General features: G+C 66.9%; 219 protein-coding genes, 2 tRNA genes, 1 other RNA gene, 4 pseudogenes and 1 riboswitch (2 of these 227 only partly in view). Of the genes and pseudogenes, 140 read left to right on the top strand and 86 right to left on the bottom strand.

Annotated features, from left to right (window positions below):
• The 6 genes in view from D5041_RS02745 to D5041_RS02720 are tightly spaced (at most 15 nt apart) and all read left to right on the top strand, a layout consistent with a single transcriptional unit that may run on beyond the window.
• On the top strand, positions 1-857 hold the 3' portion of the coding sequence (locus D5041_RS02745) for an FAD-dependent oxidoreductase (RefSeq protein WP_265283832.1). It extends 289 nt beyond the left edge of the window; only the last 857 of its 1,146 coding nucleotides appear in the window; its start codon lies beyond the left edge, outside the window; the stop codon is at positions 855-857.
• Complete coding sequence (locus D5041_RS02740) at positions 854-1,633, top strand: NAD-dependent epimerase/dehydratase family protein (RefSeq protein ID WP_265283831.1); 780 nt, start codon at positions 854-856, stop codon at positions 1,631-1,633. Before D5041_RS02745 ends, D5041_RS02740 begins: the two co-directional genes overlap by 4 nt.
• Complete coding sequence (locus D5041_RS02735) at positions 1,630-2,463, top strand: sugar phosphate isomerase/epimerase family protein (RefSeq protein WP_265283830.1); 834 nt, start codon at positions 1,630-1,632, stop codon at positions 2,461-2,463. Before D5041_RS02740 ends, D5041_RS02735 begins: the two co-directional genes overlap by 4 nt.
• On the top strand, positions 2,460-2,816 hold the full coding sequence (locus D5041_RS02730) for an EamA family transporter (RefSeq protein WP_265258395.1): 357 nt from the start codon (positions 2,460-2,462) through the stop codon (positions 2,814-2,816). Before D5041_RS02735 ends, D5041_RS02730 begins: the two co-directional genes overlap by 4 nt.
• Positions 2,817-2,831: 15 nt before the next feature.
• The gene (locus D5041_RS02725) at positions 2,832-3,635 is read left to right on the top strand and encodes a glycosyltransferase family 2 protein (RefSeq protein WP_265283829.1); all 804 of its coding nucleotides are present in this window, start codon (positions 2,832-2,834) and stop codon (positions 3,633-3,635) included.
• Positions 3,636-3,645: 10 nt separating this feature from the next.
• On the top strand, positions 3,646-5,136 hold the full coding sequence (locus tag D5041_RS02720; protein ID WP_265283828.1) for a hypothetical protein: 1,491 nt from the start codon (positions 3,646-3,648) through the stop codon (positions 5,134-5,136).
• 5 nt (positions 5,137-5,141) lie between these two features.
• Here D5041_RS02720 and D5041_RS02715 read toward each other — a convergent pair whose 3' ends face one another.
• From D5041_RS02715 to D5041_RS02670, 10 genes are read right to left on the bottom strand one after another with little or no spacing between them, the layout of a single operon-like run.
• On the bottom strand, positions 5,142-6,755 hold the full coding sequence (locus D5041_RS02715; RefSeq protein WP_265283827.1) for an FAD-dependent oxidoreductase: 1,614 nt from the start codon (positions 6,753-6,755) through the stop codon (positions 5,142-5,144).
• Between the two features lie 2 nt (positions 6,756-6,757).
• Positions 6,758-7,240, bottom strand: a complete 483-nt coding sequence (locus D5041_RS02710; protein ID WP_265258399.1) for an aromatic-ring-hydroxylating dioxygenase subunit beta — start codon at positions 7,238-7,240, stop codon at positions 6,758-6,760.
• Positions 7,237-8,544: an aromatic ring-hydroxylating oxygenase subunit alpha gene (locus D5041_RS02705; RefSeq protein WP_265258400.1), complete on the bottom strand. Its 1,308-nt coding sequence runs from the start codon at positions 8,542-8,544 to the stop codon at positions 7,237-7,239. The genes D5041_RS02710 and D5041_RS02705 overlap by 4 nt, the downstream gene beginning before the upstream one ends.
• Positions 8,545-8,584: 40 nt before the next feature.
• Complete coding sequence (locus D5041_RS02700) at positions 8,585-9,295, bottom strand: ABC transporter ATP-binding protein (protein ID WP_265258401.1); 711 nt, start codon at positions 9,293-9,295, stop codon at positions 8,585-8,587.
• On the bottom strand, positions 9,292-10,047 hold the full coding sequence (locus D5041_RS02695; RefSeq protein WP_265258402.1) for an ABC transporter ATP-binding protein: 756 nt from the start codon (positions 10,045-10,047) through the stop codon (positions 9,292-9,294). Before D5041_RS02695 ends, D5041_RS02700 begins: the two co-directional genes overlap by 4 nt.
• Complete coding sequence (locus D5041_RS02690) at positions 10,044-10,997, bottom strand: branched-chain amino acid ABC transporter permease (protein ID WP_265282202.1); 954 nt, start codon at positions 10,995-10,997, stop codon at positions 10,044-10,046. The genes D5041_RS02695 and D5041_RS02690 overlap by 4 nt, the downstream gene beginning before the upstream one ends.
• Complete coding sequence (locus tag D5041_RS02685; protein WP_265282201.1) at positions 10,994-11,971, bottom strand: branched-chain amino acid ABC transporter permease; 978 nt, start codon at positions 11,969-11,971, stop codon at positions 10,994-10,996. The genes D5041_RS02690 and D5041_RS02685 overlap by 4 nt, the downstream gene beginning before the upstream one ends.
• A 3-nt stretch (positions 11,972-11,974) precedes the next feature.
• Positions 11,975-13,144 carry an ABC transporter substrate-binding protein gene (locus tag D5041_RS02680; RefSeq protein ID WP_010106418.1) on the bottom strand — a complete coding sequence of 390 codons (1,170 nt, stop codon included), beginning with the start codon at positions 13,142-13,144 and terminating at the stop codon, positions 11,975-11,977.
• A 47-nt stretch (positions 13,145-13,191) separates the two neighbouring features.
• Positions 13,192-14,250 carry a maleylacetate reductase gene (locus D5041_RS02675; RefSeq protein WP_265258737.1) on the bottom strand — a complete coding sequence of 353 codons (1,059 nt, stop codon included), beginning with the start codon at positions 14,248-14,250 and terminating at the stop codon, positions 13,192-13,194.
• 11 nt (positions 14,251-14,261) lie between these two features.
• Positions 14,262-15,104: an intradiol ring-cleavage dioxygenase gene (locus D5041_RS02670; protein WP_265283826.1), complete on the bottom strand. Its 843-nt coding sequence runs from the start codon at positions 15,102-15,104 to the stop codon at positions 14,262-14,264.
• 184 nt (positions 15,105-15,288) lie between these two features.
• Between D5041_RS02670 and D5041_RS02665 the strand changes: the two genes are divergently transcribed.
• On the top strand, positions 15,289-16,218 hold the full coding sequence (locus D5041_RS02665) for a LysR family transcriptional regulator (protein ID WP_010106423.1): 930 nt from the start codon (positions 15,289-15,291) through the stop codon (positions 16,216-16,218).
• A 31-nt stretch (positions 16,219-16,249) separates the two neighbouring features.
• Here D5041_RS02665 and thiC read toward each other — a convergent pair whose 3' ends face one another.
• The gene (gene thiC, locus D5041_RS02660) at positions 16,250-18,145 is read right to left on the bottom strand and encodes a phosphomethylpyrimidine synthase ThiC (RefSeq protein WP_265283824.1); all 1,896 of its coding nucleotides are present in this window, start codon (positions 18,143-18,145) and stop codon (positions 16,250-16,252) included.
• A 78-nt stretch (positions 18,146-18,223) separates the two neighbouring features.
• Positions 18,224-18,348: riboswitch (TPP riboswitch) on the bottom strand.
• Between the two features lie 26 nt (positions 18,349-18,374).
• Positions 18,375-19,244, bottom strand: coding sequence for a bifunctional hydroxymethylpyrimidine kinase/phosphomethylpyrimidine kinase (gene thiD / locus D5041_RS02655; RefSeq protein WP_265258408.1), 870 nt, complete (start codon positions 19,242-19,244; stop codon positions 18,375-18,377).
• Between the two features lie 161 nt (positions 19,245-19,405).
• Here thiD and D5041_RS02650 point away from each other — a divergent pair, with 161 nt between their 5' ends.
• The 3 genes from D5041_RS02650 to D5041_RS02640 are packed head-to-tail and all read left to right on the top strand — an operon-like array spanning position 19,406 to position 21,572.
• Positions 19,406-20,548 carry an FAD-dependent oxidoreductase gene (locus D5041_RS02650; protein WP_265283823.1) on the top strand — a complete coding sequence of 381 codons (1,143 nt, stop codon included), beginning with the start codon at positions 19,406-19,408 and terminating at the stop codon, positions 20,546-20,548.
• On the top strand, positions 20,545-20,751 hold the full coding sequence (thiS, locus tag D5041_RS02645; RefSeq protein WP_010106429.1) for a sulfur carrier protein ThiS: 207 nt from the start codon (positions 20,545-20,547) through the stop codon (positions 20,749-20,751). Before D5041_RS02650 ends, thiS begins: the two co-directional genes overlap by 4 nt.
• A gap of 11 nt (positions 20,752-20,762) precedes the next feature.
• On the top strand, positions 20,763-21,572 hold the full coding sequence (locus D5041_RS02640) for a thiazole synthase (RefSeq protein ID WP_265283822.1): 810 nt from the start codon (positions 20,763-20,765) through the stop codon (positions 21,570-21,572).
• A gap of 40 nt (positions 21,573-21,612) precedes the next feature.
• On the opposite strand, the gene dmeF is transcribed toward D5041_RS02640, so the two are convergent.
• Both dmeF and D5041_RS02630 read right to left on the bottom strand, forming a co-directional pair.
• On the bottom strand, positions 21,613-22,614 hold the full coding sequence (gene dmeF, locus D5041_RS02635) for a CDF family Co(II)/Ni(II) efflux transporter DmeF (protein ID WP_265283821.1): 1,002 nt from the start codon (positions 22,612-22,614) through the stop codon (positions 21,613-21,615).
• A 97-nt stretch (positions 22,615-22,711) separates the two neighbouring features.
• Positions 22,712-22,785, bottom strand: a tRNA-Cys gene (locus D5041_RS02630).
• 280 nt (positions 22,786-23,065) lie between these two features.
• On the opposite strand from D5041_RS02630, the gene D5041_RS21990 reads away from it, so the two are divergent.
• The 12 genes from D5041_RS21990 (at position 23,066) to D5041_RS02570 (ending at position 33,595) form a co-directional block, all read left to right on the top strand.
• A complete protein-coding gene (locus D5041_RS21990) occupies positions 23,066-23,215 on the top strand; it encodes a type II toxin-antitoxin system RelE/ParE family toxin (protein WP_010106435.1) in 150 nt (49 codons plus the stop codon).
• Positions 23,212-23,517: an addiction module antidote protein gene (locus tag D5041_RS02620; RefSeq protein WP_265282194.1), complete on the top strand. Its 306-nt coding sequence runs from the start codon at positions 23,212-23,214 to the stop codon at positions 23,515-23,517. The genes D5041_RS21990 and D5041_RS02620 overlap by 4 nt, the downstream gene beginning before the upstream one ends.
• Before the next feature lie 81 nt (positions 23,518-23,598).
• Complete coding sequence (gene glcE, locus D5041_RS02615; protein WP_265282647.1) at positions 23,599-24,729, top strand: glycolate oxidase subunit GlcE; 1,131 nt, start codon at positions 23,599-23,601, stop codon at positions 24,727-24,729.
• Positions 24,730-24,765: 36 nt separating this feature from the next.
• The gene (gene glcF, locus D5041_RS02610; RefSeq protein ID WP_265283820.1) at positions 24,766-26,064 is read left to right on the top strand and encodes a glycolate oxidase subunit GlcF; all 1,299 of its coding nucleotides are present in this window, start codon (positions 24,766-24,768) and stop codon (positions 26,062-26,064) included.
• A gap of 85 nt (positions 26,065-26,149) precedes the next feature.
• Positions 26,150-26,605: a GyrI-like domain-containing protein gene (locus D5041_RS02605; RefSeq protein ID WP_265283819.1), complete on the top strand. Its 456-nt coding sequence runs from the start codon at positions 26,150-26,152 to the stop codon at positions 26,603-26,605.
• A 130-nt stretch (positions 26,606-26,735) separates the two neighbouring features.
• Positions 26,736-27,650, top strand: a complete 915-nt coding sequence (glyQ, locus tag D5041_RS02600) for a glycine--tRNA ligase subunit alpha (RefSeq protein ID WP_265282191.1) — start codon at positions 26,736-26,738, stop codon at positions 27,648-27,650.
• Positions 27,651-27,675: 25 nt separating this feature from the next.
• Positions 27,676-29,808, top strand: coding sequence for a glycine--tRNA ligase subunit beta (glyS, locus tag D5041_RS02595; protein ID WP_265258416.1), 2,133 nt, complete (start codon positions 27,676-27,678; stop codon positions 29,806-29,808).
• 37 nt (positions 29,809-29,845) lie between these two features.
• A complete protein-coding gene (gmhB, locus tag D5041_RS02590) occupies positions 29,846-30,433 on the top strand; it encodes a D-glycero-beta-D-manno-heptose 1,7-bisphosphate 7-phosphatase (protein ID WP_265283818.1) in 588 nt (195 codons plus the stop codon).
• A gap of 32 nt (positions 30,434-30,465) precedes the next feature.
• The gene (locus D5041_RS02585) at positions 30,466-31,236 is read left to right on the top strand and encodes a lysophospholipid acyltransferase family protein (protein WP_010104522.1); all 771 of its coding nucleotides are present in this window, start codon (positions 30,466-30,468) and stop codon (positions 31,234-31,236) included.
• Positions 31,237-31,412: 176 nt separating this feature from the next.
• Entirely contained in the window at positions 31,413-32,318 is a 906-nt protein-coding gene (locus tag D5041_RS02580) for a M48 family metallopeptidase (protein WP_265284368.1), read from the top strand.
• Positions 32,319-32,337: 19 nt separating this feature from the next.
• Positions 32,338-32,778, top strand: coding sequence for a rhodanese-like domain-containing protein (locus D5041_RS02575; protein ID WP_265282188.1), 441 nt, complete (start codon positions 32,338-32,340; stop codon positions 32,776-32,778).
• Between the two features lie 31 nt (positions 32,779-32,809).
• Positions 32,810-33,595 carry a type III pantothenate kinase gene (locus tag D5041_RS02570; RefSeq protein ID WP_265283817.1) on the top strand — a complete coding sequence of 262 codons (786 nt, stop codon included), beginning with the start codon at positions 32,810-32,812 and terminating at the stop codon, positions 33,593-33,595.
• Between the two features lie 10 nt (positions 33,596-33,605).
• On the opposite strand, the gene D5041_RS02565 is transcribed toward D5041_RS02570, so the two are convergent.
• Positions 33,606-34,052 carry a phasin family protein gene (locus tag D5041_RS02565; RefSeq protein ID WP_265283816.1) on the bottom strand — a complete coding sequence of 149 codons (447 nt, stop codon included), beginning with the start codon at positions 34,050-34,052 and terminating at the stop codon, positions 33,606-33,608.
• A gap of 220 nt (positions 34,053-34,272) precedes the next feature.
• Here D5041_RS02565 and rfbB point away from each other — a divergent pair, with 220 nt between their 5' ends.
• The 30 genes from rfbB to D5041_RS02415 all read left to right on the top strand — a co-directional run bounded on the left by rfbB (position 34,273) and on the right by D5041_RS02415 (position 63,472).
• Positions 34,273-35,385 (top strand): dTDP-glucose 4,6-dehydratase, encoded by a 1,113-nt coding sequence (gene rfbB, locus D5041_RS02560; RefSeq protein ID WP_265283815.1) that lies wholly within the window; start codon positions 34,273-34,275, stop codon positions 35,383-35,385.
• A complete protein-coding gene (gene rfbD, locus D5041_RS02555; protein ID WP_010104528.1) occupies positions 35,382-36,272 on the top strand; it encodes a dTDP-4-dehydrorhamnose reductase in 891 nt (296 codons plus the stop codon). Before rfbB ends, rfbD begins: the two co-directional genes overlap by 4 nt.
• A 19-nt stretch (positions 36,273-36,291) precedes the next feature.
• Positions 36,292-37,176, top strand: coding sequence for a glucose-1-phosphate thymidylyltransferase RfbA (gene rfbA, locus D5041_RS02550; protein WP_010104529.1), 885 nt, complete (start codon positions 36,292-36,294; stop codon positions 37,174-37,176).
• A 20-nt stretch (positions 37,177-37,196) separates the two neighbouring features.
• On the top strand, positions 37,197-37,742 hold the full coding sequence (gene rfbC, locus D5041_RS02545; RefSeq protein ID WP_010104530.1) for a dTDP-4-dehydrorhamnose 3,5-epimerase: 546 nt from the start codon (positions 37,197-37,199) through the stop codon (positions 37,740-37,742).
• 195 nt (positions 37,743-37,937) lie between these two features.
• Entirely contained in the window at positions 37,938-39,656 is a 1,719-nt protein-coding gene (locus D5041_RS02540; RefSeq protein ID WP_265258424.1) for a GspE/PulE family protein, read from the top strand.
• A complete protein-coding gene (locus tag D5041_RS02535; protein ID WP_265258425.1) occupies positions 39,649-40,857 on the top strand; it encodes a type II secretion system F family protein in 1,209 nt (402 codons plus the stop codon). Before D5041_RS02540 ends, D5041_RS02535 begins: the two co-directional genes overlap by 8 nt.
• Positions 40,858-41,009: 152 nt before the next feature.
• Complete coding sequence (gene gspG / locus D5041_RS02530; RefSeq protein WP_010104533.1) at positions 41,010-41,453, top strand: type II secretion system major pseudopilin GspG; 444 nt, start codon at positions 41,010-41,012, stop codon at positions 41,451-41,453.
• Positions 41,454-41,486: 33 nt separating this feature from the next.
• Positions 41,487-41,978, top strand: coding sequence for a GspH/FimT family pseudopilin (locus tag D5041_RS02525; protein ID WP_265283814.1), 492 nt, complete (start codon positions 41,487-41,489; stop codon positions 41,976-41,978).
• A complete protein-coding gene (locus tag D5041_RS02520) occupies positions 41,975-42,424 on the top strand; it encodes a general secretion pathway protein GspI (protein WP_265258427.1) in 450 nt (149 codons plus the stop codon). The genes D5041_RS02525 and D5041_RS02520 overlap by 4 nt, the downstream gene beginning before the upstream one ends.
• Complete coding sequence (locus tag D5041_RS02515) at positions 42,424-43,032, top strand: prepilin-type N-terminal cleavage/methylation domain-containing protein (RefSeq protein WP_265283813.1); 609 nt, start codon at positions 42,424-42,426, stop codon at positions 43,030-43,032. The genes D5041_RS02520 and D5041_RS02515 overlap by 1 nt, the downstream gene beginning before the upstream one ends.
• Complete coding sequence (locus D5041_RS02510; RefSeq protein WP_265283812.1) at positions 43,029-43,940, top strand: type II secretion system minor pseudopilin; 912 nt, start codon at positions 43,029-43,031, stop codon at positions 43,938-43,940. Before D5041_RS02515 ends, D5041_RS02510 begins: the two co-directional genes overlap by 4 nt.
• Positions 43,937-44,941 carry a PilN domain-containing protein gene (locus D5041_RS02505; RefSeq protein ID WP_265283811.1) on the top strand — a complete coding sequence of 335 codons (1,005 nt, stop codon included), beginning with the start codon at positions 43,937-43,939 and terminating at the stop codon, positions 44,939-44,941. Before D5041_RS02510 ends, D5041_RS02505 begins: the two co-directional genes overlap by 4 nt.
• On the top strand, positions 44,938-45,510 hold the full coding sequence (locus D5041_RS02500) for a GspMb/PilO family protein (RefSeq protein ID WP_265258430.1): 573 nt from the start codon (positions 44,938-44,940) through the stop codon (positions 45,508-45,510). Before D5041_RS02505 ends, D5041_RS02500 begins: the two co-directional genes overlap by 4 nt.
• Complete coding sequence (locus tag D5041_RS02495) at positions 45,507-46,028, top strand: hypothetical protein (protein ID WP_265283810.1); 522 nt, start codon at positions 45,507-45,509, stop codon at positions 46,026-46,028. Before D5041_RS02500 ends, D5041_RS02495 begins: the two co-directional genes overlap by 4 nt.
• 115 nt (positions 46,029-46,143) lie before the next feature.
• Positions 46,144-48,330, top strand: a complete 2,187-nt coding sequence (gspD, locus tag D5041_RS02490) for a type II secretion system secretin GspD (protein WP_265283809.1) — start codon at positions 46,144-46,146, stop codon at positions 48,328-48,330.
• A 76-nt stretch (positions 48,331-48,406) separates the two neighbouring features.
• Positions 48,407-48,889 (top strand): hypothetical protein, encoded by a 483-nt coding sequence (locus D5041_RS02485; protein WP_138927849.1) that lies wholly within the window; start codon positions 48,407-48,409, stop codon positions 48,887-48,889.
• Positions 48,890-49,042: 153 nt separating this feature from the next.
• Complete coding sequence (locus tag D5041_RS02480) at positions 49,043-50,167, top strand: hypothetical protein (protein WP_265283808.1); 1,125 nt, start codon at positions 49,043-49,045, stop codon at positions 50,165-50,167.
• 230 nt (positions 50,168-50,397) lie between these two features.
• On the top strand, positions 50,398-51,426 hold the full coding sequence (locus D5041_RS02475; RefSeq protein WP_265258434.1) for a hypothetical protein: 1,029 nt from the start codon (positions 50,398-50,400) through the stop codon (positions 51,424-51,426).
• 158 nt (positions 51,427-51,584) lie between these two features.
• Positions 51,585-52,487: a peptidylprolyl isomerase gene (locus D5041_RS02470; RefSeq protein WP_265258435.1), complete on the top strand. Its 903-nt coding sequence runs from the start codon at positions 51,585-51,587 to the stop codon at positions 52,485-52,487.
• A 152-nt stretch (positions 52,488-52,639) separates the two neighbouring features.
• On the top strand, positions 52,640-53,617 hold the full coding sequence (locus D5041_RS02465; protein WP_265283807.1) for a glycosyltransferase family 2 protein: 978 nt from the start codon (positions 52,640-52,642) through the stop codon (positions 53,615-53,617).
• A gap of 2 nt (positions 53,618-53,619) precedes the next feature.
• Positions 53,620-54,858 carry a glycosyltransferase family 4 protein gene (locus D5041_RS02460; RefSeq protein ID WP_201766128.1) on the top strand — a complete coding sequence of 413 codons (1,239 nt, stop codon included), beginning with the start codon at positions 53,620-53,622 and terminating at the stop codon, positions 54,856-54,858.
• Entirely contained in the window at positions 54,858-55,781 is a 924-nt protein-coding gene (locus D5041_RS02455) for an NAD-dependent epimerase/dehydratase family protein (protein WP_265283806.1), read from the top strand. Before D5041_RS02460 ends, D5041_RS02455 begins: the two co-directional genes overlap by 1 nt.
• On the top strand, positions 55,778-56,590 hold the full coding sequence (locus D5041_RS02450) for an ABC transporter permease (protein WP_086010003.1): 813 nt from the start codon (positions 55,778-55,780) through the stop codon (positions 56,588-56,590). Before D5041_RS02455 ends, D5041_RS02450 begins: the two co-directional genes overlap by 4 nt.
• A 3-nt stretch (positions 56,591-56,593) precedes the next feature.
• Positions 56,594-57,817 carry an ABC transporter ATP-binding protein gene (locus D5041_RS02445; RefSeq protein ID WP_265283805.1) on the top strand — a complete coding sequence of 408 codons (1,224 nt, stop codon included), beginning with the start codon at positions 56,594-56,596 and terminating at the stop codon, positions 57,815-57,817.
• Positions 57,799-58,710 carry a lysophospholipid acyltransferase family protein gene (locus D5041_RS02440; protein WP_265283804.1) on the top strand — a complete coding sequence of 304 codons (912 nt, stop codon included), beginning with the start codon at positions 57,799-57,801 and terminating at the stop codon, positions 58,708-58,710. Before D5041_RS02445 ends, D5041_RS02440 begins: the two co-directional genes overlap by 19 nt.
• Positions 58,707-59,702, top strand: coding sequence for a class I SAM-dependent methyltransferase (locus D5041_RS02435; protein WP_265283803.1), 996 nt, complete (start codon positions 58,707-58,709; stop codon positions 59,700-59,702). The genes D5041_RS02440 and D5041_RS02435 overlap by 4 nt, the downstream gene beginning before the upstream one ends.
• A gap of 24 nt (positions 59,703-59,726) precedes the next feature.
• A complete protein-coding gene (locus tag D5041_RS02430) occupies positions 59,727-60,338 on the top strand; it encodes an acyltransferase (protein ID WP_265283802.1) in 612 nt (203 codons plus the stop codon).
• A gap of 95 nt (positions 60,339-60,433) precedes the next feature.
• Positions 60,434-61,324 carry an acetylglutamate kinase gene (gene argB / locus D5041_RS02425; protein WP_029554527.1) on the top strand — a complete coding sequence of 297 codons (891 nt, stop codon included), beginning with the start codon at positions 60,434-60,436 and terminating at the stop codon, positions 61,322-61,324.
• A gap of 23 nt (positions 61,325-61,347) precedes the next feature.
• Positions 61,348-62,040: a response regulator gene (locus D5041_RS02420; protein WP_010106678.1), complete on the top strand. Its 693-nt coding sequence runs from the start codon at positions 61,348-61,350 to the stop codon at positions 62,038-62,040.
• A gap of 10 nt (positions 62,041-62,050) precedes the next feature.
• Positions 62,051-63,472: a sensor histidine kinase gene (locus tag D5041_RS02415; RefSeq protein ID WP_265283801.1), complete on the top strand. Its 1,422-nt coding sequence runs from the start codon at positions 62,051-62,053 to the stop codon at positions 63,470-63,472.
• A gap of 31 nt (positions 63,473-63,503) precedes the next feature.
• Here D5041_RS02415 and D5041_RS02410 read toward each other — a convergent pair whose 3' ends face one another.
• On the bottom strand, positions 63,504-64,772 hold the full coding sequence (locus tag D5041_RS02410; protein WP_265283800.1) for an RsmB/NOP family class I SAM-dependent RNA methyltransferase: 1,269 nt from the start codon (positions 64,770-64,772) through the stop codon (positions 63,504-63,506).
• A gap of 299 nt (positions 64,773-65,071) precedes the next feature.
• On the opposite strand from D5041_RS02410, the gene D5041_RS02405 reads away from it, so the two are divergent.
• Positions 65,072-67,174, top strand: coding sequence for a sensor domain-containing diguanylate cyclase (locus tag D5041_RS02405; RefSeq protein WP_265283799.1), 2,103 nt, complete (start codon positions 65,072-65,074; stop codon positions 67,172-67,174).
• Here D5041_RS02405 and D5041_RS02400 read toward each other — a convergent pair.
• The gene (locus D5041_RS02400; RefSeq protein WP_010105009.1) at positions 67,147-70,080 is read right to left on the bottom strand and encodes an AAA family ATPase; all 2,934 of its coding nucleotides are present in this window, start codon (positions 70,078-70,080) and stop codon (positions 67,147-67,149) included. The two genes, D5041_RS02405 and D5041_RS02400, sit on opposite strands and share 28 nt — an antisense overlap.
• 251 nt (positions 70,081-70,331) lie before the next feature.
• Here D5041_RS02400 and D5041_RS02395 point away from each other — a divergent pair, with 251 nt between their 5' ends.
• From D5041_RS02395 to D5041_RS02380, 4 genes are read left to right on the top strand one after another with little or no spacing between them, the layout of a single operon-like run.
• Positions 70,332-72,440, top strand: coding sequence for a TonB-dependent siderophore receptor (locus D5041_RS02395; protein WP_265283798.1), 2,109 nt, complete (start codon positions 70,332-70,334; stop codon positions 72,438-72,440).
• 45 nt (positions 72,441-72,485) lie between these two features.
• The gene (locus tag D5041_RS02390; protein ID WP_407702205.1) at positions 72,486-74,630 is read left to right on the top strand and encodes a TonB-dependent siderophore receptor; all 2,145 of its coding nucleotides are present in this window, start codon (positions 72,486-72,488) and stop codon (positions 74,628-74,630) included.
• 5 nt (positions 74,631-74,635) lie between these two features.
• On the top strand, positions 74,636-75,727 hold the full coding sequence (locus D5041_RS02385; RefSeq protein ID WP_265283797.1) for a PepSY-associated TM helix domain-containing protein: 1,092 nt from the start codon (positions 74,636-74,638) through the stop codon (positions 75,725-75,727).
• A 7-nt stretch (positions 75,728-75,734) separates the two neighbouring features.
• A complete protein-coding gene (locus D5041_RS02380) occupies positions 75,735-76,475 on the top strand; it encodes a hypothetical protein (RefSeq protein ID WP_265283796.1) in 741 nt (246 codons plus the stop codon).
• A gap of 17 nt (positions 76,476-76,492) precedes the next feature.
• Here the strand turns inward: D5041_RS02380 and D5041_RS02375 are convergent, their stop codons facing one another.
• Genes D5041_RS02375 through D5041_RS02365 form a run of 3 tightly spaced genes read right to left on the bottom strand, consistent with a single transcriptional unit; the run spans position 76,493 to position 78,274 of the window.
• The gene (locus D5041_RS02375) at positions 76,493-76,966 is read right to left on the bottom strand and encodes a type IV pilin protein (protein WP_265282162.1); all 474 of its coding nucleotides are present in this window, start codon (positions 76,964-76,966) and stop codon (positions 76,493-76,495) included.
• Positions 76,963-77,631, bottom strand: coding sequence for a pilus assembly protein (locus D5041_RS02370; protein WP_265283795.1), 669 nt, complete (start codon positions 77,629-77,631; stop codon positions 76,963-76,965). Before D5041_RS02370 ends, D5041_RS02375 begins: the two co-directional genes overlap by 4 nt.
• Positions 77,609-78,274: a GspH/FimT family pseudopilin gene (locus tag D5041_RS02365; protein ID WP_265283794.1), complete on the bottom strand. Its 666-nt coding sequence runs from the start codon at positions 78,272-78,274 to the stop codon at positions 77,609-77,611. Before D5041_RS02365 ends, D5041_RS02370 begins: the two co-directional genes overlap by 23 nt.
• Before the next feature lie 320 nt (positions 78,275-78,594).
• Between D5041_RS02365 and D5041_RS02360 the strand changes: the two genes are divergently transcribed.
• The 4 genes from D5041_RS02360 (at position 78,595) to D5041_RS02345 (ending at position 81,875) form a co-directional block, all read left to right on the top strand.
• Positions 78,595-79,095 (top strand): YbaK/EbsC family protein, encoded by a 501-nt coding sequence (locus D5041_RS02360; protein WP_265284366.1) that lies wholly within the window; start codon positions 78,595-78,597, stop codon positions 79,093-79,095.
• Positions 79,092-79,355, top strand: a complete 264-nt coding sequence (locus D5041_RS02355; RefSeq protein ID WP_010101922.1) for a DUF1289 domain-containing protein — start codon at positions 79,092-79,094, stop codon at positions 79,353-79,355. The genes D5041_RS02360 and D5041_RS02355 overlap by 4 nt, the downstream gene beginning before the upstream one ends.
• Positions 79,352-79,999 (top strand): 2-hydroxychromene-2-carboxylate isomerase, encoded by a 648-nt coding sequence (locus D5041_RS02350; protein WP_265283793.1) that lies wholly within the window; start codon positions 79,352-79,354, stop codon positions 79,997-79,999. Before D5041_RS02355 ends, D5041_RS02350 begins: the two co-directional genes overlap by 4 nt.
• Positions 80,000-80,213: 214 nt before the next feature.
• On the top strand, positions 80,214-81,875 hold the full coding sequence (locus tag D5041_RS02345) for an MFS transporter (RefSeq protein WP_265282156.1): 1,662 nt from the start codon (positions 80,214-80,216) through the stop codon (positions 81,873-81,875).
• Between the two features lie 74 nt (positions 81,876-81,949).
• Here D5041_RS02345 and mpl read toward each other — a convergent pair whose 3' ends face one another.
• Entirely contained in the window at positions 81,950-83,371 is a 1,422-nt protein-coding gene (gene mpl, locus D5041_RS02340; RefSeq protein WP_265283792.1) for a UDP-N-acetylmuramate:L-alanyl-gamma-D-glutamyl-meso-diaminopimelate ligase, read from the bottom strand.
• Between the two features lie 206 nt (positions 83,372-83,577).
• Here mpl and D5041_RS02335 point away from each other — a divergent pair, with 206 nt between their 5' ends.
• The 7 genes from D5041_RS02335 to D5041_RS02305 all read left to right on the top strand — a co-directional run bounded on the left by D5041_RS02335 (position 83,578) and on the right by D5041_RS02305 (position 89,474).
• A complete protein-coding gene (locus tag D5041_RS02335; RefSeq protein WP_265283791.1) occupies positions 83,578-84,189 on the top strand; it encodes a hypothetical protein in 612 nt (203 codons plus the stop codon).
• Positions 84,186-84,764: a TlpA family protein disulfide reductase gene (locus D5041_RS02330; RefSeq protein WP_010100008.1), complete on the top strand. Its 579-nt coding sequence runs from the start codon at positions 84,186-84,188 to the stop codon at positions 84,762-84,764. Before D5041_RS02335 ends, D5041_RS02330 begins: the two co-directional genes overlap by 4 nt.
• A 178-nt stretch (positions 84,765-84,942) precedes the next feature.
• Entirely contained in the window at positions 84,943-85,368 is a 426-nt protein-coding gene (accB, locus tag D5041_RS02325) for an acetyl-CoA carboxylase biotin carboxyl carrier protein (RefSeq protein ID WP_010100009.1), read from the top strand.
• 7 nt (positions 85,369-85,375) lie between these two features.
• A complete protein-coding gene (gene accC / locus D5041_RS02320; protein ID WP_010100010.1) occupies positions 85,376-86,725 on the top strand; it encodes an acetyl-CoA carboxylase biotin carboxylase subunit in 1,350 nt (449 codons plus the stop codon).
• Between the two features lie 26 nt (positions 86,726-86,751).
• Positions 86,752-87,654, top strand: a complete 903-nt coding sequence (gene prmA / locus D5041_RS02315) for a 50S ribosomal protein L11 methyltransferase (protein ID WP_265283790.1) — start codon at positions 86,752-86,754, stop codon at positions 87,652-87,654.
• Positions 87,655-87,725: 71 nt separating this feature from the next.
• Positions 87,726-88,550 (top strand): zinc-ribbon and DUF3426 domain-containing protein, encoded by an 825-nt coding sequence (locus D5041_RS02310; RefSeq protein ID WP_265283789.1) that lies wholly within the window; start codon positions 87,726-87,728, stop codon positions 88,548-88,550.
• Positions 88,551-88,577: 27 nt separating this feature from the next.
• Positions 88,578-89,474: a carbohydrate kinase family protein gene (locus D5041_RS02305; RefSeq protein WP_265283787.1), complete on the top strand. Its 897-nt coding sequence runs from the start codon at positions 88,578-88,580 to the stop codon at positions 89,472-89,474.
• Between the two features lie 63 nt (positions 89,475-89,537).
• On the opposite strand, the gene D5041_RS02300 is transcribed toward D5041_RS02305, so the two are convergent.
• Positions 89,538-90,626, bottom strand: coding sequence for a porin (locus D5041_RS02300; protein ID WP_265283786.1), 1,089 nt, complete (start codon positions 90,624-90,626; stop codon positions 89,538-89,540).
• Positions 90,627-90,956: 330 nt separating this feature from the next.
• Here D5041_RS02300 and coq7 point away from each other — a divergent pair, with 330 nt between their 5' ends.
• Positions 90,957-91,574, top strand: a complete 618-nt coding sequence (gene coq7, locus D5041_RS02295; RefSeq protein WP_265283785.1) for a 2-polyprenyl-3-methyl-6-methoxy-1,4-benzoquinone monooxygenase — start codon at positions 90,957-90,959, stop codon at positions 91,572-91,574.
• A 30-nt stretch (positions 91,575-91,604) separates the two neighbouring features.
• On the opposite strand, the gene D5041_RS02290 is transcribed toward coq7, so the two are convergent.
• The gene (locus tag D5041_RS02290) at positions 91,605-92,054 is read right to left on the bottom strand and encodes an OsmC family protein (RefSeq protein ID WP_010103071.1); all 450 of its coding nucleotides are present in this window, start codon (positions 92,052-92,054) and stop codon (positions 91,605-91,607) included.
• A 328-nt stretch (positions 92,055-92,382) separates the two neighbouring features.
• Between D5041_RS02290 and ilvA the strand changes: the two genes are divergently transcribed.
• The 3 genes from ilvA to D5041_RS02275 are packed head-to-tail and all read left to right on the top strand — an operon-like array spanning position 92,383 to position 95,362.
• Positions 92,383-93,945, top strand: coding sequence for a threonine ammonia-lyase, biosynthetic (gene ilvA / locus D5041_RS02285; RefSeq protein ID WP_265283784.1), 1,563 nt, complete (start codon positions 92,383-92,385; stop codon positions 93,943-93,945).
• Between the two features lie 23 nt (positions 93,946-93,968).
• Positions 93,969-94,775 (top strand): adenosylcobinamide-GDP ribazoletransferase, encoded by an 807-nt coding sequence (locus D5041_RS02280; RefSeq protein WP_265284365.1) that lies wholly within the window; start codon positions 93,969-93,971, stop codon positions 94,773-94,775.
• The gene (locus D5041_RS02275; protein ID WP_265283783.1) at positions 94,772-95,362 is read left to right on the top strand and encodes a histidine phosphatase family protein; all 591 of its coding nucleotides are present in this window, start codon (positions 94,772-94,774) and stop codon (positions 95,360-95,362) included. The genes D5041_RS02280 and D5041_RS02275 overlap by 4 nt, the downstream gene beginning before the upstream one ends.
• Before the next feature lie 54 nt (positions 95,363-95,416).
• On the opposite strand, the gene D5041_RS02270 is transcribed toward D5041_RS02275, so the two are convergent.
• Entirely contained in the window at positions 95,417-96,448 is a 1,032-nt protein-coding gene (locus tag D5041_RS02270) for a PfkB family carbohydrate kinase (protein WP_265283782.1), read from the bottom strand.
• A gap of 126 nt (positions 96,449-96,574) precedes the next feature.
• On the opposite strand from D5041_RS02270, the gene D5041_RS02265 reads away from it, so the two are divergent.
• From D5041_RS02265 to D5041_RS02245, 5 genes are all read left to right on the top strand, one after another.
• A complete protein-coding gene (locus D5041_RS02265) occupies positions 96,575-97,582 on the top strand; it encodes a sugar ABC transporter substrate-binding protein (protein WP_265283781.1) in 1,008 nt (335 codons plus the stop codon).
• 97 nt (positions 97,583-97,679) lie between these two features.
• Positions 97,680-98,648, top strand: coding sequence for an ABC transporter permease (locus tag D5041_RS02260; RefSeq protein ID WP_029554691.1), 969 nt, complete (start codon positions 97,680-97,682; stop codon positions 98,646-98,648).
• Positions 98,648-99,454, top strand: coding sequence for an ATP-binding cassette domain-containing protein (locus D5041_RS02255; protein WP_010109900.1), 807 nt, complete (start codon positions 98,648-98,650; stop codon positions 99,452-99,454). Before D5041_RS02260 ends, D5041_RS02255 begins: the two co-directional genes overlap by 1 nt.
• Before the next feature lie 30 nt (positions 99,455-99,484).
• Positions 99,485-99,937, top strand: coding sequence for an RbsD/FucU family protein (locus D5041_RS02250; RefSeq protein WP_265283780.1), 453 nt, complete (start codon positions 99,485-99,487; stop codon positions 99,935-99,937).
• Between the two features lie 8 nt (positions 99,938-99,945).
• Positions 99,946-101,220 carry an ROK family transcriptional regulator gene (locus D5041_RS02245; protein WP_407702204.1) on the top strand — a complete coding sequence of 425 codons (1,275 nt, stop codon included), beginning with the start codon at positions 99,946-99,948 and terminating at the stop codon, positions 101,218-101,220.
• Between the two features lie 60 nt (positions 101,221-101,280).
• Here D5041_RS02245 and fliD read toward each other — a convergent pair whose 3' ends face one another.
• The 4 genes from fliD to D5041_RS02225 form a co-directional block, all read right to left on the bottom strand.
• Positions 101,281-102,639 (bottom strand): flagellar filament capping protein FliD, encoded by a 1,359-nt coding sequence (gene fliD / locus D5041_RS02240; protein ID WP_010110386.1) that lies wholly within the window; start codon positions 102,637-102,639, stop codon positions 101,281-101,283.
• Between the two features lie 84 nt (positions 102,640-102,723).
• Positions 102,724-104,226: a flagellin N-terminal helical domain-containing protein gene (locus D5041_RS02235; RefSeq protein WP_010110384.1), complete on the bottom strand. Its 1,503-nt coding sequence runs from the start codon at positions 104,224-104,226 to the stop codon at positions 102,724-102,726.
• A gap of 221 nt (positions 104,227-104,447) precedes the next feature.
• Positions 104,448-105,950 (bottom strand): flagellin N-terminal helical domain-containing protein, encoded by a 1,503-nt coding sequence (locus D5041_RS02230; RefSeq protein WP_265283779.1) that lies wholly within the window; start codon positions 105,948-105,950, stop codon positions 104,448-104,450.
• 27 nt (positions 105,951-105,977) lie between these two features.
• A complete protein-coding gene (locus tag D5041_RS02225; protein WP_265283778.1) occupies positions 105,978-107,480 on the bottom strand; it encodes a flagellin N-terminal helical domain-containing protein in 1,503 nt (500 codons plus the stop codon).
• A 430-nt stretch (positions 107,481-107,910) separates the two neighbouring features.
• Here D5041_RS02225 and D5041_RS02220 point away from each other — a divergent pair, with 430 nt between their 5' ends.
• The gene (locus D5041_RS02220) at positions 107,911-110,112 is read left to right on the top strand and encodes an O-linked N-acetylglucosamine transferase, SPINDLY family protein (RefSeq protein WP_265283777.1); all 2,202 of its coding nucleotides are present in this window, start codon (positions 107,911-107,913) and stop codon (positions 110,110-110,112) included.
• Positions 110,113-110,131: 19 nt separating this feature from the next.
• Here D5041_RS02220 and D5041_RS02215 read toward each other — a convergent pair whose 3' ends face one another.
• The 11 genes from D5041_RS02215 to cysK form a co-directional block, all read right to left on the bottom strand.
• Positions 110,132-110,920 carry a cephalosporin hydroxylase family protein gene (locus D5041_RS02215; protein ID WP_010108701.1) on the bottom strand — a complete coding sequence of 263 codons (789 nt, stop codon included), beginning with the start codon at positions 110,918-110,920 and terminating at the stop codon, positions 110,132-110,134.
• On the bottom strand, positions 110,917-111,717 hold the full coding sequence (locus D5041_RS02210) for an NAD-dependent epimerase/dehydratase family protein (RefSeq protein ID WP_010108700.1): 801 nt from the start codon (positions 111,715-111,717) through the stop codon (positions 110,917-110,919). The genes D5041_RS02215 and D5041_RS02210 overlap by 4 nt, the downstream gene beginning before the upstream one ends.
• The gene (locus D5041_RS02205) at positions 111,714-112,202 is read right to left on the bottom strand and encodes an acyltransferase (RefSeq protein ID WP_265258475.1); all 489 of its coding nucleotides are present in this window, start codon (positions 112,200-112,202) and stop codon (positions 111,714-111,716) included. The genes D5041_RS02210 and D5041_RS02205 overlap by 4 nt, the downstream gene beginning before the upstream one ends.
• Positions 112,203-112,424: a Rossmann-fold NAD(P)-binding domain-containing protein gene (locus D5041_RS02200; RefSeq protein WP_265283776.1), complete on the bottom strand. Its 222-nt coding sequence runs from the start codon at positions 112,422-112,424 to the stop codon at positions 112,203-112,205. It abuts the gene before it with no gap.
• Positions 112,425-112,655 carry a Rossmann-fold NAD(P)-binding domain-containing protein gene (locus tag D5041_RS02195; protein ID WP_265283775.1) on the bottom strand — a complete coding sequence of 77 codons (231 nt, stop codon included), beginning with the start codon at positions 112,653-112,655 and terminating at the stop codon, positions 112,425-112,427.
• Positions 112,656-113,906, bottom strand: coding sequence for a class I SAM-dependent methyltransferase (locus tag D5041_RS02190; protein WP_265283774.1), 1,251 nt, complete (start codon positions 113,904-113,906; stop codon positions 112,656-112,658). It lies immediately after the preceding gene.
• The gene (locus D5041_RS02185; RefSeq protein WP_265258479.1) at positions 113,903-114,463 is read right to left on the bottom strand and encodes a dTDP-4-dehydrorhamnose 3,5-epimerase family protein; all 561 of its coding nucleotides are present in this window, start codon (positions 114,461-114,463) and stop codon (positions 113,903-113,905) included. Before D5041_RS02185 ends, D5041_RS02190 begins: the two co-directional genes overlap by 4 nt.
• Positions 114,460-115,533: a CDP-glucose 4,6-dehydratase gene (gene rfbG / locus D5041_RS02180; protein WP_265284363.1), complete on the bottom strand. Its 1,074-nt coding sequence runs from the start codon at positions 115,531-115,533 to the stop codon at positions 114,460-114,462. Before rfbG ends, D5041_RS02185 begins: the two co-directional genes overlap by 4 nt.
• 2 nt (positions 115,534-115,535) lie before the next feature.
• Positions 115,536-116,306: a glucose-1-phosphate cytidylyltransferase gene (gene rfbF / locus D5041_RS02175; RefSeq protein WP_010105908.1), complete on the bottom strand. Its 771-nt coding sequence runs from the start codon at positions 116,304-116,306 to the stop codon at positions 115,536-115,538.
• A 98-nt stretch (positions 116,307-116,404) separates the two neighbouring features.
• Positions 116,405-118,093 (bottom strand): NAD(P)/FAD-dependent oxidoreductase, encoded by a 1,689-nt coding sequence (locus tag D5041_RS02170; RefSeq protein WP_265283773.1) that lies wholly within the window; start codon positions 118,091-118,093, stop codon positions 116,405-116,407.
• Between the two features lie 103 nt (positions 118,094-118,196).
• Positions 118,197-119,114, bottom strand: coding sequence for a cysteine synthase A (gene cysK, locus D5041_RS02165; protein ID WP_010105910.1), 918 nt, complete (start codon positions 119,112-119,114; stop codon positions 118,197-118,199).
• A 110-nt stretch (positions 119,115-119,224) separates the two neighbouring features.
• On the opposite strand from cysK, the gene rnpB reads away from it, so the two are divergent.
• Together rnpB and hemB are read left to right on the top strand one after the other, a co-directional pair.
• An RNA gene (gene rnpB / locus D5041_RS02160) (RNase P RNA component class A) lies at positions 119,225-119,553 on the top strand.
• A gap of 46 nt (positions 119,554-119,599) precedes the next feature.
• Positions 119,600-120,607, top strand: coding sequence for a porphobilinogen synthase (gene hemB / locus D5041_RS02155; protein WP_265283772.1), 1,008 nt, complete (start codon positions 119,600-119,602; stop codon positions 120,605-120,607).
• 39 nt (positions 120,608-120,646) lie between these two features.
• Here the strand turns inward: hemB and D5041_RS02150 are convergent, their stop codons facing one another.
• The 6 genes from D5041_RS02150 to D5041_RS02125 all read right to left on the bottom strand — a co-directional run bounded on the left by D5041_RS02150 (position 120,647) and on the right by D5041_RS02125 (position 126,858).
• Positions 120,647-123,028 carry an Ig-like domain-containing protein gene (locus D5041_RS02150; protein ID WP_265283771.1) on the bottom strand — a complete coding sequence of 794 codons (2,382 nt, stop codon included), beginning with the start codon at positions 123,026-123,028 and terminating at the stop codon, positions 120,647-120,649.
• 12 nt (positions 123,029-123,040) lie between these two features.
• Positions 123,041-123,643, bottom strand: coding sequence for a SwmB domain-containing protein (locus tag D5041_RS02145; RefSeq protein WP_265258482.1), 603 nt, complete (start codon positions 123,641-123,643; stop codon positions 123,041-123,043).
• Positions 123,644-124,093: 450 nt separating this feature from the next.
• Entirely contained in the window at positions 124,094-124,387 is a 294-nt protein-coding gene (locus D5041_RS02140) for an HNH endonuclease family protein (RefSeq protein ID WP_265283770.1), read from the bottom strand.
• Positions 124,388-124,418: 31 nt separating this feature from the next.
• Positions 124,419-124,694, bottom strand: coding sequence for a hypothetical protein (locus D5041_RS02135; protein WP_265283769.1), 276 nt, complete (start codon positions 124,692-124,694; stop codon positions 124,419-124,421).
• Entirely contained in the window at positions 124,691-125,986 is a 1,296-nt protein-coding gene (locus tag D5041_RS02130) for an AAA family ATPase (protein WP_265283768.1), read from the bottom strand. Before D5041_RS02130 ends, D5041_RS02135 begins: the two co-directional genes overlap by 4 nt.
• A 140-nt stretch (positions 125,987-126,126) precedes the next feature.
• On the bottom strand, positions 126,127-126,858 hold the full coding sequence (locus D5041_RS02125; RefSeq protein WP_265283767.1) for a helix-turn-helix domain-containing protein: 732 nt from the start codon (positions 126,856-126,858) through the stop codon (positions 126,127-126,129).
• Between the two features lie 961 nt (positions 126,859-127,819).
• Here D5041_RS02125 and D5041_RS02120 point away from each other — a divergent pair.
• The 4 genes from D5041_RS02120 to hprK all read left to right on the top strand — a co-directional run bounded on the left by D5041_RS02120 (position 127,820) and on the right by hprK (position 131,981).
• The gene (locus D5041_RS02120; RefSeq protein ID WP_265284362.1) at positions 127,820-129,760 is read left to right on the top strand and encodes an MFS transporter; all 1,941 of its coding nucleotides are present in this window, start codon (positions 127,820-127,822) and stop codon (positions 129,758-129,760) included.
• Between the two features lie 306 nt (positions 129,761-130,066).
• Positions 130,067-130,402 carry a ribosome hibernation-promoting factor, HPF/YfiA family gene (gene hpf / locus D5041_RS02115; RefSeq protein WP_010101393.1) on the top strand — a complete coding sequence of 112 codons (336 nt, stop codon included), beginning with the start codon at positions 130,067-130,069 and terminating at the stop codon, positions 130,400-130,402.
• Positions 130,403-130,505: 103 nt separating this feature from the next.
• Positions 130,506-130,973: a PTS sugar transporter subunit IIA gene (locus D5041_RS02110; protein WP_010101392.1), complete on the top strand. Its 468-nt coding sequence runs from the start codon at positions 130,506-130,508 to the stop codon at positions 130,971-130,973.
• Positions 130,974-131,024: 51 nt separating this feature from the next.
• The gene (hprK, locus tag D5041_RS02105) at positions 131,025-131,981 is read left to right on the top strand and encodes an HPr(Ser) kinase/phosphatase (RefSeq protein WP_010101391.1); all 957 of its coding nucleotides are present in this window, start codon (positions 131,025-131,027) and stop codon (positions 131,979-131,981) included.
• A gap of 21 nt (positions 131,982-132,002) precedes the next feature.
• Here the strand turns inward: hprK and fur are convergent, their stop codons facing one another.
• A complete protein-coding gene (gene fur, locus D5041_RS02100) occupies positions 132,003-132,431 on the bottom strand; it encodes a ferric iron uptake transcriptional regulator (RefSeq protein WP_010101390.1) in 429 nt (142 codons plus the stop codon).
• Between the two features lie 123 nt (positions 132,432-132,554).
• On the opposite strand from fur, the gene D5041_RS02095 reads away from it, so the two are divergent.
• The 7 genes from D5041_RS02095 to D5041_RS02065 all read left to right on the top strand — a co-directional run bounded on the left by D5041_RS02095 (position 132,555) and on the right by D5041_RS02065 (position 138,191).
• Positions 132,555-133,118 (top strand): outer membrane protein assembly factor BamE, encoded by a 564-nt coding sequence (locus D5041_RS02095; protein WP_265283766.1) that lies wholly within the window; start codon positions 132,555-132,557, stop codon positions 133,116-133,118.
• Positions 133,119-133,158: 40 nt separating this feature from the next.
• Positions 133,159-133,986 carry a 4-hydroxy-tetrahydrodipicolinate reductase gene (dapB, locus tag D5041_RS02090; RefSeq protein WP_010101388.1) on the top strand — a complete coding sequence of 276 codons (828 nt, stop codon included), beginning with the start codon at positions 133,159-133,161 and terminating at the stop codon, positions 133,984-133,986.
• Between the two features lie 236 nt (positions 133,987-134,222).
• Complete coding sequence (locus D5041_RS02085; protein WP_265282126.1) at positions 134,223-135,047, top strand: SDR family NAD(P)-dependent oxidoreductase; 825 nt, start codon at positions 134,223-134,225, stop codon at positions 135,045-135,047.
• 26 nt (positions 135,048-135,073) lie between these two features.
• Entirely contained in the window at positions 135,074-136,192 is a 1,119-nt protein-coding gene (locus D5041_RS02080) for a hybrid sensor histidine kinase/response regulator (RefSeq protein ID WP_010101386.1), read from the top strand.
• Positions 136,189-136,818 (top strand): response regulator, encoded by a 630-nt coding sequence (locus D5041_RS02075; RefSeq protein ID WP_265258488.1) that lies wholly within the window; start codon positions 136,189-136,191, stop codon positions 136,816-136,818. Before D5041_RS02080 ends, D5041_RS02075 begins: the two co-directional genes overlap by 4 nt.
• A 126-nt stretch (positions 136,819-136,944) precedes the next feature.
• Positions 136,945-137,037 (top strand) — tRNA-Leu (locus tag D5041_RS02070).
• Between the two features lie 140 nt (positions 137,038-137,177).
• Complete coding sequence (locus D5041_RS02065; RefSeq protein ID WP_010108120.1) at positions 137,178-138,191, top strand: tyrosine-type recombinase/integrase; 1,014 nt, start codon at positions 137,178-137,180, stop codon at positions 138,189-138,191.
• Here D5041_RS02065 and D5041_RS02060 read toward each other — a convergent pair.
• The gene (locus D5041_RS02060; RefSeq protein WP_010108118.1) at positions 138,166-138,393 is read right to left on the bottom strand and encodes a helix-turn-helix domain-containing protein; all 228 of its coding nucleotides are present in this window, start codon (positions 138,391-138,393) and stop codon (positions 138,166-138,168) included. The genes D5041_RS02065 and D5041_RS02060 overlap by 26 nt on opposite strands.
• Before the next feature lie 113 nt (positions 138,394-138,506).
• Between D5041_RS02060 and D5041_RS22070 the strand changes: the two genes are divergently transcribed.
• Positions 138,507-138,803, top strand: a complete 297-nt coding sequence (locus D5041_RS22070) for a DUF1902 domain-containing protein (protein WP_010108116.1) — start codon at positions 138,507-138,509, stop codon at positions 138,801-138,803.
• The gene (locus D5041_RS22065) at positions 138,804-139,001 is read left to right on the top strand and encodes a type II toxin-antitoxin system HicA family toxin (RefSeq protein WP_010108114.1); all 198 of its coding nucleotides are present in this window, start codon (positions 138,804-138,806) and stop codon (positions 138,999-139,001) included.
• Positions 139,002-139,101: 100 nt separating this feature from the next.
• On the opposite strand, the gene D5041_RS02050 is transcribed toward D5041_RS22065, so the two are convergent.
• Positions 139,102-139,572, bottom strand: a complete 471-nt coding sequence (locus D5041_RS02050; RefSeq protein WP_265283765.1) for a hypothetical protein — start codon at positions 139,570-139,572, stop codon at positions 139,102-139,104.
• Positions 139,573-140,113: 541 nt separating this feature from the next.
• Complete coding sequence (locus D5041_RS02045; protein WP_265258489.1) at positions 140,114-140,656, bottom strand: hypothetical protein; 543 nt, start codon at positions 140,654-140,656, stop codon at positions 140,114-140,116.
• Positions 140,657-140,729: 73 nt separating this feature from the next.
• Between D5041_RS02045 and D5041_RS02040 the strand changes: the two genes are divergently transcribed.
• The 18 genes from D5041_RS02040 to D5041_RS01955 all read left to right on the top strand — a co-directional run bounded on the left by D5041_RS02040 (position 140,730) and on the right by D5041_RS01955 (position 155,458).
• Positions 140,730-140,957 (top strand): helix-turn-helix domain-containing protein, encoded by a 228-nt coding sequence (locus D5041_RS02040; protein WP_010108103.1) that lies wholly within the window; start codon positions 140,730-140,732, stop codon positions 140,955-140,957.
• A gap of 4 nt (positions 140,958-140,961) precedes the next feature.
• Positions 140,962-141,888, top strand: a complete 927-nt coding sequence (locus D5041_RS02035) for a DUF1376 domain-containing protein (RefSeq protein ID WP_265283763.1) — start codon at positions 140,962-140,964, stop codon at positions 141,886-141,888.
• Positions 141,875-142,726: an ATP-binding protein gene (locus D5041_RS02030; RefSeq protein WP_265282123.1), complete on the top strand. Its 852-nt coding sequence runs from the start codon at positions 141,875-141,877 to the stop codon at positions 142,724-142,726. Before D5041_RS02035 ends, D5041_RS02030 begins: the two co-directional genes overlap by 14 nt.
• Positions 142,723-143,298 (top strand): hypothetical protein, encoded by a 576-nt coding sequence (locus tag D5041_RS02025; protein ID WP_265283762.1) that lies wholly within the window; start codon positions 142,723-142,725, stop codon positions 143,296-143,298. Before D5041_RS02030 ends, D5041_RS02025 begins: the two co-directional genes overlap by 4 nt.
• Positions 143,299-143,818: 520 nt before the next feature.
• Positions 143,819-144,343: a hypothetical protein gene (locus D5041_RS02020; protein WP_265283761.1), complete on the top strand. Its 525-nt coding sequence runs from the start codon at positions 143,819-143,821 to the stop codon at positions 144,341-144,343.
• A gap of 2 nt (positions 144,344-144,345) precedes the next feature.
• Positions 144,346-144,663, top strand: a complete 318-nt coding sequence (locus tag D5041_RS02015; protein ID WP_265283760.1) for a hypothetical protein — start codon at positions 144,346-144,348, stop codon at positions 144,661-144,663.
• A gap of 17 nt (positions 144,664-144,680) precedes the next feature.
• Entirely contained in the window at positions 144,681-145,802 is a 1,122-nt protein-coding gene (locus D5041_RS02010; RefSeq protein ID WP_265283759.1) for a hypothetical protein, read from the top strand.
• A 131-nt stretch (positions 145,803-145,933) separates the two neighbouring features.
• On the top strand, positions 145,934-146,767 hold the full coding sequence (locus tag D5041_RS02005) for a hypothetical protein (protein WP_265283758.1): 834 nt from the start codon (positions 145,934-145,936) through the stop codon (positions 146,765-146,767).
• Between the two features lie 2 nt (positions 146,768-146,769).
• Positions 146,770-147,087 carry a hypothetical protein gene (locus tag D5041_RS02000; protein ID WP_265283757.1) on the top strand — a complete coding sequence of 106 codons (318 nt, stop codon included), beginning with the start codon at positions 146,770-146,772 and terminating at the stop codon, positions 147,085-147,087.
• A gap of 17 nt (positions 147,088-147,104) precedes the next feature.
• Positions 147,105-148,229 carry a hypothetical protein gene (locus tag D5041_RS01995; RefSeq protein ID WP_265283756.1) on the top strand — a complete coding sequence of 375 codons (1,125 nt, stop codon included), beginning with the start codon at positions 147,105-147,107 and terminating at the stop codon, positions 148,227-148,229.
• A gap of 115 nt (positions 148,230-148,344) precedes the next feature.
• The gene (locus D5041_RS01990) at positions 148,345-149,598 is read left to right on the top strand and encodes a hypothetical protein (RefSeq protein ID WP_265283755.1); all 1,254 of its coding nucleotides are present in this window, start codon (positions 148,345-148,347) and stop codon (positions 149,596-149,598) included.
• Between the two features lie 362 nt (positions 149,599-149,960).
• Positions 149,961-150,311 carry a type II toxin-antitoxin system RelE/ParE family toxin gene (locus tag D5041_RS01985; RefSeq protein ID WP_010106807.1) on the top strand — a complete coding sequence of 117 codons (351 nt, stop codon included), beginning with the start codon at positions 149,961-149,963 and terminating at the stop codon, positions 150,309-150,311.
• On the top strand, positions 150,308-150,622 hold the full coding sequence (locus D5041_RS01980) for a helix-turn-helix domain-containing transcriptional regulator (protein ID WP_265283754.1): 315 nt from the start codon (positions 150,308-150,310) through the stop codon (positions 150,620-150,622). The genes D5041_RS01985 and D5041_RS01980 overlap by 4 nt, the downstream gene beginning before the upstream one ends.
• Positions 150,623-151,563: 941 nt before the next feature.
• The gene (locus D5041_RS01975) at positions 151,564-151,953 is read left to right on the top strand and encodes a hypothetical protein (RefSeq protein ID WP_010104098.1); all 390 of its coding nucleotides are present in this window, start codon (positions 151,564-151,566) and stop codon (positions 151,951-151,953) included.
• A gap of 306 nt (positions 151,954-152,259) precedes the next feature.
• The gene (locus D5041_RS01970; RefSeq protein WP_265283753.1) at positions 152,260-153,666 is read left to right on the top strand and encodes a glycoside hydrolase family 78 protein; all 1,407 of its coding nucleotides are present in this window, start codon (positions 152,260-152,262) and stop codon (positions 153,664-153,666) included.
• Positions 153,667-153,753: 87 nt separating this feature from the next.
• A complete protein-coding gene (locus D5041_RS01965) occupies positions 153,754-154,581 on the top strand; it encodes a lysozyme family protein (protein WP_010104100.1) in 828 nt (275 codons plus the stop codon).
• A 1-nt stretch (position 154,582) separates the two neighbouring features.
• Positions 154,583-155,146, top strand: a complete 564-nt coding sequence (locus tag D5041_RS01960) for a hypothetical protein (RefSeq protein WP_010104101.1) — start codon at positions 154,583-154,585, stop codon at positions 155,144-155,146.
• Positions 155,147-155,155: 9 nt separating this feature from the next.
• Entirely contained in the window at positions 155,156-155,458 is a 303-nt protein-coding gene (locus D5041_RS01955) for a DUF6127 family protein (protein ID WP_010104102.1), read from the top strand.
• 147 nt (positions 155,459-155,605) lie between these two features.
• Here the strand turns inward: D5041_RS01955 and ffh are convergent, their stop codons facing one another.
• Positions 155,606-156,961 (bottom strand): signal recognition particle protein, encoded by a 1,356-nt coding sequence (gene ffh, locus D5041_RS01950; RefSeq protein ID WP_010104103.1) that lies wholly within the window; start codon positions 156,959-156,961, stop codon positions 155,606-155,608.
• A gap of 115 nt (positions 156,962-157,076) precedes the next feature.
• On the opposite strand from ffh, the gene D5041_RS01945 reads away from it, so the two are divergent.
• The 8 genes from D5041_RS01945 (at position 157,077) to D5041_RS01910 (ending at position 167,034) form a co-directional block, all read left to right on the top strand.
• Positions 157,077-157,874: a cytochrome C assembly family protein gene (locus D5041_RS01945; RefSeq protein WP_010104104.1), complete on the top strand. Its 798-nt coding sequence runs from the start codon at positions 157,077-157,079 to the stop codon at positions 157,872-157,874.
• On the top strand, positions 157,871-158,086 hold the full coding sequence (locus tag D5041_RS01940) for a PP0621 family protein (protein ID WP_010104105.1): 216 nt from the start codon (positions 157,871-157,873) through the stop codon (positions 158,084-158,086). Before D5041_RS01945 ends, D5041_RS01940 begins: the two co-directional genes overlap by 4 nt.
• A gap of 6 nt (positions 158,087-158,092) precedes the next feature.
• Positions 158,093-159,802, top strand: coding sequence for an ATP-binding protein (locus tag D5041_RS01935; RefSeq protein ID WP_265283752.1), 1,710 nt, complete (start codon positions 158,093-158,095; stop codon positions 159,800-159,802).
• A 20-nt stretch (positions 159,803-159,822) separates the two neighbouring features.
• Positions 159,823-161,349, top strand: a complete 1,527-nt coding sequence (locus D5041_RS01930) for a sigma-54-dependent transcriptional regulator (RefSeq protein ID WP_265258503.1) — start codon at positions 159,823-159,825, stop codon at positions 161,347-161,349.
• Positions 161,333-161,953, top strand: coding sequence for a 1,6-anhydro-N-acetylmuramyl-L-alanine amidase AmpD (gene ampD / locus D5041_RS01925; RefSeq protein ID WP_265283751.1), 621 nt, complete (start codon positions 161,333-161,335; stop codon positions 161,951-161,953). The genes D5041_RS01930 and ampD overlap by 17 nt, the downstream gene beginning before the upstream one ends.
• A gap of 199 nt (positions 161,954-162,152) precedes the next feature.
• On the top strand, positions 162,153-165,074 hold the full coding sequence (locus tag D5041_RS01920) for a ribonucleoside-diphosphate reductase subunit alpha (RefSeq protein WP_265258505.1): 2,922 nt from the start codon (positions 162,153-162,155) through the stop codon (positions 165,072-165,074).
• A 134-nt stretch (positions 165,075-165,208) separates the two neighbouring features.
• Complete coding sequence (locus D5041_RS01915; protein WP_010108067.1) at positions 165,209-166,369, top strand: ribonucleotide-diphosphate reductase subunit beta; 1,161 nt, start codon at positions 165,209-165,211, stop codon at positions 166,367-166,369.
• Between the two features lie 167 nt (positions 166,370-166,536).
• Positions 166,537-167,034 carry a histone gene (locus D5041_RS01910; protein ID WP_407702203.1) on the top strand — a complete coding sequence of 166 codons (498 nt, stop codon included), beginning with the start codon at positions 166,537-166,539 and terminating at the stop codon, positions 167,032-167,034.
• Between the two features lie 103 nt (positions 167,035-167,137).
• On the opposite strand, the gene D5041_RS01905 is transcribed toward D5041_RS01910, so the two are convergent.
• The 5 genes from D5041_RS01905 to chvE (D5041_RS01885) are packed head-to-tail and all read right to left on the bottom strand — an operon-like array spanning position 167,138 to position 173,949.
• The gene (locus D5041_RS01905; RefSeq protein WP_010110126.1) at positions 167,138-168,871 is read right to left on the bottom strand and encodes an IlvD/Edd family dehydratase; all 1,734 of its coding nucleotides are present in this window, start codon (positions 168,869-168,871) and stop codon (positions 167,138-167,140) included.
• 41 nt (positions 168,872-168,912) lie between these two features.
• Positions 168,913-170,160, bottom strand: coding sequence for a multiple monosaccharide ABC transporter permease (gene mmsB / locus D5041_RS01900; protein WP_407702245.1), 1,248 nt, complete (start codon positions 170,158-170,160; stop codon positions 168,913-168,915).
• Positions 170,161-170,171: 11 nt separating this feature from the next.
• A complete protein-coding gene (mmsA, locus tag D5041_RS01895; RefSeq protein ID WP_265283750.1) occupies positions 170,172-171,719 on the bottom strand; it encodes a multiple monosaccharide ABC transporter ATP-binding protein in 1,548 nt (515 codons plus the stop codon).
• Between the two features lie 58 nt (positions 171,720-171,777).
• Entirely contained in the window at positions 171,778-172,851 is a 1,074-nt protein-coding gene (gene chvE / locus D5041_RS01890; protein ID WP_265258509.1) for a multiple monosaccharide ABC transporter substrate-binding protein, read from the bottom strand.
• Positions 172,852-172,878: 27 nt separating this feature from the next.
• Positions 172,879-173,949 (bottom strand): multiple monosaccharide ABC transporter substrate-binding protein, encoded by a 1,071-nt coding sequence (gene chvE, locus D5041_RS01885; RefSeq protein ID WP_265283748.1) that lies wholly within the window; start codon positions 173,947-173,949, stop codon positions 172,879-172,881.
• 271 nt (positions 173,950-174,220) lie between these two features.
• Here chvE (D5041_RS01885) and D5041_RS01880 point away from each other — a divergent pair, with 271 nt between their 5' ends.
• Positions 174,221-175,192, top strand: coding sequence for a LysR family transcriptional regulator (locus D5041_RS01880; RefSeq protein WP_010110117.1), 972 nt, complete (start codon positions 174,221-174,223; stop codon positions 175,190-175,192).
• Positions 175,193-175,196: 4 nt separating this feature from the next.
• On the opposite strand, the gene D5041_RS01875 is transcribed toward D5041_RS01880, so the two are convergent.
• A complete protein-coding gene (locus tag D5041_RS01875; RefSeq protein ID WP_265283747.1) occupies positions 175,197-176,105 on the bottom strand; it encodes a DMT family transporter in 909 nt (302 codons plus the stop codon).
• A 235-nt stretch (positions 176,106-176,340) separates the two neighbouring features.
• On the opposite strand from D5041_RS01875, the gene D5041_RS01870 reads away from it, so the two are divergent.
• From D5041_RS01870 to fliT, 3 genes are all read left to right on the top strand, one after another.
• Positions 176,341-177,252 (top strand): DHH family phosphoesterase, encoded by a 912-nt coding sequence (locus tag D5041_RS01870; RefSeq protein ID WP_265258511.1) that lies wholly within the window; start codon positions 176,341-176,343, stop codon positions 177,250-177,252.
• 61 nt (positions 177,253-177,313) lie between these two features.
• A complete protein-coding gene (gene fliS, locus D5041_RS01865; protein ID WP_265283746.1) occupies positions 177,314-177,757 on the top strand; it encodes a flagellar export chaperone FliS in 444 nt (147 codons plus the stop codon).
• Positions 177,758-177,760: 3 nt separating this feature from the next.
• Positions 177,761-178,054: a flagellar protein FliT gene (gene fliT, locus D5041_RS01860; RefSeq protein WP_010110264.1), complete on the top strand. Its 294-nt coding sequence runs from the start codon at positions 177,761-177,763 to the stop codon at positions 178,052-178,054.
• Between the two features lie 43 nt (positions 178,055-178,097).
• On the opposite strand, the gene D5041_RS01855 is transcribed toward fliT, so the two are convergent.
• From D5041_RS01855 to D5041_RS01825, 7 genes and pseudogenes are all read right to left on the bottom strand, one after another.
• Positions 178,098-178,934: a carboxymuconolactone decarboxylase family protein gene (locus D5041_RS01855; protein ID WP_265283745.1), complete on the bottom strand. Its 837-nt coding sequence runs from the start codon at positions 178,932-178,934 to the stop codon at positions 178,098-178,100.
• A 130-nt stretch (positions 178,935-179,064) separates the two neighbouring features.
• Positions 179,065-179,169 (bottom strand): annotated as a pseudogene (locus tag D5041_RS01850) (IS5/IS1182 family transposase); the annotation flags it as partial.
• Between the two features lie 25 nt (positions 179,170-179,194).
• Entirely contained in the window at positions 179,195-180,403 is a 1,209-nt protein-coding gene (locus D5041_RS01845) for a multidrug effflux MFS transporter (protein ID WP_265283744.1), read from the bottom strand.
• Positions 180,400-181,062, bottom strand: a complete 663-nt coding sequence (locus tag D5041_RS01840; protein WP_265283743.1) for an HAD family hydrolase — start codon at positions 181,060-181,062, stop codon at positions 180,400-180,402. Before D5041_RS01840 ends, D5041_RS01845 begins: the two co-directional genes overlap by 4 nt.
• A complete protein-coding gene (locus D5041_RS01835; RefSeq protein ID WP_265283742.1) occupies positions 181,059-182,030 on the bottom strand; it encodes a ketoacyl-ACP synthase III family protein in 972 nt (323 codons plus the stop codon). Before D5041_RS01835 ends, D5041_RS01840 begins: the two co-directional genes overlap by 4 nt.
• A complete protein-coding gene (locus D5041_RS01830; RefSeq protein ID WP_265283741.1) occupies positions 182,027-183,382 on the bottom strand; it encodes an FAD-dependent oxidoreductase in 1,356 nt (451 codons plus the stop codon). The genes D5041_RS01835 and D5041_RS01830 overlap by 4 nt, the downstream gene beginning before the upstream one ends.
• A complete protein-coding gene (locus tag D5041_RS01825; protein WP_265283740.1) occupies positions 183,379-184,215 on the bottom strand; it encodes an AfsA-related hotdog domain-containing protein in 837 nt (278 codons plus the stop codon). The genes D5041_RS01830 and D5041_RS01825 overlap by 4 nt, the downstream gene beginning before the upstream one ends.
• A 147-nt stretch (positions 184,216-184,362) precedes the next feature.
• Between D5041_RS01825 and D5041_RS01820 the strand changes: the two are divergent.
• Positions 184,363-184,534 (top strand): annotated as a pseudogene (locus D5041_RS01820) (IS5/IS1182 family transposase); the annotation flags it as partial.
• A 131-nt stretch (positions 184,535-184,665) separates the two neighbouring features.
• Here D5041_RS01820 and D5041_RS01815 read toward each other — a convergent pair.
• From D5041_RS01815 to fliE, 4 genes and pseudogenes are all read right to left on the bottom strand, one after another.
• Positions 184,666-185,025: pseudogene (locus D5041_RS01815) on the bottom strand (carboxymuconolactone decarboxylase family protein); the annotation flags it as partial.
• Positions 185,026-185,161: 136 nt separating this feature from the next.
• A pseudogene (locus D5041_RS01810) lies at positions 185,162-185,986 on the bottom strand (IS5 family transposase); the annotation flags it as partial.
• A 28-nt stretch (positions 185,987-186,014) separates the two neighbouring features.
• Entirely contained in the window at positions 186,015-186,929 is a 915-nt protein-coding gene (locus D5041_RS01805) for a LysR family transcriptional regulator (protein ID WP_265283739.1), read from the bottom strand.
• Between the two features lie 182 nt (positions 186,930-187,111).
• On the bottom strand, positions 187,112-187,423 hold the full coding sequence (gene fliE / locus D5041_RS01800) for a flagellar hook-basal body complex protein FliE (RefSeq protein ID WP_265258514.1): 312 nt from the start codon (positions 187,421-187,423) through the stop codon (positions 187,112-187,114).
• A gap of 178 nt (positions 187,424-187,601) precedes the next feature.
• Between fliE and fliF the strand changes: the two genes are divergently transcribed.
• The 13 genes from fliF (at position 187,602) to fliR (ending at position 198,661) form a co-directional block, all read left to right on the top strand.
• Positions 187,602-189,257: a flagellar basal-body MS-ring/collar protein FliF gene (gene fliF, locus D5041_RS01795; RefSeq protein ID WP_265283738.1), complete on the top strand. Its 1,656-nt coding sequence runs from the start codon at positions 187,602-187,604 to the stop codon at positions 189,255-189,257.
• 28 nt (positions 189,258-189,285) lie between these two features.
• Positions 189,286-190,281 (top strand): flagellar motor switch protein FliG, encoded by a 996-nt coding sequence (gene fliG, locus D5041_RS01790; protein ID WP_010110275.1) that lies wholly within the window; start codon positions 189,286-189,288, stop codon positions 190,279-190,281.
• A complete protein-coding gene (locus D5041_RS01785) occupies positions 190,268-190,978 on the top strand; it encodes a FliH/SctL family protein (protein ID WP_265283737.1) in 711 nt (236 codons plus the stop codon). Before fliG ends, D5041_RS01785 begins: the two co-directional genes overlap by 14 nt.
• Positions 190,968-192,404, top strand: coding sequence for a FliI/YscN family ATPase (locus D5041_RS01780; protein WP_265283736.1), 1,437 nt, complete (start codon positions 190,968-190,970; stop codon positions 192,402-192,404). Before D5041_RS01785 ends, D5041_RS01780 begins: the two co-directional genes overlap by 11 nt.
• 13 nt (positions 192,405-192,417) lie before the next feature.
• Entirely contained in the window at positions 192,418-192,882 is a 465-nt protein-coding gene (gene fliJ / locus D5041_RS01775; protein ID WP_265283735.1) for a flagellar export protein FliJ, read from the top strand.
• A 2-nt stretch (positions 192,883-192,884) separates the two neighbouring features.
• The gene (locus D5041_RS01770; protein WP_265283733.1) at positions 192,885-194,177 is read left to right on the top strand and encodes a flagellar hook-length control protein FliK; all 1,293 of its coding nucleotides are present in this window, start codon (positions 192,885-192,887) and stop codon (positions 194,175-194,177) included.
• 214 nt (positions 194,178-194,391) lie between these two features.
• Positions 194,392-194,889, top strand: a complete 498-nt coding sequence (locus tag D5041_RS01765; protein WP_010106804.1) for a flagellar basal body-associated FliL family protein — start codon at positions 194,392-194,394, stop codon at positions 194,887-194,889.
• Positions 194,890-194,907: 18 nt separating this feature from the next.
• The gene (fliM, locus tag D5041_RS01760; protein ID WP_265258519.1) at positions 194,908-195,912 is read left to right on the top strand and encodes a flagellar motor switch protein FliM; all 1,005 of its coding nucleotides are present in this window, start codon (positions 194,908-194,910) and stop codon (positions 195,910-195,912) included.
• On the top strand, positions 195,902-196,357 hold the full coding sequence (gene fliN / locus D5041_RS01755) for a flagellar motor switch protein FliN (RefSeq protein WP_265283732.1): 456 nt from the start codon (positions 195,902-195,904) through the stop codon (positions 196,355-196,357). Before fliM ends, fliN begins: the two co-directional genes overlap by 11 nt.
• 7 nt (positions 196,358-196,364) lie before the next feature.
• Positions 196,365-196,724: a FliO/MopB family protein gene (locus D5041_RS01750; protein ID WP_265283731.1), complete on the top strand. Its 360-nt coding sequence runs from the start codon at positions 196,365-196,367 to the stop codon at positions 196,722-196,724.
• A complete protein-coding gene (gene fliP / locus D5041_RS01745) occupies positions 196,717-197,514 on the top strand; it encodes a flagellar type III secretion system pore protein FliP (RefSeq protein WP_265283730.1) in 798 nt (265 codons plus the stop codon). The genes D5041_RS01750 and fliP overlap by 8 nt, the downstream gene beginning before the upstream one ends.
• 17 nt (positions 197,515-197,531) lie before the next feature.
• On the top strand, positions 197,532-197,801 hold the full coding sequence (gene fliQ / locus D5041_RS01740) for a flagellar biosynthesis protein FliQ (protein ID WP_010101282.1): 270 nt from the start codon (positions 197,532-197,534) through the stop codon (positions 197,799-197,801).
• An 86-nt stretch (positions 197,802-197,887) separates the two neighbouring features.
• Entirely contained in the window at positions 197,888-198,661 is a 774-nt protein-coding gene (gene fliR, locus D5041_RS01735; protein WP_265258523.1) for a flagellar biosynthetic protein FliR, read from the top strand.
• A gap of 8 nt (positions 198,662-198,669) precedes the next feature.
• Here the strand turns inward: fliR and D5041_RS01730 are convergent, their stop codons facing one another.
• Together D5041_RS01730 and D5041_RS01725 are read right to left on the bottom strand one after the other, a co-directional pair.
• Entirely contained in the window at positions 198,670-201,789 is a 3,120-nt protein-coding gene (locus D5041_RS01730) for an efflux RND transporter permease subunit (protein WP_265283729.1), read from the bottom strand.
• Entirely contained in the window at positions 201,776-203,014 is a 1,239-nt protein-coding gene (locus D5041_RS01725) for an efflux RND transporter periplasmic adaptor subunit (protein ID WP_265284361.1), read from the bottom strand. The genes D5041_RS01730 and D5041_RS01725 overlap by 14 nt, the downstream gene beginning before the upstream one ends.
• 345 nt (positions 203,015-203,359) lie before the next feature.
• On the opposite strand from D5041_RS01725, the gene D5041_RS01720 reads away from it, so the two are divergent.
• On the top strand, positions 203,360-205,015 hold the full coding sequence (locus tag D5041_RS01720; protein ID WP_265283728.1) for a methyl-accepting chemotaxis protein: 1,656 nt from the start codon (positions 203,360-203,362) through the stop codon (positions 205,013-205,015).
• A 36-nt stretch (positions 205,016-205,051) separates the two neighbouring features.
• Here the strand turns inward: D5041_RS01720 and D5041_RS01715 are convergent, their stop codons facing one another.
• Both D5041_RS01715 and D5041_RS01710 read right to left on the bottom strand, forming a co-directional pair.
• Positions 205,052-207,109 (bottom strand): peptidase domain-containing ABC transporter, encoded by a 2,058-nt coding sequence (locus D5041_RS01715; RefSeq protein ID WP_265283727.1) that lies wholly within the window; start codon positions 207,107-207,109, stop codon positions 205,052-205,054.
• Positions 207,110-207,144: 35 nt separating this feature from the next.
• Positions 207,145-207,780 (bottom strand): beta-barrel domain-containing protein, encoded by a 636-nt coding sequence (locus tag D5041_RS01710; RefSeq protein ID WP_265283726.1) that lies wholly within the window; start codon positions 207,778-207,780, stop codon positions 207,145-207,147.
• Positions 207,781-207,793: 13 nt separating this feature from the next.
• On the opposite strand from D5041_RS01710, the gene tnpC reads away from it, so the two are divergent.
• Positions 207,794-209,221 (top strand): IS66 family transposase, encoded by a 1,428-nt coding sequence (gene tnpC, locus D5041_RS01705; protein WP_265283725.1) that lies wholly within the window; start codon positions 207,794-207,796, stop codon positions 209,219-209,221.
• A gap of 32 nt (positions 209,222-209,253) precedes the next feature.
• Here the strand turns inward: tnpC and D5041_RS01700 are convergent, their stop codons facing one another.
• From D5041_RS01700 to D5041_RS01685, 4 genes are all read right to left on the bottom strand, one after another.
• Positions 209,254-209,925, bottom strand: a complete 672-nt coding sequence (locus tag D5041_RS01700; RefSeq protein ID WP_265283724.1) for an HlyD family secretion protein — start codon at positions 209,923-209,925, stop codon at positions 209,254-209,256.
• Entirely contained in the window at positions 209,894-210,232 is a 339-nt protein-coding gene (locus tag D5041_RS01695; protein ID WP_265283723.1) for a hypothetical protein, read from the bottom strand. Before D5041_RS01695 ends, D5041_RS01700 begins: the two co-directional genes overlap by 32 nt.
• 138 nt (positions 210,233-210,370) lie before the next feature.
• A complete protein-coding gene (locus tag D5041_RS01690; protein ID WP_265283722.1) occupies positions 210,371-210,664 on the bottom strand; it encodes a hypothetical protein in 294 nt (97 codons plus the stop codon).
• A gap of 108 nt (positions 210,665-210,772) precedes the next feature.
• A complete protein-coding gene (locus D5041_RS01685; protein WP_265283721.1) occupies positions 210,773-210,940 on the bottom strand; it encodes a hypothetical protein in 168 nt (55 codons plus the stop codon).
• 141 nt (positions 210,941-211,081) lie between these two features.
• On the opposite strand from D5041_RS01685, the gene D5041_RS01680 reads away from it, so the two are divergent.
• Positions 211,082-211,618 carry a transposase gene (locus tag D5041_RS01680; protein WP_265283720.1) on the top strand — a complete coding sequence of 179 codons (537 nt, stop codon included), beginning with the start codon at positions 211,082-211,084 and terminating at the stop codon, positions 211,616-211,618.
• Between the two features lie 718 nt (positions 211,619-212,336).
• Here the strand turns inward: D5041_RS01680 and D5041_RS01675 are convergent.
• The 11 genes from D5041_RS01675 to D5041_RS01625 form a co-directional block, all read right to left on the bottom strand.
• Positions 212,337-214,247, bottom strand: coding sequence for a DUF3857 domain-containing transglutaminase family protein (locus D5041_RS01675; RefSeq protein WP_265283719.1), 1,911 nt, complete (start codon positions 214,245-214,247; stop codon positions 212,337-212,339).
• A gap of 804 nt (positions 214,248-215,051) precedes the next feature.
• Positions 215,052-215,648 (bottom strand): hypothetical protein, encoded by a 597-nt coding sequence (locus tag D5041_RS01670; protein WP_265283718.1) that lies wholly within the window; start codon positions 215,646-215,648, stop codon positions 215,052-215,054.
• Between the two features lie 188 nt (positions 215,649-215,836).
• On the bottom strand, positions 215,837-217,228 hold the full coding sequence (locus D5041_RS01665; RefSeq protein WP_010103888.1) for a GspE/PulE family protein: 1,392 nt from the start codon (positions 217,226-217,228) through the stop codon (positions 215,837-215,839).
• A 12-nt stretch (positions 217,229-217,240) separates the two neighbouring features.
• The gene (gene gspD / locus D5041_RS01660; RefSeq protein WP_265258534.1) at positions 217,241-219,454 is read right to left on the bottom strand and encodes a type II secretion system secretin GspD; all 2,214 of its coding nucleotides are present in this window, start codon (positions 219,452-219,454) and stop codon (positions 217,241-217,243) included.
• Between the two features lie 4 nt (positions 219,455-219,458).
• Entirely contained in the window at positions 219,459-220,262 is an 804-nt protein-coding gene (gene gspN, locus D5041_RS01655) for a type II secretion system protein N (protein WP_265258535.1), read from the bottom strand.
• Between the two features lie 26 nt (positions 220,263-220,288).
• A complete protein-coding gene (locus D5041_RS01650; RefSeq protein ID WP_010101804.1) occupies positions 220,289-220,825 on the bottom strand; it encodes a type II secretion system protein M in 537 nt (178 codons plus the stop codon).
• The gene (gspL, locus tag D5041_RS01645) at positions 220,822-222,084 is read right to left on the bottom strand and encodes a type II secretion system protein GspL (protein ID WP_265283717.1); all 1,263 of its coding nucleotides are present in this window, start codon (positions 222,082-222,084) and stop codon (positions 220,822-220,824) included. Before gspL ends, D5041_RS01650 begins: the two co-directional genes overlap by 4 nt.
• Positions 222,081-223,079, bottom strand: a complete 999-nt coding sequence (gene gspK / locus D5041_RS01640; protein ID WP_265258537.1) for a type II secretion system minor pseudopilin GspK — start codon at positions 223,077-223,079, stop codon at positions 222,081-222,083. Before gspK ends, gspL begins: the two co-directional genes overlap by 4 nt.
• Positions 223,076-223,819 carry a PulJ/GspJ family protein gene (locus D5041_RS01635; RefSeq protein WP_407702243.1) on the bottom strand — a complete coding sequence of 248 codons (744 nt, stop codon included), beginning with the start codon at positions 223,817-223,819 and terminating at the stop codon, positions 223,076-223,078. The genes gspK and D5041_RS01635 overlap by 4 nt, the downstream gene beginning before the upstream one ends.
• Positions 223,816-224,181, bottom strand: a complete 366-nt coding sequence (gspI, locus tag D5041_RS01630) for a type II secretion system minor pseudopilin GspI (protein WP_010105240.1) — start codon at positions 224,179-224,181, stop codon at positions 223,816-223,818. Before gspI ends, D5041_RS01635 begins: the two co-directional genes overlap by 4 nt.
• Positions 224,178-224,561, bottom strand: partial view of a prepilin-type N-terminal cleavage/methylation domain-containing protein gene (locus tag D5041_RS01625; protein WP_265283716.1) — the 3' portion only. The gene runs 84 nt beyond the window's last position; the window shows 384 of its 468 coding nt (coding positions 85-468); its start codon lies beyond the right edge, outside the window — the gene reads right to left on this strand; its stop codon occupies positions 224,178-224,180. Before D5041_RS01625 ends, gspI begins: the two co-directional genes overlap by 4 nt.

Below are 224,561 nucleotides of genomic sequence, written 5' to 3'. Positions count from 1 at the left end.
TAGCGCGGCGCAACTCCAAAGTGACCGCCAAGCAATTCGAGCGCTTCTGTCAGGAGATTGGTGCAAAAACGATCCGCGCCAACAACGAGTTCAGGGGTTTGTTTTCCCCCCAATTGATTGAAGAAATTTTTCTTGTCGAGGAATACGCTTTTGACGCCAGACTGCTCGCGCAGTGGGCGGGGCGCGCGCTGTGTGAGAACAATGTTCGTGTTCTGCTCAAAACAAGCGCGACTTCGATCAACAGGTCCGCCGGGGGCGGGGTGACTCTGGCGTTGCACGATGGCAGTGGGAAGGAAGAATTCATTGACTGCCAGTACGTCTTCAATTGCACCTACAGTGGTCTCAATCAATTGCATGGAGACTACCCCGGAACGCAAACCGGATTAAAGCACGAAATAACGGAAATAGCCCTGATCCAGGTGCCCGCGGAAATAGAGAACATGGGAGTGACCGTGATGGATGGTCCTTTTTTTTCCGTGATGCCATTTCCGGCCCGTGGCCTGCATACCCTTTCGCACGTCCGCTACACGCCCCACCTCAGCTGGGAAGACAAGCAGGGGCTGGACCCCTATGCGCAATTGGCAAGCCATGATCGATCCACGCGATCTGATCGCATGATCAGAGACGTTGCCAGATACATCCCGGTCGTCAAGAATTCCCGCTACGTTGACTCCCTTTTCGAAGTCAAGACCGTGCTGCAAAAGAATGAGGGCGACGACGGAAGACCCATTCTTTTCGAGAAGTGCCGCGAATTGCCGGGGTGCTACTCGATCTTGGGTGGAAAGATCGACAATATCTATGACGTATTGGAGAAGCTTGAGGCCGAAGACTTCTCCCTGACCCAGGACGCACCATGAAAACTGCGCTGATTGGTTTCTCCGGATTCGTCGGCAGCACACTGCGGAGGCAAGCATCCTTTGATGCGCTCTATCGATCGAACAACATCCAGGACATTGCACACAAGGAATTCGATATGGTGGTCTGTGCAGGAGCGCCTGCGCAAAAATGGTTGGCCAATCGGGAACCTGAAGCCGACAGGGGAAAAATAAATTCCCTGATGAACAATATTGAAACCATAAAGTGCAAAAACTTCGTTCTGATCAGCACCGTGGACGTATTCCAGAACCCCATGGAAGTGGACGAGGAAACCCCGGTGGATGAAAAGGGATTGCATGCCTATGGCCAGCATCGCCGGCATCTTGAAAAATTCGTTCAATCCCGGTTTCCCTGCCATCTCGTCGTAAGGCTGCCGGGATTGGTCGGTCCGGGGCTGCGCAAGAACGTCATTTACGATCTGCACAATGAGAACAACCTGCATGCGATTGAGAGCCGGGGGGTTTTCCAGTTCTATCCCATGGTCAATTTGTGGTTCGACATACGGGCGGCACTGCATGCCGGATTGAAATTGGTGCATCTCACCGCAGCCCCTGTCAGCGTCGAAGAGCTTGCCCTCCACGGTTTCGGCAGGGACTTTGAACAGCATTTGGCGGGCGCCCCGGCAAAGTACGACATGAGAACACGCCATGCCCCGGTTTTCGGGACCGAAGGTGCCTATCAATACGGCATCCGTGAAACCATCCAGGCGATCCGGGCCTACGCGCAATCGGAACCCGTTTCCAGGGCCGCCCCATGAGGATCGCGATATCCAACATCGCCTGGGACGTCGCCGAGGACGAGGCTGTGGCCCGGCTGCTTGGCGAGCATGGCGTGGACGCGATTGACGTCGCCCCAGGCAAGTACTTCCCGCAGCCGGAAAAAACAAGCGACGAGGAGATTGCCCGAGTCAGGGATTGGTGGAGCGAACGCGGCATCCAGATCGTGGGCATGCAAGCCCTCCTGTTCGGGACGGCGGGCATGAACGTGTTTGGCACGGCCGAATCCCGGGATGCGATGCTCGGGCACCTGTCTGCAATCTGCCGGATAGGAAGCCGGCTAGGCGCGACCAAGCTGGTTTTTGGATCGCCCAAGAACCGTGATCGGTCGGGACTGGATGATCGGGACGCCGCAGCGCTGGCGCTCTCCTTTTTCCAAAGGCTGGGGGAGATAGCGCAGGGGCATGGGGTTACGGTCTGCCTCGAGCCGACTCCCCCGTGCTACGGAGCCAACTTCATGCGAAACAGCGACGAAACCGCGCACATCGTCCGTGCGGTCGCGCACCCCGCCATCCGCATGCAGTTGGATACCGGTGCGATCGTCACCAACGGGGAATGCGCCGCAGACGTGCTCGCGCGCTGCGCGCATTTGATCGGCCACGTCCACGCGAGCGAACCGGAATTGGCGCCGCTTGGAGATCGGGGAACGGACCATCGCGCCATGCATTCAGCCTTGGTGAAATTCTTGCCTCAGCATGTGCTGACGATCGAAATGCTGGCGACCAAGAGCGAGCCGCATTTGCTCTCCATCAAGCGCGCATTGGATTTTGCAAACAGCACTTACCGATCGCAGCAGGGGGCTATTGGATGAAATGGATCATTCTCTTGCTGGGGATTGCAGCCAACAGTTCGGCGAGTCTGCTCGTGAAGATCGCGGTGATGCCCCCGAGAAAATTTCCTTCGCTTTCCGACCCCATGTCCGCATTCACCAATTGGCCATTCTGGTTGGGGCTGGGTCTGTACGGTGCGGCCTTTCTGTTGTATGCCGCTGCCCTGGCAAGAATCCCCCTGAACGTTGCGCATCCGATACTTACTTGCGGCGCAGTGGCAAGCGTCGCGTTTTTGTCCATGATAATTTTCAAGGAACCTTTTCACTGGATTACCGTGACGGGCATACTCTTGGTCATTGCCGGTGTATTTCTCATTTCATCCCGCGTTGCATGACCCATCATGACGAGCATGTCCAAAATTTCTCCTGAAGAGAGGGCCGCCTGGCAGGTTCCCGGTTTTGATACCCCACTCTGGTTGGGGCGCGAGCACCCTTGGTGCGTTGTCGTCCCGGTGATCAATGAAGGGGAGCGCATCAGAAGCCTTTTGCAGCGGATGCAGGCATGTGCCATTTCCAAGGTGGCGGACATCATCCTTGTTGACGGTGGAAGCCAGGATGGTTCCACGGACCCCAGGGCCTTGAAGGATCTCGATGCACGGGGTTTGCTCGTAAAAACAGGTCCGGGAAAACTCAGCGCGCAACTCCGGTGCGCGTATGCCTTTGCGCTCGACCAGGGGTACGATGGAATCGTCACCATCGATGGAAATGACAAAGACGACCCGGAAGCGATTCCACGCTTCATCCAGGCTTTGGCGGGGGGCGTGGATTTCGTGCAAGCCTCCCGTTTCATTCCGGGAGGCATCGCGGAGAACACGCCTGCATTCCGGCATTTTGCCATCCGGCTCATCCATGCACCGTGCCTGAGCTTCGCCTCGGGCTTCCAATGGACAGATACGACCCAGGGATTCAGAGCCTATAGTCGAAGAATGCTTCTGGACCGCAGGATATCTCCTTTCAGGGACGTTTTTTCTGCGTATGAGCTACTGGCGTATCTGTCTTGCAAGGCGCCGCAGGTCGGATATAAATGCCTGGAAATCCCGACAAGCAGAAAATATCCGACGGGCGAAGTGCCCACCAAAATAAGCAGCTTCAGAGGAAATCTTTCCGTCCTTCTGACGCTGCTGCGCGCTTGCTGCGGAAAATACAACCCCTGAGGCACGACAAATGCAAATGAACAAGAACCTGCCGGACAAAAAAAATAGTGGGTACAGACTGAATTTCGTCCTCGGATTCGTGCTTTTTGTTTTTATCATACTGGCAGCAAGATACCAGTATTTTCTGCTGAATTATATCGAGTGGGGGGATGAGTCAGAGACGATCGTCACGGCCAAGATGATGGCATCGGGGCAATCACTGTATTCTGAAATATTCAACCACCACGGCCCACTGACATTTTTTCCAGGCGTGATGCTGGAGTTGTTTGGCGATTTCGGGGTCCGTGGCCACAGAGTTCCGACAGCCATTCTTCAAATAATCAGCATTCTTGCAATATATTGTTCATCAATATTCAAAAACAACATCACAAGATTGACAAGTGTTTTCTACGCAACATTCACCATAATTTTCCTCATGCCCAAACTCCTTGGGCATATGTACACGTATCAGGCGCTCACTGGGCCCCTTCTTCTGATAATATTGTTCGTATACACGTTTCCTTCGATCATCGATCGAAATCTGTTGACCGCTCCCAGGGTTTTCACCGGATCCCTGCTCATTGCCAGCCTTCCTTTCCTTGCAAGCACCTATGCTCCGATTGCTGCCATCCTGTTTCTGATTTCACTGCCGCGCTCGTACGTCAAGGCGTCCGCAGCCGGAGCATTTCTGGGAACGGCAGCGAATCTGCTTTTTCTCATCTGTTATGGATCACTGAAAGGTTTTTTGGCGATCCATTTTTATTTGAACTATGGAATACTCCCGGAGTACCTGGACGTCATTTCGTCTGCGTTGGCCAGTCTGTCAGGAAAAACCGACATCATAGGTCCATTTCTGATGTTCAGCATCATCGGGCTGTTGGCCCTGGCTTCCCATGAAAAGAAAATGCCATGGCGATCCATACTGCTGGCAATCGGTATCGCAAGTTTGCTCATCCGGGGCATTGATTTTCACGGACTTCCCTATTATTATGCCTTTATCGGAATTTCATTGCTGCCGATCCTGAAAATAAATGAATTCATCCATCCTGTAAAGCTCGGTGCCTTGTTTTTCATTTTGCTTTGCAGCGCAAGAGCCTCACTGCTTCTCCCCGGGGACCGGGAAGAACTCGTTGCCCGGAGAATACCTGCCGAAACCGAATTTTCCCGCTTGGTAAAAAAATATACCGACAAGGATGACAAAATCATTGCCTATTCATTTGACAATTTCCAATACATAGCCGCCGACAGGCTGCCGGCATCGGGTCATTTCTTCTATCTTCCCTGGCAGGAAAAATACAGTGAAAATCCAAAATTCGGAATCAACATTGACGCCTGCAAGGAAATAGCCGAATACCGGCCGAAGATCATGCTGATCAACAAATGGAAAGTATGGGGCCTTTATTCTTGGGATAGCTACGGGGGCTGCATCCAGAAGATCGTAGACACCCATTACACGCAAGTGCCTGATCGCCCGTTCTACATAAGAAAAGACATTTCCGCCGCAGAAACACGCACGCCATAGGCAGTTCAATCCTGCGGTGCCAGTTCAACCTGTAGCCGCCCGGTCTGCGGCTGCAGCTGGATCTGGCAACTCAGGCGCGATTCGCCCGCGCGGTAATGTTCGGACTCGGTCAACAGGTCCAGTTCGTCCTCGTCCGGCGCCCCGACGCTGCCATAGCCCCCGTGCACGTACACATGGCAGGTGGCGCAGGATCTGGCGCCGCCGCAGGTCGCTGCCACCGGCAGGCCGCGGGCTCTGAGAACCTCCATCAAACTGGATCCAGGCGGATTTTCCAAGTGGTGCACGCGGCCTTTTCGGTCCGTGGCTTCGATCGTGACGGGATGGGGCATGGCGGGAATTCTTTGGGTCGGGGAGGAATCCGGGGCGCGCACGGCGCAGGGGGGGCGGTCGCGGATTTCGCGCAGGCTCAGGCCGGCGTCAGCCAGCCAAGCCGGGTCAAAGCAGCGGCGCTGCGCAATCAGCTTCTTCGCAGCAGCGAAGTCAGAGGCCGCGTTCACGCACTGCACCGCAGTGACGCCGTCGGCGGCGTTCTGGAATACCACGCTGAAACTGCCGCTGGCGGGGTCACCGCGCAGGATCTGGGCGTCACCGGGCCGTGGCAGCCCGGCCATTTGCAGCTTGGTGTCGAACTGGTCGGACCAAAACCACGGCAGTTCGTCGGCGACGCTGACCGGCTGCGCGGCCGCGCGCATCGCCGCCGCCGCGCGGCGCGCCTGGAAACGAGCGCTTTGCACGGACTCCAGCCGAATGGGTGCGGCAAAGCCGGCCTGCGGCGCGACGGCGCAGTCGCCGGCGGCGAAGATCGCCGGGTCCCGGGTTCGGCCATGCGCGTCGACGACGATGCCCGCGGCCGTGGCCAAGCCAATGCGCTGCGCCAGTTCGTCGCACGCGTGGTTGCCAATGCCCACGAGCACCGTGTCGGCCGGCAAGCGCTCGCCGTCAGCCAGCCGCACGGCGCGCACCCGGGTGTCGCCTTCGAGCGCTGCGACCTGCGCATCCAGCACGAGCCGCACACCGCGCGCCCGGTGTTGATCCTGCAGGTGCACGCCGATGGCTGCGGGCAGGGTACGCGCCAGCACGCGCGACTGCCCCTCCACCACGGTCACCTTGCAGCCGGCTTGGCAGGCGGTGGCCGCCAGCTCCATGCCGACGTAGCCGCCCCCGATCAGCACCACCGCTGCGCCGGACACCAGGCGTGGGCGCAGCCGCTCGGCATCGTCCAGCGTCTTCAGGGACAGGACGCCGGGCAGGTCCGCACCAGGCAGCGCCAGGGCGCGCGGCTCACCGCCGGTGGCCAGCAGCAGTTGCTCGTACGCCAGCGTGTCGCCTGTGCGCAGGCGCAATTCGCGCGCGGCGCGGTCGATGGACAGCACCTCGGTGCCCGTGCGCAGGAGGATGCGCTCCTCGGCGTATGCCGAAGCCGGCCGCAGCCACAGCCCCTCGCGCGCGGGGCTGCCGCGCAGGTACGCCTTGGACAGCGGCGGACGCTCGTAGGGCAGGTGGGGTTCGCGTCCGAGCAGCGTGATGGGGCCGGCGTGCCCGAATGTGCGCAGTGCGTACGCGGCCTCCGTGCCGGCCACGCCGCTGCCCACGATCACGATGTGCGGCTCTGCTCCCATGGTCACAACGGCACGGCGAGGGCCGTGTCGATGCTGAAGGAGTCGATGATCACCAGCCGTTTGCGCAGTTGGAAGCTGTCGCCGTGCGGCAGCAGCTCGTCCTCGTAGCGGCCGACCATGTAGGTCGAGCTATTGCCTTCGTGGTCGCTCTGCATGACCAGCAGGTTGGCCGATGCGGCCACGGCGTCGTCGGCCAGGCGCCTCGCGCGCACGTTCGTGATGAAGTGGCGCAGGTACATATGCCGGTAGGTCAGCGCGCCCTTGATCAGCATGGCCACGCGGTCCTTGACCATGCCATGGGTGTAGCAGCCCATGATGGGTGCTGGCAGGTTCAGGTCATGGTTCTCGCGCGAGACGATGCGATAGTCGCATGGGCCTTCGTGCGCAAAGAAGTCGGGCCACTGCGCAAAGCGCTCGTGGTTCAGTGCCTCGGCGTAGGCGGAGTGGAAGTCCGCAACGCGGGCGGACAGGGCGGGGTCCGTCATGCGGCCTCCCGGGTGTCAGCGTGGCCGGCTGGCGGAAACTGCATCACGCGGTGGTAATGGCGCCAGAAGCCGCGAATCGAGATTTCTTGCGACATATAGTCGGTGTCGTTGATTTCGCCGATGCCACCCATCTCCAGCACCGAGTGTGCGCCGCGCAGGGATTTCGTTCCCTCCTGCACCAGCCGCAAGGCCTCGCCGTCTTCCAGCGAGATGTAGCCCGCCGGACCGATGAAGTTCACCGACAGCAGTCGGTTGTGCAGCAGCTGCGGCGTGTCGTTCTCGAAGCCCAGATAGGTGATGTGCAGTTCCACCGCATCCGGCCCCTTGGGCCGCAGGTGGCGGATCGCGTAGGTGTTGTCCACTTGGGCGACGATCAGCGTCGGGAACATCGACAGGATGGTCGTCTTGTAGTTGTCGTCCAAATCGAGCTTGACCTGCGCGAGCGACGGGTCGGCCAATTCGAGGTCGGGCATGAACTTGCCCGTGTCGGCGTAGGCGGCGGCCAGGCCTTCGCGGCTCTTCGCGTCCTGCTCGCTCAGGATCGAATGGTTCCACGTGTTCTTGCCCTCCTTGTCCATTTTGATGCCCCCTTGCATCGCGGGCGTCTGGATGCCGAAAGAGACCTGGAAAAGATGCAGCAGCGAAGCGTGGTACGGGTCGCGCACGTTCTCGTTGTAGAGCTTCCAGTTGCTCGGGATTTTCTGGCGCAGGTAGCCGATCACCTTGGGCTTGCGCTGCACCAGCAGGCGGTCGATCTGCGACAGGCTGTGCGGACCCAGGTAGGCTTGCAGTTCCTCGGTCTGCTCGCTGTAGGTGCCGAAGATCAGGCCGCCGCAGATCGCCACGCGCAGCTTGCGTAGTCCGTGGTCCTTCTTGTCGAAGCAGGGTGGCATGCCGCCCTTGCCGTTGTGGCCCTTCTCCAGCGGCAGCGCGGTCAGCTCACCGGCGAGGTTGTAGTTCCACAGGTGATAGGGGCAGGTGTGGCGCTTGGCGTTGCCGCGCACCGTATCGACGATGCGCGAGCCACGGTGCGCGCAGGTATTCTCGAACGCATGCACCGCGCCGTTCTTTGCGCGCGTGACGATCACGTGGGTGTCGCCGACCCAGGTGGTCAAAAAGTCGCCCCAGTTCGGGATCTCGACCTCCAGGCCCAGGTAATTCCACGTCGGCCCGTGGAACAGGCGCTGCATTTCCTCTTGGTAAATGCGGGGGTCGTGGAATATTTCGTAGGGCACGCGCGAGAAATCATCGGCGGGCCAGCGCAGGGCTACGGGCCGCACGGCTTCGATCGGAATGGTCTTCAATTGCGATCTCCTGATCAAGGTTGGGGAGGGGGTGAAACTTTCAGACGCTCAGGTAGCGGCGCCACAGGGAGCGGTCGGCGTCCAGCGCCTGCGAGTCGCCTTCCCAGACGACCTGGCCGCGCTCGACGATGGAATGGCGGTCCGCGAGCCGGATCAGTTGGGCGACGTATTTGTCGATCACCAAGATGGACAGGCCGGTGCGGTGCAGCATCGCCAGGCATTGCCAGATGTCCCGGCGAATCAATGGCGCCAGGCCCTCGGTGGCTTCGTCCAGGATGAGCAGGTAGGGGTTGGTCATGAGCGCGCGGCCAATGGCCAGCATCTGCTGCTCGCCGCCGGAGAGTTGATGGCCCAGGTTGGCGCCGCGCTCCGCGAGCCGCGGGAACAGACCGTGCACGCGCTCCAGCGTCCAGGGGGCCGGCGCGCCATGGCGGTTTGCCGCGAACGCGACCAGGTTTTCGGTGACCGTGAGGTTGGGGAAGATCTGCCGGCCTTCGGGCACCAGCGCGATTCCCATGCGCGCAATCTCGCTGGGAGACCTGCCGTCGATGCGCCGGCCACGGAAGTGCACGCTGCCGCGGCGCGGCGGCGTCAGGCCCAGCAGCGAACGCAGCAGCGTGGTCTTGCCCACGCCATTGCGCCCGGCGATCGAGTGCACGCTGCCTTCCTCGACGCGCAGCGAGAGCCCGCGCAGCACCTGCGAGGATCCGTAGGCGGTGTCGATCGCGTCGATCTCCAGCAGGGCGCTCATGGGGACTCCGAATCTGCGCCCAGATAGGCTTCGATCACCTGGGGGTCGTGCCGCACCGCGTCCGGCGTGCCGCTCGCAAGCACACGGCCGCAGAGCAGCACCGAGATGCGGTCTGCGAGTTGGAACACCGCCTCCATGTCGTGCTCCACGAGCACGATGCCCAGCCGGCCGCGCAGGCTTTGGATGAGTGACACCATGCGCTGCGATTCCTGCGGACCCATGCCGGCCATGGGTTCGTCGAGCAGCAGCAGCCGGGGTGCGTTGGCCAGCGCGATGCCCACCTCGATCACGCGCTGGTCGCCGTAGGCCAGGCTGTCCGCGCGCCGTTCGGCCACCGCCCCGAGTCCGATCTGCTGCAGGATGGCGTGCGCTTCGTCGAACACCGTGTGGTCGTCGCGCAGCGGTTTCCAGAACGAGTAGCTGTGCCCGCTGCGCGCCTGCACCGCCAACGCAATGTTTTCGCGCACGCTCAGCCGCTTGAAGATGCTGGTGATCTGGTAGGAGCGGGTGATTCCCCGTGCGGCGCGCGCGTGGTCGCTCAGTGCGGTGACGTCGTGGCCGTCGAAAAGGATCTGGCCCGAAGTGGGCGCCAGCGTGCCGGCCAGTTGGTGGATCAGCGTCGTTTTGCCCGCGCCGTTGGGGCCGATCAGCGCGTGGATCTCGCCCGGATGCACCTGCAGGTTCAGGCCGTCCGTGACGCGCAGACCGCCAAAATGCGTGCGCAATTCGCGCACCTCCAGCAGCGGCTTCATGGGGCATCTCCGGCCGCTGCCGAACGCGCCGGTAACCACGCCGGGCGCCAAGCCGAAATGCGCATCAGCAGGAGCGCCAACAGCAGCAGCCCCATGGGCAACTGCCAGTGCTCCGTATAGTGCGTGATCAGTTCTTCCAGGCCCAGGAACAGCGCCGCGCCGACGACACCGGCCCAGGGCCTGCCGGGTCCGCCCAGGATCACCATCACGATCAGCGTGCCGGACTGTGTCCAATGCATCATCGAGGGACTGACCAGGCGATTCAGTTCCACGTTCAGCACCCCGGCCAGGCCGCACACCAGGCCCGCGATCACGAAGGCAAGCAGTTTGTACCGGCGTGTCGGGTAGCCGATCGCGCCCATGCGCACCGCGTTCTCCCGCAGACCGATCAGCACCATGCCGAACCGTGCCTGCAGCAAGCGGTGCATGAAGAACAGCGCGAGCATCAGCACGGCCAGGCAGGTGTAGTAGAAACCCGCGTCGGTTCGCAACGGCCAGCCGTCGGCGAAGCCGAAGGATGAGCGCCGATCCATTTGCAGGCCGTCGTCGCCGCCCACGCTGCTCAGCGAGACGAACACGCAATAGAACATCTGCGCCAGCGCCAGCGTAATCATCAGGAAATGCACGCCGCTCGTGCGCAGGCTGATGCTGCCGATGAGCCAGGCCACGGCGCCGGTCACCAGCAGCGCGATGGGCCAGGAAATCCAGGCGCTGTCCAGACCCTGGCTCGCGAGGATGGCCACGGCGTACCCGCCGATGCCGATGAAGACCGCGTGACCGAAGCTGACCATTCCGCCATAGCCCAGCAGCAAATTCAGGCTCGTCGCCGCCAGCGCGTAGACCAGGATGCGGGTCGCCAGCACGAGGTGGAAATCCTGGCCCAGCGCTTCCAGCAGCGCGGGCAGCGTCAGCATCAGCACGGCCGCGCCGGCCGGAAGGAGACGGCTCATGTCGGCAGTTCCCGGGGGGTGTCCGCCGGGGTGGCCCGGGCGGGGCTGCGGCGCCGCGCGCCGCCTGTGTCCTGCGCAAACAGGCCGGCCGGGCGCACCATCAGCACGCCCGCCATCAGCACGTAGGCCGAGATGGAGGCGAATGCGGGGCCCAGTTCGGAGGCCGTATGCGCCGGCAGCAGCCGGCCCAGCAGGCCCGGCAGCAGAGCGCGGCAGAGCGTGTCCAGCGTGGCGATGAGCAGCGCAGCCAGAAAGGCGCCGCGAATGGAGCCAATCCCGCCCACGACGACGACGATGAAGGCCAGGATCAGAACCTCCTCGCCCATGCCGACCTGCACCGAGGTCAGCGGCCCCATCGCGGCACCGGCCAGGCCGCTGAGCACCGCACCGAAGGCGAAGATGGCGGTGAAGAGCGCTTTCACGTGTACGCCCATCACCTGCACCATCTCGCGGTTGGACGCGCCTGCGCGCACCCACATTCCCACCCGCGTGTGGCCAACGATCCAGTACAGCAGCAGCGCCACCGCCAGCCCGGTGCCGATGATGAGCAGCCGGTAGGCGGAGTAGTGCAGGTCGGCAAACAGGTGCACGGAGCCGGCCAGCGCCTCGGGCACGTTGTGGGAGACCGGCAGAGCCCCCCAGAGCAGACGCGTGCTCCCATTCAGGATCAGGATCAGCGCGAAGGTGGCCAGCACCTGGTCCAAAGGGTCCAACGGGTACAGCCGGCGCATGAGTCCGAATTCGAGCAAGGCACCGATGAGGGCCATGGCCAGCAGTCCTCCCAGCAGCCCGAGTACGGCGGAGCCGCTGCGTTGCGTCAGCGTGGCCGTGAGAAAGGCGCCCAGCATGTACAGCGAACCATGCGCCAAATTGACGAGCCCCATGACGCCGAAGACCAGCGTCAAGCCAGCGGCGATCAGGAACAGCATCAGCCCGAGTTGCAGGGCGTTCAGCAGGTGTTCGATCCAGAGCATGGCCTACTTGCGCATCTTGCAGGCGCTGGCGTAAACATCGCCGTGCTTGCTGCTGATGCGACTCCCGGTCCTGTTGTAGAGCCGGCCCGACGCGTCGCGGCTCACCGTGCGGATGTGGTAGTCCTGCAGCGGGAACTGATTCGGGCCGAGCATGAAGTCCCCGCGCACGGAGTGGAACTTGGCGTTGGCCAGCGCGTGGCGCAGGCTCGCCGGGTCGTCGACGTTGCCGCCGTTCTCCCGCACTGCGGCGTCCAGCAGCATGATCGCGTCGTACCCGTGCGCGGCGTAGAAGCTGGGCAGGCGCTTGTAGGCCTGCTCGAACGCGGCGACGAAGGCCTTGTTCGCGGCGTTGTCGGTATCGGTGGACCAGGAGCCGGCGTTGACCAGCCCGAGCATGCTCTCGCCCGTGGCCGCGAACAGGTCCTGATCGGACGTGGTCATGGTGGTCAGCAGAATCGACGGGTCCAGATTCGCCGCGCGCAGCTGTTTGATGAAGTTCGCGCCCATGCCGCCAGGCAGAAAGAAGAACACGGCGTCGGGCTTTTGGTCCTTCTGGCGCGCGATCTCCACGGCGAAGTCGAGCTGGCCCAGCTTGGGGTAGGCCTCATCGACGACGTCGCCCTTGTACATGCGTTTGAAGCCGGCAATCGCGTCGCGGCCGGCCGGGTAGTTCGGGGCGATCGTGGTGATCCGCTTGTAGCCCTTGTCCGTTGCGTATTTGCCGGCGGCCTCGTGCACGCTGTCGTTTTGCCAACTCACGTTGAAGAAGCCCGGGTCACATTTCTCACCGGCGTAGGCCGAGGGGCCCGCGTTCGAGCTCAGCACGATGCGCCCGGCCTCCAGCACCACCGGTGCCGCGGTGAGCAGCACGTTGGAGTAGATGATTCCGGTGAGCACCTGCACCTTGTCTTTCCGGACCAGGCGCTCGGCCACCTGTTTGGCAATGCCGGGGTTGAACTGGTCGTCCGCCACCACCAGAGCAGTTGGCTGACCACCGACCTTGCCGCCGAGCTGCTTGACTGCCAGTTCGATGCCGTCGCGCATCTCCACGCCGGGCGCCGCCTGCGCGCCGCTGAGCGTGGTCAGCACACCGATGCGCAACTCGGCCGCGTTCGCGCCCGTGCAAGAGAGGGTCAGCGCCAGAGCAGTCGCCGGGTACAGGAAGGTTTTCATCGGGAAGGGTCCGAACAAGGGTGGGAGGGGTCGCAAGGGGTTGCGCTTCAGGCGGCGACCGGGTCGCCCGACCAGGCCCGGCGCAACAGGCCGCGCAGCGCGTCGCGCTCCAGCGGACGGGGATTCCAATAGGGGTTCTGCAGCGCCAGTTCGAGTGCGCGGTCCAGCCCGGTGGCGTCCATTCCGATATCGCGCAGCGCCATCGGTGCGCCCAGCCGGAGCGCCAGTTCTTGCACGCCGCGGGGGCCGTCCCGGCAGTCGAGCGCGCGTGCGATACGGGCCATGGCCTGCGGCGCGGCCGGCGCGTTGTAGGCCAGTGTGTGGGCCAGCATCACGGCGTGGGTCTGCGCGTGCGGCAGGTGGAAGGCGCCGCCCAACACATGGCACAGCTTGTGGTGCAGCGCCATCCCGGCCTGACCCAGCACGCTGCCGCACAGCCAGGCGCCGTACAGGCAATCGGCGCGCGCGCGCAGTTCGCGCGCGTCGGCAAGCAAACCCGCAAGGCCCTGCGCCAGGGCCCGGATGCCTTCTTCGGCCATCAGGCCAAGGACCGGGTTTCCATCCCGCGCGTACAACCCCTCGGCTGCGTGCGCGATGGCGTTCAGGCCGCTGCTGATGGACAAGGCCAGGGGCAACTCCAGCGTGAGCGTGGGGTCGTACAGCACGGATCGGGGCAGCACCCGCGGATCACGGCCCGTGCGCTTGAGACCGCCTTCGGTCAGGCCGTAGATCGGCGTCATCTCCGAACCGGCGTAGGTCGTGGGCACGGCCACGATGGGCAGGCCCGTCTCCAGCGCGATGGCCTTCGCCAGACCCACGGTGGAGCCGCCGCCGTAGGCCAGCACGCCGTCTGCCGCAGTCTGGACGACAAGCTCGCGGGCACGCGCCACCCCGTCCACGGGCACGTGCATCGCGGCCTGATCGAACAGGCCGGCCGCACGCGGACCCAGGCGGTCGATGAGCGCCAGCGCGGCCGTGCGCTGCCGGGGCGTACACAGCACCAGCGCTTGCGCGATGCCCAACTCTTGCAGTTCGTTGCCGGTCTGCGCGATGCAGCCGTTGGCAAAGCGCACGCGCCCGGGCAGGGACTGGCAGAAGAAGTCCATCGGGGGCTGGATCACACGGCCGCCTTGTTCATGACGAAATCGAAGTCCAGTGTGTAGTGGCGCCCCTCAGGACCGTCGTGCGGCACCCACTCGGCGATCAACGAGGAACGCACACCGAACACGGCGTCGGAATCGAGATAGCGGTCCCCTTCGCGGAACACGTGCGTGACCAGGCTTTCGTAGCCTTCGGCTTCGATCATGAAGTGCAGATGCGCCGGTCGCCACGGATGGCGCCGGGTGGCGCGCAGCAGGGCGCCCACCGGCCCGTCCGCAGGGATCGGGTAGGCCTCGGCCACGACGGTCTTGAAAAAGAACCGCCCCTGTGCGTCGGTGTGCAGTACGCCGCGCGCCTGGTGCTGCGCCAATCCGGGCCGCTGGACGTCGTACAAACCTTGCGCATCGGCTTGCCAAACTTCGATGCGCGCTGCGCCCAGCGCGTCCCCGGCTATGCCCTTGACCGTCCCACGCACCAGGCAGGGCGCGCCCTGGGCGCCATTGGCCACATCCTCGCCATGCGCGTAGTCCGGGGCACCGGCCACGTGGAACGGGCCAAGCACCGTGGCCTGCGTACAGCCAGCGGGCTTGGGGTTATTCATGGCCACCGTCAGCGTCGAAAGCCCCAGCGTGTCGCTGAGCAGAATGAACTCCTGGCGCTTTTCGTCGCACTGCTGGCCAACGGCGGTCAGGAAGCGGATGCCCTCCATCCACTCCGCTTCGCTCAGCCGCGTCTCGCGCGCAAAGGCGTGCAGATGTTGCACCGCATTGGTGAGAATCTCCTGGAGCCGCGGGTCCGGCGTTTGCTCAAAGCCTGCGATGACCGCCTGCGTGATCGTGTCCTGGTCCAAGTTGCGCAAAAGGGTCTCCTGAAGTGTTCGGTGTTTGGCCGAACAGATGGTGAAAACTGTAGCTCTCTGCTGACCGCCGTGGAACCGCCGGCGGCGTAAAACTGTTTTCCACTTGGCGGGGAAAACCTTTGCACTGCGCTGCCCGCCGGCTCACCCCGCGGCATGCGCAGGGCGCGCGACACAGGAGTCTTCAGTGGATCACTGGACCGAAATCGAGCTCTTCGTGCGGATAGCGGAATCGGGCAGCCTCAGCCGGGCTGCAGAGACGCTCGGTCTGTCCAACGCGGCCGCGAGTCGCCACCTGGTTGCGCTGGAAGCGCGGCTCGGCGCCAGGCTGGTCGAGCGCAACACGCGCAGGCTGTACCTCACGGACGTCGGGCAGGCGTTCTTCCAGCGCACCAAGCCCATCCTGCTCGACTTGAAGGACGCCGAGCAGTCCGCGAACGCCGCGTCGCTGAACCCCTCGGGGACGCTGCGCGTGACGGCATCGCTCTCGTTCGCGGTGCAGCATCTGGCGCCGGTGATGCGGGAGTACACGCGCATCTACCCCGAGGTGCGGGTGCACATCGAGGTGGCGAACCGCTATGTGGACATCATCGACCAGAACATCGACGTGGCGATCCGCACGCGCGAGTCCGAGCCGGATTCGAACACCACGATCCGCCGCCTGGCCGAGACCCGCCGCATTCTGGTTGCGTCTCCCGGCTACCTGGCGCAGCATGGCCCGTTGCGCTTACTGGAAGATTTGAGCGCGCACCGACTGCTGATCTATACGTATGCGAACAATCCGAACGAATTGCGCTTCTCGCGCGATGGCCGGACCACGGTGGTACAGGTCCACGGTCTGCTGGAGTCCAACGACGGCCAAGTGCTGCGCGCCGCGGCGCTGGACGGCATGGGCATCCTGATCCAGCCAACCTACATCCTGTACGAAGACATCGTCGCGGGCCGATTGGTCCCGGTACTCGACGCCTGGGATCTGCCGCGCCTCACGATCAACCTGGCGTACCCCAGCCGCAAGTATCTGTCGGCGAGGGTGCGCAGCTTCATCGATTTCTTCGCCGCGCATTTTTGCAAGATGGACTATGAGCGCAAGTGGACGGCGCGCTTTGGTGCCCGCTGAGGGCGGCCTCCCGGGCCGCCGGCAGCGGCGCTCATTCAACGGGTGTCAGCGGCACGTAGAGTTCACCGCCCTGGCGCCGGAACTCCTGCGCCTTGGTCTCCAGGCCCAGGGCCTGCGCGCGCTCCTCGGACAGGCCCTGCTGCGCGGCGAATTCACGCACCTCGCGGGTGATCTTCATGGAGCAGAACTTGGGGCCGCACATCGAGCAGAAATGCGCCACCTTGGCCGAATCCTTGGGCAGGGTTTCGTCGTGGAACTGCCTGGCCGTGTCCGGGTCCAGCCCGAGGTTGAATTGATCCTCCCAGCGGAAATCGAAGCGCGCCTGGCTCAGCGCGTCGTCGCGCGCGCGCGCGCCCGGATGCCCCTTGGCCACGTCGGCCGCGTGCGCCGCAATCCGGTAGGCCATGATGCCCTGCCGGACGTCGTCGCGGTTGGGCAGGCCCAGATGCTCCTTGGGCGTCACGTAGCACAGCATGGCCGTTCCCATCCAGCCGATCATGGCCGCGCCGATGGCGCTGGCAATATGGTCGTAGCCCGGGGCGATGTCGATGGTCAGCGGCCCCAGGGTGTAGAACGGCGCCTCGTGGCAGGTCTTGAGCTGCTCGCTCATGTTCGCCGCGATCATGTGCATGGGCACGTGGCCCGGGCCCTCGATCATGGTCTGCACGTCGTGCTGCCAGGCCAGCCGGGTCAGCTCGCCCAGCGTGTGCAGTTCGGCGAACTGTGCCTCGTCGTTGGCGTCCGACGCGCAGCCGGGGCGCAGGCCATCGCCCAGGCTGAACGACACGTCGTAGGCCTTCATGATGTCGCAGATGTCCTCGAAATGCGCGTACAGAAAGCTCTCGCGGTGGTGCGCCATGCACCACTTGGCCATGATCGAGCCGCCGCGCGAGACGATGCCCGTGCGCCGCTGCGCCGTCAGGTGGATGTACGCCAGGCGCAGGCCCGCGTGGATGGTGAAGTAGTCCACGCCCTGTTCGGCCTGCTCGATCAGCGTGTCGCGAAAGATCGCCCAGCTCAGGTCCTCGGCCACGCCGCCCACCTTCTCCAGCGCCTGGTAAATCGGCACCGTGCCGATGGGCACGGGCGAGTTGCGCACGATCCAGTCGCGTGTGGTGTGGATGCTCCTGCCGGTGGACAGGTCCATCACGGTGTCTGCGCCCCAGCGGATCGCCCACACGAGCTTTTCGACCTCCTCCTCGATTCCCGAGGTGACGGCCGAGTTGCCGATGTTGGCGTTGATCTTCACCTTGAAGTTGCGCCCGATGGCCATGGGCTCGATCTCGGGGTGGTTGATGTTCGCCGGGATGATCGCGCGGCCGCGTGCCACCTCGTCGCGCACGAATTCGGGCGTGAAGATTTCCGGGATGCCGGCGCCCATCGGATTGCCCATCAGGCGTCGCTCGCGGTCTGCGTCGGCCAGGTACTGCGCCATCCATTCGCGCTTGCCGTTCTCGCGGATCGCCACGTATTCCATCTCGGGCGTGACGATGCCCTTTCTGGCGTAGTGCATCTGCGTGACGTTCGCGCCGGCCCGGGCGCGCAGGGGCCGGCGCTGCAAGGCGGCGGCGTCGCTGCGCAGCCGGGCCAGGCGGGCAGCGTCTTCGCTCTTTTGGCCGTCGTCGAGAGCCACCGGGGGGCGGCCCGCGTAGGGCTCGACGTCGCCGCGACCGGCGATCCAGTCCGCGCGCAGGCTGGCCAGGCCCTGGCGCACGTCGATCGCGGCCTGCGCGTCGGTGTAGGGGCCGGAACTGTCGTACACGCTGACCTGCTCGCCGTTGGTCAGCGCAATGTCGCGCACCGGCACGCGCAGGTCGGCGTGCAGACGGCCGGGGATATAGGCCTTGCGGGACGCGGGAAAGGGCTCGCGCGTGCGCGCGAGCAACTCGGCAAACTTCTCGCCAACGAGGGGGTCAGGGGCATTCATGGGGCAGGTCTCCAGGTTCCGGGGTGACTCGGGTACTGCTCCGGAATGGACCTGCGCCGCCCTGCGGCTGCGCGGGCTGCCAGGGCATGCGGCTCTTCTTTCGCCGGTATGAACCGGATCAAGTTCGGCGGGTTCGCAGGGCCAGCCGAATTTCTTCGGCCGCCTTGCATCTCAGCGCTTGACGCACACCCCGGAGCAGGGGCGAAGTATAGGCCAGCCGGGAAAAATATCAGCGCCTGTCGGTGACGAAACTTTGCTGCGCCACGGGGGCGTAGCCGTGGTTCAGCGGACCATGGCCATGCCCCGTGGTCACGTCCGCGCCTGCGGCGATGGCTCCCAGGAGATAGGCGCGCGCCCGCTCCAGCGCCTGCGTCAGCGGCAGGCCCAGCGCCAGGTGCGCGGCCATCGCGGACGACAGGGTGCACCCCGTGCCGTGGCCGTTGCGCGTGGCGATGCGCGCGGATTGCAGGCGGCGGACGAGCACCGGGTCGCCCTGCAGCGCGAGCACGTCCACCACCGGATCGCCCGGCAAATGCCCGCCCTTGAGCAGCGCCGCCCGCGCGCCCAGGCGCAGCAGGTCGCGTGCGGCCTGCTCCAGCGCGGACGCGTCTGCGATGCTGCGGCCAAGCAGCCAGCCGGCCTCGTCCAAGTTGGGGGTCACCACCTCGGCCAGCGGAAACAGCTCGCGCACCAGCAGGTCCACCGTTTCTTCGGCAATCAGGCGGTCGCCGCTGGTGGCCACCATGACCGGATCGAGCACCACGTGCGGCAGCGCGCCGGTGCGGATGGCGTCGGCCACCACGCGCACCACCTCGGGCGAGTGCAGCATGCCGATCTTCACGGCGTCCACGCCGATGTCCTGCACGACGGCGTCGATCTGGGCCCGGAGCATCTCCGGCGGGACGCCGTGGATGCCTGTGACGCCGCAGGTGTTCTGCGCCGTGATCGCCGTGATCGCCGTCATGCCATAGCAGCCCAGCGCGCTGAAGGTCTTGAGGTCGGCCTGGATTCCCGCCCCCCCGCTGCTGTCGGATCCGGCAATGGAGAGCACGCGGGCGTAGCGGCGCTGCGCGCGCGGCTGGGGGGGCGGCAAAGTCATGGCGAAAATTATGGCGCATGCGGCCCCGCATGCGGCCCGCAGGGGATGTGCTGTAATCGGCGCCTGGCTCCCCGGAGCCCGCGCGGTGCCGGCCGCGTGTGGCGCGTCTCCGGCAACGGCGCCGCCTCTCGTCCACTGCCGCCGGCGCACGCACAGGACCCATGTCACTTCGACCCTCTTCTTTTGCCATTCTGGGCGCAGGCCTCATGGGTCGGCTGCTGGCCGTGGAACTGGCCCGCCAGGGCCATCGGGTCGACGTTTTCGACGCCGGCAGCGCCGCCGCCGAACATTCGGCCGCCAGGGTGGCCGCCGCCATGCTCGCGCCGTTGGCGGAGTCGGCGATCACCACGCCGGGGGTGGTGCGCATGGGGCGGCACGCCCTCGGCCGCTGGCCGCAATTGCTCGCAGCGCTCGCCGACCCGGTTTTCTTTCAGCAAGCCGGCACCCTGGTCGTATGGCACCGCCAGGACGCGGCCGAAGCCCGGCGCTTCACGCGCCAGCTCGAAGCCTGCCAGCGCCTCCTGCCCGAACTGCCCGCCCTGCGGCGGCTCGACGGCCAGGCCCTGGCGCAGGCCGAACCCGCGCTCGCCGACCGCTTTGCCCAGGGCCTGTACCTGCCCGGCGAAGGCCAGTTGGACAACCGCCAACTGCTCGCCGCGCTGGCCACGCAGCTGGAGCGGCTCGCGGTGCGCGTGCACTGGCACACGCCGCAATCGCCCGCGGGTCTTGCGCCCGGCGCTGCGGGCCAGCCCGACTGGGTGCTCGACTGCCGCGGCCTGGGCGCCAAGGCCGAATGGCCCGCGCTGCGCGGCGTGCGCGGCGAGGTGGCGCGCGTCCACGCACCCGATGTCACGCTGCAGCGCCCGACACGGCTGCTTCATCCGCGCTACCCGATCTACATCGCGCCCAAGGAGGAGCATCTGTTCGTGATCGGCGCGACCGAGATCGAATCGGACGAGCTCTCGCCCGCCAGCGTGCGCTCGACCCTGGAACTGCTGAGCGCGGCCTACGCCGTGCACCCGGGTTTTGCGGAGGGCCGCATCCTGGAACTCGCCGTGCAGTGCCGCCCCGCGCTGCCGGACAATCTGCCGGCGATCCGCCAGCCGCGCAAGGGCGTGCTGGAGATCAACGGCCTGTACCGCCACGGTTTCATGATTGCCCCGGCCTTGCTGGACGTGACCCTGGAACTGCTGAACACGGGACAATCGGCGCTTGCGCAAGATTTCGATCTGGCGCTCGCGCCTGCCCCCGGCCCGGCGCAGCCGCCCGCGCGGCGGCGTGACATGGACATGACACAGGCATGAACGTCTTCATCAACCAGACCCCGCACGAATTGCCCGAAGGGCCCGAAGGCGCCACCGTGGCTGACGCCGTGGCGGCGATGGCCGCGCGCGCGCCGTTTGCCGTGGCCGTGAACACCCGCTTCGTGCCCCGGGCCGACTACGCCACGCAGCGCTTGCAGCCGGGCGACCGCGTGGAAATCATCTCCCCCGTCACCGGCGGCTGAGCCCCCTTGCCATGACACTGCATGCCCCCCCCGATCCCCTGGTCCTGTACGGCCAAACCTTCGCCAGCCGTCTGCTGCTGGGCAGCTCGCGCTACCCCTCTCCCGCCGTGCTCGAGGCCGCCGTGCGGCGGGCGCAGCCGGCCATGGTCACGGCCGCGCTGCGCCGCCAGGGCAGCCACCCCGGCGCGAGCGGCGGCGGCTTCTGGGAACTGCTGCGCGCGCTCGGCGTTCCCGTGCTGCCGAACACGGCGGGCTGCCACGGCGTGCAGGAGGCGATCACCACCGCGCAGATGGCGCGCGAGCTGTTCAACACCTCGTGGATCAAGCTGGAACTGATCGGCGACGACTACACCCTGCAGCCCGACACGCTGAACCTGGTGGACGCCGCCGGGCGGCTCATCCGGGACGGATTCCAGGTGCTGCCCTATTGCACCGAGGACTTGGTGCTGTGCCAGCGGCTGGTGGATGTGGGCTGCCAGGCGGTCATGCCCTGGGCCGCGCCCATCGGCACCGGGCGCGGCCCCGCCAACCCCTATGCGCTGCAAACGCTGCGCGAACGCCTGGCGGTGCCGATGCTGGTGGACGCCGGGCTGGGCCTGCCCTCGCACGCCTGCCAGGTGATGGAGTGGGGCTACGACGGCGTGCTGCTGAACACGGCGGTCGCGCTGGCGCAGGACCCCGCCGCCATGGCCGGGGCGTTTGCCGACGCCGTGCGCGCCGGGCGTGCGGCGCGCCAGGCCGGCGCCATGGCCGCGCAAGACGCGGCCCAGCCGAGCACGCCGGTGCTGGGAACCCCTTTCTGGCACCACGCCCCGGCGTAGTGCGCGCTGCCTCGCAGAGAGCGGCGCAGCCAGGGCCGTTTCAGCCGTGCGCGCCCGGGCTGCGGCAGGCCGTGCAGTGGTGGATCTCCACCGTGGGGTGGTGGATCGCGTCGATTCCCGCGAGGGCGGCCTTGTACATGGCGGGAGAAGCGGGCGCATGGCAGACGACCGAAGCGACCAGGGTCCAGGCGTCGTGCCCCACCGACCACAGATGCAGATCGGCGACACGGCCGCCGGCGACCGACTCCAGGCGCTCCCTGACCACGGTGCGCAATTCGGCGGGGGCCTGGGCGTCGAGCAGGACGCTGATCGTCTGGCGCAGCAGCCCCCGGCTCCAGCGCAGGATCACCAGGGACGTCACCAGGGCGATCGCCGGGTCCAGCCAGCGCCAACCCCACAGCCAGGCCCCGAGCAGACCGAGGATGGCGGCGACCGAGGTGGCGGCGTCGGCCAGCACGTGCAGCAGCGCCGCGCGCAAGTTGTGATCTCCATGGCCATGGGCATGGCCGTGGTGGTGCGCATGGGGATTCCCTGGAGCATGATCCGGGTGGTGCCTGCCCACCCCCGCCAGCAGCCAGACCGACAGCAGGTTCACCACCAGGCCGACGGCGGCCACCGCCATCGCCTCCAGCGCTTGCAGCGGCTCGGCGTAGAACAGGCGCCGCGCCGATTCCAGCACCAGCCAGAGGGTGGACAGGCCCAGCAGCAGGGCGCTGGTGTAGGCGGCCAAATCGTTGATCTTGCCGCTGCCCAGGCTGAGGCGGCGGTCGCGCGCGTGGCGCCGCGTCAGGTAATAGGCTGCGGACGCGAGTCCCAGGGCGACGGCGTGGCCACCCATGTGAATGCCATCGGCCAACAGCGCCATGGAGCCGGTCCACAGCCCCGCTGCCACCTCGACCAGCATCACCAGGCAGGTGATGGCCGCCACCACCAGGGTGCGCGTCTCGGCCCGCTGGCGCGTCCCCTGACCGAAGCCGTGGTCGTGTCCGAGTCCCGCCATGGTGGTGCAGGGCGGGGCCGGCTGAATGGAAACGGATGCCATCGTGCATATCTCCTTGCCAAAGCAGCTGGCCAGGCCCACGCGGTGCGGCCGCGGCACGTGGCCCATGCCGAGGAAGTCAGGCGACTGCCATGCATCTTGGAGGCGCGGTCCGGAGTCGAACCGGACTGACCGGATTTGCAATCCGGGGCATAACCGCTTTGCTACCGCGCCAAGAAGCCAGGACAAGGATTTCCGCATTTCCCTCGCCCCGAACAGGGACGCGATTATGTCCTGTTTTCAGCCGCTTACCAAAAGACTCTGCGGTTGACGCCCCATCAGGCTGTCAACTATAGTTGGCATGTGGTCGAGATCATCAAAACCGACCTTTTCGATCGCTGGCTTGTCGGTCTCCGCGACCGGCAGGCACGCGCGAAGATCGAAGTGCGCATCCGTCGATTGAGCCTTGGGGAACCCGGGCGACGCAAGGCCGGTAGGCGAAGGCGTGTCGGAGATGCGGATCGACTACGGCCCCGGCTACCGGGTCTATTTCAAGCAGCACGGCCGCGTGATGGTGCTGCTGCTTTGTGGAGGAGACAAGGGCAGCCAGGACCGGGACATAGCCTTGGCAAAGACCATTGCAGCGCAATGGAAGGAGCAATGACGATGGACGTGAAATTTAGCCGCTACGACACGGCGGACTACCTCAGGACCGGGGACGACATTGCTGCCTATCTGGATGCCGTGATGGAGGATGGCGATCCAGCGTTGGTCGCGGCGGCGCTCGGTGACGTGGCGCGGGCAAGAAACCTCAGCCAGCTTGCGCGCGACGTCGGAATGAGCCGCCAAGGGTTGGACAAGGCGCTCTCCGGTGCCGGTAACCCGAGCCTTGCAACGGTGCTGAAGGTCGCCCAGGCGCTTGGCCTGCGCCTTGCATTCAAGCCGACGCACGTGGCCCCGCCGTAGCCCGGCACAGAGCCCCAGTACGTCGAACGCTTGACTGCACAGACGGCCCATGCGGCCCGCGGCTACCGCTACGATGCGGGCATGGATTCCTTTCTTGCCCCGATGGTCGATCAGGTGCGTGCGGCAGTCGCCGACCGGGCCCCGCTGCGCATCCGCGGCGGGGGCAGCAAGGACTTTCATGGCCTGGCGCTGCAGGGCCAGGTGCTGGACACCCGGGCCCTGCGCGGCATCGTCAGCTACGCGCCCAGCGAGTTGGTGGTCAGCGTGCGCGCGGGCACGCCGCTGGCCGAACTCGAGGCCGCGCTGGCCGAACAAGGGCAATGCCTGCCGTTCGAGCCGCCGCATTTCGCGCACAGCGCGACGGATGGCGCGACCGTCGGCGGAATGGTCGCGGCCGGCCTGTCCGGCCCCTCCCGGGCCAGCGTGGGGGCGGTGCGCGACTACCTGCTGGGTGCCACGCTGCTCAATGGCCGCGCCGAGCTGTTGACCTTTGGCGGCCAGGTGATGAAGAACGTCGCGGGGTACGACGTGTCGCGCCTGATGGTCGGCGCCTGGGGCACGCTGGGCCTGCTCACCGAGCTCAGCCTCAAGGTGCTGCCGATCGCGCCCGGCGAGGCCACGCTGCGCCTTGCCTGCAACCAGGCCGACGCGTTGCGTCAACTGCATGCCTGGGGCGGCGAGGCGCTGGCGCTCAACGCCAGCTGCTGGGTGCCGGACGCAGCAGGTGCGGGCCAGCTGTGCGTGCGCCTGCGTGGCGCCGTGGCAGCCGTCGAGTCCGCATGCCGGGCCATGGGCGGCACCCGCATCGACCCGTCCCGCGCCGCCGCCGACTGGGCCGCCTGCCGCGACCAGACCCTGCCCTGGTTCAGCGCCCGCGCCGCACACCCCGAGCTGGCGCTGTGGCGCCTGTCCGTACCCGCCACGACCCCGGCCAGGACCTGGCCCGGGGCGCACGCGCAGCCGCTGGTGGAATGGCATGGCGCGCTGCGCTGGGTGCAGGCCCCCGAGTCCGCGGGCACGGCCTTGCGCGAGGCGGCCCGTGCCGCCGGCGGGAGCGCCGGCATCTTCATCGCAGCCAGCGCGGACAAATCCGGCGCCAGCGGCGCGCTCGACCTGCCGTCGAAAGCGCTGGAGCAGATCCACTCCCGGCTCAAGCGCAGCTTTGACCCGGCCGGCGTCTTCAACCCCGGCCGCATGGCCCGGGGCTGGTAGCGTGCCATTTCCTGTCCCGGATTCTTCGCCAGCCCCATGCAAACCCGACTCGCCCCCGAATACCGCGCCCGTGCCGACGGCCTGCAGGCCGAAGCCATCCTGCGCCAATGCGTGCACTGCGGTTTTTGCACCGCCACCTGCCCCACCTACCAGCTGCTCGGCGACGAGCTCGACGGTCCGCGCGGGCGCATCTACCTGATCAAACAAGTGCTCGAAGGCCAGGCCCCGAGCCGCAAGACGCAGCTGCACCTGGACCGCTGCCTGACCTGCCGCAACTGCGAAACCACCTGCCCCAGCGGCGTGCAATACGGCCATCTGCTGGACATAGGCCGCACCATCGTCGCCGAAAAAGTGCCCCGCCCGCCGGGCGAGCGGGCGCTGCGCTGGGTGTTGAAGGAGGGCCTGCCCTCGCCCCTGTTCGCGCCCGCGATCAGGGCCGGGCAGCGGCTGCGCGGACTGCTGCCCGCAGCGCTCCAGGCCAAGCTGCCCAAAGCGCAAGACGCCGGCACCTGGCCCACGCGCGAACATGCGCGCCGGGTGCTGCTGCTGGCCGGCTGCGTGCAGCCCGCGCTGCTGCCGAATATCAACAGCGCCACCGCCCGGGTGCTCGACGCCGCAGGCATGCAGACCATGGTCGCCGCGCGGGCCGGTTGCTGCGGCGCGCTGAAACTCCATCTCGACGACGCGCAAGGCGCCCGGGCCGCGATGCGCACGAACATCGACGCCTGGTGGCCGCAGCTGGAGTCCGGCCGCGCAGAGGCCATCGTCAGCAACGCCTCGGGCTGCGGCCTCACCATCAAGGAGTACGGCCATACCCTCAGGGACGACCCGCAGTACGCCGCCAAGGCGCAGCGCATCAGCGCCCTGGCGCGCGACCTGTCGGAACTGCTGCCCGAGTTGGCCGACCGGCTCGCGGGCCGCGTGCGGCCCCCGGACGGACGCTACGCCTACCACCCGCCGTGCACGCTGCAACATGGGCAAAAGCTGCGCGGCGGGGTCGAGACCCACTTGGCGCAACTGGGCTTCCAACTGCGCCCGGCGCCCGGCGAGGCGCAGCTGTGCTGCGGATCGGCAGGCACCTACTCGGTGCTGCAACCCCAGCTGTCGCAGCAGCTGCGCGAGCGCAAACTCGGCGCCCTGGGCCAGGCCTTTGGCGCCCAGGCGCCCGACGCCATCCTGTCGGCGAACATCGGTTGCATCACGCACCTGCAAAGCGGCACCAGCACGCCGGTCAGGCATTGGGTGGAGGTGCTGGATGAGGCGCTGCAGGGTTTCGCAGAGCCCACCTTGCAGCGGCCTCTGGCCCGGGGGGAGCGCAGCCGCGAACGCGGGTGATACGCTACGGGCAGCACGCTGTCAGCCGGCAGCGTGCTGCCCACCACCAGCACGGTGGATGAACATCTTTTTGTGAGTGACCGACATGCCACCTGTTTCTCTCCACATTCCGGCCTTTCGCGTTGCCGGCATGGCTGTGCGTACCCGCAACTGCGACGAGATGGATCCTGCGACCGCGCGCATTGGCGGTCTATGGAAGCGGTTCTACAGCCAGCGCCCTTCCGGTGGCGACGAGCGCATCTTCGGCGTCTACAGCGCCTACGAATCCGATCAGTACGGCGCCTTTGACCTCACCGTGGGCGTTCTGGTGCCGTCCGACGGCGCGGCGGGCGAGCCCGGCGCTGCGCAGGTGGAGGTCCAGGCGGGCGACTACCTGGTCTTCAGGGGCCAGGGCAGCATGCCGCAGACGGTGATCGGGACCTGGAACGAGGTCTGGCGCTACTTCGACGACAACCCCCAGGTGCAACGCCGCTTCGGCACCGACTTCGAGGCCCATGCAGGTCCGGACATGGTGGACATCCACATTGGCGTGCGGGGCTGAGTTTGCGCCCGGGGCCGGCCGCAGCGCCGTAGAATCGCCGGCTTGGCGCGCAAGGTCCGCCTTCTTGCAGCGCCTCTTTTCCTCTCTCCCCTGAATCGCCCGGCCCTGGCCCGCCAGCGTCGCAGACGCCATGTTGACCTTCCAGCAAATCATCCTGAAGTTGCAGTCCTACTGGGACGCGCAGGGCTGCGCCCTGTTGCAGCCCTATGACATGGAGGTGGGCGCGGGCACCTCGCACACCGCGACCTTTTTGCGCGCCATCGGCCCCGAGCCCTGGAAGGCTGCCTACGTGCAGCCCAGCCGCCGGCCCAAGGACGGCCGCTACGGCGAGAACCCGAACCGCCTGCAGCATTACTACCAGTTCCAGGTGGTGCTCAAGCCCGCGCCGGCGGACATTCTGGATCTGTACCTGGGCTCGCTGCAGGCGCTGGGCCTGGACCTGAAGAGGAACGACGTCCGCTTCGTCGAAGACGACTGGGAGAACCCCACGCTGGGCGCCTGGGGCCTGGGCTGGGAGGTCTGGCTCAACGGCATGGAGGTGACGCAGTTCACCTACTTTCAGCAGGTCGGCGGAATCGACTGCAAGCCTGCAACGGGCGAGATCACGTACGGCCTGGAGCGCCTGGCGATGTACCTGCAGGGCGTGGACAACGTCTACGACCTGACCTGGACGCAGGGCGCCGGCGGTGCCCGGCTGAGCTACGGCGACGTGTACCGGCAAAACGAGGTCGAGCAGTCCGCGTACAACTTCGCGCACAGCGACGCGGACTTCCTGTTTTCCGCATTCGACGCGCACGAAAGGCAGGCCCGGCACCTCGTCGAGCAGCAACTCGCGCTGCCCGCTTACGAGCAGGTGCTCAAGGCCGCGCACAGCTTCAACCTGCTGGACGCGCGCGGCGCCATCAGCGTGACCGAGCGCGCGGCCTTCATCGCCCGCATCCGCAACCTGGCGCGCGCCGTGGCGCAGAGCTACTGCGCGAGCCGCGAGCGCCTGGGTTTCCCCATGGCGCCGCGTGCCTGGGTGGAACGCATGGCCGCCGCCTGAGCAGCAGACCCGGAGCCCCTGAACGATGACAGTCGAAAATCTTTTGGTCGAACTGCTGGTGGAGGAGCTGCCCCCGAAGGCGCTGCGGCAGCTGGGCGACGCGTTTGCCAGCGTGCTCGGCGCGCAGCTTGAGGCGCAGGGCCTGACCAGCGCCGCGTCCGCCGTGACGCCGTTTGCCTCGCCGCGGCGCCTGGCGGCGCACGTGAGCGCCGTCTCCGACAAGGCCGCGGACAGGGCCGTGCGGCAAAAGCTGATGCCCGTCGCCGTGGGCCTGGACGCCGAAGGCAACGCCACGCCGGCGCTGCTCAGGAAGCTGCAGGCGCTGGGCGCCGACCTGTCCGACCCGGCCGCCGCCGTGGCCGCGCTCGGGCGCGCACCCGACGGCAGGGCCGAGGCCCTGTTCCACGACAGCATCGTCGCCGGCGCGACGCTGCAGGCGGGCCTGCAAAGGGCGCTCCATGAAGCCATCACCAAGCTGCCCATCCCCAAGGTGATGAGCTACCAGCTGGCGCGCGACTGCGAACTGCCCGGCTGGACCAGCGTGCAGTTCGTGCGCCCCGCGCATGGCCTGGTGGCGCTGCACGGCAGCACGGTGGTTCCCGTGACCGCGCTGGGCCTGCGCGCCGGCCGCAGCACGCAGGGCCACCGCTTCGAAGCCGCCGTCACGCCCGTGGTGCTGGCGGACGCCGACAGCTACGCCGCCACGCTGCGCAAGGACGGCGCCGTGATCGCCAGCTTTGCCGAGCGCCGGGCCGAGGTCGCGCGCCAGCTGGCCGCCGTCGCCGCGCAGGCGGGCGGCGGCGCGCGCGCCATCGCGGACGATGCGCTGCTCGACGAGGTCACGGCGCTGGTCGAGCGCCCGAACGTGCTCCTGTGCGCGTTCGAGCCGCAGTTTCTCGAAGTGCCGCAGGAATGCCTGATCCTGACGATGCAGGCGAACCAGAAGTACTTCCCGCTGCTCGACGCCGCAGGCAGGCTGAGCAACCGCTTCCTGGTGGTGAGCAATATCTGCCCGCAGGACGCCAGCCTGGTGACCGGCGGCAACGAGCGCGTGGTGCGCCCGCGCCTGGCCGACGCCAAGTTCTTCTTCGAGCAGGACCGCAGGAAGACGCTGGCCTCGCGCGTCGAAAGCCTGGACAAGGTGGTCTACCACAACCAGCTGGGAACGCAGCGCGAACGCACGCAGCGCGTGCGCGCCCTGGTGCAGGCGATCGCCCGGCAACTGGGCGACGCGGCGCTGGCCGCGCAGGCCGACTTGGCCGCGCTGCTGGCCAAGACCGACCTCGTGACCGACATGGTGGGCGAGTTCCCCGAGTTGCAAGGCACCATGGGGCGCTACTACGCGCTCAACGACGGCCTCGATGGGGCGGTTGCCGACGCCATCGAGGACCACTACAAGCCCCGTTTTGCGGGCGACAGCCTGCCGCGCAACCTGCCGGGCGTGGTGCTGGCGTTGGCCGACAAGCTGGAAACCCTGGTCGGCATGTTCGGCATCGGCAAGCTGCCCACGGGCGAGCGCGACCCGTTCGCGCTGCGCCGCCATGCGCTGGGCGTGATCCGCATGCTCGTCGAGAAGGATCTGCCGCTGGACCTGAACGCCCTGCTGGCGGACGCGCTGCCCGCGTTCGGCGACAAAATCACCGACCCCTCGGCCGCGCTCGCCGACTTCATTTACGAGCGCCTCGCCGGCAGCCTGCGCGAGCAGGGCTACAGCGCGCAGGAGGTCGACGCCGTGCTCGCGCTGCGCCCGCAGCGCCTGGCGCTGGTCGCCAGGCAGCTCGCCGCCGTGCGCGCCTTTGCCGCGCTGCCCGAGAGCCCGGCCCTGGCCGCGGCGAACAAGCGCGTGGCGAACATCCTCAAGAAGGCGGGCGACGTGGACGCCCACGTGAATCCCGACCTGCTGCAGGAAAAGGCCGAGCAGGACCTGTACGCCGCGCTGCAGCGCTTCGTTCCCGAGGCCGACGCGCAGTTCGACGCGGGCGACTACACCGCCAGCCTGCAAACCCTGGCCGTGCTGCGCGCGCCGGTGGACGCGTTCTTTGACGATGTGATGGTCAACGCCGAGCAGATGGACCTGCGGCTCAACCGCCAGGGGCTGCTCAAGAGCCTGCACGGCGCGATGAACCGCGTGGCGGACCTGTCGCGCCTGGCAATATGAGCCCGCTGCCGGATCGGTGCAGCAGCCCAAGGACCCCATGAAACTCGCCATCCTGGACCGCGACGGAACCCTCAACCCGCTGGGGGACGACTACATCACCTCGGCCGACGAGTGGAGCGCCATCCCGGGCGCGCTCGAGGCCGTTGCCCGGCTCAACCACGCGGGCTGGCACGTGGTGCTTGCGACCAACCAGCCGGGGCTGGGCCGGGGCCTGCTGGACGTGGCGGCGCTCAACGCCATCCACGCCAAGATGCACCGGCAGGTGGCGGCGCTCGGCGGGCGCATCGACGCGGTGTTCTTTTGCCCGCACGCGGACGACGAGGGCTGTGCCTGCCGCGAGCCTGCGCCGGGCCTGCTCGAACAGATTTGCGAGCGCTACGGCGTGGAGCCGCACGAGGTGCGCGTGGTCGGCAGCTGCACCGCGCACCTGCAGGCCGGCGCCGCGCTGGGCGCGCAGCTGCATCTGGTGTGCACGGGGCACTCGGCGCACCTCGATCCGGGTGCGCCGCTGCCCGCGGACCTGCCACCGGGAACGCTGCTGTACGCCAGCCTGGGCGGGTTCGCGGACCAGCTGCTGGCCGCCGCGCCCCCGCCCGCAGCCGGGACGCAGCCGGCGCGCGCCTGATGCCGCGGCACGTGGCCCGAGAGACGATCCAGATGGCCGCCCTCCTGCGCTCCGTCATCCACCTGCTCTGGATGGGCATCACCGTGGTGCCCTACGCGCTGGCCATCCTGCTCGCCGCGCTGCTCGGGCTGCGCGCGGCGTGGCGCTACCGCATCGCTGCGGCCTGGCTCTCGCTGTGCATCAGCGGCGCGCGCGTGCTCCTGGGAATCCGCACCCGGATGACGGGCCTGGAAAACCTGCCGCAGGGCGCGGACGCGGGGGCCGTGCTGCTCGTCAAGCACCAGTCCGTCTACGAGACCTTTCTGATGCCCACGATCATGCCGCGCCCCCTGGCCTACGTGTTCAAGAAGGAGCTGCTGCGCGTGCCGTTCTTCGGCTGGGCCATCGGCCGGCTGGACATGATCCACATCGACCGCGACCGGCGCATGCGCGCCTTCACCAAGGTGCTGCAACGCGGCCGGGAACTGCTTGCCCGGGGCGTCTGGGTCATCATGTTCCCCGAAGGCACGCGCACCGAACGCGGCCAGCAGGGCAGCTACAAGAGCGGCGGCGCGCGCCTGGCGATCGACGCCGGCGTACCCGTCATTCCCATCGCCGTGACCTCCGCCCGGGTCTGGCCGCGCAAGGCCTTCGTCAAGCGCCCCGGCGTGGTCGATGTGTCGATCGGCCCGCCGATTGCCAGCGCGGGCCGCAAGCCCGACGAGCTGATGCGCGCGGCGCAGGACTGGATCGAAGCCGAAATGCGCCGCCTCGACCCCGACGCCTACCCACCACCGGCCAGCGCGCCGACGCCACCGGACTAGTGTTCTGCCCCGTAAATAGCAGCACAAAATGAAACGGATGCATTTCGCGCCATGGCAAGGCGCAAACCGCAGCGATACCCTTAGGTATCGCGAGGATTTGCAACGCCGCCATGGCGTGAAAGGCGCAGTTTCATGTGCTGATATTTGCGGGGCAGGACACGAGTGAGCTCGCCATGATGCAGCGCTTCGTGCAACTGGCGCTCGACCTGTTCGACCCTCCGCCCGGCGCCGCCGACGCCGGGCGCGAAGAACCGCCGCCGGCAACGGCAAGACCCGCGCCGCCGCCGGCCGTCCCCCTGCCGTCGCTGCTGTCCCCCGCCGAATTCCGCCACCCCCGGGCGAACGGCGAACTGCTGCTCGGCGACGCCGTGGTGGCCTACGCGCTGCAGCGCGCGCGGCGCCGCAGCATCGGCCTCATCGTGGGGGCCGACGGCCTCTCGGTGCGCGCGCCGACCTGGGTCAGCCTGGGCGCGGTGGACGCGGCGCTGCGCGCGAAGTCCGACTGGATCCTGCGCAAGCTGACGCAGGCGCGCGAGCGCCAGCGGCGCCTGGAGGGCGAGCGCATCGTCTGGACCGACGGGGCCGCGCTGCAGTACCTGGGCGACCCGCTGAAGCTGGTACTCGACCCGGGCCACGGCTTTTCCGAAAAGGGCGGGGCGCTGCTTGCGTGCGCCGCAGGCGATGGCGCCGGGCCCTGCCTGCACATCGGACTGCCCCACGGCGCCAGCGCGGCGCAAATCCGCGACGCCGTGCAGGCTTGGCTGATGCGCGCCGCGCGCCGCCACTTCAGCGCCCGGCTGGACCACTTTGCGCCGCTGCTGGGCGTGCGCTGGACCAGCCTGCGCCTGTCCAGCGCGCAGACCCGCTGGGGCAGCGCCAGGGCCGACGGCAGCATCCGCCTGAACTGGCGCCTGCTGCATTACCGCCCGGCGATCATCGACTACGTGGTCGCGCACGAACTCGCGCACCTGCGCGTGATGGACCACAGCCCGCGCTTCTGGGATACGGTGGCCAGCGTGCTGCCCGACTACGCCCAGCTGCGCAAACACCTGCGCGACGCGCCCGCGCCGCCGTGGGACTGATCCCCAAGGAGGAAGGCATATGACGACACCCCCCCACGCCCCATCAGCCCCCGCCACCCCGCGCCCCGCCGAGGGCTACGCCGGCGACGTCACGCCGCAGCTTGCCTGGCAGTGGGTGCAGGCGGGCCAGGCGGTGCTCGTGGACGTGCGCAGCGACGCCGAGCGCGAATGGGTCGGGCAGGTGCCTGGCGCGGTTCCCGTGGCCTGGAAGCAGTGGCCTGCCATGGCGCTGAACGCGGATTTCGACGCCCGGATGCGCGCCGCCGTCCCCGCAGGAGGTCGGGCCGTGCTGCTGTGCCGCAGCGGCGTGCGCTCCATCGCCGCCGCGCGCCGCGCCACCGAGCTGGGAATCACCGCGTACAACATCCTGGAAGGCTTCGAGGGCGACGCCGACGCGCAGGGCCAGCGCGGCAAACGGGGCGGCTGGCGCTTCCATGGCCTGCCCTGGCGCCAGGGCTGAGCGGCGGGTCGAACCCGGGATAATCCGGCGCATGACTTTTCTGGCCATCGACGTCGGCAACACCCGCCTCAAATGGGCGCTGTACGACGCGCCCCGCCCCGGGGCGACGCTGCTCGCGCAGGGCGCCGAGTTTCTGGACCACATCGATCGGCTCGCCGAAGGCCGGTGGGCGCAGCTGCCGCAGCCGCAGCACATGCTCGGCTGCGTGGTCGCCGGCGACGCCGTCCGGCGCCGCGTGCACGAGCAGCTGGAAATCTGGGACCTGACGCCCTCCTGGGTGGTCTCTTCGGCGCAGGAGGCGGGGCTCGTGAATGGCTACGACCATCCGTCGCGCCTGGGTCCGGACCGCTGGGTCGCGATGATCGGTGCGCGCCACCATGTGCTGGCCCGGGGGCCGGCGCGGCCGCTGGTGGTCGCAATGGTCGGAACGGCGGTCACGGTCGAGTGCGTGGACGCACAGGGCCGCTTCATGGGCGGGCTCATCCTGCCGGGCCACGGAATCATGCTGCGCGCGCTGGAGTCGGGAACGGCGGGCCTGCACGTTCCCACGGGCGAGGTGCGCCGCTTTCCCACGAATACCAGCGATGCATTGACCAGCGGTGGCACCTACGCAATCGCCGGGGCCGTGGAGCGCATGGTGCAGCACGTCAGCCTGCACTGCGGCGCCGAGCCGGCCTGCCTCATGACCGGCGGCGCGGGCTGGAAGATGGCGCCGAGCATGACCCGGCCGTTTGAACTGGTGGACAACCTGATCTTCGACGGCCTGCTGGAGATCGCCGCGCACCGCCTGGGCCCGCCGCAGCAGGCCAGGCCCTGACCAACCGCCCCTACTCCGCGTCTTGCGCGCGCTGCACCAGGGGCCTCTTGGCGGTGACGCGCTTGGTGCCGACGCGTTTGGTGGCGGTCTTTTCCAGGGCGTCCACGCGCGCGCTCAGGGCCTGCAGGTCGTGCGCCGAAGGAACGTCCAGACTGGACAGGACCTTGGCCACGCGCGCTTCAAAGATGTTCTCCAGCTTGTCCCACTGGTTTTGCGCCATGTTGCTCATGCGGCCCGTGGCCGCGGAGATTTTTTCCTCGGCCGCGGCCTGGGTCTTGCGCTGGATGCTCAGGCCTTCCTTGACCAGGGTGTCGAACACCTTGCCGCCTTCCTCCTGCGCCTTCGAGAAGGCGCCCAGACCGGCGAGCCAGATATGTTGGGCGGAGTCTTTGACGGTATCCGACAGCAGGGCCTTGCCCTTCTTGTCGGTGCCGGGTTTCTGCGGGTTTTTGACCATGGGGCCTCCGTTTGGACAGGTGTTCGAGTTTGCGGTTTGCCAGGGTGGGCCGCATGGCCGCACTGTACGCCGCAGTGCGCCCGAGGTACAGGCCCCTGCGCCCGAAAAATGCAGAGCCGGCCGCGCCGCCCTGCGCGCTGCCCCATTGCGCAGACATGGCGGGGGCGGGCGGGGTGGAATAATGGCGCGCTTCGCCCAGGCACTTCACACGGCTCTCCCTATGATTCTGGTTACCGGCGGCGCGGGTTTCATCGGCGCCAACTTCGTTCTCGACTGGCTTGCCGCGTCCAGCGAACCTGTCGTCAACCTCGACAAACTCAGCTACGCGGGGAATCTGCACAACCTGGACAGCGTTCGGGGGGACGCGCGCCATGTCTTCGTACAGGGCGACATCTGCGACGCGGCGCTGCTCGAGCGCCTGTTCGCCGGGCATCAGCCCCGGGCCGTGGTCCACTTCGCTGCGGAGTCGCACGTGGACCGGTCCATCCACGGCCCGCAAGACTTCATCCAGACGAACATCGTCGGCAGCTTCCGGCTGCTCGAGGCCGCGCGCGGCTACTGGAGCCGGCTGCCTGCGCACGCGCGCGCGGCGTTCCGCTTCCTGCATGTCTCCACCGACGAGGTGTACGGCACGCTGGCGCCCGCGGAGCCGGCGTTCAGCGAGACCCGCGGCTTCGAACCCAACAGCCCGTACAGCGCCAGCAAGGCGGCCAGCGACCACCTCGTGCGCGCCTGGCAGCACACCTATGGTTTGCCGGTGCTCACCACGCATTGCAGCAACAACTACGGGCCCTACCACTTTCCGGAAAAGCTCATCCCTTTGACGATCGTCAACGCGCTCGCCGGCCGGCCCCTGCCGGTGTACGGCGATGGCCTGCAGGTGCGCGACTGGCTCTACGTCCGGGACCATTGCAGCGCCGTCCGGCGCGTACTGGACGCGGGCCAACCCGGCCAGACCTACAACGTGGGCGGCGGTAACGAGAAGCCGAACATCGAGATCGTGCACACGGTGTGCGCGCTGCTCGACGAACTGCGCCCGCGCGCCGACGGCCAGGGCTACGCGTGCCAGATCACGCACGTGCGCGACCGCCCCGGCCACGACAGACGCTACGCCGTGGACGCGCGCAAGATCGAGCGCGAGCTGGGCTGGAGACCCGCGGAAACCTTCGCCAGCGGAATCCGCAAGACCGTGCAGTGGTACCTGGAGCACGCCGACTGGGTCGCCAACGTGCAGACCGGCGCGTACCGCGACTGGGTGCAGACCCAGTACCAATCCGCCGAATCTGCCGAATCTGCCCCATCCGCGCGGCAAGCCGCGGACGCCGGCGCATGAACATCCTGCTCTTTGGCAAGGGGGGGCAGATCGGCTGGGAACTGCAGCGCAGCCTGTCGGTGCTCGGCCAGGTCACGGCGCTGGACCGGGGCAGCACCGGGCATTGCGGCGACTTCGCCGACCCGGCGGGCGTGGCCGCCGCGGTGCGCGCGCTGCGCCCGGACGTGATCGTGAACGCGGCGGCGTACACCGCGGTCGATCGGGCGGAGAGCGAGCCCGGGCTCGCGCACACGGTCAACGCCACCACGCCCGGCGCCATTGCGCAAGAGGCTGCGCGGCTGGACGCCTGGCTCGTGCACTACAGCAGCGACTATGTGTTTGACGGCAGCGGCACCCGGCCCTGGGTCGAGACCGACGCCCCGGCGCCCCTGAGCGTCTACGGGCGCAGCAAGCTCGAAGGCGAGCAGCTGATTGCGCAGTCCGGCGCCCGGCACCTGATCCTGCGCACGAGCTGGGTCTACGCCGCGCGCGGCGGCAACTTCGCCAGGACCATGCTGCGGCTGGCGCGCGAGCGCGAGCGCCTGGAGGTCGTCGACGACCAGTGGGGCGCCCCGACCGGCGCCGACCTGCTCGCCGACGTCACCGCGCACGCGCTGCGCCAGCTTCTGCAGCGCCCGCAGGATGCGGGCCTGTACCACTGCGCCGCGGCCGGCGAGACCAGCTGGAACGGGTACGCGAAATACGTGCTGGAGCAGGCCCGGCTGGCGCAGCCGGCGCTGGAAATCCGCGCCACCGAGGTCGCTGCGGTGCCCAGCCATGCGTTCCCGACGCCGGCCGCGCGGCCGCACAACTCGCGCCTGAACACGCACGCGCTGCAAACCCGCTTCGGCCTGAGCCTGCCACCCTGGCAGCAGGGCGTGGCGCGCATGCTCGCGGAAATCCTCTGAACGCCACCGGAGCCGGACCATGAAGCAACGCAAGGGCATCATCCTCGCCGGAGGCTCGGGCACCCGGCTGCACCCGGCGACCCTGGCCGTGAGCAAGCAGCTGCTGCCGGTGTACGACAAGCCCATGATCTACTACCCGCTGAGCACCCTGATGCTCGCCGGCGTCCGCGAAATACTCGTCATCAGCACGCCGCAGGACACGCCGCGCTTCGCGCAGCTGCTCGGCGACGGCAGCCGCTGGGGTCTGAACCTGCACTACGCGGTGCAGCCCAGCCCGGACGGCCTGGCGCAGGCGTTCCTGATCGGCGCGGCGTTTCTCGCCGGTGCTCCCAGCGCGCTGGTCCTGGGCGACAACATTTTCTACGGCCACGACTTTCATGAACTGCTCGGCAACGCGCACGCGCGCAGCGAGGGCGCGAGCGTATTCGCCTACCACGTGCAGGACCCGCAGCGCTACGGGGTCGCGCAGTTCGATGCGCGCGGCAAGGTGCTGGCGCTCGAAGAAAAGCCCGCAGCGCCGCAAAGCAATTACGCCGTCACCGGCCTGTACTTCTACGACGACCAGGTGGTCGGGCTGGCCAGGGGGCTCAGGCCATCGCCGCGCGGGGAGCTCGAAATCACCGACCTGAACCGGCTGTACCTGGAGCAGGAGCGGCTGCACGTCGAGATCATGGGGCGCGGTTACGCCTGGCTCGACACCGGAACGCACGACAGCCTGCTGGAAGCCAGCCAGTTCATCGCCACGCTCGAGCGCCGCCAGGGGCTGAAGATCGCCTGCCCGGAAGAAATTGCCTGGCGCAGCCGCTGGATCGACAGCGCGCAGCTCGAGCGCCTGGCGCAGCCGCTGGCGAAGAACGGCTACGGCCAATACCTGCTGCGCCTGCTGGGCGACAAGGTCCATTGAGGCCCCGGCCCCGATCCGCCATGCGCAGCATCCGGCAATCCATCCCCGACGTCGTGCTGATCGAACCCGAGGTGTTCGGCGACAGCCGCGGCTTCTTCTACGAAAGCTTCAACCAGCGCGCCTTCCACGCGGCCACGGGAAGCGACTGCGTGTTCGTGCAGGACAACCACAGCCGCAGCAGCCAGGGCGTTCTGCGCGGCCTGCACTACCAGCTGCCGCCCCGGGCGCAGGGCAAGCTGGTGCGGGTGGTGCAGGGCGCCGTGTTCGACGTGGCGGCAGACATCCGCCGGGACTCGCCGACCTTCGGCGCATGGGTGGGCGCGCTGCTCACGCAGGAGAACCACCGGCAGCTCTGGATTCCGCCGGGTCTGGCGCATGGCTTCCTGGTGCTCTCCGGGTCGGCCGACTTCGTCTACAAGACCACCGACTACTACAGCCCGGAGCACGAGCGCTGCATCCGCTGGGACGATCCCCGGCTGGCCATCGCCTGGCCCGCGCTGGAGGGGGAGATCCGGCTTTCGGCGAAGGACCGGGCCGGGTGCTGGCTCGCCGAGGCCGTGCTCTGATGCGCCGCCAGATGCCCGCAGGCTGCATGTCAGAATACCCCGCGCGGTGTGGCAGGCCCCTGCCGGCAAGAGCGCCGGCAAGAGCCGCGGGCGGCGGAAATGGCTGCGGCGGCCCGCAGGCCGACCGCCCGGGCCGCTGCCTGCCGTGGTTCAAATGATTCAAATCGTCCGCTCATGCAAGCAAAGGCGCAGGCAATGAACTCCCCATTGGAAATGCTGGACAGGCAGGGCCCTGCCAGCGCCGCGCCCCGGCTCGGGGAAATGCTCCTGGCCGAGCAGAAGCTCTCGCGCAACGACCTGGAGCGTGCGCTCGAGGTCCAGCGCTCCGTGGGTGGGCGCCTGGGCCGCCTGCTGATCAGCCTGGGGCTGGTCTCCGAAGGCGACGTCTATTCCGCGCTCGCGCGCCAGGCCGGGCTGCCGCTGGTGCGCAGCGACGCCTTTCCCAAGGACCCGCCGCAAACCACCCGCTTGAACACCAGCTTTCTGTTGGCGAACAACCTGCTGCCGCTCGGCGACGCGGACGGCGCGCAGGCCATCCCGGCCTTTGCCTCGGTGGAGCCGGGCAACGCCCAGCTGCGCGAGGCCCTGCGCCTGGTGTTCGGCGAGGTTCCGCAGCTCTTCTTCGGGCTGGAGTCCGAAATATCCGGCCAGCTCAACGAGTGGTACCTGCGCGACGCCGCGCCGCCCGAGGACGGCGGCGGCGACCGCCTCGAGGCCTCGGAGTTCATCGAGCATCTGCGCGACATGGCCTCCGAGGCGCCGATCATCCAGCGCGTGAGCCAGATCCTGGCGCAGGCGGTGGCGGCGCAGGCCTCGGACATCCACATCGAGACCTACGAGGAAAAGTCGGTGGTGCGCATTCGCGTCGATGGCGAGCTGCTGCCCATCGACGAGATCGACAACCAGGACGCGCCGGCCGTCGTCTCGCGCATCAAAATCCTCTCCCGGCTGGACATCGCGGAACGCCGCATGCCCCAGGACGGGCGCACCAAGCTGCGCGTGCACGGCAAGGAAATGGACGCGCGCGTGTCCACCATCCCCACCATGTTCGGCGAGTCGGTGGTCATGCGGCTGCTGGAAAAAAACCTCGACCTGCTCACGCTCGACCGCCTGCATTTCACCCCGCCCACGCTCCTGGCCATGCGCCGGCTGCTCGGCGTTCCGCACGGCGTCTTTCTGGTGACCGGCCCCACGGGTTCGGGAAAATCCACCACCCTGTACGCCGCGCTCCAGGAGCTCGACGGCGCGAACCTGAAGATGCTCACGGTGGAAGACCCGGTCGAGTACCGGCTGCAATGGCTCAACCAGGTGCAGGTCCAGCCGCAGATCGGATTGACCTTTGCCAAGGTGCTGCGCTCCTTTCTGCGCCAGGACCCGGACGTCATCATGATCGGCGAAATGCGCGACGGCGAGACCGCCGAAATCGCCGTGCAGGCCGCGCTCACGGGCCATCTGGTGCTCTCCACGCTGCACACCAACAGCGCCCTGGGAGCCATCGTGCGGCTCATCAACATGGGCGTGGAGCCGTACCTGATCACGGCCTGCCTCATCGGCGTGCTCGCGCAGCGGCTGGTGCGCAGACTCTGCGCGCAGTGCCGGGCGCCGCTCCCGCCGGATCAGGCGCAGGCCGCGGCCGCGTCGCTCGGCGTGCCCGCGCCCGCGGGGCAGACGCTGTACCACCCGGTGGGCTGCTCCGCCTGCCGCGAAACGGGCTACCGGGGGCGGGTGGCGATCCATGAACTGCTCGTGCTCACCGACGAGGTGAAGCAAACGGTGCTCCAGAAGGGCGCCACGCTCGGCAGCGCGCAGGGCGCATACGCCGGGGGAAACCTGTTGCAAGACGGCGCGAACAAGGTCTTTCAGGGCTTGACGAGCGCAGAGGAAGTCCTGCGCGTGGCGCGACAAAATGATTGACTTCCAATACGCCGGGCTCACTGCCGACGGCAAGCCCTGCCAGGGGAGCGTGCGCGCGCCGGACGCGCAGACCGCGAGGCTGCGGCTCATCGGCCAGGGCGTGACGCCGGTGCACATCAGCGCCGCGGCGGGCGAGCCCTCCAGCGCCGCGCCGCAGCGCCGCGGCGCCCGGCTCAAGCGCGCCGAGGTCCTGCTCTTCAGCCGCGAAATGGCGCACCTCAAGCGCGCCAACATGCCGCTCGACAAGGCGCTGGCGATGCTCCGGGAAACGGCCGATACGCAGCGGCTGCGGGCCTTCCTCGCCAAGGTGGAGGAAGGCGTGCGCGGCGGCAAGTCGCTGTACCAGTCGCTGCTGCCTTTCGAGCGCGACCTGGGGCGCCAGTACCTGGTGCTGATCCGCGCCGCAGAAGCCTCCGGCGCGCTGCCTGCGGTGCTCAAGGAGCTCACGGAGCAGTTGGAGGCGCAGGACAAGCTGCGCAATTACATCATCTCGACCCTGACCTACCCGCTCATCCTGCTGATCGTGGCCGTGCTCTCGGTGCTGCTGCTGCTCGCCTTCGTCGTTCCCCAGTTCCGCGAGATCTTCGACTCCATGGGCGACGCCCTGCCGTATTCGACCCGGCTGGTGGTTGACCTGAGCGACCTGGTGCGCGCGCACTGGATGGCGCTGCTGCTCGGCCTGGCGACGCTCCTGCTGCTCGGCTCGCGCTGGGCGGCCACCCCGCCGGGGCGCCTGCGGCTCGATCAGCTGCTGCTCGGCCTGCCGCTGTTCGGCCGGGTCATGCGCAATCTGCAGTTCGCCACCTATTTCCGCACCCTGGGCATTCTTTTGCAGCGCGGGGTGCCGCTGGTCGATGCCCTGCGCATCGCCCTGGACACGCTGACGAACGCCGTGCTGCGCAAGGACATGGCGCCGCTGGTGGATACCGTGAAAGCCGGCAAGCGGCTCTCCAGCGGCATCACCTCGCCCCATCTCGGAAAGTCGAGCACCCCGCAGCTGATTCGCGTCGCCGAAGAAACGGGCCAGCTCGACAGCACCTTGCTCGGGCTCGCGGACCGCTACGAGGACGAAGGGCGGCGCAGCATGGCGCGGGTTCTGGCGGCCATGGAGCCGCTCATCATCATCGTGCTCGGGGCGCTGGTGGCGTTCATCATCATCGCCATCCTCGGCGGTGTCCTGTCGATCAACGACACGCTTTGAACTTGCCGGCAATCGCGTTCCTCGCTCTGCGGAACTGTCTTGCGTTTATCATCACAGCCATCCTGACCGGTGCCCCATGAACTCCGGCCACGCGCGCCATCCTGCCGATCAAGAGCAGGATTTGCGCGCAATCCATTTGAAAAAAATCTTCCATGAATACAACAAGAACCCACCCCGACGCAGGCCTGCGCGCGCGCCGCTTTCGGGGTTTTACGCTGATCGAGCTGCTGGTCGTGCTGGTGATCCTGACGCTGCTCGCGGGGCTGGTGGGGCCCAAGGTGCTCGATCAGCTGGGCGGCGCCAAGTCGAAGACGGCGCGCGTACAGATTGCCGAAATCGAACAGGGCGTGGACCTGTTCAAGCTCGACGTCGGGCGCTACCCCAGCGACGCCGAGGGCCTGCGCGCCCTGGTCGATCGGCCCGCGACGGCTGCGGGCTGGAACGGCCCCTACCTGCGCAAGGGCCTGCCCGCCGACCCCTGGGGCGCCGCGTACCTCTACAAGAGCGCCGGACGCAACGGCGGGCCGGACATCTTCTCGCTGGGAGCCGACGGCAAGCCCGGCGGCGAGGGCGAGAACGCCGACATCTACAACTGAGTGCCGGTACACGTCCGGGGTGTTTTGCTGCGCATGAACCGCCCTCCCCGCGCCGTGGACCGCAGACGGGTTCTTCACCATGGCTTTACGCTGCTGGAACTGCTGGTCGTGCTGGTGGTCGCTGCCATCACGGTGTCGGTCGTCGGCGTCGTGGGCCAGGGCATGCTGGAGCGCTCGCGCTACCACCAGACGCTGCGCGACGTCGTCAGCCAGCTCAAACAGGCGCAGGAGCTCAGCGTGCGCGACGGGCGCCCGATCGCCGTCGGCTACCAGCCGCAAACGCGCCAGCTCGTCGTCGATGGGCGCGCGTGCCTGGATATTCCCGAGGCTTTGCAAGTCCGCTGGGAAGCGGCCGAAAGCAGCCCCGGCGTCACACCCGCAAGCGGCGCGACGCTCTTCGTCTTCCTCGCCGAGGGGGGCGCCCAGGGCGGTCTCCTGGCCGTTTCACGGGGCGCGCAGGGAATGGCTTTTCGCGTCAACTGGCTGCTTGGCACCGTCGAGCAGACGGCCCTGGACCCGCCATGAGGGGCCGGCGCGCCCGTCTGCGGCATGGCGGACCTTGCTCCGGCGGCCGCAGGGCCGGGCGGTGGCGTGGCCTGGGCCTGCTGGAGGCGCTCGTGGCCATGGCGATCGCGTCGCTGGCGCTCGCCAGCCTCTACCGGACGGTGGGCCAAAGCTCCCGCAGCGCGGCCGCGCTTCAGGACCGGGTGGAGGCCGCGCTGGTGGCCCGGTCGGCGCTCGCCGGCAGCACCTTTGCCGAAGACGTGCTGCGCCAATCAAGCGGCGTGGCCGGGGTCTGGCACTGGAGCATTCAGGTGCTTCCCGATCAGCTGCGATGGCTGCAAGAGGACGGCCGCCCTGCGGACGAGGCGCCCCTGCGCGCGGCGCAGGTCACGGTCACGGTCACGCGCGGGCCGGGCGGGCCGACGGTCATCACCTGGACCACCTGGAAGCCCTACCGGCCCGCATGATGCAGCGCACCCCCATGCAGCGCGGCGCCGGCGGCTTCACCCTGCTGGAACTGCTCATTGCGCTGGCCGTCACGGCCGCCGTCGTGGCGCTGATGTTTGCCGGCATCGGGATGGTCGGCCGATCGCAGGAGCGCAGCCAGCGCCTGCTCGATCGCTCCGAGCGCATGCTGCTGGTCGGCCAGTGGCTGGGGCGCAAATTCGACGCGCTGCGCACGCTCAGCCGCTACGACGGGGGCACGCTGGTGAGCTTTTTCAACGGCAACGCGGCGGGCGCCGTCTGGGTCGCGCCGCTGCCCGAGCGCGGCGCCGCGGGCGGGCTGCACGTGCTGCGCATGACCCCGTTGCGCCATGCAGACGGCCGCATCGATCTGTCCGTCGAGGCCCTTCCCTACGATGGCGCGCTGATGGCGCTGGACTGGGGGCCCGCGCTGCGCGCGACGCTGCTGACCGACCTGCGCGGCCTGCAGTGGTACTACCAGGACGGCCGCACGGCGCAGTGGACGCAGCAGTGGAAGGCCGCCGGTTTTCCCGCGCGCGTGCGCGTCGAGATCGCCGACGAAACCGGCAGCTGGCCCCCCCTGGTATTCCCCTTGGCGGGGGCCAGATGACGACCCGGCGCATGCCCGCCGGCCAGGGCGCGGCCCTGATTCTGGTGCTCTGGCTCGTGGCCGCGCTGGCGCTGGTGGTGCTCGCCGGCGCCCAGGGGGTGCGCCAGCAAACCCGGCGCACGGCGCTCGATCTGGAGCGCCTGCGCGCCGACTCGGTGCTCGACGCCGCGCTGCAGCTGAGCGCCCAGTGGCTGCTGGCGCACCCGGACAGCCCCTACCGCGTCCAGCGCCTGCCCCTGGGGCCGAACGACGTGTGGGTGGAAATCACGCCCTCGGGCGGCCTGGTCGACGTGAACGTCGCCAGCGAGGCCCTGCTCCAGGCCCTGTTCCAACGCGCGGGCGGACTGGCGCCGGACGCGGCGGCGATGCTCGCCGCGCGCGTGCGCGACTTCATCGACCCCGACGACACACCGAGCGGAATCGGGGGCGCGGAAGCCGCGCAGTACCGTGCCGCCGGCTGGCCCGTGATGCCGCGCAACGCCGCGATGGACGACGTCTCCGAACTGCGCTCGGTTCTCGGGGTGACCCCCGCGCTGTACGCCACGATCGCGCCCCACTTGGGGCTCAACGGGCAGCAGCACATCGAGGTCGATTCCGCGCCCCCCGGGCTCATCGACGTCCTGACGGGCCAGCCGGGTCTTGGCGCGCGCCTGCGCGCCGCGCCGCGGGAAATGCGCGCGGGAATGCTGCTCACGGGGAGCGCGGCCGATTTCTTCACGTCCGTGCGTGCGCCCGGGGAGCAGACGATGCGTGTGCGCGCCTTCGTGCAGTCGGTGGATGCGCGCTGGTGGCAGCGCGAGGTCTGGATCGATCTGGGCACGCGCGAGCACACGCTGACTCCGTGGACCACGCTCACGGTCGAGCCGACGCGGCACTTTGACAAACCGGAACAGGGAATCTCGCCATGACGACAGCCTGGGGACAGCTGACACTTCGCGCGCAGGCCGCGCTCGACCGACTTGCCTGGGGCCTGGGCGATTTGCGCCGGGTGCTGGTCGAGCGCGGCGCCTGGCCGGCGCGCAGGCACAGCGCCGTGGCGGCCGACGGGGGGCTCTGGTGCGTCACCGGCAGCCAGCTGCGCAAGCGGGGCGACAAGCGCCGGGCGGACTGCCTGCTGATTCCCGAGTCGGACTGCCTGTGGGGCAGTCTGCAACTTCCCGCCCTGCCCCGGCGCGCGCTCGATGGGGCCGTCGAAGAGGCCCTGTGGCGCGTCTCGCCCCTGCCGCCGGAGCAGATCGTCGCCACCTGGCGCGCCGAGCTGCAAGCGCCAGGCGAATGGGCCGTGCACTGGGGGCTGTGCCGGCGCAGCGCGCAGGACCAATGGCTGGCCCACAGCGGACTCCCCGCGGACACACCGGTCTACCTGGTGCACCAGGACCAGGCCCTGCCGGTGCGCGGCCCGGCGTGGCGCAGGCAGGCGCAGCGCCAGCGCCGGGTGGACTGCGCGGCCCTCGGCCTGGCGCTGCTCCTGCTGCTGGCGCTGGCGCTGCCCGCGTTCATGCCCCTGATCCTCAAGCACCAGGCCGTGGTGCGCGCCAAGCGGCATGTTGGCGCGCTGGAGCAGCGGACCGCCGCGCTGCGCCAGGAACTCGACGAACTGCGCCGCCAGGCCGCCCTGGCGCAGGAACTGCGCAAGAACCTGGGCACCGACCTGCCGCTGGCCAGCGTGATCGACGCGCTCAGCGAGGCCATTCCGGCAGACGCCTGGCTGGACCGCGTCGAAATCAGCGGCAACGCAATCCGCATCGTCGGCCTGACGGGCGACGCGGGCGCGCTCATCGCGCAGCTCGGGCGCCAGAGCGCATTCAGCGACGTGCACGCCACGGCGGCCACCGTGCGCGACGCGACGGTGAACAAGGAGCGTTTCATTTTCGAGCTGCGCTGGCGCGGCGCAGGAGCCGCGCCATGAGCCGCAACCTCTGGCGCCGCCGCGCCGGCGGCGTGCTGCTGCTGCTGGGCCTGACGGCCCTGGTCTGCGCCGCGCTGGCCTACCGCGCGCTCTGGCTGCGCTACGACAGCACGCTGCAACAGCTGGCACCGCGCAGCGAGCGGCTCGAAGGCATGGTCCAGGCCGGCACCGAGATCGAGGCCCTGCTCGGCGCGGCGCGCGGCAGCGTCGCCCCCTGGCTGCACCCGGCCGGGGAGAGCGCGCCCAACGACATCCAGCAGCAGCTGCGGCAGATGGTCGTGGCCTCGGGCAGCACGCTGGTCTCCTCGCAGGTCGCGCTCGAGGAGCCGGGGCAGGAGGGCAAAGAGGGGGACCAGCAGCTGGCACGCATCCGCATGAGCGCCACCGTCAGCGGCGAATGGTCCGGGCTCGTGCGCCTCACGGAAACCCTGCAAATGCACCAGCCGCCCTTTTGGGTGCGCACGGTCAGCATGGTGCGCGATGGAGCGAGCTCCGGCACCGGGCCGCAAACCGCCCGGCTGACGCTGCAACTCGAGGCGCCGCTGGCGCCGCAGAAGGCGAAACCATGATCCGACCCTGGCACCTGGCCCCCATCTTGGCCGCCGCCGCGCTGGCCGCGGCCGCCTACTGGTGGCACAGCGAAAGAAACAGCTGGCGCGCGCCAGCAGCGCGCAGACCCGAATTGCCCAGCGTGGAGCCCATGCCGCAGCCCACGCGCGCCAGCGTGCACCAGGCGCTCGAGCGCCCCCTGCTGTGGAGCGCGCGCCGCCCGGTGCAGACGGACGAAAAGCCCGGCGGACTGGCCCGGGAGCTGACGCAGTCGCGCCTGACGGCCGTGTTCGAGTCGGGCCGCGAGCGCGTCGCCGTGCTGCTGCGCGCGGACGGCAGCAGCTTCAAGATCACCGGGCAAACCAGGCCCTGGCGCCTGGAAAACTTCGACGGCCGCACGGCCGGCTTCGTTTCCGCAGACGGCGAGCGCGTCGAGCGCTTGCTCGAATCCGGCGCCCCGACCCCGCGCGCAGACCCGCGCCGACCGACCGAGCCCCCGCGCAGCGTACCCCCCCTTACCGGAGCCACCCCCCCATGAAGATTCGGCCATCCCTCCTCTTGCTGTCCATGCTGACCGCGGGCTGCGCCGGCACGCGCAGCGTTCCCCCCACCCGGCCGCAGAGTCTGCGCCCGCCCCTGCGGCGCCGGCCGCGGTGACCCGGCCGGCGCCGGCGCCGCAGACGGGAGGCAAGCCGCAATCCGGTGCTGCGCCCGCGGACCCGCAGGACCAGGACCCGCAGCGCTCCGCCCCCGTCACCGGTTCGCTCCTTTTCCCGGGGACCGATCAGCTCTTCAAGCACGACATCGCCCCCCGGGTGAACCCGGTCCTGAGCACAGGCGCGAAGGTCTCGCTGAACTTCGAAAACGTCACCGTCGCGAGCCTCGCGTCTGCGCTGCTCGGCGACCTGCTGCGCCTGAACTACACCATCGACGCCGGCGGCGATACGGTGGTCAGCCTGCATACCCGTCAGCCGCTGCCGCGCAACCAGGTCCTGGACGTGCTCGACGCCGTGCTCCTGCCGCACGACCTGGCGATCGTGCGCGACAGCGCCGACATGTACCACGTGACCCGGCGCGCGGTCACCGTCGGCGCGCGCCCGGTGGTCGGCGCGGCGCGCTTCAAGGACCTGTCGGGCGCCGGCACGGTCATCGTTCCGCTGAACCACGTCGCTGCCGCGGAAATGGCCAAGATCCTCGGGCCGCTTGCGCCGCGCGAGGCCATCGTCTACGTCGATACCCTGCGCAACCTGCTCGTGCTGCAAGGCAGCAAGGCGCAACTCGGCGGCTGGCTGGAGATGGTCGAGGCGTTTGACGTCGATTTTCTCTCCGGCATGTCGCTGGGGGTGTTCGTTCTCGAAAACGTGAACGTGAACGTCGTGCGCGAGGCCTTGCAGACCATGCTCGGAACCGAGCCCTACGCGGGGAACGCCGGTGCCGCGAAGGGTGCGGCGGCCGGTGCCCAGGGCGCGTCCGCGCAGGTGGCCAACCCCTTGGGGGGGCTGATCCGGGTGTTCCCGGTCGAGCGCCTGAATGCGCTGGTCGTGGTCACGCCGCGCAGCCAGCTGCTGACCCAGGTGGAAACCTGGATCCGGCGCCTCGACCGCCCCACCGACGCGCTCGAAGCCGGCCTCTTTGTCTACCTGGTGCAAAACGGTTCCGCGCAGCAGCTGGCGGACATGCTCACCAGCCTGTTCGGCGGCGAGTCCACCGCCAGGTCGGGCGGCGGCGTGGCCACGGGCTCCGCGCCCACGCAATTCAGTCCGGGCGCCGGACGCGCCTCGTCCGCCGGCAGCAGCGCCAACACCTCGGGCAGCAGACCGCCGGCGGGATCGACCCCGACCCTCCAGAATTCGGGCGGAAACGACCGGCCCCCGCCGGGCGGCTCCACGCCCGTACCCGCGAGCCAACTCGACGGCAATGTGCGCATCGTCGCCGACGAAAAGCGCAATGCCCTGCTCATCCGGGCCCCGCGCACGGAATACCGGCGCATCGAGCAGGCGCTGCGCGAACTCGACAAGGCGCCGTCGCAGGTGCTGATCGAGGCCAGCATCGTCGAGGTCAACCTCACGGGCAACCTGCAATACGGCGTCGAATGGTTCGTGAAAAACAGCCTCTCGGGAAGCCGGGAGGGGCAGGCGCTGCTGAACATGCACAAGAATGGAGACATCGGCGCCAAGCAGCCCGGCTTCTCGTACACCCTGCTGAACAAGGCCGGCATCGTGCGCGCCACGCTCAATGCCCTGGCCGAAAAATCGCAGGTCCGCCTGCTCTCCAGCCCCTCCGTGCTGGTGCTCAACAACCACAACGCCACCATTCAGGTCGGCCAGCAGCAGCCCGTGAAGAACTCCACCGCGGTGACCGCGGGCAACCTCATAACCGAATCCATCACCTACAAGGACACGGGGGTGATGCTCTCCGTCACGCCGTCCGTGAACGCGGGCGGTTTGATCACCATGGACATCTCGCAGCAGGTCACCGACGTCGGCGACCTGGACTCGGCGACGGGCCAGCGCGCGTTCCTCACGCGCCAGATTCAGACGCGTGTCGCGGTGCGCTCGGGCGAGCCCATCGTGCTCGGCGGGCTGATCCGCGAAAACGACACCAACGGCCGCAGCGGCGTTCCCATCCTGTCGAGCATCCCGCTGCTGGGCGCGCTGTTTGCCAACACCACGAACAACAACAACCGCACCGAGCTGCTCGTGCTGATGACGCCGCGCGCGCTCGAAGACGACGATCAACTGCGCGCCGTGAGCGCGGAAATGCGCCAGCGCATGCGCAGCATGACCCTGGATTCGCAGCCCTTTGGGCTGCGCACCGAAGACCCGGCGGCGTCCAAGTAAGCGGACCCAGGATTTCCGACTCTCCCCCAAACGATCTCAGGAGATTTTTCGTATGCCAACTCCCGCCAAACCTTTCATGAGCAGGACACAGGCCATGCGCCGCCGCGCGTGGCTGGCGCGCATCGCGGCCCCCGCCGCGCTGCTCGCGCTCGCAGGCTGCACCACCCCCGGCGTGGCCCCGTCGCCGCAGGACGACGAAGCCGCGCTGCTGCAGCGCGCCCGGGCGTACTGGGCGCTGGTACACAGCAACGACAACGTCGCCGCCTGGGCCTACGAGGAGACCTCGAAAAATCCCCAGGCCACGCTCGATGGATACCTGCGGCGCGGCGGCGGAATCACCTACGACGCGCTGGAGGTACGCGGCGTGCGCAATATGGAGGCAGACCGCGCGATCGTAAATGTGTGGATGCGTTACTCGCTGCCCCTGCTGCGCATCAAGGGGCAGGAGGTTCTCGCAGAAGACGAATGGCGCCGCCTGGACGGTGTGTGGCACCACGTGCTGCGCCGCAGCTCGGCGTTGCCCAAGGAGCCGCCCCAGGAGACATCCCCGGCGCAATAAGTTGTCCATCAGTTGACACCGCGTTGCAAATAAGTTGTGAACTTTGATGACGCATAGCTAATAAGATCACCGCGACCCAAACGTAAGTACAAATGGGTTGCGTACCCGGCCTCGTGCCGGGGAGCTTTCTTCAATTAGCGAAGGACTGAGAAGATGAAAAAATTTGCAATGGCAACCGCTGCGGTTGCCGCGCTGGGTGCTGGTGTGGCGCAGGCGTACACCGTGGGCACCTTCAGCAATGGCCTCGTGGTTCCGAACGTGATCCACAACGGCGAAGGCGACACGACCGCCATCGGCCTGATCAACCAATCCGGCGGTGACCGCGCCGTGTACTGGACGTTCTTTGACGAGAACTCCCACGCGCTGAGCAGCGGCTGCTTCAAGATGGGCGACCGGGGGTTCCACCCCTTCATCTGGGCTGTGGAGTCCGGCTCCGGCATGTCCGGCCAGCGTGGCTACCTGGTGTTCGCCCTGGGTGAAACGGCCGGGACTCCCGGGGTTCCCGCCGTTCCTGCCGTTCCTGCCGTTCCCGCCGTTCCTGGCGTTCCCGCTGTTCCCGCAGGTCGTCTCCCTCCCACCCCTGCCATCGCTGCTATCCCGGCCATCCCTGCCATCCCGGCCATCCCTGCCATCCCGGCCATTCCGGCCGTCCCCGCCGTTCCGCACCCGGACTGCGCCGACATCGCCACGCTGGCCACCGTCGGTGATACGGCCCGGATCTCCGCCAGCGCCTTCCAGGTCAATATCGCGAACAAGAGCGTGTCCTACGTTCCCGTGATCGACGGTCCCCTGACGCTGGCCGCTGCAGCAACCGACCTCACACGACTGGACCGGGGCAGTTTGACCGGCGTTGCGGGCGCCGCGGACCTGGCGGCTGCGAACGCCGCGGACCAGACCCGCTTCCACATGCGCTACACCATCTCCCCGGGCACCGACACGTCCCTGGTCCTGTGGTCCACGGGGGACCACCGCGGCACCTACGCCGTCGACGCGTACGACGACAACAAGCAAAATCGCAGGCGGGTGAACTTTGGCCTGAAGAAGGGCCATCTGGACGTTGTCAATCCCAAGACCGACTCCAATCTGGCCGAAACCGACGCCGATGGCTTCATCGAGTGGGTTCCGAGAAACGGTGGCGCCGCCCCGCGCGACATGGCGGACCTGGGTGGCACGGCCGCCCACGCCCTGGCCGTTGTCGGTGGCTCCGTGTTCACCTACTCGCTCATTGAATCCAGCGACCTGGGCGCAGTGCAAACCATTCTGGGCGCGCACCGCTGATCACGGCATGTTCCGTGGCAGGCGCCCCGGCGCCTGCCACGGAACAGGGAACGTTGCCTGAACACAACAAATTGGCCGAAGTTGCGAATCCGTTGTGGACAGGTTGGAAATTAGTTGAAAATTTGGCCGGGGCCAGTATAAGATCGCCCCAACCCAAACGGAGTACGGATGGGTTGCAGTTCCCGCACAGAGCGGGAAAGCTTCCTTCAAATTATCTAAGGACTGTGAAGATGAAAAAATTTGCAATGGCAACCGTTGCAGTCGCCGCGCTGAGTGCTGGTGTGGCGCAAGCGTACACCGTGGGAACCTTCAGCAATGGCTTTGTGGTTCCGAACGTGGTCCACAATGGCGCAAGCGACACGACCGCCGTCGGCCTGATCAACCAATCCGGCGAAGCCCGCGCCGTGTACTGGACGTTCTTTGACGAGAACGGTGGTGCGCTGACCAGCGGCTGCTTCGCGATGAAGAACCGGGACTACCAGCCCTTTGTCTGGTCTGCGGAGTCCGGCTCCAGCATGTCCGGCAAGCGCGGCTACTTGGTGTTTGCGCTGGGTGAAACCGTGGCTGCCCCCGCTGCTGTCCCCCCAATCGCCTTCGCTCCACACAAGGAATGCGCCGATTCCGCCGGGTTGCAGACCAATGGAACCCTTGTCGCCGCCAACACTTCCCCTGTCGCTGGCGCCAAGATTTCCGGTAGCGCTTTCCAAGTGAACGCTACCAACAAGGATGTGGCTTTTATTCCAGTGATCGACGGCCCTCTGTCGATGGTCGCAACAGCCGACCTCACGCGCTTGGACCCGGGCAATTTGACCGTCGCTGCAGGTGCTCCGAGCGTGGGGGCTACCGCCGCGGGGGCTGCCGCCCCCACTGCCCCCCAGCCCACATTCAGCATGCGTTACGCCGTTGGCACGGGCCTCGACACGTCCGTGGTCGTGTGGTCCACGGCTGACCAGCGCGGCACGTACGGCGTTGACGTCTATAACGACCAGCAGGTCCGCAAGCGGCTGAACCTCGTCCTGAAAAAGGGCAAGATGAATGTTTTCGATCCCAAGACCCTCGCCGGTCTGCCCAGCACCCATACCGATGGTTTCATCGAGTGGACTCCGGGTAACGGTGGCACCGCTCCGCGTGACTTTGCGGATCTGGGTGGTACGGCCGGTCAGGTCTTGACCGTGGTTGGCGGCAGCGTTTTCACCTACTCGGTGGTCAACTCCAGCGACCTCAGCGCAACGCAAACCATTCTGGGTTCGCACCGCTGATTCCCGGGCGCATGGCGGGCGCCTTGGTGCCTGCTGAATGCGCTTCGGTCCGCCTTTGCGGGTGGATCGGTTGAAGGGTAGAAAAAGATGGCGCCGCAAGGCGCTGTCTTTTTTTGCGTTGCACAGCGACGCTTGGATGATGGAGTTTGCACCGGCCTATGCGCAATCGTTTTGGAAATTCCCGTCGGGCCCTGGCCCTGCTGGCACTCGCGGGCCTGTGGGCTGTCTCTGCGGCGGCGGCCGATCCCGCAGCGGAGCCGGGTCTGCTGCGCTTCTCCGGCGGTGAGACGATCACCGCTTCGGACCTGTCCCGGTATCTGGACCAGCGCATCGACCTGCGCGGCAGGGCGCGCGACAGGTGGGGGGTGCAGAAGGTCCTGCGCGAGATGGCGCTGGCGCGCGCGCTGGTCTGGGAGGGGGAGCGCATGGGCGAGCCGCGCCTGTCCGCGGAGGCGTCCGAGCGCTTTGACGACGCGTATGCCCTCGCGGTCTCCAAAAGGCTCAGCCCACGCTGCGAAGCGCCGGCCGACAGCGCGGCGGCGCGCAGGTTCTACGAAGAAAACCCGCAGGCCTTCATGGTGCCGCCCATGCTGCGCCTGGGCCGGGTGATGCTGCCGGCCAGCGCGCAGGTCGAGGGGGTTGCGGCGCGCGACTGGCTGGCGGCGCAGGCGCGCGCCATGGCGGCTGCAAGCACGACGTTCGACGCCGTCGCGCAGCGCGCCGACGGCGTCTACCGCCTGGAGCCGCAAGGGGATCTGGGCTGGGTCCTGCTCACGCAGGAGAACGCCGTTCTGCGCCGGCTCGCGGCGGCGCAGGCGGGGGAACTGGTGGGGCCTGTGCGCGATGGTGACTTCGTGTATCTGTTTTTGGTCCACGAAAAGCGCGACGGCCGCCCGCTGGCCTGGGACGAGGTGGCGGTCTCCGCCGCTGCGCGGGCGCTGAACTACTGTCGCGAGAACACCCGCAAAAAGCTCGAGGATGCGCTCTTCGCCAAATACGGCGTGGTGCTCGACGACGCAGAGATCGACCGGCTGTTCGGCAGGCCGCGCTCCGACGAATAGCGATCGCGCGCAGCCGCGTTCTGCACAGCGGACAGTACAATAGCCGCCTTCCGGAACCCCGTAGTCCGTCCCGACAGGTGCCTTGCAGCGCGCGGGCTGGTCGGGTCTCTCTCCCCCATCCCTTTGAGCGATTGCATGCGCAGCCCCGTTGAATGTCCCACGTCCGCGCTTCCGTATTGATTCCTGTAAAAAACGGTGGCCCGCTGCTTGGTGAAGTGCTGGACACCCTGCTGCGGCAGCAAACCCCTTGGCCGTTTGAAGTCATCGTGGTTGACTCGGGGTCCAGCGACGGCTCGGTGGAGCGGGTGCGCGCGCGCGGCGTGCGCTGCGAGGTGATTGCGCCCGAGGCGTTCGGTCACGGGCGCACGCGCAACCACCTCGCGTCTCTGTCCCGGGGCGAGTTCCTGGTCTTTCTGACGCAGGACGCGCGGCCTGCGAGCGCGCACTGGCTGAACCATCTGGTCGCGGCCTGCGCGGCAGAAGACGACGTCGCCGGGGCGTTTGGCCCGCACCGGGCGTATCCGCACGCGCGCCACGTCACGCACCGCGAATTGGATCAGCATTTCGCGGGCTTTGGCGACCAGTTATCCGTGGTGCGCCTGCAGGACCGCGCCCGCTTCGCGGCCGATCCGGGCTACCGCCAATGGCTGCATTTTTTCTCCAGCAACAATGCCTGCATCCGCCGTTCGGTGTGGGAGCGCCTGCCCTTGCCGGACGTGGCGTTCGCCGAGGACCAGACCTGGGCCCTGCGCGCGATCGAAGCCGGGTACGGCAAGGCCTACGCGCCCGAGGCGGCGGTCTACCACTCGCATGACTTTGGTGTGTGGGAAACGCTGCAGCGCAACTTCGACGAGGCACGCTGCTTCAGGGTCCATTTCGGCTACCGCGGTCAGGACAGCATGCTGCGCGCGCTGGCGTCGGTCCTGCAGCTGACCCGGCGCGATGCGCGCTGGCTGCGCGAGGCCGGCCTGCGCGGCGCGCGGCTGTGCAGGAACGCGCTGTACATGGGCGGCATCGAATGCGCCCGGATCGCGGGGCAGTACCTGGGAACGCAGCACGCGCGCCTGCCCGCGTGGCTGCTGCGCTGGGTCTCGCGCGACGAGCGCTTGCAGCGCGCGCGGGCGGGCTGACGATGGCCTGGAATCTGAATTTGCTGCACAAGCTCGCGCGCGTCCAGGAGATCGCGCGCCAGGAGGGCCTGTTCGCGGCCCTGCGCGTGGTGCTGCGCCGCTTGCGCCATGGACCGGGGCCCGCGCGGCATATCGATGTCTTTCGGCACTATGGCTTTACCCTGCCGGGCGTGCTGCCCGCGCTGCCGGGTGCGCCCGAGCCGGGGACGCTTCTGTGGTTCATTCCGGACTTCCACCCGGGGTCGGGCGGGCACCTGAACATTTTTCGCATGATCTGGCATCTGGAGCAGATGGGGTATTGCTCGCACATCGTCATCGGCAACCCCTGCGTGCACCACGACGCGCAGCAGGCGCAGGCGGACATCCGCGCGCATTTCTTCCCCCTGCGCGCGCAGGTGTTTCTGGGTCTGGAGGATCTGCCGCCCTGCGAGTTCGCCGTGGCCACGGGCTGGGACACCGCGTACTTCGTGCGCAATTTTGCCGGCGCCGAGCACAAGCTGTACTTCGTGCAGGATTACGAACCGCTCTTCTACGCCGTGGGCTCCGAGTCGGTGCTCGCCGAGAACACCTACCGCTTCGGCTTCTTCGGCATCACGGCGGGCGACTGGCTCGCCGCCAAGCTGGCGCAGGAATACGGCATGACCACGCATCCCGTCGGATTCGGCGTGGAACTCGAACGCTACCGGCGCCTGCCGCGCAGGGAGCCGGAGATACGCCGGGTGTTTTTCTACGCCCGCCCGCCGACGCCACGGCGCGGGTTCGAACTCGGTCTGCTGGTGCTCAACGCCGTGTGGAAGCGGATTCCCGAGACGCAGTTCATTTTTGCCGGCTGGGACACGGCGAGCTACCACATCCCGTTTCCGCATCTGGCCTGCGGCAGCATGGCGCTCGACGAACTGCCGGACCTCTACAGCCAGTGCGACGTGGCCTTGGTGCTGTCGCTGACGAACGCCTCGCTGCTGCCTCTGGAGTTGATGGCCTGCGGCTGTACCGTGGTCTCCAACCGGGGGGCGAACGTTCAATGGCTGCTGCACGACGACGTGGCCGTGCTCGCCGAGTCGGTGTTCGAGGACCTGGCGGACGCGGTCTGCGCCCTGTTGCAGGACGACGCGCGGCGCCAGGCCCTGAGCCAGCGCGCGGAACACTTTGCGCGCAGCCAGACTTGGGACGCGGTGGCGCGGGACTTCGAGACCGGGCTGCAGCGCGCCCGGGCGCAGAAGAAGCTGCGGAGCGTGGCCTGATGCGCTGCGCGATTCTGGGCGGCGCCGGTTTTCTGGGGCAGCACATCGGGCGCGCGCTGGCGCACGCAGGGTGGGACGTGTGGTGCGTGGACCGCGCAGCCCCGCCGCTGCCCGGCAACGCGCCGTGGTTCGCCGGAGCGCTGCGCGCCGACTGTTTCGACCTGCAATCCTGGTGGGGCGCCGTGGCCGGCGTGGAGCTCATAGTCCACCTGGCCTCTTCCACGGTGCCGGCCACGGCAAGCCAAGACCCGATGCACGACGTTCAGACCAACCTGCTGGGAACGCTGCGCCTGCTGCAGGATCTGCGCAGGCAGGCGGCGCGCCCCCGCGTGCTGTTCGCCTCCTCCGGCGGGGCGGTGTACGGAAGGCCGCAGTCCGTCCCCTTGAGCGAGACGCATCCGACCCTGCCGATCAGCGCCTACGGCGCGACCAAGCTGGCGATCGAGCACCATTTGCACATCGAGGAGGCGCAGCACGGCCTGCCGTGCCGCATCCTGCGCCTGAGCAATCCCTACGGCGAATGGCAGCCGCCGCATGGCGTCCAGGGGGTGATCGCGGTTTTCGCGCACCGGGCGCTGCATGGCCTGCCGCTGGACGTGTACGGCGACGGCTCGGTGGTGCGCGATTTCATCTACGCCGCCGACGTGGGGCGCGCGTTCGCGGCCGCTGCGCACCACGCGGGGCCGCAGCGGGTATTCAACGTTGGCGGCGGCGCGGGGCACAGCGTGAACGACATCATCCACAGCCTGGAGCGGCTGCTCGGCCACGCGGTGCAGCGGCGGGTCCTGCCCGCGCGCCCCTTCGACCCGCCGGTGAATGTGCTGGACATCCGGCGCGCGCGCGAGGAGCTGCACTGGCAGCCGACGATGGCCCTCGAGGACGGCCTGGCCCAAGCGGTGGCATGGCTGCGGACGGTGCCATGACGCGCGCACAAGCGCATTTCGCGGCGCCGTCGCGCAGCGCGCGCCAGTGGTGGGTGCTGTGGCGCTACTGGATGCTGCGCGAATTCAAGACCCGCTACGCCGGGTCGGTGCTCGGTTGGGTCTGGGCCTTCGTCCAGCCCGTCGCGTCGCTGGCCATTTTCTACGTGCTGTTCGGCCTGGTTCTCGCCGTGCGCGTTCCCGGGCTGGACGCGAACCATGGCTACCTGCTGCATTTGCTGGCCGGGCTGGCGGTGTGGTTGCCGTTCACCGACGCCATCGGCCGGGGGGTCGGATGCCTGGCCGCGTACGAGGACTTCTTGCGCAAGCAGCCCATGCCGGCGGAGATTCTTCCCGCCGTCTCGGTGGGCGGCAGTCTGCTGGTCCTGGCCATAGGCCATGCGCTGCTGCTCGCGCTGTGCGTGGCGCAGGGCCTCGGGCCGCGGGCGTCCTGGGCCTGGTTGCCGCTGCTGCTGCTGGCCCAGTTGGCGCTGACCTACGGCCTCACGCTGCTGCTGAGCATGGCGCATTTTCTCTGGCGCGACGTTGGCTCCATGGTGGCCTTTGCCTTGCAGCTGTGGTTCTATCTGACGCCCGTCGTCTACCCGCTGTCGCAGGTGCCCGAGCGGTTCCACGGCTGGTTCCTGTTCAACCCCCTGGCCTGCCTGGTGCTGATGCTGCAGGGCTGCGTGCTCGGCCTGCCCGTCGTGCCCGGCGCTGCCTGGGCGCTGGCGGCCTGGGTGCTGCTGCTCGGCGCGGGCGGCTGGTACTTCTTCCGATCCATGAAGCCCGCTCTGGGCGAGGCGCTGTAGGCCATGGGCATCCGCTTCGAGGACATAGAGAAAAGCTACCGGGTGTACGCGCGCGCGCAGGACCGGCTCTGGGAATGGCTCACGCGCAGACAGCGCCACCGGGTGCACGTGGCGCTCACTGGTGCGGACTTCGAGGTTCGCTCGGGCGAGACCTTTGGCCTGATCGGCGAGAACGGGGCGGGCAAGAGCACGCTGCTGAAAATTGCCGCGGGAACCATTGCGCCGACCCGCGGGCGGGTGACGCGCGAGGGCCGCGTGGCCGCGCTGCTCGAGCTCGGCGCCGGTTTCCACCCGGAGGAGTCGGGCCACGACAACATCCGCTTCATGGCCGCGCTGCATGGCCTGGAGGGCGCTGCCATGGAGGATTTCGCCGCCCGGACCACGGCCTTCTCGGAGCTCAGCCCGGAAACGCTGGAGCGCCCGGTGAAAACCTATTCCTCGGGCATGTTCATGCGCCTGGCGTTCGCCGCGGCGACGGCCATGGACCCGGAGACGCTGATCGTCGACGAGGCCCTGTCCGTCGGGGACCTGCATTTCCAGAAGAAGAGCCTGGACCGCATCCTGCAACTGCGCGACCGCGGTGCGACCGTGCTCTTCTGTTCGCACAACCTGTACCAGGTGCGCAGCCTGTGCCAGCGCGCGGCCTGGGTGCACGGCGGCCGCATACAGGCGCTCGGGGAGACCGAGAGCGTGGTCACCGCCTACGAGGCGCACGAGCGGCGGCGCTACGCGCATCTGCGCGCCGACGCCCCGGCCGCAGCGCCCGGACCCGGACCGGCATCCGTGCCCGCGCCCGCGCCGACGACCGCGCCGCTGGTGAAAATCGCGCGCCTGAGCACGCAGACCCGCGACGGCATCAATCCGGCGCAGGTGGAGTCGTTTCAGGACTTGACGCTGGACATCCGGGTCGAGTCCTATTGCGCGGACCGATTCCATATAGGATTCTCGATCGTCCGTCCGGACAAAGACAATGTGTTTTGCACCAGCACGCAGTTCCAGAACCCACCCCGCCCGCTCTGCGGTGCGGGAACGCATCGGCTGCGCGTGCGCTTCGCGCGCCTGCCCCTGCTCTCCGGCGAGTACCTCTGGAGCGTGTATGCCCTGGACGACAGCGGCCTGCAGGTGCTGGACATGGCCGAGTTGATCCAACCCTTCACGGTGCTGAGCCAGAACCACCGCGAGGCGGGTCTGGTCTGGCTGGACCACGAATGGCTGCCCACGCAATGATCCCCGACTGGCGCCTGCGCTTCGCTTTTCCGGCGCTGGGCCGTATGCCCTGCGCCAAGGCCTGGCACCTGGCGGCGCTGATCGGGCGCGAGCCCTGGCCGGCGCGGCGCCTGACGCAGCAGTTTCTCGTGCAGCGCTTTGCCCAGGTCTTTCCCGGGGCGGGCGCGCCGGAGCACCGCGAATGGGCGCGCGCGCATCTGGCGATGCGTGCGCAGGAGACCCTGGACGCCGCGGCGCTGCACCGCCTGGGGGAGCCGGGTGGGCCGACGATCGAGCTCACAGGGTGGGAGCACGTGGCCGCGCTGATGCGCCAAAAGCAGGGCTTCGTTCTGGTGCTGAACCACTTCGACCGCCTGTTGACCGCGCCCATCGCGCTCGCGCGCAAGGGGCTGGCGCTGAACACGCTGACCATGCCGATACTCGAAAACCCCGGGCTCGAGGCCGTGCAGCGCGATTTCTTGCTGCGCAAGGTGCGCTCCTTCACGCGCATCGTCCGTGGGCAGTGGCGCACCTCCACGCAGGGGATGCGGCCGGTGCACGCGGGTCTGAGGGCCGGGCAGGCGTGGGTGATTCTTGCGGACGCGTGGGATCCCGGGTTCACGCGCCTGCGCAGCCACCCGTTCCTGGGCGGGCAGCTGCATCTGCCGACCGGGATCGAGCGCCTGGCGCAATCGGCCGGGGTTCCCTTGCTGCACGCGACCACCTATTCACGGCGGCCCGATCGCCTGCAGGTGGTGGTCGAGAGCCTGCCCGGGGACCCGGCGCAGGCCATCGACGCGGTGCTCCGGCGCCTGGAGCGCGACGTGCGCGCGCGCCCCTGGGCCTGGTGGCACTGGGGGCAGTGGGAGCAGATGTGGAGTCCTTGCGCAGCGCAGCTTGGAGGCAAAGCATGAGCGATATCGGGCGCTACGACTACGCATTCGATCCGGACGGCGAGGCATGGGCCGCCCGGCTGCTGCGCCGGGTGCCGCCCGGCGGCACGGTGCTCGAACTGGGGCCCGGGCCGGGCGCGATGACGCGCGTCCTGCTGGCCCGGGGCCACCGGGTCACGGTGGTGGAAAACGACCCCCAAGCGCTGGCCGTGCTCGCCACGCTGGGCGTGGAACTGAACGCCGGCGACCTGGAGGACGCGCACTGTTGGGACGCGTTCGCCGGCCGGCGTTTCGACACCGTGCTCGCCTGCGACGTGCTCGAGCACCTGCGGCAACCCGAGGACGTGCTGCGGCGGCTCGGGGAATTCGTCGCGCCCATGGGGCGTTTGCTGATCTCCGTCCCGAACATTGCCTACGCCGGAGTGGTGGCGGCGCTGCGCAACGGCGTCTTCGATTATTCGGACAAGGGCCTGCTGGACCGGACGCACGTGCACTTCTTTACCCGGCGCAGCCTGGAGAAAACCCTGCTCGGCTGCGACTGGACGCCGAGGATCTGGGAGGCCCACCGGGAGCCCATGGAAAACAGCGAGTTCGCCGGCTACTGGAGCGCCTTGTCGGATGCGCAGCGCCAGAGCCTGCTGGCGAATTGGCCGGATTTCGACGTCTACCAATGGATGGTGCTGGCCACGCCGGCGGTGGACCCCATGGCCTGGGATGTGTCCGAGGCGCGCGCGCGCGCCGACCGGCTGCACGGCGAATTGCAGGCCCTGATGCAGGTGCACCAGCACGAACACGCGTCCTTGCTGGAACACCAGAAGGCGATGGCGCAGGCCCGGGAGACCCTGGGCGACTTTCAGTCCGAAGTGCAGGCGCTGCACCGCGCGGCGGAACGGCTGCGCGCGGAAAAGGCCGCCGCCGAAGCCGAGTCGCAGGCCTTGCGCCTGGCGGCCGAGCATGCCTGGCCTGCGCGGTGGCGCCGCCGTCTGGTGCGCTGGCGCCTGCTGCGCGGTTGACGGCCGGCGGCAAGGAAGCGGTGCATGCTGCTCGGGGTCCCTGACGTCACGCCCGCGCACGACGGGGTGGACTGCCTGGGCGCGGACTGCCGGATCGACCCGAGCGTTTCGGTGATGCGCTTCGGGCAGCGCGCCGGGGTGCTTTGCCTTGCGGACGGGGTCAGCATCTACGCCCAGACGCGTCTGGTTCTGGGCGACGTGCTCGCGGACCCCGGCGTGGGAATGCGCATCGGCGCCCGGACCATCGTGAACGTGGGCGCGTATCTGTCGGGCGAAGGCGGGCTGGAGATCGGCGCGGACGTGCTCATAGGCCCGCACGCCAAGCTGTTGTCGGCGGGGCATGCGATCGACGGGGGGGACGCGATCATCGCGCACAACCGCATCACCCGGGCAAAAATCACCGTCGAGGACGGCGCCTGGATCGGCGCCGGGGCGATCGTCCTGGAAGGGGTGCGCATCGGCCGCGGCGCGGTGGTGGCCGCGGGCGCGCTCGTGCGCCGGGATGTTCCCGCGGGAATGATCGCCGCAGGCGTTCCCGCAGCGCTGGTGCGGCCGCGCAGGGGGCTGGCGTTGCCCGGGCCGGTGCCGGCGCAGGGCTGGGGCCGGCGCGTGTGGGCAAGGCTGACCCGGCGCTGAGCGCAACGCAAGCAATGGCCGGGCGCAGCCGCCCATGCGGCACAATGCGCGCCTCGCAGCCTCCTTCGGACGAAACCCGCCGCCAACCCACCGCCATGACCGACCTGCTTTCGATTGCCCCGCGCGACAAGGCCGAAATCCTGGCCCAGGCGCTGCCCTACATCCGCAGCTTCCATGGCAAAACCATGGTCATCAAATACGGCGGCAACGCCATGACCGACCCGGCCCTGCAGGCCGACTTCGCCGAAGACGTGGTGCTGCTCAAGCTGGTCGGAATGAACCCCGTCGTCATTCATGGCGGCGGCCCCCAGATCGAGATCGCGCTCAACCGGTTGGGGAAAAAGGGCGAGTTCATCCAGGGCATGCGCGTGACCGACGACGAGACCATGGAGGTCGTCGAATGGGTGCTCGCCGGCCAGGTGCAGCAGGACATCGTGGGCCTGATCAACCAGGCCGGCGGCAAGGCCGTGGGGCTGACCGGGCGCGACGGCGCCATGATCCGTGCGCGCAAGCTCAGGCTGCGCGACAGCCGGGACCCCCGCATCGAGCACGACGTCGGCCAGGTGGGCGACATCGTCTCCATCGACCCGAGCGTGGTGCGCGCGCTGCAGGACGACGCCTTCATCCCCGTCATCAGCCCCATCGGCTTTGGCGAGGACAACGAGAGCTACAACATCAATGCGGACTTGGTCGCGAGCAAGCTCGCCACCGTGCTGCAGGCCGAAAAACTGCTGCTGCTCACGAATACCCCGGGCGTGCTGGACAAGGCGGGCCAACTGCTCACGGACCTGAGCGCGCGCCGCATCGACGAGCTGTTTGCCGACGGGACCCTCTCGGGCGGCATGCTGCCCAAGATCGCGGGGGCGCTCGACGCCGCCAAGGCGGGGGTGCACGCGGTGCACATCATCGACGGCCGCGTGCCGCATGCACTGCTGCTCGAGATCCTCACCGACCAAGCCTACGGAACGATGATCCGCAGCCACTGAAACCGCACACGGACACCGACGCCATGAGGCTTTTGCTGGTTGAAGACGACGTGATGCTGGCCAGTGGCATCAAGCTCGGCCTGGGCGCCGCGGGGTACGCCGTGGACTGGGTGGGCAGCGGCGAGCGGGCCGAAGCCGTGCTGCGCAGCGAATCCTTCGACGCGGCGGTCATCGACCTCGGCCTGCCCGCGATGGACGGCCTGGAACTGACCCGCCGCCTGCGGCGCCCGAACATGGCCAGCCCGGACATGCCGGTGTTGATCCTGACGGCGCGCGATGCCCTGCAGGACCGGGTGCGGGGGCTCGATCTGGGGGCCGACGACTACATGCTCAAGCCCTTCGAGCTGCCCGAGCTGCTGGCGCGCCTGCGCGCCCTGCTGCGCCGCTCGCAGGCCGCGACGACCGCGGTGCTGCGCTTTGGCCCGCTTGAACTGGACACCGCGCGCCGCCGCGCGGGAATCCGCAGCGGCGCCGTGCGGCAGGAGATCGAGCTCGGACCGCGCGAGTGGACGGTGCTCGAATACCTGCTCATGCACGACCCCAAGCCCGCGAACAAGGACAAGCTCGTGCGCGCCCTGACCGGCTGGGACCAGGAGATCACGCCGAACGCGGTGGAGGTCTACGTCTCGCGCCTGCGGGGCAAGCTCGAGCCCCACGGGGTGGCACTGCGATCCATCCGCGGCTTTGGCTACCGGCTGGAGCTTCGGCCCGCCTGACCCGCGCGCGATGAGCTCCGCCCTGCGCACCCGGCTACCGCTGATGCTGGCGTTGCCGCTGTGCCTGCTCATGCTCGTGGGCCTGTGGCTCGACTACCGCGCGGCCGGCGAGGCTGCGGGCCGCTATGACCAGCTGTTGGCGCAGCTGCTGCCCGCGCTCGCCGAATCGGTGCGCGCGCCCGAGCCCCCGGGCCGCGCGCCGCGGCTGCTGCCGACGCCGCCGCTGCAAGACTTCCTGCAGCGCAACGCCGGGGTTTCGGGCTACAGCGTGCGCGACCGCGCGGGCCGCCTGCTGCTGGGTGACGCCTGGGTGCGCGGCGCGCTCCCCGCGACGCAGGCGCCCGAGTTCCACAGCCTGGAATTCCGCGCAACGACTTACCGGGTGGCCATGCAGCGCGCGCGCACGGGCGCGGGGGAACTGGTGCTGGCCCTGGCCGACGGGTCGGACCCGCAGCAGCAATGGGTCCGGCAACTGCTGATGCGGGTGCTGCTGCCGAACCTGGCGCTGCTCATCGCCACCGGGCTGGTGATCCACTGGGCGGTGCGCCAGGCCGTCAAGCCCCTGGTGGGGCTGGCCGCGGCGGTCGCGCGCCGCTCGCCGCAGGACCTGCGCCCCATCGACGAAGCGGCCTCGCCCGACGAGGTGCGCCCGCTGGTGCATTCGCTCAACCGCCTGTTTGCATTGGTTGACGCGCAGGCCGAGGCGCAGCGCCGCTTCGTCGCCGACGCCGCGCACCAGCTGCGCACCCCGCTCGCGGGCCTGCAGGCGCAGGTCGAGGCCTGGGCCATGGCAGCCAGGGCGGCGCCCGCGCAGAAGACGCCCGCAGTTTCCGCGCAACACGCGCTGGGCGCGATCGTTTTGGGCACGCAGCAGATCGAAAAGCTGCGCCACGCAACGCGCCGCACCTCGCAATTGGCGCACCAGCTGCTGACGCTGTCCTGCGCCGACGCGCGCAGCCTGGCCGTCCAACCGCCGCAGCGCGTGGACCTCAAGGACCTGTGCGAATCGGTGCTCGAAGCCTTTCTCGACGCGGCCACCGGCAAGGGCCTCGACCTGGGGCTGGAGGCGCAGCCGGTGCAGGCCACGGGCCACGGCGGGCTGCTGCGCGAACTGCTGTCGAACCTGGTGGACAACGCCGTCAAGTACACCCCTGCGGGGGGCGTGGTCACCATCCGCTGCGGCTGGCGCCTGGGGCACGCCGGCGCGCCCCAGGCCTGCGTCGAGGTCGAGGACGACGGGCCCGGCGTTCCTGACGGCGAGCACGCACGCGTCCTGCAGCGCTTCTACCGGCTGCCCGGCGCGGGCGGCGAGGGAACGGGCCTGGGGCTGGCGATTGCCGACGAAATCGCCCGCACGCACAGCGCTGTGCTGAACCTGGCCTGCGGCCCGCAAGGGCGCGGGTTGCTGGCGACGGTGCTGTTCGCGGGATGACCCCGCGGCCGCGCGGCTGGACGCGAGGCAATCAGCCCTTCCTCACCCCCACGGCGGCAAAGAAGCCGTCCGTCTGGTGCAGATGGGGCCACAGGCGCAGATAGGCGCTTCCCGACGCGCCACCGCTGCACAGGCTCCGGGCGCGCTCGACCCTGAGCCGCTCCAACAACTCCCCCGCGTCGAGCCATGCGAAATCCGGGTGCGCGGCGCCGAACGCCTCGACGACGACCTCGTTCTCCTCGCGCAGGAGGCTGCAGGTGGCGTACACCAAGCGGCCACCCGGCTTGAGCAGGCGGGCCGCGCTGTCCAGAATCGACGCCTGCCTGGCGGCCAACTCCCGCACCGTCGCGGCCGACTGGCGCCACTTCAGGTCCGGGTTGCGCCGCAGGGTCCCCAGGCCCGAGCAGGGGGCGTCGATCAGCACGCGATCGATCTTTCCCGCCAGGCGTCCGACGCGCTCGTCGCGCTCGTGCGCAATCGCCGCCGGGTGGACGTTCGACAGGCCGCTGCGCGCCAGCCGGGGCTTCATGGCGTCGAGCCGGTGCGCCGACAGGTCGAACGCGTAGAGCCGCCCCGTGTTGCGCATGCTCGCGCCAATGGCCAGCGTCTTGCCGCCCGCGCCGGCGCAGAAATCCACCACCATCTCGCCGCGCCGGGCGTCGAGCAGCAGGGCCAGCAGCTGGGAGCCCTCGTCTTGCACCTCGATGGCGCCGCGCGCGAGAGCGTCCAGCCGACCCAACGCCGGCTTGCCGGTGACGCGCAGCCCCCAGGGCGAATACGGCGTGGGGCTCGCGGCGATTCCCGCCGCGGCGAGTTCCTCCTGCACGGCGCGGCGTTTGTCCCTGAGCGCATTCACGCGCAGGTCCAGAGTCGCGCTCTGCGCCAGGCTGTGCACCAGCGGCCAGAAGCCCTCGGCCAGCTGGGCCACGAGGGGCGGCACCAGCCATTCGGGCAGGTTGTGGCGCAGGGCTTGCGGCAGATCGTCGGGCCGGGCGGCGTCGCACTGCGCGAGCCAGCACTTCTCCTGCGCGTTCAGCGCGGGCATGAGGAAGTCGCGCGGGCCCCCCAGGATCGCCAGGCGCCGCTCGCCGGGGCCCGCGCCGGACGCCGCCAGGTGCTCGAACAGGAGCTTGCTGCGCAGCACGCTGTAGACCGTCTCGGCCAGCGTTGCGCGCTCGCGCGGCCCCAGCCCCCGGTTGGCGCGAAAAAAGCGCGCCAGCAGCGCGTCCGCGGGGTGTTCGAACCGGAGGGTGAGCCGCACGAGTTCGGCGCAGACATCGAGCAGGGCTTTGGGGTGCATCGCCCGATTTTCCCACCCGGGTGCGCTGTCCCGCGGCGGGCTATCGGTGTCGGCGCTGAGCTGGATAGTGTTTCCCGCCTTGACGCGGTGCTGCCTTGGAACTCGGGGAAACCCTTGGTGTCGCGCTAGCGACTAATCGATGGATGCCGGGTTTCCGCGCGCAAGCTCCCGTATGCAAGGGTTCCACCCAGGCCCCCGGGCGCAGAGGCTGCGTATATTGGTCGGGATTTGCCCGCATTGCTCCGTCCCATGCCCAGCGCCTGTCTCCGCGCCCGTGGCGCTCCCGCGCCGGAGCGTCCATGACGCCCCGCCACCGCCCCGCCGCCGTGCAGCGCGACGCGCCGGGCTGGCTGCTGCCGGGACCGCTGGTGCTGCGCCTGATGTTGGTGGCCGCGCTGGCGGTGGTTTTGTCGGGGAGCGTTGCCGCATGGCTGGTCACGCGGGCCTCGGGGCAGGAGGCCGTGCGCCGGGTGGTGGGTCGCCAGACCGACGAGGTCGAGGTCGTGGCGCGCCTGCTGGCGAGCAAGATCGAGCAGAGCCAGAAGCTGCTGCGCAGCGTGGCTGCGGGAATCACGCCGGGCATGCTGGAGTCGCCCGCTGCGCCCGAGTGGTTGCAGCAGCAGGGTCTGCCCGCCGTGCAGTTCTTCGATACCTTGCAGGTGCTGCGCGCGAATGGCGAATTGCGCCTGAACCTGCGCGCCGGGCGCGCGCAGAAGAGCGCCGACCTGGACCCCGCCGAGCGCGACGCGCTGGGCCGCACGCTCGCCGGCGGCAAGCCGCTGGTGTCGGAGCTCATCGCGGGGCATGGTGGCGGCGAGGCGCGGGTCATGTTCACCATGCCGCTGCACCACGAAGACGGCACGGTGCTGGGCGTGGTCGCCGGGGCGCTGCGCTTGCAGTCGCAGAGCCTGCTGCCTCCTTCGATGACCTTGCCCGCGCACGACGACTCGCAGCTCGTGGTTTTTACGCGCGACGGAACCATCCTCGCGCACTCGGACCCCGCGCGCGTCCTGGGCCAGGTGCGCGACGAGGCCGGGCTGGCGCCGGTCTACCTGCGCTGGCTGGAACGGGCGCAGCCGATTGCGGGGCGGGGCGTGACGCATATGCAGCCCGAGCATGTCGTGAGCATGGCGGGAATGCCGCTGCCGCAGTGGATCGTGGCGCGGGTGAGCAGCTCCCGGGCCCTCTTGGCCCCGCTGCGCGGCGCGCAGCGCGAGGCCTGGTGGCTGGCCGCCGCGAGCATGGCGCTGTGCGCGCTGCTGGCGCTCGCGTCGATGGCCTGGATGGCCCAGCCGCTGGCGCGGCTCACGGGCAGGGCGCGCCATCTGCTGCAAACCGGCGTGTGCCCGCAGCCCCCCGCGGACACGGGTTGGCCGGACGCGGGCGGGGAGGTGGGCGAGTTGGTGCGCGCGTTCCAGGGCCTGGTGCAGCAGGGCGCCCGGCAGCGGGTGCTGCGGGATCTGCTCGACGGGCAGTTCCAGGCCGTTCTGGACAACGCCTCGGTGGGCATCGCCATCACGCGCCACGGCATGCTGGACGTGATCGGCCGCCAGGCCTGCGTGCTGCTGGGCTATGGCGTCGATGAGTTACAGGGCCGCAGCGTGCGCACCCTGTACGCGAGCGACGCGGAGCACGCGCGCACGCGCGAGCGCATGCGCGCCGAGGTGCTCGCGCACGGGGCGTTCGACGGCGATATCTGCTTCGTGCGCAAGGACGGCACGCCCGTGTGGGCGCGCGTGCAGGGGCACAGCGTGTGGCCCGACGATTTGCACGGCGGCATGGTCTGGATCCTGGAGGACATCACCGCCGCGCGCCAGGCGCAGTTGCAGCAGACCTGGGAGCGCACGCACGACGCGCTCACGCAGATCTACAACCGCGTGGCGTTCGACGAACGGCTCGGTCGGCTGCTGGCCGAGCGCAGCGCGTGCGCGCCGGACGGCGAGGGCGACGGGGTGGTGCTGTTTCTCGACCTGGACCATTTCACGGTGGTCAACGACGTCGCAGGCCATGACGCCGGGGACGACGTGCTGCGCCACGTGGCCCGCCTGCTGGCGGCGCAGGTGCGCCGGATCGGTTGGGTCGCCCGCCTCGGGGGCGACGAGTTCGCCGTGGTGCTGCCCGGCTGCGCGCTGGCGCGGGGCCAGGCGGTGGCCGAGCAGTTGTGCGCCCTGGTGCACGCCTGGGAGCCGTCGTACCAGGGCCGCAGCTTCACCCTGGGGGTGAGCATTGGCCTGGTGGCGCTCGACGCCAGGCTGCAGGACCTGCCCTCGGTGCTGGGCGCCGCCGACATGGCCTGCTACGACGCCAAGCGCGCGGGCCGCAACCGGGTGGAGATCCGCCATGCGCACGAGGCCGCAACGCCCGGGCGCCTGCCTCAGGCCCGCAGCAGCGAATCCACGTAGTTCTTCAACGACGCGCCCCAGACCTGCGGATTGAAGCTGCCGGCGTCCGCCCACGCGAGATTCAACACTTGGTACACCGGGCGCCAGGCCGGTGCATCGGCCGCAGCGTGGGCGCGCAGTTGCAGATGCGGGTTCGGCAGGTAGTGGCCGTTGGTGGTGCGTGCCCACAGGCGGCGCGCCGGCAGGTAGGCGCTGTGGACCTCGGCGCGCGCCAACACCTGGTTCACGTAGCTGCGTTTGTGCCGCTGCGCTCGCCACAGGTGCTCGGGCAAACCCGTCAGGGTTGCGTTGAGTTCATCGGCGAAGAATCCCTTGCCGTATCGGTAGAGGTCGAGCGGACGCTGCACGCACCAGGTGCGCTGCGTCTTGAAGCCGGCGAGCATCAGGCTCAGGATCCAGTACTCGCCCTGGTGGCGCTCCAGCCGAATGAGGCGGCCGTCCGACTGCACGTCCAGGACCGGCGCAGCGATGCGCTCGAACAGCGGCCCGATCGACTGCTGGAGAAATTCGCCATCTTCCATTGCCCGGTTCAGCGCCGCGAACCACGGCGTATGGCCGAACTCGTCCTCGAGCAAGGGGTTGGCCCCGCGCGCCAACAGGGCGTCGACCAGGGCGAGGTTGCCGGCGCGCGCGGCCATCGTCAGCGGGGTCGCGCCCGTGGGGCAGCGGTGGTCGATGCCGTACTGATCGCACTGGCGCAGCAAGTCCTTGAAATTGCGCGCCGTATAGGGCTGCAGGTAGCGCTGTCGCAGCAGGCCGACCTCGCGCCAGGCCTGTTCCCGCACGCGCTGGGAGTCCTGCGCGATGAAGCCCGCCGCCCAGCCGAAGTTGCCGTCCGGCGCCAGGCGGCGCGCGGGTGCGAACTGCGCTTGGCTTGCCAGCTGCTCGACCCAGGCCTGCTGTCCATGCCACAGCGCGTAGTCGAGCAGGGCCTGACGGGGTTTGTTCGACGGCTGCGCACGGTCGAGCGCGCGCGGCGCAAACGTGCCCATCGTGTCTTCGGACCACGGCGTCCACGGAACGGGCTGGGTTTGCAGGAAGGTTTCGCGGATGGCGCGCGCCTGCTCGTCCTTGCCCTGCAATTCGAGTTTGCGCGCCTCCTGCGCCCATTCGTCGCGCGACGAGGCCTGCACCGGCGTTCCCGCCTGGGTCTGGGCCTCGGCGACCTGCAGGCCGAGCAGGTTGAGCAAGGGGTGTTGCGTGTCCGACTCGACCAGCACCAGGCTCTCGACGGCGCGCGTCATCGCCACGTACAGCGCATTCACGTAGAACTTGTAGAGCTCCAGCGACTTGTCGCCCTTGTCGCGTGCGCGTGCATACGCGAGTTCGTCGATTTGCAGATCGGCCGGCGTGACGCCCTGGCAGACCTCGGCGTAAGCGGCGCGCTGGCCGGACACCAGCGCGTAGAGGACCACGTGCGCGTACTCCAGCCCCTTGGCCTCGTGCACCGAGAACACCAGCGGCGTGCGGAAGTGCTCGCGCGCCGCCGGCTTGTCTTCGTCGCGCAGCACGATGACCGCGTGGTGCACGGAGGCGCGGGTTTGCGCGTCCAGTTCGCGCAGCGTGGCGGCGCGCGCCGGCAGCAGGCGCACCTGCCCGGCGAGCGACGAAGCGCTCTGGACCAGGAAATTGCTTTCGCGATCAATGGACCCGAAGCGCGCCTGCTTGATCTTGAGCAGGGCGTTCGCCAGATCGGTGACCGCGCGCGTGTTGCGGAAATTCGCCTGCAGCACCGACAGCGCCTGGTGCTGCGCGGCCTGACCGGCCAGGCCGTGCCAGAACAGCGTGCGCACCGCCGCCCAGGAGAAGAAGTTGGGATGAACGATCTGGTTGGAGTCGCCGCACAGCAGGAATTGCCCGGGGTTCTTCAGGCAGGCGAGCACCAGCGCGAGCTGCACGTTGGTCAGGTCCTGCACCTCGTCGATGACCACGAAGTCGTAGTTTGGCGCGGCCAGCGGGCGCCATTCATGCGCCACCAGATTCAGGTCGAACAGGTTCGACTCGTGCAGCCATTGGCGGTAGCGCGCGAAGAGCACGTGCGCGGCCTCGCGCGCGTCCGCCGCGAGCAAGGACTGGCGTGGCCCCAGGCTGAGGTAGGTGGGCAGATCGAGCGGGCCCTGCGCGCTGGCGCTGAGCACGCCCCGGAACTCCTCGAAAACGGCGTGCGCGTCGAGGTCGCCCAACGCGCTGCGCACCGTCTGCCGATGCCGATCGAACCAGCTGCGAAAAGCGGGAAAGCCCACCTCGCGGCCGGCGGGAACGCGCAGCGTCTCGACGAATTCGCGGTAGCTGAGGAAGTCCACCTCCTGCGCCGGGTTCTCGTAGCCGTGGGCGTCGTACAGCGCGCGCGCAGACTGCGCCAGGTACGCCGACTGCGTGACGTACAAGACGTGGCCCTCGGCCTCGCGCAGCTTGGTCAGCGTGACGGCGGTCTTGCCCGATCCGGCCGATCCGACGACGACCACGGGGGGCGGCAGCCGGCGCACGGCCTCCTGCGCGTCGTCGAAGACGATGGGCTTGTCGAGCAGTTCGAATTCCGCGCGGGTGGGATGAATCCAGCGCATGGGCAGGGCATCGGCGATCCTCGCGGCGCCCGCCTGGGACGGGTCGGCGAGCAAGGGCTCATGTTCGATCTTGGCTTCGTCGATGCGCGCGCCCCGAAGAAAGCGGGACTTCTCATACGCGTGGTTTTCGATCACCTCCAGTGCCAGACAAACGGTCTCCTCGCCATGGCGCGCGAACTGCAGCAACAGGCGGTTCGTGTGGTCGAGCTTGGCGCGCCAGTACGGGGTGGGCGAGAGTTTTTTGACGTCGGGGCTGCGCAGGTCGCCGGCCTCGATCGCCGTGCGCACCTTGGCAAACGTCGCCTTGACGCGGCGCGTGTCAAGGTCTTTGTAGAGCAGCATTCGCATGGGCGCAAATGGTAACCGCTGAAACGACGGACTCTTTGCGAGTGCCCTCTTGCATGGCGCATGCAGCGCGGGGGGCAAGCCAGGAGGGGCTCGGCAGAACGGGACTTGCCAGGCCGCTGGCGGCGCCCCGGGCGTTTCAAACGGTAAAGATTCGCATTAGAATCGCCGCTCCTGCCAGCCAGCGTCCCGGAAAACGCAAGCCAGCGCCCTTGCGTTGAAACTTTTTCCTCTTCTCCGGGACTTCCATGGTTTCTCAGCCCTTGCGGGTGGCGCAGCGCGCGGCCCGCCCCTTTGCGATCCTGGCCGCTCGCCTGCCGCTGGCGCTGTGCCTCGCGCAGGCCGCCTGGGCGCAGACAGAGGACGCTCCGGCCGGAGCATCCGCCGCGCCGCCGCAGATGCAGGAGGTGCGCATCGACGCCAGCGCCGACAGGGAGCGCGGCTTTGCGCCCGCCGATGCGCAGACGGCGGGCAAGGCCCTGATGCGGCGGCTGGAGACGCCGCAGTCGGTGAGCGTGGTCACGCGCGAGCAGATGGAGTCGCGCCAGATCACCAACCTGCAGCAGGCGCTACAGACCGTGGCCGGCGTGAGCCCGGTCAACTATGGCCGCCGGGGGTTTGACGACATCCACATCCGCGGCTTTCGCGCCAGGATGCAGCCCTATGGCTACGAGCGCTTTGAAGTGCTCAAGGGCGCGGCCTCCGTGCTCTACGGTCAGGTGCAGCCCGGCGGAATCGTCAACGCCGTGAGCAAGCGACCGCGCAGGGAGGCGTTGAACGAGGCCGGAATCGAACGGGGCAGCTTTGGCCTGCGCACGCTGCAGGCGGACCTGAACCGGCCGTTGTCCGCATCGGGCAAGACTGCGCTGCGCATCAGCGCGCAGGTCTCCGACAGCGACGACCCCACGGACTTTGTCTACCGCAAGGACCGCTGGCTGGCCGCCGCGCTCGCGCTCGACCCGGGCCCCGACACCGACCTGGTGCTGCTTGCCAACCACAGCCGCAACGAATGGCTGCGCCAGCAGGGCCTCTCGCCCTACGGCACGGTGCTGCCCAACCCCAACGGCCGCCTGCCGCGCACGCTGTTCACGGGCGATCCGGGCCTGGGCGCCTACGACATGCAAAGCAGTTCCGTCGGCTACGCGCTCGAGCACCGGTTCTCGCCCGCCATGGCGCTGCGCCAGAACCTGCGCTACGAGACCGGGCAGGGAACGGGCGACTTCGTCTCCAACCTGGCGCTGCAAGCGGACAGGCGCCAGCAAAACCGCAGCCTCTCGCGCCAGTCCATGGACTCGGACATGCTGGCCACCGACACCTCGCTGCTGTCGCGCTTCGCGGCCCTGGGCGCGCAGCACCAATTGGTCACGGGGCTGGACCTGCGCCGCGGCCGCGACCACTGGACGCGCAGCATCTGCCGCATCGGCGCGCTGGATTTGTTCGCGCCGCGCTACGGCATGGCGGCCACCTGCCCCGCAGCCCCGAGCAGCGACGCGCCGTCCCGGCTCACGGTGGCGGGCCTGTACGCGCAAGACCAGATCCGGTTCGGCCCCAACTGGACAGCGCTGCTGGGCCTGCGCCGCGACAGCTCGACGAACCACATCGACAACCGCGTGAGCGGCGTGCGGACGCGGCAAGCGGACGCCGCGACCACGCTGTCTGCCGGTCTGGTGCACGTGTTCAGACCCGGCTGGGCGGCCTACGCGAGCTACGGCGAATCCTTTCTGCCGGTCAGCGGGCTGACCTTCGGGGGCACGCCCCTGGTTCCCGAAACCGGCGAGCAATGGGAAGCGGGACTGAAATACGAGTCCTTCGACGAAGCCCTTGGCGGCCAGGTCACCGGCGCGCTGGCGCTGTTTGACCTGGTGCGCCAGAACGTCCGCACCACGGACCGGGAACACCCCGGCTTCAGCGTGCAGACCGGCGAGCAGCGCGCCCGGGGCCTGGAACTGGAACTGGGCGCCGACCTGCGCAGCGGCTGGAAGCTGACCGGCGCCTACAGCTGGACGCAGACCAAGGTCACGCGCGACAACAACGCCGCCATCGTCGGCCGGCCGCTGAACCTCACGCCGCGCCACACGCTCGCCACCTGGGCCACGTACCAGCTGCCGCAGTCCCCGCGCACCACGCTGGGCCTGGGTGGGCGCTGCGTGAGCGAGCAGATCGGCGCCCACCCCTTCACGCTGCCCGCGTACTGCGTGGCCGACGCATCGGTCCGCTACCAGGGCCCGAGCTACCGCGTGGCGGCCGGGGTCAGGAACCTGTTCAACCGGGCGTACTACGACGGCGCGATCAACGCCAACGTGGTCTCGCCCGCCGCACCGCGCAGCCTCAGCCTGGGTCTGACGTACTTCTTCTGAAGCGCTGCGTCCATTCCGGTCTCCACTTATCTCCGCGAAACCCCCATGCCTTCCTCCCTCAACCCCCACCCCCTTGCAGCCCCGCCCGGGCGCTGGATGCAGGCTGCGCTGGCACTGTGCCTGGCGCAGGCCACGCTGGCGCAAACGGCGGACGAAGCCGCGAGCACCCCCGCACCGCCGCTGCCGGAAGTGCGCGTGAACGCCGACGCCGAAAAGGACCGGGGCTTTGCCCCCGTCGATGCGCAGACGGCGGGCAAGGCCCCGATGCGGCGGCTGGAGACGCCGCAGTCGGTGAGCGTGGTCACGCGCGAGCAGATGGAGTCGCGCCAGATCACCAACCTGCAGCAGGCGCTGCAAACCGTGGCCGGCGTGAGCCCGGTCACCTATGGCCGCCGGGGGCTTGACGATGTCCACATCCGCGGCTTTCTCGCCACTGAATCCATTCTGGTCGACGGCCTGGTGCAAAGCGCCGGCGTCTGGGCCCGGCTGCGGCCCTACGGCTACGAGCGCTTTGAGGTGCTCAAGGGTGCGGCCTCGGTGCTCTACGGCCAGGTGCAGCCCGGCGGAATCGTCAACGCCGTGAGCAAGCGGCCGCGCAAGGAGGCGCTGAACGAGGCCGGAATCGAGCTGGGCAGCTTTGGCCTGCGCACGCTGCAGGCGGACCTGAACCGGCCGTTGTCCGCATCGGGCAGGACCGCGTTGCGCATCAACGCGCAGGTCTCCGACAGCGACGACCCCACGCACTTTGTCTACCGCAAGGACCGCTGGTTTGCGCCCTCGCTGTCCATCGACCTGGGGCCCCGGACCGACCTGGTACTGCTTGCCACTTACAGCCACAGCAAATGGCTGTTCCAGCAGGGCATCTCGCCCTACGGCACGGTGCTGCCCAACCCCAATGGCCGCCTGCCGCGCACGCTGTTCGGGGGGGACCCGGGCTTTGGCACCTACGACGTGGAAAACAGCTCCCTGGGCTACGCGCTCGAGCACCGGTTTGCGCCCGCGCTGACGCTGCGCCAGAACCTGCGCTATGAAAACAAGGGGGGCACGGGCCAATTCGTCTACAACCGGACCCTGGAGTCCAACAGGCGTTGGCAAAACCGGGGCGTCTCGCTCCAGGCCATGGACTACGACATCCTGGCCACCGACACCTCGCTGCTGTCGCGCTTTGCGGCCCTGGGCGCGCAGCACCGGCTGGTCACGGGGCTGGACCTGCGCCGCGGCCACAGCCGGATGATCCGCCGCAGCTGCAAGATCGGCGCGCTGGATTTGTTCGCGCCGCGCTACGGCATGGAAGTCAGCTGCCCCGCAGCGCCGAGCAGCGACGCGCCGTCCCGGCTCACGGTGGCGGGCCTGTACGCGCAAGACCAGATCCGGTTCGGCCCCAACTGGACGGCGCTGCTCGGCCTGCGCCGCGACAGCTCGACGAACCACATCGACAACCGCGTGAGCGGCGTGCGGACGCGGCAAGCGGACGCCGCGACCACGCTGTCTGCCGGTCTGGTGCATGCGTTCAGACCCGGCTGGGCGGCCTACGCGAGCTACGGCGAATCCTTTCTGCCGGTCGGCGGGCTGACCTTCGGGGGCACGCCCCTGGTTCCCGAAACCGGCGAGCAATGGGAAGCGGGACTGAAGTACGAGTCCTTCGACGAAGCCCTTGGCGGCCAGGTCACCGGCGCGCTGGCGCTGTTTGACCTGGTGCGCCAGAACGTCCGCACCACGGACCGGGAGCACCCCGGCTTCAGCGTGCAGACCGGCGAGCAGCGCGCCCGGGGCCTGGAACTGGAAATTGGCGCCGACCTGCGCAGCGGCTGGAAGCTGACCGGCGCCTACAGCTGGACGCAGACCAAGGTCACGCGCGACAACAACGCCGCCATCGTCGGCCGGCCGCTGAACCTCACGCCGCGCCACACGCTCGCCACCTGGGCCACGTACCAGCTGCCGCAGTCCCCGCGCACCACGCTGGGCCTGGGCGGGCGCTGCGTGAGCGAGCAGATCGGCGCCTACCCCTTCACGCTGCCCGCGTACTGCGTGGCCGACGCGTCGGTCCGCTACCAGGGCCCGAACTACCGCGTGACGGCCGGGGTCAGGAACCTGTTCAACCGGGCGTACTACGACGGCGCGATCACCGCCGACGTGGTCTCGCCCGCCGCACCGCGCAGCTTCAGCCTGGGCCTGGCGTATTTCTTCTGACGCGCATGCCCGGCCCGCGCACACTGAGCCGCCTGCTGGTCCTGCACTCCTGGGCCGGCATCGTCACCGGCCTGTTGCTGTTCATCGTCTGCTTCTCGGGCGCGGTGGTGGTCTTCAAGCACGAAATCGACCTGTGGGCGAATCCATCGCTGGCCCGCCTGCCCCGCTCGGAGCGCCCTGCAGCATTGGCCACCGTGCTGGCGCAACTGCAAACGCATTACCCCGGCGCCACGGTCGAGTCGATTGCGCTGCCCGACGCCGTCAACCCGAACTACTTTGCCTGGGTGCGCGGGCCCGGCGCCAACGCGCGCACCAAGCTCGCCCTGCGCTCGGACACCGGCGCCGTGGTCGGCCCGGTCGATAGCCAGCTCGGCCAGTACCTGCGCATGCTGCACGTGTTCCTGTTCTTCGGGCCGCGCTGGATCGTCGGTTTTCTGGGCGTGAGCATGCTGGTGCTGATCGGCACCGGCGTCGTCATCCACCGCAAAATCCTGGCCGAACTATTCACCCTGCGCTGGGACCGCAGCCCGCGCGTGCTGCTCTCGGACCTGCACAAATGCACCGGCGTCTGGGGGCTGGGCTTTCATATCCTGATCGCCGCAACGGGTGCGTGGATGGGCTTGGCGCCGCTGTTCGAGCAGGGCTACGAATACCTGACGACCGGCGCCACCACCACCACCACCGCAGCAGCAGCCACGCAGCACGGCACCGCCCCGGCAGCCATGCAATCGCTCGACGCCCTGCACGCCGCAGCGCAGCAGGCCATGCCCGGGCTGCAAACGCAGCATGTGTCGCTGCGGCGCTGGGGCAGCAGCAGCGCCGAAGCGGGCTTTAGCGGCAAGCTTGGCGGGCACCTGGCGAGCACCGCAAGGGTGGACCTGGACGCGGTCACAGGCCGGCTGAACAAACTGCACGATCCCCGCACCCGGGGGTTTTGGTCGCTGCTCAACAGCCTCATGGAACCGCTGCACTTTGGCGACTATGGCGGCCTCACGCTCAAATGGCTGTACTTCATCCTGGGCCTGACGCCCGCGCTGATGTCGATCTCGGGAACGCTGATCTGGCTCATGCACCGTGGGTCGTCCGCAGTGCGGTAGGGCAGGCATGCAAGGTTTTCTTCTGGCCCTGCACGCCACCACGCCCGCTGCGCTGAGCGCGGCCGTGCTCCTGCACCTGTGCGCGCCGGCCTGGCTGCCGCCGCTGGCACAGCGCCCCGCATGGGCCGTGTGGGCGCTGATCAGCGCGTGGTTGCTGATGTCCGCCCTGGCGGCCCTGGCACTGCGCCCGCTCGCGTTATGGCGGGTGCCGTTGCGCTGCGCGGCGGCATTCCTGGCGCTGGCCGGCGCGCTGGGCCTGGTACGGGGCGCCGCCCTGGCACCCGCCATGCTGGCGAGCCTGGCAACGCTGGGGCTGTTGTGCCTGGGAATCGCCGCCTGTATCGGCCCACGGAGACAAGCCAGGCGGGTGCCCGCGAGCCGGCGCAAGACCGCGCGGCGCAGTTGGCACCAGCGCTGCGCCCAGGCGGTGGCGCATGGGCCCTTTTGGTTGACCGGCTTGCTCGCGCTGGAATCGCTGCGGCTGGCGCATCTCGTGAGCACCGGGCCCGCACGCGCGTCGGGCATGCTGGGCCTGCTGCTGGCGTTCTTCATCGCACTGCCTGCCGCGACCCTGCGGGTCTGGGCAGCGCGCAGCGCGGGTGTGTTGTGGAGCCTGGCGGCGCTGGCCTACGGTGGCCTGGCGCTGAAAACCGGTTTGCTGCAATGGCCCGTGGCAGCCGCCCTGTGCGCCATCGCGGCGTGCCATGCTGCCGCCGCCCCTGTGCACCCGCGGCAGGCGGGCCCATGACGGGAAGCGCGTTCCCCTCATTTCCAGCAGTCTGCACTGGCAGTCTTGTCGTCTGGAAAACCGGAATGTCCCGTCAGTTTCTTTCTCCCCAAATGGTCAAGAGAAAAATCCCCGCATCGATCATCGGCCATCACGGTGCCCGCCTTGCGCGTTGCTTTGACGGTATATGTACTGGACGTGGCTTCCACGGTGATGTCGTACACCGGGGCTCCTTCCCCAGGCACCGGGGAAACACTGAACCGGGATGGAAACTGTGACGCATCCGTGACCGCCACGGTGGCACTGTTCTTGTCGTAGCGGAAATTCTCCGTATAAAACCGCTCCATCCACTGCTGCGCACCGATCAGAACGGTCTTGGCCTGCGCACGCCGGGACCTGGCCATGAACTCCTTATAAGAAGGGTAGGCCACGGCGGCCAAGATCCCGATGATTGCCACGACGATCATCACCTCGATCAGCGTAAAGCCACGCTGTGGCCGCTCGTGCTTCATTGGTCGGTCCTCAGGCCGGGGATTTCCCGCCATTGCAGTCGCTGTGATCCACCGCCGCTGAAGCACAGAAACTCCTCCTTGCCACCCCCGGTGATGACCCTCTTGGCGTGTTGACCGGGTTTGCACGGTGCCGGGAGATTCGATCCTGGCGGGAGAAAAGGCTTGGGGGTCATGTCAGAGACCACGGACACCTTCTGAGCGTCAATGTCCTTGGCGGCGATGGGTGTCTTCGTGCTCAACACCATGATGCTGCCCTGGGCAGGGCGATCGACCTTTCCGGAAACCGGATTCACGGTATAGAGCGCTGCTTTGTGGTTCAAAGAACATTCACTGACCGTCGTATCCCGCGGACGAATGGTCAGAAACGACAGAACCCCTGCAGTCGAAATCGGGTCTGACAAAACCGCTTCCGCAGTCCCTGGAAAATTGAAATACCAGCCATCATGGAGACGCCAATTCAGATCGGTAGTGGTCGTGAGGGTCACTACGCCATCAGGGTTTCGGGTATAGCTTCGGGGCGCCAAGGTATCCATCCCTCTGGGCAGAGCGCGCCCGGCCGGTGCTCCCAGGCCGGGTCGATCCCAAATACCATAAGCCCGCTGCACCACCCCGGATCTGGGAAAATCCCCGTCTTGAAATGCATTACCGGTCGCAAAATTGACCATGAATCATTTTTCTCTTGCCGTCCTGCGCCTGCAATCTATAATCTGCGGGCGCCGCCTCACTGGCCAGCAGCAGATCGCTGAAATCTGCCGGGGCATTGATGTTTCTGTCGCAGGCGGGATTGAAAAAAGCAATCCAGCCCACCTGCCAGTCAGCCCCTGTCGTCGTGCACGCTGGGGCATTGGCGCCGGCATTGCTGCTCATGCACAGGGTCACACAGGTATTGCGGTTGACGGCCTCGTTGCGGGCCCTCAGAACACTGCTGGTGAATTCGTTGCCCAGGTTGCTCAGCCGGCTGCGAGCCATGGAATCGCGCATCGAGGGGGCCGCCAAACTGGCCAAAATGACAGCCAAGGCGAGTGTCACCAGCAACTCGATCAGCGTGAAACCCTGCGCGGCGCGGCGCGGTCTGGCAAGCGCGGCTGGTCTGCCGCACCCAGTACCTGTGCCCAAGGCCCCGGTGCGGGTGGCCTGGAACTCGGCGTGACCAACATCGCCTTCATTGGGATGCGATGGTTTTCTCTTGTTGGTGGAACTACTTGTTGGGCCCTCCAGCCCTGACGCGATCTTCTCGCTATGCTTTCTTCCATGGCGCGAGCTCCTTCCAGCGCTCGGTTGGGCGGTAGAGGGGTGATAGTTCAGCATGGGGCACCATCGGTTTTAGTTACGTTACTTCCAGTAAGTTGATTGTACGCGGAGTGACTGATGCGATGGCTTGTACCATGCAAGAGTTACTTGGGCCGTCGCCTCACTGTGAGCCATAATTCACAGCCTCATGCGGCTGTGGTTGCGACCGGTTGGCAGGCAGAAGGGCCGGTAGCGCCGTAGCGCCCTGTGTGTCAAGGGGTTGCGCTTGATGCGCCCGCGTCCTGCCCCGGTTCAAGGGCAGGTTGGTGCAGGATGGCTTGGTTACAATTTGATTGGGTATGACCGAGCGCCAAAACCCGGCGCAGGAGACGAGGACCATGTGCGCAGCCGTATCGCCCCCCCTGCCCGAAGGAGTGCAGCGCGTGGCTGCAGCCTTGCAGGCGCAGCAGCACCCCCACATGCCGCAGATGCTCGATGCGGCCGCGCGCACTGCGCAGCAGGCGGCCGACGCGCTGGGCATTTTGCTGGGGCAGGTGGCCAAGAGCGTCATTTTTCGCCGCAGGAGCGACGACGCGGTGGTGCTCGTGGTCGCCTCGGGGGATCGGCGGGTGGACGAGAAAAAGGTCGAGGCCCATGTGGGCAGCATCGGCCGCGCCGACGCCGGATTCGTGAAGTCGCGCACGGGTTTTTCGATCGGCGGCGTGTCGCCCGTCGCGCACGCCACGCCGCCGGTGACGCTGATCGACCGGGAACTGCTGCGCTTTGACGTGGTCTGGGCCGCAGCCGGGCACCCGCACAGCGTGTTCCCCCTGCATCCCCGCGACCTGCAGCGCCTGACGGGTGCGCCCGTGGTCGACGTGGTGCAGGCCGCTCCATGAACACCCTCAATTTGCTGCGCATGCGCGCGCGCCAAGCGAGCGCGGGGGGGCATTTCGACTCCGGGAGTACCGCGGCCGTGCCCTCGCCGTGCATTTCGGTGTGCCGCATGTCGCCGGACCGCAGCCACTGCGAGGGCTGCTATCGCACGCTGGACGAGATCGGCGTCTGGGCGCGCGCCGACGCCCGGCTGCGCCGCAGCATCTGGGCGCGGCTGCTCGGGCGCGCGGGCATTTCCCTGGCCGTGGGCGACCTGCGATGAAGCGCATCACCTTCTACCTGGACTTTGTTTCGCCCTACGCCTGGCTGGCGTTCGAGCGCCTGCCCGAAGTGCTCATGGGCCTGAGCTACAGCGTGGCCTATAAGCCCGTGCTGCTCGGTGCGCTATTGCAGCAGCACGGCAATCCGGGCCCGGCGGGAATCGGTCCCAAGCGCGACTGGACCTACCGCCATGTGGCCTGGCTCGGCCATGCGCAGGGAACGCCGCTGCAAATGCCCGCGTGCCACCCGTTCAACCCGTTGCCCCTGCTGCGCCAGGCGCTGGCCTGCAGCGACGATGGTCACGTCAACCGCTTTGTCGCGGGCAGCGTGCTGCGCCATGTGTGGCAGGGTGGGCAGGATGCGCTCGACGCCGGGCGTTTGGCGGCGTTGGCCGCAGAGCTCTCCGAGCAGCTGCGTCCCGGGCAGGACGCCGCCAGCGCAGCGCCCAAGGCGCTGCTGCGCGCCAACACCGAGGCCGCGCAGGCCGCGGGCGTGTTTGGCGTGCCCACATTCGAGGTTGACGGCAAGCTGTTCTGGGGGCTGGACGGCCTGCCCATGCTGCGCGCGTATCTGGACGGCGACGCATGGTTCGACGGGGGCGATTGGGAAGCAGTCTCCCGCGTCCCCTCGGGGCTGGCGGGCTGAGGGCCGAAGCCTTTGCGGGGGCGACGGGGCCTGCATTCCCGCATGTCGAAAGCCTGTGCACGGGTTTCACCGGATCTTGTCAGAGAGCGGTCAGTTTGGCGCAAGCTCCCGTTGGTTTCGCGTCAGAGCCCGGTCAGTGCCGGCTCCGAGAATGCGCGTGCAGCCGCGCCGCCAGCGCGGTCCAAACAATCAGCATTCAGGAGATAAACACACCATGGCAACAGCCCATCACGCACCGCGCCCGATGTCGCGCGAGGAGAAGAAGCTCATCTTCGCTTCCTCGCTCGGCACCGTTTTCGAGTGGTACGACTTTTACTTGTACGGCGCGCTCGCTGCCATCATCGCCAAGAAGTTTTTCAGCAGTCTGGATGAGACTTCGGCGTTCATCTTCGCGCTGTTGGCGTTTGCTGCGGGCTTCATCGTGCGGCCGTTTGGCGCCCTGGTTTTTGGTCGCCTTGGCGACATGGTCGGTCGCAAGTACACCTTCCTGGTCACCATCCTGATCATGGGTCTGTCAACTTTTATCGTGGGCTGCTTGCCCACCTATGAGTCGGTCGGCGTGGCGGCTCCCGTTGCCTTGATCGCCCTGCGCCTGCTGCAGGGTCTGGCGCTCGGCGGCGAGTACGGCGGCGCGGCCACCTATGTGGCCGAGCATTCACCCCAGGGCAAGCGCGGCGCCTACACGGCCTGGATTCAGACCACGGCCACGCTGGGTCTGTTTCTGTCGCTGGTCATGATTCTGGTAATCCGCAGCGTTCTGGGCGAGGAAGCCTTCGCCGATTGGGGCTGGCGTATTCCGTTCCTCGTGTCCATCTTGCTGCTGGGCGTCTCGCTCTGGATCCGCCTGTCGATGAACGAATCGCCGGCCTTCCAGAAGATGAAGGCCGAGGGCAAGACCTCCAAGGCGCCCCTGACCGAGTCCTTCGGCCAGTGGAAGAACCTCAGGATCGTGATCCTGGCGCTGCTGGGCCTGACCGCCGGCCAGGCCGCGGTGTGGTATTCGGGCCAGTTCTACGCCCAAATCTTTCTGACCCAGGCGCTCAAGGTCGATCTCTCGACCGCCAACATCCTCGTTGCCTTGTCGCTGTTGATCGGTACGCCGTTCTTCATCGTGTTCGGCACCCTGTCGGACCGCATCGGCCGCAAGCCCATCATTTTGCTGGGCTGTCTGCTGGCTGCGCTGACCTACTTCCCCGTGTTCGGCGCGCTGACCCGGGCGGCCAACCCGGCGCTGGCCGAGGCCCAGGCCAAGAACCGGGTGCTCGTCACGGCCGACTCCGCCGAGTGCTCGTTCCAGTTCAACCCCACGGGCACTGCCAAGTTCACCAGTTCCTGCGACATCGCCAAGCAGGTGCTGGCCGGCGCTTCGGTGAGTTACGAAAATGCCCCGGGGGCGGTGGGCGCTCCGGCCACGATCAGGATCGGCGAGATCGTGATCACCGCCTACTCCAGCCAAGGTCTGCCGGCGGACGAGGCCAAGAAAAAGGACGCCGAGTTCAAAAAGGCCGTGACCGAGGCCCTGAAGACTGCGGGCTATCCGAACAAGGCCGACCCCGAGCGCATCAACAAGGTCCTGGTCGTCGCGCTCCTGACCTATCTGGTGCTGCTCGTGACCATGGTCTACGGCCCCATCGCCGCCATGCTGGTGGAACTGTTTCCGACCCGCATCCGCTACACCTCGATGTCCCTGCCCTACCACATCGGCAACGGCTGGTTCGGCGGCATGCTGCCCCCCATGGCGGTGGCCATCGTGGCGCAGACCGGCAATATGTATAACGGCCTGTGGTACCCCATCATCATCGCGGGGGCCACCGTCGTGATTGGCGGCTTGTTCGTCAAGGAAACCAAGGACGTCGATATCTACGCCGGCGACTGAGCAGCTCTGACCCGGACAGGAGCGCCCGGTGCATCGACGCACCGGGCGGTCTCATGGGGGGGCGCCGGAGGCCATCATTTCTGCAATGCCTGCAGCAGTTTGGCGTGGATTGCGCCAAAGCCGCCATTGCTCATGCACACCACATGGTCCCCGGGGCGGGCTGCCTGGAGCAACTGGGCGAGCAGGGTGTCGAGGTCGGGGGCGGTCTGCGCGCGCAGGCCGGGGCCAACGCCCAGCGGAGCCAGCGCCTGCGCTGCGTCCCAGTCCAGTCCTGCCGTGTGGCAGAACGCCAGGTCGGCGGGTTCCAGCGCCCACGGCAACCGGTTCTTCATGGCGCCGAGCTTCATGGTGTTGCTGCGCGGCTCGAACACCGCCAGGATGCGGGCCTCGGCGCCCAGTCTGCGGCGCAGCCCGTCGAGCGTGCTGCGCAGCGCCGTGGGGTGGTGCGCGAAGTCGTCGTATACGGCGATGCCACCGACCGTACCGCGCAGTTCCATGCGCCGCTTCACGCTCCGGAACGAGGCGAGCGCGGCCGCCGCCTGGCCGGGGTCCACGCCGACATGCTCGGCAGCGGCGATGGCAGCCAATGCGTTGAGCTGGTCGTGCACGCCGGCCAGCGCCCATTGCACCCGGGCCACCGGCCGGCCCTGGTGCAGCACGTCAAAGGACTGGGGATCGCCTTGTGCGAAAAAATCGTTCGCCGCGGCGCCGAAACGGCGCACCTCGCTCCAGCAGCCCCTGTGCAGCACGCGCGTGAGGCTCTCCTCCAGTCCGTTCGCGACCACGCGACCCGACGCCGCAACGGTGCGCACCAGGTGATGGAACTGGCGCTCGATCGCAGCGAGGTCGTCAAAGATGTCCGCGTGGTCGAATTCGAGGTTGTTCAGCACGGCGGTGCGCGGGCGGTAGTGCACGAACTTGCTGCGCTTGTCGAAGAAGGCGGTGTCGTATTCGTCGGCCTCGATGACGAACAGCGGCGCCGCCCCGAGCGGGGCGTTGGTCGGGGTCGGGCGGCGTGGCGCGCCGAGCCGCGCCGACAGGCCAAAGTTCAGCGGCACGCCGCCAATCAGAAAGCCGGGCCGCTGCCCTGCGTGCTCCAGAATCCAGGCCAGCATCGACGCGGTGCTGGTCTTGCCGTGCGTGCCGGCGACCGCCAGCACATGGCGGCCCTGCAGCATATGCTCGGCGAGCCACTGGGGGCCGCTGGTGTAGGGCTGGCCCGCATCCAGAATGGCTTCCATCAGGGGAAACTTGGGCGTGCCGTCGGGCAGGCGGGCGCGGCTGACCACGTTGCCGATGACGAATACGTCGGGCGCAAGCGCCATCTGGTCGGCGCCAAAACCCTCGATCAACCCGATTCCCAGCGCCCCGAGCTGTTCGCTCATGGGGGGGTAGACCCCCGCGTCGCAGCCCGTCACCTTGTGCCCGGCTTCGCGTGCGAGCGCTGCGAGGCCGCCCATGAACGTGCCGCAGATGCCCAGGATATGGAGGTGCATGGGCGCGGATTCTAAGGCCGTCGGGGATCCCTTCTGCAGAATGCAAAAGGGCTTGCGGTGTATGTCTTGCAAGCACCATTTCCCATGAAAAATGGAGTGAATGCAATGACCGGGCGCCGCGCCGCATGCTGGCTGCGGGGGATGCCGGTTGGTCGCCCCCGCGGTTCAAGCCACAATGCCGTCTCCTGCTGTTGTCACGCGCTGCCATGCACACCTCTTTGAGCGACGAAATTGCCTGCACCGCGGCCCGGCTGGTGGTGCAAGAGGGGCTCGAATGGGGTCCGGCGAAGCGCCGGGCGCTGCGTCAGATGGGGCTGCCGGGGCGCACGGCGCTGCCCGACAACGCCCGGGTCGAGGCGGCGGTGCGCGAGTACATCCAGCTTTTCTGCGCCGACACGCAGCCGCGCGAGCTGCGCGCCCTGCGCCAGCTCGCGCTGGTGTGGATGGAGCGCATGGCGGCCTTCCGCCCGCACCTGGGCGGGGCGGTCTGGCATGGCACGGCCACGCGCTTGTCGGATATTTATTTGCAATTGTTCTGCGATGACTCCAAGTCGGCGGAAATTGCGCTGATGAACCAGCATGTCGGCTACGAGCCCCGCAGGGTGTCGGCGGGCTTGCGCGGTGAATCGGTGGAGGCGCTGAGCCTGGGCTGCAGGTCGCCCGAGCTCGGCGAGATGATCGGGGTGCATCTGCTGATCCAGGACCTCGACGACCTGCGTGGCGCCCTGCGGCCCGGCGCCCGGGGCCGCGTGCCGCGCGGCGACGTGAGCGCCGTGCGCCGCCTGCTCCAGGAAACAAGCGAACCCCCAGCCACATGACCCGTCGCGCCGAAATCCCCGAACCCGTCCCTGCGGCGTCGAACCCGCCCTCGCCCGTGCGCCGGCGCCTTTTGTACGCGGGCGTCGCGGGCGCAGCCGCCTTGGGCGGGGGGGGCCTGGCGTGGTGGAGACTCCAGCCGCAGGCCCCGGACTCTGGTGCGCAGCAGGCGCTTTGGGCCATGGAATTCGAGCAACCCGGGGGGGCGGTCGTGGCGCTGAAGTCTTTCGCGGGCCGGCCGCTGCTGCTCAACTTCTGGGCCACCTGGTGCCCGCCCTGCGTGGCGGAACTGCCCATGCTCGACGCCTTTTATCGTGCGCATTCCGCCCAAGGCTGGCAAGTTCTGGGGTTGGCCGTGGACCAGCCCCCGGCCGTGCGCAAATTCCTGCAGCACCGCCCGCTGGCATTCCCCGTGGGGCTTGCGGGAGCCGGTGGCGTGGGCCTGGGGCGGTCCCTGGGCAATCTGACAGGGGGGCTGCCATTTACTGTGGTGCTGGGGGGCGACGGGCGGGTGCGGCACCGTAGAATGGGGCCGCTGAGTGCGCGGGATCTGCAACTGTGGTCCTCCCTGCGCTAGTATCCTGCCCCGCCCCGCAAATATCCGCGCGGCAGGATTCCAGGCCCCCGCAGTTCCCGGTGCACCGTCCAGCGCGCATGGCCATACCGGAGTTCACGAAAAATACGCGTCGATGACTGCGGTAGGGTGAAATTGGAGTAAATTCGCGCCCTCTTGTTTGATAGCCATTGGAGCGCCCATGGATCTGCGAAAGCTCAAAACCCTTATCGACCTCGTGTCCGAGTCGAATGTCTCGGAGCTCGAAATCACGGAAGCGGAGGGCAAGGTGCGCATCGTCAAAAGCGGTGCCACCGGGGTGCAGCATGGCGCCGCCGCGCCGGCGCCTGTCGCCGCCCCGGTGGTCGAACTGCCGGTGGCCGCGGTGCCCGCGGGCCATATCGTCAAGTCGCCCATGGTGGGCACGTTCTACCGTTCTCCGAGCCCCGGCGCCAAGGCCTTCGTCGAAGTCGGCAGCCAGATCAAGGAGGGCGAGACCATTTGCATCATCGAGGCCATGAAGATTCTCAACGAGATCGAGGCCGACAAGTCGGGCACGGTGACCCGCATCCTGGGCGAAAACGGCCAGGCCGTGGAATACGGACAGCCGCTGTTCGTCATCGAATAAGGCGCGCATGTTCAAGAAAATTCTTGTCGCCAACCGCGGCGAAATCGCGCTTCGCATCCAGCGCGCCTGCCACGAACTGGGCGTGAAGGCGGTGATGGTCTACTCCGAGGCGGACCGGGACGCCAAGTACGTGAAGCTCGCCGAAGAGGCCGTCTGCATCGGCCCCGCACCGTCGCACCTGAGCTACCTGAACATGCCGGCCATCATTTCGGCCGCCGAGGTGACCGACGCCGAGGCGATTCACCCCGGCTACGGTTTTCTGTCCGAGAACGCCGACTTCACCGAGCGCGTGGAAAAGAGCGGCTTCCAGTTCATCGGCCCCACGCCGGAGTCGATCCGCACCATGGGCGACAAGGTGTCTGCCAAGCAGACCATGATCCGCGCCGGCGTGCCTTGCGTTCCGGGCTCCGAGGGCGAACTGCCGGACGATCCGGTCCAGATCCGCCGCATCGCCAGGACCGTGGGCTACCCCGTGATCATCAAGGCCTCGGGCGGCGGCGGCGGCCGCGGCATGCGCGTGGTGCATACCGAGGCCGCGCTGATCAACGCCGTGCAAATGACCCGGGCCGAGGCGGGTGCCGCGTTCGGCAACCCGGCGGTGTACCTGGAGAAGTTCCTGCAGAACCCGCGCCACATCGAAATCCAGGTCCTGGCCGACAAGCAGCGCAACGCGGTGTACCTGGGCGAGCGCGATTGCTCCATGCAGCGCCGCCATCAAAAGGTGATCGAAGAGGCGCCGGCGCCCGGAATCCCGCGCAAGCTGATCGAAAAGGTCGGCGAGCGCTGCGTCGCAGCCTGCAAGAAGATTGGCTACCGCGGGGCGGGAACCTTCGAGTTTCTGTACGAGGACGGCGAGTTCTATTTCATCGAAATGAACACCCGCGTGCAGGTCGAGCATCCCGTGACCGAATGGATCACCGGGGTGGACATCGTCAAGACCCAGATCATGGTCGCCGCCGGCGAGAGGCTGCCCTTCACGCAGCGCCAGATCGAAATCCGGGGCCATGCCATCGAATGCCGGATCAACGCGGAAGACCCGTACAAGTTCACCCCTTCGCCGGGGCGCATCACCACCTGGCATCCGCCGGGCGGCCCCGGTGTGCGCGTGGACTCGCATGCCTACACGAACTACATTGTTCCGCCCCACTACGACTCGATGATCGGCAAGATCATCGTGCACGGAGACACCCGCGAGCAGGCCCTGGCACGCATGCGCACGGCGTTGTCGGAGACGGTGATCGAAGGCATCAACACGAATGTTCCGCTGCACCGCGAACTGATGGTGGACGCCAATTTCATGACCGGCGGGACGAATATCCACTACCTGGAAGAGTGGCTGGCGCAGCACCCGCGGTGAGCATGGCACTTCCGCGAGGCCTCGCGATGTTTGAACTGAGTCTGCTATGTCCCGAAGACCGGGTCGAGGTGCTCGGCGACGCGCTCGACGCACTCGACGCGCTGAGCGTTTCGGTGGAGGACGCCGACGCCCGCACGGACGCCGAGCAGGCCCTGTTTGGCGAGCCGGGAATGCCGCCGCCCAGGCAGGGCTGGCAGCGCAGCCGCGTCGCCGCGCTGTTCGCCAACGAGGCGGCGGCCCAGCAGGCGCAGCAGTTGCTGGAGGTGCAGGACTTTCTCGTGGGCTGCCGGGTGCTGGGCGTCACGCAGGTGGTCGAGCAGGACTGGGTGCGGCTGACGCAGTCGCAGTTTGCCCCGGTGGACATCACGCCCGATTTCTGGATCGTTCCCACCTGGCATGAACTGCCCGCGCAGGCGCGGCGCAGCATCCGGCTGGATCCGGGGCTGGCCTTTGGCACGGGCACCCATCCCACCACGCGCATGTGCCTGCGCTGGATCGCGCGCCGTGGTGCGACCCGGCCCGCGTCGGGCAATCCGCTCGGGCGGGTTCTGGACTACGGCTGCGGTTCGGGCATTTTGGCCATTGCCGCCGCCAAGTTCGGTGCCACGGAGATCGATGCGGTCGATATCGATCCCGCGGCGCTCGATACCACGGCCCGCAATGCGCAGGCCAACGGGGTGCAACTGCACGCCGGGCTGCCGGACAGGGCGCAGGGCCGATACCAGACGGTGCTCGCGAATATCCTGGCCGCACCGCTGCGGGTGCTTGCGCCCCTGCTCTGTGCGCATGTGGCGCCGGCGGGAAATCTGGTTCTGGCGGGAATTCTGGAGCGCCAGGTCGACGAACTGAAGGCGGCCTACGCCCCCTGGGTGCCGCTGGAGGTCGCCGACGTCGAAGACGGCTGGACGCTGATGACGGCCACGCATTGAACGGATGCGTCTGCGCTCCCGCAGTTTCATGCGCCGCGATGCGCGGGGCAGGACACTAGAATGCAGCGCTGATGAGCCTGATCACCCGATGTCCGTCCTGTGCCACCTCCTTCAAGGTGGTGGCGGACCAGTTGCGCATATCGGAGGGATGGGTGCGCTGCGGTGAATGCAACGAGGTGTTCGATGCCTCGGCGCACCTGCTGGCGGTGGCGCCTGTGCCACCAGCACCAGCGGGCCCGCACCCCGAGGAAGCCGCGCCTGTGCCTGCCTGGGTCCAGCGCGGGTCCTTCGACTTGGACTTTGAAGCGGCCAGCCCACCGCACCATGCAGCATCCACAAACCCCGTCCATATCGAGCAAGACGACGCGCAGGAGCACGACCCGCCGCCCGGCTTCGTGCGCGCCGCGCAGCGCAAGGCCTTCTGGTGCAAGCCCGCGGTGCGCGCGCTGCTCGGTGTGGCGCTCCTGCTGTCGGTCCTGGGGCTGGCGCTGCAGATTGCCGTGCACGAGCGCGATCGCATCGTCGCCATGGACGCGCGTGCGCGGCCGTGGCTGATGCTGCTGTGCGCGCCGCTGCGGTGTGAAATTTCCCCGCCGCGCCAGATTGCCGGCGTGGTCATCGACAGTTCGTCGTTCAACAAGGCCCGGGGGGACAGCTACCAACTGGCTTTCACGATAAGGAACAGGGCGGCGATTGCGCTCGCCATGCCCGCGATCGAACTCACCCTGACCGACGCGCTGGACCAGCCCGTGCTGCGGCGGGTTCTGCTGCCAACGGACATGGCGGCGCCTGCGGAACTGCCGGCGCTCGGCGAATGGAGCGCATCGGTCGCGGTGATCGTGACCACCGGCGGCGCGCGGGTGGCGGGATATCGGCTGCTCGCGTTCTACCCCTGAAATCCTCTACCCAAGCGCTCCTTCAACATGGCGGTCCTGATTTGCGGTTCCCTGGCGTTCGACAGCATCATGTGCTTCGAGGGGCGGTTTGCAGAGCAAATCCTGCCCGACCAGTTGCACATCCTGAATGTGTCTTTTCTGGTGCCTTCCTTGCGCCGCGATTTCGGCGGGTGCGCGGGCAATATTGCCTACAGTCTCAAATTGCTCGGAGGCGAGCCCCTGCCCATGGCCATGCTGGGCAGCGACGGGGCAGACTACCTGCAGCACCTGGAGTCGCTGGGAATCAGCCGGCGCCACGTGGGCCAGGTGCAGGACGCCTATACCGCGCAGGCCATGATCATGACGGACCGTGACAACAACCAGATCACGGCCTTTCACCCCGGCGCGATGGCGCAGGCGCATGCCAACCGCATCGAGCCTGGCGCGGGCGCGGGCCTCGGGATTCTTGCGCCCGACGGCCGGGCTGCGATGCTCGAGCACGCCGCGCAGTTTGTGGCGGCAGGAATTCCTTTCGTGTTCGATCCCGGTCAGGGCCTGCCCATGTTCAATGGCGCAGAACTGGCGCGCTTCATCGACCAGGCAAGTTGGCTGACCGTCAACGACTACGAGGGCAGGATGCTCTGCGAGCGCACGGGCTGGAGCATGGCGCAGATCGCGCGCAAGGTGCGCGGGCTCGTCGTGACGCTCGGCGCACAGGGCTGCGCGGTGTGGGTGGATGGCCGGAAGACCCACGTGCCGGCGGTCGCGCCCACCCAGGTCGTTGACCCCACGGGTTGCGGGGACGCGTGGCGTGGCGCGCTGTTGTTCGGTCTCGAAAAGGGCTGGCCCCTGGTGCGCTGCGCCGAACTGGGAAACCGTGTTGGCGCCCTCAAGATTGCGCAGCGCGGACCGCAGAACTATCGATTGGATTTTGTTGCGTTATAAAAAAAGCCGCCCGGAGGGGCGGCTTTTGAGATTGGGAGAACTGGCGCGAAGCCAGTTTCACCATCAGAAGCTGTGGCGGATACCGAAATCGAAGCCGCTCGACTTCTTGTTGGGAGCCGTCACGGAACCGTTGAGGGCTTGCGTTGCCCCCTTCTTGTTGGTCACATTGGCAAACGTACCGTACACGGCAGTGCGCTTGGACAGGTTGTGCACATAGCCCGCAGCGATCTTGTTCGTTGCGGGATTGGGCGTGTTCAGTCCGATCTTATTGACCTTGTAGGTCGAGAACGACAGGCGGACTTCGCCAGCAGGGCCCACGGGGATTTGAACGCCGCCCAGCAGACCCTTGCCGGTGCCGTAGCCGATGACCTTGTCTTGGGCGTACTGGCCGAGAATCTTGACCACGCCCAGATCGTATTTGCCGCCAAAGTTCATGGTCGTGATGTTGCCAGTCGGCATGCCCTTGGCGGCGTTGGCGGTGTTGAGCAGGTAGGTGGTCTTGGCGAAGGATCCAGCAACGTCGATCGGGCCATTGGCGTAGCCGGCGCGCAGGGACACGCCGTTGCCGTCCTTCTTGTTGACCATATCGCTGCTGTTCTCACCCATGTAGAACTGGCCTTGGCCGTAGAAGCCGCCCAGATTGCCAGGCAGGAGGTAGCCGATGGAGTTTGAAGCGCGGACATTGGTTGGGCCGCCGATGCTGGATTTCAGGGTTTGGGTGGTGCCAACGCCGCTTGTGCCAAACGGATCGAACGAGGTCAGATTCAGGAAATGGGGGGTGTAGTCACGGCCCAGGCGAACCTCGCCAAAGCCGCCATTGAGACTGAGCGTCGAACGGCGGTTGAAGAGCAGGCCACCGCTTACTGCGTTACCTTGGTTATTGGTGTCGGTCGTGCCGCCGGTGCCGTCGTCGGGGGCCAAGCCCGCTTCGAGGTGGAACGCTGCGGACAGGCCGCCACCCAGATCCTCAACGCCACGGAAACCCAGACGGCTGCCGTTGAGACCGGAATTTCCCAGTTGTGTCTTTTTGGAAACGGTGCCGGTACCGTAGGCGAAGGTTGCATCGGCCACGCCAAACAGGGTCACGGAGGACTGTGCCATTGCCGCGCCGGAAGCAGCCAACGCAGCCAGGGCAATCAGGGATTTTTTCATTGCGAGTTACTCCAAGGTTAAACGTAGGGCTCCGGTACGGGGGGTCAGTGCGAAAGCGAAAGCACTTGCAGTGCGCGCCTGTACAGCCCCGCCGGTTCCCCGGGCCAACCTCCTGGTGGGGAAGTTGCGCTTATTGCACCAGAGCCGGCCCGGTTGCGCAAAGGAATTCACCCATAATCGACCCGAAAGCGGGAATTCGTTGCAGTGTTGCAACGTTTACATGCGCCCGGGCAGAATTGCGCCCGGGCCAAGCAGTTCCCATGCCGTGGCGGCGGGTGTCTGTACGCCAGTGTAATGTGTGTTTCCGCGCCTGGGGCGCCAAAGGCTTTCATGGATTCTCTGCTGATCGCTGCCGACAATGCGCTGCGCACGCTCCTTGCCCGACCCGGCGCATCTGAGGAGACGCCCGCCCACGGCTTGGCCGAAGCCGCGCTGACCCCGGCCCAGAAAAAACGGGCCGGGGCGCTGATGCGCGTGAACCATGTGGGCGAGGTCTGCGCCCAGGCGCTCTACACCGCCCAGGCGACCGTGACGCGCGACTCCCGGCTGCGCATCCACTTGCAGCAGGCGGCGCGCGAAGAGACCGACCACCTCGCCTGGACCCGGCAAAGACTGGACGCACTGGGCGCCCGCCCCAGCCTGCTCAACCCGCTGTGGTTCGCGGGCGCCTTCGTGCTGGGTCTCGTCGCGGCCAGGGTCGGCGACCGCGTCAGTTTGGGGTTCGTGGTGGAGACGGAAAATCAGGTGGCCGCGCACCTGCAGAGCCACCTCGCGCGGCTTCCCGAGCAGGACCTGGCCTCGCGGGCCGTGGTGGCGCGCATGAAAGCGGATGAGGAGCGGCACGCAATGCAGGCCCGCGCCGCGGGGGCGCTGGAATTGCCCGCCCCCGTCCGCGCCGCCATGAAGGCCGCCGCCCGGGTGATGACCACCACGGCACACTACCTCTGAGCGCCTGCTGCCTGTTTGCGGCATGGGCCGTCAGACCTCCAGAAGCTCGAAACCGGTGGTGATCTGCGCCGTTTTGCCCAGCATGATGCTGGCCGAGCAGTATTTTTCGTGGCTCATGGCGATGGCGCGCTGCACCGCGGCGGGCGCAATGCCCTTGCCGCTGACGGTGAAATGCATGTGGATCCTGGTGAACACTTTGGGGTCCGTCTGCGCGCGCTCCGTGGTCAGTTTCACGCTGCAGCCGCGCACGTCGTGGCGGCCCCGTTTGAGGATCAGCACCACGTCATAGGCCGTGCAGCCCCCGGCGCCTGCGAGCACGGTCTCCATGGGGCGGGGCGCCAGATTCTGCCCGCCATTGCCGGGATGGACGGCGTCCGGCGCGCCGTCCATGGCCAGAACATGGCCGCTGCCGGTTTCGGCCACGAAGCCCATGCCGGATCGTGTTCCGGCCCCGCCTGTCCAACTGACTGTGCATTCCATGGATGTTCCCCTGAGTGGCATGTGGTTTTTTCGCACGCTGATCGCCCGGCGAAATGGATTCGGGGCAGATTTTGCTGCATCGCAGCAAGGTTTGCGCTACACTCCGGGGCATGCGCTGCTTTTCGACGAAGCAGATGGCAAGAGGGCCCCGGCGCCCATTGCCCCGCACCGATTGTCTCCTCCATCTCCTCAAAGGATGGATTCAGCCCCAGGCCTCACGGCCCGGGGCTTTTTTTTGCACCGGCAGCGGAATCTGCGCCGCCCCTATGATGCGGGCTCTGCCAGCCGCGCCGCGGCGGGCGCGCACCGTGCTTCCTTCGCCTCTGTCATGACCCAGCCTCTGACCCCCGCCGACTACCTGAAGAAAATCCTCACCGCCCGGGTGTACGACGTGGCGCAGGAGTCGGCCCTGGAGCCCGCCAGGGACCTCAGCCACCGGCTGCACAACCGGGTGCTCCTGAAGCGCGAGGACCAGCAGCCGGCTTTCAGCTTCAAGCTGCGCGGCGCGTACAACAAGATGGCGCAGCTCACGCCCGAGCAGCTTCGGCGCGGGGTGATCTGCGCCTCGGCCGGCAACCACGCCCAGGGCGTGGCCATGAGCGCGCACAAGCTGGGCACGCGCGCGGTCGTCGTGATGCCGACGACGACGCCCCAGCTCAAGATCGACGCCGTGAAAAATCTGGGGGGCGAGGTCGTGCTGTTTGGCGACAGCTATTCCGACGCCTACGACCACGCGGTCGAGCTCGAAAAAGAGCGGGGCCTGAGCTTCGTGCACCCCTTTGACGACCCGGACGTGATTGCCGGCGCGGGAACGGTCGCCATGGAAATCCTGCGCCAGCTGCAAGGCCTGGGCAGCAACCGGCTCGATGCCGTGTTCGTGGCCGTTGGCGGCGGGGGTCTCGTGAGCGGCGTGGCCAACTACGTCAAGGCCGTGCGGCCCGAGATCCGGGTGATCGGCGTGCAGATGAACGACTCGGACGCCATGACCCGCTCGGTGCAGGCGCATGCGCGCGTGGCGCTGGCCGACGTGGGCCTGTTCTCCGACGGCACGGCCGTCAAGCTCGTGGGCGAAGAAACCCTGCGCGTGGCGCAGGGCTTGGTGGACGGCTTCATCACCGTTGACACCGACGCCGTCTGCGCGGCCATCAAGGACGTGTTCGTGGACACACGCAGCATCGTCGAGCCTGCGGGCGCGCTGGCGGTGGCAGGGGTCAAGCAGTATGTCGCGACGCACGGGACCCGGGGCGAGACCTACGCCGCAATCCTCAGCGGCGCGAACATGAACTTCGACCGCCTGCGCTTCGTCGCCGAACGGGCCGAGGTGGGCGAGGAGCGCGAGGCGCTGCTCGCCGTCACCATCCCCGAGACGCGCGGCAGCTTCCGGCGCTTTTGCGAAGTGATCGGCGGCCTGCCCGGCGGGCCCCGCAGCGTGACCGAGTTCAACTACCGCATCAGCGATGCCGCGCGGGCGCATGTGCTCGTGGGCCTGACCACGCAGGGCAAGGGCGATTCGGAAAAGATTGCCCGCACCTTCGGCGAGCACGGCTTCGAGGCGCTGGACCTGACGCACGACGAACTCGCCAAGGAGCATCTGCGCCACCTCGTGGGCGGGCACTCGGCCCTGGCGCAGGACGAGCGCCTGATGCGCTTTACCTTCCCCGAGCGTCCCGGCGCGTTGCTCAAGTTCCTGAGCCTCATGCAGCCCACCTGGAACATCAGCCTGTTTCACTACCGCAACCAGGGCGCGGACTACGGCCGCATCCTCGTGGGCATGCAGGTGCCGCCCGGGGACGCGGCCATGTTCGACGCCTTCCTCGCCACGCTGGGCTACCCCTGCGTGGAGGCGACGCAGAACCCGGCGTACCGCCTGTTCCTGCGCGCCGAAGCGTGAGGATTCCAACGGCGCAGCCCGCGATGCAGGCCCTGCGCCACTACCTGCTGGCGGTGCAGTTTTTCACCCGCGTCCCCGTCACCGGGCCGCTGGCCGCGTGGGTGGGGTACAGCCCCGCGATGCTGCACGCCAGCGCGGCGCATCTGCCGGGCGTCGGCTGGCTCGTGGCCCTGGTCGCCGGCGGCGTCTATGCGGCGCTGTACGGGGCGCTGGCCCCGAGCCCGCTGGCTCCGGCCGTGGCGGCCGTGTTCTGCACCCTGGCCAGCGTGCTGGTGACGGGCGGCCTGCACGAGGATGGCCTCGCGGACCTGGCCGACGGCCTGGGCGGCAGCGCCGACCGCGCGCGCTCGCTCGACATCATGAAGGACGCGCGCATCGGCGCCTTCGGGGTCCTGGCCCTGGTGCTCGCGCTCCTGGCCAAACTCGGCCTGCTGGCGCTGCTGGGCGCGCACGGCCTGCGCAGCGCGCTCGTGGCCTTGGCCGGGGCGCATGTGCTGTCGCGCCTGTGGCCCCTGCTCATCATGCGCCGCCTGCCCCACGTGGGCGACGCCGCGCGCTCCAGGAGCCGGCCACTCGCCGGAAAGCCATCCGGCCAAGCGCTGGCCGCGGCGGCCCTGTGGTGTTTCGCGCCGCTGGCGCTGGTCGGATACGCCTTGCACGCGCCGTGCCTGATGGCCGCGATGGCCGCGAGCGGACTCGCCGCCGCCTGGATGCTGCGCTGGTTTGCGCGCCGCCTGCAGGGCTACACGGGTGACTGCCTGGGCGCCGCGCAGCAGGTCGGTGAAATCGGCTTCTACCTGGGTGCAGCGCTCGCCCTGCGCTGGGTGTGAGCGTCCCCGCACCCCCCGCGGCCCGCCTCTGGCTGGTGCGCCATGCGGCCGCCCTGGTGAGCCCCGGCATCTGCTACGGTGCGCTCGACCTGCCCGCTGACGCCACGGCGACCCGCAGCGCCGCAGCGCGCCTGGCGGCCGCCCTGCCGTCGCAACCCCGGGTGTTCCACTCGCCGTTGCAACGCTGCGCGCAGCTGGCGCTGGAACTGCAAGCGCGCAGGCCCGATGCGCGCTCCCGACCCGACGCCCGCCTGCGCGAAATGGACTTCGGCGCCTGGGAAGGGCGGGCCTGGAAAGCCATCGGCAAAGGCCCCATCGACGCCTGGACGGCGGCATTCACCATCCATGCGCCCGGCGGCGGCGAGAGACTGGGTGCGCTGCTTGCCCGCGTATCGGCGGCGCTGCAAGCGGCCCGGCAACTGCACGCCGAACAGGGCGTGGCGGACGTGGTGTGGATCACCCACGCCGGTGTGGCGCGCTGCGTGGCCTGGTTGCAGGCGCACGGCGATGGGCCGCTGCCCCGCTGCGGCGAGTGGCCGGTGGCGGCGCCGGGCTGCGGCGGCTGGGAGCTGAGGGTGCTGGCCTGAAACGCCGCTGCGCCTGCATCAAGGGGAGCGACCAGCTCCAACCCGGTCTCCGGGCTACGCGAACCGGCTCGTATCCACCCGCGCGCTGCTGCGCGCGAGCCGGGCCGCGATCTCTGCGCGCGTCGGGGGCGCGCAGCCGACCCGTTCCACGCACAGGCTGGCGCTGGCCAGCGCGTGCTGCAGCACGGCGTGCATGTCCGTCTCGTCCATCGGCGCCATCAGGCTCGGGCCGCGTGCGTGGCGCTCCAGCAGGGCGGTGATCAGCCCCGCCAAAAAGCAATCCCCGGCACCGACCGTGTCCACCAGGTCCACCGGCGTGCGCTCGCGCGCGTGGCAGGCCGCGCCGCCGCGCTGCAGCAGCAGCGCGCCCTGCGCGCCCAGCGTCAGCGCCAGCCACTGCGCGGGGGTGGTTTGCAGCAGCCGCTGCGCGCGCTCCAGCGCGGTGGCGCCGGGCAGGTCCAGGGCCTCCAGGTCGTCGTCGCTCACCTTGATGAGGTGCGCTTGCTGCAGCGCCTGGTGCACGTTCGCGCGGTAGGCGTCGGCAGCGCCCGCGGCGGACAGGCGCAGGTTTGCGTCGACCGCCACCATGCGGCCCGCGGCGCGCTGCGCCGCCAGCCAGGGCTGGTACTTGGCGGCGTCCTGCGCCACCAGCGCCAGACAGCCCGTGGCCACGACCTGCAGGCCCGGCTGCGCCGCGCAGGCGGCGTTCAGCGCCTGCGCCGTGATGGCGCGGTCGGCCACGCCGTCGCGGTAGAAGCTGTAGCTGGCTTTGCCATCGGCGTCCAGGGCGGCCAGCGCCAGCGCGGTGGGCAGCGCCACCGGTGCGGGCGCGGCCAGCGCCACGGCGGCCGCGTGCAGGCCCTGGGCGAGCTGGCGCCCGAGCCGGTCGGCAGACAGCGGGTTCAGGTACAGCGTGCCCACGCCCTGCAGGCCGAGCGCGCGCGCCAAGTTGTAGACCGCGCCGCCGGCGCAGGGCCGCAGGCGCCCGTCGGGCTCTTCGATCAGGTCGTACAAGGCCTCGCCTGCGGTGGCGACCTGGACGCCGGGCAGGGGCTGCGGAGCGCTTGTCGGGCTAGGGAAAACCATAGCTAAATCCACTTGATTTATTAATTCACTGGCGACTATAGTGCCGTCCCGGCCACCCGACAAGAGTGGTTTCCCTGCCGGCTTCCAGTGGGCAGGCCGGCAAGTCCAACCCAGGAGACACACGTGATGCAACGCCCCCCCGCTTTCTTGCTCTCTGCCCTCGCGCTGTCCGGCGCCATGGCCTGCGGCCTGGCCCAGGCCGCCGAGCCGGTGATCGGTCTGATCACCAAGACCGAAACCAACCCCTTTTTCGTGAAGATGAAAGAGGGCGCTGCCGCCGAAGCCAAGAAGCTCGGCGCCAAGCTGGTGGCGGCCGCCGGCAAGGCCGACGGGGACAACGCTGGCCAGGTGACGGCGCTGGAAAACCTGGTGGCCGCGGGTGCCAAGACCATCCTCATCGCCCCGAGCGACGCCAAGGCCATCGTGCCGGCGATCCGCAAGGCCCAGGCCCTCGGTGTGATGGTGATTGCGCTGGACAGCCCGACCGAGCCGATGGACGTCGCCGACGCCTTGTTTGCCACCGACAACTACAAGGCCGGCGAGTTGATCGGCCAGTACGCCAAGGCCGCGACGGCCGGCAAAACGCCGGTGATCGCGATGCTCGACCTGTACCCCGGCCACCCGGTAGGCGCGCAACGGCACAACGGTTTCCTCAAGGGCTTTGGTCTGCCAACCCATGATGCGAAGAGCAATGAGTTGGCACGCCCGGCCGAAGTGGTCTGCATGGCCGACAGCTTCGGCAACCGCGCCAAGGGCCAGACCGCGATGGAAAACTGCCTGCAGAAGAACCCCGACATCAACATCCTCTACACCCTCAACGAGCCCGCAGCGGCCGGGGCCTATAACGCGCTCAAGGCCGCGGGCAAGGAGAGGAACGTGCTCATCGTGTCGGTGGACGGCGGTTGCGCCGGCATTGCCGACGTCGGCCGGGGGGTGATTGCGGCCACCAGCCAGCAGTACCCGCTGCGCATGGCGGCCATGGGGGTGGCGGCGGGCGTGGAATACGCCAGGACCGGCAAGAAGGCCAGCGGCTATACCGACACCGGCGTGACGCTGATTGCGGGCACGCCGCAGGCCGGCGTAGACAGCAAGGACGTGAAGACCGGCGCGGACCTGTGCTGGGGGACGAAGTGAGGCAGCCCCGAGGCGCCTGCGGCGCCGCAGCGCCCGCTGGCCGGGGCCCTGTCCGGTGCGCGCGATGCGGGTGGTGACGCAGGACCCGGAGTTGCCCATGCCATCGACCGCTTTCCGAAGGTCCCCGCTGGCCACGTTGGCCGCGCTGGGCCCCTTCGTTGCGCTGATTCTGGCCTGCGCGTTCTTTGCCTCGCAGAGTGAGCGCTTCTTGTCGGCGCAGAATTTCGCGCTGATCCTGCAGCAGGTCATGGTGGTGGCGGTGATCGCGATTGGCCAGACGCTGGTGATCCTGACCGCCGGCATCGATTTGTCCTGCGGCATGGTGATGGCGCTCGGCGGCATCGTGATGACCCGGGTGGCGGCGGACTACGGCCTGTCGGCGCCGGCGGCGATCGCCTGCGGCATCGCGGTGACGGTGCTGTTCGGCCTGGTCAACGGCCTGCTGGTCACGAAGATCGCGCTGCCGCCGTTCATCGTGACGCTGGGCACGCTGAACATCGCGTTCGCGGCCACGCAGCTGTACTCGGGCGCGCAGACCATCACCGACATCCCCGACGGCATGACCCTGCTGGGCCGCACATTCCAGCTTGGCCAGACCGCCATCGTGTGGGGCGCGGTGCTGATGCTGGCGCTGTACCTGGTCACCTGGTTCGCGCTGCGCGAGACTGCCCCGGGACGCCATGTCTACGCCGTGGGCAACAACCCCGAGGCCACGCGCTTGACCGGCATTGCCACCGACCGGGTGCTGCTCGGCGTGTACATGCTCGCCGGCCTGTTCTACGGCATCGCCGCGCTGCTGTCGGTGGCCCGCACCGGCGCCGGCGACCCGAACGCGGGCCAGACCGAGAACCTGGACGCAATCAGCGCCGTGGTGCTCGGCGGAACCAGCCTGTTCGGCGGGCGCGGAATGGTTCTGGGCACGCTGGTCGGGGCGCTGATCGTGGGCGTGTTCCGCAACGGCCTGACGCTGATGGGCGTGTCCTCGGTCTACCAGATCCTGGTCACCGGCATCCTGGTGATTCTGGCCGTGACCACCGACCAGCTCTCGCGCAAGGGGGTGCGCTGATGCCTGCCGCTGCCCCCACCGCGAGCCGCGCACTGGTGATGCAGGCCCGGGGCCTGGTCAAGCGCTATGGCCAGGTCACCGCGCTCGACGGCGCCGACTTCGAGCTGCGCGCGGGCGAGATCCTGGCCGTGATCGGCGACAACGGCGCGGGCAAGTCGAGTTTGATCAAGGCGCTCTCGGGCGCCACGGTGCCCGACGCGGGCGAGATCCTGCTCGACGGCCAGCGCATCCATTTCAAAAGCCCCATCGACGCGCGCCGGGCCGGAATCGAGACCGTGTACCAGGACCTTGCCGTGGCCCCGGCGATGACGATTGCCGAGAACCTGTTCCTGGGCCGCGAGCTGCGCCGCCCCGGCATTTTGGGCCGCGTGCTGCGCATGCTCGACAAGAAGAAGATGCTCGAGGCCAGCGTGGCGCGCATGGCCGAGCTCAAGGTCGGAATCCGTTCCATGACGCAGGCCGTGGAGACGCTCTCGGGCGGCCAGCGCCAATGCGTTGCCGTGGCGCGCGCGGCGGCGTTTGCGCGGCACGTGGTGATCATGGACGAGCCCACGGCGGCGCTGGGCGTCAGGGAGGGCCGCATGGTGCTCGAGCTCATCTGCCGCGTGCGCGAGCAGGGCCTGCCGGTGATACTCATCAGCCACAACATGCCCTATGTGTTCGAGGTCGCCGACCGCATCCACATCGCCCGGCTGGGCCGGCGCGCCGCCGTGGTCCACCCGGGAAAGATCAGCATGAGCGACACCGTGGCCGTGATGACGGGTGCGCTGCCGGCGAGCGAACTGCCGCCGGAATGCCTGGCCTGATTTCCCTTACGACGACGCACCAGGAAACCCATGCTCAAAGGAATCGACCCCCTGCTCGGCCCGGACCTGCTCCATCTGCTCGCCGGGATGGGGCACGACGAGGCGCTGGTGCTCGCCGACGCGAACTTCACGGCCATGCGCCTGGGCGCGGGCAGACCCGTGCTGCGCCTGCCCGGCGTGGGCATGGTGCGCGCGCTGCAGGCCGTCACCAGCGTGCTGCCGCTGGCCGAAGACGTGCCGCAGCCGGTGGCGTACATGCAGGTCGGCGGCACCGAGCCGCCCTACCGCTCGGCGCTGCAACGCGAAGCCATGGCGCTGCTCGGCGACCTGGGCTTGCACAGCGGGCAGGTGGAAGCCGTGGAGCGCTTTGCGTTCTATGAACGCGCAAAGCAGGCCTGCGCCATCGTCGTCACGGGCGAGCTGCAACCCTGGGGCAATTTCATCCTGCGCAAGGGCGTGATCGGCGACAGCCTGCGCCCCTGAACCCTGCCATGCGGCCTGCCGACATGAGCGCCCCCGCGCTGCACGACGCCACCCCGGCCGGGGTGGCAGCGCCCGCGCTGCTGTGCCAGCGCGGCTCCAACCACGTGGGGCTGCGCCAGTTCAACGAGCGCGCGGTGCTCCAGGCGCTGCGCGCGCACGGCAGCCTGGCCAAGGCCGAGATCGCGCGCATGACCGGCCTCACGCCGCAGACCATCGGCCTGATCACGGCGCGGCTCGACGCAGACCAGCTGCTGCGCCGCGAGGCACCCGTGCGCGGCCGCGTGGGGCAGCCCTCGGTGCCCATCGGCCTGAACCCCGACGGCGCCTTTGCCATCGGCATCCAGATCGGCCGGCGCAGCGCGCAATGGATGCTGCTGGACTTTGCCGGCCAGCTACGCGAGCGCATCGTGCTCGACTACGCCTTCCCCGACACCGACCTGCTGCTGCCCGCCATGCGCCGCCATCTGAACCGGCTGCTCGACGGTCTGGGAGCGCTGCGCACGCGCGTGGTCGGCGTGGGCGTTGCCGCGCCGTTGCAGCTGGGCGGCTGGCACCGCATGCTCGGACTGACTGCGGCGCAGTCGCAGGCCTGGAACCGCATCGACCTGGCCGCGCAGGTGCAGCGGCTGACCGAGTTGCCCGTGCATTTCGCCCGGGACACCGTGGCCGCCTGCGTGGCCGAACTGCTCCAGGGCCGGGGGCGCGACATCCCGAGCTTTCTGTACCTGTTCATGGACACCTTCGTGGGCGGCGCGCTGGTGCTCGATTCGCGGCTGCACCGGGGCCTGCACGGCAACGCCGGCGCCGTGGCCTCGCTGCCGCTGGCCGTGGCGCAGGGCGCCGAGGGCAGCGCGCTGCCCGCGCAGCTCATCAGCCAGGCCTCGCTGTGGGACCTGGAGCAGCGCCTGCGCGAGCACGGCCTGGACCCCCTGGCCGCGTACGACGAACGCGCGCTGCAAGCGCCCTGGGCGGCGCACGGCCAGGCCTGGATCGCCCGCGCCGCGCCCGCGCTCGCGCACTGCATCGTCTCGGCAACGGCCTTTCTCGACCTGGACGCCGTGGTCCTCGACGCCGCCACCGCGCCCGACCTGCTGCAGGCGCTGGTCGGGCGCGTGCGCCAGGCGCTGCACGCCTGCAACTGGGAGGGCCTGCACGCGCCCCCGCGGCTGGAACTGGGTAGCATCGGCTCCGACGCGCGCGCGCTCGGCGGCGCGCTGCTGCCGCTGCACGCCTGCTTTGCGCCCGACAACGATGTCTTTCTGAAGACCGTGGACAGGCTCTGAATATCAGCCCTTTCAAGAGCTGGGTAGATTCGCAACCGACCGCGCCCGACCGCAGCGCAGCTACTGCTTGTTCCAGGTGGCGACCTGCTGCGTGATGTACGCATTCAGCGCGTTGAGGCTGCTCAGTTGCTTGTCCAGCGCGGTGTAGCGCTGCGTGATGCGTTGCTCGAACGCGTCCGCCTGCGCATTCACCTGGGCCTGGCTCTGGTCGTTGCGATTGAGGCTGGCGCTCAGGGTGTTTGCCTTGGATTGGAAGAACCCGTCGCTGGACAGCAGTTGCTTGCCGAGCGCCTGCACGCGCAGCGCGACGCCGTTCGTGCCGGAAAAAAGGGTTTTCACGCCCTCCGGGTTCTTCTCCAGCGCCTGCGCGAGCCGGGTCGGGTCCACGGCCAGATCGCCGCCGAGTTGCTGTGTGACGCCAATGTCGGCCAGGTACTGGAACGCGCCCCCGGCCGCGCTGTCCGAGTCGATCGCGCGGCGCAAGGCGTTGTGCAGCGCAATCACCGTCGAATCGCCCTGGAGCAAGCCGGCCGTGCGCGTCTGGGCGTCGTACTTGGTCGCCTCTTGCAGCAGCTGGTTGACGGCGTTGTACGCCTTCACCAGCGCATCGACGTCCGACTGGACCGCCGTATCGTCCTTGCGCACCGTGATCTCGACGGGGCCGGTCGTCACCTGGTGCGCCGTGAAAGTCACGCCCTCCACCGTTGCGGCAAAGGTATTCGTGGCGCTGGAGACCGCGATGCCGTTCACCGTGGCCCGGGCGTCGGCCGCGGCCTGCGTTACGGTGTTGCCTGTCCCCAGGCGGGACAGGCCGGACGCGCCGTCCGGGGCCTGCGTGACGGTGAGGGAAAACTGCGCGTCCAGCCCCGTGGCTTTGCCGCGCAGCAGCAGGCGCTCGCCCGAGGCGTCGCTCAGGACCGACGCCGTCACCCCCGCGTCCGCCGCGTTGATCTTGCGCACGACGTCCTTGAGCCGGTCGGTGGCGCTGACGTCGATGTCCACGGGCGTGGCGGCATCGGGGCGGCCCAGCAGCAGCCGGATGCGTCCCGCGCCCACGGGCGCGCCCACGGGAAGCAGCGCGGCAGACGCAGTGCTCTGCGCCTGCGCCAAGTGCTGAACCTCGACGGTGAAACTGGTCGGCGGGGTCGTGTCCAGCGCCGTCGCAGAGACCTGTTTGGCGTCCGAGGAACTGGCGCTGACGGTGTCCCAGCGCGCCGCGCCGCTCAGGCGGCCCGCCGCGTCGCTGAGCGTGGCGACCAGCGACTTGATCTGGCCGATGGCAGAGATTTCGGTACGCACCGTCGCCGCTTGCAGCTTGAGCGTGTCCAGGGGCTGTCTCTCCAGCGCGACGAGCTGGGAAATGATGCTCTTGACGTCCAGTCCATTGGTCCCGATTCCCGGGGATGAAATATTTGCCATGCCAAGCTCCTGAGCGGCGCCAACGCAGGCGCCCGACGGCGTTCACCGGGGCGCCGTGCGCGCCACCCACGGCCCATAGGTTGGTTAGCGCAACAGGGCGAGCACGCCCTGGGGCAGCTGGTTCGCCTGCGCGACCATTGCCGTGCCGGCCTGCTGCAGAATCTGCGTGCGCGAGAGGTTCGCCGTTTCCGCAGCGAAGTCGGCGTCCAGAATCCGCGAGCGGGAAGCGGACAGGTTTTCCGAAGTGATTTGCAGATTGCTGATCGTGCTCTCGAAGCGCGATTGCAGCGCCCCGAGCTTGGCGCGCTCGCTGTTGATGAAGGTCAGCGCCGAGTCCACGGTCTTCAGGGCGTCGGTGGCGACGGTGAAGGTGCTCACGTCCAGGCCGGCGACGGTGTGCAGCTGCGAGCCGCCGTTGTTCAGCTGGTTGCTGGCCGAGGCGACGGAGAACGAGCGCTCCGAATCCAGCGTGATGTAGCCGCCGGTGTTCACGAAATTGGCGACGGCGTCGACGGCCATCGTGCGCCCCGCGCCGAAGCTCGTGCCCGCCGCGTTGTAGCCCGTGACCGTGACGGGCGCGGCGTTGGGGATCTCCGTGTCGCTCACCACGATGTTGTTTCCCGTGGCGTTGGTCAGAACGATCTGGCTGCCGTCGGCGCTCAGCCAGGCGTTGATTCCGGTTTTTGCCGACTGCTCATTGATCGCGGACACGGCGGTGGACAGGCGGTCGGCGCCGGTGGCCGACGTCAGGGTGAAGGAAACCGTCTGGGCGTTGCCCAGGTTGTCGCCCTCGAGCTTCAGCGTGTACCCGCCCACGGCGGCCATGCCGCCCAGGTGCACCTCGGTGCGGGCCGTTGCCGTCACGCCGGTGTCCGCCTTGAGCGCATTGATCTGATCGGCGGTGGCCTTGGCCGTGTCGCTCAGGGCCACGGTCAGGGTGCCGGTTCCCAGGTAGCCGCTGACGGCCATGGTCCCCGCAGTCACGCCGTTGGTTCCGGTCCCGTGGTTGGTTGGGTCCGTGACCACGACATCCGCCGAGCCGGGGCCCGAGCCGTTGGCGGCCAGGTTCTGGTTGTTGCCGTACACGCTGGTGCGCATGTTCACGGTGGCCGCGACGATGGTCTGGTTCGCGTTCGCGCCCACCTGGAATTGCTGCGTTCCAAAGCTGCCGTCGAGCAGCCTGGTGCCGCTGAATTCCGTGGTCTGCGCGATGCGGTCGAGTTCCGCGACCAGCTGACCCACTTCGCGCTGCAAGGCCTGGCGATCGACGGCGCTGTTCGTGGCGTTCGCCGACTGCACCGCGAGCTCGCGCACGCGCTGCAAGATGTCCCCGGCGGACTTGAGTGCGCCCTCCGTGGTCTGCGCGAGCGAGATGCCGTCGTTGGCGTTGCGCGCCGCCTGGTTCAGGCCGCGGATCTGGGTCGTGAAGCGCTCGGTGATCGCCAGGCCCGCGGCGTCGTCCTTGGCGCTGTTGATGCGCAGGCCCGACGACAGGCGCTGGATCGACTGACTCAGCGAAGCCTGGCTCAGGCCCAGGTTGCGCTGCGCGGTCAGCGTGTTGATGTTCGTATTGATGGTGGAAGCCATGGCGAATCTCCAGAAAAAAACAGATCAAAAAGGCGTTAGCGCGGGCGCCGGGCCGGCTTGCAAAGGGTTCCCTGCGGCTTGCGGGCCAGCGGGTGAACGGCGGGCCGCCGAGAGCCTGTCTGCGATCCGTTGCCATGGTTTTCGGGGTGCCGTCGGAAAACTTGAGGGGGGCAAGGCCGCCGCTGGTCGGCTCTTGTGCCGCTTATCCGCCCAACGCTCCCTTAGCGCAGCAGGGCGAGCACGCCCTGGGGCAGCTGGTTCGCCTGCGCGACCATCGCCGTGCCGGCCTGCTGGAGAATCTGCGTGCGCGAGAGGTTCGCCGTTTCCGCAGCGAAGTCGGCGTCCAGAATCCGCGAGCGGGAAGCGGACAGGTTTTCCGAAGTGATTTGCAGATTGCTGATCGTGCTCTCGAAGCGCGCTTGCAGCGCCCCGAGCTTGGCGCGCTCGCTGCTCACGAAGGTCAGTGCCGAGTCCACGGTCTTCAGGGCGTCGGTGGCGCTGGTGAAGCGGCTCACGTCCAGGCCGGCGACGGTGTGCAGCTGCGAGCCGCCGTTGCTCAGCTGGTTGCTGGCCGAGGCGACGGCGAACGAGCGCTCCGAATCCAGCATGATGTAGCCGCCGATGTTGACGAAACTTGCGACGGCGTCGACGGTCAGCGCGCGCCCCGTGCCGACGATTGTGCCCGCCGCGTCGTAGCCCGTGACCGTGACGGGCGCGGCGTTGGGGATCGTCGTGTCGCCCACCACGATGTTGTTTCCCGTGGCGTTGCTCAGAACGATCTGGCTGCCGTCGGCGGTCAGCCAGGCGTTGATTCCGGTTTTTGCCGACTGCTCATTGATCGCGGACACGGCGGCGGACAGGCGGTCGGTGCCGCTGGTCGACGTCAGGGTGAAGGAAACTGTCTGGGCGTTGCCCAGGTTGTCGCCCTCGAGCCTCAGCGTGTACCCGCCCACGGCGGCCATGCCGTCCAGATGCACCTCGGTGCGGGCCGTTGCCGCCACGCCGGTGCTTGCCTTGAGCGCATTGATCTGATCGGCGGTGGCCTTGGCCGTGTCGCTCAGGGCCACGGTCAGGGTGCCGGTTCCCAGGTAGCCGCTGATGGCCACGGACCCCGCGAGCACGCCGTTGGTTCCGGTCCCGCCGTTGGCTGGGGTCGTGGCCTGGACATCCGGCGCACCCAAGCCCGAGCCGTCGGCGGCCAGGTTCTGGTTATTGCCGTACACGCTGGTACGCAGGTTCACGGTGGCCGCGACGATGGTCTGGTTCGCGTTCGCGCCCACCTGGAATTGCTGCGTTCCAAAGCTGCCGTCGAGCAGCCTGGTGCCGCTGAATTCCGTGGTCTGCGCGATGCGGTCGAGCTCCGCGACCAGCTGACCCACTTCGCGCTGCAATGCCTGGCGATCGACGGCGCTGTTCGTGGCGTTCGCCGACTGCACCGCGAGTTCGCGCACGCGCTGCAGGATGTCCCCGGCGGACTTGAGCGCGCCCTCGGTGGTCTGCGCCAGCGAGATGCCGTCGTTGGCGTTGCGCGCCGCCTGGTTCAGGCCGCGGACCTGGGTCGTGAAGCGCTCGGTGATCGCCAGGCCCGCGGCGTCGTCCTTGGCGCTGTTGACGCGCAGGCCTGACGACAGGCGCTGGATCGACTGACTCAGCGAAGCCTGGCTCAGGCCCAGGTTGCGCTGCGCGGTCAGCGTGTTGATGTTCGTATTGATGGTGGAAGCCATGGCGAATCTCCAGAAACCAAGGTCCCCTTAGCGCAGCAGCGCGAGCACGCCCCGGGGCAGCTGGTTCGCCTGCGCGACCATCGCCGTGCCGGCCTGCTGGAGAATCTGCGTGCGCGAGAGGTTCGCCGTTTCCGCAGCGAAGTCGGCGTCCAGAATCCGCGAGCGGGAAGCGGACAGGTTTTCCGAAGTGATTTGCAGATTGCTGATCGTGCTCTCGAAGCGCGCTTGCAGCGCCCCGAGCTTGGCGCGCTCGCTGCTCACGAAGGTCAGCGCCGAGTCCACGGTCTTCAGGGCGTCGGTGGCGCTGGCGAAGCGGCTCACGTCCAGGCCGGCGACGGTGTGCAGCTGCGAGCCGCCGTTGCTCAGCTGGTTGCTGGCCGAGGCGACGGAGAACGAGCGCTCCGAATCCAGCGTGATGTAGCCGCCGGTGCTCACGAAATTGGCGACGGCGTCGATGGCCAGCGGACGCCCTATGCCGATGATTGCGCCCGCCGCGTCGTAGCCCGTGACCGTGATGGGCGCGGCGTTGGGGATCTCCGTGTCGCCCACCACGATGTTGTTTCCCGTGGCGTTGGTCAGAATGATCTGGCTGCCGCTGGCGTTCAGCCAGGCGTTGATTCCGGTTTTCGCCGACTGCTCATTGATCGCGGACACGGCGGCGGACAGGCGGTCGGTGCCGCTGGCCGACGTCAGGGTGAAGGAAACCGTCTGGGCGTTGCCCAGGTTGTCGCCCTCGAACCTCAGCGTGTACGCGCCCACGGCGGCCATGCCGGCCAGGTGCACCTCGGTGCGGGCCGTTGCCGTCACGCCGGTGTCCGCCTTGAGCGCATTGATCTGATCGGCGGTGGCCTTGGCCGTGGCGCTCTCGGCCACGGTCAGGGTGCCGGTTCCCAGGTAGCCGCTGATGGCCACGGTGCCCGTCGTCACGCCGTTGATTCCGGTCCCGCCGTTGGCTGGGGTCGTGGTCTGGAGATCCGCCGAGCCCGGGCCCGCGCCGTTGGCGGCCAGGTTCTGGTTGTTGCCGTACACGCTGGTGCGCAGGTTCACGGTGGCCGCGACGATGGTCTGGTTCGCGTTCGCGCCCACTTGGAATTGCTGCGTTCCAAAGCTGCCGTCGAGCAGCCTGGTGCCGCTGAATTCCGTGGTCTGCGCGATGCGGTCGAGTTCCGAGACCAGCTGACCCACTTCGCGCTGCAAGGCCTGGCGATCGACGGCGCTGTTCGTGGCGTTCGCCGACTGCACCGCGAGCTCGCGCACGCGCTGCAAGATGTCCCCGGCGGACTTGAGTGCGCCCTCCGTGGTCTGCGCGAGCGAGATGCCGTCGTTGGCGTTGCGCGCCGCCTGGTTCAGGCCGCGGATCTGGGTCGTGAAGCGCTCGGTGATCGCCAGGCCCGCGGCGTCGTCCTTGGCGCTGTTGATGCGCAGGCCCGACGACAGGCGCTGGATCGACTGACTCAGCGAAGCCTGGCTCAGGCCCAGGTTGCGCTGCGCGGTCAGCGTGTTGATGTTCGTATTGATGGTGGAGGCCACCGCGCATCTCCAGAAAAACGGGGTTCCTGGCGGCTTGCGGGCGGCAGGCCACCGAGAGCCTGTCTGCGATCCGATCCGTTGCCCTAGTGTCCTGCCCCGCGAATAGCGGCACATGAAACTGCGCCTTTCGCGCCATGGCGGCGTTGCAAATCCTCGCGATACCTACGGGTATCGCTGCGGTTTGCGCCTTGCCATGACGCGAAATGCATCAGTTTCATCTTGTGCCGCTATTCGCGGGGCAGGACACTAGTTTTCGGTGTGCCTTCGGAAAACTTGAGGGGCAAGGCCGCCGCCGGCCGGTTTTTGCGCCACTTATCCGCCCAACGCCCCCGGACGGCATCAGCACAATGGCCAGGAAATGGCCCGTCGCCCGATGCATTGCCGCAGGCAAGCGCAAGCGGTGGCGCACGCACGGGCGCGGAGATTCACCATGGCACCCTCTCTCCCCAAAGCCCCGCCGAGTGCGCACGATGGGCTGCGCACGGCGCTGCTGGCAGCGGACTGGCCGCTGCTGGCCCGGCTGTGCCGCCAGGCGCTGCGCAAGAATGGGCGCGACCTCGGGGCGCACCGGCTGCTCGGGTTTGCGCTGCACCGGCAGCGCCGGTTCGGCGCCGCGCGCCAAGCCTACCAGCGTGCCAGCGTGCTCTGGCCCGACGACGCTGAGCTGCTGGTGAACCACGCGAACGTGCTCATCGAGCAGGCGCGCAACAACGCCGCGCTGCCGCTGCTCGAGAGGCTCTGCGGGCTGCGTCCCGAGCAGGCCATCGTCTGGATCAAGCTGGCCGAATGCTGCTACCTGCCGGGCCTGCACGACAGGGGTTTCGCGGCCAGCCAGAACGCCGCCGCGCGCGCCCGGACGCTGCACGAGCGCGCGGCAGCGCTGATGCAAAGCGCCATCCACCGGCGCGAACTGGGCCAGATCCGCGAGGCCATCGAAGACTCCGAGCGCGCCATCGCGCTGTTCCCCGACGAGCCGGGAAACCACACCAACCGGCTGCTGTTCATGCTCTCGGCGCCCCAGGTGGACGCCGCGCAGCTGTCCGCCGCGGCGCGGGAATACGGCGCCATCTTCGAGTCGCCGCTGCGCCAGGCGTGGCCGCGCTTCGAGCAGCACCGGGGCGCGCCGTGGCGCCGCCTGAGGGTCGGATTCCTGTCGCCCGACTTCCGGATGCATTCGGTGATGTACTTCGCCGAGGGCCTGCTGGCGCGGCTGGACCGGCGCCAGTTCGAGGTCTTCGCCTTCCATCTGTTCCCGGACGAGGACTCCGTGAGCGCGCGCGTGCAGCGCCATGCGGACCATTTCGTGCGCCTGGCGGGACTCGACGCGCGGCAGCAGGCCGAGGCGATCCGCGCGCAGGGAATCGACATTCTGGTGGACCTGGCAGGGCATACCGGGCACAACGGCCTGCTGGCACTCGCGCACAAGGCGGCGCCGGTGCAGGTTTCATGGCTCGGCTTCCCGGCGACGACCGGCTTGCAGGCCGTGGACTACCGGTTCACCGACGAAATCACCGACCCGCCCGACGCCCAGGCGCAGTACACCGAGCGGCTCTACCGCCTGCCCACGCCGTTTGCCTGCTACCGCCCGATGAGCCGCAACCCGCTGTGGCGCTACCAGCCGCGCTACCAGGTGCACCCGGCGCCGGCAGGCGAGCGGGGCTGCGTCACCTTCGGCTCGTGCAACAACCTGGGCAAGCTCAGCGACGAGGTGCTCGCGCTGTGGGGCCGGGTCCTGGCGGCGACCCCCGGGTCGCGCCTGCTCATCGAAGGCAAGAACCTCGACCGGCCCGACTTCGCCGACGCCTACCGGCAGCGCTGCCAGGGCCTGGGCCTGGAGCCGCAGCGGCTGGACCTGGTCGCGCTGCGCAACGCGAACCAGTACCTGACGTACCACCGCATCGACATTGCGCTCGACCCCTTCCCGCTGAGCGGCGGAACGACCACCTTCGACGCGCTCTGGATGGGTCTGCCCGTCGTCTCCATGGTCGGCGCAAGCTTCAAGGGCCGCATGGGCGTGAGCCTGCTCACGCACCTGGGGCGCAGCGAGTGGCTCGCCGAAACGCCGCAGGACTACGTGCGCATCGCGCAGCGTCTGGCCGCCGACGTTCCCGCGCTGAACACCCTGCGCCTGGGCCTGCGCGACGAGATGGAGCGCTCGGCGCTGATGCGCGAGGACCTCTTCGGGCAGCATTTCGGCCAGGGCCTGCGCGCCATGTGGCTGCACTGGCTGGCGCGGGCCGAGCATCCGCACAGCGCGCAGGCGCAGGAGCAGGCCCTGCGAGACTGGCTGCCCCGGCTGCCCGAAGAATGGACCTGCGCGCCGCAGCCCGAGGTCGGGATCGCGCCCGGTCAGCGGATCAGCCTGGTGCACGCGCACGCGCGCCTGCAGGAGCTGGTGAAAAAGGCCCGCGCCGACGCGCCGCTTGCCGCCACCCCGGCGGCGCAGATCACGTCGCGCAGCTGGAGCGCCGTCGCGCAACTCGCCGAAACCGTGCTCGACGCCGTGGCGCACGACCCCGTGGCCCTGTCCTGCCTGGCCGAGGTGGAGAACGCGCACGGCCACACCGGCTGCGCCGTGAACTACCTGCAGCACGCTGCGCGCGCCATGGGGACGGGGCTCCCCGGGACATGATGCGCGGCGCCGCCGCGACTCACTCCCTGCGGCGCAGAAAGCCGTGCGGCGCCGCGGTCAGTTGCAGGCGCTGCTCGATGTCGGAATCGACCGCGAACTCGGCGTGCCCGGCGAGCCACTGGCGCACCGCCGTCTTGGGGTTGTTGCCCACGTCCCAGGGGCGGTCCGGAAAAGAGCCCGGCGGCAGGTCTTCGACAAAGGTGTCGAAGACCACGCAGTAGCTGCCGGGCGTGACCAGCGGCGCGTAGGCGTTCAGCTCGGCGAGCACGTGCGCGTGCGTGTGCAGGGAATCCAGGCACACCATGACGCGCTGCACGCCGCGGGCTCTGGCCCGGACTTGGGCGAGCACCTCGGGCGCGGTGGACGAGCCCTCGATCATGGCGATGCGGTGGGCCATGGGGTGCGCTTCGATGGCCGCGCGGTTGTGCGCGCGGATGTCGATGTCCACGCCCAGCACCGTGCGCCGCGGCGCGCGCGGATCGAGCGGGGTGCCGGCTTCGGCGGCGTCGCTCAGGTCGAGCAAGGCGAGCAGCGAGGCGCTGAGCACCAGCGAGCCGCCGTGGGCAATTCCGGTCTCGACGATGAGATCGGGCCGCACGCGCCACACCAGCTCCTGCATGGCGACCATGTCCTGCGGGTACTGGATGATGGGACGCCCCAGCCAGTCGAAGTTGTACACGTACTGCCGCTGCACGGAGGCCCGCAGCCAGTCGCGCGAGAGGGCCCGGAACGCGCTGTCGCGCGCGTAGCCCGCGAGGCGCGCGCGGCGTTCCCGGGTGAATAGGGCGAGGGGGGCGAGGGGTTTCATGGCGGCGCGTCGCTGTCCAGGGCGGCAAAGAGCGGGCGCGGCTGCACGCCCCATTCGGCCTGCAAGCGCTGCACGGCGATGGGTGCGAACGACTGCCGCGGGGCGTCCTCGGGCCACTGCACCGAGCAGCCGGTGCGCTCCTGCAGCCAGGCGATCCATTGCGCGTGCGTGGTCTGGACGCCGCTGGCCACGTTGTAGACCGGGGCCCGGCCCGCGAGCGCGATGCGCGGCAGCCAGTCGAGCAGGTCGGCGATGTGCACGTAGTCCTTGGCCGAGCGCGGATCGCTGCGCAGCAGCACATGGCCCTGGCGCGCTTGGCGCAGCAGGTCGGCGACCAGGCTGTCCGGGCCGGCTTGCATGGCGGGGCCGACCACGTTCGACAGGCGCGCCACGCGCACGCCCGCGCGCGCGCTGGCGTGGCACAGCGCTTCGCCGGTGAGCTTGCTCAGGTTGTACAGGTACGAGGGGTCACCCGGCAGCACCGTCAGGGGCGCGTCCTCGTCGGTGCGCGCGGCCCCCAGGTAGACCCGCGTGGACGACAGGTAGAGCAGCGACGCGAAGCGCGCGCTGCGCAGCACCTTGGCGAGCAGCCCCACGTGCGCGTCCACGGTGTCGAACGGGCGCGTGCGGAAGTCGGCCGTGAGGCCCGCGCAATACAGCACATGGTGCAGCGGCCGGGTCCACGGCCCGGCGTCGCCGCGCGCCGGCGCCCACACGCCGTGCCCCTGGGCGCGCAGATGCGCTGCCAGGCGGCTGCCGATGTAGCCCGAAGCGCCGAACACGGTAAAGCGTGTCACCGGCGCTCCCCCACCACCCGCACGGGCTGCCCGGCGTACACGGTGTAGGCGCGCAGCTCGCCGTGCACGATGGAGCCGGCGCCGAGCACGCAGCCCCGGCGCAGCACGGCGCCGTCGAGCAGCACGCAGTTGGCGCCGACCCAGACGTCGTCTTCCAGAACGATTCCGCCCTTGCCGGGGGCGAAGCCCTGCTCGCGGATCAGGCGGTCGCGTTGGGTGCAGGCGTGGTTCACCGGCGCAAAGGTGCAGTTCGCCGCGATCGCCACATGGTCGCCGATGCAGATGCCGTTTCCGGTGTACAGCACGCAGCCCGCGTTGATGACCACGTGCGCGCCCACGATCAGGTGGCCGCTGCCGCCTGCGGGCTTGATCTTGACGAAGCTGTCGATCACCGAATGCGCGCCCACCACGATGCGGCTGCCGCGCACCGAGTCTTCAATGTCTGCCCAGGGCGAGATCTGCGCGGTGGCGTGGACGTCGAGCATTCAGAGCACCTCCAGCCGGGGCACGGCAGGAACGAAGCGCCCGCCCCAGGCGCGCACGCAGCCGAGCTGCCGGGTCAGTTCCTCGCGCAGGTTCCAGGGCAGGATCAGCACCCGCTGCGGGCGCAGGTACTCCTCGTCCACCACCACGATGCGGCTGCCGCGCACCGAGTCTGCAATGTCTGCCCAGGGCGAGATCTGCGCGGTGGCGTGGACGTCGAGCATTCAGAGCACCTCCAGCCGGGGTACGGCAGGAACGAAGCGCCCGCCCCAGGCGCGCACGCAGCCGAGCTGCCGGGTCAGTTCCTCGCGCAGGTTCCAGGGCAGGATCAGCACCCGCTGCGTGCGCTGCGTGCGCAGGTACTCCTCGTCCACCACCACGATGCGGCTGCTGCGCACCGAGTCTGCAATGTCTGCCCAGGGCGAGATCTGCGCGGTGGCGTGGACGTCGAGCATTCAGAGCACCTCCAGCCGGGGCACGGCAAGAACGAAGCGCCCGCCCCAGGCGCGCACGCAGCCGAGCTGCCGGGTCAGTTCCTCGCGCAGGTTCCAGGGCAGGATCAGCACCCGCTGCGGGCGCTGCGTGCGCAGGTACTCCTCGTCCACCACAGGGATGTGGCTGCCGGGAAGGAATTTGCCCTGCTTGGCCGGGTTGCGGTCGGCGACGTAGGGCAGCAGGTCCGGGCGCACGCCGGCAAAGTTGAGCAGCGTGTTCCCCTTGGCCGCCGCGCCATACGCGCCGACGCTGATTCCCTGCGCCCGGCAGTGCAGCAGAAAGCCGAGCAAGTCGTTCTTGATGCGCAGCGCCTGCGTCTGGAGCGCGCCGTAGAAACCGGGCGCGCACAGCCCCGCCTGGCGCTCGGTGCTGAGTTGCCGCGCCACGCGCGCGGCGCCCTGCGCGCTCGCCTGGGGGTGGTCGGCCACGTCCGCGCGCGCGGCCAGCACGCGCAGGCTGCCGCCGTGCGTGGGTAGCTCCTGCACGTCGTGCAGCGCCAGGCCGCAGGCGGCGAAGATGCGCTGCACGGCGGTGAGCGAGAGGTAGGAGTAGTGCTCGTGGTACGCCGTGTCGAACTGGCAGCCCTGCACCATGCGCAGCAGCTGCGGGAACTCGAAGCTGGCCACGCCGTGCGGCTTGAGCAGCCGGGCAGAGCCGGCGACGAAGTCGTTGATGTCGGGCACGTGCGCGAGCACGTTGTTCGCGATCACCAGGTCGGCTTGGCGTCCCGCGGCGGCCAGCTCCTGCGCCAGCGCCAGGCCAAAGAAGCGCTCCACCACCTCGACTCCCCGGGCGCGCGCCGCTGCCGCCGTGCTCGCCGTGGGCTCCACGCCGTAGCAGGGGATTCCCGCCGCCTGCACGTATTGCAGCAGGCAGCCGTCGTTGCAGGCGATTTCCACCACGCGGCTACCGGCGTGCAGACCCAGGCGCTGGTGCAGGGCGTGCACGCTGGCCTTGGCGTGCGCGCGCCAGGTGCTGGAGAAGGCGCTGAAGTAGGCGTAGTCGCCGGTGAACAGCGTCTCGCGCGCGGCCTGGTCCTGCGTCTGCACCAGCCAGCAGTTCTCGCACACCAGCAGGCGCAACGGGTACCAGGTCTGCGGCGCGTGCAGCGCGCTCGCGCTCAGGTAGGCGTTCGCCGGCGGGGCGCTTCCCAGGTCGAGAAATGGCCGGCGCAGCGGGCTGTCGCAGTGCCGGCAGGCAAGCGGGTTCACAGGCGCAGTCCTTCAAAGTCTGCGGGCAGCGCGGCCTGCCCCGCGTCGTGCTCGGACATCTGGCCCGTGGGCAGGGGCCAGACGATGGCCAGCCGGGGGTCGAGCGGATGCACACCGGCCTGCGCCGCGGGCGCATGCGCGCAGGTGTGGCAGTACAGCAGTTCGGCGTCGTCGGTCAGCGCCTGAAAGCCGTGGGCAAAGCCCGGCGGGATGAGCAGCGCGCGGCCGTTGTCGGCCGAAAGGAACTCGGCGTGCCATTGCAGAAAGCTCGACGAGCCGTGGCGCAGGTCGAGCGCCACGTCCCAGACCGCGCCGCGCAGGCAGCTCACGAGCTTCATCTCGGCGTGTGGCGGGCGCTGGTAATGCATGCCGCGCAGGCAGCCGCGCTGCGCGCTGCGGCTGTGGTTGATCTGCGCCACGGGCGCGGTCCAGCCCGCGCTGGCGAGTTCCTGCGTGCAGAACAGGCGCGTGAACGCGCCGCGATCGTCCTCCCGGGGCAGGCGCTGCACGCGAAACAGGCCCGCGAGCAGCAGCGGGGTCAGTACCAGACGGCTCATGCGGGCACCTCTTGCTCTTCCCAGGCGGTGATGTCCGCCAAGCACAGCGCGCGCGCGTCGGCGCCGCCATGCTGCGCGCGGTACCAGTGCATGCTGCGCGCGATCGCCCGGTCCAGGCCCCAGCAGGGGGCCACGCCCAGCGCCTGGCGGGAATGTGCGGTCTCCAGCGCGAGTGCGCCGGCCTCGTGCGCAGCGTCACCGCCATCCGGGGTCTCATGGCGCACGGCGCTGCCGGGGTACGCGCGGCAGGCCCGTTCGATCAGCTCCCCGACGCTGAGCGCCGTGTGCGGCAGGGGGCCGAAGTTGTACGCGCCGGCAAGAGCCGGCTGCTCCCACAGGCGCTGCGCCAGGCGCAGATAGGCCGCCAGCGGCTCGAGCACGTGCTGCCAGGGGCGGGTCGCGCGGGGCTGGCGCAGGTGCAGGGTTTGCCCCGCGCTCCAGGCGCGCACGGCGTCGGGCAGGAGCCGCTCGGGCGCCCAGTCGCCGCCGCCGATGGCGTTGCCGCAGCGGGCGCTGGCAACGGCCGTTCCCTGGCCGGCGAGAAAGGCGTCGCGGTAGCTCGCGGTCACCAGCTCGGCGGCGGCCTTGCTCGCGCTGTAGGGGTCGTGCCCGCCGAGCGCGTCGTCCTCGCGGTAGGGGTAGGCCCATTCGCGGTTGCGGTAGACCTTGTCGCTGGTGACCACCACGGCCACGCGCACACCGGCCAGGCCACGCAGCGCGTCCAGCAGGTGCACCGTGCCCATGACGTTGCGCGCAAAGGTCTGCACCGGCGCCGCGTAGCCGGCGCGCACCAGCGCCTGCGCCGCCAGGTGCAGCACCACCTCGGGCCGCGCGGCGCGCACGCGCGCGGCCAGCGCGCGCGCGTGGAGCAGGTCGCAGAAATGGCTCTCCATGCCCTGCGCGACCCGGGCCAGGGTGAACAGGTCGGGGCGGGTCGCGGGCGGCTGCGCCACGCCGCTGACCTGCGCGCCCAGGCGCTGCAACCACAGCGCCAGCCACGCGCCCTTGAAGCCGGTGTGGCCCGTGAGCAGCACGCGCTTGCCGCGCCAGAAGCCGGGGTCGGGGCGCATGCTCACCAGCATTTCCACGGCGCCCGGCCCGACTGCCACAGGTCTTCGAGCAGCCGCTTCTCGCGCGGCGTGTCCATGGGCTGCCAGAAGCCGCCGTGCTCGAAGGCGCGCAGCTCGCCGCTGGCGGCGAGTTGGGCCATGGGCTCTTGCTCCCAGCTGGTGGCGTCGTCCGCGATCTGCCCGATCACCTCGGGCTGGAGTACGAAGAAGCCGCCGTTGATCCAGCCGCCGTCGCCGCGCGGCTTTTCCTGAAACCCGACCACGGCGTCGCCCTCGCGCACCAGCGCGCCGTAGCGGCCCGGGGGCTGCACTGCGGTGACGGTGGCCCGGCGGCCGTGCGCGCGGTGAAAGGCGAACTGCGCGGCCATGTCCAGGTCGGCCACGCCGTCGCCGTAGGTAAAGCAAAACGGCTCGCCCGCCGGCAGGTACTCGCGCACCCGGCGCAGGCGCCCGCCGGTCATCGTGTGCTCGCCGGTATCCACCAGGGTCACGCGCCAGGGCTCGGCGTGGCGGTGGTGCACCTGCATGCGGTTGTTCGCCATCTCGAAGGTGACGTCGGACATGTGCAGGAAGTAGTTCGCAAAATACTCCTTGATCATGTAGCCGCGGTAGCCCAGGCAGATGATGAAATCGCTCACGCCATGCGCGGCGTAGATTTTCATGATGTGCCAGAGCATCGGTCGCCCCCCGATCTCGATCATGGGCTTGGGGCGCAGCTGGGACGCCTGCGCGATGCGGGTTCCCAGCCCCCCCGCGAGCAGTACGGCTTTCATGCGCGCAGCATAGTGCCGCGCCCCGCGCCGCCAAAGGGCGCTGTCTGCGGGAAAAACACCCCAAATGCGGCGATTGCCCCCGGGCGCAGGCCCGGTTTTCAGGCCAGCAGACTGCGCGCCACGGCCTCGCCCACGGCGATGCCATCGACCCCGGCGGACAGGATTCCGCCCGCGTAGCCGGCGCCCTCGCCAGCGGGGTACAGGCCGGCGGTGTTGCGGCTCTGCAGGACCTCATTGCGCTCCATCCGCAGCGGGGACGAGGTGCGCGTTTCCACCCCGGTGAGCACGGCGTCGTGCATGTCAAAGCCCGCGATCCTGCGGCCGAAAACGGGCAGCGCCTCGCGCAGCGCTTCGATGGCGTAGCCGGGCAGGGCGGCGTGCAGGTCGCCCGGCGTGACGCCGGGCTGGTACGAGGGCTGCACGTCCCCCAGCCGGAGCGACGGCCGGCCGGCGATGAAGTCGCCCACCAGCTGGACCGGCGCGCTGTAGTCGCTGCCGCCCAGCACGAAGGCCCGGGATTCGAGCTGGCGTTGCAGCGCGATGCCGGCGAGCGGGTGAAACGGCTGCGCCGTGCGGGCGGCGGCGGCGTCGTTGTCGATGGGGTAGTCGCGCGGGTCGATTCCCACCACCAGGCCCGCGTTCGCGTTGCGCGCGTTGCGCGAGTACTGGCTCATGCCGTTCGTCACCACGCAGCCCGGCTCGCTGGTCGCCGCCACCACCGTGCCGCCGGGGCACATGCAGAAGCTGTACACCGCACGGCCGTTGGCCGCGTGGTGCACCAGCCGGTAGTCGGCCGCGCCCAGCAGCGGGTGGCCCGCGTGGCGGCCCCAGCGCGCACGGTCGATCACATGCTGCGGATGCTCGACGCGCAGGCCGATGGAAAACGGTTTCGCCTGCATCGCGACACCGCGTGCGTACAGCATGGCGAAGCTGTCGCGCGCGCTGTGGCCCAGGGCCAGCACCACGTGCTCGGCGCGCAGCTGCGTCGTCGCGCCCGTGGCCAGGTCGTGCACCACCAGGCCGCGCAGCCGCCGGTCGCCGGCGCCTTCTTGCAGATGCACGTCGGTCACGTGCTGCTGGAAGCGGATTTCTCCGCCCAGCGCAATGATCTGCCGGCGCAGGTTCTCCACCACCTTCACCAGCTTGAAGGTGCCGATGTGCGGGTGCGCCGCGCACAGGATCTCCCGCGGGGCGCCCGCGTGCACGAACTCGGTCAGCACCTTGCGGCCCAGGTAGCGCGGGTCCTTGATCTGGCTGTAGAGCTTGCCGTCGGAGAAGGTGCCCGCGCCGCCCTCGCCGAACTGCACGTTGCTCTCGGCGTGCAGTTCGCGCCTGCGCCACAGGCCCCAGGTGTCCCGGGTCCGCTCGCGCACGGCCTTGCCGCGCTCCAGAACCAGGGGCCGAAAGCCCATCTGCGCGAGCACCAGCGCGGCGAAGATTCCGCAGGGGCCAAAACCCACCACCACCGGGCGCAAGGGAATGTCTGCCGGCGCCTGGCCCACGGGGCGCCAGGCCATGTCGGGCGTGGTCTGGATCTGCGCGTGGCCCGCGCATGCGGCCAGCAGGGCGGCCTCGCGCTGCGGCCGGGCGAGCGCGACGTCGACGCTGTAGACCCCCTGCAGGCCCGCCTTGCGCGCGTCAACGCTGCGCCGAAAGACCTGGACCTGGGCAATGTCCGCCGGGGCCAGGCCCAGCAGCTCCGCGGCAGCGGCGCGCAACGGCGCCTCGGCTGCCTCGGGGGTGTCGTCCGCCGGGAGCGGCAGCCGGATTTCTGTGATGCGGATCATGTTTCTGGGCAGGGCCCGTGTCGATCGGGCGCAGGCGTCGCGTGGGGCCGCGATGATACGGTGGCGCGGGCCGGGGCATGCCCCGGCGCGCAGCAGCGGGGGACTACGCCGGCAGAAAGCCTTCGATCGACAGGTAGCGTTCGCCCGAGTCGTAGTTGAAGCCCAGCACCCGGGCGCCTGCAGGCAGCTCGGGCAGTTTCTGGGCGATTGCCGCCAGCGTGGCACCCGAGGAAATGCCGACGAGCAGGCCCTCTTCGCGCGCGCAGCGGCGGGCGTACTCGCGCGCGGGTTCGGCGTCCATCCGGATCACGCCGTCGAGCAGGCTGGTGTCGAGGTTCTTCGGGATGAAGCCGGCGCCTATGCCCTGGATGGGGTGCGGCGCGGGCGCGCCGCCCGAGATCACCGCAGACGCCGCGGGCTCCACCGCGAACACCTTGAGCGCGGGGAATTTCGCCCTGAGCACGCGCGCGACGCCCGTCAGATGGCCCCCCGTTCCCACGCCGGTGATCAGCGCGTCAAAACCTTCGGGAAAGTCCGCCAGGATTTCCTGCGCCGTGCAGCGCACGTGGACCTCGACGTTCGCCGGGTTCTCGAACTGCTGCGCAATCCACGCGCCCGGCGTCTGCGCGCGCAGCTCCTGCGCGCGGTCGATGGCGCCCCGCATGCCCTTCTCGCGCGGCGTCAGGTCGAACTGCGCGCCGTAGGCGAGCATCAGGCGGCGGCGCTCGGTGCTCATGCTCTCGGGCATCACCAGAATCAGGCGGTAGCCCTTGACGGCCGCGACCAGCGCCAGACCGATTCCGGTGTTTCCCGAGGTCGGCTCGATGATGGTTGCGCCGGGCTTGAGCGCACCGGACTTTTCGGCGTCCTCGACCATGGACAGCGCAATGCGGTCCTTGATGGATCCGCCCGGGTTGCTGCGTTCGGACTTGATCCACACGTTTGCCGCAGGGCCGAACAGGCGGTTGATGCGCACGTGCGGCGTGTTGCCAATGGTTTGCAGGATGTCTTCGGCTTTCATGGGAACCTCCTTGGGGGTGAGAGAGAAAAGCGTGTGCCACCGGGGCACGGCGGCCATTTTGGCGCAGTCCGCAAGCCGTGGCCGGGTGCGCCGGGTGATAATCGCGCCGTGAAGCGCGCCAGACCGCCGCTGGTGCGATCTGGGAAACCAGGCACTGGAGGAACGTCCGGACTGCACAGGACGGCGTAGCAGCTAACGGCTGTCCACCGTGAGGTGAGGATCAGAGCAACAGAGACGAGTCGGGGCGGGTTTCCCGCCCCGGGTGAAACGGGCAATCTCTACGCGCAGCAATACCAAGCAGGCCAGCGCTGATGTGGTTCCGCGGAGTTGGCGGGTAGGTAGCACCGAGCCGTGGTGGCGACACCCGGCCCAGATTGATGGCGGTCACGCTGCGGGCAACCGCAGCGCACAGAATCCGGCGTATCGGCGCGCTTCACACCTTTGGCCCGCAGCGCGCCCGCGCGGATCGGGCAAAATTTTCCCCCATGCATCTCCCGAACCCCGCCCCCTTTCCGCAGAACCGTCCGCGCCGCCTGCGCCGCGACGCCTTCACCCGCAACCTGCTGCGCGAAAACGCCGTCACGCCGCACGACCTGATCTACCCCGTGTTCGTGCACGAGGGCCGGGGCCGGCGCGAGGCCGTCGCGTCCATGCCCGGCGTGGACCGCCTGAGCCTGGATCTGCTGCTGCCCGTTGCCGAGGACTGCGTGCGCCTGGGCATTCCGGTGCTGGCGCTGTTTCCCGCCATCGACCCGGCGTGCAAGACCCCCGACGGCAGCGAGGCGCAAAACCCCGATGGCCTGATTCCGCGCGCGCTGCGTGTGCTGAAGAAGGAATTCCCCGACCTCGGCGTGATGAGCGACGTGGCGCTCGACCCCTACACGAGCCACGGCCAGGACGGCCTGCTCGACGCGAGCGGCTACATCGTGAACGACGACACGGTGGTGTGCCTGATCGGCCAGGCCCTCGCGCACGCCGAGGCGGGCGCAGACATCGTCGCGCCGAGCGACATGATGGACGGGCGCATTGGCGCCATCCGCAAGGCGCTCGAAGAGCGGGGCCACATCCACACCCGCATCATGGCCTACAGCGCCAAGTACGCCAGCGCCTTCTACGGGCCGTTTCGTGACGCCGTGGGAACGCGCGGCGCCCTGGGAGGGGCGGACAAGAATGCCTACCAGATGGACCCCGGCAACGGCGACGAGGCCCTGCGCGAGGTCGCCAGCGACATCGCCGAAGGCGCTGACATGGTGCTCATCAAGCCCGGCATGCCGTACCTGGACATCGTGCGCCGCGTAAAGGACGCGTTCCGCCTGCCCACCTTCGCCTACCAGGTGAGCGGCGAGTACGCCATGATCAAAGCGGCCGCAGCGAATGGCTGGCTCGAGCACGACGCCGTGGTGCTCGAGAGCCTGCTGGCCTTCAAGCGCGCGGGCGCCGACGGTGTGCTGACCTACTTTGCCCGCGACGCCGCCCGGTTGCTCGGGAAATAGGCGCCGCCTGCGGGGGCGTCCAGGCCCTGCGCCGTAGCGTCAGAACCAGAAGCCGTCCGCCGCATCCGGCGCCTGCCCCACGAGGGACAAGGGCATCTGCGCTGCGGCGCCGGGCGCGGTGATGACGCCGTTGGCCTGGCCGTCGGCGTCGAACGGCCCGCCATCGCTGATCTCGTAGTCCAGCCGCAGCTGCCCGCCTTCCAGCGCCATCTTGCCGCCGTAAGGGCTGCTCGCCAGGTTGACCCAGGTGCCGGTGCCGTCCTTCGCCCAGTAGCCGTTGACGCCCAGCGCCGGGTCCACGTACAGGCTGAACTTCTCGCTGCTGCTGCCTGTGAGCTGTGGCCAGTGGCCACTGTCCAGTGTGGCCTCGGAGCTGAGCAGCCCAAGGGGCATCTCCATCCCCTGGGGCAGTTGGGCGGGAGCGTCTTCTTGCTCCAGGCGGGTGATGCGCGCATCGCTGTCCGGGTCCAGCTTGCCGTCCTGGCTGCCGGCCACCAGGGTCACGGGGGTGCTGGCCGCGTCTTCGGGCTGGCTGGCTTCGCTGGGGCTGAGCACGACGCGGGTCGATGCCACCGCCGCCTGCGCGCTGTCCTGGATGCCGTCGCCGTTGCCGTCGCCGGCTACGGCGGCTGCGCCAGCGGGGTCGGCGATGCCGGGGGTCTGGTCCTCGACGCTGCCGGGAATGCTGTCGCTGTCCTTGTCCGTCAGGCCTGTCGGGGCAGGAGTGTGGTTGTCCACCGACATGGCCCGGAAACTGGTCGCGTCGTTGCCGGCAGCGTCCTGCACCCCATGGCCGGATTCGGGCTTGGCGTAGCTGACGCTCAGCACCTCGTCGCTGGCCACGGCGCGGTCCAGCGTCAGCGTGACGGTCTTGGCCGCTGCGTTGGGCACGGCGCTGTTCACGGGAATCGCCGTGTCTGTGGCGCTACGCACCGTAAAGCCTGCGCTGCCCGTGAGCGCTGTCCCGTCCAGGCTATTGGCTTCGGTGTAGCGGACCACCAGCTGGTCGCCGGTGACCGTGGCGCTGTCGAACACCGGGGGCGTGGTGTCGATGTCGTAGCGGACGCCGGTGGAGGCCTGTCCTTCGCCCGCGTTGCCCGCCAGATCGTTCACGCCGGCCAGGTTCACTTGAAAGCTATTGTTCGACGATGTGACTTCGGAAGTCGGGGCGCTCAGGGTCGCGGTCCAGACGCGGCCGTCGCCGGTGGACGCCAGCTGCGACAGCGTGCCATCGTGCATGCCATGGACCATCAGCACGTCGTCGAGGCCAAAGTCCGTCACCGCTTCGGAGAAGGTGAAGGTGACCAGGGCGGTTTCGCCGTGTTTGAGAACGGTGTCGGTCTCGCCCGCGCCGTAGTGGACGTGGGTGCTCTCCAGCGTGGGCCGGATGGGGTCTACGCTGTAGCTCAGGCCCGTGGCCACCGTGCCCTGGCCCGTGTTGCCCACGTGGGTGTGGACGCCAGCGAGGTTCACGCTGATCGGGTTGTTCGTTGATGCAGCGCCGGTGTCGGGGGCATCGAGCACCACCTCCCAGGTGTCGCTGCTGCCGTCGGCCGCGGGGTGCGAGGCGAGCACTTGGCGCACGCTGCCGCTGCCGGGGGCCAGGACCACGTCGGCGGCGTCGAAGTCCTTGACCGCTGCGCTGAATTGGATGGTGACGTGGGCGCTCTGGCCAATGCCCAGCTGCGTGTCGTCGATGCTGTGGCCGGTCGTGGCCAACGTGGGCCGCACGGTGTTCACGGTGTAGCTGTTGCTGTTGACGGGGATGTCCTTGTCCTTGATGTCCGCTCCCCGGTTGCCGTGCAGGTCGCGCACCTCGTTCATATGCACGGAGATCACGCATTCCTCGGTGCTTGCCGTGTCGGGAGTGGGTGTGAATGGGGCGGTCCAGGTGATACCGCCGTCGGCGGTGACCAGACTGCCCAGCGTGCCATGGGCTTTGGAGAGGTCGATGGCTGGCTGGAAGTTGCCGACTTTCTCGGTGAAAACAAAGGTGACGGTGGCGGTTTCGCCGGCGGTGAGGTGTTCGTCGTTGATCGTGATGTCGCGATGCTTGGGTCGGAGGGTGTCTACGGTAAACATCTTTTCGGAAGAGTAGATCCCTGTGCCTGGCGTGCCGTTGGGCTCTACCACATTGGCAAGATCCAGGGTGATGAGACCACCGGTGGTTTCCACGCCCTCGTCCGCCTCCAGGGTGGCCTGGAAGTGTTTGGCATCCTCGATGTTCCTGGTCATTTCTTTGGCGAGCCAGTGGGTACCGTTCGGTATGGTCTTGCATTCAAATTGGCTGACACTCACTCGCAGCGGCCAGTCGTCGAACTCGAAATGCACCTGGATCGTTCGGGAATCCAAGGACAGAAGGTATCCCTTGTCCTCGGAGGGGTGTGACCCGGCCCAAATTTTGACGTGAGTAATAGCCATGGTGTTTCTCCTTCAGGTCAAAACCAGAGGCCGCCCGCCGCATCCGGCGCCTGCCCCACGAGGGACAAGGGCATCTGCACTGCGGCGCCGGGCGCGGTGATGACGCCGTCGGCCTTCCAGCGTCATCTTGCCGCCGTAAGGCGCGCGGATCAGGTTGACCCAGGTGCCGGTGCTGTCCTTGGCCCAGTAGCCGTTGACGTCCAGCGCGCGGGTCGATGCTGCCGCCGCCTGCGCGCTGTCCTGGACGCCGTTGCCGTTGCTGGTCACGGCGCGGCCCAGCGTCAGCGTGACGGTCTTGTCCGCTGCGCTGAGCACGGCGCTGTTTACGCGAATCGCCGTGCCTGCGGTGCTCCTGACCGTAAAGCCTGCGCTGTCCGCGAGCGCTGCCCCGTCCAGGCCATTGGCTTCGGTGTAGTGGCCCACCAGTTGGTCGCCGGTGACCGTGGTGCTGTCGAACACCGGGTTGCAGTCGGAGAGGCCGAAACGCGGCTCCCATGGCCCTTGGTCGAAATCGAAATGCACCCGGGTCGTTCGGGAATCCGCGGACAGAAGGCATCCATCGCCCCCGCAAGAGTACGGCTCGGCCCAAATGGTGACGGAAGCAACAGCAGCCACGGTGTTTCTCCTTCAGGTCAAAACCAGAGGCCGCCCGTCGCTATCCGGCGCCTGCTCCACGAGGGACAAGGGCATTTGCGCTGCGGCTCCGGGGGCGATGATGAGGCCATTGACCCGGCTGTCGGCGTCGAATTGTCACGCGATCGGTGATCTCGAAGTCCCGCCGCCGCCGCCCGCCTTCGCTGGCCACCTTGCCGCCGGAAGGCGCGCGGATCAGCTCGACCCGGATGCCGGTGCTGTCCCTGGCCCAGTAGCCGTTGACGCCCAGCGCCGGGTCCGGGGATACGGGCTGAACGCGGCAGGCTGACTGAGGTGCTGGTGCGTGGCTGTTGGGCAGCGGTGCAATGCGCACCTGCTGCGCGCGCTGACCTTCTTGGCCCAGCGCATCGAGGCTGCGAACGCGCGCAGGGAATCACTGCGGTGCAGCCACGATGAGAAATCACAAAGAAATCACAAGAGCCCCTGGCGATCCGCTTCATACCAAACGAAGGGAGATTTCTCCTTCAAATAGACGGCAGGCAGAGAATGCTCAAGATAGTCCTGATACCGGCGCGTGCGCAGATCACGGCACAGCGGATCGTCCAGACCAAGTCGTTTGATGGTTTCCTTCACCCGGCGCATCTGCGGGGCGTCCAGATCCGGGTTCGGGTAGATATGCCCGGTAGAAAGCTCCAGGAAAAACAGATCCGGTGCCATGGAGAAAGGGTCGAGCACGTCGCTGTATTCGCGTTTGCGGCTGTTCATGTGCGAACACGCCAGCCTATAGTTGCTCCACTCATAAGCCAGCCCGGGATGAGTCGATTTGGCGAGGAAGTGATCGACGCTCCCCCCCGCCCACCACGCGTTCTAAAAAGATGCCAAGGTATGCACACACCCCGCCGTAGGCTTGGTGCAGGTCGGTCAGACAGGCGCGCCAATAGGGCTCGATGTCCGCTTTCGGCGGCAAGGGTTTATTTGGCGAAAAATCCTTTTGGACAAGATGCGCCAAACCTTTGCGACGGACCATTGCGTCGAATGTTGGCGGTTCGGGCTGAGCCGCCACGGGAATCATGGCAACCATCCCTGCTTTTCGCCAATATGGCGCCAGCGAGTCCAGAATGGATCGGTTTCTCCCAGCAGCTTGCGCAGCTGTGCGTCCAGTGCTTTGGCACGGGTGGGGTCAGTCACTCTTCCCGAAAGTATCTCCGCCGCTTGTTGCAACGCTTTTTCTGATTCCAGGGACCGTGCGCTGCCAAGATCAAAAGCCTCGCTCGTCAGCCAGCGGGAAACTTCGCCCAAGCGCTCAAAGGGGCGTTTCTTGAGCTCGACGATGGGGTGGCTTGTTCCATCGGTGCGGACCAAGTCGAAGTCGAACCAAGCGTCCTGTGCATCGTCAAAGTGGGGTTCGGCAGATGTCATGATCAACGGCGAATGCGTGACGGCAAGGACCTGCACCTGTGCAGCCCAACGCAAGGACTCGACCACATTCAACAGCGCCGGGATGATGCGGCGTTGCCATTTCGGATGCAGGTGAGATTCCACTTCGTCAATCAGGAACACTATTTGGTTGGTGGGAATTTCGGACAGCAGCTTGGCCGCCTGCTGGTGTTCCTCCCAGCACCACACCAAGAAATAGGCCAGGGCGACAATGCGACGCATGCCCGAAGAGGCATGCACCATGGGCACACCGGTTTCATAGGGCAGATCGATGGTCGGCATGTCGCGCACATCATCCAGGCTGATCCGGGTGAGCGCACCGGGGGTGAGCTTTTCTTCAGGAGAAGGAGAAAGAGCGTCCAGCACGGCGCGCAAATGCTCGAAAGTGGCGCCGTTCTCTTTTTGCCAACTGGCCCAGTCGCGTATCAGCCCATTGCATAGCCAATTGCCCTCGGAGCCCGGCAAACCATCCCAGACCTCGGAGGGGCCAAATACATAGGCAGAGGGGCGATTCTGGATATCTATGCCGCCTTGGCTGCGCCAATAATTGCGGGCGGGATCCCACACGGCAAAGCCACCGTCAGCCATTGCGTAAAGTACCAGGCCGGGGTTGGCCGGCCGACCCGACCGACCCGTCCATGCCTGATCGGGCCGCTCATAGTGACTGGCGTATTTGACCGGCTTGGATTTTCCCGTGAAGGAAAAATCAATTTTGGCCGCTCCCTCGGTGCGGGGCAGCGCTTTCTTTCCCGTGGTGAGTTTGGGATTGACCTCGGCGGGCCATTTCCGCGTCATGGACCACCACGCAATATCCAGCAAGAAGCTCTTGCCCAGGCCATTGTCGCCCGTGATCAAATTCATCCGTTTGCCGAATTGGATTTCGGCGTCAACGGGGCCAACGTTTTCCAACCGGAGGTGTTTGAGCATGGCCAAGCTCCTTTTTCCTGCAAGAGCCGCGGGCTTTTTCGCCAAGCTCGAAAGATGATCATCGATGCAGTCGTCTGACTGAGCGCCGTACTGTAGCCCATTTCATCGGGCACAAGCCTGGCGCCCGAAGCGCGAGAGATTTAGCGCCGCATGCCGGCAAACGCCGCGAACTCCCAGCGGCGCATGGCCAGCAGCAGGGTATGGCCCCCGCGGTCCTGCTCGGGCAGTTTCTGGTCGGCCAGGTGCTGCTGCGCAAAGTCCTGCGCCACGCGCTGCATGCGTTCCATGAAGGCCGGCGCCCGGCCGTGGCTGATGCTGCCGTGCACCAGCAGCACCCCTTCGCCCGGGCCGTCGAAGCCGCCGGCAAAGTAGTCGAGCAGCGCGTGCTCGCGAAAGTAGTTCATCACCGGCCCGTGGGGGCGCCAGCGGAAGGTCTTGGCCAGTTTCAGGCGGTAGCGGTTCAGGGGCCGCAGCGCGATGATGCCGATGCGGTCGAGCTGCGCGAGGTATTTCACGCCCTCGGCCTCGGTCAGGCGGTAGTTCGTGGTGATCTGCTCCAGCGTCCACTGGCTGAGCACGCAGATCGCCATGAGCAGCAGCTTCTTGTCGCCCACCACGGCCCTTTCCTGCTCCTGGCTCAGTTCCTTGAGCAGCGGCTGGCTCTCGGCCACGCGGCGCGCCAGATCGGAAAAGTCCAGCGCCAGCGCGTGGCAGATTGCGTCAACGCGCGAGAGCGGCATGTCGCCCTTGGCGAGCATGCGTTTGACGCTGGATTCGGCCATTCCCAGGGCCTGCGCCAGGTCGGCGTAGGTCATTTGCGCGCTCTTGAGTTCTTTTTTGAGTGCGGCAACGAGGTCGGCGGTGCTGCTCATGGGTATCGATTATCGGTACCCGGGGTGGCTTGCTGCGCCGTTTGCGCGACTTTTCGCCGTGCCGAAGGGGCTGTGCCGGGCACACTGTGTGGCGTCGAGCAACCCCCTGATGCGAGCGCAAAATGACCCTCCCCGCCTTCCCCCTGCCCCCCGAATCCACCCGGCCCTGTCGCGCGCCGAAGCCGGCCTGCTGCTGGGCCTGGTGGCGCTGCTGGCGTTGGCGCTGTTCGGGCCCGCGCTGCCTGCGAGCGCGCACCAGCATGACTTTGCCGACCAGCGCACGCTCTGGGGAATTCCCTGCGCGCTGGACGTGCTGAGCAATCTGCCGTTTGCCATCGCCGGCTTGTGCGGTTTGGTGGCGTTGCGCCGCGGGGCGCCGGGGATTCCCGATGGCGCCTCGCGCGCATCCGCCGGGCTGTTCTTCGTGGGCCTGCTGTGCACGGCCGTGGGCTCGGCGGTGTACCACTGGCAGCCGCAGGACGCGGGCCTGCTGTGGGACCGGCTGGGCATGGCGCTGCCTTTTGCGGGCGTGCTGGGCTTGGCCGCGGCCAGCCGCGTGAGCACGCGCGCGGGCTGGGCCACGGTCGCCGCGCTGCTGCTCGCGGGGCCGCTCGCCGTGCTGTGCTGGGCGTACGGCGGCAACCTGCTGCCCTGGGCTGTGGTGCAGTTTGGCGGCCTGTTGGTGGTGCTGGCTCTGGCTCCTCTGCCGCGCCGCGCGGGCGCCCTGGCGCCGCATCTGGGGGCGGTGATTGCGTTGTACGCCGTGGCCAAGCTCTTCGAGATGGCGGACCATGCGGTGTTCGAAGCCAGCGCGCAGTGGGTCTCGGGTCACAGCCTCAAGCATGTGCTGGCGGCGGGCGCGGCCTGGCCGGTGCTCGCCGCATTCGCGGCTGCGCACAATGGCGCGTGCGGTGCGGCGCCGCACGCACGGCACGCTTTTGACGCAGACGAGGAGAAACGCATGCACCGTCCCGAAGAAACCCCCTCAGCCAGCGCCGCGCAGACGCATGCGCGCGCGAACCAGTTCCTCCTGCTGCGCCAGCGGCGTTTTGCGCCGTTCTTCTGGACGCAGTTCTCGGGCGCCGTGAACGACAACCTGCTGAAGTTTGCCTTCACGGTGATGGTGACTTACCAGCTCAGCGTGTCCTGGCTGCCGCCGGCGATGGCGGGGCTGGTGATCGGCGCGCTGTTCATCCTGCCGTTCCTGCTGTTTTCCGCGACCTCGGGCCAGCTCGCGGACAAGTACGAGAAGGCCCGCATGATCCGCTTCGTGAAGAACCTGGAGATCGCCATCATGCTGGTGGCGGTGGGCGGGTTCGTGGCGGGCCATGTGCCGGCGCTGCTGCTGTGCACCTTTCTGATGGGGCTGCATTCCACGCTGTTCGGTCCGGTGAAGTATGCCTACCTGCCCCAGGTGCTCGGCGAGCGCGAGCTCACGGGGGGCAATGGCATGGTCGAGATGGGCACCTTTGCGGCCATCTTGCTGGGCAACCTGGCCGGGGGTCTGCTGGTGGCCTTGCCCGGCATGGGACACACCGCGGTGGCCGTGGCCTGCGTGGCCGCTGCGCTGCTCGGGCGCGCCGTGGCGCAGTTCATCCCCCCGGCGCCCGCGACCGACCCGGGGCTGGCGATCAACTGGAATCCGTTCTCGGAGACTTGGCGCAACCTCCGGCTCGCGCACCAGAGCGTCGTGGTCTTTCGCTCGCTGCTCGGAATCAGCTGGATGTGGTTCTTTGGCGCGGTGTTCCTGAGCCAATTCCCGAGCCTGTCCAAGGAGGTGCTGCACGGCAACGAGCAGGTCGCCTCGCTGCTGTTGCTGGTGTTCTCGGTCGGAATCGGCACCGGCTCGCTGCTGTGCGAGCGGCTCTCGCGCCGGCATGTGGAGATCGGCCTGGTGCCGCTGGGCGCGATCGGCATGAGCGTTTTCGCCATCGATCTGTACTTTGCCCTGGCGCAGCTGCCGCACGCAGAGATCATGGGGCTGGGCGCGTTCCTGGCCCAGGGCGCGCACTGGCGCGTGCTGCTCGACCTGGCGCTGCTGAGCCTGTTCGCCGGCCTGTACAGCGTTCCCATGTACGCGCTCATACAGATGCGCAGCCTGCCCACGCACCGCGCACGCATCATTGCCGCGAACAACATCCTGAACGCGCTGTTCATGATTGCCAGCTCGCTGATTGCCGGCGCGCTGCTCGGTGCGGGCTGCACGGTGCCGCAGATCTTCCTGTTCACCGGCGTCGCGAATGCGCTCGTGGCGTGCTGCATCTTCATGCTCGTTCCCGAATACCTGCTGCGCTTCGTGGCCTGGGTGCTGTCGCACTGTGTGTACCGCTTTCGGGTGCGCGGCGAGGAGAACCTGCCGACCACCGGCGCCGCCATCCTGGTCTGCAACCATGTGAGCTATGTGGACGCCGTGCTGCTCATGGCGGCCAGCCCCCGGCCAATCTGCTTTCTGATGGACCACCGCATCTTCCGCGTGCCGGTGCTCGGCGCGCTGTTTCGTCTGGCGAAGGCGATTCCCGTTGCTTCCCAAAAGGAAGACCCTGTTACTTACGAGGCCGCGTTCGAGCGCGCCGCGCAGGTGCTGCGCGCGGGCGATCTGCTTGCCATCTTCCCCGAAGGCGGAATCACGCACGACGGGCGCTTGCAGGAGTTCAAGGGCGGGATCATGAAAATCCTGGAACGCGCCCGGGCCGACGGGGTGCAGGCCCCCGTGATTCCCATGGCGTTGAGCAATTTGTGGGGCTCGTATTTCAGCCGCATCGAGCGTGGCCGGGCGATGGTGCGGCCCCTGCGCCGGGGTCTGCACAGCCGCGTGGGCCTGAACGTCGGGCGGCCGCTGGCGCCGCACGCGGTGTGGCCCGAGTCGCTGCGCGCGCAGGTGGCCGAACTGCTCGCGGCATGAACGTTTTCGCGGGAGGGTGGGCTTCTTGCGGACCTTGTGCTTCGGCGTGTGTAGCCGATGTTTACGGGTTTTACGCTGATCCCCTGCATTGGTTGCGCAGGCCCAGGCCAAGGGGTGGACCGACCGACCGGCTGGCTTGCCGGGCATAACTTGGCGCGCCAAGTGGGTATGCGGTTGCTTTTCGGGGAGGGCGCGGGCATAGTGAACCTGTGTCTGCGTCAACAGATGCATCCGGGTTCGCCGGGCCGCTCCTTCTTCGGGATACGGGGCGGCGTTTTTTCCACCGAGAGCTACAGGAGTCTTTTCATGAATTTGACGATCAGTGGTCACCACCTCGAAGTCACTCCCGCCCTGCGCAGTTACGTCACCACCAAGCTCGATCGGATCGCCCGCCATTTCGACCAAGTCGTCGATGTGAAGGTGTTGCTGACGATCGAAAAGCAAAAGGAAAAGGAAAAGAGACAGAGAGCGGAATGCAATATCCACGTCAAAGGCAGTGATTTGTTTGCCGAAAGTTCCCACGCCGATCTGTACGCGGCGGTCGATGAGCTGGTCGACAAGATGGACCGTCAAGTGGTGCGCCACAAGGATCGTTTGCAAAACCACCACCACGAGGCTGCGAAGCGCGAACTGCACGTTTGATGCCCGCCCGCCCCGGTACAGCGCCGCCCCTGCCGGGCGGTTTTTTTATTGCATCGCACGGTCGGGGCGGGCGCGCAGGTGTGCATAATTGTTTCCCCTGACCATGAACCGACTCGCCTCCATCCTCCCCTCCGCCCAAGTGCTCGTGAGCGTGGACGCCACCAGCAAGAAACGGGCTTTTGAAGAAGCGGGTCTGCTGTTCGAGGACCAGCACGGCCTCGCGCGGGCGCTGATCACCGACAGCCTGTTTGCGCGCGAGCGCCTGGGCTCCACCGGTCTGGGCCATGGCGTGGCCATCCCGCACGGCCGCATCAAGGGCCTGAAGGCGCCCATGGCGGCGGTGTTCCGGCTGCTCAAGCCCATCGGTTTCGACGCGCCGGACGAGTTGCCGGTCGGGCTGCTGATCTTTCTGCTGGTCCCCGAGGCGGCCACGCAGAAACACCTGGAAATCCTTTCCGAGATTGCCGAGCTGCTCAGCGATTCGGCCCTGCGCGAAAAGCTCAAGGCCTGCACCGATGCTGCCGAATTGCATGGCATGATCGCCGGCTGGCAGTCCGCGCAGGCGCACTGAAAACAAACCTCAACGGGCAACCCGCGCCGCCCATTTCTTCGCCAACCCGCCGTGAAGCCCAATGTCGTCAGCGCTGACGTGCTCTTCGAGGAGTTCCGCAACCTCCTGAAGTGGGAGTGGGTCGCGGGCCTGGGGGCTTCCGAGCGCCGGTTCGACGAAGTCGCCGTGCGCTTGGCGCGCTCCGGGGCCGATCTGGTCGGCTACCTGAACTACATCCACCCCTACCGCGTACAGATTCTCGGCGAGCGGGAGATCGCCTACCTGAGCAGCGCCTCGGCCGAGGACTGCAAGCGCCGCACCGCCCGCATCGTGACTCTGGAGCCGCCGGTGCTGATTCTGGCCGACGGCCAGATGGCGCCGGATGCCCTGGTCTCAATGTGCGAGCGGGCGCAGATTCCGATGTTCGCGACGCGCGAGTCACCGGCCTTTGTCATCGACGTGCTGCGCGCTTACCTGTCCAAGCATTTTGCCGATCGCACCACCATGCACGGCGTGTTCATGGACATCCTGGGGCTGGGCGTGCTGATCACCGGCGAGTCGGGCCTGGGCAAGAGCGAACTCGGGCTCGAGCTCATCTCCCGGGGCAACGGTCTGGTCGCCGACGACGCGGTGGACCTGTTTCGCATCAACCAGACGACCATCGAGGGCAAGTGCCCGGATCTGCTGCAGAACCTGCTGGAAGTGCGCGGCATCGGCCTGCTCGACATCCGCGCCATCTTTGGCGAGACCGCGGTGCGCCGCAAGATGCGCCTGAAGCTCATCGTGCATCTGGTGCGCAAGGAAACGCTCGAGCGCGACTACGAGCGCCTGCCCTACGAGCCGCTCACGCAGGACGTGCTCGGCGTCGCCGTCCTCAAGGTCGTGATCCAGGTGGTCGCCGGGCGCAATATCGCGGTGCTGGTCGAGGCGGCCGTGCGCAACACCATCTTGCAACTGCGCGGAATCGATACCTACCAGGAGTTCGTCGAGCGCCACCGCCGCGCCATGGAGCGCGATGGCGGGCATTGAGCGAGTGGGTCCGCCCCCCCGTCAACCGGCTCTTGCCTTTTGTGCGCAGTGGGCGCACAGGCCATACAGGGCCATCGTGTGCTCCTGCACCACCCAGCCCTTGGCCTGGGCCACGGTCTGCTGGCGCTCTTCGATTTCGGGGTCGAAGAACTCCTCCAGCTTGCCGCAGGCCGTGCAGACGAAATGGTCGTGGTGCTGGCCCTCGTTGAGTTCGTAGATCGCCTTGCCGCTCTCGAAGTTGCTGCGGGTCAGGATTCCCGCCTGCTCGAATTGCGTCAGCACCCGGTACACCGTGGCCAAGCCAATGTCCGTGTGCTCTTCGAGCAGCACGCGAAACACGTCTTCCGCCGTCATGTGGCGCTGGGTGCCTTTTTGGAAGATTTCCAGAATCTTCAGGCGGGGTAGCGTGGCCTTGAGCCCGGTGTTTTTGAGTTCGTCGACATTGGTCATGGCATGCTCTTTCGGGTGTGCTGGCCTGCGCCCGGGATTTCCCGGGGTCTCTGGGAGCTACCGCTACAATCGGGCGATCATATCCCCAGCCCCGGTTTTCGGCTCTCTCTCTCCCATCACACCATGCTCGTGAAAGTCCATTGCAGCGCCCGCGCGGGCCGGGTCTGGCTGGTCGGCGCCGCCCTGACTGCCACCCTGGCCGGGTGCGGCAGTCCGGATGGCGCCAGCAGCCGCATTGCCCGCATCGTGATGCCGTACAAGGTGGACGTGGTGCAGGGCAATTTCGTCTCGCGCGAGCAGGTCGAGGCCCTGCAGCCCGGAATGGGCCGCCAGCAGGTGCGCGAAATCCTGGGCACGCCGCTGGTCACGAGCCTGTTCCACGCCGACCGCTGGGAATACGTGTTCACGCTCAAGCGTCCGGGCGAAGACATGCAGACCCGCAAGCTCACCGTGTTTTTCAAGGGCGACGTGCTCGAGCGTTCCGAGGGCGATGCAATGCCCTCCGAGACCGAGTTCGTGGCCACGCTGGGCGCACGCGATGCCCAGGGCCAGGTGCCTGCTCTGGAGGCGACCCCCGAGCAGTTGGCGCGCTACCCCGCCGCGCCCCGGCAGCCGGCCTCGGACGCGCAGCCCGCCGCAGCCCCATCACCCGGCACCTACCCGCCACTGGAAGCGCCCGTGCGCTGACGCCGGCAGCTGCGCAGCGCAACCGGACAGGAGCCTTCCCATGACAGACACCTCTTCGCCTGCCGCCGCGAGCGCCTGCCGGGTGGCGGTTGCGGGCGCTTCGGGCCGCATGGGGCGCATGCTCATCGAGGCCGTTCGCGCGAGTGACGACTGCGTGCTCACCGGCGCACTGGACATCGCCGCCGACGGCCTCGACGCCACGGCCTTTCTGGGCCATGCGAGCGGCGTGCCCATCACCGCCGACATTGCTGCGGGCCTGGAAAATGCCGACGTGCTGATCGACTTCACGCGCCCCGCAGGCACGCTGGCGCATCTGGCGCTGTGCAGCCAGATGGGTGTGAAAGCCGTCATCGGCACCACGGGTTTTACGGACGCGCAGAAGGTCGAGATTGCCGCGTGCGCGAAACGCACGGCCATCGTCATGGCGCCGAATATGAGCGTGGGCATGAACGTCACGCTCCGGCTGCTGCAACTCGCAGCCCAGGCCATGGCCACGGGCTACGACGTCGAGATCATCGAGACGCACCATCGGTACAAGGTGGACGCCCCCTCGGGCACCGCGCTCGCGATGGGCGAGCTCATCGCCCAGGCCATGGGGCGCAACCTCAGGGAATGCGCCGTGCACGCCCGCGCGGGCGCCACGGGCGAGCGCGATGCGTCGAGCATCGGGTTTGCGTCCATCCGTGGCGGCGACATCGTGGGCGACCATACGGTGCTGTTTGCCGGCATGGGCGAGCGCATCGAGATCACGCACCGGGCGGCCAGCCGGACCACCTACGCGCAGGGCAGTCTGCGGGCCGTGCGTTTCCTGGTTGAAGGGCGGACCACGGGCTTGTTCGACATGTTCGACGTGCTGGGTCTGAACTGAACGGGCGCGCGGCGGGGCGGGCGACGATCCGCAATGTCCTCCCTGCTCTGCGTTTCGTTGCCGCGCGCGGGGTCGAACAGCGCAACCCCCCGGCGCATGGGCCTGTCCCGGTCGTTGTTTGCGTCGCTGTCCGGCGCTGCATGCCGGTCGGACAGGGCTCTTGACGGCGGCGATCCTGTCAACGCACAGTGCTGCCCGGCACCCGTTTTTCTCCATCCACCAATATTCACTTTGCCATGTCAGATTTCGTCAACCCACTGCCCCATCCCTCCACCGCAGCAGCCGCCGCCCCGGTCCCTGGACCCGCGCATTTTCCCAGCCTCGAAAACCGCACCGTTTTCGTCACCGGGGGCGGCAGCGGAATCGGGGCCGCCATCGTTTCGGCGTTTGCCAGCCAGGGCGCCCGGGTCGCTTTCGTGGATATCGCGCGGGAATCGGGTGAGCGCCTGGCGCAGCAGTTGGCCGACGCCGGGCACCCCCATCCCTGGTGGCGCGTCTGCGACGTGCGCGACGTGGTCGCGTTGCAGACGGCCATCGGCGACGCGGCGCTCGCGCTGGGCGACTTCGCGGTGCTGGTGAACAATGTTGCGAACGACGATCGCCATACCCTGGAGACCGTGACGCCGGCCTACTACGACGAGCGCATGGCGATCAACGAACGCCCGGCGTTCTTTGCGATCCAGGCGGTCGTTCCCGGAATGCGCCGACTCGGTGCGGGCGCGGTGATCAACCTGGGCTCCACGGGCTGGCAGGCCAAGGGCGCGGGCTTTCCCTGCTACGCCATCGCCAAGTCGTCGGTGAACGGGCTCACGCGCGGGCTGGCGAAGACCCTGGGCCGGGACCGCATCCGCATCAACACGGTGTCGCCCGGCTGGGTCATGACCGAGCGGCAGATCCGGCTGTGGCTCGACGCCGAGGGCGAGCGCGAGATCGAGCGCAACCAATGCCTGCCCGACAGGCTGCAACCGCACGACATCGCGCGCATGGTGCTGTTCCTCGCCTCGGACGACGCTGCCATGTGCACGGCGCAGGAGTTCAAGGTCGACGCAGGCTGGGCATAGGACCGCCCCTATATGATGGCGCGCCTATGGTCCCCGCAACCGCAGAAGCAGAACAGGCGCTCGAAATCCTCCACCTCGAAGATTCGCCGGCGGACCATGAACTCGCGGCCCGGACGCTGCGGCGATCGGGGCTCGCCTGCCACGTCCGGCAGGTGGACCGGCTCGGTGAATTCCAGCGACTGACCGACTCCGGGCGCTTCGACATCATCCTGGCCGATTACCGCCTGCCCGGGTTCACCGCGCTCGATGCCTGGGCGCACGTGGCGTGCAAGCCGCAGCATCCCCCGTTCATCCTGTTGTCCGGCGCCATCGGCGAGGCCGCGGCCGTGGACGCCATGCGCCTGGGCGTCGCGGACTATCTGCTCAAAGACGACATGCAGCGCCTGCCGCACGTCATCGCGCAGGCGCTGCAGGTGCACGAGGCGCGGCGCGCGCGCGAACTGGCGCTCGCGGAACTCGCGGCGTCGCAGCGCCGGCTGGCAGAATTCGCGGAGCACCTGCAAACCTCGATCGAGCAGGAACGCGCCGCCATCGCGCGCGAGATCCACGATGACATCGGGGGCGCGCTCACGGCCGTGCGTTTCGACGTGGCCTGGATCGGGCGCCACAGCACGGACCCGGCGCTGCAAGAGCATGCGCTGTCGGCGGCAGACATGCTGCAGCACGCGATCGAAGCCAGCCAGCGCATCATGATGAATCTGCGCCCCCCGGTTCTCGAGCAGGGACTGGTGGCCGCAGTCCAATGGCTCGCAGCCGGTTTCGAACGCCGCAGCGGCGTTCCCGCACGCGTACAAAGCAGCAGCGACACGATGCACGCTGCGCCCGGAATCCAGCTCGTCGCGTACCGCACGGCGCAGGAGGCGTTGACGAATATTGCCAAACACGCGAACCCGGCCCGGGTGGACATCGAACTCTCCGACCGGGAGGGGGTGTTGACGCTGGAGGTGGCGGACGATGGCTGCGGAATCGATCCCCGGATGCTCGACAAGCCCAAGGCCTTCGGACTCAAGGGACTGCACGAGCGCGCGCGCACCGTGGGCGGCTGGTTGGACATCAGCAGCCGGCCGGGCCAGGGCACCTCGGTGATCCTGTCCATCCCGCTGACAGCGTCCCCGGCCTCGACCGACCCGGGAGACGCGCCGTGATTCATGTGCTCTTGTGCGACGACCATGCCGTGGTGCGCCGCGGGATACGCGACACCCTGGCCGAGGCGCCCGACATCCAGGTCAGCGGCGAAGCGGGGGGTTACTGCGAACTGCGTGAGCTGCTGCGCACGACCCCCTGCGACGTGCTGCTGCTCGATCTGAGCATGCCCGGCCGCAGCGGACTCGAAGTCCTGGCCAGCCTGCGCGAAACGCATTCCGGCGTCCGCGTTCTGGTCCTCTCCATGTACCCCGAAGACCAGTACGCGCTGCGCTGCCTCAAAGCCGGCGCGCGCGGCTATGCAAACAAGGCCGGCGACCCGGTGGAGTTGATAACCGCCGTGCGCACGCTGATGCAGGGCCGCAAGTACCTCACCCCCGAGGTTGCACAAATGCTCGCCGACAGCCTGGCGCAGCCCGAGCCCGAGGCGCCGCACGCGGCGCTTTCTGCGCGCGAGTTGCAGACCCTGCTGAAGATCGCCTCGGGCCGCAGGCTGTCGGACATCGCCGCAGAGCTGATGCTCAGCCCGAAAACCGTGAGCGTGTATCGCGCGCGGGTACTGGAAAAACTGCATCTCTCGAACAACGCGGAACTCACCGTCTACGCAATTCGCAACCAATTGGTTTGAAGTAGCGATCCGAAGCGCGACCCCCGACCGCATGCAGCGGCAGCGGGCCTTGGGCCGGACGTGGCAGGCATTGCGTGCACGCGCTGTCCGGGTTACGCTCAGCGCCGCATGCGCTGGGAAGCCCGCGCCCCGATGGTGAAATGGGTAGACACTGCGGACTTAAAATCCGCCGCTTTCCTGAAAAGGGGCATGCCGGTTCGACCCCGGCTCGGGGCACCAGGGGGGAGTTTCAGGGTGGGCGGCTGGTGCACTATTGCTTATGAATCAATGGGTTAGGGCGCCGCCGGGCGAGGTAGAATGCGCCGGCTGCACCTTTTCTTGCACTCTACGCCCCCGAATTCCCCCCGACGATCCCCCCGATGGCGACTCCCGTCAAAACTGCTCAGGGTACTTGGCGCATTCAGATTGAGGTCAAGGGTGTGCGCGATAGTGCGACCCGGCCGAGCAAGCGCGAGGCGGCTGAGTGGGGGGCCACGCGGTCGGCGGAACTGCTGGCTTCGGCGCAGGGGCGGGCGGCTGAGGTCAAGTCGCTGGCCCAGGCTTTGCAGCGCTATGGGCAGGAGGTCTCGAGTACCAAGCGGGGGTGGGCCAAGGAGTTGATTCGCCTGCGGGCTTTTCTGAATCAGCCGGGCTTTCCTGCCAAGCGGATGTTGGCGGATCTGTCAGCCGCGGATATCGTCGATTGGCGCGATGCCCGGCTGCGGGTGAATGCGCGCAGCTCGGTTTTGCGCGATATGGTGCTGTTGTCCCATGTGCTTGAGGTGGCCCGGCGCGATTGGGGTTGGTTGAGGCTCAATCCCATGCGCGATGTGCGGCGGCCGTCGGAGCCGGATCATCGCGAGCGGGTGATTTCCGGTGTCGAGGTGCGCAAGATGTTGCGTGTCCTGGGCTGGAGTCGCCGCGTGCCTGTGCGCTCGGTTGGGCAGGCGGTGGCGAATGCCTTCCTGCTTGCCTTGCAGACCGGGTGCCGTGCCGGCGAGATCTGTGGTCTGCGCTGGTCCGATGTGGGCGATGGGTTTTTTGCCGTCGATGGCAAGACGGGTAAGCGCGATGTGCCCGCTGTCCCGGCCACGATGCGTACCTTGGATTTGATGCGTGGCTATGACGCGGTGTTTGTCTTCGGCCTGCGTGCGCAGAGTCTCGATGCGATGTTCCGAAAGTATCGGGCGCGTGCGGCGCTTGCGGGCTTTACTTTTCACGATGCCCGCCATACTGCGGCGACCCGTTTGGCGCAGCGCCTGCATGTGCTGGACCTTTGCAAGATGTTCGGCTGGACGAGTACGACGCGTGCGCTGGTTTACTACAACCCCAGGGCGGTGGAGATTGCCCAGCGGATTGCTTCGGGTCTCACTGGCGTTGTTCCCATTCGATGACTTCGCTCAGCAGCCATTTGCCGTCCGGTCCCGGGCGCGGGAAGCCGGGGTCTTTCGCCAGGCGTTTCGTCAGGGTGTTGCGGTGTACGTTCATGCGCTGTGCCAGTTGCCCGCGGTCCAGTCTGGTGCCCAGCATGCGCGCCATGTATTGCATGGCGCTGGTCATTTTTTCGATGCGTTCGAGCAGGTCTGTTTCGCTCATGGGGTCTCTCTTTCGCGCGGCTGTGAGGGGGTGTCGTGGCGGGCTTTGCGGGCCGTCTGTCCTGGGGGCGCGCCTCGCTTTTTGCCGGGGGAACCGGGTGATAAGATGTTTGCATGCATCTGCAACAACAGCGCTTTTTGTTGTCCCATCGGCTTGTCGGCGGCAAGGAGGGTTTTGCTGCGGGTCTGCCGGTGCATTTTGTCGTCGAGGTCTCGCATGACCTTGTCTCCGGCATGTGGTCTGCTGTTTGCGATGATTTGGGTCTTGTCACCGAGGCCGGCGCTTGCGATGCGCTGCTGGCCCGTGTTTGCGAGATTGCCCCGGAGCTTTTGGCGGAAAATTTTGCGATTCCGCCGCAGTCCATGGCGGGTCCCCAGTCGTTTTCCCTTGACCGCTTTGAATGTGCCTAGATGGGCCGGGGTTTCTATGACAGCCTGCGGGCTGTTCTTGTCGCGCATGCTTGCCATTTTGTGCGGCAGGCCAGGGGGAGCCATGAGATCTGGTTCAGTCCCCTGAGCCAAAAGCGTTTCAGCGTGCCGGTGACGGTTGTTGCCAAGCCCACGGCGAATGCCATCTTGCGCCAGGCGGGTATTCATCAGCGGCTGTAGTCTCATTCGATGGTCCTGGTTGCCATCTGCCAGGCGTGGCGCAGGCTGAGTCCTCGGCGCTTCCAGTAGAGCAGGTCGTGGATGAATCGGATGGCTCGGCTCATGGCTGTGTTTTCGTTTTGTCTTTGCCGGCGCGCAGGCCGATGAGCCGTGCGCGCAGCCGGGTTTGCACTGGCGCTGTGGTGTAGAGGTCGATCCGCGCCGGGTCGGCGTAGCGGATGCGGTTCTCGCTGTCTGTGCCCATTTCAAATAGTCTTGCCTCGGGGTGTGCTGACAGGCCTGTGTCTTGCAGTTCCGCGGCCGTTTCGATGCCGTAGATCTGGCCGTGTTCCACCCAGGTGCTGGTGTCCTGCCCCCAGGCCAGGGTCAGCAGGGCCTGCAGGTGCGCCGCGGCCTTGCTTTGCCGGTGGGGTGTCTCAAAAAATACGATGCGTTCGTGCAGGGGCTGCCCGGGGGGGCACAGGGCTTCGGGCAGGCTGACGATGGCGCGGTATAGCTGGCCTTGCACCAGGTCGTGGATCGGTAGCACCGGGCGCTGGTCCGGCTGTTGGCCTGTTGTGTGCAATGTCATGCGTTCTCCTGCGTGTCGGTGTTCGGTGTTTCGCGGTCGGTATGCGCGTGGATCCGATTATTCCCTATCGAATAGGAATGTCAATCGATATCGAATAGGCAAACGCAAATTGGAACGGTTGTTTCGCTTGGCAAAACAGTTGCTGGTGTTTCGCCTGGCGGATCGTGCGTGCCCGCAGGCGGGCAATCCCCCCCCCCTCCCGTCGCCGGCGGCTGCGCTGTGGCGCGCTGTCCTGCCAGGGGCTTGGCGACCGGTGACCGGTCTGTCGGGAGGGGGAAGATCAGCGCTGCCGGCCTGTGCGGTTTCGCTTGGCGATCCAGTTGCGACTGTTTCGCTTGGCGATCCAGTTGCGGCTGTTTCGCTTGGCGATCCAGTTGCGGTTGTTTCGCTGAGCAAAACACGTGCCCGCAGGCGAGCAGTTCCTGCCGTCGCCGCGGTGCTTCGCGCGCTGCCCTGCAGGGGCTTGCCCGCAGCGCTGTCAGGGGCCCACCGCGCGGCGAAAAAAAACCAGCGATGCGCTGGTTTTGGAGAGGGCCGGCTCTTATCTACTTCCTTCTCGGCGTGAATGGGTAGATTCTGGCGCTGCGGGTTTTCCCCCGTGTTCTCCCAGCACGGCCATCATGCGGTCTATGGTGTGTTCGCTGAATTCCGTGTCCTCCGCTTTGTCCGCGAGGTCGCCTATCAGCGCCACGACCGAGCGGCGCACGCCGGGTGTCTCCCGGGTCAGGGCGACGCGTATTTGCCGGAAGGCGTTGCGCAGGGAGGGGGTCTGCTGTGCGGGCTGTTGCTGGATCAGGTGGCGCACCTTTTGCAGCGTCAGCACGGACCCCGAAGGGGGGGTGGATATCAGCCCCAGCTGGTGCGCGGTCTTTTCGGCGACGTATTCGTCGTAGAACGCTTCGATGGGGACGCAGAAGTGGTTCGCAAACGCTTCGAGCGTCGCGCGGCGGGGCTCGCGCGCCGTTCCCGCCAGGTATTTCTGGATGCTCGATTGGCTGACGGCGCCTCTCAGAGCGGTTGCGAGCCCGTTGCCCGATAGCTCTTTGTGATCCAGCAGCAGCTGGAGTAATGCGCGTCCTTCCATCCCCTAACTATGCAGGATTGAATAATTCGACTTCGAATTGCACTCCTATTCGATGTGGAATAGAATCGCGCCCATGAGCACGACCACCACGCGCATCCTGCGGCGTCTGCAAGCGGCGGGTTTTTCGCAAACCGAGATCTCCCGGCGGGCGCAGATTCCGCAGCCGACTTTGTCCAAGTGGGCCGCGGGGCGCGCTGCCAAGGCTGCGGATGCGGCCCTGCGGCTGCGCGAGATGGAGTTGGCCGAGTTTGGCCCCGCGGTGCGCGGCGGCTCTGCGCGGCGTGTGGCGGATCAGGGCTGACGGCATGTCCGAGCCCTGCCCTCCGCTGACTCCGCCCGATTGTGATTTGCGCGATTTCCCGTACATGCCGCTCGATGTCGTGCGCCTGCGCGATAGCGATATTTCGGCCATCGTCTCGGGCGATGAGTTCCGCTGCGCGGTGCTCATGTGGTGCGCGTCCTGGCACCAGGTGCCCGCGGCCAGTTTGCCCGACGAGGATGTTGTGCTGGCGCAGTTGGCCGGTTTCGGGCGCGTGGTCCGGGAGTGGAAGCGGGTGCGGGTGGGCGCGTTGCGCGGCTGGATCAAGTGTTCGGACGCGCGCCTGTACCACCCGGTGGTCGCCGAGAAGGCGAATGAGGCCTGGGCCGCCAAGCTGACGCAGCGCTGGAGGACCGAGTGCGCGCGCATCAAGAAGATGAATCAGCGCCAGGGGACCGATATGCCTTTTCCCGAGTTGGCGTCCTTCCTGTCCTTGCCGCCCGCGCTCTGTCCCCCGGGACATGGCGTCCAAGGGAGAGGGAAAGAGAGAGGGATATATGCAGATTGGGATCCGGCGGCGGCGGGTGCGGGTGCGGGTGCGGGTCGCGCCGCTGTCGCGGACGATGCGTCGCCGCCGCCGCTGTCCCCTTCTCCTTGCCCGTCCCCACCTGCGTCCCGCGCGCTGGAGTTGGCGCTCTTGCTGCGTGCGCAGGGCGCGGCCGTGGCGCCGGCGAATCCGCAGGTCCTGGATTGGGCCGCGCGCGGGGTCTCGGACGCGCAGGCCTTGCAGGCGCTCGATGTCGCCCGGCGCAGGCGGGCCGCGGCGGGCAGCCAGCAGCCCATCAATGCGGGCTTTCTGGACTCGATCCTCAGCGGGGAGGTGTTGCAGGGCAAGTCCGCCAAGCCGAGCCGCCATCACGGCATTGGCGCTACCGATTTTCGCGAAGGAGTGAGCGACGATGGACGTTTCTGACCCGGCGGCCGTGCCGCTGCATACGCGCACGTGCGACTGCCCAAGCCATGGTGTTTTCGCGTCCCGGGCGATCGAGTTGCCCGCGCTGGGGCGCAAGCCGGGCAAGCTGATTTGGTCGCGCTGCCCGGTCTGTGGCCGCGAGGCGGCCGCGCGCGAGGCGGCGGCGCAGCGCGCCGAGCAGGAGCAGGCGCGCCAGCAGCGCATGGAGGATCGCCTCAACCGCGCGGGGATTCCGAAGCGGTTTCGCGCGCGCTCCTTCGAAAATTACCTGGCCGATTCCGACGCCAAGCGCCATGCGCTCGTGACGGCGCGCGGGTTTGCCGAGGATTTCAGCGCGCACGCGCGCCGGGGCACGACGCTGGTGCTCGCGGGAAATGTCGGCACGGGCAAGGGACATTTGGCGCTGTCCGTTGCGCAGCATGTCATGTCCCTGGGACATAGCGTGTTCTTCGCCACGGCGCGCGAAATTGTCCTGATGCTGCGCGGGCGCTGGGACGATCGCAGCGCGCCCGGCGAGATGGAGGTGCTGCGCATGCTGACCGCGGTGTCGCTGCTCGTGGTCGACGAGGTCGGGGTGCAGTTCCATACGGACGCCGAGCGCGATCAGCTCTTTGGCGTGCTCGACGGGCGCTACCGCGATCTGATGCCCACGCTGCTGACGACGAATCTGAGCCGCCGGTTGTTGCAGCAGGCCATTGGCGAGCGCAGCTATAGCCGCTTGCGCGAGCAGGGTATTTGGGTGCCTTTCGATTGGGAGGATTTTCGTGCGCGCAAGGTGGGGGCGGGCGCCGCCGCCGCAGCAGCAGCCGCAGCCGCATCAGCGGGGTCTGCGGCATGATGGCGCGGCCGATTTTTCGCAGCACGGGGCAATGCCTGCACGTGGCCTTTCTCATGGAGGTCCTGCCCGCGACCATGCGCGGCTTCATGCAGGTGATTCTGGAGTCGCACGTGCAGGTCTGCGACGAGCCCGATGGGTCGGCTGCGCAGCGGCGCGGCGTTGATTTCGGCGGCATGAGCGCGTTGGAGGTCCGGGGGCAGTGCGCGATGGTGCGCGGCCTGGTCGAGCACCATTTGCCGCGGCCCGAGGCCTGCGCGGTGAAGGCGCATTACGGGCACACGGCGTCCAAGGCCGAAGGGGTGCGCGGCCTGTCCGATTACGTCTCCGTGCTGCTGCGCACCACCGACCAGGACGCGGTGCTGGCGCTGGCCTGGGGCGTGTTCGGCACGCTGCGCCAGCGCGAGGGGCTGAGCCTGCGCGCGGTGGCCCTGCACTTCGGGCTGACCAAGTCCACTGCGCAGCGCGATCAGCAGACCATCAAGCGCATGGGCCGCGACATGCTCAGCCGGGCGATGGACCAGCTTGGCACCCGTTTGCAGGACGCGGGGCTGGTCGAGGACGCGCAAGGCTGACGAAATGCTTGACGGCGTGGGACAGAGTGGATAGATTTCGCTACTTTCGGGGCGGGGTTGCGTGCAGACCCGGCGCGCAGCCAGACCCCCCGGATGACGATAGGCCCGCCACAGAGCGGGCTTTTTTTTTGGCCATTTTGCGATGGCCAGATGAACCAAGCGACCCCGCCAGTGCGCGGGGTTTTTTCTTTTTCCGCGAGAACTGGAAGTTGAACCATGACACGACCGCATCCCAGCATCAGCCCGATGGCGCCCGACGCCGTCCCCTCGGTGTGGAACCCCCGCTACCGGGAGATTGACGAGAATTTCGCGGGCATTGATACACGCGTGCTGGCGCGTGAAAACGAGATGGATCAGGCCCGGGGGGGGAGGGGGAGTTTGGACGAGCGGTTGGATGAGATGGATGGGCGGATTGGTAGTGGGGGGGTGGTTCCTCGTGTGCAGGGGGGGAGGTGATTTTCTATAACCGGGGTGGAAGGACGGCCTGTGGGTACGCAAGAGCAGCAGCGCAAGCCGCAGCTTGGACATTGCCGCCGGGACGTTTTTTATCGGCGGCCGTCTCTACGGCATGGGCGCGCGCACCAACGGCAACGGCGTCAGCGTACCCCCCAACCCGGGCAGCACGGCGCAAACCTGCGAGGTCTACCTGCGGATCAACGGCGACAGCATTGACTTCCAGTGCAGCCCGCTTGGACAGAGCGCCCCGGCCGATGCCGTTGTCCTGTGCCGACTGACAATCCCGGCGGGCAACACCGCGGCCAACGATGCCAACTTGATCAACGTCGGGCTGGCCTACATCGGCCGCTATGAAATCCATTTCCCGGTGCTGCTGCGCAGACCTCCCTCGACCCTGGTTTCGCTGCCCGTGCCACTGCCCAACGCCAACTGGCATATCGACCTGGACGTTGTCGAGGCGCAAGGCGCCAGCGTGGGCCCCGAACACCTCATTGTTGCGGCGCGTGCCAGCAACGGTTTCCGTCTCACGCTCGCGCACACCGCCGACGCCGTGAAAGTTCGCTACACCGTCACGCATATGGGAGTTTGAGCATGGCAATCCTGAAACAGATGGGCGCAGGCCCGCACCACGAATGGGCCGTTCGCGGCACTGAAATCAGCATAGGCAACGTCACGGTGGACGCCGCCGCGCACCAAGGCGAGGGCGACACCATTGTCGATGTGTATGTGAAGCCGGACGGCAGCTACGCACTCATGGGGCCTGGCGCCTTTGCCGCGAATATCACCATCCGCGGCCGGCGCGAGCGCAAGGAACCCGGCACCGATAACGAGGGCCATCCGACCACAACCCGCATCCCCGAGCCGCTGGACGCCGACGCCGTCGAAATCACCCTTTGGCCAAAACCCTGATCCAGGAGAAACAGAATATGCCAGTCATCTTTATCAAGGACAATCTGCGCACCCAGGTTGAGGCCGCAAGCGGCGGCGCTGCCACGGTCATGTATACCGCAAAGGGCCACCCCTGCTATATGAGCGTGATTCCGAAGTTCAACTTGGAAGACATTCATGCGAGCCTGGGCACCGGCGTGCACCCGGCGTTTATCGTCAATGGCATCGAGAAGGACGCCATCTACATCGGCCAGTATCAGGGCATCGTCGAGGATGAGAATCTGCTGTCCATCCCCGGTGTGCTGCCGAACTACTATCGGCGCTTCGATGAGTTCCAGCAGTATGCCAAGAACAACGGCGCTGGCTGGCACATGATGACCCATGCCGAATGGGCGGCCATCGCGCTGTGGTGCTGGAAAAACGGCACGATGCCGCGTGGCAATACCAACTATGGCAAGAGCCACTCCATGCCCCACGAGACCGGTCGCCGTCACCACAATGGGATGGGCTCCTGGATCTACACGGGCTCGGGCCCGGCCTCGTGGCGCCACAATGGCCTGCCGCACGGTATTGCTGATCTCACCGGCAACGTCCCGGAATGGCTTGGTGGCGTGCGCCTGAACGAAGGCGAAATTCAGATACTGCCGAACAACGACGCTGCAGACAACACCAAGTCCCAGAGCGCCGATTCTGCCCACTGGAGGGCCATCAGGGCGTCTGATGGCGCCTTGGTCGAACCGGGTACGGCGGGCACGCTGAAATACGACGCGGCAACTGCCGTGACCGATTACGATACGCAGGCCGCAATCCTGTCCGACTCCAAGACCAATCCCACCAACCCCGGTGGCAATGACTACAACACCCGCAACACCTTCAAAAGCATGGGGGTGAAAGCCGGCCTGACCGTTCCTGCAATCGCCAAGGCGCTGGGCCTGTACCCTATTGCTGACAGCAACCTTGGCGATGATGCTTTCTGGATATGCAACCATGGCGAACGTTTGCCTCTGGCCGGTGGTCGCTGCTGGAACGATGGCCCCAGGGCTGGGGTTTTTGCGCGCGTTTTCTGCGGTTTGCGGACGGGGGCGGAGACGGGGACGGACTCGGATCGGATCAGGAATTTGTGGGTGCTCGGTACCGCCCGGGTAGCCTTTGTCCTTTGACAGAGAAACTACAGCGTCCTCTGAGTGAAAGTGAAAGCCCCCCGGCAAACACCCCCACCCCCATATTTCTCCACCCCAACGGCGCACCACAAGGTGCGCCGTTTCTCTTTATGCAAAAAAGAAGTTAAACCATGACACGACCGCATCACAGCATTAGCCCGATTGCGCCCGACGCCGTCCCCGCGGTGTGGAATCCCCGCTACCGGGAGATTGACGAGAATTTCGCGGGCATCGACACGCGCATGCTGGCGCGCGAAAACGAGATCAGCCAGGCCCGGGGCAGCAAGGGCAGTCTGGACGAGCGCCTGGACGACCTGGATAGCCGGGTGGGCAGCGGCGCCTCGGCCTATCCCCGTGTGCAGCGGGGGGAGGTGATTCTCTACAACCGGGGCGTGAAGAGCCGCCTGTCGGTAACCAAGAGCAGCAGCGCAAGCCGCAGCCTGGACATTTTGGCCGGGACGTTTTTTATCGGCGGACGTCTCTACCGCATGGGCTCGCGCACCAACGGCAACGGCGCCAGCGTACCCCCCAACCCCGGCGGCACGGAGCAAACCTGCGAGGCCTACCTGCGGATCAACGGCGACGGCATCGATTTCCAGTGCAGCCCGCTTGGACAGAGCGCCCCGGCCGATGCCGTTCCTCTGTGGCGGCTGACAATCCCGGCAGGCAACACCGCGACCAACGACGCTAACCTGACCAACGTCACACTGACTGACATCTACCGCTTCGAATGGAACTTCCCGGTGCTGCTCGACAACCCGCCCTCGACCCTGGTTTCGCTGCCCGTGCCACTGCCCAACGCCAACTGGCATATCGACCTGGACGTTGTCGAAGCGCAAGGTGGCACTGTGGGTCCCGAACACCTCATTGTTGCGGCGCGCGCCAGCAATGGTTTCCGCTTCACGCTCGTGCACACGGCAGACGCCGTGAAAGTTCGCTACACCGTCACGCATATGGGAGTTTGAGCATGGCAATCCTGAAACAGATGGGCGCAGGCCCGCACCACGACTGGGCCGTTCGCGGCACCGAAATCCGCATAGGCAGCGTCACGGTGGACGCCGCCGCGCACCAAGGCGAGGGCGACACCATTGTCGATGTGTATGTCAAGCCGGACGGCAGCTACGCGCTCCAAGGACCTGGCGCCTTTGCCGCGAATATCACCATCCGTGGCCGCAGCTACCGCGAAGAACCCGGCGCTGATAACCAGGGCCATCCGGGCATGGCCCGCATCCCCGAGCCGCTGGACGCCAACGCCGTCGAAATCACCCTTTGGTCAAAACCATAATCCAGAAGAAACCGAATATGACCATCTTTATCAAGGACAACCTGCGCGCCCAAGTCGAGGCCGCAAGCGGCGGCGCTGCCACGGTCATGTATACCGCAGCGGGCCACCCCTGCTATATGAGCGTGATCCCGCGTTTCAAACTGCAAGACATTCACCCAAGCCTGGGCCAGGGCGTGCACCCTGCGTTTATTGTGAATGGCATCCAAAAGAACGCCATCTACATTGGCCAGTATCAGGGAATCGTCAAGGACAGCAACCTGCTATCCATCCCCGGCGTGCTGCCCAATGTCCAGAAATTCGATTACTTCCATGAGTGTGCCAAGAACAACGGCGCTGGCTGGCACATGATGACCCATGCCGAATGGGCGGCCATCGCGCTGTGGAGCTGGAAAAACGGCACTTTGCCGCGTGGCAATACCGACCGTGGCAAGAGCCGCTCCATGCCCCACGAGACCGGCCGCGGTGACGATGACTTCCTGCCGGGACTCTACGACGTTATCTACACGGGCTCGGGTCCGGCCTCGTGGCGTCACAATGGCCTGCCGCACGGTATTGCGGACCTCACCGGCAATACCGCGGAATGGCTTGGTGGCTTGCGCTTGAACGAAGGCGAAATCCAAATACTGCCGAACAACGACGCCGCGGACAATACCAAGTCCCAGAGCGCCGACTCCGCCCACTGGAGGGCCATCAGCGCGTCTAACGGCGCCCTGGTCGCGCCGGGTACGGCGGGCACATTGAAATATGACGCTGCAGCTGCCGTGACCAGTGGCCGTACTCAGGCAGCAATCCTGTCTGACTCCAAGACCCGCGACACCACCCCTCCCATCCCCATCGACTACGGCGGCTATAACCCCACTAACACCTTCAAAAGCATGGGTGTAAAAGCCGGCCTGACCGTTCCCGCAATCGCCAAGGCGCTGGGCCTGTACCCTGTCACTGCCAGCCTTCCCGGCGAGGATGGTTTCCTGATGCACAACCAAGGCGAAAGTTTGTCTATGGCCGGTGGTCACTGGAACGATGGCGCCAAGGCCGGGGTCTTTGCGCGCGCGCTCTGCGGGGGACGGACATGGACGAACTCGATGTGGGATATTGAGAGTTGGTCGGCGCTCGCGAACGCCCGGATAGCCTTTGTTCTTTGACAGAGAAACCACAGCACCCCTGAATGAAAATAGACCCCCCATTTCCCCACCCCCAACGGCGCACCACACAAGGTGCGCCGTTTTTCCTTATACACACAGCAAAAGGAGTTAACCCATGACACTGACACATAACACCATCACCCCCATCCCGAGCGACGGCCCCAATACCCTGACCACGCTCTGGAACAGCCGCTACCAGGAAATCGACGCCAACTTCGCGTACCTCGAGAACGAGATTGCCGCCGCGCAGCTCGGCGACAGCAGCCTTTGCAACACCATCGGCACAATGGCCAGAAAACTCAACAACGTGTCCCGCACGCTCAACAGCGTGGGGACGCGCTTCGTCCAAATCGTCGGCATCGTCTGCACGGCCACGGGCGGCGGCGCCGGCACCTGGCAGCACATTGACGCGAACTACAGGGCCATCAACACCACGGGGGAAACCTTCAACAAGCACCCGACCTACGCCGGCGTGATCGACGAGACCATCGACGGCCAGGCCATGGTGAGAGTGCCCCTGTTCTATATGAAGACCGGCACCGTCCCGCGCGGTGACTACGTCGGCAAGCGCTACTGGATGGTCTCCGACCTGCCGGTACCCGGCTTCAGCGTGCACCCGGCCTTTATGCACGCCGGCGTCGAAATCGACCAATACTGGGTGGGCAAGTACCAGGGCACGGCGGACGGCGACAGCAAGCTGGGATCGGTTGCCAATGTTCTTCCGTTGCAGTCCTCGAACGACCCGGTCCACAGGCTCGTCTTCTTCGAGGACATGCGCGCGCTCGCCAACGCACGCAACACGGCAGGCGTGACCGGGTTTTGCATGTGGAACATCTACCAACTCGCGGCGATCCAGACGCTGGCCTTGATCGAAATGGGGGGCTCCGACAGCCAGAGCCTGATCGGCCAAGGCCATGTGTCCAGCCCAACTACCCTGGTGACCGACCACGAAACCGTGAAGAGAGCCGCTTGGCGCGGCATCGTGGGCCTGTGGGGCAACCTCGGGCAGATGATCGATGGCTTGAAGACCAATGCCGACGCGCAGTACATGATCTGGGACAAGAACGGCAACCAGACCTACGAGAGCACCTCCAAGACCGCGCCGGCGAACGGCTACCCCGTGCAGATGGCCACCGACAGCGCCGAGCGCTACGACCTGGGCCTGGTCTTCGTTGCCGGCGCGACCAATCTTGCCTACGACCAAGGCACCTATGGCGACTACTTCAAGCAGGCGCCAAACAGCGTCACCTACTACGGCGGCAGCAGAGAGTCGGTATCGGGCAACCACGTCGGCCTGTTCTCTCTGGAAATCAACTGGCACGCGGAGTACGGGCACAGTCACATCGGCAGCCGCCTCGCCAAGGTGTAAGGAGATCGATGCGACGCACTGGCGGCGCACGTGCGCGAAGCCCCAGGCGGTGGCCGCCAACACCAACGCATCCGGCACGCCACCAGGCCGCCAAGCCGCCAAAGACCGGATCGAACCCCCGGGCACGGCGCCGGACATGGCGCCGCGCGTGGCCTGGGGCGACTGACTCGACGGACTCGACGGACCGACTGACGGCCCAAGGGCGCGGCGCACCGGTCATCGGATGGCCCCCCCTTCGGGCAAGCGACCTGGGCGAGCCACGCGCGAAGACCACGCAAGGGCCCCGAGCCCCGAGCCCCGAGCCCCGAGCAAGAACCACAGCCGCCCCATTGTTCTTGGCATGGTTTCGCTTTTAAGAGAGAATGGGTCGCGTGTTCGAGATAAAGCACTACATCACCGACGAAGGCCGCGACGTATTCGGGGACTGGCGCAGCAAGGTGAAGGACGTCAAGGCGAGGATAGCCATCGACCGGCGCTTATACCGCGTCGAGCTGGGCAACCTGGGCGACCACAAACCCTGCAGGCAAGGGGTGTGGGAGCTACGCATCGACACCGGGCCGGGCTACCGCATCTACTACGCGCAGGCCGGGCAGACCGTAGTCCTGCTGCTATGCGGCGGCACCAAGCACGCGCAGGACGCCGACATGACAAAGGCATGCGAATACTGGCAGAACTGGCAGCGCAGCAACGCGAAACAGGAGAAAGAGCGATGAACGACCGGGCACACGACGACGCAATGGCCGAAATCCTGCGCAAGGACCCGGCGTACGCAGTGGAACTGCTCAACAGCATCCTGGAAGACGGCGACCAGGCAGAACTGCTGATCGCGCTGCGCCAAATGGCAAAAGCATTTGGCGGCGTGATGAAAGTAGCCGAGAAAGCGCAGCTCAACGGAACGCACATCTACCGCACGCTCTCCGCGCAAGGCAACCCGGAGATCCGGAGCCTATCGGCGATACTCAAAGTCATGGGCCTGCGCCTGGCGGTGCAACCGATTCCCGCCCCCGACACAGCGCATGCATGAACGCAGCGCCCCGATTCCCCGTCGAACCCGCGCGAGCGCTGCACGCGCGCATGGACGGACGGACGGACAGACGGACAGACGCGGCGCACGCCACGACACAACCGACAACCGAATAGCCTGCCGACACCGCCCCCGCGACCCGGCTTGCGCCCCACGCCAACCCGACTGACGGCCACAGGCGCGTACCCAGCGCGCGCGCAGCGATCGCGTGAAAACCACCAAACCAACGGCCGCGCGCGCAACGCGGCCGACGCCGCGCTGGCGGCCAGCCTGATGCGCAGCGTGAAGTACCACCGTGGCCGATAGCCAAAACAAAAAAAGCCAAGCCACTGAAACGGGCCACCGCCGGCGCGTGCGCAACCCGCCCCCTGCGCACCGCGAACGCCCACGTGCGCGCAACCGCGGCAGAGCAACCGGCGGCGCGAGCGCACCCAAGTCCACCGCCAACCCCTGCGCATGGACTGAGACGACGGACATGGGCTGACAGACCCGGCGCGCGCGGCGCCAACCCCCGCCCGCCCGGATACTCCCGGGAGAGGGGAAACGAACATGGCCCCAGCGCCATGCCACCGGGCAAACCCGCCAAGCGGCGCCATCCGCGCAGACGCCCCCGGCGCGCGCGCGACCCGCCCCCTGCGCACCGCGAACGCCCACGCGAGCGCACCCAAGCCGACCGCCAACCCCCGCGCATGCGGCGCGCCGACGGGCCAACACCAAACCACCAAAGACCGCAACGAAACAGGCGAGCGCAACGCAGGACGCGGCGCGCATGGGCCGAGGCGACGGACTTGAACTTTGACAGACCCGGGGCGCGCGGCGCCACCCCCGCCCGCCCGGACAGCCCCCGGAAAAGGGGAAACGAAGCAACATGGCCCCCGCGCCATGCCACCGGGCAAACCGCGCCAAGCGGCGAACCCACACACAAACCAAGGAGCACCGAAATGAGCAAGAAACTGAACCGCTGGCGTCTATGGATCATGTGGATAGCCGCCATCGCCGTCGTAGGCTGGTACTGGCTAAGCGACCCCGACGGCGGCACGGAAACCCTTATGCGCCTGCAATGGCTCGCCTGGCTCTGCGTAGCCGCAGGCCCGGTATACCTGCTGCGCCGCGCCTTCCACGACGAAGCACGCTCAGCCGAAGCCTACCGCCGAGCGCTGGACAACCCGATCGGCGCCGGACTGGTATTCCTCGGCCTGGCACTACTCACCGGCATGCTCTTCCTGGCCTTTGCCAGCCGAGCCGCAGCCGGCCAAGCACCGCCCGCAGCGGAAAAACACCCGCCAGCGCAAACGGCAGAACAGACCCCACAGCGCCCAGAAGGCCCATAAAGCCCCAGACCAGCGAAAACAGCAGCCAAGACAAACACCGACGCTGTAACAGCGGTTCCGCTACGATGGCACCCGACACCGCAGCGAACCGGAATCGAAATCGGAATCGGAATCGAATACGACCCGGGCCAACGCAACCGGCAGGCCGACCGGCCGCCAAAGACCGAAACAAGCAGACAAACCCGGCGCAAGACCGGGCGGCGCGCGAAGCCAGGACCCCAAGAACCGGGCCCCGCGCGGAAAAAAGAAACCAAACCACGGCGCAAGCCGAAAAACCCATCGCCCAAAGCGAACCCGGAAACTGACGTGGACCTGACCGAAAGCACAGCGCAACACACCGCCGCCGCCCTGGAGAGGCAATACCGCATGCACCGCATCGCCTGCGAACTCTTCACAGCCGAGCACAGCCTGCAAAACCACCCCGGCGCAGACATCCTCACAGGCACCCGGGGCAGCGACACACTCGACATCGCCAACACCCACGGCGTACAAGCCGGCGCCGACTACCTGCTCAGCGACACAGGCAAAACCAGCCTGGTACACATCGCCGCGATCGAAACGCCAACACGCGTACGCCTGGCCGCCAAACTCACACGCAACTGGGACGCCAGCGCCCGGCTAAGCGGCAGCACACTCAGCGCACGCGCCCAGGGCGGCGCGCACGCAGCCATAGGCGCGCAATGGATCTCCCGGAGCATCGAACTCGGCGCAGACAGCGCAGTACGCGCCGTCATCATCCGCCGCAGCCAAAACACCGGCGAAGCCCGCCTGTACACACGCAACGCCAACACCCGGAACTGGACCGAACGCCCCTGGACACAGCGGCGCACCGCAGACGCAGCCGCAGGCCTGGCCGACTACGAATACCCCATCGCGACAAACGCAGACGGCCCACTGCGCCTGATCATCGAAGGCGAAGCCATGGACATCCGGCACATCATCGCCCTGAACAGCGGCACCGGCCTGGGCGGAGACAGCAACCCACGCCTGCGCCCGCAAGCACCCAGAATCAGCCACCCGGCCGACGGCGCCAACAACATCATGGAAACCCCCACACTCAGCGCCAGCGACTACCAAAGCCCGACAGGCAAACCCTTCGCCACAGCACAATTCCAAATCAGCGACAGCGAACACTTCGCGCAAACACAGCACGACACGGAAAAAACCGCCCTGAGCGACCCCGTCCCCGCCGGCACACTCGCAGCCGGCACCACCTACTACCTGCGCTGCCGCGTCAAAGACACAAGCGGCGCGGTATCGGACTGGTCCGCAGCAAGCCGCTTCACAACCGCCGCGCACTACCGCTACATAAACACCCCCCGCATCACCGCACCGGCAAACGGCCAAAGCGCAATCGCAGAACAACCCACATTCCAAACCAGCGCCTTCGCCGTCACCGGAGGCCAAGACACACACGCCTACAGCGAATGGCAAATCCGCCTGGCGCGCAGCAACAACATACTCTTCGGCGCAAGCAGCATCCACACCCACTACACCATCCCGGCGAAACACCTGAACGACGGACAAACCCAATACACAGTGCGCGTACGCCACATCGGCAACACACTCGGCGCATCCGAATGGTCCGGCGAAACCCACTTCAAAACCCGGCAACACTTCGGCCCAAGCCAAACCACCACCATCGCCACAGCCACCCGCAGCGACAACGACATCCAACCGCCACCCCCTATGCGGACACGACGAACACGCTAAACCGCCACCGGCAAAACGCCGAAAAAAGAAAACAAGCCGCGCCCCAAAACGCGGCTTTTTTTTCGAGACCAAAACAGAGAGAAAGAAATGAGCAAAAACCGCAAGCACACGCAGCCACAGGACAAACGCCCAAGCCCCATCGCCACCGGGAGCCAGGGCGGACCGAACGCCCCCGAAAGCGGCAGACAAGCCCCCATGCACCCGCACAGACTCCCCACCGCAGGACGGAAACACCGGGGCCCGGCGCTACTCAGCGGCCTACTCCTGCTCAGCCTGGCCAACCAAAACACAGCCAGTGAACTACCACCCGGAGCAAAAAAACACCTGCCGACACTCGCCGCAGAACAAGCCGCACACTGGCCGCAAGCCCCACTGCGCTCAGCGCTCGCGGCACAAATCGAACAAGAAACCTGCCCCAGCCTGAAATCGGCAAAATGCTGGAACCCCCGCACCGAACTGAAAACCGCACGCGAATACGGCTTCGGCCTGGGACAACTGACCATCACGGCAAAATTCGACAACTTCGCGCAAGCACGCAAACTGCACACAAGCCTGCGCGACTGGAAATTTGAAAACCGATTTGACGCCCAACGCCAACTCCGCACCATGATCCTCATGGACCGTGCCGCATACAACCGACTCACAGCCATAGACGCACAACAAGAACGACTGGCAATGACCCTCGCGGCATACAACGGCGGCCTGGCCGGCGTACAACAAGACAGACGACTATGCGCACAGACAACGCACTGCGACCCCAAGCGCTGGTTCGGCCACGTGGAACGACACAGCCTGAAAGCCAAAACCAGGACAGCAGGCTACGGAAAATCCTTCTTCGAAATCAACCGGGAATACGTACGCGCCATCCTGCACGAACGCCGAAAACGCTACAGCGCATACTTCGGAGAGGCATGACATGAGAATCCCCACAAGCTACCGCCTGCTCCTGCTGACCCTGCTGGCAGCCGCCCTATACGGCCTGGGATGGAAACAAGGAACGCAACACACCCAAGAGCAATGGGACAGGGAAACAAAACAACAAGCCCTGCAAGCCGCGACCGAAGAGAAAAAGCAAGCCCAAGCCACAGTCCAAGTAGTCAGCAAATACGCAGACCGCATAAAAACCGTGCGCCAAGAAGGCGCAAACATCAGCAAGGAAATAAGCCAACATGTACCAACCCAAGCCGACGCTGCCTGCACTGTGCCTCATGGCTTTGTGCGGGTGCACGACCGCGCCGCCCAAGGCAACGCGCATGCCGAGCCCACCGGAGATCCTGATGCGGCCCCCGCAGGCATTGCACTGTCTACCGTCGCCGAAACAGTCGTCGAAAACTACACCAGCTGCCGAGAAAACGCGGAACAACTGAGCGCGCTGCAAGGCTGGATACACGCCATGCAAGAACCCGCGAGCGAAAGCGGGCCCGAACAAGGGCCCGCCGCAGCCGGCAAGACGCCGGACGGCCTATTTTCTGAGTATTGAAGAAAGCCAATGTCCACCGAACCCGAACAACGCCAACGCGCCAAAAACATGGTGCTGCTGCACCGCGAAGACTGCGACGAACTGCTGGAACAAGCGGCCGAGCGGGGAGCGAAACGCTGCCTGGAGCAACTCGGACTGGAAAACGGCCACGCCGCGCGCGACATCAGCGAACTGCGCAGCCTGCTGGAAGCCTGGCGCGACGCCCGGCGCACGGCCTGGCAAACGGCAGTCAAGCTGGCCACCAGCTGCCTGCTGGCCGCACTGCTCGTGGGAGTAGCGATCAAGCTCAAACTGCTGGGCGGCGGCCCATGACGCACAACAAACAGTGCCCCGTGCACCAAAAACCGAAACGCATCCCCCAAGTCCCCCCCGAAAAAAGCCAAAAACCCAGCAAACATGCGGCAATCCGACCCCGGCTCGGGGCACCAGACAGTTGTTGGGATTTCCGCTGAAACGGGCTCAAGGCATTCTGGGCATGCCGCCGCCCATTTTCTTCATCATCTTCATCAGGCCGCCGCCCTTCATCTGCTTCATCAGGCCCTGCATTTGCTCGAACTCCTTGAGCAGGCGGTTGACCTCTTGCACCTGCACACCCGCGCCATGGGCGATGCGTTTCTTGCGCGTGGCTTTGATGAGTTCGGGTTTGCGGCGCTCCAGCGGGGTCATGCTCTGAATGATTCCCTCCTTGCGCCGCATGTCTTTCTCCGCCCGGTCCATGTCCATGGCGCCCGCCTTGGCGCTGAGTTGGGACGGGAGCTTGTCCATCAAGCTCGAGAGCCCGCCCAGTTGCTTCATCTGCTGGATCTGCGCCAGAAAGTCCGTCAGGTCGAAGCCGTCGCCCCTCTTGAGTTTGGCGGCGAACTTTTGTGCGGCCTCCTGGTCAACGCCGGCGGTGACCTGCTCGACCAGCGCCACGATGTCGCCCATGCCGAGAATGCGGCCCGCGTGGCGCTCGGCGTCGAATACCTCCAGGCCGTCGAGCCTTTCGGACACCCCGGCGAACTTGATGGGCGCGCCCGTGATTTGGCGCACCGACAGCGCCGCGCCGCCGCGCGCGTCGCCGTCGAGCTTGGTCAGCACGATGCCGGTCAGGGGCAGCGCCTCCTTGAACGCCCGCGCGGTGTTGATCGCGTCCTGGCCCTGCATGGCGTCGACCACGAACAGGGTTTCGACGGGGTTGAGCGCCGCGTGCAGGTCCCTGATTTCCTGCATCAGGACCTCGTCGATGGCCAGGCGCCCGGCTGTGTCGACGAGCAGCACGTCCATGTAGTGTTTCTTCGCGTAGTCCAGCGCGGCGCGGGCGATGTCCAGCGGTTTCTGCTCCGGGGTGCTCGGGAACCATTCGGCGCCGGCCTGCTGCGTCACCGTTTTGAGCTGCTCGATGGCCGCCGGGCGGTACACGTCGCCGGACACCGTCAACACCTTCTTCTTGCGCTTTTCCACCAAGTGTTTTGCGAGTTTCGCCGTGGTCGTGGTCTTGCCGGCGCCCTGCAGGCCGGCCATCAGGATGACGGCGGGTGGCTGCGCCGCGAGGTTGATGTCGGCCACGCCCGCGCCCATGGTCGCGACCAGTTCGCGGTTGACGATTCCCACCAGCGCCTGACCGGGTTTGAGTGAGCCCAGCACCTCCTGGCCCTGCGCCTTTTCCTTCACGCGCGCGATGAAATCGCGCACCACGGGCAGGGCCACGTCGGCTTCGAGCAGGGCCATGCGCACCTCGCGCAGCATGTCCTGCACGTTGGCTTCGGTGATGCGGGCCTGGCCGCGCATTTGCTTGACGAGGCGCGTGAGTTTGTCGGTAAGGGCGGAGGCCATGGGAGAAATTCCGGTGTTGTGCGCGCGGCGCTGGTGCTGGCGATGCGGCGAAAGTGATACGCGGGGCGTGCCGCGCGGGGACGCGCTGCCCGCAGGTTGCCCTAAACTGTGACCCATGATCTTACCCGGCGCTTCCCCCGTCAGCTGGCTGCTGGTCTTGGCTGCGACCGTGGCGTATGCCGTGCCCGCTGCTGCGGCCTCGCGCCTGGGGGCGGTGGCCGCGCGCAATGCGTTGTCTGCGGCCTGGATGCTCCACGGCGCTGTGCTGGTGTGGGGTTTGGCGGGCGATCCGCCGCGCTTTGGCTTTGCGCCGGCCTTGTCGATGACGGCCTGGCTGGTGCTCACGGTGTACGCGGTGGAGCGGCAGCTGTTCCCGCAAATGCAGGCGCGCTGGGTGTTGGCGGCATTGGGTGCGGTGGCCATCGTGCTGGCCGTGCTTTTTCCGGGGCAGCCCCTGCACGTGAGCGCTTCGCCCTGGCTGCCCCTGCATCTGGCGCTGGGCTTGGCCTGCTATGGTTTGTTCGCGGCCGCTGTGGTGCACGCCTGGCTCATGACCCGTGCGGAGCACCATATCCGCCAGGCCGAGGATCCGCATAGCGGCATTCCCCTGCTGACGCTTGAGCGGCTGACCTTTCGTTTTGTGACCGCGGGCTTCGTCCTGCTGACGGCCACGCTGCTCGCCGGCTGGCTGTTCGGCGACACCCTGTACGGCCGTGCCTGGCGCTGGGACCACAAGGCCGTTTTCTCGCTGCTCTCCTGGCTGGCGTTTGCCGCGCTGCTGTTGGGCCGTGCGCGCTTTGGCTGGCGTGGCCGCAGTGCCGTGCGCGTGCTGTACGCGGGCTCAGCGCTGCTGCTGCTCGCGTATGTGGGCTCGCGCTTCGTGCTGGAAGTCGTTCTGGGGCGCAGTGCATGAAATACCTGGTCCTGCTGCTGGTTCTGCTGCTGGGCATCGGAACCTGGCGCAGCCGCCGCGCAGCGCAGGGATCCGCGCCCCCGCCGCGCGCGTCGGCCCAGGACATGCCCGCTTGCGCGCACTGCGGTGTGCACATTCCCCAGGCAGAGGCCTGGACGCTTGGTAATCAGGCTTACTGCTGCGCGGAGCACCGGCAACTTGGCCCGGGCTGAATCCCCATGCACACCCAGCCTGCAGGCAGCTTTCTGCCCCCGGTGAATCCAGCGTTCGTGCGCCTTTGGCGCGGGTTTCTGACCGGTCGCGTGATGGTCGCGCTGGCGCTGCTGGGCCTGCAGGGCACCGGGCAGATCATCTACAAAAGCGCCGAGCCTGCGCTGCTTGCCGTGTGCGTGGGGTATCTGGCGGCCACCGTGGTGCTGAGCGTGCTGGCCAGACACGACCCTCCGGCGCCGTACACCGGAGCGCAATGGGTGCCGTCCATCGGCGTTGACCTGGTGGCCATTACGGCGCTGCAGTTGCTGCACGTCGGCAACATCGACTACACGCCCCTGTTCGGTCTGCCGATCCTGATGGCCGCCGCGCTGGGCACGCTCATGCTGGCGCTGGGCACCGCGGCGGGCGTGACCCTGTTGCTGCTTGCCTGGGCCTGGTGGACGAGCACATACCAGACGACGGACGACGACACGCAGCGCTACCTGCAGGGCGCGCTCACCGGAACGGGCTACTTCATCGTCAGCTACCTCGTGCACCAGCTGGCGTCCCGGTTGGCGCGCGAGCAGAAAGTCGCGCAGCAAAGCCGGATCGCCGCCCACGTGCAGGCCCAGGTCAGCGCCCTCGTCATCCAGAACCTGAGCGACGGGGTGCTCGTGGTCGATGAAAGCGACACCGTGCACATCGCGAATCCGGCCGGACTGCAACTGCTCGGCCGCGTTCCCGTACCGCAGCCGCCCTTCAGCCTGGCGCGCGAAGCGCCCTGGCAACCGCTGGTCACCCTGGCCCGGCATACCTTCTGGCAGGAGAGGCCGCAGACCGCGGACGCGAACCTGCTGCACCCCGGCCAAAGCCCCGCCGGCCTGCACGTGCGCACCTGGTTGACCTCCACGCGCGAAGCCGCGCGCCAGACGCACACCGAGCGGCTGTGCGTGATGTTCCTGCACGACCTGCACGAGATGGAAGCGCGCCTGCGCACCGAAAAGCTCGCGGCGATGGGACGCATGTCCGCCGCCGTGGCGCACGAGATCCGCAACCCCCTGGCGGCCATCGTTCAGGCGAACGCCCTGCTCGAAGAGGATTTGCACGACCTGGCGCACAAGCGGCTCACGCACATGGTGCGGCAAAACGCCGACCGGCTGGCGCGCATTGCCGAAGACGTGCTCGACATTGCCCGCGACCAGCACCCGACGAGCCATGCCCCGGAGCCGACCATCCCCCTGGACGAGAGCATTGCCCAGATATGGAGCGACTGGCAGACGCAGGACCCGATGCGCCGCCGCGCGGTGCTCATGCTCGGCGCAGACGCGGCGCAGGTGGAGTTCGACGCGGAGCACCTGCGCCGGGTGCTGGTGAACCTGCTGGACAACGCGCTGCGCTACGTCGGGCATGAGCCCGATTCGCTCGCGGTCATCACGCATGCATCCCCCACGGGCCAGGTCAGCCTGCAGGTCTGGAGCGACGGCGCGCCCATGGACAAATCCGTGCAGCGCCATTTGTTCGAGCCCTTCTTTTCCTCGGAGAGCCGCTCCAGCGGTCTGGGTCTCTATATCTGCCGCGAGCTGTGCCAGCGCCACGGGGCCTTCATCAGCTGCCAACGGTTCAGCCGCACCACCTTGCGCGGCGAGACCGGAGGCAACGCGTTCACGGTGGATTTCCGCCGCACCGCGCCTGCCCGTGGCACCGCCCCGCTGCGCTTTGACACCAGCGTGGCCTGAACCCCGTGAACCGTCCTGCCATGGTAGCGCCCACCGCATCCATCCTCGTCGTAGACGACGAACCCGATCTGTGCACCCTGTACGAGCTCACCCTGCTGCGCGAGGGCTACCGCGTGGAGACCGCGTCCAGCGTGCAGGAAGCGCGCGTGCAACTCCAGGCCCAGCGCTTCGACGCCGTGATCACCGACATGCGCCTGCCCGACGGGTCCGGAATGGAATTGCTCCAGGACCTGCGCGAGCAGCAGCGCCGCGAGCGCTGTGTGGTCATGACCGCGTACGGGTCTGCGGAAAACGCCGTCGAGGCCCTGCGCTCGGGCGCATTCGACTACCTGACCAAGCCCGTGGACCTGAAACAGTTCCGCTCCGTGGTGGCTTCGGCCGTGCAGGGAACGGGCGGCGTCCCGGCGCCGCGCACCCCGCGCACGGGGGGCCGGCCGGCAGCCGCTGCCGAGAACGCCGGCGCGGCGGCGCTGGAGCGGCTGGTGGGCCAATCCGAGACCCTGCGCAACGTCAAGCAACGTGTGGCCAAGGTCTCGCGCGGCATGGCGCCGGTGCTCATTCATGGCGAATCGGGCACCGGCAAGGAACTCGTCGCGCAGGCGCTGCACGCCAACAGCCAGCGCGCGGACGGCCCCCTGGTGGCCGTGAACTGCGGCGCGATTCCGGAGAACCTGCTCGAAGCCGAATTCTTCGGCGCGCGCAAGGGCTCGTACACCGGGGCCACCCAGGACCGTGACGGTTACTTCCAGGCCGCGCGCGGAGGCACCCTGTTCCTGGACGAAATCGGCGACCTGCCCCTGGCCATGCAGTCCAAGCTGCTGCGCGTCATTCAGGAGCGCAGCGTGCGCCCGCTGGGCTCGACCCAGGAAGAGACCGTGGACGTGCGCATCGTCAGCGCCACCCACCGGAACCTGGCAGCGGATGTGCAATCGGGCCGCTTTCGGCAGGACCTGTACTACCGGCTGAACGTGATCGAGATCCTGGTCCCCCCGCTGCGCGAGCGGCGTGAGGACCTGCCCGCGCTGTGCACCGCGCTGCTGGCGCGCATCGCGCAGGATTCGGGAATGCCGGTTCCCACGCTCACGCAACGCGCCCTGGGCGCCATCGCCGCGCATCCGCTGACCGGCAACGTCCGGGAGCTGGAAAACCTGCTGCACCGTGCCGTGGCGCTGAGCGATGGCGATGAACTGCATGTGGACTGGCCCGCGAACACGAGCGCGGCCGTGGCCGCAGTGGCGGTGGCGGTGGCGCGCGGCGCGCAGTCCCCCGCAGAGCCTGCGGACCCCGCGGTGCCCCGCGCCGAGCCGCCGAGCAGCCCCGCGCTGTCCGCCGTGGTCCGCACGATGCCCCTGCCCCATGACCTGCAGGCCTGGCTCGACCAGCAGGAGCGCGAGATCCTGGTGCGCGCGCTGCGCGAGGCGGGGTTCAACCGGACCGCCACCGCCGCCCGGCTGGGAATCAGCCTGCGGCAGATACGCTACCGCATCGCCCGCCTGAACATCACGCTGCCCAACGATCAGCAGGAGCCGCATGACGACATCGGATGACGCGCCCGCGCGTGCCGCTGCGTCCCCCTGGGCCGGAGGCTGGCACGGCTCGGCGACGAGGCGGACCTCTCCCAACCAGGCAATGCGCCTGGTGCCGCCGGCATCGGTCGATCTGATCGTGCTGCATTCCATCAGCCTGCCGCCGGGAGAGTTCGGCACGGGAGCCGTCCAGCAGCTGTTCATGAACACCCTGGACTGGGACGCGCACCCCTCCTATCAGAGCATCCGCGGCCAGCGGGTCTCGGCGCATTTCTTCATTCAACGCAGCGGTGCGCTCTGGCAATTCGTGGACTGCGATCTGCGCGCCTGGCACGCCGGGCGGTCCTCGTACCGGGGGCGCGGCGAGTGCAACGACGACTCCGTCGGCATCGAACTCGAAGGCCTCGAAGGCCTGCACTTCGAACCCGCCCAGTACCGGACGCTGGTCACGCTGTGCCGGGACATTGCGCTGCGCTACCCCATCGAGCACGTCGCCGGGCACGAGCACGTCGCCCCCGGCCGCAAGCAGGACCCGGGCGCCGGATTCGACTGGGCGCAGTTGCAGCACGCGCTGGACTGGCCCCGGCGCCGGTTTCCGCCGGATGCATGTTCCGCCGTGCGCTGACTGTGCTGCGGCGCAGCGCAGCGGCGGCGGGTTCCGTCCAGCGAAACCCACAGACCGTATGGGGTTTATTGCAGGCAGTGAGCTTGCCTTCTGGTCGCTGCGGCGTACACTACGGGTAGTGTATTGGACCCACAGGACACACCATATATAGCGTTTGACAGACCAGAGTCCGGCGCACTACCGACGAAAGAGATCACCCATGCAAGCCGCATCCAGTACCCCGTCCACCGCCCACGCACCGACTGCCCCGAACCCGTCCCAAGCCGTGCCGGCAGCGCCGGCGGCCGCAGCCGACGACCCGTTCGCGCACTACCAGATCATGCGGCGCAACGGCAGCGTCGTGCCGTTCGAGCCGCAGAAGATCGCCGTCGCCATGATGAAGGCCTTTCTCGCGGTCCACGGAACGCAGGGCGCGGCGTCGGCCAGCGTGCGCGAGATCGTCGATACCCTGACGCACAACGTCATCCGCGCGTTGATGCGCTCGCGCCCCGGCGGCGGCACCTTCCACATCGAAGACGTGCAGGACCAGGTGGAACTCGGCCTGATGCGCGGCGGGCACCACGATATCGCGCGCGCCTACGTGCTGTACCGCGAGCGCCGCGCCCAGGAGCGCGCGCGCCAGGCCGGGCCGCAGTTGGCCGCAGTGTCCGCGCCCCGGCTGCATGTGCTCGACGGGGGCGTGCGCGTCGCGCTCGAGCCGGGCCGGTTGCAGGCGCTGATCGAATCGGCCTGCGTGCATCTGGGCGCCAACGTGTCGGCCGAACCCATCGCCGCCGAAACCCTGCGCAACCTGTACGACGGCGTCCCCATGGACGAGGTCTACAAGGCGGCGATTCTGGCGGCGCGCACGCTGATCGAAAAAGACCCCGGCTACAGCTACGCCACCGCGCGCCTGCTGCTGCACACCATCGTGCGCGAGGTGCTGGGCCGCGAAGTGGCGCAGGACGCCATGGGCCAGGCCTACGTGGGCTACTTTCCCGAATGCATCAAAAAGGGCGTGGACAACGGCCTGCTCGACGAGCGCCTGCTCCAGTACGACCTGCAGCGCCTGGGCGCTGCCCTCGACGCCGGGCGCGACCTGAAGTTCGACTACCTCGGCCTGCAGACCCTGTACGACCGCTACTTCCTGCACATCGAGAAGGCCCGCATCGAACTGCCGCAGACCTTTTTCATGCGTGTCGCCATGGGCCTGGCGCTGCATGAAACCGATCGCGAAGCCCGCGCCATCGCGTTCTATGAAGTGCTGTCGTCGTTCGACTTCATGTCGTCCACGCCCACGCTGTTCAACAGCGGCACGCTGCGCCCGCAGCTCTCGAGCTGCTACCTGACCACGGTGCCCGACGACCTCGACGGCATCTACGAATCGATCAAGGAAAACGCGCTGCTGTCCAAGTTCGCCGGCGGCCTGGGCAACGACTGGACGCGCGTGCGCGCGCTGGGCAGCCACATCAAGGGAACCAACGGCCAATCGCAGGGCGTGGTGCCGTTCCTCAAGGTCGTCAACGACACGGCCGTGGCCGTGAACCAGGGCGGAAAACGCAAGGGCGCGGTCTGCACCTACCTCGAAACCTGGCACCTGGACATCGAGGAATTCCTGGAACTGCGCAAGAACACCGGGGACGACCGGCGCCGCACGCACGACATGAACACGGCCAACTGGATCCCCGACCTGTTCATGCGCCGCGTGATCGAAAAGGGCCCCTGGACACTGTTCTCGCCCTCGAGCGTTCCGCAGTTGCACGAGCTCTTCGGCGCCGACTTCGAGAAGGCCTACGTCGCCTGCGAGGAAAAGGCCGCGCGCGGCGAAATCCGGCCCGCCAAGACGGTGCAGGCCAGCGACCTGTGGCGCAAGATGCTGAGCATGCTGTTCGAGACCGGCCATCCCTGGATCACCTTCAAGGACGCGTGCAACCTGCGCTCGCCCCAGCAGCACGTCGGCGTGGTGCATTCGTCGAACCTGTGCACCGAGATCACGCTCAACACCAGCGACAGCGAAACCGCCGTCTGCAATCTCGGCTCGGTGAACCTGCTGCGGCACCTCAAGGACGGCGGGATCGACCACGAGAAGCTGAAGAAAACCATCACCGTCGCCATGCGCATGCTCGACAACGTGATCGACATCAACTACTACGCCGTGCGCAAGGCGCGCGACTCGAACCTGCGCCACCGCCCCGTGGGCCTGGGTGTGATGGGCTTCCAGGACAGTCTGTACGAACTGCGCATCCCCTACGCCTCGCAAGAGGCCGTGGAATTTGCCGACCAGTCGATGGAGGCCATCTGCTACCAGGCCTACTGGGCATCGACCGAACTGGCGCGGGAACGCGGCAGATACTCCAGCTACAAAGGCTCGCTGTGGGAACGCGGCATCCTGCCCCTGGACACGTTGGACATGCTTGCCAACGCCCGCGGCGGCCACGTGGAAGTGGACCGGTCGGCGACGCTGGACTGGGACGCGCTGCGCAGGAAGATCGCGCAGGACGGCATGCGCAACGCGAACTGCGTCGCCATCGCCCCCACCGCGACCATCTCCAACATCGTCGGCGTGGACGCATCGATCGAACCCTCGTTCGGCAACCTGTCCGTAAAGTCCAACCTGTCGGGTGAATTCACCGTCATCAACGCCAGCCTGGTGCGCGACCTCGAGCGCCTGGGCCTGTGGGACGAGGTGATGATCATGGACCTGAAGCATTTCAAGGGCTCTTTGCAACCCATCGATCGCGTGCCGCAGGACATCAAGGCGCTGTACTCCACGGCCTTCGAGGTCGATCCCCAGTGGTTGGTGGAAGCCGCGGCGCGGCGCCAGAAGTGGATCGATCAGGCGCAAAGCCTGAACATCTACATGGCCGGCGCATCGGGCAGAAAGCTCGACGAGACCTACAAACTCGCCTGGGTGCGCGGCCTCAAGACCACGTACTACCTGCGCACGCAAAGCGCCACGCACGTCGAGATGAGCACCGTGAACACGCGCCAGCTCAACGCCGTTGCCTCGGGTGACGACAGCGGCGCAGCCGCTGCGCAGGATCGATCCGGCGCGCCGAAAACCGCCAGCGCAGCGGCCCTGCCCGCGACCGACATCCGGTTCTGCGTGCTCGACGACCCAGGCTGCGAAGCCTGCCAATGAGCGCGCGCAGGCATGACGCGGCCATCATCCACGGCATCGCTCCGGTGCTGTGAAGCAACAAAACCTTGCAGCACAACGCTCCAGTGCTTTTCTTTTCGCAGCACTGCTTTCATAATCCGCTCACTGGAAAATCTATGTTGACCTGGGACGAAGAAGTCAAGCCCTCAGCGCAAAATCAACAGGACGGCGGTCTGGACGACAACCGCTCGGCGGGACAGGCGCCCCCATCGCAGCAACCCGCAAGTGCCGCAGCAGCCACCGGCGCGCAGGCCGCGCCACGCCGCGTCAGGGCAGCCGACAAGCGCATCATCAACGGCCAGACCGACGTGAATCAGCTGGTGCCGTTCAAGTACAAATGGGCCTGGGAAAAATACCTGGCCTCTTGCGCCAACCACTGGATGCCGCAGGAAGTGAACATGACGCGCGACATCGCGTTGTGGAAGGACCCCCAGGGCCTGACCGACGACGAGCGCCGCATCATCAAGCGCAACCTGGGCTTCTTCGTCACCGCCGATTCGCTGGCCGCGAACAACATCGTGCTCGGCAGCTACCGCCACATCACGGCGCCCGAATGCCGCCAGTTCCTGCTGCGCCAGGCCTTCGAGGAAGCCATCCACACGCACGCCTACCAATACATCGTCGAGTCGCTGGGCCTCGACGAGAGCGAGATCTTCAACGCCTACAACGAAATCCCGTCGATCCGCGACAAGGACGCGTTCCTGATCCCCTTCATCGAGGCGATCATGGACCCCGGCTTTCGCACCGGAACGGCGCAGAACGACCAGACGCTGCTCAAGTCGCTGATCGTTTTCGCCTGCCTGATGGAAGGTCTGTTCTTCTACGTCGGCTTCACGCAGATCCTGGCCATGGGTCGCCAGAACAAGATGACCGGCGCCGCCGAGCAGTACCAGTACATCCTGCGCGACGAGTCGATGCACTGCAACTTCGGAATCGACCTGATCAACCAGATCAAGCTGGAGAATCCGCAGCTCTGGACGGCGCAGTTCAAGGCCGAGATCAAGGTCCTGTTTCTCGAAGCCGTGGAGTTGGAATACCGCTACGCAGAAGACACCATGCCGCGCGGCGTGCTGGGCATGAACGCCTCCATGTTCAAGGGCTATCTGCGCTACATCGCCAACCGCCGTGCCACGCAGATCGGCCTGGAGGTGCTGTTCCCCCACGAAGAAAACCCGTTTCCGTGGATGAGCGAAATGATCGACTTGAAGAAAGAGCGCAACTTCTTCGAGACCCGGGTGATCGAGTACCAATCAGGCGGCGCGCTGTCCTGGGACTAAGGCCTTGCGTATTTCATCGCCATGGATTTCCACACCACGCCCCGCACGGACAGCGCCGCAGAGCGCCGCCATGCGGGGCGTTCCCGTGTTCATGGGGATGACCCCATGAATCGCTTTCTGTCCACTGTAGACAGAAGGTGCTCTCTGCAAATTGAACCAAGGAGAACATGATGGCAACTGCAAAAAAACCGGCCGCGAAGAAGGCCACTCCCGCGAAGAAAGCTGTACCGGCAAAGAAGGTCGTAGCAGCGAAGAAGGCCGCACCGGCGAAGAAAGCCATGCCGGCGAAGAAGGCCGCACCGGCGAAGAAAGCGGTGCCGGCGAAGAAGGCTGCACCGGCGAAGAAAGCCGTGCCAGCGAAGAAGGCTGCACCGGCGAAGAAGGCCGTGCCAGCGAAGAAGGCCGCACCGGCGAAGAAGGCCGTGCCAGCGAAGAAGGCTGCACCGGCGAAGAAGGCCGTACCGGCGAAGAAGGCTGCACCAGCGAAGAAGGTCGTACCGGCGAAGAAGGGCGCTTCCGCAGGCAACTCCGTGTCCAAGACGCTACCCGTGGCGGCTGCACCGAAGACGCCGCGGAAAACCCCCAAGGCGCCGACGCCTGCTGCCGCACAGACCACCCTGAATCCTCAGGCGGCCTGGCCTTTTCCTACGGGCAACAAGCCCTGATTTTCGCGGCACCTCGCGCGTATTTCTTGCGCGCATTGCGCGTCCAACCCGGTGCCTGTGCACCGGGTTTTTTTATCTGCGCACAACGGGTGTGCCCATGTGCTCAGTGCGATTCGCGCGGTACGGCCGCGCCGCGGCAGCCCACCAGAAAATCGAGGTCGCAGCCCTCGTCGGCCTGCAGCACATGGTCCACGTACAGGCGCTGGTAGCCGCCGCGGCCGCCCATGTCGGCGCTGCGGAGTGCGTGCAGGCGCTGCGCCAGTTCGGCGTCGCTGACGTCCAGATGCAGCCGGCCCTGCGCGCAGTCGAGTTCGATGCAGTCGCCGTCGCGCACGGCGGCCAGCGGACCACCTGCAGCGGCCTCGGGCGCCACGTGCAGCACCACGGTGCCGTAAGCCGTTCCGCTCATGCGCGCGTCGGAGATGCGCACCATGTCTTTCACGCCCTGGCGCAGCAGCTTCGGCGGCAGGCCCATATTGCCCACCTCGGCCATCCCGGGGTAGCCCTTGGGGCCGCAGTTCTTCAGGACCATCACGCAGCTGGCGTCGATGTCCAGGGTCTCGTCGACGATGCGCTCCTTGTAATGCTCCAGGTTCTCGAAGACCACGGCGCGGCCCCGGTGCCGCAGCAGCTCGGGCGAGGCCGCCGAGGGCTTGAGCACGGCGCCGCGCGGCGCCAGATTGCCGCGCAGGACGCAGATGCCACCGTCGGCGATCAGCGGTTTGTCCAGGGGGCGGATCACCTCGTCGTCGTACTGCGGGGCCTGGCGCACGTTCTCCCACAGCGTCTTGCCGTTGACGGTGAGGGCGTCGGGGTGCGGCAGCAGTCCGTTTTCGCCCAGGCGGCGCAGCACGGCGGGCAGGCCGCCAGCGTAGTAGAACTCCTCCATCAGAAAGCGGCCCGAGGGCTGCAAGTCGACCAGCGTGGGGGTGCCGCGGCCGATGCGCGTCCAGTCGTCGAGTTCCAGGGGCACGCCGATGCGACCCGCGATGGCTCTGAGGTGGATCACCGCGTTGGTCGATCCGCCGATCGCGGCGTTGGTGCGGATGGCGTTCTCAAACGCCGCGCGCGTCAGGATCCTGGAGAGCGTGAGCCCCTCGTGCGCCATCTCGACGATGCGCCGGCCCGACATGTGCGCGAGCACGTAGCGGCGCGCGTCCACGGCGGGGATCGCGGCGTTGTGCGGCAGCGAGGTGCCCAGCGCCTCGGCCATGCAGGCCATGGTCGATGCGGTGCCCATGGTGTTGCAGCTGCCGGCGGAACGCGACTGGCCCCCTTCTGCGGCGAGGAACTGGTGCAGCTCGATTTCGCCGGCCTTGAGCGCTTCGTGCAGCTGCCACACCGTCGTTCCCGAGCCGATGTTGCGGCCCTCGTGCTTGCCGTTGAGCATGGGCCCGCCGGTGACCACGATGGCCGGAACATCGCAGCTGGCAGCGCCCATCAGCAGCGCGGGCGTGGTCTTGTCGCAGCCCGTGAGCAGCACCACGGCGTCGATCGGGTTGCCGCGAATGGCCTCCTCCACGTCCATGCTCGCCAGGTTGCGCGTGAGCATGGCGGTGGGGCGCAGATTCGATTCGCCGTTGGAGAAAACCGGAAACTCCACCGGAAAGCCCCCGGCCTCGTAGACGCCGCGCTTGACGTGCTCGGCGACCTTGCGAAAGTGCGCGTTGCAGGGCGTGAGCTCGGACCAGGTGTTGCAGATGCCGATGATCGGGCGGCCGTCGAACGCATGGTCCGGAATGCCCTGGTTCTTCATCCAGCTGCGGTGTATGAAGCCGGTCTTGTCGGCGGCGCCGAACCATTCGGCGGAGCGGAATATGCGTTTCGGGGGCGTCATGGTGGGACTGGGGCAGAAAGGGGAGAGGAGACGGGCGCGGATCATGCCTTGTTCTTGTTGTACACGTCGACCAGCACGGCGGCGAGCAGCACCACGCCCTTGATGACCTGCTGGTAGTCGATGCCGATTCCCAGGATGGACATGCCGTTGTTCATCACCCCCATCACAAAGGCGCCGATGACCGCGCCCATCACCCGGCCCACGCCGCCCGACGCGGAGGCGCCGCCGATGAAGCAGGCGGCAATCACGTCCAGCTCGAACCCCAGCCCCGCCTTGGGCGTCGCGGTGTTCAGGCGGGCGGCGAACACCAGCCCCGCGAGCGCGGCGAGAACGCCCATGTTCACGAAGGTGTAGAAGGCCAGGCGCTCGGTCTTGATTCCCGAGAGCCTGGCCGCTTTCTCGTTGCCGCCCAGCGCGTAGATGCGCCGGCCGATGGTCGTGCGGCTGGTGACGAATTCGAACAGCACGATCAGCAGCGCCATCACGATCAGCACGTTGGGCAGGCCCTTGTACGACGCCAGCAGGTAGCTGAAGTAGATGAGCAGCGCGGCGAACAGCGCCGTCTTGACCAGGAACAGGAGCGCGGGCTCCGCGTGCACGCCGTGCCGCAGCCGGTTGGCGCGGCCGCGCACGGCGACCACGGTCAGGGCCGCCGCCAGCGCCAGACCCAGGAGCAGCGAGCTCAGGCGCAGGCCCTGCGCGCCAAAGGCGTCGGGGATGAAGCCCGAGCTGAGCATCTGAAACGATTCCGGGAACGGCCCCACCGACTGCCCCGCGAGCAGCGCCAGCGCCAGGCCCTTGAAGACCAGCATCCCGGCGAGCGTCACGATGAACGAAGGGATGCGCGAGAACGCGACGAAGCAGCCCTGCACCGCGCCGATCAGGCCTCCGCACAGCAGGCAGACGAGCGTGGCGGGAACGAAATGCCATCCGTACTGCACCATCAGCACCGCGGCCAGCGCGCCGATAAAGCCGCAGACGGAGCCGACCGACAGGTCGATGTGCCCGGCGACGATCACCAGCAGCATGCCCAGCGCCATGATGACGATGTAGCTGTTTTGCAGCACCAGGTTGGTCAGGTTCAGCGGCTGCATCAGCGTGCCGTCGGTCATGACCTGGAAGAAGGCCATGATGGCCACCAGCGTGATCAACATGCCGTATTCACGGACGTTGTGCTTGAGGTATTCCAGCAGCAGTTTGCGCGGCATTGCCGCCGGGCCGTCGGCCGCGTCGGCAGCGCCGAGCAGCTTGCTTGCGTCGTTCACCAGCGAAGAAGGTGTGGAGTTCATATACCAGTTGGTCATTCAGTGCGCTGCGCGTCACCCGCAGTCCGCTCATTTCTCACGATGGCGCGCATGATGCGCTCCTGGCTCGCTTGCGCCGTGGGCATCTCGGCAACGAAGCGGCCCTCGTTCATCACGTAAATGCGGTCCGAAATGCCCAGCAGCTCGGGCATTTCCGAGGAGATGACGAGCACGCATTTGCCCTCGGCCGCGAGCTGGGCGATGAGGGTGTAGATCTCGAACTTCGCGCCCACGTCGATGCCGCGCGTGGGCTCGTCGAGGATCAGCACCTCGGGGTTCGTGAAGAGCCACTTCGCGAGCACCACCTTCTGCTGGTTTCCGCCCGAGAGGTTGAGCGTCTTCTGGTTCACGCCGGAGCAGCGGATGCGCAGCTTCTCGCGGTAGTCCTGCGCCACCCGGTGCGCGCGCCCATGGTCGATCACCTGCGCGCGGGAGATGCCCCCCAGGTGCGCCAGAGGCACGTTGAACTGGATGTCCTCGTTGAGCACCAGGCCGTTGCCCTTGCGGTCTTCGGTGACGTAGGCCAGCCCGTGGCGCACGGCCCGCTCCACCGTGCTCACGTCGATCGGCTTGCCGTGCAGGCGCACCTCGCCGCTGATGCGCTGCCCCCAGGAGCGCCCGAAGACGCTCATGGCCAGTTCCGTGCGACCCGCGCCCATGAGTCCCGCGATGCCCACGATTTCGCCGCGCCGCACGTGCAGGTTGACGTCCTGGATGAACGCGCGCTCGCTGCGCTGCGGGTGGTAGGCGCGCCAGTTGCGCACCTCGAACACGGTGTCGCCGATGCGCGGCACGCGCCGCGGATAGCGCTCGGCCATCTCGCGCCCGACCATGGCCCGGATCACACGGTCTTCGCTCGCGGGTGCGGTGCTGCAATCCATGGTCTCCACCGTGCTGCCGTCGCGCAGGACCGTGATCGCGTCGGCCACCCGGGAGATTTCGTTGAGCTTGTGCGAGATCAGGATGCAGGTGATTCCCTGGCCCCTGAGTTCCAGCAGCAGGTCCAGCAGCGCCCGGCTGTCGTTTTCGTTCAGGCTCGCGGTGGGCTCGTCCAGAATCAGCAGCCGGACCTTGCGCGACAGCGCCTTGGCGATCTCGACCAGCTGCTGCTTGCCCACGCCCAGGTGGGCGATCAGGGTGTCGGGAGACTCCCGCAGGCCCACCTTGCGCAGCAGCGCCTGCGTCAGGCTGTGCGCGGCCATCCAGTCGATCACGCCATGGCGCGCGGTCTCGTTGCCCAGAAACACGTTCTCGGCAATCGACAGCAGCGGCACCAGCGCCAACTCCTGGTGGATGATGACCACGCCCAGTTGCTCGCTGTCGTGGATTCCCTGAAATTGGCGCGCCTGCCCCTCGAAGACGATTTCACCGCTGTAGCTGCCGTGCGGGTAGACCCCGGAGAGCACCTTCATCAGGGTGGACTTGCCCGCGCCGTTCTCGCCCACGATGGCGTGGATCTCGCCCGCGCGCACGCGCAGGTTGACCTTGTCGAGCGCGACCACGCCGGAGAAGGTTTTGCGGATGTCCCGCATTTCGAGCAGCATGTTTCGTTCTTCGTTGCAGCAGTCTGGACGGCGCCCGCTCCGGCGCGGGCGCCAGCGTTCAGCGCAGCTGCGATTCCTTGTAGTAGCCGCTGCCGATGAGCACGGGGTTCCAGTTGGACATGTCCACCGCCACCGGCTTGAGCAGGTACGAGGGAACGACCTTCATGCCGTTGTCGTAGGTCTTGGTGTCGTTGATCTCGGGCTGCTTGCCGGAGAGCACGGCATCGACCATGTTCGCGGCGACCCGGGCGAGCTCGCGCGTGTCCTTGAACACGGTGGAATGCTGCTCGCCCTTGAGGATGGACTTCATCGAAGGGACCTCGGCGTCCTGCCCGCTGACCACCGGGCAGGCCTGCTGCGCCGTGCAGTAGCCCAGGCCCTTGAGCGAGGACAGGATGCCGATCGACAGGCCATCGTAGGGCGAGAGCACGGCGTGGACCCGGTCCTTGCCGTAGTACGCGGAGAGCAGATTGTCCATGCGCGCCTGCGCCACGGCGCCGTCCCAGCGCAGCGTTCCGACCTTGTTCATCCCCAACTGCTTGCTGCGCACCACGAGCTTGCCGCTGTCGAGGTAGGGTTTGAACACGCTCATCGCGCCGTCGTAGAAAAAGAAGGCGTTGTTGTCGTCGGGCGAACCGCCGAAGAGCTCGATGTTGAACGGGCCCTTGCCCTGCTTCAGGCCCAGCTTGTCGACGATGGATTCGGCCTGCAGCACGCCGACCTGGAAGTTGTCGAAGGTGGCGTAGTAGTCAACGTTTTTCGAGCCCTTGATCAGGCGGTCGTAGGCGATGACCTTGATGGCCTTGTCCGCCGCGTTCTGCAAGACCCGCGAGAGCGTGCTGCCGTCGATGGCGGCGATCACCAGCACCTTGGCGCCCTTGGTGATCATGTTCTCGATCTGCGCGAGCTGGTTCGGGATGTCGTCATCGGCGTATTGCAAGTCGGTCTGGTAGCCGCGCTCGCGCAGCACCTTGACCATGTTGTCGCCGTCGGCGATCCAGCGCGCCGAGGACTTGGTGGGCATCGAGATGCCGATGACGCCCCCCTTGTCCTGCGCGCGCGCCAGCGGCACGCCAGCGAAGGTGGCCAGCGTGAGCATGGCCATGGCGGCCTTGAGAAATATGCGTTTCATGGATGGGTTCTCCTGCAGATCCGGGGCTTACTTGATCTGCGATTCCTTGTAGTAGCCGCTGCCGACCAGCACGGCGTTCCAGTTGGACGCGTCCACGACCACCGGCTTGAGCAGGTACGAGGGAACGATCTTCACGCCGTTGTTGTAGGTCTTGGTGTCATTCACTTCGGGCTGCTTGCCGGAGAGCAGGGCATCGACCATGTCCGCCGTGACCCGGGCGAGCGCGCGCGTGTCCTTGAACACGGTGGAGTGTTGCTCGCCCTTGATGATGGACTTCACCGAAGGCAAGTCGGCGTCCTGCCCGCTGACCACCGGGCAGGCCTGCTGCGCCGTGCAGTAGCCCAGGCCCTTGAGCGAGGACAGGATGCCCGTGGCCAGGGTATCGTTGGGCGAGAGCACGGCGTGGAGCTTGTCCTTGCCGTAGTAGGCCGAGAGCAGATTGTCCATGCGCGCCTGCGCGGCCGAGCCGTCCCAGCGCAGCGTCCCGACCTTGTTCATCCCCAGCTGCTTGCTGCGCACCACGAGCTTGCCGCTGTCGATATAGGGCTTGAGCACGCTCATCGCGCCGTCGTAGAAAAAGAAGGCGTTGTTGTCGTCGGGCGAACCGCCGAAGACTTCGATGTTGAACGGGCCCTTGCCCTGCTTCAGGCCGAGCTTGTTCACGAGGGATTCGGCCTGCAGCACGCCGACCTGGAAGTTGTCGAAGGTGGCGTAGTAGTCAACGTTCTTCGAGCCCTTGATCAGGCGGTCGTAGGCGATGACCTTGATGGACTTGTCCGCCGCGTTCTGCAAGACCTGCGAGAGCGTGCTGCCGTCGATGGCGGCGATCACCAGCACCTTCGCGTCCTTGGTGATCATGTTCTCGATCTGCGCGAGCTGGTTCGGGATGTCGTCCTCGGCGTATTGCAGATCGACTTGGTAGCCACGCTCGCGCAGCACCTTGACCATGTTGTCGCCGTCGGCGATCCAGCGCGCCATGGACTTGGTGGGCATCGAGATGCCGATGCGGCCCTTGTCCTGCGCGCTGGCTGGCGGCGCGGCACCGAGGGCGGCAATGGCGATGGTGGCCAGGATGGCCCTGAGAATTGCACGTTTCATGGTTTTTCCTCCTGATTATTCGTGGATGGACTCGTGCCGCGAGAGGGCGGCTAATACGGTAACGACACGCGGGTCGATCCGCTGGATCGGTATTTACGCGGATGGGAGTGGCTTGCGGCAAGCGGGGCGCAGGCAGGGGTGGGACGCTGCACGATCCTGTCTCCTGGTTGTCATGGCGACGGCAAAACGCGAAGCTTATGCGCGATTTTGATATCGATCCAATAGTTTTTCAGACAAAATACATATCGATCTCCGCATTCTGGAAAACCCGATGGGCACTGACAGTCACTGGTTCATCCGTGCGCGCCTGAAGACGCGCCAACTGCTGCTGCTGGTCGCGCTCGCCGACGAGGGCAACATCCACCGCGCGGCGCAGCAGCTGAGCATGACCCAGCCGGCCGCTTCCAGGCTGCTCAAGGACCTGGAGGACATGCTCGAACTGCCGCTGTTCGAGCGCCTGCCGCGCGGCATGCGGCCCACCTGGTACGGCGAGACCATGATCCGCCACGCGCGCATGGCGCTGGACAGCCTGAAGCAGGCGCACGAGGAACTGGGCGCGCTCAGGACCGGGCATTTCGGTCAGGTGGGCGTCGGCGCCGTCGCCTCGCAGGGCTTGCGCCTGCTGCCCCCGGCGGTGGTGCAGGTCAAGCAGGAGCACCCCAGCCTGCGCGTATCCATCGAAATCGACAGCAGCCCGGTGCTGCTCGCGCGGCTCGAGCAGGGCCGGCTCGACATCCTGGTGTGCCGTCTGTTCGCCGAGCACGACAAGACCCATCTGCGCTACGAATCGCTCACCGAGGAATCGATCTGCGCGGTGACCCGGCCCGGGCACCCGCTGCTCGCGACGCAGGCCCTGACGCTGCGCGAACTGCTCTCCGCGGGCCTGTCGGCGGGCTGGATCGTTCCGCCCGCCGGCAGTGTGCTGCGGCATCGCTTCGATCTGCTGTTCCAGCAGGAGGGGCTCGCGCAGCCGATCAACACGGTCGAGGCCTCTGCCCTTCTGTTCATCACCCGCATGCTCCAGCAAAGCGACATGATCGCCGTGGTGGGGGCCGACGTGGGGCACTACTACGCGGCCTACGGAATCGTCACCGTGCTGCCGTTGGCCCTGCCCTGCCACATGGATGCCTTCGGCATCATCACGCGCACGGACCGCCTGCTCTCGCCCGCGGCGCAGGTGATGATGGCGGCGCTCAGGCAGACCTGTTTGTCGCAGTACGGGCGCCCGGTGGACGCGGGCTGAATTCCTACGGCGGCAGAACCGCCTGCGTGCGCTCCTGGCGCACCAGATACAGGCCGCTGCCGATGACGATCGCGCCCCCGAGCAGGGTCGGATACCCGGGCACCGTTTGCCACAGCGCCCAGTCCAGCGCCAACCCCCAGGCCAGGGCGGTGTACTCGAACGGGGCGACCACCGAGGTCTGCCCATGGCGGAACGCCTCGGTGATCGCCAGCTGACCCAGAAACCCCGTCACCGCCAGGCCCGCGAGCAGCGGCCAATGCGCGCGCTCCACGGCAACCCACTGCGGCCAGGCGAGCACGCCGGCGCCCAGCGCCAGCATCACCGTGGTCCAGAAGACCAGGCTGGCGCTGGTTTCGGCGCGCGAGAGCACGCGGCCCGTAATGGCCGACACGGCATAGCAGGCCGCCGCCAGCACCGCCAGCGCACCCGGGGTGAAAAACGCCTCCCGACCCGGGCGCAGCGCCACCAGCACCCCGACCATGCCGAGCACGATGGCGCTCCAATGCGCTGCGCGCACCCGCTCGCGCAGCACCACGGTCGAGAGCGCCGTGATCAGCAGCGGGGCGATGAAGAACAGCGTGTAGGCCTGCGCCAGAGCCAGCTCCCGCAGCGCATACGCATACAGCGCGAGCATCGCCACGTTGAGCCCGCCCCGCAGCAGATGCAGCGACCAGCGCACGCGCAGCAGTCCGCGCGCGTTCCCGCGCCACAGCACGTACAGCGCCACCAGCGGCAGCGCGGTCCAGCCGCGCAACGCCGCCACCTGCATGGCAGGGTAGCTGGGCGACAGCGTCTTGAGCAGCGCGTCCAGGAGCGAAAAAAAGCCCCCCGCAGCCAGCATGGCGACGATGCCGCGCAGATTCGCCGCAGCCGTGTGCGTGCGCTGCGCCGCAGCGGCGGCTTGCACCGTCATGCCCGGGCTTTCCTGCGTGGGCGCCGCGGCCCATCCGGCGCGCGGACGCTCGTGCGCGGCGCGGGAGGCGCGATCGAAAAGGAGGGTGGCCGGTGCATGGAGCGTGTGCCGGGCGGGCGTGGGCGTGGGGTGCGCAGCGTGGGGTCACAGAATGTAACACACGCAAGCCGCGTCAGCCGCCGGGCGCAGCGCCCGTGGCAGCGGGGCCGGAGGTCGCGCGACAATCGGCGGCACCATGAAAAGCATTCTTCCCCTGCAGTTGTTCGTCGCCCCGGACAAGAACGACCCCGCGCCGCTGATCGTCTACCACGGGGGCCACTGCCCCGATGGCTTTGGCGCAGCGTTTGCCGCCTGGCTCTACTACGGAGACAGCGCGCAATACCTGGGCCTGGACCATGGCGACGTGCAGACCGTGGACGGCCTGCCACCCGTGCAGGGCCGTGCCGTCTACGTCCTGGATTTTTCCTTTCCGGCCGATATGCTGCGCGCCATCGACGCACACGCCGCCAAGCTCGTGCTGCTCGACCACCACAAGAGCGCCGCAGAAAAGCTCAGCGGCTTTGCCTGCCGCTGCGGGGTTCTGCACTTTGACATGCACAAGTCGGGCGCGCGCCTGGCGTGGGAGTTCTTTCACCCGAACGCGCCGCTTCCGGCGCTGCTCAAGTACGTGGAAGACCGCGACCTCTGGAAGTGGGAGTTCGCCGAGAGCGCAGGCTTTCTGTCGGCGCTCGAGATGGAGGCGCAGGACTTTGCGCGCTGGCGCGAGATAGCCGCCTTCACGCCCGAGCAGAGCGCCCGGTTCATGGCGCGCGGTGGCGCCATGGACGAGAAGTACCGCCGGCTCGCGGCCGACATCGCCGAAGGCGCCCAGCCCCTGGTGTTCAACGGCATCGAGGGGCTGATGGTGAACGCCCCCGGCGTGTTCCACAGCCTGGTGGGCGACATGCTCTCGGCCAAGAGCGGCAGCTTTGCGCTGATGTGGAGCGCGGGCGCCAAGGGTGTGCGGGTGGGGCTGCGTGCGCAGCGCAATTTCGACTGCATCGCGCTGGCCGAGAGCATGGGCGGCGGCGGCCACGCGCAGGCCTGCGGCTTCAGGATGGGGCTGGACCGATTGCCCGAACTGCTCGCGGGCCGCTTCGACGCCTGAGGCGTCAAGTTTTATCGGCGCCCGCCGATATCCTGGACAGCACCCTGCAAGGACCGTCAGCATGTTCAGCACCCATGGCCGCGCCCGTGCCGCCACCGCGTATCGGCGCATCGATGTAGAGACCATCCGGCATACGCTGGACCCGTACCAGCAGGTCAGCCTGCTGTACGCAGGCGTCCTCGACTCCATTGCCACGGCGCGCGGCGCCATGGCGCGCGGCGACGTGCCGGGCAAGGTAGCGGCCATTGCCCGGGCGCTGCGCATTCTCGAAGAGGGGCTGAGCGCGTCCCTGGACCGGGTCGCCGGCGGCGAGCTCGCGCAGAACCTGGCCGCGCTCTACGACTACTGCACGCACCGCCTGATTCTGGCGAACGCGCGCAACGACGACGCGGCGCTGCTCCAGGTCACGCACCTGATCGGGTCCGTGGCCCGGGGCTGGGATGGCATCCGCAAGACGGACGCTGCGCCCGATCCCGAGTCCGAGCCCATGGTGCTGGGGGGCTGAGCCATGTCGCAGGGGTTGATCGACTGCTACAAGGCCATCGAGGACAGCAGCGCCAGGATGCTGGACGCCGCCAGGCGCAGGGATTGGGACGCCGTGCTGCGCTGCGAGGGCGCCTGCGCCGTGCTCATCGGGCAGCTGCGCCTGAAGGCGCAGGAGCAGGCGCTGGCGCCGGAACAGCGCAGCGAAAAGGCGCGCATCATGCAGCGCATCCTGCGCAACGACGCCCGCATCCGCTGCCTGGCAGAGCCTTGGCTGGCGCAGTTCGAACAGCTGTTCGCAGGCCGGCGGCTGCACTGAGAGCGGGTGGCGCGATGACCCGATTCGAGCCCCAATGGGTGTCTTAGCCTGAAGGCGCGGATGGGCCGTGATCACCGCCAGAGTCGCGTTCGGAGAATACTTCCCTTGCCGCGAGCGTGGCATTGATGGCGGCTGGAAACCCTGCATAGGCCGCCACGTGAATGGCCAACTCGAGCATCTGCTCGCGCGTGCCCCCGACGTTGAGCAGGCCATGAATATGGACCCTGAGCTGCGGCGTGGCAGTGCCCAGCGCGGCAAGCGCCGCCACGGTAATCAGCTCACGCTCGAGAAGTTCCAGCACGGGGCGGGTGTAAATCTCGCCAAAGCCAAACTCCACGATGAAGCGACCGAGGTCCGGCGCGATTCCCTTCAGGGAGGCCATCACCGCCTCGCCGGCGTGGCCGTCGATGCGCGAGAGGGCATCCATCCCGGCTTGATACCGGGCATCGCCGGGGCAAGAAGGCGTCGTCGTGGGCGTGAAATGCAGCTGGCGTTCGTCGAACACCTCCTTGGCAGCAAAAACACCATTCAGGGCGGTCGGAAAGCCTGCGTAGACAAGCAAGTGGGTCATCAGTTCGACGATCTTGGCAGCGCTGCACCCCACGTTGAGCGCAGCGGCAATATGGAACTTCAGCTGCGGCCGCGCATTGCCCAGCACGGCCAAGACGGCGACGGTCGCCAATTGCCGGTCGTGGTAGCTCAGGTGAGGTCGCTGATAGATCTCGCCATACACAAAGCGGATCGCCAGCCTGCCCAGGTCGGGCGAAACGTCGGCCAGGGCATCGATGAGGGAGGGTCTGCGGGTTGCCTCGATGTGGCACAGGCAGGTCAATCCAAGCGCGTAGGCGCTGCGATCCGTGGGGGTCGATGGGGTGTTCATCCTTCGGAGGCTAAGGATGTTTTCTGGTGTTGGCGATTTCTTGTTTGGTTGATACTTTTTTGGTATCGTTTTTTTCCCATTCGCGTCGGCTACTCTTTGCAATCTTGTCAATGGCTGCTGCATTGTGTCAAGTTGCGTCCGGCGTGGCCTGCGGGCATGGCATGGCACCTTCGTGCGGGGGAATCGAGGACGTCGCATCGCGCGCGGCAATCTGTGCGTGGCACGCTTTGATTTCGGCCTTGACATGCCACGTATGGAGATCAGGGACGGATCAAACGCACCAGTGCAAAGACAGCGCTCATCAAAGCTAGTGTGAGCCATGCGAAGGGAATCAAGGAGTGGACACCCAGCAGCGACGAGACGCCCATGACGCCAGCGGAGATCAACATCAACGAGAAGCCGAGCAGCGAACTGGTCAGCCCTGCAAGGTGTGGAAACGACGAGACTCCCAGGGCCATGAGATTCGGGTACATCACACCGCTGAAAAATACGACGCACGCGAAAGGCAGCACCAATGCCCAGAGCTTGAGGTCAAAGCCGATGGCCAGTGTTACTTGAATCACCGCAGCCACCAGTGCCAGTGCCGACGCAAGCGCGAACTTGCGCGTGGTCGTGATACTTCGGGGAAGCAGGCGGTTGGAAAAAACGCCGCAGAAATACACTGCGCCCAGAGCCAGGGCCACGGCACCGAACCCCTGCGGACCGTATCCCATCACGGTCTGGACTATGAACGGCGCGACCAAGTTGAAAGACAAGAGTGCTCCGTAGCATAGCCCCATGGCCACGAAAATGAGAATGAAGCGCAGCGTTCCATATATCTCGATGACTCCGCGCATTATGGCGCTGGCGCTCAATGGGACCAGCCGTCGATTGGTCTCTTTCATCACCCCGACGATGAGTCCCAACAGAACGATCGCGTAGACCGCGAGAAAGACCAGTGAGTAACGCCATCCGACAAAGGTCTGGAAAGTTGCGCCAAGCACTGGTGCAATGACCGGGCCAACACCCCAACCAATTACCATATAAGTCAGCACCTGTGCCAACTTCGGTCCCTGGAAACGATCGGCAGCGATCGCCCGCATGAGCACAGAGGCTGCCGTGATGCCGACCCCCTGCACCACACGCCCCACGATGAACCAAGTGATTGTCTGTGCGAGGATCGAAATCGCTGATCCGCAGAGGAACAGGAGAATCCCTGAAATCAACGCACGTCGGCGCCCGAAACTGTCGGAAACCGGGCCGTAGACCAACTGACCCGCTGCAAATGCCACCAAGTAAAGCGTCACACTCCATTGCACTGTTGTCCGATCAATGGCGAACTCTGACGCCATCAGTGGCAGTGATGGGACAAAGATATCAATTGCCATCTGCCCAATCGGCGCCAGAGCGACGATGAGAAGTGCGAGAAAGTTTTCGTACCAAGGTTTCTCGGCCTGGGGGCTGGATTGGGTCAAAGTGGTTTCTGTCATGTGAGGATTCTCCAGTTGCGTGCCCGTGCGATTGCAACGAGCGATGGGTCATGGGGAACAACGCCGGGATGACCGACAAGTTCGAGTAGGGGTAGATCGGAAAGATGGTCACCATAGGCCGCACATGCGAGAGGGTTGATCCCGCCTCGCGCCATCAGATAACGCGCTGCGCGCGCCTTGTTTGCACCAATCATGGGCTGCTCAACCCAACCGGTGAGTCGTCCGTTGACAATCCTGGGTCGGGTACAGAGCAGGTCGTCGGCACCGAGTTGGATACGCAGTGGCTCCAGCACAGCTGGAAATGAACCGGAAACAAGCACAATCCGATCGCCGCGCTGGCGATGCATCGCCAGCGCGGCGACCGTTGGGCGCAGAAAGAAATTAGGTTCAGTTGTGCGCAGCACGACCCACTCCGCAGCTGCGGTGGCGACCGCATTAGCGGATGTTCCACGCCAAAAAAAATAGTAGAGACGGTTGATGACAACGCGCGGTGCACCCATAGCGGTCAATCGACGCAAACAACGCAAGCGAACCTCGAAGCGCTCCAGTCCAGCTTTGCCCTCGGTCTGCTCCAAGTAAAAGCGCATCACCGCGAACATGCTTTTCGACGCGATCAACGTCTCATCGACATCAAAGAACGCCACAACAGGACACGTCATGACTGAATCTCCAGCAAGACGCCGGTCCATGAGAAACCAGCACCGGCGCCGATCAGCAGCACCCGATCATCGGGATTCAGGCGCCCCGTGCGGATCAATGCATCCAGTGCCACTATCTGATCGGTCGTTCCGAGGTGCCCTACGGATGCCCCGAAGCTGAACAGGCTACGCGCCTGTGCGTCTTCAAAAGCTGGAAAGTAATTATCGCGCAGTAGATCAAGTCCCAGATGGGGAAAGAGGATGTAGCGAACGGCGCGTTCGGACTTCGCGTTGGCGAATAACCGACCTTTGATTCCTGTTAGGGCTTCTCGTGTGCCGCGCTGAAGACGCTCACGGCCTTGGGTGCTCAGAAACCGCCGTTTGGCAGCACGCACATCATTGCTGCCCAAGCCAGTGCTGTCGTGCAAAGCGCAAAGTCCGGGATCGGTCACGGTTTCTATAGCCAGGATCCTGGCGATCCCATGTCCGGGGCCAATCACCATCGCAGCGGCGCCATCGCCATAGAGGATGCCGTAGTCGGACGTGATTCGGCAAAATCCGGTCGTGGCAAAGCAATCACTGCCAACCAGCAACGCCCGCCCAGTCGCGGTTTTTCCAAGATGCTCGCAAGCGAACTGAAGTCCAAGAAGCAGGCCATCGCACCCCTGGCGCAATGCCAGCGGCCGTGCTAGTGTCGCCCCTAGTTCGGCTTGAACAGCGGTCGCCGGATTCCAGAAAACGCCCATCCCTTGATCATGAATCGATGCATGAACAACCAGTGCCAATGTCTTTGCTGCTGGGGATGCAAGACGCTGACTCGCTGCAATCGCAAGCTGCCCTGCAGAGCGATTTTTCTCGACAGCCAAGCCTTCGTATCCCATCTGGGAAAACCTCGCAGTTTCTCCAGGCCAGTCGGCCGCCAGATTGCCGATCGAAACCTTTGATTCAGGCAACTCAACAGCAAGATCGAGAATGGACAGACCTGTCATTTCACCTCCTCCATGTGCCCAAACAATAATCTCTGCAATTTACGCACATGCCGATCTGGGGTCATCCAAATACGCATTCCGGGGATCTTCCAGCACCCTGTTTCGGTCTCGTCTGGCGTTAGTTCCAGTCGTCTGTCGACGCGACGACCTACCCGCAGAACTTGTCGTACTTTGGGATCCGTGCTTCCGAGTCGATCTGGTCCCGTTGCGTTGTAGTCTGTGGCGAGATGACTCAGACGAATCGCCATGTCAGCTAGTGTTTGGCGAAGAGCCTCGATCTCCGCTTCGGTGCGAGCGTCGCGCAAGGCCGCAACAAGAGGCATCATTGCGACCTGCGCCAACGTGGCCTCGGCAACGGATCTGCGCTCTGCTTCGTAGCTGTCGAACCCTATAGTGAAGGCGAGCCCGCTTGTCAGTCGCTGCGCAATGGCTTCTGCGTCAACGATCCCTAGATTGAGCGCCTGTCCGCCAGCGGGAGGGTGCACATGTGCTGCATCGCCGGCAAGCCAGACACGTCCTTCCCCCCAGTGACTGGCTAACCGCGCGTGCACCCGGTAGGCCACCACCCGGTCGATATTGGTAACCCGCAAGTTCGGATTCGTCACGAGTCGCGCTTGTTCAACCAAGAATTCGGCTGCAGTGAGATCTGGACGGTTGGCGTCCTGGGTGATAGCGCGACCAGGGCCGGCGACACGTACGCCACCATCTCGAAACGGTAGCCACGAAACAACGCCTTGCGTGGTGACGAGCATCGTGCTTACGCTACCAGGTGCCAGCGCGACGGTCGGCGTGCCTTCTCCAAGGATGTAGGGATAGGGGATTGTTTCGCCCTCGAACCTTGCCCCGAGTTGTGTCCGCACGGTCGAGCGGGCACCATCGCATCCAACAAGCCAAGCCGCTTCAATAGTCTGGCAGCCTCCGCTGGTAAAGTTCAGCCTGATCTGAACACTGTCGGGGAACTGAAAAAATCCTTCGACAGTAGTGCCACGATGAACAACCACACCCATGTCCAATAGCGCTCGGGTGAGAAGCAACTCAATGTCTGGTTGGCGCAAGTTGAGTACACATGGGAATCGCGTTGGCAAGGTATCAAACTCAATTGCTAATTGCAGTCCGTCGGGCCGCACGAAAGCGATGGCGTGTTGCATGAGCCCCGAGTTCAGGAACTCGTTGATCAAGCCAAGACGGTCCAGAATTTCCAAGACCCGAGCATGAATCATTGCTGCCCGGGGGCGAGTGTCAATGGTTGGAGATGCTTCATAGACGGTGACATCTAGCCCCAATTGTCTCAACATCAAGGCGAGTGCCAAGCCGGTCGGTCCGGCGCCTGCGATGACAATGGGTCCAGTCATGATGCTATCCGTTGGCTGCCGTCGTGGCTGGGATTGTGATCTTGTTGAATATCCTGACTCAGAGATATTATCGGATATGGCGGATTCTCCATTCCGAGGACGCCTCGAACACAGGCATCGGCAAGCGCAAATTCCCGTGTCCTGATGTGATCTGCATCAAATACTGAATACGAAACTACGGATGTTGCGCACTCAATTCCCTGTTGCCATACGCCAACCGATGCCGTGACAGACAATCGTCCGTCGTCGCCATGCTTGATCTTATCCGGCCGAAATGACACACTGGCATCAACCGGGAACACGAAGAACTTGTAGTCGATTTTCATCGATTTGATGACGAAATAGGTTTTTACCGGAGTTTGTTCGTTGAACAAGTGCTCTTTCGTGACTGCCAAGAACATCTGTCGAACTGCTTCGATCAGGACCATGCCTTGAACATGCTGACCAGTAACGTGGTCCAGCAACAATTCGTTGCGTGCGTCAATCAGAAGGTCGGCCACGAATCGATGCTCATCAGCGCGTTTCGGGACACTGATCAAAACATTTTGCGGCTCATGCTTATGAACATGACTGTAGCTCGCTGGAGTCGGTTGGGATTCACGTGCCGTAGTTATGGCAACGCGCCCCTGAGTTCGACGAATCAGTCGGATAAGGGATGCACGATCGCTATCCGAAACACCTTGTCCCCAAATCAGTAGTGTTGGCAATGCAGCATCACTGCCAACATCGTCAAGCTGGCGTAAGCGTCTCACTAATTCGCTGACAGTGAAGACTCCATCTACAGATGAGAACCCAGAGAAGCAGTCACCAACAACAATTCCACTTTTTGCCATATCACCTCCATTACATGAAAATCAGAAATTCAGACAATACAAGAAGACTGACAAGTCGCACTATTACTTGATATAGATACCGATCTTGTGTCGCAAACTTGGGCATTGTTGTATAAATCCTGGGCCGCATGGCGTGCGAACGCTTGCTACCACAAGTGCTCGCTGGTGGAGAGCCTGATGTACTGTCTCAAGATGCTTACCAGCCATTTCCTGTGGGCACGCACGATTGGTTCGCAGGCCACCGATGTCGCCATCCGTGCGGGCGTGCTCAATCGCATGGCCGGTTTTGGCCCGCCCGCAGTCCATGCACATTATTTGAATTGGTGTTTTTGGGAGGCGCGCATCTTCGCCGGTCGAGTAATGCAACAACGCCCAAGGAGTCGTCGTTGTTGGCGCGAAATGCAGCTTACGTTCATCGAACACCTTCTTGGCAGGAAAAATGCCATTCAAGGTGGTCGGGAAGCCTACGTAGACAACCAAGTGTGTCATCAGTTCGATAATTTTGGCAGCGCTATACCCCTCGTTGAGTGCAGCGGAAATATGGAACTTCAGCTGTGGCCGCGCATTACTACCCAGCACGGCCAGGATGGCCAGGATGGCCACGGTAGCCAATTGTCTGTCGTGGTAGATCAGGTGGGTTCGTTGATAGATCTCGCCATACACAAAGCGGATGACCAGCCTTCCAAGGTCGGGGGAAATGTTGGCCAAGGCATTGATGATGGATGGTTTTCTGGTTGCTTCGATGTTGCGAAGACAGGTGATTCCAACCTCGTAGGCGGTGCGATCCGTGTGGATAGATGTGCTATTCATCCTTCGTAGATTAATGATATTTTTTGAGGCTGACGATTGCTTAATTTGTTGATACCTTTTGGGTATCGGTTGGAACGTTGTGGGGCGTTGTTGCATAAATTGACCTTCGAAGATGTACCTCCTCAAGAACACCAATTCAGGTGATGTGCGCGGACTGAGGGCGAGCCAGAGAGGCCATGCGATTGAGCACGCCCGCACGTATGGCGACTTCGGTGGACTGCGAACCAACCGTGCGTGCCCACAGGAAATGGCTGGTCAGCGTCTTCAGACGGTATGTCAGGTTCTCCACCAGTGAGCGCTTGTAGTAGCCGCTGGCTTTTTTCCATCCGCGTCGGCCGCTCTTTGCGATCTTGTCAATGGCCGCATTGCGTCAAGTTGCGCCCGGCGTGGCCTGCGGCCAGAACGTGGCCCCCGCGCGGGGGAATCGAGGGCGTCGCATCGCGTGCGGCAATCTGCGCGTGGCACGCTTTGGTGTCGTAGGCCCCATCGCCGCCGACGATGTCAATCGGTGTTTCGGGCGGAATCTGCTCAAGCAAATCGGTCAGGGCCTCGCCGTCGCCCATCTCCTGATGGGTCATCAGTGCCGCGCAAATTTGGCCGGTCCCTGTGTCCATCTCGCCAGATGGACCTTGCGCCAAGTGCGGCGCTTGGACCAGCCGTGTGTACGCACCTTCCATTCGCTCTCGCCATAGAGCTTGAGGCCTGTGCTGTCAACGGCCAAGTGCAGTGGCTCACCCGGGCGCAACGAGGGCAAGACGACTTGCAGGCTTTGCGCGCGGCGGCTCAAGGTTGTGTAGTTGGGTGCCGGCAGATTCGGGAAGGCAAGCTGGCGCAGGCTTTGAGCGAATCCTTGCAGCGCACGCAGGGGCCGATCAAACACCTGCTTGAGACTGAGCAAACCTTGGATGACGGCGTCCGGGTAGACGATCGGGCGTGCGCGCCTGGAGACATCCGCAGCCGGTGCGGGCGTTAGAAGGCTCTCGTCGACATCATGCCGATATTTTCGATTCGGCCAGATACCCTTTCAGAAAACCGATAAAAGCGGCGATCAAATCTGACGGCTCTCCTGCGCGATGGGCGACTGCCACGCCAATGCCCAATTGCTCGCCTTCGTCAAGGTCTTTGTAGATGATGCCTTTGCGCTTCATGGTCTTGAGCGACCGGGGAATCAGCGCAATGCCTTGCCCCTCGGCAACCAGGCTCAGCAGGATATGGAAGTCCGGCGGTTCGATGGTGCGCGCCGGGGTGAAGCGCATGCGCGCAAAGACACGCTCGCAATGATCGTAGTAGGCCGGGTTCTGCTTGCGATCGAACCAGAAGAGATTCTCTTGATCGAGGTCGCGCAAGGACAGCTTGCGCTTTTTTGCCGCCGGGTGGCTTCCGGAAAGCCCCACGACCATCGGTTCATCGAGCAGATGGTTCAGCACCAGGCTTTCCGTATGCAATGGCAGGCCCACCACGGCGACGTCCAGGATACCGCGGTTCAGGTCGCGCACGGATCGGATGGATATCTGCCGCTTCACGTTCAGACGAAGCAAGGGGAAGCGCTGTGCGAATTCGGTTTCTATCCAGGAGAACAGGCTGGCGTCGATGACGGTTGTAATGCCCAGATTCAATGCCTGCACCCGCGCGGCGGGGGGCTGACGGAACTGCATGACGATGTGCTCGGAGTCCCTCAGCAGAAGGCGGGCGCGCTCCAGAAACTGCTCCCCCGCATCGGTCAGCTGGATGCGGCGGTTGCCGCGCTCAAAGAGCAATACGCCCAAGTTCTCTTCCAGCGCCTGTATCTGGCGGCTCAGCGGGGGCTGTGTGATGCACAGCCGAGCCGCGGCACACCGAAAGCTCAACTCCTCCGCCACCGCGATGAAGTACTTCATCTGCCTGAGATTCAGAGAGCCGTTCATCTTTACCACCCCTTTTTGGACGTTGTTGCACAAACTCCGCCCAGCGGATGAGGGTGCTGTCAGGATCACAGGCGCACGGTTTGGCCTGATTGCTACTGCTGCACAGCGTAGCACTGCAGGGGGTTTTGCGCAGGAAGTTGGTGTTGCAGCGGGGGCGCTGGACACGCGCCGTGTCCAGCGCCTCACACCTGCATGTTCATGATGTCCGTGTAGGCCTGCAGCATGCGGTTGCGCACGTGCAAGGTGGCCTGAAAGCCGATCTGGGCCTTTTGCATGGCGACCATGGTTTCTTCCAGGCTGACTGCGGGGTTGTCCAACTGCACTTCCTGTTGCAGGGCGGTGGAGCGGTTCTGCGCCGCGCTCACGGATTGCAGGGCGCCCTTGAGCGCGCTGGAAAAACCGACTTCGGCGCCCGCATCCCGCGCCGGCGCGCTGCGCCAGGCTGTGCCGGTGCCGGCAAGCGGGGGGGTGACGCTCGGCAGGCGCAGGTCCATGGCGGTGTCCGTGGGCAGGGGCGGTAGGGGCTTTGCGCATCCTAGCCGCGGGCGGCGCATCCGGCGGCGGAAATTGCGCGCCCAACGGGCGGCTTATCCGGCGAACACGCCGGTTGTGCGATCGAAATAATCGGGCTCGCACCAGGTCCGTCGCCGGGCCTGAGACTGGATAAGCAAGATGTCTGCTGTGGCCCAAGTTCCTTCCGATCCGCCGACGGCGCCTGCCCGCCCCCCATGGCTGCAGCGGTTGCAGAGCCTTGGCCGGGCGCAGCGTGTGCGGCTGGGTCTGGGCCTGGCGCTGCTGCTCGCGGCCGCCGCGGCGCTGCTGCTTCTGGGGCGCCAGAGCGAGTACCGGGTGTTGTTCGCGAATCTGAGCGACAAGGACGGCGGCGCCATCGTGGTCCAGCTCACGCAAATGAACGTGCCCTACAGGTACACGCAGGGCGGCGGCGCCATTCTGGTTCCGGCCGACCAGGTGCACGACGTGCGCCTGCGCCTGGCGACCCAGGGCCTGCCCAAGGGCTCGGTGGTCGGCTTCGAGCTCATGGAGTCGAGCAAATTCGGGCTCACGCAATTTCAGGAGCGGCTGAACTTCCAGCGCGGGCTCGAAGGCGAGCTCACCCGCTCCATCCAGTCCCTGTCGTCGGTGCAGAGCGCGCGCGTGCACCTGGCGCTGCCGAATCAGAATGGTTTCTTCCGCGAGCAGCAAAAGCCCTCGGCATCGGTCCTCGTGGGCCTGTATCCGGGCCGCGTTCTGGACCGCGCCCAGCTCGCCGGCATCGTGCACCTGGTGGCCTCCAGCGTTCCGGAGCTCGCGCCCTCGGCCGTGAGCGTGCTCGACGACACGGGCAAGCTGCTCTCGCAGTCGCCCGACACGGGCGCCGAGGCGAATGCGCAGCAGCTGTTGTACGTGCAGCAGATCGAGCAACTGTACAGCCGCCGCATCCTGGATATTCTGGAGCCCGTGGTGGGCCAGGGGAACGTGCGCGCGCAGGTCACTGCGCAGGTGGATTTCACGCAGACGGAATCGACTTCCGAGCAGTTCCGGCCGAACCAGACGCCGGATTCGGGCGCCGTGCGCAGCCAGCAGCAGCTGGAGAGCCGGGGCGGCCCCGAGCGGATGCCCAGCGGCATTCCGGGCGCCGTGAGCAATCAGCCGCCCGCGCCGTCCACGGCCCCGATCAACGGCGCCAACCCCGCGCCGGACGCGGGCGGGCAGCAGGGAGCGCAGGCCACGAGCCGGCGCGAATCCACCACCAACTACGAGCTGGACCGGTCGCTGCAGGTCACGCGCGGCGCAACGGGGAGCGTCAAGCGCCTGAGCGCGGCCGTGGTGGTGAATTACCAGCTGGACGAGGCCAAGGGCCGCAGCCGGGCGCTCGCGCCCGAGCAGATCGAGCAGATGACGGCGCTGGTGCGCGAGAGCATTGGCTTCAACCGCGAACGCGGCGACTCGGTGAATCTCATGCACACCCCGTTCCTGGTGCGCGTGGCGCCGCCCGTGGACGTCCCGCTGTGGCAGCGGCCCGAGGTGATCGAGCTGGCCAAAACCTTCGCCTGGCCCCTGGGCGCGGTGCTGTTCGCGGCCCTGGTGCTGCTGGGTCTGGTGCGGCCCGCGCTCAAGGGGGCGGCGCCGCGCGCCGTGGCCGGTGGCCAGATCGACGCCCTGGAAGCCGAGGCCCTGGAGCGCCCCGCGCTGCCCACGCCGAGTGACGCGGCGCTGCCCGCGACGCCCGAGCAGCTGCGCCTGGAGGAAGCGCGCGTGCTCGCCCGGGAAAATCCGGTCGCCGTGGCGAACATCCTCAAGACCTGGCTCAGCGGCGAGTCCGCCTGAGCACTGAGCACCGAGCGCAGGACGCCGCATGAACGAGCAAGGTCTGCAGGACGCCGCCATCTTGCTGATGTCCCTCGGCGAGGAGGATGCGGGCGAGGTCTTCAAGCATTTCTCGCCCAAGGAGGTGCAAAAGCTCGGCGAGACCATTGCGCGCACGCGCTCGGTGTCGCGCGAGAGGGTGGACGAGGTGATCAACAAATTCGCCGCCGCCGCCGCCGCGCAGAGCCTGCTCGTGTCGGACACCGGAAACTACGTGCGCGCAGTGCTCAGACGCGCGCTCGGCGACGACAAGGCGGGGTTGCTGATCGACCGCATCCTGCAGGGCGGGGACGTCTCGGGAATCGAAAGCCTGAAGTGGATGGACCCACTGTCCGTGGCCGAGCTGCTGCGCAACGAGCACCCCCAGATCGTCGCCGCCATCTTGGTGCATCTGGACAGCGACCAGGCCGCGGCCATCCTGATGCACCTGGGCGAGCGCCAGCGCAGCGAGATCCTGCTGCGCGTGGCGACGCTCGAGGGCATACAGCCGACGGCGCTGAAGGATCTCAACGAGGTGCTGTTCAAAGTGCTCGCCGGTGGCGACAAGATTCGCAAGAGCTCGCTCGGCGGGGTCAAGGCCGCGGCCGAAATCATCAACATGCTCAGCGGCAGCGTGGACACCGTGGTGCTGGAGGCGATCCGCAGCTACGACGCGGATCTGGCGCAGAAGATCATGGACAAGATGTTCGTCTTCGAAGACATGCTCAGGCTCGACGACAAGGCCATCCAGACCATTCTCAGGGAAGTGTCGTCCGAGGAGCTCATCGTGGCGCTCAAGGGCGCGCCGACGGAGCTGCGCGAGAAGTTTCTCTCGAACATGTCCATGCGCGCCGGCGAGGCGCTGCGCGAGGACCTCGAAGCGCGCGGTCCGATCCGCCTGTCCGAGGTCGAGACCCAGCAACGGGAAATCCTCAAGATCGTGCGGCGCCTGTCCGACGAGGGGCTGATCGCGATCGGCAGCGGGGGGGAAGATGCCTTTGTTTAGCCCCCGCTCCTACGCGCGCATCATCCCCAGCGAGGAGCTGGGCGATTGCACGCAGTGGAAGTTTGGCGCCGTCGATGGATCCGACCGCGTTGCGCCCGCGGTGCAAATCCCTGCTGCGATCGACGAGGCCGCGCAGCAGGCGCTGCTCCAGCAGGCCTGCGCCGACGCCCACGCCGCGGGCCTTGCCCAGGGGCAGGAGCAGACCGCGAGCGAGTGGCAGCACCGCCTGGACGAGTACATCGTGCACCAGGGCCATGCGGCGGCCGAGCGCCTGCAGGGCGTTCTGCAGGCGCTCGACGCGAGCCTGCTCGACATGCAGCGGCGCATGGCGCAGCAGCTGCTCGCGCTGGCCTGCGACATCGCGCGCGAGGTGCTGCGCCAGGAGCTGTCCGTGAATCCCGAGGCCCTGCACCCCGTGGTGCGCGAGGCCCTGGGAATGCTGGTCGCCGAGGGGCGCCCCGCGAGCGTGCGCCTGAACCCCGTGGACATGCAGGGGCTCACGCAGCCGCTGCGCGCGGCGCTGGCGACCCCGCAGCAGGTCCAGTGGATAGCAGACGCTGCCGTGCCGCCGGGCGGCTGCCTGGTGGAATGCGCCGGCAGCGTGGTCGATGGCAGCGTGGAAAAGCGCTGGCAGCGGGCGCTGGCCGCGCTCGGGATCGAGTCGCCATGGCAGGAAGGGGGCGGCGATGCGCGCTGAGGACCCGGACGACCCCGCCCCTGCCCCCTGCGCCTGGACGCGCTTCGTCGATGAAGCGCGCGCGCGCGTGGCCCAGGGCGCGCCGCTGGAGACGCGCGGCACGCTGACGCGGCTCACCGGGCTGGTGCTGGAGGCCGTGGGCTTGCGCGTTCCGGTGGGCGCGCAGTGCCTGGTGCAGATGCCGGGGCATGCATCCGGGCAGGCGCCGGTTCTGGCCGAGGTCGTGGGCTTCTCGGGCGAGCGCGCGTTTCTCATGCCGGCGGGCGACGTCCACGGCCTGGCCAGCGGCGCCAGCGTGACTCCCGCAGCGCCCTGCGCGCCCATGCCGCGCTGGGGCGATCCGCCCCGGCGCGCGGCGCGCGCGGGTCTGCCCGGGCTGCCGATGGGCGCGGGCCTGCTGGGGCGGGTGGTGGACGCGCAGGGTCAGCCGCTGGACCACGCGGGCGCGCTGCAGGACGTGGTTTCCGCTCCCATGGGGCGCAGCCCGGTGAATGCGCTGGACCGCGACCCGGTGCGCGTGCCCCTGGCGACGGGCGTGCGCGCCATCGACGCCCTGCTGACGGTGGGGCGCGGGCAGCGCCTGGGGCTGTTTGCCGGATCCGGGGCGGGCAAGAGCGTGCTGCTCGGCATGATGGCCCGCGGCACGTGCGCCGACGTGATCGTTCTCGGACTGATTGGCGAGCGCGGCCGCGAGGTCAAGGAATTCGTCGAAGACACGCTGGGTGCGGCGGGCCGCGCGCGCTCCGTGGTCGTGGTGGCGCCCGCCGACGCGCCGCCGCTTTTGCGCCTGCAGGGCGCGATGTACGCCACGGCGCTGGCCGGGCATTTTCGGGACCAGGGCCGGCACGTGCTGCTGCTCATGGACTCGCTCACCCGCTACGCCATGGCGCAGCGGGAAATCGCGCTCGCCATTGGCGAGCCGCCGGCGACCAAGGGCTACCCGCCATCGTGCTTTGCCAAGCTGCCCGAACTGGTCGAGCGCAGCGGCAACGGTCTGCACGGGGTGGGGTCGGTCACGGCGTTCTACACCGTGCTGGTGGAGGGCGACGACGCGCAGGACCCCATCGCCGACGCGGCGCGCGCCATTCTCGACGGCCACATCGTGCTCTCGCGCGCGCTCGCGGAGAGCGGGCATTTCCCGGCCATCGACATCGAACGCTCGGCCTCGCGCGTGATGCACAACGTGGTCCCGCGCGCGCAGCTCGATCTGGCGCGGCGCTTTCGTGCGCTGCACGCGTGCTACCAGAAGGGCCACGACCTGGTGCAACTGGGCGCGTACGCGAGCGGGTCCGACCCCGCCCTGGACGAGGCCCTGCGGCTGCAATCGCAGATGGCCGCCTTTGTGCAGCAGGACATGTTCGAGGCCGCGCCCATGGAGCAAAGCGTTGCGGACCTGGCCGCAGTGCTCGAGCCCCGAACCCCATAGAGGTCCATCCACCATGTCCCAGCTCGGTGCCCTCCCGCTCGTGATCGAATCCGCAACCCGCAGGCGCGACGCCGCGTGCAGTGTGCTGCAGGCCACGCTCGTGGCGCAGCAGGCCGCGCGCGTGCAGCTCGGGCAGTTGCAGGACTACGCGCGCGACACCACGTCCCGCTGGGGCATGCGCACCGGCGCGACGCTGCGCCCCGAGTTGCTCTACCACCAGGACTGCTTCATGGAACGCCTGGAGTACGCGGCGGGCATTCAGCGCGGCGTCGTCGGCGAGCATGCGCACCGGGTAGACGCCGCCCGGCAGGCGCTGCTCGAAGCGCAGCTGCGTCTGTCCGGCCTGCGCCAAGTGCTCGACCGGCGGCGCCACGCGCTGCAAGCGCAGCAACAGCGGCGCGAGCAGCAACAAGCCGACGAGCACGCGGCGCGCGCGTACCGCAGCGCGGACCAGGGCTTGCCAGGGCGGGAGGATTGACGATGGAGACGGCAGGAATTTCCTCTGCGGCCCACCCGGTGCAGGCCGCGCGCAGACTGTTCGCGGCGCAGGATGCCGACGGCGCCGATGCCGCGGGCGGCTTTGGGGCGCTGTTCACCGCGCTGCTTGCCGTGCCCCGGGACGGCGACGCGCCGCTGGACGCGGACCATGCCGCGGCGGACCCTGCGGGCACCACGCCCGTCGATACCGCGCCCGCCGCTACCGCGCAGGGGGCCGTGGACGCGTCCGCGCTGGCCGCGTGGCAGGGCCTGCTCGCGCCTGCTGCCGCTGCGCAGGCGGGCACGGGGGAGCCGGACGCGCAGGCGGCGGACGCCATCCTGTCCGCGCAAGGGCCGCAGGGCGGCGCCGGCGCCGGCGCCGGGCCGGGCCTGCCGCAGGGGCTGGTGGCCGAGACGGCACTGCTCGACCACGGCGAAGCGCGCGCGCAGGCACCGGCGGACGCGTCCGCTGGCGCCGCGCGCGGCGCACTCGCCCCGGGCGCGCAGGCCGCCGGGCCGTCCAACGATTGCGCCGCGCCGGACACGGCCGCGCCGCGCCGCGCCGCGCCCCGGGCTGCGCCAGCCTTGCAGGCGGCGGGTGAGCGCGTGGCGGGGGTCGTGGGGACCGCGCAGGGTGCGATCGACCGCACCGCCGGGGCGCAGGCCGCTGCTGCGGCTGCCGGGACGGGGACACCGGCCCGCGCGCAGGACGGCCTCCTGGCCGCGCTGCCGCCTGCGCGCGCAGGAGAAAGCGGCGCGGGGGGGAGCCGCCGGGACGCGGAGCCGCCGGGCGCCGGGGTCTGGTCCGGCGCCGGCCCGGGCAGCGCCTGGGCAGCGCCCGGCCCGGTCGGCGGCGCGGGGCCGTTCGCGCATCCGGGCCTGGCCGCAGCGCCGGCGGCAGAGCCCGTGACCTGGTGGGCCGAGCAGCAAACCTGGAATGCGCAGCTGACGCTCGACCGCGATGGCCAGCCCGTGGAAGTCTCGGTGTCGTTGTCGGGCAATGCGGCGCACGTGTTCTTCCAGAGCGAGCAGCCGCAGACGCGCGAACTCCTGGACCGCAGCCGCGCGCAGCTCGGCGATTTGCTGCACAGCCAGGGTCTGGTGCTCGCGGGAATGTCGGTCGGCACGTCGGCGGACCAGGGCGCGGGGCAGGCGCGGTCGCCGCGCGGCCGCGCGGGCGCCCGCCCAACGCAGGGGGTGCAGGGGGCGCCGGTGGCGTCCGTGGCGCCCGCCGCAGCGGCCCCGGTGCTGCGCGTGGGCAACATTGCGCAGCGCGCCGTGGATGTCTTTGTATGAACGCGCGCAGGGCGCGCTGAATACCTTGGTTTCGGGTTGTTATTCCGCTGATCACGGGCCGGCGCAGCGCCCAATAATGGGATCGTTCTGGCCCGTATTTCTCTTTTCACCCACTCCTTCCATGGTCAGATGGCGCGGCTTGCTGCCGCAAGGAATCCGCACCGTGTCAGCCATAGTTCCCGCAGCGGCTCCGGCCAAGAGCAAGAAGATGCTCATGCTCCTCGTCGGCACTGCGCTGGCGGGGGTGCTGGTCGGCGCCAGCGCCGGCGCCTGGTTCGTCGCGAGCCGCGCGCCGGCGGACGACGAGGATGCGTCCAGGGCCGCCCCGGTCTTCCTGCCCATGGAAAGCATGGTGGTGAATCTGGCCGATTCCGGCGGGGACCGGTTCGCCCAGATCGGCGTCACCCTGGAGCTGGAAAACGCCAAGGTGCAGGAGCAGGTCCGGGCCTACCTGCCGAACATCCGCAGCGGCGTGCTGATGCTCGCGTCGCAGCGCAGCACCGCCGAGCTGTTGCAGCGCGCAGGCAAGGAGAAATTGGCCGCCGACATCCTCGCGGAAGTCACGCGCACCATGGACTATCCGCCTCCCGCAGAGAGCGAGCGCGCGCAGGCCGATGTGCCCGAGGACGCAGCAGAGCACGCGCCGGCGCGCCGGCGCACGCAGCGCAACCCGGTGCGGCGCGTGCTGTTTTCGAGTTTCATCGTTCAGTGACGCGCGCAGGAACTTGCCATGAGCAATTCATTTCTTTCGCAGGAAGAGGTCGATGCCCTTTTGGAGGGGGTCACCGGAGAGAGCCAGAAGTCGGTCGAGGAGGTGACCGAGGCCGGCGCCGTGCGCAACTACGACATCTCCAGCCAGGAGCGCATCGTGCGGGGGCGCATGCCGACGATGGAAATCGTCAACGAACGCTTCGCGCGCAACCTGCGCATAGGGCTCTTCAACCTCATCCGCCGCAGCCCGGAAGTCTCCGTCGGACCGGTGTCCGTGCAGCGCTACAGCGCCTTTTTGCGCGAGCTCGCGGTGCCGACGAATTTCAACATCGTGGCCATCCGTCCGCTGCGCGGCAGCGGGCTGATCGTGTGCGAGCCCTCGCTGGTGTTCGGCATCATCGACACCCTGTACGGCGGCGCGGGCAAGTTCCAGACGCGCATCGAGGGGCGGGACTTCTCGCCCACCGAGCAGCGCGTCATCAACCGCCTGGTGGACGTCGTCTGCACCGAATACAAGAAGGCCTGGCATGGCATCTACCCCCTGGAGCTGGAGTACCAGCGCTCGGAAATGCAGCCGCAGTTCGCGAACATCGCCACGCCCAGTGAAATCACCGTGTCCACCGCGTTCCAGCTGGAAATCGGCGACCTCTCGGGCGCCATCCACCTGTGCACGCCCTACGCCACGCTGGAGCCGATCCGGGACGTGCTGTACTCGTCCACGCAGGGCGACTCCATCGAGGTGGACCGCCGCTGGGTGCGGGTGCTGACCCGGGAAATCCAGGCCGCCGAAGTGACCCTGGTCGCCGAGCTGGCGCGCGCCGACACCACCGTCGGGCAGCTGCTGCGCATGAAGCCGGGCGACTTCATCGAACTGGAGCGCGCACCGCGCATTCGCGCCGCGGTCGGGGGGGTGCCGGTTTTCGAATGCCAGTACGGAACGCACAACGCCAAATACGCCATCCGCATCGAAGAATGCCTGCGCACTGCGGACCTGAGCTGGCTGGGAGAGAAAGATGTCCACTGAAGAAGAAGGCCAGGGCGGCGGCGGTGCGGACGATCCCCTTGCGGGCTGGGCCGAGGCGCTGGAGGAACAGCAGACCAGCACCAGCACCAGCACCAAGCCCGGGGACGCGCAACAGCAACAGGGAGGCCCCCTGTCCGGCGCTCCCGTGCCCCCCCTCTCGGGCAGCGCGGACGGCAGCGTCAACGACATCAACATGGTGCTGGACATACCGGTCCAGCTGTCCGTGGAACTGGGGCGCACCAAGGTGCCCATCAAGTACATCCTGCAACTTGCCCAGGGCTCCGTGGTGGAGCTCGACGCGCTCGCGGGCGAACCCATGGACGTGCTCGTGAACGGCTACCTCATCGCGCAGGGCGAGGTGGTGGTGGTGAACGACAAGTTCGGCATCCGCCTGACCGACGTGGTGACGCCCTCGGAACGCCTGCGGCGGCTCAGCCGTGGATAGCGCCGGCATGACCCGCTTCCTGGTCACGGCGCTCCTCTTCGTGGGAGCCATGGCCCTGCTGCCCTGGCTCGTGCGGCGCCTGCGGCAGCGCCATGCGGCGGGCGGATCGGCGGCAGGCGCCGCGGCGCGCGTGCTCAGCGCCGTCGCGGTCGGGCCGCAGCAGCGCGTGGTGACGCTCGAGGTGGGCCCCGAGCACGCGCGCACGTGGCTGGTGCTCGGCGTCACGGCGCAGCAGCTCAGCTGCCTGCACGTGCTGCCCGCGTCCCCGGTGGTCGCCGCCGATGCCCCGTCCGCCGCCGCCGCCGCGCCGGCGCCATTTGCCAAAGCGTTGGCCGCTGCCAGCGGCGCGCCGCCCGCCGATGGATGAGGGTCTGCCTGGCCGCGCAAGGGGCGCCGCGCAGCGGCCCGGGCGCCCGTGGCTGCCCGCGGCGGCTGCGGGCCTGGCCTGCCTGGCCGTGCAGGCGCCGGCGCTGGCGCAGGCCGCGGGCGCGCTGCCCCTGGTGGTGGCCAGCGGCCCTTCGGGCAGCAGCTACTCGGTTCCCGTCCAGACCCTGCTGTTCTTCACGGCGCTGTCCTTCCTGCCGGCGGTGCTGCTCATGATGACGGGGTTCACGCGCATCGTGATCGTGCTGTCCCTCCTGCGCCAGGCGCTGGGAACGCAGTCGGCGCCGCCGAACCAGGTCATCGTTGGCCTGTCGCTGTTTCTGACCCTGTTCGTCATGGGCCCCACGCTGGACCGGGTGTACCAGGACGCGTATCTGCCCTACGTGAACAACAGCGCCACCTTTGAACAGGCGCTCGACAGGGCCGAGGCGCCCATGCGCAGCTTCATGCTCAAGCAGACCCGGCAGTCCGACTTCGCCCTGTTCGCGCGGCTCGCGCGGCTCGACCCGAGGGTGGGCGCGGAAACGGCGCCGCTGCGCGTGCTCGTTCCCGCGTTCGCGACCAGCGAGCTCAAGTCTGCGTTTCAGATCGGCTTCATGATCTTCATCCCGTTCCTGGTGATCGACATGCTGGTGTCGAGCATCCTCATGTCGCTGGGAATGATGATGCTCTCTCCGGTCCTCGTGGCGCTGCCCTTCAAGCTCATGCTGTTCGTGCTGGCCGACGGCTGGAACCTGCTGATTGGCTCGCTGGCGGCGAGCTTCGTCAGCTGAAGGGGAAGGAACGTGCGATGACTGCGCAAATGGTTCTCACCCTGGGGCGCGACGCCCTGGGCCTGCTGCTGATGATCGCCATGCCCGTGCTCGGGGTCGTCATGGCGGTGGGCCTGATCGTGAGCATCTTTCAGGCGGTCACGCAGATCCATGAGGCGACCCTGGCCTTCGTTCCCAAGCTGATCGCCGCGATGGTGGTGTTTGCGCTCGCCGGCCCCTGGATGCTCGGCAGCCTGGTGGACTTCATCCGCCGGACCATCGAAGCCATCCCTTCGGTGGTGGCGTAAAGCCAGGCCGGTGGTTCTTCCTGCCGCATGCCCGCCGCCGGCCCGCCCATCGCCAGCGCCATTGCCAGCGCCTCGCGGAGCCGCGCGTGATCGGCTTTTCCGAGGCCCAGATCATGGCCTGGCTGTCGCCCATCCTGTGGCCCTTTCTGCGCGTGCTCGCCCTGTTCTCGGCCGCCCCGGTGTTCTCCATGCGGGCGCTGCCCCTGCGCGCGAAGATCGGGCTGGCCTTTCTGGTGGCGCTGTGCGCCCAGGGCGTGCTGGTCGATCAACCGGTGATCGCCGTCCAGGGCCGTGCGGCCCTGGGAGCGCTCGCGCAGCAACTCACCGTGGGCCTGGCGATCGGCTTTTCGGTGCGCCTGGTATTCGCTGCGGTGGAACTTGCCGGGGAACTCGTGGGCTTGCAGATGGGGCTGAACTTTGCGTCCTTCTTTGACCCCGCGTCCAGCGCCCAGACCAGCGCCGTGGCCCGATTCCTGGGCTACATGGCGATGCTGCTCTTCATCGTGATCGACGGCCACCTGCTGATCCTGATGGCCCTGGTGAAAAGCTTCGAAGGGTTTCCGGTGGACGGCAACTTCCTGCAATCCCTGGGGCAGATGCGGCTGCACACGCTGGGCGCCGCGCTCTTTTCCAGCGCGCTCTGGATGGCCTTGCCCATGATCGCGCTCCTGCTGTTCGTCAACCTGACGCTGGGAATCGTCTCGCGGGTGGCGCCGCAGATGAACATCTACGCGGTCGGCTTCCCGGTGACGCTCACGGTGGGAATACTGGGCCTGACCGCCACGCTGCCCCTGCTCGAGCAGCCGTTGCTGGCGCTCATGCAGCAGGCGGTCGGGCGCTTGCTCTCCTCAGGCAGCTGAAGGGGAAGTCACCCGGGGTGCGGCAGTGCCGCCACTGCCACCGCCCGGTTTGGCCCCGGCACCGCCTTGCGCGCCAACAGCGTGTACATGGTCGGCACCACGAACAGCGTGAGCAAGGTGCCCAGCAGCATGCCGCCGACGATGACCCAGCCGATCTGCGTGCGCGTCTCGGCGCCCGCGCCCTTGGCCAGCGCCAGCGGTAGGGCGCCCAGCACCATCGCGCCGGTGGTCATCAGGATGGGGCGCAGGCGCTGGGCCGAGGCCCGGACCAGCGCGTCCACCAGCTCCAGACCCTGCGCGCGCAGCTGGTTGGTGAACTCCACGATCAAAATGCCATGCTTGGTGATCAGGCCCACCAGCGTGATCAGGCCGATCTGCGAATACACGTTCAGCGATCCACCGCTCCAGCGCAGCGCCAGCAGCGCGCCCACCATCGACAGCGGCACCGACACCATGATCACCAGCGGGTCGATAAAGCTCTCGAACTGTGCGGCGAGCACCAGAAAAATGAACACCAGCGCGAGCACGAACACCAGGCCAAGGGCCCCCCGCGCGTCTCTGAACTCGCGCGAGTTGCCGTTCAGGTCCGTGGTGTAGCCAGGCCTGAGCAGCTGCGCCGCCGTCGCGTCCATGAAGCGGATGGCCTGGTCGAGCGAGTAGTCGGGCGCGAGGTTCGCCGTGATGGTGGCCGAGCGGCGCTGGCCAAAGTGGTTCAGCTCGCGCGGGCTCACGCCCTCCTGCACCCGGACCAGGCTGGACAGCGGGATCATCGCGCCGTTGCGGCCGCGCATGTGGATGAGGTCGATGCTCTCGGGCCGGCTGCGCTCATCGGCCTCGGTCTGCACGATCACGTCGTACTGTTCGGCGTCGCGCTTGTAGCGGGTCACGCTGCGCCCGCCCAGCATGGTCTCTATGGCCCTGGCCACCGCGTCCACGCCGACGCCCAGGTCGGCGGCGCGCTCGCGGTTCACGGCGATGCGCAGTTCGGGCTTGTTCAGCCGCAGGTCGGCGTCGGGCGCGACGATGCCGGGGTTCTGCGCGATCGCGGCCATGAAGGCATCGACCACGGTGCTGAGGTTCTCGTAGCTGTCCGAGGTCTGGATCACGTAGGTCAGCGGCCGGGAGCGGAACCCCTGCCCCAGCGAGGGGGGCGTGATCAGAAAGGCGTTCACGCCGGGCAGGCTGGCCACCATGGGTTGCAAGGCCCGGGCCAGATCGAGCGTGCTGCGCTCGCGCAGTTCCCAATCGACCGTGCGGTAGACCACGCTGCCCTGGGCCACCGTGGGGTTGCCGATGTTCGCAAAGACGCGGTCGAACTCGGGGTAGCGGCTGCCGATTTTTTCCAGCTCCCGTGCGTAGCGGTCGGTGTAGTCGAGCGTGGCGCCGTCGGGCGCCGTGACGCTGGCCAAGATGGTTCCGCGGTCTTCCAGCGGCGAGAGCTCCTGCCGCATGCCCGGCCATACGAGCAGCAGCGTGGCGCCGCTGAGCGCCATCACGCCCAGCACCAGCGCGCGGGCCTGGAAAATCGTGCCCGCCACGCGGTCGCGCCCACCCCAACGCGCCGTGACGACCCAGCGCAGCAGGCGGCCATAGGCGTCGGACAGCGCCGTGAGCCCGCGCTCCATCCACCGGTCCAACGCGCTCGGATGGGGCTGGTGCCGGAGCAGCAGCGAACACATCATCGGCGACAGACTCAGCGCCACGAAGCCCGACACCACCACGGCACCGGCGAGCGCCAGCGCGAATTCGACGAACAGCCGGCCGGTCCGCCCTGGCGTGAAAGCCAGCGGGGCGTACACCGCGACCAGCGTCAAGGTCATGGCGACGATGGCAAAGCCGATTTCGCGCGCGCCCTGGATCGCGGCAGACAACGGGTCCAGCCCCTGTTCGATATGCCGGTAGACGTTCTCCAGCATCACGATGGCGTCGTCGACCACGAGCCCGATGGCCAGCACCAGGGCCAAGAGCGTGAGCGTGTTGATGGAAAAGCCCGCCAGCGCCATCAGCGCGCAGCTGCCCACCAGGCTCACCGGGATCGTGACGATGGGAATGATGGCGGCGCGCAAGCTGCGCAGGAACACGAAGATCACCAGCGCCACCAGCACCACGGCCTCGGCAATCGTGTGGTAGACGCTTTGGATCGAGCGGGCGATGAACTGCGAGTTGTCGTTCGCCACGTCCATCGCAATGTCCGCCGGCAGGTCGGCCTGCAGCAGGGGCATCATGGCGCGCACCCCCTGGGCCAATTCCAGCGGGTTCGCGGTGGCCTGGCGGATCACGCCCACCGAGATCGCGTCGCGGCCGTTGAGCCGCACGCGGCTGCGGTCGCTGGCCGGCCCCTCCTCGACCCGCGCCACGTCCCGGATGCGCACCGCAGAGCCGTTGACGCTGCGGATCACGATGTCGGCAAACTGCTCCGGCGTTTGCAGATCGGTGCGCGCGGTGACGCTGAATTCGCGCTGCTGCGATTCGATGCGGCCAGCGGGCAGCTCCAGGTTGCTGCGGCGGATCGCGTCCTCCACGTCCTGCGTGCTGAGCTGGTAGGCGGCCATGCGCGCGGGGTCGAGCCAGACGCGCATGGCGTACCTGCGCTCGCCGTAGATCGGCACGTCGGCCACGCCGGTGACGGTCTGCAGGCGCGGCCGGACGATGCGGTTGATCAGCTCGTTGATCTCCAGCGGGCTGCGCCGGTCGCTGCTGAAGGCGAGCCACAGCACGGGCGAGGCGTCCGCCTCGACCTTCGCGATCACCGGCTCGTCGACCGCATCGGGCAAGCGGTTGCGCACCCGTGCAGTGCGGTCGCGCACTTCGGCGGCCGCGTTGTCGGCGTCCTTTTCAAGGCGGAAGCGCACGCTGATCTGGCTTTGCTCGGCACGGCTGATCGAGGTGATCACATCCACCGCGTCGATGCCGGCGATCGAGTCTTCCAGCGGCTTCGTGACCTGCGACTCGATCACCTCGGCCGACGCGCCCGCGTAGCGCACGCTGACCGTCACCACGGGCTCGTCGATCTTGGGGTACTCGCGCACCGACAGGCGCGTAAAGCTCACCGCGCCAACGAGCAGCACCAGCAGCGACAGCACGGTGGCAAAGACCGGCCGGCGGATTGAGATCTCAGCCAGTTGCATCGCGGGCCTCGGACCGGCTGGGGCGGCCTGCCGACTGGCAGGAGTCGGGCCCTGGCAGCTGGCTGGCAAGGGTCCGGTCTTGCAGCTCGCTGCCCGGGGGCGGCTTCGGCACGCCGGGCTCCTGCACCTGCACCGGCGTGCCGTCTTTGCGGATCCGCTGCTGGCCCGCAGTGACCACCCGGTCGCCGGCGTTCAGACCGTCGAGCACCTGCACCCAGCCCGAAGCGCGCAGGCCCAGTCGGACGGGGACGCGGCGCGCCACCCGGCTGCCCGGCTCCTGGCCGTCCACGACCTTCAGCACATAGGGACTGGCGCCTTCGGGAACGATGGCCTCTTCGGGGACCACCTGCGCGTCGCTGCGTTCGGAGAACACCGCCGTCACACGGGCGAACATGCCGGGGCGCAGCTGCAGGCGGCGGTTGTCGATGCAGCCGCGCAGCGCAATCGCGCGCCCGTCGGCGTCGATCTGCGGGTTGATGGCCTGCACCACGGCCGCGTAGCGCACACCGGGCAGCGCGTCGAACACCACCTGCGCGCTCTGCCCCGTGCGCACCTTGGCCTGCAGGCGCTCGGGCAGGCGAAAGTCCACGTACACCGCGTCCAGGTCTTCGACGTTGACGATGTCCGCCCCGTCCTTGAGGTAGTCGCCAACGCTCACGCTGCGGATCCCGGAAACGCCATCGAACGGGGCCACGATTTGCAGGCGCCGCGCAGTGGCCTGCGCCAGCGCCAGCTTGGCCTGCGCCACCTCGAGGTTGGCCGCGCTCTCCTCCATCGCACGCTGGCTGATGAAGCGCTGGGCGAACAGTTCCTGGCTGCGCTGGTGGTTCGCCAGCGCCAGCGCCAGCTCGGCCTGGCTCTGCCGGACCTGCGCGCGCGGCAGCTGATCGTCGAACTGCACCAGCAACTGCCCGCGCCGCACCCGCTGGCCATCGCGGAAGTTGAGCTGCGTGATGCGCCCGCCCACCTCGGGGCGCAGCACCACGCTCTGGCGCGAGTGCAGGCTGCCCACGGCCTGGGCCTCGTCGCGCAGCGCCATCTGCCGGACGGCCACCGCTTCCACCGGCACCGGCCGCCCGGCACCCCCGGGGGGCGCGCCCCGGCCCGGTTGTGCCGAAGCCAGTCCGGGCGCGGGCCGCGCCGGGTCTTGCAACCACCACGCGGCCCCCGATGCCGCAGCGATGCCGATGGCAGCGAAAACGATGTATTTGCTCTTGGACGCCATGGATCGATGAAACCGGGTGGGGTGGAGGAGCGCAGTCGGGCACTGTATCAGCGCCCGTCTTGCACCGCAGCAAACTTTGGCAACGCCGCGGGCAAGAACGGATGCGGCGCCTGCGCGGCCATCGACCCGGTGCCGGGTTGCCCCCGCGCAGCCGGCTTCGCGCACCACCCGCTGGCGCTTGTCTGACGAATTCCTGACGGGCATGGCGGCCAGCGCCGGGGCCAGTGCTTACACTGCGCAGCGGAGGGCGGGGCCGGGCATTGCATTCATCATTCGGCACGCCGATATGGAGGTATGGCGCCTCATGCCATGCCGGGTCGTCTGCCAAAAATAGAAGGAAATGCCATGCATGCTTTCAGCCGCTTCTCCATCCGAGCGCGCCTGTACTTCGGGACCGTGTTTTCCCTGGTGCTCTTGCTCGTCATCGGCGCCATGGGCTATGTGGCCCTGGATCGCACGCGCGACACATTGCAGGGGCTGCTCTCGCAGCGCGTGCGGACCCTGACGGACATGTCGGAACTGCGCACCACGCTGGGCAATCTGCGCCGCGCGGAAAAAGACATCATCGTGAACTTCAACAACTCGGCGGAAGTCGCTTCGCTGCGCGCGACCTGGGAGCAGACCCTGGTCGCCCTGCGCAAGGGCCTGAGCGAGGTGCGCAAGCGGCAGTCGGGCGACGCGGCGTTCGTCGGCGCCATCGACCAGGCGCTCGCAGAGATCAGGCAATACGAGACGGGAGTTTCCCCGATCTTCGAGCGCATCGAGCGTGCGCAGCTCGACGGCGCCGGCGCCGGCGCCTACACCGACCGCCTCAAGGGCCATATGGAGGCGGCCGACAGGTTCTTTTCCAGCCTGGCCAGCGCGGCGCACGTGCAGATGGAGGAAGTCCGCTCCGGCGTGCAGTCGCGCACCTCGACGATGTCGGCGCTGATCGGTCTGGGTTTGTTGTTCGGGCTCGCGGTATTGATTCCGCTGACCTGGTTCAGCGTGCGCTCCATCACCCAGTCTCTGGGCCAGGCCCGGGAACTCGCCGAGCGCATCGCCAACGGCGACCTGTCGCGCGACACGGGCGCGATGCGCCAGGACGAGGTGGGGCAGCTGGTGGCTGCCATGGGGCGCATGCAGGACGCTCTGCGCGGCCTGGTGCGCGAGGTGCAGGACACCGCGGGCAGCCTCTCCACCGCCAGCTCCGAGATCGCCGGAGGAAACCACGACCTGAGTCGCCGCACCGAGCAGACGGCGGCCAACCTGCAAGAGACCGCGTCCTCGATGGAAGTGCTGACTGGCGCCGTGCAGCAGAGCGCGCAGTCCGCGCGCCAGGCCAGCGGCTTTGCCGAGTTGGCCGCAGAAGTGGCGGCACGCGGCGGCGCCGTGGTCTCCCAGGTGGTGGCCACCATGGGCCAGATCACCGCCAGCTCGCGCAAGATCGCCGACATCACGGGGGTGATCGATTCCATCGCCTTCCAGACGAATATTCTGGCGCTGAACGCAGCCGTCGAGGCGGCCCGCGCGGGCGAGCAGGGCCGGGGTTTCGCCGTGGTGGCGAGCGAGGTGCGCAACCTGGCGCAGCGCAGCGCCACCGCCGCCCGGGAGATCAAGGGACTGATAGGCTCCTCGGTGGGATGGGTGGAGGACGGCTCGCGCCTGGTCAGCCAGGCGGGGCAGACGATGAGCGAAATCGTCAGCAGCGTGCGCCAAGTCTCGGACATCATTGCGCAGATCACGACCTCGTCGGTCGAGCAGAGCGACAACATCGGGCAGATCAGCCAGTCCGTGGCCCGGCTCGACCAGATGACGCAGCAGAACGCGGCCCTGGTGGAGGAATCGACCGCGGCTTCGCAGGCGCTGCGCGAACAGGCGCTGCAACTGAGCGACGCGGTGCGGCGTTTCAAACTGAACGATGACGCACCGGAATGCGCGCCGTTGCAGCCGGTGCGCAGCAACGCCCGGGGGGGCTCCGTAGCCCAGGTGCCCGGCCAGCCAGCCTTGCAACTGCGTTAGTCCGGACTTTGCGTCGGCGCGGCCCAGAGCGCCGTCTTAGCCCGAAAAATCCGTTTTATTGCATGACGGCAAATGGACGTTGAAATCACAAGAATGGATGGTTTCCGCCCTGTGTGCGATCACGATGCGCGTGATGGACAGATTTTTTATTGCCGAGTTGATGGCCTTTTCCAGATCGATATCGAGATGGCTGGTCGCCTCGTCCAAAATCAATATCAAGGGCTTTCTGTACAAGGCCCTTGCCAGCAATAAGCGTTGTTTCTGACCGCCAGAAAGGGCAGTGCCCATATCCCCGATCAAGGTGCCATAACCCATGTTCATTCTTGTGATGTCATCGTGCAGGCACGCCATTCTGGCCACATCCTGGACTCGTTCTTCATCCACGTTCTCAGCAAAAAAAGCAATGTTTTCCGCAATGGACCCGGAAAACAACTGATCATCCTGCATGACTGCATTCACAAAGGGCCGATAATTCTGAATGCCCATTTTTTGCAAGTCCTGTCCTCCAAGAAGAATGCAACCCTCTTCCGGCAGCAACAGGCCCAAAATCAGCTTGGCAAGAGTCGTTTTGCCACATCCGGAAGGGCCTGTAATGGCCACCGATGCGCCCTGAGGAATGCGGACCGTCAAATCACGCAGAATGAACGGGTCAAGCTTTGAATATCTATAATGCAGATTGCGTATTTCAATCGTCAGATCATCCGGAGTCCGTGCATTCCGTGAAGCAGCAGAAACTTCGCGCTCAGTCAAAACAATGTCCGCGAGACGCTCTCCTTGGATGCTCAGCATTTTGAAGTCTACGATCTTGTCAATCAAACTGCTGATCCGGCTTGCAAACACGGCCTTGAAGGACATGTAGGCAAACAGCATTCCAATGGAGAAAACATTTGCCAGAACCAACCGGGACCCGATCCATACGGAGAGTATAAGCTCGATTCCCAATAAACTGCCATTGGCAAGTTTATACCCGATCATGAATCGCTGGGTTCGCAGCAGGCGGTTTGCGCTATCAACCACGCGGTTATTCCACAGCGTTTGCCGTTGGCCTTCCCCGCCGAAAATCTTTATCGCCTGTATGCCCCTGGCACTTTCCAGGAAAGTGGTTTGTTGCTTTGCCGAAAGTACAATTTGCTCCTCTGTGGAACGGCGCAGCGGAGCGTAAACCAGCCAGCGCAATGCAGCATAAAAAGCGACGGCAAACAAGGCCACCAGGGTCATCCAGGCACTGTAGAACAACATCATGGTCAACGTGACCACGACCATCAAGCCATCAATGATTGCTTCGATGAAGTTCGTGGTTAACGTTCTTTGGATCGTGTCAATGGAATCAAATCGTGAAACGATGTCCCCAAGATGGCGTTTCTCAAACCATGCCTGAGGCAAGCGAAGCAAATGAGAAAATACGTTGCCCGACCATTGGATAATGATGTCCGTACTGAAATTCAGAACCACCCATGAGCGCAATGCAGCAATAAATACCTGCGCCAGCACGACAACTGAAAATCCAAGAGCCAACAAAGTCACCAAATCCTTGTCTCCGGAAAGCAGCGCATGATCGACGACCCACTGGACGTACAAGGGGCTCAACAGCCCACACAATTCGATCCCGAGAGAAATAAAAAATATCTGGGCTACTTTCCCGGGCAAACCGGATATCTGACCAAAAATCTGAGCCAGTCTGATCTTTTTCGGTTCCTTCCTGATTTCAAAATCAGCTACGGGCGACAACTCCAGGGCGACCCCTGTAAAATGCTCGGAAATCTCCTTGATGGACAGTGTCATGATTCCTTTTGCCGGATCATGAATAATGAATTTCTGTCCGAAAGACTTCTTCAGAACGACAAAATGGTTCATGTCCCAATGCAGTATGCACGGCGTCTTCAGATCCTTCAGTTCATGCAGTTCAAGGCGCAAGGGCCGCGCGGACAGGGAGTATGTTTGCGCGGCATCTCTCAGCTGTGCCAGATTCATGCCCTTCAACGACACGGCCAACCGGTTGCGAACGCCGGCCAAGTCGGTGCCATGTCCAAAAAAATTGAGAATCATGGCCAAACAGGCAATACCGCACTCGGCAGCCTCTGCCTGCAAAATCAAGGGTAATTTTCTGCCTGAATCACGATTCCGGAAACTCATTGGAAATATTTCCCGCGCAGACTGTAAATTGGCTCAAAAATCCATTCAAGCAACGTGCGCCTGTCCAGCATGACGTCTGCCTCAACCCGCATGCCGGAACTCAATTCCTGTCGCTTCCCGTAAGCCAGAATATAGGGTTGCGCCAGCCGCACCCGAATGCGGTACAAGGGATCATTCGAAATTTCGGCCATCGGGTATATCAGCTCTGTTGATAATATGGGGCTTTCGGAAATGTCAATGACGCTTCCGGAAGCGTGGCCAAACTTCTGATAGGGGAACGCCTGATACCGGAGTTTGACGTTTTGTCCGGTCTTGATGAAACCCGCATCCTTGCTGGAGGCAAACAAATGAACCTCCAACGCACTGGCAGGATTGTCAACCGGGACCAGGGTCATCAATGGCCGCGTGGGCGCCACAGTCTGTCCGACAAATGCAGTCAATCCGGTGACCCGGGCAGCATGCGCCGCCCGAATGACAATCTGCCTCTTCAATTGATTTTCTATGAGTTCCTGCTCAAGCTGTTGAATGGATCTGTCTATTTCTTCCAATTGCTCTTTTTCCTTCATCGGAAGAACATCCAATTCATTCTGCAATGAATTGTAACTACTCAGGCCCCCCTCGCCGTAGGCCATAATCCGCAACTCAATGCAACAGCTACCCGACCTCAGCACACTTAGTTCGACCCAGATGGGTGCACTGGTTCTGGAGCTATGGGCGATGGTGCAGACGCTGATGGCGCAAAACAACGAACTGCAAGCGCGGCTCAATCTGAACAGTCGCAACTCCAGCAAGCCCCCCTCCAGCGATGGGCTCAACAAGCCCCAACCCAAGTCATTGCGCAAAGCCGGGCAACGGCCGGTCGGCGGGCAGAAGGGGCACAAGGGCCATACCCTGAGCCAAGTGGCCGAGCCCAATATGGTCGTCATCCATGCGCCGCCCGAGCATTGCGATGTCTGCCACGGCCCCCTGGGTCAGGCCAGCCTGGTTGAGGCCCGGCAGGTCCACGATCTGCCCGATTTGCGCTACCAAGTCACCGAGCACCGCGTACTGCAATCGATCTGCAACTGCGGCAAGACCCATCGTGGCGTATTCCCCGCGGAGGTCACCGCAGCAGTGCAATACGGCCCACGTGCGAAGGCTGCGGCCGTGCACCTGAACCAGTACCAGATGCTGCCACTCAAGCGCACGGGTGAAGTGATGGGCGACCTCTTTGACATGCCCATGTCCGAGGCAACGATTCTGAGTGCCAACGCTGAGGCTGCCCAGGTGCTGGCGCCCACAGTCACGGCCATCGCGCAGGAGTTGGTGAACCGGCCAATCGTGCACGCCGACGAGACGGGCCTGCGCGTGAACAAATCGCTGCACTGGTTGCACACGCTGGTCACCGAGAAGTTGACTTGGCTGGGGCGACATGAGAAACGTGGCATGGCAGCGTTCATCGAGCATGGCATCCTGCCCCTGTTCAAAGGCACGCTGGTGCACGACGGCTGGGGGTCCTATCGCATGCTGGGCAGTAGGCACAGCCTGTGCAACGCGCACCATGTACGCGAACTGACGTATGTGCATGAGCAACTCAAGCAGGACTGGGCGGGTCGATCGATTGAGGTGCTGCTGTACGCCAACAGCCTGATCCATCAACTGCGTGCACAGGGTCAGATCGACTACACGGCGCCTGAGCACCTGCAGCGAGTGTGCGATCTGCGCAGTCAGTTCGAGGCAACTTTGGCCGAAGGCGATCTGCTCAATCCGCGCGTGCAGTCCAATGGCCGACGCGGTCGCATCAAGCAGAGCAAGGCCGCCAACCTGATCGGCCGGCTACGCGATTACAGCGATGACGTTTGGCGTTTCATGACGGAGCCGAACGTACCTTTCACGAACAACTTGGCCGAGCAGGCTGTGCGCATGCCCAAGGTCAAGCAGAAGATTTCCGGGTGCTTTCGGACAAGCGACGGAGCGGATATCTACTGCATCATCCGCTCCTACTTGGCGACGCTGAACAAGCAGGGTGCCAAGTTGTTTGACGCGCTCACCCAAGCCTTTCTGGGCTCTCCGGTTCAACCTCGCTTTGGTTGATGGGCTGGGCCGGGGGCCGGGGGGCTGAGTAGTTACAATGAATTTATTTCACGCGAATTGCTCGTCTGCATGCGTTCATTCGTTTGAACCCGATATCTGAGTTCATTGCTTGCCTCCATTTTTTCTTGCATTTGAACGATGGAAATGAACTTTTTCTCATAAAGAGCACGGAATTTATTTTCTATATCTTCGGATAATTCCAGGCGCTGACTCAGCGTGCGGTGCTCGTGAATTAATTGTGACAGCTCTTGTTCAAGCGATTTCTTTCTACCCAGTATCCCTTGGCGTGTCGTATGGAAAAGTTGGCGCTGTTGCATCTCGATGGATTTCAGACTTTTCTTGCGTGCCTCTATTTGGGCGACAACGGCTTGTCGTGATTCAATATCCTTTTCTCCGAATCGTTCATCCAGAATGGTAAGCAGAATTTCTCCTCGTTTTACAATTTTCCCCTCAGATATCGCCAGCGTCGCAACGCGGCCAGCCAAAGAGCTATAAACACGCAAGGCCCCGCCCTGATGTATTACATAACCTTCCAGCGTCGTGCGACGGGTAAATTCTCCAAAAAAAAGCAAGCCAAGCAGGATGGCAGAAAAAATAACCACTGCCAACGTCAATATGAGAAGAATTCCGGAGCCTTGGAGGACCGTGGAACCCCAGTAGGATTGGGAGTGCTCACGCAATACTTCTTTGCGAAATAATGGCATAAACCCAACAATTCAAAAAATAAAATGACCAAGCGCCAGTCATTTTTTCTGTTTGAAAAGCAATTCGCAAAGAATTTGCCCCACCAGTGCTCCAATACCACCAGAAATCGACCACACCACGGTGCGGTCGGACAATTTCATCCCGGTATACATGAAAAATACCATCATGATCATCATTATGATCATCTTCAGAAAGGTTTGCATCATGAATTACTCCTTTTATGAATGGCGTTAATGCATAAAATCCTGAAATTCCAGATATTTTGCCAGGGAATATGCGTAGCTGCCCGCAGTCCGTGCGCTTCACCTGAATTCAGGGTGTTTCGTTGATTCATGAAAGTTGGTGAAACCATTTCATTTGCGCAATAAATTCAAATAAATGGCCATCCTCGAGAGAATGGCCATTTGTCATCAAAGGACCATTCCCATCGTGCGCGTCCGTCTTTCAGACATCAGATTCAGGGACATCGTTGCGGGGCAGGTCAGCATCAATGAATTTACCAAGTGAGTTTGCTTGCGGCATATCCGCCAACAGCACTTCCAGTAGCCAGGCCCGAGGCAGGTGCAGCTGCCAGGGCACCCACAGTTCCAGCCAAACATCCGACAGCAGCACCGGCAAGACCACCAGTGACACCACCGACCAGAGCCCCGAGTCCACCATTGACGTAAGTCCCAGCCACACTACCACCCACAGTGCCTGCGAATGCACCATTTGTGGCACCGGCAATGCAACCACCAACGCCAAAGGCTGCCGTCACTTCACTCAATTCTCTTTCGTCAAGCTCTCTCATTTCAAATCTCCTTGATTACGCCATGACTTACAAAAAACAAAATGACCAGGCGCCAGTCATTTTTTCTTTTTGAAAAGCAGTCTGAAAATAATCAGTCCCACTATAATACCAATAACAAGGGAAATTATTGCTCCCAGAGAATTACTACCGAAAAAAATATCTCCGAAAATTCCAAACACTGACATTGTGATTATCACTGGCAGTGCTTCCAAAATTTGTCGCATGAAAATTTACTCCTTCGAAATCATCTTTCAACATGAAATACACCGGACTCAAAGCAAGCGTGACTCTTGGCCTGAGATTGGCCGGTGCGGAGACTGTAATGGGCGAAATCCCGGGCCGCAGCGCACGGGCACTTCTGCTAATTGCGACACGGACCATGCAGACTCCCCAGTTTTTGTCAAAAATCTGCTCAAAAGTACCCCAGCCAGCGAGCCGATCCCAACGCGACCTGCCGCGTCAGCAACTGGGCGCAGTACAACGCGGGGCGGATTGCCAGAGGAGATATCGCGATGGGGATCGACGAGCGCCTTCTGACACCCGCACCCGCTGCGAATGTCTGCAGGCGCGGACGCCCGGTCGTCTACCCGGACGCCGTCATCCACGGCTTGCTCGGTCTCAAGCAGATGTTTGGTCTGCCGTCGCGTGCGCTGCGGGGACTCGCGCAAGGCTTGCGAGTCGTCTTGCCCGTGCTGCGCATGGGTGAGCCACGGCATCTGGCTGCCGACAGCACCGGCCCCAAACGCTGTGTCTGCGGCCAAGCCCTGCAGCAGATTCCGCCCGGTGCATCGATGGACACCGTCGGCGGCGATGGCGCCTGCGGCACCAAAGCGTGCCACGCGCAGATTGCCGTGTGCGAAGCTGCCATGCCCTGGCCGCAGGCCACGCCGGACGCAAGCTGACACAAGGCCACGATTGACGAAATCGCAAAGGGGCACTGCTTGGCCACACTGCTGCTTGGCAGTGCGTGCACCGGAGAGCGTGCGGACCATGTCAAACTTCCTTGCGGACGGATGAAAAGCAGTTGGAGTCAGCTGCGTGCGACCGTTTGTCGCATGAGTGACGTGTCGCCAGTGTAAGGCAAAAAAATAGTCAATGCAAGAGTGTGGATGTTTCGTGGGTAGGGCAATCGTGCGCTCCCTGGATGACCCAGCCGGGGGCCAATTCACACCGCACACCAGCATCAGCGCATGCAGCTTGGTGGGTCAGCGCGATGGCGCACAGTGGGGCCTGAACCGCCCGCAGATCGCGGCGGCAACATCGCCGCGCGCATGGTCCGGCCGTGCAGTGAACCGGCAACGCACGCGTGGGGATTGAAGGAGCAATCGGTGCCGGGTGCGTTGCGCGATGTTCGGCCTGGGCCAGACGATCACGCCGCACGACCTGACCAACACCTGCGTCGAGGGCGGAGCCGTTGCTGGTGAACAAGGCCGAAGCGCGGTCGCAGCAAGGAGCGCCGCGACTGCCCGCAGGGGACACTGAGCATGGCGCTTGGACGCCAGCGGGTTCGTGCGGCGCGTGCAATTTTTCGCCGGCAATGGCGGCGGCCTCTCGACCTGTGGGTACCGGGGCCGAACGGCTTTCACCGCCACTTCAAGGGCAATTCAACGGCATCCGTCGTTAGCGAGAAGAAGATTGAACGTAGAGAACGTTGCTGCGCAAGGAGTGCAAAATCCTTGACAGCACGGGCTGACGCTCCAGATATTGTTGGGGTGAACAGCTATGGTGTGCCTGCGATTGGCTATATTCTCGCCATCCATCAACACTGTTTCCATTTTTAACAATGTGTTGTTCAAATCGGATGGCCAACGCATCAGAAGATATCTGCACGGGCTTGGGAACACGCAGCAGTTCGAAATCCTTGGAATACTGAACGGAAAATTCTTCCCGGACCGAGAAAGGAATGCATTCGATCGCATACCGACGAGTATCCGGATTTATATTTACGATATTGGAAATTATGTAGACTCCCAAATTGCTCAACATGGGATGCGGCAATATCGCCCCGGCCTCCGGATCGGGCAAGAGATTCTGTATTTTCGCCGTAATGTGCAAGTCTTGCCGTTGGGTCTCCAGGCTGACAGGTGTAAAGCTCATCTGACCAGTTCCCCGCAGGCCGCCATCCGTGATCCATCGATTCAAAGCAGCCTCTCGCATATTGTCAGGAATTTGGCGCAACTGATTTTGAAGCCCTACGGCAGATTGCCCGCGCGCTGCGATGTCCAGTTTCAGGTCTGCAGATCCATCGGTATGAATTTGCCATTTGCCATGCACTTCGATCCGGTTTTCCTCCGAACGGAATGGAGGTGTTCTGTCGAGTCGGCTTTTCCCGTCAAAATCAACGACGAGTACCGGCTTGTCACTATTCTCCATAGGCAAGGCTCCCCAGGCTATGGCACTGGCTGCAGGATCAACAAAGCGCTTCAGTTCCGGAATGAACACAATGCAGTGATCAAACCATGGCACAGGCAATTCGGGCAGATCATAATCTGCCTGGGTTCGAAGCAACGCAGGTGTTGCATTGATGCCTGCGGATTGCAACAATGCGATCATCAGCAGCGATTGATCCTTGCAGTCGCCATATCTGTTCTTCAAAATCCAATCCAATTCATGGGGTACCCAGCCACCTGTTCCCAAGTAAACTGCGACGTAGCGAACGTTTCTGCGCAACCATGCATGGATTTTTCTTGCTTTCCCTTCCGTCGTCTCTTCGCCTTGAATGATCTCATGCGCCAATTTCCGGATATCTTCATTCAGGGTAAGCCGTGATGCGAAAGCTTGACCGAAGGAACGTCCCAACTGCTCCCAATCAGAAAAACTGGAAAACATCCAGCGGGGATTGGAATTCTGGATGTTGACGGCACCCGCATCCAGCAAGTGGGCTTTGGAAGCGCCTTGAATTTCCCACACCTTTTTTTCCCCCGATTGATGGCTCTGTACGGCCATGCCCTGACCTTGCACCTGAAAATCCATACCCTGAGGTATTTCCAGGCGTGCGTGATATTGGTCTACGTCAACATTATGTGGCAGCGTGTCGTGAAAGGCGCTCCATCCCGGAAGAAAATTCTTGAAATCACGTCCCTTGACTGTCACCAAAGTGCGATCACCTTTTTGCAAATCCGGAAACGTGACTTGCAATATGGAGGCTTCTGGCCAACTGACTCCGGATTCAGTGGTAACCCCCAATTGTCTTTGAATGGTATCCGCCTGAACCGGGATCTTTCGTCCGTCGGCCTTGATGGTGTAGGCTTCGGTGATTTCGGCAACTTGGTAGCCTTGGCTGTACTGATAAAAGTATTTTCCGATGTTCACAGCGCCAACGTCCGAGAGCGCCTCATGCTCCAGCGTCTGTTCCCATTCATTCGTCAAATCCTGATGGACGTTGACCTTCAGTTCCAGTCGAACAATTTTGTAGTGGGCAGCCTGCAAGCCCTGTGCATGGGCAATGGATGCACCGATCAAGCAGGCGAGTATCGTGTCAAAACAGAAAATGAGACCTTGAGAGATCCGGTTTGAAATATTGAATTGCATCAGAGGACCACCTTTCGTTCAAAGTTTTTCAACGCGACGGAGGATGCAGTCCCGAACGCTACTTGACGGGGCGTGCATCGGAGAGGGTGCGGACCATGTCAGACCCTCTTGGGGGCGGATGGAAGGGAGCGTCGTTCCCAGCCCCGGGCGATCATTGTCACCCGGGTTACTGTTTTCTGCATGAAGCAGGAAAAATAGTTGACATGGGAGTGTGGGTATTGGCCGTTTCGTGGGCAGGGCAATCGCGCCATCCTGACTCCCCGGATCACCCAGCCACACACCTGCCCGCAGCTGATACTGGCCGTGGCGCTGGACGCCAGCGGGTTCGCGTAGCGCGTGCAATTTTTCGCCGGCAATGCCAGCGAGCCCAAGCACACCCCAAGGCATGCTCACGGGTCTGGATGCGGTCCCAAGGTGCCCCGGTGGATGCGGGCGTCTCCACCGAGGCCAAGCTGCAATGCTTGCGCGGGTTCGGCTACCACTGCGTGGTCGCCACCAAGCTTGCGCCAGCGTCCGTTCGATCCGGCGCTGGCCACCGTGCCGACATGGTCACAACGGCAGGGCTGTCGCCCTGTTCCATATCTACGAAAAGCGCCACCCCGACCGTCTGCCGCACCGCTACTACATGGTGCAAGCAGGCAAGGGGTTCGACGACGGGGGCCTCTACGGCCTGTGTGGGGGCAGGGGCCGAACGGTTTCCACCGCTTGGCGCGGTCTGCGCGCCTGCTCACCGGCAAATCGGGGCAGCCATCGCATAAGCGCCGCCCCTTTTTGCTTTTCATGCACCGGCGGTATTTCCAGGCCCTATTGCTTGGTCGCGAAACTGGTCGTGTTCAGCGTCATGGGGAACCCGTCGGCGTCCATCTTTGTATCCGCAGCAGGGCCATATAGATTGGTGCCATCCACGTCCAGCAGCAACTTGCCCGTGCTGCTGATGAATTTGCCGTCGGGCATCATGTTCAACGCCAAGCCGGAGCCGCCGTCAGCACCTGTGTTGGACCCGGTGAAGGCCAAGGAAACGCGCGCCACATTGGTCTTGCCGGGGGCGCTGCCGGCGGACCATGAAGCGTCGTATTTTTCGATCAACCGACCGGCCTTGGACATGCATGCCGCGTCGGTGTAGGCGGTATACGTCACCTCCACAGTCTTTTCGGCGAGCATCAGGCTGGTCATGCGATAGGAGTAGGCCTTGTCCTTGCTGCTATACGGAAACCCGGCTTTGCAGACGGTGGTATCTCCGGTCCAGGTGCCGACGTATTCGGCGACGCGGAAGTCTCCGGGTGCTGTCGGGGAGGCTCCGGTGTCGGTGCTCGCATCCGACCCTCCGCCACTGCCGCCACAGGCGGTCAGCGCAGCGGCGCAGAGGGTTGCGAGGATGAGTGGGGACGGGCTCGGTTTCATGGTGCTTGGTTCCTTTTGTTGCCAGGGTGATGTACCTGCCCATGCCTTGGCCGCGTTGCTGCCGGGTGGTGAGTGCATCAAGGGGAGCACATGATGTCAAAGCTTCCGGGGTTTGCGGGTGAGGAAGATGAAAGGAATGCAACGGATGTGGGACCCGACGTCCTTTCACGCCGGGCCCCCAAGGGCGCTCATCCCTCGCGCGTCACGCGCAGCACCTCCGCGCGGCTCGTGATGCCGGCGGCGATCAACCGTTCCCCGTCGTCGCGCATCAGCGCCATGCCGCCTTCGAGCGCGGCCGTGCGGATGTCGGCCTCGGACGCCTGGTTGTGGATTTGCGCGCGCAGGGTCTCGGTCGTCACCAGCAGTTCAAAGACTCCGGTGCGGCCCGTGTAGCCTGTTTGCGCGCAGGGCGCGCAGCCGCTGCCATGGCAGTGAACGCAGTACTTGCGCACCAGGCGCTGGGCCAGAACGCCGAGCAGCGACGAGGACAGCAGGAACGGCTCCACGCCCATGTCGGTGAGCCGCGTGACGGCGCTGGCGGCGTCGTTGGTGTGCAGCGTGGCCAGCACCAGGTGGCCGGTGAGGGAGGCCTGGATGGCGATTTGCGCGGTCTCGAAGTCGCGGATTTCACCGATCATGATGATGTCCGGGTCCTGGCGCAGGATGGCGCGCAGGGCCGTGGCAAAGCTCAGTTTGATCAGGCCGTTGACCTGGGTCTGGCCGATTCCGGGCAGCTCGTATTCGATCGGGTCCTCGACGGTCATGATGTTGTTGCGCGTGGCGTCCAGGCGCCCGAGCGCGGCGTACAGCGTGGTCGTCTTGCCCGATCCCGTGGGGCCGGTCACGAGGATGATTCCGTGCGGCTGGCCGATCAGCGCTTCGAAGCGGTGCAGCGTCGCGCCCTGCATGCCGACGGACTCCAGGCTGAGCCGGCCGCCGCTTTTGTCGAGCAGGCGCAGCACGGCGCGTTCGCCGTGGGCGCTGGGCAGGGTCGAGACGCGCACGTCGATGGCGCGCGTCCCCAGCCGCAGGCTGATGCGTCCGTCCTGCGGCAGGCGCTTTTCGGAGATGTCCAGGTCGGCCATGATCTTCAGGCGCGAGATCAGCGCGGCGTGCAGCGCGCGGTTCGGCTGCACGACCTCGCGCAGCGTGCCGTCGACCCGAAAGCGCACGCTCGAATGGCGCTCGTAGGGTTCGATGTGGATGTCGCTCGCGCCGTCGCGCGCGGCCTGCGTGAGCAGGGCGTTGAGCATGCGGATGATGGGCGCGTCGCCCGCGGACTCGAGCAGGTCTTCCACCGCGGGAAGCTCCTGCATCATGCGCGACAGGTCGGCGTCGCTCTCGACTTCGCTGACCACCGTCGCCGCGCTCGACTCGCTGTGCGAGTAGGCGGCGCTGATGCGTTGCGCGAGGTCGGGCGCGTCCAGCGTCAGCAGCTGCTGCACGGGGTGTTTGCGCAGCACTTCCGAGAGCGCACCCGTGTCCGGGCCGGGGCCGTGCCAGAGCACGAGTTGCTCGCCGTCGTCCTCGAGCAGCAGCTGCGCGGTGCGCGCGAAGGCGTAGGGCAGGGGGTGGCGCATCGCTGGCTGGAATCAGTTGCCGTCGGGTGGCGTGGGCTGCGCGCCGTCCGGGCGCTCGCGGGGCAGGGAGAGTGACGCCGGCAGCACCGGGAGTTCCGGCGTCGCGTCGACGTTGCGCAGCATCCAGTTGGGGGCCGGTTGCGTGCTCTGTTGCAGCGCGCGGATGCTTTCGTAGCGGTCGATCGAGAGCGCGTCGCTGGCGGCGTTGTCGCGCACCACGGTGGGGCGCAGGAAGACCATCAGATTGATTTTCTTGCGTGAGCGGTACTCGCTGCGAAACAGGCTGCCGACCACGGGCAGGTCGCCCATGAACGGGACCTTGTCCTCGGCCTGCGCGTAGCTGTCTTCGAGCAGTCCGCCGATCACGATGATGTTGCCGTCGTCCACCACCACGTTGGATTCGATCGAGCGCTTGCTGGTGGTCGGGCCGTTTGCGTCCTTGGTCGTGTCCCGGTCGATCTTCGAGACTTCCTGGTAGATCGCCATTTTCACGGTGCCGTTTTCGCTGATTTGGGGGCGCACCCGGAGCATCAGGCCCACGTCCTTGCGCTCGATGGTATTGAACGGGTTCACGCTGCTGCTGCCCGTGTTGTTCGCGTACGAGCCGGTGATGAACGGCACGTTGCTGCCGATGACGATCTTCGCCTCTTCGTTGTCCAGCGTCATCAGGGTGGGCGTTGAGAGCACGTTCGCGTCGCCGCTGTTTTGCAGGAAGTTGGCCAGCGCGCCCAGGTAGTACTGGCCGTTGATGCGCGGCGCGAGCGCCAGGTTCATGCCGTTGCCCAGCGTGCTCAGGGCGCTGCCGAGGGCCGTCTTGGAGCCCGACGCAGCGGCCGCCGTGAGGGTCAGGATGTTGCTGCCGGCCTGTCCCGAATTGGTCCCGATGAGGCCTATGGTGCTGCCCTTCTGACCGAGAAGGCTTTGCCACTGGATGCCGAACTGGGCCAGCTTGTTCGTCGAGACTTCCACGATCAGGCTTTCCACGAGAACCTGCGCCCGGCGTCCGTCGAGCTTGTCGATCACTGCGCGCAGCTGGCGGTATACCGGCTCGGGCGCCGTGATGACGAGCGAGTTGGTGCTCGGGTCGGCCTGGATCTGGCCGCCCGTGGACGGCTGGTTGCTGTCCGCGCTGCTTGCGGCCATGTTGTTCGCGCTGCTGTTGCCGCTCAGGCCCGTGGTCGGGGGCGTGGCGAGCGCAGGGCCGCTCGCAGCGGGGCTGCTCGCGCTGCCGCCGCTGCCACCCATGGCGGCCAGGGCTGCGCGCAGCGTGGTGGCGAGTTTCGTGGCCTCGGCGTTCCTCAGATACACCACGTGGATGTTGCCCTGCGCCGCGCCGCTGCCGGGCGTGGGGGGTTGGTCGAGCCGCTCCACGAGCGAGCGCACCTGGGCCGCGCGCGCCGGGTTCGCGGCGCGCAGGATTAGCGCATTGCTGCGCGGCTCGGCGAGCAGCGTGGTTTTGAACGCCGTGTCGCTCTGGCCCGGGGCCGCCGCCGGTGTGGTGCTACTGCCGCCCTCGATCAGGCGCGCCACGAGCGGCGCCAGGTCGCTGGCAACGGCGTTGTGCAGCGGGATCACCTCCACGTCGCTGGCGTTGGAGACGTCCATCGCCGCGACGATGCGCGCCAGGCGCTGCAGGTTGTCGGCGTAGTCGGTGATCACCAGCGAGTTGTTTCCGGGGTTGACGTTGATGGTGTTGTTCGGACTGATCAGCGGGCGCAGCACGGGAATCAGGTTGGTCGCGTTCTCGTAGTTGAGTTTGAAGATCTGCGTGACGATCTGCCCGCCGCCCGGCGCGCTGCCCGCGTCGCCCTGCACCACGCTCACGCTGCCGCCCTGCAGCTTGGCGTCGGCCTCGGGAACCACCTTGTACAGACCGGCCGATTCGACCACCGTGAAGCCCTGCAGCCGCAGCGCTGCGAGGAATTGCTGGAACGCCACAGCGGGCGGGACGGCGTGCTCGGTGAGCAGGTTCAGCTGGCCCTTGACGCGCGGGTCGACGACCACGTTGCGCCCGGTGATGGTGGCCATGGTGCGCGCCACGGCCTCGATCTCGGCGTTCGTGAAGTTCAGCGTCACCGGCTCGCCCGCGCGCACGCTCGGCGGGTTGCTGCTCGCCGTCTGCGCGGCAGTCTGGCCGCTGGCGCAGGCCAGGAGGGCCGTGGCCGCGAGCGTTTTGAGCGTGGTTTCGAGGTTGCTGCGCAGGCGTGGCGAAATCAGGCAAGTCATAGGTTCAACCCACGGTGATGATGGAGCGCGCGCCGCTGCGCCGTCCGATGATGTTCAGAAGATTCGCCAGCGCTGCCTCGCGCTCGGGGCTGGCGCTGGCCTCGCCGGTAAAGCGCAGGCGTTGGCCGACCCATTGGCCGCTGCCGCTGAGTTGCAGATGGCCGTCGAGCGTGCTCAGCGTGAGCGTGGGGACCTCGCCCCCTTGCAGCGCCAGGCGGTAGCTGCCCATGGGGCGCAGGGTTGACAGGCGCGAGGACATGGCGCGCGCGTCGAGTTGTACTTGGCCGCTGAGCCGCATGCGCCCGGCGGCCCAGTGCAGTTCCAGCCCCTGCGTCTGCAGGGCGAGCTGGCCCTGGGGCTGCAAGGTGTTCCAGGGCGTTCCGAGTCCCGCGAGCAGGGCTGCGGGCCATTGGCTCTGGCCGTCGGCCAGGCTCAGCTGCGCCGTGGCCCAGCCGGCTTGCACCCGGGCCTGCAAGGGGGTGGGCGTGCAGCAGCTGGCGCGCAGCTGCACGCGCAGGCCGCCAAAGCCGGGGCGCAGCTGCCAGTCCACCTGCCCGGGCAGGGCCATGCGGTCCCGGCTGGCGCTGCCGCCGGTGAACACCAGCTGCGCGGACCCGGTCCACACCGTGCCGCGTGCCTGCAGCAGCAGCACCTGCCCGTGGGTGGCGCTGGCCACGCCTTCGGCGAGCCAGCGCGCGGGCGCAAAGGCCAGCACCGCGGGCAGCGCGCCGGCCAGCGCGCCCACCAGCGCCCAGCCCCACGCGGGGCGGGGCCGGGAGGCCGGGGCAGGGCGGGGGGTGCGGGCCATGGGGGGGCTGCGGAGGAGACGGCGGATCAACGCGCTGCGGTCGCGGGCAGCGCCAGCAGCAGGGTGCCGTCCCAGCGCGGGGCGCTGCGGTTGGCTGGGTCGGCCGCAGCGCCCTCGGGCGCTGCGGCGCTGCGCGTCAGGCGGGCCTCCAGCGGGGTGGTGTGCGCATTGCTGCGTGCCTGCGCGAGCCATTGGGCCAGCGGCTCGGCGTGCGCGCCCTGGAGGGTGACGGTGACGTGCTCGCCGACCACGTCGAGCCGCGCCGTGTTGCCCAGACGCTGCACGAGCGCGGTGCGCAGCGCGCCCACGGCGTCGCCGGGAGGGGGCTGGGGGGCCGCTTGCAGCTCCTGCGCCTCGGCCTGCAGGCTGTGCATGCGCTGCAACTGGGCGTCGAGCGTGGCGTGGCGCGCGGGGGCGGCGCGCAGCGTGGTCAACGCCGGCGCCAGCGCGAGCCACCACAGCAGCGCCAGCGCCAGCAGGCCGGCAGCCGCGAGCACCAGGCCCTGTTCGCGCGGTGCCAGCGCTTTCCAGAGCTCCTGCAGGCGTTGCATGCGGCGCGTCATGGGCTGCCTTCGGCCTGCAGCAGCAGGCTGCCTTCGTCACGCCGCACCTGGTAGCCGGCGGCCTGCAGGCCTGCGGAGAATGCGGCTTGCGTCTCGGGCGCCAGCGCCACGCCGTGCAGGCGCAGTTCGCCGGGGCGGTATTCGATTCCCGTGGGTGGGCTGCCCGCGGGCAGGGCGGCGCCCGCTGCGGCGAGCAGGGGTTCCAGATCGCGCGCCGTGACGTTGCCCGCGGCCTGCCGCAGCAGGGCCAGCTCGCGTTCCATCTGCACGGGCGCGTCGACGACCACGCGCACCTGCGGGAAGGTCCGGGTGAGCGCGTTGTGCACGGCGGCCTGCTTCGCGGTGAGCGCCCGACGCTCCTGCCAGGCCCAGGCGTTCAGGCCCGCCAGATGCGCCAGCGCGAGCAGCCCGGCGCCCCAGCGCGCGGCGCGCCATTGCGGTGCGTGCAGCCCCGCGTCGAGCGCGTTGCCGACCTTGCGCAGGGCGCGCGTGCGGCCGGTGCTGGCCAGGTCGAACTGCGCCAGATCCCAGTCGCCGCGCGCCGCGTGCAGCGCGCGCTGGCTGGCGGTATGCAGGACCACGCGCAGGCCCAGCGTGTGTTCGGCGAGCGCGGCCACGGCGGGCTCGGCTTGCACCACCAGGGCCGTGTCCGCGTCGGCTACCGCGGCCAGGGCGTTGGCGCTGCTGGCGTGCGCCAGCGCGAGCGCCGTGCGGCTCAGGGGCAGCACGGTCACCCCGGGGTTGGCGCCGCCGGTGAGGACCAGCTGGGCCTCCTCGGGGGTGCCCAGCGCGTACAACTGCGGGCTGCTCTGTGCGTCGCCGGGGGCGAACTCGGGAACCACGCGCGCCACCCGGCGGCCGGCGGCCTCCAGCGCCTGCAGGTGCTCGCGCAGCCAGGCGCGCTCGCACACCGCCACCCACACCGGAACACCGCCCTGCGCGCCGGGCTGGATGGCGAAGTGCAGCGCCGGGGTGTCGTCGAGCAGGCGCTCTTCGAGCAGGCCTTCGAGCACCAGACGCAGCCGCGGTGTCTGCCGGCCCGGGCCCAGGGGCAGCCCGGGGGGCAGTTGCACGCGCTGCCACGAAAGGGCCCGCGCCGGGACCACGGCCACCACCTCGGTGCCCGGGCGCATGGGCAGCAGGGTGGCCGGGGCGTTGGCCTGGGCAATTGCGCGGTGACCGTCTGCCGTCAGCGTGTAGCTGTACTCCGTGGCGGGTCCCGGGCAGGCCGGCGGCAGAAAGAGGATCAGGGTGCTCATGGAACGGGCGCCATTCTAGGGGACCAGGGCTTGGCGCCCGGGCGCCAGGGCGTGGCGTGCTCGAGCGCGCCGCGTTCGCGCCACCGCGTGGTGACGTCCATCCCCTGCCGGTACAGCAGCGAACGCTCGTCCACCGTGTTCTCGCCCAGGCGCAGACGGCCGCGCACCTCGAAGTACGACGTGGCCACGGCGTGCGCGGTCTTGGTGATCTGGACGCCGCTGCCGAGCAGCGCGCTCACGTCGTCGAGACTGTTGAAATGCCGCTCCGCGCGGACCTGCACGATGCGTTGCGCGCTCGCGCTGTCCAGGCCGTCGATGGCGGCTTGCAGCACCTCGATGCCGGCGGTGTTCAGGTTCACCGGCGTGGGCCTCGGCAGCAGCGCGACGTGCGGCGCCAGGACGGCGACGGTGGCCGGCGTCAGCCCCAGCCAGCCGAGCTGGCTGACCGTGAGCGGCTGCAGCGGCGCGTTGCCGCTGTCGCCGCTTCTGGCCTGCGCCCGTTGCAGGCCATCGACCAGCAGATTCAGCTCCTGCATGGGCAGGCCCAGGAGCTCGAAGAGCCGCGTGAACTGCTGCAACGCCAGCGCCTGCACCTTGCCGTTTTCGATCAGGTTGGTGATGTTCAGGCGGCCCTGGAGGTCGGATATCTGGCCCGAGAGAAAGGCGTCGGCGGTTTCGGTGCTCGCGTCATCGACCTGCGTGACGTTGTTCTCGGCGGCCAGAAAGGTCGACAGGCGCGACTCCTGCAGCGGCACGGCCCAGGGTTCTGCCAAGTGGTCGGCGCCACCCGGGCGGCCATCCTCGCGCAGGATCAGGCGCGACCAGTCGAGCGCGCCGACAAGGATCCAGGCGGATTGGACGCGCGCGCGTTCGGCGGTCTCGATCTCGATGGCGCGCCACTGCTGCCACATGGCGGCGGCGGCAAAGGTGGCCACCAGCGTGACGATGAGCATGGCCGCGAGCAGTGCGGCGCCCCGGATCCGACGCCGGCTCATGAGCGCTCCCCGCCGAGCACCGGGTTCACCCAGTCGCGCGTGAGCAGGCCGGCGAGCGCCTGGCCCGCGGGCAGGGTGATGCGCAGGCGCACACCGTCGGGAACGGCAGCAGCGCTGCTGCCCGACGCGCCGTCGCTGCTCGACAGCGGGTTGGACCACGCGCCGCCGCGGGAATAGAAGATTTGCCAGTCGTCCAGCGTGAGCAGCGCGGTTTCGTGGCGCCGCTCGGCCTCGCCCGGGGTGCGCGCCCATTGGGCCGCCTGCTGCCAGGCCTGCTGCCATTCGGCGCGCGTGCGCAGCGGCGGTGATTGCCAGCGCAGCCACTGGCCCGTGGTGCTGCGGCGCGTCCAGGCCACGACCAGGGCGCCGGTGTCGGGGATGGTGCCGCTGCGGCGCGTCAGGCGCAGCACTTGGCCGTCCCAGTCCAGCGCCGTGGTGTTGGCAATCGGCAGCACCGCGTCCAGGTCCGTGCCCCACTGGCTCAGGGCCGCTTGCAGCACCAGCAATTCATCGGCCCGCTGGCGCGTCGTTTCCTGCGCGCGCAGCATGCCGTCGAGCCCGCGCCAGCTCAGAATCGCCAGCAGGGCCATGACGCCGATGGCGACCAGCAGTTCAATCAGCGTAAACCCCCGCCGGCCGCGCGCGCGCCGCGTCGGGGCCAGCGCGGAGCCGGCTCTGCCGGGCCGCTGCTGGTGCCCCCCCGGGGGGACGACGCGAAGCGGCTCGAGCGGGCGCATCAGTAACGCCCTATGACGGTGGAAATGCGCAGGATGGCGTTCTCGCCATCGACCACCCGCGCGTCGATGCGCCGAAAGCCCGGGTTCGGCGTGGGGAGCACGTTGGTTTGCACTTGCAGCAGGCGCCCGGCCTGCACGCAGTCCGCCGTGCTGTCGCCCACGTTGGGCATCTGGCGCGACAGGCGGGCCTTGATCAGCTCGTTCTCGGCGCACAGCTGGGCGAGCACGATGTCCGACTGCCGCAGCGCGTTGCGCGTGAGCGCCGTCGTGGCCTGCACGCCGGCCATGAGCGCGAGCGCGACGATGGCCAGCGCCACGACCACTTCCAGCAGCGTAAAGCCGCGCTGCCCGGCCGGCGCCATCATGGCGCCGGGTCCACGGAGAACGGGCGCACGCCGTCGGTGGCGATGCGCAGGCTGCGCCCGGGGGCCGACAGGTGGGTGATGAGCAGTTGCTGCGGGCTGATGAGCGGCTCGGGCCCCAGTTGCAGAACGCCCGGCCCGCGCACGACGGTTCCCGCGTCCAGCCACTGGCTGGGCAATGCGGCCTGCGCTGCGGGCGGCAGTCCCTCGAAACGAAAGCCCTGCGGCAGGGCGCGCCAGCGCACCGCAAGACCCGTGGCGCGCGATTGCGCGCGTGCCGATTCGAGCAGCGCGGCAAGCCGGTCGGCCTCGCGCTCGAGCAGCGTCTGCCCGCTGTCGCGCAGGGCCAGGCCCACGCCGGCCGTCGCCAGCGCCATGATGCT

Source organism: Verminephrobacter aporrectodeae subsp. tuberculatae (assembly GCF_026127385.1).
GTDB classification, from domain to species: Bacteria; Pseudomonadota; Gammaproteobacteria; order Burkholderiales; family Burkholderiaceae_C; genus Acidovorax; species Acidovorax aporrectodeae.
This window is presented reverse-complemented; position numbering and strand designations above follow the sequence as displayed.

Bases quoted from the DNA above. Each gene is read 5' to 3' on its own strand.
- ffh (WP_010104103.1), bottom strand. From the start codon at position 156,961: ATGGCCTCCGCCCTTACCGACAAACTCACGCGCCTCGTCAAGCAAATG.
- D5041_RS01870 (WP_265258511.1), top strand. From the start codon at position 176,341: ATGAAAAGCATTCTTCCCCTGCAGTTGTTCGTCGCCCCGGACAAGAAC.
- D5041_RS01930 (WP_265258503.1), top strand. From the start codon at position 159,823: ATGGTAGCGCCCACCGCATCCATCCTCGTCGTAGACGACGAACCCGAT.
- D5041_RS01725 (WP_265284361.1), bottom strand. From the start codon at position 203,014: ATGGCGTCCAAGAGCAAATACATCGTTTTCGCTGCCATCGGCATCGCT.
- D5041_RS02220 (WP_265283777.1), top strand. From the start codon at position 107,911: ATGGCACCCTCTCTCCCCAAAGCCCCGCCGAGTGCGCACGATGGGCTG.
- fliS (WP_265283746.1), top strand. From the start codon at position 177,314: ATGTTCAGCACCCATGGCCGCGCCCGTGCCGCCACCGCGTATCGGCGC.
- D5041_RS02365 (WP_265283794.1), bottom strand. From the start codon at position 78,274: ATGCTGAACTATCACCCCTCTACCGCCCAACCGAGCGCTGGAAGGAGC.
- D5041_RS02570 (WP_265283817.1), top strand. From the start codon at position 32,810: ATGACTTTTCTGGCCATCGACGTCGGCAACACCCGCCTCAAATGGGCG.
- rfbC (WP_010104530.1), top strand. From the start codon at position 37,197: ATGCGCAGCATCCGGCAATCCATCCCCGACGTCGTGCTGATCGAACCC.
- D5041_RS02245 (WP_407702204.1), top strand. From the start codon at position 99,946: ATGCGGCCTGCCGACATGAGCGCCCCCGCGCTGCACGACGCCACCCCG.
- D5041_RS02640 (WP_265283822.1), top strand. From the start codon at position 20,763: ATGACACTGCATGCCCCCCCCGATCCCCTGGTCCTGTACGGCCAAACC.
- D5041_RS02065 (WP_010108120.1), top strand. From the start codon at position 137,178: ATGGCGACTCCCGTCAAAACTGCTCAGGGTACTTGGCGCATTCAGATT.
- D5041_RS02375 (WP_265282162.1), bottom strand. From the start codon at position 76,966: ATGAAGCACGAGCGGCCACAGCGTGGCTTTACGCTGATCGAGGTGATG.
- D5041_RS02195 (WP_265283775.1), bottom strand. From the start codon at position 112,655: ATGCTCGACGTCCACGCCACCGCGCAGATCTCGCCCTGGGCAGACATT.
- D5041_RS02370 (WP_265283795.1), bottom strand. From the start codon at position 77,631: ATGGTCAATTTTGCGACCGGTAATGCATTTCAAGACGGGGATTTTCCC.
- D5041_RS02380 (WP_265283796.1), top strand. From the start codon at position 75,735: ATGCAAGGTTTTCTTCTGGCCCTGCACGCCACCACGCCCGCTGCGCTG.
- D5041_RS02475 (WP_265258434.1), top strand. From the start codon at position 50,398: ATGAAAAAATTTGCAATGGCAACCGTTGCAGTCGCCGCGCTGAGTGCT.
- D5041_RS02710 (WP_265258399.1), bottom strand. From the start codon at position 7,240: ATGACGGACCCCGCCCTGTCCGCCCGCGTTGCGGACTTCCACTCCGCC.
- D5041_RS02305 (WP_265283787.1), top strand. From the start codon at position 88,578: ATGGCGGTCCTGATTTGCGGTTCCCTGGCGTTCGACAGCATCATGTGC.
- mmsB (WP_407702245.1), bottom strand. From the start codon at position 170,160: ATGAACTCCACACCTTCTTCGCTGGTGAACGACGCAAGCAAGCTGCTC.
- D5041_RS02235 (WP_010110384.1), bottom strand. From the start codon at position 104,226: ATGGCTTCCACCATCAATACGAACATCAACACGCTGACCGCGCAGCGC.
- D5041_RS02085 (WP_265282126.1), top strand. From the start codon at position 134,223: ATGTCAGATTTCGTCAACCCACTGCCCCATCCCTCCACCGCAGCAGCC.
- D5041_RS02580 (WP_265284368.1), top strand. From the start codon at position 31,413: ATGCAGCGCTTCGTGCAACTGGCGCTCGACCTGTTCGACCCTCCGCCC.
- D5041_RS02355 (WP_010101922.1), top strand. From the start codon at position 79,092: ATGAACACCCTCAATTTGCTGCGCATGCGCGCGCGCCAAGCGAGCGCG.
- D5041_RS02450 (WP_086010003.1), top strand. From the start codon at position 55,778: ATGACGCGCGCACAAGCGCATTTCGCGGCGCCGTCGCGCAGCGCGCGC.
- D5041_RS02420 (WP_010106678.1), top strand. From the start codon at position 61,348: ATGAGGCTTTTGCTGGTTGAAGACGACGTGATGCTGGCCAGTGGCATC.
- D5041_RS02230 (WP_265283779.1), bottom strand. From the start codon at position 105,950: ATGGCTTCCACCATCAATACGAACATCAACACGCTGACCGCGCAGCGC.
- D5041_RS02400 (WP_010105009.1), bottom strand. From the start codon at position 70,080: ATGCTGCTCTACAAAGACCTTGACACGCGCCGCGTCAAGGCGACGTTT.
- D5041_RS02540 (WP_265258424.1), top strand. From the start codon at position 37,938: ATGAACTCCCCATTGGAAATGCTGGACAGGCAGGGCCCTGCCAGCGCC.
- fliE (WP_265258514.1), bottom strand. From the start codon at position 187,423: ATGGACCTGCGCCTGCCGAGCGTCACCCCCCCGCTTGCCGGCACCGGC.
- D5041_RS01995 (WP_265283756.1), top strand. From the start codon at position 147,105: ATGACCATCTTTATCAAGGACAACCTGCGCGCCCAAGTCGAGGCCGCA.
- thiS (WP_010106429.1), top strand. From the start codon at position 20,545: ATGAACGTCTTCATCAACCAGACCCCGCACGAATTGCCCGAAGGGCCC.
- coq7 (WP_265283785.1), top strand. From the start codon at position 90,957: ATGGATTCTCTGCTGATCGCTGCCGACAATGCGCTGCGCACGCTCCTT.
- D5041_RS01805 (WP_265283739.1), bottom strand. From the start codon at position 186,929: ATGAACGGCTCTCTGAATCTCAGGCAGATGAAGTACTTCATCGCGGTG.
- tnpC (WP_265283725.1), top strand. From the start codon at position 207,794: ATGCAACAGCTACCCGACCTCAGCACACTTAGTTCGACCCAGATGGGT.
- fur (WP_010101390.1), bottom strand. From the start codon at position 132,431: ATGACCAATGTCGACGAACTCAAAAACACCGGGCTCAAGGCCACGCTA.
- D5041_RS02535 (WP_265258425.1), top strand. From the start codon at position 39,649: ATGATTGACTTCCAATACGCCGGGCTCACTGCCGACGGCAAGCCCTGC.
- D5041_RS01915 (WP_010108067.1), top strand. From the start codon at position 165,209: ATGTTGACCTGGGACGAAGAAGTCAAGCCCTCAGCGCAAAATCAACAG.
- D5041_RS01840 (WP_265283743.1), bottom strand. From the start codon at position 181,062: ATGACGTGTCCTGTTGTGGCGTTCTTTGATGTCGATGAGACGTTGATC.
- D5041_RS01675 (WP_265283719.1), bottom strand. From the start codon at position 214,247: ATGCAATTCAATATTTCAAACCGGATCTCTCAAGGTCTCATTTTCTGT.
- D5041_RS02120 (WP_265284362.1), top strand. From the start codon at position 127,820: ATGCACCGTCCCGAAGAAACCCCCTCAGCCAGCGCCGCGCAGACGCAT.
- D5041_RS02455 (WP_265283806.1), top strand. From the start codon at position 54,858: ATGCGCTGCGCGATTCTGGGCGGCGCCGGTTTTCTGGGGCAGCACATC.
- D5041_RS02005 (WP_265283758.1), top strand. From the start codon at position 145,934: ATGACACGACCGCATCACAGCATTAGCCCGATTGCGCCCGACGCCGTC.
- D5041_RS01905 (WP_010110126.1), bottom strand. From the start codon at position 168,871: ATGACGCCCCCGAAACGCATATTCCGCTCCGCCGAATGGTTCGGCGCC.
- gspD (WP_265258534.1), bottom strand. From the start codon at position 219,454: ATGACTTGCCTGATTTCGCCACGCCTGCGCAGCAACCTCGAAACCACG.
- D5041_RS02575 (WP_265282188.1), top strand. From the start codon at position 32,338: ATGACGACACCCCCCCACGCCCCATCAGCCCCCGCCACCCCGCGCCCC.
- D5041_RS02130 (WP_265283768.1), bottom strand. From the start codon at position 125,986: ATGCTCAAACACCTCCGGTTGGAAAACGTTGGCCCCGTTGACGCCGAA.
- D5041_RS02585 (WP_010104522.1), top strand. From the start codon at position 30,466: ATGGCCGCCCTCCTGCGCTCCGTCATCCACCTGCTCTGGATGGGCATC.
- D5041_RS01880 (WP_010110117.1), top strand. From the start codon at position 174,221: ATGGGCACTGACAGTCACTGGTTCATCCGTGCGCGCCTGAAGACGCGC.
- D5041_RS02205 (WP_265258475.1), bottom strand. From the start codon at position 112,202: ATGCTCGACGTCCACGCCACCGCGCAGATCTCGCCCTGGGCAGACATT.
- accB (WP_010100009.1), top strand. From the start codon at position 84,943: ATGGATCTGCGAAAGCTCAAAACCCTTATCGACCTCGTGTCCGAGTCG.
- D5041_RS01845 (WP_265283744.1), bottom strand. From the start codon at position 180,403: ATGACAGAAACCACTTTGACCCAATCCAGCCCCCAGGCCGAGAAACCT.
- D5041_RS02170 (WP_265283773.1), bottom strand. From the start codon at position 118,093: ATGATCCGCATCACAGAAATCCGGCTGCCGCTCCCGGCGGACGACACC.
- D5041_RS02440 (WP_265283804.1), top strand. From the start codon at position 57,799: ATGGCTGCCCACGCAATGATCCCCGACTGGCGCCTGCGCTTCGCTTTT.
- D5041_RS02025 (WP_265283762.1), top strand. From the start codon at position 142,723: ATGATGGCGCGGCCGATTTTTCGCAGCACGGGGCAATGCCTGCACGTG.
- D5041_RS01835 (WP_265283742.1), bottom strand. From the start codon at position 182,030: ATGACAGGTCTGTCCATTCTCGATCTTGCTGTTGAGTTGCCTGAATCA.
- accC (WP_010100010.1), top strand. From the start codon at position 85,376: ATGTTCAAGAAAATTCTTGTCGCCAACCGCGGCGAAATCGCGCTTCGC.
- D5041_RS02300 (WP_265283786.1), bottom strand. From the start codon at position 90,626: ATGAAAAAATCCCTGATTGCCCTGGCTGCGTTGGCTGCTTCCGGCGCG.
- D5041_RS02125 (WP_265283767.1), bottom strand. From the start codon at position 126,858: ATGAGCAGCACCGCCGACCTCGTTGCCGCACTCAAAAAAGAACTCAAG.
- D5041_RS22070 (WP_010108116.1), top strand. From the start codon at position 138,507: ATGCATCTGCAACAACAGCGCTTTTTGTTGTCCCATCGGCTTGTCGGC.
- fliG (WP_010110275.1), top strand. From the start codon at position 189,286: ATGAACGAGCAAGGTCTGCAGGACGCCGCCATCTTGCTGATGTCCCTC.
- D5041_RS01875 (WP_265283747.1), bottom strand. From the start codon at position 176,105: ATGACGGTGCAAGCCGCCGCTGCGGCGCAGCGCACGCACACGGCTGCG.
- D5041_RS02500 (WP_265258430.1), top strand. From the start codon at position 44,938: ATGAGCCGCAACCTCTGGCGCCGCCGCGCCGGCGGCGTGCTGCTGCTG.
- D5041_RS02620 (WP_265282194.1), top strand. From the start codon at position 23,212: ATGACGATGGACGTGAAATTTAGCCGCTACGACACGGCGGACTACCTC.
- D5041_RS01650 (WP_010101804.1), bottom strand. From the start codon at position 220,825: ATGACGCGCCGCATGCAACGCCTGCAGGAGCTCTGGAAAGCGCTGGCA.
- D5041_RS21990 (WP_010106435.1), top strand. From the start codon at position 23,066: ATGCGGATCGACTACGGCCCCGGCTACCGGGTCTATTTCAAGCAGCAC.
- D5041_RS02135 (WP_265283769.1), bottom strand. From the start codon at position 124,694: ATGATTCCCGTGGCGGCTCAGCCCGAACCGCCAACATTCGACGCAATG.
- argB (WP_029554527.1), top strand. From the start codon at position 60,434: ATGACCGACCTGCTTTCGATTGCCCCGCGCGACAAGGCCGAAATCCTG.
- D5041_RS02360 (WP_265284366.1), top strand. From the start codon at position 78,595: ATGTGCGCAGCCGTATCGCCCCCCCTGCCCGAAGGAGTGCAGCGCGTG.
- D5041_RS02265 (WP_265283781.1), top strand. From the start codon at position 96,575: ATGCAACGCCCCCCCGCTTTCTTGCTCTCTGCCCTCGCGCTGTCCGGC.
- D5041_RS01730 (WP_265283729.1), bottom strand. From the start codon at position 201,789: ATGCAACTGGCTGAGATCTCAATCCGCCGGCCGGTCTTTGCCACCGTG.
- D5041_RS01975 (WP_010104098.1), top strand. From the start codon at position 151,564: ATGAGCAAGAAACTGAACCGCTGGCGTCTATGGATCATGTGGATAGCC.
- gmhB (WP_265283818.1), top strand. From the start codon at position 29,846: ATGAAACTCGCCATCCTGGACCGCGACGGAACCCTCAACCCGCTGGGG.
- fliQ (WP_010101282.1), top strand. From the start codon at position 197,532: ATGACTGCGCAAATGGTTCTCACCCTGGGGCGCGACGCCCTGGGCCTG.
- chvE (WP_265283748.1), bottom strand. From the start codon at position 173,949: ATGAAACGTGCAATTCTCAGGGCCATCCTGGCCACCATCGCCATTGCC.
- D5041_RS02690 (WP_265282202.1), bottom strand. From the start codon at position 10,997: ATGAGCCGTCTCCTTCCGGCCGGCGCGGCCGTGCTGATGCTGACGCTG.
- D5041_RS02720 (WP_265283828.1), top strand. From the start codon at position 3,646: ATGCAAATGAACAAGAACCTGCCGGACAAAAAAAATAGTGGGTACAGA.
- D5041_RS02335 (WP_265283791.1), top strand. From the start codon at position 83,578: ATGCACACCTCTTTGAGCGACGAAATTGCCTGCACCGCGGCCCGGCTG.
- dmeF (WP_265283821.1), bottom strand. From the start codon at position 22,614: ATGGCATCCGTTTCCATTCAGCCGGCCCCGCCCTGCACCACCATGGCG.
- D5041_RS02185 (WP_265258479.1), bottom strand. From the start codon at position 114,463: ATGAGCCGTCTGGTACTGACCCCGCTGCTGCTCGCGGGCCTGTTTCGC.
- D5041_RS02255 (WP_010109900.1), top strand. From the start codon at position 98,648: ATGCCTGCCGCTGCCCCCACCGCGAGCCGCGCACTGGTGATGCAGGCC.
- D5041_RS02480 (WP_265283808.1), top strand. From the start codon at position 49,043: ATGAAAAAATTTGCAATGGCAACCGCTGCGGTTGCCGCGCTGGGTGCT.
- cysK (WP_010105910.1), bottom strand. From the start codon at position 119,114: ATGAAAGCCGAAGACATCCTGCAAACCATTGGCAACACGCCGCACGTG.
- D5041_RS01830 (WP_265283741.1), bottom strand. From the start codon at position 183,382: ATGACTGGACCCATTGTCATCGCAGGCGCCGGACCGACCGGCTTGGCA.
- prmA (WP_265283790.1), top strand. From the start codon at position 86,752: ATGTTTGAACTGAGTCTGCTATGTCCCGAAGACCGGGTCGAGGTGCTC.
- ilvA (WP_265283784.1), top strand. From the start codon at position 92,383: ATGACCCAGCCTCTGACCCCCGCCGACTACCTGAAGAAAATCCTCACC.
- D5041_RS01855 (WP_265283745.1), bottom strand. From the start codon at position 178,934: ATGAACACCCCATCGACCCCCACGGATCGCAGCGCCTACGCGCTTGGA.
- fliD (WP_010110386.1), bottom strand. From the start codon at position 102,639: ATGGCAAATATTTCATCCCCGGGAATCGGGACCAATGGACTGGACGTC.
- D5041_RS02395 (WP_265283798.1), top strand. From the start codon at position 70,332: ATGGTTTCTCAGCCCTTGCGGGTGGCGCAGCGCGCGGCCCGCCCCTTT.
- mmsA (WP_265283750.1), bottom strand. From the start codon at position 171,719: ATGCTGCTCGAAATGCGGGACATCCGCAAAACCTTCTCCGGCGTGGTC.
- D5041_RS01750 (WP_265283731.1), top strand. From the start codon at position 196,365: ATGACCCGCTTCCTGGTCACGGCGCTCCTCTTCGTGGGAGCCATGGCC.
- rfbF (WP_010105908.1), bottom strand. From the start codon at position 116,306: ATGAAAGCCGTACTGCTCGCGGGGGGGCTGGGAACCCGCATCGCGCAG.
- fliJ (WP_265283735.1), top strand. From the start codon at position 192,418: ATGTCCCAGCTCGGTGCCCTCCCGCTCGTGATCGAATCCGCAACCCGC.
- D5041_RS01910 (WP_407702203.1), top strand. From the start codon at position 166,537: ATGATGGCAACTGCAAAAAAACCGGCCGCGAAGAAGGCCACTCCCGCG.
- D5041_RS02250 (WP_265283780.1), top strand. From the start codon at position 99,485: ATGCTCAAAGGAATCGACCCCCTGCTCGGCCCGGACCTGCTCCATCTG.
- D5041_RS02330 (WP_010100008.1), top strand. From the start codon at position 84,186: ATGACCCGTCGCGCCGAAATCCCCGAACCCGTCCCTGCGGCGTCGAAC.
- D5041_RS02700 (WP_265258401.1), bottom strand. From the start codon at position 9,295: ATGAGCGCCCTGCTGGAGATCGACGCGATCGACACCGCCTACGGATCC.
- D5041_RS02095 (WP_265283766.1), top strand. From the start codon at position 132,555: ATGCTCGTGAAAGTCCATTGCAGCGCCCGCGCGGGCCGGGTCTGGCTG.
- D5041_RS02110 (WP_010101392.1), top strand. From the start codon at position 130,506: ATGAACCGACTCGCCTCCATCCTCCCCTCCGCCCAAGTGCTCGTGAGC.
- D5041_RS01935 (WP_265283752.1), top strand. From the start codon at position 158,093: ATGCACACCCAGCCTGCAGGCAGCTTTCTGCCCCCGGTGAATCCAGCG.
- D5041_RS01710 (WP_265283726.1), bottom strand. From the start codon at position 207,780: ATGGCCTACGGCGAGGGGGGCCTGAGTAGTTACAATTCATTGCAGAAT.
- mpl (WP_265283792.1), bottom strand. From the start codon at position 83,371: ATGCACCTCCATATCCTGGGCATCTGCGGCACGTTCATGGGCGGCCTC.
- D5041_RS02650 (WP_265283823.1), top strand. From the start codon at position 19,406: ATGTCACTTCGACCCTCTTCTTTTGCCATTCTGGGCGCAGGCCTCATG.
- D5041_RS02035 (WP_265283763.1), top strand. From the start codon at position 140,962: ATGTCCGAGCCCTGCCCTCCGCTGACTCCGCCCGATTGTGATTTGCGC.
- D5041_RS02505 (WP_265283811.1), top strand. From the start codon at position 43,937: ATGACGACAGCCTGGGGACAGCTGACACTTCGCGCGCAGGCCGCGCTC.
- ampD (WP_265283751.1), top strand. From the start codon at position 161,333: ATGACGACATCGGATGACGCGCCCGCGCGTGCCGCTGCGTCCCCCTGG.
- D5041_RS02525 (WP_265283814.1), top strand. From the start codon at position 41,487: ATGAACCGCCCTCCCCGCGCCGTGGACCGCAGACGGGTTCTTCACCAT.
- D5041_RS02685 (WP_265282201.1), bottom strand. From the start codon at position 11,971: ATGCTCTGGATCGAACACCTGCTGAACGCCCTGCAACTCGGGCTGATG.
- D5041_RS02050 (WP_265283765.1), bottom strand. From the start codon at position 139,572: ATGACATTGCACACAACAGGCCAACAGCCGGACCAGCGCCCGGTGCTA.
- D5041_RS01940 (WP_010104105.1), top strand. From the start codon at position 157,871: ATGAAATACCTGGTCCTGCTGCTGGTTCTGCTGCTGGGCATCGGAACC.
- hpf (WP_010101393.1), top strand. From the start codon at position 130,067: ATGAATTTGACGATCAGTGGTCACCACCTCGAAGTCACTCCCGCCCTG.
- D5041_RS02215 (WP_010108701.1), bottom strand. From the start codon at position 110,920: ATGAAACCCCTCGCCCCCCTCGCCCTATTCACCCGGGAACGCCGCGCG.
- D5041_RS02200 (WP_265283776.1), bottom strand. From the start codon at position 112,424: ATGCTCGACGTCCACGCCACCGCGCAGATCTCGCCCTGGGCAGACATT.
- D5041_RS02260 (WP_029554691.1), top strand. From the start codon at position 97,680: ATGCCATCGACCGCTTTCCGAAGGTCCCCGCTGGCCACGTTGGCCGCG.
- glyQ (WP_265282191.1), top strand. From the start codon at position 26,736: ATGTTGACCTTCCAGCAAATCATCCTGAAGTTGCAGTCCTACTGGGAC.
- D5041_RS02030 (WP_265282123.1), top strand. From the start codon at position 141,875: ATGGACGTTTCTGACCCGGCGGCCGTGCCGCTGCATACGCGCACGTGC.
- D5041_RS02725 (WP_265283829.1), top strand. From the start codon at position 2,832: ATGTCCAAAATTTCTCCTGAAGAGAGGGCCGCCTGGCAGGTTCCCGGT.
- D5041_RS02405 (WP_265283799.1), top strand. From the start codon at position 65,072: ATGACGCCCCGCCACCGCCCCGCCGCCGTGCAGCGCGACGCGCCGGGC.
- D5041_RS02415 (WP_265283801.1), top strand. From the start codon at position 62,051: ATGAGCTCCGCCCTGCGCACCCGGCTACCGCTGATGCTGGCGTTGCCG.
- D5041_RS02000 (WP_265283757.1), top strand. From the start codon at position 146,770: ATGGCAATCCTGAAACAGATGGGCGCAGGCCCGCACCACGACTGGGCC.
- D5041_RS02520 (WP_265258427.1), top strand. From the start codon at position 41,975: ATGAGGGGCCGGCGCGCCCGTCTGCGGCATGGCGGACCTTGCTCCGGC.
- thiD (WP_265258408.1), bottom strand. From the start codon at position 19,244: ATGACTTTGCCGCCCCCCCAGCCGCGCGCGCAGCGCCGCTACGCCCGC.
- D5041_RS01920 (WP_265258505.1), top strand. From the start codon at position 162,153: ATGCAAGCCGCATCCAGTACCCCGTCCACCGCCCACGCACCGACTGCC.
- D5041_RS02350 (WP_265283793.1), top strand. From the start codon at position 79,352: ATGAAGCGCATCACCTTCTACCTGGACTTTGTTTCGCCCTACGCCTGG.
- glcF (WP_265283820.1), top strand. From the start codon at position 24,766: ATGCAAACCCGACTCGCCCCCGAATACCGCGCCCGTGCCGACGGCCTG.
- D5041_RS02410 (WP_265283800.1), bottom strand. From the start codon at position 64,772: ATGCACCCCAAAGCCCTGCTCGATGTCTGCGCCGAACTCGTGCGGCTC.
- D5041_RS02565 (WP_265283816.1), bottom strand. From the start codon at position 34,052: ATGGTCAAAAACCCGCAGAAACCCGGCACCGACAAGAAGGGCAAGGCC.
- D5041_RS01670 (WP_265283718.1), bottom strand. From the start codon at position 215,648: ATGAAACCGAGCCCGTCCCCACTCATCCTCGCAACCCTCTGCGCCGCT.
- D5041_RS02390 (WP_407702205.1), top strand. From the start codon at position 72,486: ATGCCTTCCTCCCTCAACCCCCACCCCCTTGCAGCCCCGCCCGGGCGC.
- D5041_RS02270 (WP_265283782.1), bottom strand. From the start codon at position 96,448: ATGGTTTTCCCTAGCCCGACAAGCGCTCCGCAGCCCCTGCCCGGCGTC.
- D5041_RS02430 (WP_265283802.1), top strand. From the start codon at position 59,727: ATGCTGCTCGGGGTCCCTGACGTCACGCCCGCGCACGACGGGGTGGAC.
- D5041_RS01955 (WP_010104102.1), top strand. From the start codon at position 155,156: ATGTCCACCGAACCCGAACAACGCCAACGCGCCAAAAACATGGTGCTG.
- D5041_RS02675 (WP_265258737.1), bottom strand. From the start codon at position 14,250: ATGGACTTCTTCTGCCAGTCCCTGCCCGGGCGCGTGCGCTTTGCCAAC.
- D5041_RS02515 (WP_265283813.1), top strand. From the start codon at position 42,424: ATGCAGCGCACCCCCATGCAGCGCGGCGCCGGCGGCTTCACCCTGCTG.
- rfbB (WP_265283815.1), top strand. From the start codon at position 34,273: ATGATTCTGGTTACCGGCGGCGCGGGTTTCATCGGCGCCAACTTCGTT.
- gspL (WP_265283717.1), bottom strand. From the start codon at position 222,084: ATGAGCACCCTGATCCTCTTTCTGCCGCCGGCCTGCCCGGGACCCGCC.
- D5041_RS02470 (WP_265258435.1), top strand. From the start codon at position 51,585: ATGCGCAATCGTTTTGGAAATTCCCGTCGGGCCCTGGCCCTGCTGGCA.
- D5041_RS01985 (WP_010106807.1), top strand. From the start codon at position 149,961: ATGGGTCGCGTGTTCGAGATAAAGCACTACATCACCGACGAAGGCCGC.
- D5041_RS01945 (WP_010104104.1), top strand. From the start codon at position 157,077: ATGATCTTACCCGGCGCTTCCCCCGTCAGCTGGCTGCTGGTCTTGGCT.
- D5041_RS02060 (WP_010108118.1), bottom strand. From the start codon at position 138,393: ATGAGCGAAACAGACCTGCTCGAACGCATCGAAAAAATGACCAGCGCC.
- D5041_RS01990 (WP_265283755.1), top strand. From the start codon at position 148,345: ATGACACTGACACATAACACCATCACCCCCATCCCGAGCGACGGCCCC.
- D5041_RS02345 (WP_265282156.1), top strand. From the start codon at position 80,214: ATGGCAACAGCCCATCACGCACCGCGCCCGATGTCGCGCGAGGAGAAG.
- D5041_RS02510 (WP_265283812.1), top strand. From the start codon at position 43,029: ATGACGACCCGGCGCATGCCCGCCGGCCAGGGCGCGGCCCTGATTCTG.
- D5041_RS01685 (WP_265283721.1), bottom strand. From the start codon at position 210,940: ATGCGACAAATTTTGGAAGCACTGCCAGTGATAATCACAATGTCAGTG.
- fliM (WP_265258519.1), top strand. From the start codon at position 194,908: ATGAGCAATTCATTTCTTTCGCAGGAAGAGGTCGATGCCCTTTTGGAG.
- D5041_RS02140 (WP_265283770.1), bottom strand. From the start codon at position 124,387: ATGAACAGCCGCAAACGCGAATACAGCGACGTGCTCGACCCTTTCTCC.
- D5041_RS01825 (WP_265283740.1), bottom strand. From the start codon at position 184,215: ATGGCAAAAAGTGGAATTGTTGTTGGTGACTGCTTCTCTGGGTTCTCA.
- D5041_RS01700 (WP_265283724.1), bottom strand. From the start codon at position 209,925: ATGCCATTATTTCGCAAAGAAGTATTGCGTGAGCACTCCCAATCCTAC.
- D5041_RS02460 (WP_201766128.1), top strand. From the start codon at position 53,620: ATGGCCTGGAATCTGAATTTGCTGCACAAGCTCGCGCGCGTCCAGGAG.
- rfbG (WP_265284363.1), bottom strand. From the start codon at position 115,533: ATGCGCCCCGACCCCGGCTTCTGGCGCGGCAAGCGCGTGCTGCTCACG.
- D5041_RS02730 (WP_265258395.1), top strand. From the start codon at position 2,460: ATGAAATGGATCATTCTCTTGCTGGGGATTGCAGCCAACAGTTCGGCG.
- glyS (WP_265258416.1), top strand. From the start codon at position 27,676: ATGACAGTCGAAAATCTTTTGGTCGAACTGCTGGTGGAGGAGCTGCCC.
- D5041_RS01780 (WP_265283736.1), top strand. From the start codon at position 190,968: ATGCGCGCTGAGGACCCGGACGACCCCGCCCCTGCCCCCTGCGCCTGG.
- D5041_RS01665 (WP_010103888.1), bottom strand. From the start codon at position 217,228: ATGCGCCACCCCCTGCCCTACGCCTTCGCGCGCACCGCGCAGCTGCTG.
- D5041_RS02740 (WP_265283831.1), top strand. From the start codon at position 854: ATGAAAACTGCGCTGATTGGTTTCTCCGGATTCGTCGGCAGCACACTG.
- D5041_RS02015 (WP_265283760.1), top strand. From the start codon at position 144,346: ATGGCAATCCTGAAACAGATGGGCGCAGGCCCGCACCACGAATGGGCC.
- D5041_RS01785 (WP_265283737.1), top strand. From the start codon at position 190,268: ATGCCTTTGTTTAGCCCCCGCTCCTACGCGCGCATCATCCCCAGCGAG.
- D5041_RS02695 (WP_265258402.1), bottom strand. From the start codon at position 10,047: ATGAAGCCGCTGCTGGAGGTGCGCGAATTGCGCACGCATTTTGGCGGT.
- glcE (WP_265282647.1), top strand. From the start codon at position 23,599: ATGGATTCCTTTCTTGCCCCGATGGTCGATCAGGTGCGTGCGGCAGTC.
- D5041_RS02485 (WP_138927849.1), top strand. From the start codon at position 48,407: ATGAGCAGGACACAGGCCATGCGCCGCCGCGCGTGGCTGGCGCGCATC.
- gspG (WP_010104533.1), top strand. From the start codon at position 41,010: ATGAATACAACAAGAACCCACCCCGACGCAGGCCTGCGCGCGCGCCGC.
- D5041_RS01765 (WP_010106804.1), top strand. From the start codon at position 194,392: ATGCTCCTCGTCGGCACTGCGCTGGCGGGGGTGCTGGTCGGCGCCAGC.
- chvE (WP_265258509.1), bottom strand. From the start codon at position 172,851: ATGAAACGCATATTTCTCAAGGCCGCCATGGCCATGCTCACGCTGGCC.
- D5041_RS02310 (WP_265283789.1), top strand. From the start codon at position 87,726: ATGAGCCTGATCACCCGATGTCCGTCCTGTGCCACCTCCTTCAAGGTG.
- D5041_RS02435 (WP_265283803.1), top strand. From the start codon at position 58,707: ATGAGCGATATCGGGCGCTACGACTACGCATTCGATCCGGACGGCGAG.
- D5041_RS02465 (WP_265283807.1), top strand. From the start codon at position 52,640: ATGTCCCACGTCCGCGCTTCCGTATTGATTCCTGTAAAAAACGGTGGC.
- D5041_RS02680 (WP_010106418.1), bottom strand. From the start codon at position 13,144: ATGAAAACCTTCCTGTACCCGGCGACTGCTCTGGCGCTGACCCTCTCT.
- D5041_RS02290 (WP_010103071.1), bottom strand. From the start codon at position 92,054: ATGGAATGCACAGTCAGTTGGACAGGCGGGGCCGGAACACGATCCGGC.
- D5041_RS02715 (WP_265283827.1), bottom strand. From the start codon at position 6,755: ATGGGAGCAGAGCCGCACATCGTGATCGTGGGCAGCGGCGTGGCCGGC.
- D5041_RS01980 (WP_265283754.1), top strand. From the start codon at position 150,308: ATGAACGACCGGGCACACGACGACGCAATGGCCGAAATCCTGCGCAAG.
- D5041_RS02605 (WP_265283819.1), top strand. From the start codon at position 26,150: ATGCCACCTGTTTCTCTCCACATTCCGGCCTTTCGCGTTGCCGGCATG.
- D5041_RS01770 (WP_265283733.1), top strand. From the start codon at position 192,885: ATGGAGACGGCAGGAATTTCCTCTGCGGCCCACCCGGTGCAGGCCGCG.
- thiC (WP_265283824.1), bottom strand. From the start codon at position 18,145: ATGAATGCCCCTGACCCCCTCGTTGGCGAGAAGTTTGCCGAGTTGCTC.
- D5041_RS02495 (WP_265283810.1), top strand. From the start codon at position 45,507: ATGATCCGACCCTGGCACCTGGCCCCCATCTTGGCCGCCGCCGCGCTG.
- fliF (WP_265283738.1), top strand. From the start codon at position 187,602: ATGTCTGCTGTGGCCCAAGTTCCTTCCGATCCGCCGACGGCGCCTGCC.
- dapB (WP_010101388.1), top strand. From the start codon at position 133,159: ATGACAGACACCTCTTCGCCTGCCGCCGCGAGCGCCTGCCGGGTGGCG.
- hemB (WP_265283772.1), top strand. From the start codon at position 119,600: ATGCATCTCCCGAACCCCGCCCCCTTTCCGCAGAACCGTCCGCGCCGC.
- rfbD (WP_010104528.1), top strand. From the start codon at position 35,382: ATGAACATCCTGCTCTTTGGCAAGGGGGGGCAGATCGGCTGGGAACTG.
- D5041_RS02010 (WP_265283759.1), top strand. From the start codon at position 144,681: ATGCCAGTCATCTTTATCAAGGACAATCTGCGCACCCAGGTTGAGGCC.
- D5041_RS01965 (WP_010104100.1), top strand. From the start codon at position 153,754: ATGAGCAAAAACCGCAAGCACACGCAGCCACAGGACAAACGCCCAAGC.
- fliP (WP_265283730.1), top strand. From the start codon at position 196,717: ATGGATGAGGGTCTGCCTGGCCGCGCAAGGGGCGCCGCGCAGCGGCCC.
- D5041_RS02150 (WP_265283771.1), bottom strand. From the start codon at position 123,028: ATGGCTATTACTCACGTCAAAATTTGGGCCGGGTCACACCCCTCCGAG.
- gspI (WP_010105240.1), bottom strand. From the start codon at position 224,181: ATGATGGCGCCGGCCGGGCAGCGCGGCTTTACGCTGCTGGAAGTGGTC.
- rfbA (WP_010104529.1), top strand. From the start codon at position 36,292: ATGAAGCAACGCAAGGGCATCATCCTCGCCGGAGGCTCGGGCACCCGG.
- gspK (WP_265258537.1), bottom strand. From the start codon at position 223,079: ATGAGCCGGCGTCGGATCCGGGGCGCCGCACTGCTCGCGGCCATGCTC.
- fliN (WP_265283732.1), top strand. From the start codon at position 195,902: ATGTCCACTGAAGAAGAAGGCCAGGGCGGCGGCGGTGCGGACGATCCC.
- D5041_RS02080 (WP_010101386.1), top strand. From the start codon at position 135,074: ATGGTCCCCGCAACCGCAGAAGCAGAACAGGCGCTCGAAATCCTCCAC.
- D5041_RS02735 (WP_265283830.1), top strand. From the start codon at position 1,630: ATGAGGATCGCGATATCCAACATCGCCTGGGACGTCGCCGAGGACGAG.
- fliT (WP_010110264.1), top strand. From the start codon at position 177,761: ATGTCGCAGGGGTTGATCGACTGCTACAAGGCCATCGAGGACAGCAGC.
- D5041_RS01720 (WP_265283728.1), top strand. From the start codon at position 203,360: ATGCATGCTTTCAGCCGCTTCTCCATCCGAGCGCGCCTGTACTTCGGG.
- D5041_RS02445 (WP_265283805.1), top strand. From the start codon at position 56,594: ATGGGCATCCGCTTCGAGGACATAGAGAAAAGCTACCGGGTGTACGCG.
- gspN (WP_265258535.1), bottom strand. From the start codon at position 220,262: ATGGCCCGCACCCCCCGCCCTGCCCCGGCCTCCCGGCCCCGCCCCGCG.
- D5041_RS02045 (WP_265258489.1), bottom strand. From the start codon at position 140,656: ATGGAAGGACGCGCATTACTCCAGCTGCTGCTGGATCACAAAGAGCTA.
- D5041_RS02040 (WP_010108103.1), top strand. From the start codon at position 140,730: ATGAGCACGACCACCACGCGCATCCTGCGGCGTCTGCAAGCGGCGGGT.
- D5041_RS02385 (WP_265283797.1), top strand. From the start codon at position 74,636: ATGCCCGGCCCGCGCACACTGAGCCGCCTGCTGGTCCTGCACTCCTGG.
- D5041_RS01960 (WP_010104101.1), top strand. From the start codon at position 154,583: ATGAGAATCCCCACAAGCTACCGCCTGCTCCTGCTGACCCTGCTGGCA.
- D5041_RS02280 (WP_265284365.1), top strand. From the start codon at position 93,969: ATGCAGGCCCTGCGCCACTACCTGCTGGCGGTGCAGTTTTTCACCCGC.
- D5041_RS22065 (WP_010108114.1), top strand. From the start codon at position 138,804: ATGGGCCGGGGTTTCTATGACAGCCTGCGGGCTGTTCTTGTCGCGCAT.